The organism is Pseudooceanicola sp. DL12, from assembly GCF_056270665.1.
Genome location: NZ_CM149884.1, coordinates 2,843,564 through 3,070,377, shown reverse-complemented (window position 1 = coordinate 3,070,377; position 226,814 = coordinate 2,843,564). Strand labels below are relative to the sequence as shown.

199 protein-coding genes and 3 tRNA genes (1 of these 202 cut by a window edge) are annotated in these 226,814 nt (G+C 66.4%); 126 read left to right on the top strand and 76 right to left on the bottom strand.

The window, feature by feature from the left end; genetic code table 11:
- Nucleotides 1-987, top strand: the 3' portion of a protein-coding gene (locus tag AC0WR5_RS14310) for a TrkH family potassium uptake protein (protein WP_475864091.1). The gene continues 441 nt to the left of window position 1, outside the view; the window shows 987 of its 1,428 coding nt (coding positions 442-1,428); its start codon lies beyond the left edge, outside the window; it ends in the stop codon at nt 985-987.
- A gap of 88 nt (nt 988-1,075) precedes the next feature.
- Entirely contained in the window at nt 1,076-2,701 is a 1,626-nt protein-coding gene (locus tag AC0WR5_RS14305) for a thiamine pyrophosphate-dependent enzyme (RefSeq protein WP_475864090.1), read from the top strand.
- On the opposite strand, the gene fahA is transcribed toward AC0WR5_RS14305, so the two are convergent.
- The 4 genes from fahA to AC0WR5_RS14285 are packed head-to-tail and all read right to left on the bottom strand — an operon-like array spanning nt 2,698 to nt 6,253.
- The gene (fahA, locus tag AC0WR5_RS14300; protein WP_475864088.1) at nt 2,698-3,927 is read right to left on the bottom strand and encodes a fumarylacetoacetase; all 1,230 of its coding nucleotides are present in this window, start codon (nt 3,925-3,927) and stop codon (nt 2,698-2,700) included. The two genes, AC0WR5_RS14305 and fahA, sit on opposite strands and share 4 nt — an antisense overlap.
- Entirely contained in the window at nt 3,918-5,285 is a 1,368-nt protein-coding gene (gene hmgA / locus AC0WR5_RS14295; RefSeq protein WP_475864087.1) for a homogentisate 1,2-dioxygenase, read from the bottom strand. Before hmgA ends, fahA begins: the two co-directional genes overlap by 10 nt.
- Before the next feature lie 42 nt (nt 5,286-5,327).
- Complete coding sequence (locus AC0WR5_RS14290) at nt 5,328-5,774, bottom strand: MarR family winged helix-turn-helix transcriptional regulator (protein ID WP_475864086.1); 447 nt, start codon at nt 5,772-5,774, stop codon at nt 5,328-5,330.
- Entirely contained in the window at nt 5,771-6,253 is a 483-nt protein-coding gene (locus tag AC0WR5_RS14285) for an Lrp/AsnC family transcriptional regulator (RefSeq protein ID WP_475864085.1), read from the bottom strand. Before AC0WR5_RS14285 ends, AC0WR5_RS14290 begins: the two co-directional genes overlap by 4 nt.
- Before the next feature lie 119 nt (nt 6,254-6,372).
- On the opposite strand from AC0WR5_RS14285, the gene hppD reads away from it, so the two are divergent.
- Together hppD and AC0WR5_RS14275 are read left to right on the top strand one after the other, a co-directional pair.
- On the top strand, nt 6,373-7,485 hold the full coding sequence (gene hppD / locus AC0WR5_RS14280) for a 4-hydroxyphenylpyruvate dioxygenase (RefSeq protein ID WP_475864084.1): 1,113 nt from the start codon (nt 6,373-6,375) through the stop codon (nt 7,483-7,485).
- A 1-nt stretch (nt 7,486) separates the two neighbouring features.
- Complete coding sequence (locus AC0WR5_RS14275) at nt 7,487-7,843, top strand: Rieske (2Fe-2S) protein (protein ID WP_475864082.1); 357 nt, start codon at nt 7,487-7,489, stop codon at nt 7,841-7,843.
- Nucleotides 7,844-7,989: 146 nt separating this feature from the next.
- Here AC0WR5_RS14275 and AC0WR5_RS14270 read toward each other — a convergent pair.
- Nucleotides 7,990-8,064: transfer RNA gene (locus tag AC0WR5_RS14270), tRNA-Thr, on the bottom strand.
- Nucleotides 8,065-8,178: 114 nt separating this feature from the next.
- Here AC0WR5_RS14270 and AC0WR5_RS14265 point away from each other — a divergent pair.
- From AC0WR5_RS14265 to AC0WR5_RS14200, 14 genes are all read left to right on the top strand, one after another.
- Entirely contained in the window at nt 8,179-8,385 is a 207-nt protein-coding gene (locus AC0WR5_RS14265) for a hypothetical protein (RefSeq protein ID WP_475864081.1), read from the top strand.
- Nucleotides 8,386-8,391: 6 nt separating this feature from the next.
- The gene (gene murA, locus AC0WR5_RS14260; protein ID WP_475864079.1) at nt 8,392-9,660 is read left to right on the top strand and encodes a UDP-N-acetylglucosamine 1-carboxyvinyltransferase; all 1,269 of its coding nucleotides are present in this window, start codon (nt 8,392-8,394) and stop codon (nt 9,658-9,660) included.
- Entirely contained in the window at nt 9,657-10,127 is a 471-nt protein-coding gene (locus tag AC0WR5_RS14255) for a DUF2948 family protein (RefSeq protein ID WP_475864077.1), read from the top strand. Before murA ends, AC0WR5_RS14255 begins: the two co-directional genes overlap by 4 nt.
- Before the next feature lie 84 nt (nt 10,128-10,211).
- Nucleotides 10,212-11,516, top strand: coding sequence for a histidinol dehydrogenase (gene hisD, locus AC0WR5_RS14250; RefSeq protein ID WP_475864075.1), 1,305 nt, complete (start codon nt 10,212-10,214; stop codon nt 11,514-11,516).
- A gap of 124 nt (nt 11,517-11,640) precedes the next feature.
- Nucleotides 11,641-12,120 (top strand): UPF0262 family protein, encoded by a 480-nt coding sequence (locus AC0WR5_RS14245; RefSeq protein WP_475869026.1) that lies wholly within the window; start codon nt 11,641-11,643, stop codon nt 12,118-12,120.
- A gap of 7 nt (nt 12,121-12,127) precedes the next feature.
- Complete coding sequence (locus AC0WR5_RS14240) at nt 12,128-12,589, top strand: arsenate-mycothiol transferase ArsC (protein ID WP_475864073.1); 462 nt, start codon at nt 12,128-12,130, stop codon at nt 12,587-12,589.
- A gap of 43 nt (nt 12,590-12,632) precedes the next feature.
- Entirely contained in the window at nt 12,633-13,028 is a 396-nt protein-coding gene (locus tag AC0WR5_RS14235; protein ID WP_475864071.1) for a ketosteroid isomerase-related protein, read from the top strand.
- Complete coding sequence (locus AC0WR5_RS14230; RefSeq protein ID WP_475864070.1) at nt 13,025-13,606, top strand: GNAT family N-acetyltransferase; 582 nt, start codon at nt 13,025-13,027, stop codon at nt 13,604-13,606. The genes AC0WR5_RS14235 and AC0WR5_RS14230 overlap by 4 nt, the downstream gene beginning before the upstream one ends.
- Nucleotides 13,607-13,637: 31 nt before the next feature.
- The gene (locus tag AC0WR5_RS14225; protein ID WP_475864068.1) at nt 13,638-14,513 is read left to right on the top strand and encodes a carbon-nitrogen hydrolase family protein; all 876 of its coding nucleotides are present in this window, start codon (nt 13,638-13,640) and stop codon (nt 14,511-14,513) included.
- Between the two features lie 93 nt (nt 14,514-14,606).
- On the top strand, nt 14,607-14,825 hold the full coding sequence (infA, locus tag AC0WR5_RS14220) for a translation initiation factor IF-1 (RefSeq protein WP_007792573.1): 219 nt from the start codon (nt 14,607-14,609) through the stop codon (nt 14,823-14,825).
- Between the two features lie 43 nt (nt 14,826-14,868).
- Entirely contained in the window at nt 14,869-15,441 is a 573-nt protein-coding gene (locus tag AC0WR5_RS14215; protein WP_475864066.1) for a Maf family protein, read from the top strand.
- Nucleotides 15,442-15,452: 11 nt separating this feature from the next.
- Nucleotides 15,453-16,520, top strand: a complete 1,068-nt coding sequence (locus AC0WR5_RS14210) for a ribonuclease E/G (protein ID WP_475864065.1) — start codon at nt 15,453-15,455, stop codon at nt 16,518-16,520.
- Entirely contained in the window at nt 16,517-16,717 is a 201-nt protein-coding gene (locus AC0WR5_RS14205; protein ID WP_475864063.1) for a DNA gyrase inhibitor YacG, read from the top strand. Before AC0WR5_RS14210 ends, AC0WR5_RS14205 begins: the two co-directional genes overlap by 4 nt.
- 129 nt (nt 16,718-16,846) lie before the next feature.
- Nucleotides 16,847-16,921, top strand: a tRNA-Phe gene (locus AC0WR5_RS14200).
- Between the two features lie 276 nt (nt 16,922-17,197).
- On the opposite strand, the gene AC0WR5_RS14195 is transcribed toward AC0WR5_RS14200, so the two are convergent.
- Nucleotides 17,198-17,593 (bottom strand): (R)-mandelonitrile lyase, encoded by a 396-nt coding sequence (locus AC0WR5_RS14195; protein WP_475864062.1) that lies wholly within the window; start codon nt 17,591-17,593, stop codon nt 17,198-17,200.
- A 20-nt stretch (nt 17,594-17,613) separates the two neighbouring features.
- Nucleotides 17,614-18,114, bottom strand: coding sequence for an NADPH-dependent F420 reductase (locus tag AC0WR5_RS14190; protein ID WP_475864061.1), 501 nt, complete (start codon nt 18,112-18,114; stop codon nt 17,614-17,616).
- Between the two features lie 134 nt (nt 18,115-18,248).
- On the opposite strand from AC0WR5_RS14190, the gene AC0WR5_RS14185 reads away from it, so the two are divergent.
- From AC0WR5_RS14185 to AC0WR5_RS14165, 5 genes are all read left to right on the top strand, one after another.
- Nucleotides 18,249-18,575 (top strand): cyclophilin-like fold protein, encoded by a 327-nt coding sequence (locus AC0WR5_RS14185; protein WP_475864059.1) that lies wholly within the window; start codon nt 18,249-18,251, stop codon nt 18,573-18,575.
- Nucleotides 18,576-19,285: 710 nt separating this feature from the next.
- On the top strand, nt 19,286-20,881 hold the full coding sequence (locus tag AC0WR5_RS14180) for an ABC transporter substrate-binding protein (protein WP_475864058.1): 1,596 nt from the start codon (nt 19,286-19,288) through the stop codon (nt 20,879-20,881).
- 7 nt (nt 20,882-20,888) lie between these two features.
- The gene (locus tag AC0WR5_RS14175; protein ID WP_475864056.1) at nt 20,889-21,848 is read left to right on the top strand and encodes an ABC transporter permease; all 960 of its coding nucleotides are present in this window, start codon (nt 20,889-20,891) and stop codon (nt 21,846-21,848) included.
- Between the two features lie 10 nt (nt 21,849-21,858).
- The gene (locus AC0WR5_RS14170) at nt 21,859-22,671 is read left to right on the top strand and encodes an ABC transporter permease (protein ID WP_475862997.1); all 813 of its coding nucleotides are present in this window, start codon (nt 21,859-21,861) and stop codon (nt 22,669-22,671) included.
- The gene (locus AC0WR5_RS14165; protein ID WP_475864055.1) at nt 22,671-24,317 is read left to right on the top strand and encodes an ABC transporter ATP-binding protein; all 1,647 of its coding nucleotides are present in this window, start codon (nt 22,671-22,673) and stop codon (nt 24,315-24,317) included. The genes AC0WR5_RS14170 and AC0WR5_RS14165 overlap by 1 nt, the downstream gene beginning before the upstream one ends.
- Before the next feature lie 158 nt (nt 24,318-24,475).
- Here the strand turns inward: AC0WR5_RS14165 and AC0WR5_RS14160 are convergent, their stop codons facing one another.
- Nucleotides 24,476-24,895, bottom strand: coding sequence for an acyl-CoA thioesterase (locus AC0WR5_RS14160; RefSeq protein WP_475864053.1), 420 nt, complete (start codon nt 24,893-24,895; stop codon nt 24,476-24,478).
- Nucleotides 24,896-25,055: 160 nt separating this feature from the next.
- Here AC0WR5_RS14160 and AC0WR5_RS14155 point away from each other — a divergent pair, with 160 nt between their 5' ends.
- The 4 genes from AC0WR5_RS14155 (at nt 25,056) to AC0WR5_RS14140 (ending at nt 29,436) form a co-directional block, all read left to right on the top strand.
- Nucleotides 25,056-25,850 carry an SDR family NAD(P)-dependent oxidoreductase gene (locus tag AC0WR5_RS14155; protein ID WP_475864051.1) on the top strand — a complete coding sequence of 265 codons (795 nt, stop codon included), beginning with the start codon at nt 25,056-25,058 and terminating at the stop codon, nt 25,848-25,850.
- 11 nt (nt 25,851-25,861) lie between these two features.
- Nucleotides 25,862-26,848 carry an NADPH:quinone reductase gene (locus tag AC0WR5_RS14150; RefSeq protein ID WP_475864049.1) on the top strand — a complete coding sequence of 329 codons (987 nt, stop codon included), beginning with the start codon at nt 25,862-25,864 and terminating at the stop codon, nt 26,846-26,848.
- A gap of 254 nt (nt 26,849-27,102) precedes the next feature.
- Nucleotides 27,103-28,875 carry a serine hydrolase domain-containing protein gene (locus AC0WR5_RS14145; protein WP_475864048.1) on the top strand — a complete coding sequence of 591 codons (1,773 nt, stop codon included), beginning with the start codon at nt 27,103-27,105 and terminating at the stop codon, nt 28,873-28,875.
- 345 nt (nt 28,876-29,220) lie between these two features.
- Nucleotides 29,221-29,436, top strand: coding sequence for a DUF1127 domain-containing protein (locus AC0WR5_RS14140; RefSeq protein WP_475864046.1), 216 nt, complete (start codon nt 29,221-29,223; stop codon nt 29,434-29,436).
- Between the two features lie 100 nt (nt 29,437-29,536).
- Here the strand turns inward: AC0WR5_RS14140 and AC0WR5_RS14135 are convergent, their stop codons facing one another.
- From AC0WR5_RS14135 to AC0WR5_RS14120, 4 genes are all read right to left on the bottom strand, one after another.
- Nucleotides 29,537-30,196, bottom strand: a complete 660-nt coding sequence (locus tag AC0WR5_RS14135) for a dienelactone hydrolase family protein (protein WP_475864044.1) — start codon at nt 30,194-30,196, stop codon at nt 29,537-29,539.
- Between the two features lie 71 nt (nt 30,197-30,267).
- Complete coding sequence (locus AC0WR5_RS14130; protein ID WP_475864042.1) at nt 30,268-31,242, bottom strand: TAXI family TRAP transporter solute-binding subunit; 975 nt, start codon at nt 31,240-31,242, stop codon at nt 30,268-30,270.
- Complete coding sequence (locus AC0WR5_RS14125) at nt 31,239-33,206, bottom strand: TRAP transporter permease (protein ID WP_475864040.1); 1,968 nt, start codon at nt 33,204-33,206, stop codon at nt 31,239-31,241. Before AC0WR5_RS14125 ends, AC0WR5_RS14130 begins: the two co-directional genes overlap by 4 nt.
- Nucleotides 33,203-34,108, bottom strand: a complete 906-nt coding sequence (locus AC0WR5_RS14120; RefSeq protein WP_475864038.1) for an amidohydrolase family protein — start codon at nt 34,106-34,108, stop codon at nt 33,203-33,205. Before AC0WR5_RS14120 ends, AC0WR5_RS14125 begins: the two co-directional genes overlap by 4 nt.
- Nucleotides 34,109-34,296: 188 nt before the next feature.
- On the opposite strand from AC0WR5_RS14120, the gene AC0WR5_RS14115 reads away from it, so the two are divergent.
- The gene (locus AC0WR5_RS14115; RefSeq protein WP_475864037.1) at nt 34,297-35,220 is read left to right on the top strand and encodes a LysR family transcriptional regulator; all 924 of its coding nucleotides are present in this window, start codon (nt 34,297-34,299) and stop codon (nt 35,218-35,220) included.
- A gap of 51 nt (nt 35,221-35,271) precedes the next feature.
- On the opposite strand, the gene AC0WR5_RS14110 is transcribed toward AC0WR5_RS14115, so the two are convergent.
- On the bottom strand, nt 35,272-36,318 hold the full coding sequence (locus AC0WR5_RS14110) for a LacI family DNA-binding transcriptional regulator (RefSeq protein ID WP_475864035.1): 1,047 nt from the start codon (nt 36,316-36,318) through the stop codon (nt 35,272-35,274).
- A gap of 227 nt (nt 36,319-36,545) precedes the next feature.
- Between AC0WR5_RS14110 and AC0WR5_RS14105 the strand changes: the two genes are divergently transcribed.
- From AC0WR5_RS14105 to AC0WR5_RS14035, 15 genes are all read left to right on the top strand, one after another.
- Nucleotides 36,546-37,484: a sugar phosphate isomerase/epimerase family protein gene (locus AC0WR5_RS14105; RefSeq protein WP_475864033.1), complete on the top strand. Its 939-nt coding sequence runs from the start codon at nt 36,546-36,548 to the stop codon at nt 37,482-37,484.
- A gap of 51 nt (nt 37,485-37,535) precedes the next feature.
- Nucleotides 37,536-38,762 carry an ABC transporter substrate-binding protein gene (locus AC0WR5_RS14100; protein ID WP_475864032.1) on the top strand — a complete coding sequence of 409 codons (1,227 nt, stop codon included), beginning with the start codon at nt 37,536-37,538 and terminating at the stop codon, nt 38,760-38,762.
- Nucleotides 38,763-38,827: 65 nt separating this feature from the next.
- Nucleotides 38,828-39,718: a carbohydrate ABC transporter permease gene (locus tag AC0WR5_RS14095; protein ID WP_475864031.1), complete on the top strand. Its 891-nt coding sequence runs from the start codon at nt 38,828-38,830 to the stop codon at nt 39,716-39,718.
- Nucleotides 39,715-40,632 (top strand): carbohydrate ABC transporter permease, encoded by a 918-nt coding sequence (locus AC0WR5_RS14090; protein WP_475864029.1) that lies wholly within the window; start codon nt 39,715-39,717, stop codon nt 40,630-40,632. The genes AC0WR5_RS14095 and AC0WR5_RS14090 overlap by 4 nt, the downstream gene beginning before the upstream one ends.
- Before the next feature lie 18 nt (nt 40,633-40,650).
- The gene (locus tag AC0WR5_RS14085) at nt 40,651-41,754 is read left to right on the top strand and encodes an ABC transporter ATP-binding protein (RefSeq protein ID WP_475864027.1); all 1,104 of its coding nucleotides are present in this window, start codon (nt 40,651-40,653) and stop codon (nt 41,752-41,754) included.
- 117 nt (nt 41,755-41,871) lie between these two features.
- Nucleotides 41,872-43,542 carry a GMC oxidoreductase gene (locus AC0WR5_RS14080; RefSeq protein WP_475864025.1) on the top strand — a complete coding sequence of 557 codons (1,671 nt, stop codon included), beginning with the start codon at nt 41,872-41,874 and terminating at the stop codon, nt 43,540-43,542.
- Complete coding sequence (locus AC0WR5_RS14075; protein ID WP_475864023.1) at nt 43,539-44,597, top strand: sugar phosphate isomerase/epimerase family protein; 1,059 nt, start codon at nt 43,539-43,541, stop codon at nt 44,595-44,597. Before AC0WR5_RS14080 ends, AC0WR5_RS14075 begins: the two co-directional genes overlap by 4 nt.
- A gap of 11 nt (nt 44,598-44,608) precedes the next feature.
- Nucleotides 44,609-45,763 (top strand): Gfo/Idh/MocA family protein, encoded by a 1,155-nt coding sequence (locus AC0WR5_RS14070; protein WP_475864021.1) that lies wholly within the window; start codon nt 44,609-44,611, stop codon nt 45,761-45,763.
- 483 nt (nt 45,764-46,246) lie between these two features.
- Nucleotides 46,247-47,740 (top strand): ABC transporter substrate-binding protein, encoded by a 1,494-nt coding sequence (locus AC0WR5_RS14065; protein WP_475864019.1) that lies wholly within the window; start codon nt 46,247-46,249, stop codon nt 47,738-47,740.
- Between the two features lie 71 nt (nt 47,741-47,811).
- A complete protein-coding gene (locus AC0WR5_RS14060) occupies nt 47,812-48,759 on the top strand; it encodes an ABC transporter permease (RefSeq protein ID WP_475864017.1) in 948 nt (315 codons plus the stop codon).
- The gene (locus AC0WR5_RS14055; protein WP_475864016.1) at nt 48,756-49,625 is read left to right on the top strand and encodes an ABC transporter permease; all 870 of its coding nucleotides are present in this window, start codon (nt 48,756-48,758) and stop codon (nt 49,623-49,625) included. Before AC0WR5_RS14060 ends, AC0WR5_RS14055 begins: the two co-directional genes overlap by 4 nt.
- A gap of 1 nt (nt 49,626) precedes the next feature.
- Nucleotides 49,627-50,604 (top strand): ABC transporter ATP-binding protein, encoded by a 978-nt coding sequence (locus AC0WR5_RS14050; RefSeq protein ID WP_475864014.1) that lies wholly within the window; start codon nt 49,627-49,629, stop codon nt 50,602-50,604.
- On the top strand, nt 50,601-51,452 hold the full coding sequence (locus AC0WR5_RS14045) for an ATP-binding cassette domain-containing protein (RefSeq protein ID WP_475864013.1): 852 nt from the start codon (nt 50,601-50,603) through the stop codon (nt 51,450-51,452). The genes AC0WR5_RS14050 and AC0WR5_RS14045 overlap by 4 nt, the downstream gene beginning before the upstream one ends.
- Nucleotides 51,449-52,261, top strand: coding sequence for a metallophosphoesterase family protein (locus AC0WR5_RS14040; RefSeq protein ID WP_475864011.1), 813 nt, complete (start codon nt 51,449-51,451; stop codon nt 52,259-52,261). The genes AC0WR5_RS14045 and AC0WR5_RS14040 overlap by 4 nt, the downstream gene beginning before the upstream one ends.
- Nucleotides 52,261-53,031 carry a tyrosine-protein phosphatase gene (locus AC0WR5_RS14035; protein ID WP_475864010.1) on the top strand — a complete coding sequence of 257 codons (771 nt, stop codon included), beginning with the start codon at nt 52,261-52,263 and terminating at the stop codon, nt 53,029-53,031. The genes AC0WR5_RS14040 and AC0WR5_RS14035 overlap by 1 nt, the downstream gene beginning before the upstream one ends.
- A gap of 347 nt (nt 53,032-53,378) precedes the next feature.
- Here AC0WR5_RS14035 and AC0WR5_RS14030 read toward each other — a convergent pair whose 3' ends face one another.
- Together AC0WR5_RS14030 and AC0WR5_RS14025 are read right to left on the bottom strand one after the other, a co-directional pair.
- Nucleotides 53,379-55,046 (bottom strand): amidohydrolase, encoded by a 1,668-nt coding sequence (locus tag AC0WR5_RS14030; RefSeq protein WP_475864008.1) that lies wholly within the window; start codon nt 55,044-55,046, stop codon nt 53,379-53,381.
- An 89-nt stretch (nt 55,047-55,135) separates the two neighbouring features.
- Nucleotides 55,136-56,077 carry a LysR family transcriptional regulator gene (locus AC0WR5_RS14025; RefSeq protein ID WP_475864007.1) on the bottom strand — a complete coding sequence of 314 codons (942 nt, stop codon included), beginning with the start codon at nt 56,075-56,077 and terminating at the stop codon, nt 55,136-55,138.
- A gap of 331 nt (nt 56,078-56,408) precedes the next feature.
- Here AC0WR5_RS14025 and AC0WR5_RS14020 point away from each other — a divergent pair, with 331 nt between their 5' ends.
- From AC0WR5_RS14020 to AC0WR5_RS14000, 5 genes are read left to right on the top strand one after another with little or no spacing between them, the layout of a single operon-like run.
- Nucleotides 56,409-58,244, top strand: coding sequence for an adenine deaminase C-terminal domain-containing protein (locus tag AC0WR5_RS14020; protein ID WP_475864006.1), 1,836 nt, complete (start codon nt 56,409-56,411; stop codon nt 58,242-58,244).
- 1 nt (nt 58,245) lies between these two features.
- Nucleotides 58,246-59,037: an ABC transporter ATP-binding protein gene (locus tag AC0WR5_RS14015; RefSeq protein WP_475864004.1), complete on the top strand. Its 792-nt coding sequence runs from the start codon at nt 58,246-58,248 to the stop codon at nt 59,035-59,037.
- Nucleotides 59,034-59,795, top strand: coding sequence for an ABC transporter permease (locus tag AC0WR5_RS14010; protein WP_475864003.1), 762 nt, complete (start codon nt 59,034-59,036; stop codon nt 59,793-59,795). The genes AC0WR5_RS14015 and AC0WR5_RS14010 overlap by 4 nt, the downstream gene beginning before the upstream one ends.
- A gap of 7 nt (nt 59,796-59,802) precedes the next feature.
- The gene (locus AC0WR5_RS14005) at nt 59,803-60,612 is read left to right on the top strand and encodes an ABC transporter permease (RefSeq protein WP_475864002.1); all 810 of its coding nucleotides are present in this window, start codon (nt 59,803-59,805) and stop codon (nt 60,610-60,612) included.
- A gap of 55 nt (nt 60,613-60,667) precedes the next feature.
- Complete coding sequence (locus AC0WR5_RS14000) at nt 60,668-61,708, top strand: ABC transporter substrate-binding protein (protein ID WP_475864001.1); 1,041 nt, start codon at nt 60,668-60,670, stop codon at nt 61,706-61,708.
- A gap of 124 nt (nt 61,709-61,832) precedes the next feature.
- Here AC0WR5_RS14000 and AC0WR5_RS13995 read toward each other — a convergent pair whose 3' ends face one another.
- Complete coding sequence (locus tag AC0WR5_RS13995; protein ID WP_475863999.1) at nt 61,833-63,164, bottom strand: LLM class flavin-dependent oxidoreductase; 1,332 nt, start codon at nt 63,162-63,164, stop codon at nt 61,833-61,835.
- 268 nt (nt 63,165-63,432) lie between these two features.
- Between AC0WR5_RS13995 and AC0WR5_RS13990 the strand changes: the two genes are divergently transcribed.
- A complete protein-coding gene (locus AC0WR5_RS13990; protein WP_475863997.1) occupies nt 63,433-64,674 on the top strand; it encodes an aminopeptidase in 1,242 nt (413 codons plus the stop codon).
- Nucleotides 64,675-64,708: 34 nt separating this feature from the next.
- Here AC0WR5_RS13990 and AC0WR5_RS13985 read toward each other — a convergent pair whose 3' ends face one another.
- Nucleotides 64,709-65,479 carry a DeoR/GlpR family DNA-binding transcription regulator gene (locus AC0WR5_RS13985; RefSeq protein WP_475863995.1) on the bottom strand — a complete coding sequence of 257 codons (771 nt, stop codon included), beginning with the start codon at nt 65,477-65,479 and terminating at the stop codon, nt 64,709-64,711.
- Nucleotides 65,480-65,593: 114 nt separating this feature from the next.
- Nucleotides 65,594-66,355 (bottom strand): DeoR/GlpR family DNA-binding transcription regulator, encoded by a 762-nt coding sequence (locus AC0WR5_RS13980; RefSeq protein ID WP_475863993.1) that lies wholly within the window; start codon nt 66,353-66,355, stop codon nt 65,594-65,596.
- Between the two features lie 247 nt (nt 66,356-66,602).
- Here AC0WR5_RS13980 and glpD point away from each other — a divergent pair, with 247 nt between their 5' ends.
- The 3 genes from glpD (at nt 66,603) to AC0WR5_RS13965 (ending at nt 70,701) form a co-directional block, all read left to right on the top strand.
- Complete coding sequence (glpD, locus tag AC0WR5_RS13975) at nt 66,603-68,204, top strand: glycerol-3-phosphate dehydrogenase (RefSeq protein ID WP_475863992.1); 1,602 nt, start codon at nt 66,603-66,605, stop codon at nt 68,202-68,204.
- Nucleotides 68,205-68,285: 81 nt separating this feature from the next.
- Complete coding sequence (gene glpK, locus AC0WR5_RS13970; RefSeq protein ID WP_475863990.1) at nt 68,286-69,773, top strand: glycerol kinase GlpK; 1,488 nt, start codon at nt 68,286-68,288, stop codon at nt 69,771-69,773.
- A gap of 10 nt (nt 69,774-69,783) precedes the next feature.
- Nucleotides 69,784-70,701: a PfkB family carbohydrate kinase gene (locus AC0WR5_RS13965; RefSeq protein ID WP_475863988.1), complete on the top strand. Its 918-nt coding sequence runs from the start codon at nt 69,784-69,786 to the stop codon at nt 70,699-70,701.
- On the opposite strand, the gene AC0WR5_RS13960 is transcribed toward AC0WR5_RS13965, so the two are convergent.
- Entirely contained in the window at nt 70,702-71,388 is a 687-nt protein-coding gene (locus tag AC0WR5_RS13960) for an IclR family transcriptional regulator (RefSeq protein WP_475863986.1), read from the bottom strand.
- Between the two features lie 282 nt (nt 71,389-71,670).
- Here AC0WR5_RS13960 and AC0WR5_RS13955 point away from each other — a divergent pair, with 282 nt between their 5' ends.
- The 5 genes from AC0WR5_RS13955 to AC0WR5_RS13935 all read left to right on the top strand — a co-directional run bounded on the left by AC0WR5_RS13955 (nt 71,671) and on the right by AC0WR5_RS13935 (nt 76,830).
- A complete protein-coding gene (locus AC0WR5_RS13955) occupies nt 71,671-72,873 on the top strand; it encodes a CaiB/BaiF CoA transferase family protein (protein ID WP_475863985.1) in 1,203 nt (400 codons plus the stop codon).
- Nucleotides 72,873-73,688, top strand: a complete 816-nt coding sequence (locus AC0WR5_RS13950; RefSeq protein ID WP_475863983.1) for a citryl-CoA lyase — start codon at nt 72,873-72,875, stop codon at nt 73,686-73,688. The genes AC0WR5_RS13955 and AC0WR5_RS13950 overlap by 1 nt, the downstream gene beginning before the upstream one ends.
- A gap of 45 nt (nt 73,689-73,733) precedes the next feature.
- Nucleotides 73,734-74,717 (top strand): Bug family tripartite tricarboxylate transporter substrate binding protein, encoded by a 984-nt coding sequence (locus AC0WR5_RS13945; protein WP_475863982.1) that lies wholly within the window; start codon nt 73,734-73,736, stop codon nt 74,715-74,717.
- Between the two features lie 129 nt (nt 74,718-74,846).
- The gene (locus AC0WR5_RS13940; RefSeq protein ID WP_475863980.1) at nt 74,847-75,284 is read left to right on the top strand and encodes a tripartite tricarboxylate transporter TctB family protein; all 438 of its coding nucleotides are present in this window, start codon (nt 74,847-74,849) and stop codon (nt 75,282-75,284) included.
- Between the two features lie 10 nt (nt 75,285-75,294).
- Nucleotides 75,295-76,830, top strand: a complete 1,536-nt coding sequence (locus AC0WR5_RS13935; RefSeq protein WP_475863979.1) for a tripartite tricarboxylate transporter permease — start codon at nt 75,295-75,297, stop codon at nt 76,828-76,830.
- Between the two features lie 218 nt (nt 76,831-77,048).
- On the opposite strand, the gene AC0WR5_RS13930 is transcribed toward AC0WR5_RS13935, so the two are convergent.
- The 6 genes from AC0WR5_RS13930 to AC0WR5_RS13905 form a co-directional block, all read right to left on the bottom strand.
- Nucleotides 77,049-77,975: an ABC transporter permease gene (locus AC0WR5_RS13930; RefSeq protein WP_475863978.1), complete on the bottom strand. Its 927-nt coding sequence runs from the start codon at nt 77,973-77,975 to the stop codon at nt 77,049-77,051.
- The gene (locus AC0WR5_RS13925; protein ID WP_475863976.1) at nt 77,972-79,060 is read right to left on the bottom strand and encodes an ABC transporter permease; all 1,089 of its coding nucleotides are present in this window, start codon (nt 79,058-79,060) and stop codon (nt 77,972-77,974) included. The genes AC0WR5_RS13930 and AC0WR5_RS13925 overlap by 4 nt, the downstream gene beginning before the upstream one ends.
- Entirely contained in the window at nt 79,057-80,601 is a 1,545-nt protein-coding gene (locus tag AC0WR5_RS13920; RefSeq protein WP_475863974.1) for an ABC transporter ATP-binding protein, read from the bottom strand. Before AC0WR5_RS13920 ends, AC0WR5_RS13925 begins: the two co-directional genes overlap by 4 nt.
- Before the next feature lie 72 nt (nt 80,602-80,673).
- Nucleotides 80,674-81,723, bottom strand: coding sequence for a BMP family lipoprotein (locus AC0WR5_RS13915; RefSeq protein WP_475863972.1), 1,050 nt, complete (start codon nt 81,721-81,723; stop codon nt 80,674-80,676).
- A gap of 27 nt (nt 81,724-81,750) precedes the next feature.
- A complete protein-coding gene (locus AC0WR5_RS13910) occupies nt 81,751-82,710 on the bottom strand; it encodes a nucleoside hydrolase (protein WP_475863970.1) in 960 nt (319 codons plus the stop codon).
- Entirely contained in the window at nt 82,707-84,062 is a 1,356-nt protein-coding gene (locus AC0WR5_RS13905; RefSeq protein WP_475863968.1) for an amidohydrolase family protein, read from the bottom strand. The genes AC0WR5_RS13910 and AC0WR5_RS13905 overlap by 4 nt, the downstream gene beginning before the upstream one ends.
- Before the next feature lie 165 nt (nt 84,063-84,227).
- Between AC0WR5_RS13905 and AC0WR5_RS13900 the strand changes: the two genes are divergently transcribed.
- The 7 genes from AC0WR5_RS13900 (at nt 84,228) to modC (ending at nt 91,507) form a co-directional block, all read left to right on the top strand.
- A complete protein-coding gene (locus tag AC0WR5_RS13900; RefSeq protein ID WP_475863967.1) occupies nt 84,228-85,172 on the top strand; it encodes a cytidine deaminase in 945 nt (314 codons plus the stop codon).
- Between the two features lie 21 nt (nt 85,173-85,193).
- On the top strand, nt 85,194-86,198 hold the full coding sequence (locus AC0WR5_RS13895; protein ID WP_475863965.1) for a LacI family DNA-binding transcriptional regulator: 1,005 nt from the start codon (nt 85,194-85,196) through the stop codon (nt 86,196-86,198).
- Nucleotides 86,199-86,300: 102 nt separating this feature from the next.
- On the top strand, nt 86,301-88,151 hold the full coding sequence (locus AC0WR5_RS13890; protein ID WP_475863963.1) for an adenine deaminase: 1,851 nt from the start codon (nt 86,301-86,303) through the stop codon (nt 88,149-88,151).
- Between the two features lie 342 nt (nt 88,152-88,493).
- Nucleotides 88,494-88,865: a winged helix-turn-helix domain-containing protein gene (locus tag AC0WR5_RS13885; protein WP_475863962.1), complete on the top strand. Its 372-nt coding sequence runs from the start codon at nt 88,494-88,496 to the stop codon at nt 88,863-88,865.
- A 66-nt stretch (nt 88,866-88,931) separates the two neighbouring features.
- Complete coding sequence (modA, locus tag AC0WR5_RS13880; RefSeq protein WP_475863960.1) at nt 88,932-89,726, top strand: molybdate ABC transporter substrate-binding protein; 795 nt, start codon at nt 88,932-88,934, stop codon at nt 89,724-89,726.
- Nucleotides 89,727-89,732: 6 nt separating this feature from the next.
- Entirely contained in the window at nt 89,733-90,428 is a 696-nt protein-coding gene (gene modB, locus AC0WR5_RS13875) for a molybdate ABC transporter permease subunit (protein WP_475863959.1), read from the top strand.
- Nucleotides 90,425-91,507 carry a molybdenum ABC transporter ATP-binding protein gene (modC, locus tag AC0WR5_RS13870; RefSeq protein WP_475863957.1) on the top strand — a complete coding sequence of 361 codons (1,083 nt, stop codon included), beginning with the start codon at nt 90,425-90,427 and terminating at the stop codon, nt 91,505-91,507. Before modB ends, modC begins: the two co-directional genes overlap by 4 nt.
- A 48-nt stretch (nt 91,508-91,555) precedes the next feature.
- Here modC and AC0WR5_RS13865 read toward each other — a convergent pair whose 3' ends face one another.
- The 3 genes from AC0WR5_RS13865 to AC0WR5_RS13855 form a co-directional block, all read right to left on the bottom strand.
- Nucleotides 91,556-92,794 (bottom strand): saccharopine dehydrogenase family protein, encoded by a 1,239-nt coding sequence (locus AC0WR5_RS13865; protein ID WP_475863955.1) that lies wholly within the window; start codon nt 92,792-92,794, stop codon nt 91,556-91,558.
- 51 nt (nt 92,795-92,845) lie between these two features.
- Complete coding sequence (locus AC0WR5_RS13860; RefSeq protein WP_475869024.1) at nt 92,846-93,940, bottom strand: carboxynorspermidine decarboxylase; 1,095 nt, start codon at nt 93,938-93,940, stop codon at nt 92,846-92,848.
- 219 nt (nt 93,941-94,159) lie between these two features.
- A complete protein-coding gene (locus AC0WR5_RS13855; RefSeq protein ID WP_475863953.1) occupies nt 94,160-94,831 on the bottom strand; it encodes an AAA family ATPase in 672 nt (223 codons plus the stop codon).
- Between the two features lie 160 nt (nt 94,832-94,991).
- On the opposite strand from AC0WR5_RS13855, the gene ybaK reads away from it, so the two are divergent.
- The gene (ybaK, locus tag AC0WR5_RS13850) at nt 94,992-95,462 is read left to right on the top strand and encodes a Cys-tRNA(Pro) deacylase (RefSeq protein ID WP_475863951.1); all 471 of its coding nucleotides are present in this window, start codon (nt 94,992-94,994) and stop codon (nt 95,460-95,462) included.
- A 21-nt stretch (nt 95,463-95,483) separates the two neighbouring features.
- On the opposite strand, the gene AC0WR5_RS13845 is transcribed toward ybaK, so the two are convergent.
- From AC0WR5_RS13845 to AC0WR5_RS13835, 3 genes are read right to left on the bottom strand one after another with little or no spacing between them, the layout of a single operon-like run.
- Nucleotides 95,484-96,260: a maleate cis-trans isomerase family protein gene (locus AC0WR5_RS13845; protein ID WP_475863949.1), complete on the bottom strand. Its 777-nt coding sequence runs from the start codon at nt 96,258-96,260 to the stop codon at nt 95,484-95,486.
- Nucleotides 96,257-97,417 (bottom strand): M24 family metallopeptidase, encoded by a 1,161-nt coding sequence (locus AC0WR5_RS13840; RefSeq protein WP_475863947.1) that lies wholly within the window; start codon nt 97,415-97,417, stop codon nt 96,257-96,259. Before AC0WR5_RS13840 ends, AC0WR5_RS13845 begins: the two co-directional genes overlap by 4 nt.
- Nucleotides 97,414-98,493 (bottom strand): pyridoxal-phosphate dependent enzyme, encoded by a 1,080-nt coding sequence (locus AC0WR5_RS13835; RefSeq protein WP_475869022.1) that lies wholly within the window; start codon nt 98,491-98,493, stop codon nt 97,414-97,416. The genes AC0WR5_RS13840 and AC0WR5_RS13835 overlap by 4 nt, the downstream gene beginning before the upstream one ends.
- 572 nt (nt 98,494-99,065) lie before the next feature.
- On the opposite strand from AC0WR5_RS13835, the gene AC0WR5_RS13830 reads away from it, so the two are divergent.
- Entirely contained in the window at nt 99,066-99,314 is a 249-nt protein-coding gene (locus AC0WR5_RS13830; RefSeq protein ID WP_475863945.1) for a hypothetical protein, read from the top strand.
- 339 nt (nt 99,315-99,653) lie between these two features.
- On the top strand, nt 99,654-100,208 hold the full coding sequence (locus tag AC0WR5_RS13825) for a MarR family winged helix-turn-helix transcriptional regulator (RefSeq protein WP_475863943.1): 555 nt from the start codon (nt 99,654-99,656) through the stop codon (nt 100,206-100,208).
- Nucleotides 100,209-100,296: 88 nt separating this feature from the next.
- On the opposite strand, the gene AC0WR5_RS13820 is transcribed toward AC0WR5_RS13825, so the two are convergent.
- Both AC0WR5_RS13820 and AC0WR5_RS13815 read right to left on the bottom strand, forming a co-directional pair.
- Complete coding sequence (locus AC0WR5_RS13820) at nt 100,297-101,961, bottom strand: acyl-CoA dehydrogenase family protein (protein WP_475863942.1); 1,665 nt, start codon at nt 101,959-101,961, stop codon at nt 100,297-100,299.
- Between the two features lie 169 nt (nt 101,962-102,130).
- On the bottom strand, nt 102,131-103,066 hold the full coding sequence (locus AC0WR5_RS13815) for a PHP domain-containing protein (protein ID WP_475869020.1): 936 nt from the start codon (nt 103,064-103,066) through the stop codon (nt 102,131-102,133).
- A 576-nt stretch (nt 103,067-103,642) separates the two neighbouring features.
- Here AC0WR5_RS13815 and hemP point away from each other — a divergent pair.
- Complete coding sequence (gene hemP, locus AC0WR5_RS13810; protein WP_475863941.1) at nt 103,643-103,804, top strand: hemin uptake protein HemP; 162 nt, start codon at nt 103,643-103,645, stop codon at nt 103,802-103,804.
- A gap of 137 nt (nt 103,805-103,941) precedes the next feature.
- Here the strand turns inward: hemP and AC0WR5_RS13805 are convergent, their stop codons facing one another.
- Nucleotides 103,942-105,129, bottom strand: coding sequence for an acetate/propionate family kinase (locus tag AC0WR5_RS13805; protein ID WP_475863940.1), 1,188 nt, complete (start codon nt 105,127-105,129; stop codon nt 103,942-103,944).
- Nucleotides 105,126-106,517: a bifunctional enoyl-CoA hydratase/phosphate acetyltransferase gene (locus AC0WR5_RS13800; RefSeq protein ID WP_475863938.1), complete on the bottom strand. Its 1,392-nt coding sequence runs from the start codon at nt 106,515-106,517 to the stop codon at nt 105,126-105,128. The genes AC0WR5_RS13805 and AC0WR5_RS13800 overlap by 4 nt, the downstream gene beginning before the upstream one ends.
- A 323-nt stretch (nt 106,518-106,840) precedes the next feature.
- On the opposite strand from AC0WR5_RS13800, the gene AC0WR5_RS13795 reads away from it, so the two are divergent.
- The 7 genes from AC0WR5_RS13795 (at nt 106,841) to AC0WR5_RS13765 (ending at nt 115,027) form a co-directional block, all read left to right on the top strand.
- Nucleotides 106,841-107,722 carry a LysR family transcriptional regulator gene (locus tag AC0WR5_RS13795; protein WP_475863937.1) on the top strand — a complete coding sequence of 294 codons (882 nt, stop codon included), beginning with the start codon at nt 106,841-106,843 and terminating at the stop codon, nt 107,720-107,722.
- Between the two features lie 186 nt (nt 107,723-107,908).
- Nucleotides 107,909-108,403 (top strand): formate dehydrogenase subunit gamma, encoded by a 495-nt coding sequence (locus AC0WR5_RS13790; RefSeq protein WP_475863936.1) that lies wholly within the window; start codon nt 107,909-107,911, stop codon nt 108,401-108,403.
- Nucleotides 108,400-109,917: a formate dehydrogenase beta subunit gene (locus AC0WR5_RS13785; protein ID WP_475863935.1), complete on the top strand. Its 1,518-nt coding sequence runs from the start codon at nt 108,400-108,402 to the stop codon at nt 109,915-109,917. The genes AC0WR5_RS13790 and AC0WR5_RS13785 overlap by 4 nt, the downstream gene beginning before the upstream one ends.
- 100 nt (nt 109,918-110,017) lie before the next feature.
- Nucleotides 110,018-112,903: a formate dehydrogenase subunit alpha gene (fdhF, locus tag AC0WR5_RS13780; RefSeq protein ID WP_475863934.1), complete on the top strand. Its 2,886-nt coding sequence runs from the start codon at nt 110,018-110,020 to the stop codon at nt 112,901-112,903.
- Nucleotides 112,904-112,906: 3 nt separating this feature from the next.
- Complete coding sequence (gene fdhD, locus AC0WR5_RS13775) at nt 112,907-113,725, top strand: formate dehydrogenase accessory sulfurtransferase FdhD (protein WP_475863932.1); 819 nt, start codon at nt 112,907-112,909, stop codon at nt 113,723-113,725.
- Entirely contained in the window at nt 113,715-113,933 is a 219-nt protein-coding gene (locus tag AC0WR5_RS13770; protein ID WP_475863930.1) for a formate dehydrogenase subunit delta, read from the top strand. Before fdhD ends, AC0WR5_RS13770 begins: the two co-directional genes overlap by 11 nt.
- Before the next feature lie 170 nt (nt 113,934-114,103).
- Complete coding sequence (locus tag AC0WR5_RS13765) at nt 114,104-115,027, top strand: HNH endonuclease (protein ID WP_475863928.1); 924 nt, start codon at nt 114,104-114,106, stop codon at nt 115,025-115,027.
- Nucleotides 115,028-115,102: 75 nt separating this feature from the next.
- On the opposite strand, the gene AC0WR5_RS13760 is transcribed toward AC0WR5_RS13765, so the two are convergent.
- Nucleotides 115,103-117,142: an oxidoreductase gene (locus tag AC0WR5_RS13760; RefSeq protein WP_475863927.1), complete on the bottom strand. Its 2,040-nt coding sequence runs from the start codon at nt 117,140-117,142 to the stop codon at nt 115,103-115,105.
- Nucleotides 117,143-117,528: 386 nt separating this feature from the next.
- On the opposite strand from AC0WR5_RS13760, the gene AC0WR5_RS13755 reads away from it, so the two are divergent.
- The 7 genes from AC0WR5_RS13755 to AC0WR5_RS13725 all read left to right on the top strand — a co-directional run bounded on the left by AC0WR5_RS13755 (nt 117,529) and on the right by AC0WR5_RS13725 (nt 123,979).
- Entirely contained in the window at nt 117,529-117,981 is a 453-nt protein-coding gene (locus AC0WR5_RS13755; protein ID WP_475863926.1) for a hypothetical protein, read from the top strand.
- Between the two features lie 51 nt (nt 117,982-118,032).
- Nucleotides 118,033-119,295, top strand: a complete 1,263-nt coding sequence (locus AC0WR5_RS13750; RefSeq protein WP_475863924.1) for an imelysin family protein — start codon at nt 118,033-118,035, stop codon at nt 119,293-119,295.
- Nucleotides 119,296-119,392: 97 nt separating this feature from the next.
- Nucleotides 119,393-119,659, top strand: a complete 267-nt coding sequence (locus AC0WR5_RS13745; protein ID WP_475863922.1) for a (2Fe-2S)-binding protein — start codon at nt 119,393-119,395, stop codon at nt 119,657-119,659.
- Nucleotides 119,634-120,119 (top strand): bacterioferritin, encoded by a 486-nt coding sequence (bfr, locus tag AC0WR5_RS13740; RefSeq protein WP_475863920.1) that lies wholly within the window; start codon nt 119,634-119,636, stop codon nt 120,117-120,119. Before AC0WR5_RS13745 ends, bfr begins: the two co-directional genes overlap by 26 nt.
- Nucleotides 120,120-120,289: 170 nt before the next feature.
- Nucleotides 120,290-121,900, top strand: a complete 1,611-nt coding sequence (locus AC0WR5_RS13735) for a di-heme oxidoreductase family protein (protein WP_475863918.1) — start codon at nt 120,290-120,292, stop codon at nt 121,898-121,900.
- Nucleotides 121,900-122,904, top strand: a complete 1,005-nt coding sequence (locus AC0WR5_RS13730) for an imelysin family protein (RefSeq protein WP_475863917.1) — start codon at nt 121,900-121,902, stop codon at nt 122,902-122,904. Before AC0WR5_RS13735 ends, AC0WR5_RS13730 begins: the two co-directional genes overlap by 1 nt.
- A gap of 4 nt (nt 122,905-122,908) precedes the next feature.
- On the top strand, nt 122,909-123,979 hold the full coding sequence (locus tag AC0WR5_RS13725) for a DUF1513 domain-containing protein (RefSeq protein ID WP_475863915.1): 1,071 nt from the start codon (nt 122,909-122,911) through the stop codon (nt 123,977-123,979).
- Nucleotides 123,980-124,041: 62 nt separating this feature from the next.
- Here AC0WR5_RS13725 and AC0WR5_RS13720 read toward each other — a convergent pair whose 3' ends face one another.
- A complete protein-coding gene (locus AC0WR5_RS13720; protein ID WP_475863913.1) occupies nt 124,042-124,656 on the bottom strand; it encodes a TetR/AcrR family transcriptional regulator in 615 nt (204 codons plus the stop codon).
- A 337-nt stretch (nt 124,657-124,993) separates the two neighbouring features.
- Between AC0WR5_RS13720 and AC0WR5_RS13715 the strand changes: the two genes are divergently transcribed.
- Nucleotides 124,994-127,288 carry a xanthine dehydrogenase family protein molybdopterin-binding subunit gene (locus AC0WR5_RS13715; RefSeq protein WP_475863911.1) on the top strand — a complete coding sequence of 765 codons (2,295 nt, stop codon included), beginning with the start codon at nt 124,994-124,996 and terminating at the stop codon, nt 127,286-127,288.
- 425 nt (nt 127,289-127,713) lie between these two features.
- Here AC0WR5_RS13715 and AC0WR5_RS13710 read toward each other — a convergent pair whose 3' ends face one another.
- From AC0WR5_RS13710 to AC0WR5_RS13700, 3 genes are all read right to left on the bottom strand, one after another.
- On the bottom strand, nt 127,714-128,697 hold the full coding sequence (locus tag AC0WR5_RS13710) for an NAD(P)H-dependent flavin oxidoreductase (protein ID WP_475863909.1): 984 nt from the start codon (nt 128,695-128,697) through the stop codon (nt 127,714-127,716).
- Nucleotides 128,698-128,977: 280 nt separating this feature from the next.
- Nucleotides 128,978-130,717, bottom strand: a complete 1,740-nt coding sequence (locus AC0WR5_RS13705; protein WP_475863907.1) for a hydantoinase B/oxoprolinase family protein — start codon at nt 130,715-130,717, stop codon at nt 128,978-128,980.
- Between the two features lie 103 nt (nt 130,718-130,820).
- Nucleotides 130,821-132,884 carry a hydantoinase/oxoprolinase family protein gene (locus tag AC0WR5_RS13700; RefSeq protein WP_475863905.1) on the bottom strand — a complete coding sequence of 688 codons (2,064 nt, stop codon included), beginning with the start codon at nt 132,882-132,884 and terminating at the stop codon, nt 130,821-130,823.
- Nucleotides 132,885-133,069: 185 nt separating this feature from the next.
- Here AC0WR5_RS13700 and AC0WR5_RS13695 point away from each other — a divergent pair, with 185 nt between their 5' ends.
- From AC0WR5_RS13695 to AC0WR5_RS13665, 7 genes are all read left to right on the top strand, one after another.
- Complete coding sequence (locus tag AC0WR5_RS13695; protein ID WP_475863903.1) at nt 133,070-134,431, top strand: hypothetical protein; 1,362 nt, start codon at nt 133,070-133,072, stop codon at nt 134,429-134,431.
- Nucleotides 134,432-134,608: 177 nt separating this feature from the next.
- Nucleotides 134,609-135,928, top strand: coding sequence for an ABC transporter substrate-binding protein (locus tag AC0WR5_RS13690; protein ID WP_475863901.1), 1,320 nt, complete (start codon nt 134,609-134,611; stop codon nt 135,926-135,928).
- Between the two features lie 49 nt (nt 135,929-135,977).
- A complete protein-coding gene (locus tag AC0WR5_RS13685) occupies nt 135,978-136,367 on the top strand; it encodes a VOC family protein (protein ID WP_475863900.1) in 390 nt (129 codons plus the stop codon).
- Nucleotides 136,368-136,375: 8 nt separating this feature from the next.
- Nucleotides 136,376-137,302 carry a branched-chain amino acid ABC transporter permease gene (locus AC0WR5_RS13680; RefSeq protein WP_475863899.1) on the top strand — a complete coding sequence of 309 codons (927 nt, stop codon included), beginning with the start codon at nt 136,376-136,378 and terminating at the stop codon, nt 137,300-137,302.
- Complete coding sequence (locus tag AC0WR5_RS13675) at nt 137,299-138,237, top strand: branched-chain amino acid ABC transporter permease (protein ID WP_475863897.1); 939 nt, start codon at nt 137,299-137,301, stop codon at nt 138,235-138,237. The genes AC0WR5_RS13680 and AC0WR5_RS13675 overlap by 4 nt, the downstream gene beginning before the upstream one ends.
- A complete protein-coding gene (locus tag AC0WR5_RS13670) occupies nt 138,234-138,962 on the top strand; it encodes an ABC transporter ATP-binding protein (RefSeq protein ID WP_475863895.1) in 729 nt (242 codons plus the stop codon). The genes AC0WR5_RS13675 and AC0WR5_RS13670 overlap by 4 nt, the downstream gene beginning before the upstream one ends.
- Nucleotides 138,949-139,656, top strand: a complete 708-nt coding sequence (locus AC0WR5_RS13665; protein ID WP_475863894.1) for an ABC transporter ATP-binding protein — start codon at nt 138,949-138,951, stop codon at nt 139,654-139,656. The genes AC0WR5_RS13670 and AC0WR5_RS13665 overlap by 14 nt, the downstream gene beginning before the upstream one ends.
- Nucleotides 139,657-139,674: 18 nt before the next feature.
- Here the strand turns inward: AC0WR5_RS13665 and AC0WR5_RS13660 are convergent, their stop codons facing one another.
- Nucleotides 139,675-140,112, bottom strand: coding sequence for a MarR family winged helix-turn-helix transcriptional regulator (locus AC0WR5_RS13660; protein WP_475863893.1), 438 nt, complete (start codon nt 140,110-140,112; stop codon nt 139,675-139,677).
- Between the two features lie 154 nt (nt 140,113-140,266).
- On the opposite strand from AC0WR5_RS13660, the gene AC0WR5_RS13655 reads away from it, so the two are divergent.
- The 3 genes from AC0WR5_RS13655 to AC0WR5_RS13645 are packed head-to-tail and all read left to right on the top strand — an operon-like array spanning nt 140,267 to nt 143,101.
- Entirely contained in the window at nt 140,267-141,706 is a 1,440-nt protein-coding gene (locus AC0WR5_RS13655; protein ID WP_475863891.1) for a 6-hydroxynicotinate reductase, read from the top strand.
- On the top strand, nt 141,706-142,530 hold the full coding sequence (locus tag AC0WR5_RS13650) for a UPF0280 family protein (protein ID WP_475863890.1): 825 nt from the start codon (nt 141,706-141,708) through the stop codon (nt 142,528-142,530). Before AC0WR5_RS13655 ends, AC0WR5_RS13650 begins: the two co-directional genes overlap by 1 nt.
- On the top strand, nt 142,523-143,101 hold the full coding sequence (locus tag AC0WR5_RS13645; protein WP_475863888.1) for an amino acid synthesis family protein: 579 nt from the start codon (nt 142,523-142,525) through the stop codon (nt 143,099-143,101). Before AC0WR5_RS13650 ends, AC0WR5_RS13645 begins: the two co-directional genes overlap by 8 nt.
- Nucleotides 143,102-143,191: 90 nt before the next feature.
- Here AC0WR5_RS13645 and AC0WR5_RS13640 read toward each other — a convergent pair whose 3' ends face one another.
- Entirely contained in the window at nt 143,192-144,220 is a 1,029-nt protein-coding gene (locus tag AC0WR5_RS13640) for a ketopantoate reductase family protein (RefSeq protein ID WP_475863886.1), read from the bottom strand.
- A gap of 349 nt (nt 144,221-144,569) precedes the next feature.
- Here AC0WR5_RS13640 and AC0WR5_RS13635 point away from each other — a divergent pair, with 349 nt between their 5' ends.
- From AC0WR5_RS13635 to AC0WR5_RS13625, 3 genes are all read left to right on the top strand, one after another.
- A complete protein-coding gene (locus AC0WR5_RS13635) occupies nt 144,570-146,747 on the top strand; it encodes an anthranilate synthase (protein WP_475863884.1) in 2,178 nt (725 codons plus the stop codon).
- A 275-nt stretch (nt 146,748-147,022) separates the two neighbouring features.
- Complete coding sequence (locus AC0WR5_RS13630) at nt 147,023-147,343, top strand: H-NS histone family protein (RefSeq protein WP_475863883.1); 321 nt, start codon at nt 147,023-147,025, stop codon at nt 147,341-147,343.
- A 605-nt stretch (nt 147,344-147,948) separates the two neighbouring features.
- Complete coding sequence (locus AC0WR5_RS13625; protein WP_475869018.1) at nt 147,949-148,326, top strand: YigZ family protein; 378 nt, start codon at nt 147,949-147,951, stop codon at nt 148,324-148,326.
- Nucleotides 148,327-148,668: 342 nt separating this feature from the next.
- Here AC0WR5_RS13625 and AC0WR5_RS13620 read toward each other — a convergent pair whose 3' ends face one another.
- Nucleotides 148,669-149,298, bottom strand: a complete 630-nt coding sequence (locus tag AC0WR5_RS13620) for a TetR family transcriptional regulator C-terminal domain-containing protein (RefSeq protein ID WP_475863882.1) — start codon at nt 149,296-149,298, stop codon at nt 148,669-148,671.
- A gap of 274 nt (nt 149,299-149,572) precedes the next feature.
- Here AC0WR5_RS13620 and AC0WR5_RS13615 point away from each other — a divergent pair, with 274 nt between their 5' ends.
- The 7 genes from AC0WR5_RS13615 to AC0WR5_RS13585 all read left to right on the top strand — a co-directional run bounded on the left by AC0WR5_RS13615 (nt 149,573) and on the right by AC0WR5_RS13585 (nt 157,289).
- Nucleotides 149,573-150,823 (top strand): Zn-dependent hydrolase, encoded by a 1,251-nt coding sequence (locus AC0WR5_RS13615; protein ID WP_475863881.1) that lies wholly within the window; start codon nt 149,573-149,575, stop codon nt 150,821-150,823.
- Between the two features lie 133 nt (nt 150,824-150,956).
- Complete coding sequence (gene hydA / locus AC0WR5_RS13610) at nt 150,957-152,417, top strand: dihydropyrimidinase (RefSeq protein WP_475863880.1); 1,461 nt, start codon at nt 150,957-150,959, stop codon at nt 152,415-152,417.
- Nucleotides 152,418-152,427: 10 nt separating this feature from the next.
- On the top strand, nt 152,428-153,210 hold the full coding sequence (locus tag AC0WR5_RS13605) for an ABC transporter ATP-binding protein (RefSeq protein WP_475863878.1): 783 nt from the start codon (nt 152,428-152,430) through the stop codon (nt 153,208-153,210).
- Between the two features lie 270 nt (nt 153,211-153,480).
- The gene (locus tag AC0WR5_RS13600) at nt 153,481-154,401 is read left to right on the top strand and encodes an ABC transporter permease (protein ID WP_475863876.1); all 921 of its coding nucleotides are present in this window, start codon (nt 153,481-153,483) and stop codon (nt 154,399-154,401) included.
- A 55-nt stretch (nt 154,402-154,456) separates the two neighbouring features.
- Nucleotides 154,457-155,302, top strand: a complete 846-nt coding sequence (locus AC0WR5_RS13595; RefSeq protein ID WP_475863874.1) for an ABC transporter permease — start codon at nt 154,457-154,459, stop codon at nt 155,300-155,302.
- 53 nt (nt 155,303-155,355) lie between these two features.
- Complete coding sequence (locus AC0WR5_RS13590) at nt 155,356-156,366, top strand: ABC transporter substrate-binding protein (protein ID WP_475869016.1); 1,011 nt, start codon at nt 155,356-155,358, stop codon at nt 156,364-156,366.
- A 209-nt stretch (nt 156,367-156,575) separates the two neighbouring features.
- Complete coding sequence (locus tag AC0WR5_RS13585) at nt 156,576-157,289, top strand: FadR/GntR family transcriptional regulator (protein ID WP_475863872.1); 714 nt, start codon at nt 156,576-156,578, stop codon at nt 157,287-157,289.
- 122 nt (nt 157,290-157,411) lie between these two features.
- Here the strand turns inward: AC0WR5_RS13585 and AC0WR5_RS13580 are convergent, their stop codons facing one another.
- A complete protein-coding gene (locus AC0WR5_RS13580) occupies nt 157,412-158,104 on the bottom strand; it encodes a DUF1028 domain-containing protein (protein WP_475863870.1) in 693 nt (230 codons plus the stop codon).
- 125 nt (nt 158,105-158,229) lie between these two features.
- Between AC0WR5_RS13580 and AC0WR5_RS13575 the strand changes: the two genes are divergently transcribed.
- From AC0WR5_RS13575 to AC0WR5_RS13560, 4 genes are all read left to right on the top strand, one after another.
- Nucleotides 158,230-159,846, top strand: a complete 1,617-nt coding sequence (locus AC0WR5_RS13575) for an ABC transporter substrate-binding protein (protein WP_475863868.1) — start codon at nt 158,230-158,232, stop codon at nt 159,844-159,846.
- 248 nt (nt 159,847-160,094) lie between these two features.
- Nucleotides 160,095-161,042, top strand: a complete 948-nt coding sequence (locus AC0WR5_RS13570) for an ABC transporter permease (RefSeq protein ID WP_475863866.1) — start codon at nt 160,095-160,097, stop codon at nt 161,040-161,042.
- Nucleotides 161,039-162,934, top strand: coding sequence for a dipeptide/oligopeptide/nickel ABC transporter permease/ATP-binding protein (locus AC0WR5_RS13565; protein ID WP_475863864.1), 1,896 nt, complete (start codon nt 161,039-161,041; stop codon nt 162,932-162,934). Before AC0WR5_RS13570 ends, AC0WR5_RS13565 begins: the two co-directional genes overlap by 4 nt.
- Complete coding sequence (locus AC0WR5_RS13560; RefSeq protein WP_475863863.1) at nt 162,931-163,887, top strand: ABC transporter ATP-binding protein; 957 nt, start codon at nt 162,931-162,933, stop codon at nt 163,885-163,887. The genes AC0WR5_RS13565 and AC0WR5_RS13560 overlap by 4 nt, the downstream gene beginning before the upstream one ends.
- Here the strand turns inward: AC0WR5_RS13560 and AC0WR5_RS13555 are convergent.
- The 4 genes from AC0WR5_RS13555 to phaC all read right to left on the bottom strand — a co-directional run bounded on the left by AC0WR5_RS13555 (nt 163,884) and on the right by phaC (nt 168,155).
- Nucleotides 163,884-164,864, bottom strand: coding sequence for a LysR family transcriptional regulator (locus tag AC0WR5_RS13555; protein WP_475863862.1), 981 nt, complete (start codon nt 164,862-164,864; stop codon nt 163,884-163,886). The two genes, AC0WR5_RS13560 and AC0WR5_RS13555, sit on opposite strands and share 4 nt — an antisense overlap.
- A gap of 6 nt (nt 164,865-164,870) precedes the next feature.
- Nucleotides 164,871-165,440 (bottom strand): polyhydroxyalkanoate synthesis repressor PhaR, encoded by a 570-nt coding sequence (gene phaR, locus AC0WR5_RS13550; RefSeq protein WP_475863860.1) that lies wholly within the window; start codon nt 165,438-165,440, stop codon nt 164,871-164,873.
- 318 nt (nt 165,441-165,758) lie between these two features.
- Entirely contained in the window at nt 165,759-166,205 is a 447-nt protein-coding gene (locus AC0WR5_RS13545) for a phasin family protein (RefSeq protein WP_475863858.1), read from the bottom strand.
- Nucleotides 166,206-166,346: 141 nt separating this feature from the next.
- Nucleotides 166,347-168,155, bottom strand: coding sequence for a class I poly(R)-hydroxyalkanoic acid synthase (gene phaC, locus AC0WR5_RS13540; protein ID WP_475863856.1), 1,809 nt, complete (start codon nt 168,153-168,155; stop codon nt 166,347-166,349).
- 132 nt (nt 168,156-168,287) lie between these two features.
- On the opposite strand from phaC, the gene phaZ reads away from it, so the two are divergent.
- On the top strand, nt 168,288-169,556 hold the full coding sequence (gene phaZ / locus AC0WR5_RS13535) for a polyhydroxyalkanoate depolymerase (protein WP_475863855.1): 1,269 nt from the start codon (nt 168,288-168,290) through the stop codon (nt 169,554-169,556).
- A 66-nt stretch (nt 169,557-169,622) separates the two neighbouring features.
- On the opposite strand, the gene AC0WR5_RS13530 is transcribed toward phaZ, so the two are convergent.
- The gene (locus AC0WR5_RS13530; protein WP_475863853.1) at nt 169,623-170,084 is read right to left on the bottom strand and encodes a methylated-DNA--[protein]-cysteine S-methyltransferase; all 462 of its coding nucleotides are present in this window, start codon (nt 170,082-170,084) and stop codon (nt 169,623-169,625) included.
- Nucleotides 170,085-170,599: 515 nt separating this feature from the next.
- Between AC0WR5_RS13530 and AC0WR5_RS13525 the strand changes: the two genes are divergently transcribed.
- Complete coding sequence (locus AC0WR5_RS13525) at nt 170,600-171,034, top strand: hypothetical protein (protein WP_475863852.1); 435 nt, start codon at nt 170,600-170,602, stop codon at nt 171,032-171,034.
- Nucleotides 171,035-171,208: 174 nt separating this feature from the next.
- Nucleotides 171,209-171,865, top strand: coding sequence for an HD domain-containing protein (locus tag AC0WR5_RS13520; RefSeq protein WP_475863851.1), 657 nt, complete (start codon nt 171,209-171,211; stop codon nt 171,863-171,865).
- Nucleotides 171,866-171,935: 70 nt separating this feature from the next.
- On the opposite strand, the gene ileS is transcribed toward AC0WR5_RS13520, so the two are convergent.
- The 4 genes from ileS to AC0WR5_RS13500 form a co-directional block, all read right to left on the bottom strand.
- Complete coding sequence (ileS, locus tag AC0WR5_RS13515; protein ID WP_475863849.1) at nt 171,936-174,911, bottom strand: isoleucine--tRNA ligase; 2,976 nt, start codon at nt 174,909-174,911, stop codon at nt 171,936-171,938.
- Between the two features lie 338 nt (nt 174,912-175,249).
- A complete protein-coding gene (locus AC0WR5_RS13510; protein ID WP_475863848.1) occupies nt 175,250-176,284 on the bottom strand; it encodes a YcjF family protein in 1,035 nt (344 codons plus the stop codon).
- Complete coding sequence (locus AC0WR5_RS13505; protein WP_475863847.1) at nt 176,281-176,748, bottom strand: GNAT family N-acetyltransferase; 468 nt, start codon at nt 176,746-176,748, stop codon at nt 176,281-176,283. The genes AC0WR5_RS13510 and AC0WR5_RS13505 overlap by 4 nt, the downstream gene beginning before the upstream one ends.
- A complete protein-coding gene (locus AC0WR5_RS13500; RefSeq protein WP_475863845.1) occupies nt 176,745-178,187 on the bottom strand; it encodes a YcjX family GTP-binding protein in 1,443 nt (480 codons plus the stop codon). Before AC0WR5_RS13500 ends, AC0WR5_RS13505 begins: the two co-directional genes overlap by 4 nt.
- 147 nt (nt 178,188-178,334) lie before the next feature.
- Here AC0WR5_RS13500 and truA point away from each other — a divergent pair, with 147 nt between their 5' ends.
- The 3 genes from truA to AC0WR5_RS13485 all read left to right on the top strand — a co-directional run bounded on the left by truA (nt 178,335) and on the right by AC0WR5_RS13485 (nt 181,076).
- Nucleotides 178,335-179,102, top strand: a complete 768-nt coding sequence (truA, locus tag AC0WR5_RS13495) for a tRNA pseudouridine(38-40) synthase TruA (protein WP_475863843.1) — start codon at nt 178,335-178,337, stop codon at nt 179,100-179,102.
- A 206-nt stretch (nt 179,103-179,308) separates the two neighbouring features.
- Nucleotides 179,309-180,265 carry an isopenicillin N synthase family dioxygenase gene (locus tag AC0WR5_RS13490; protein ID WP_475863842.1) on the top strand — a complete coding sequence of 319 codons (957 nt, stop codon included), beginning with the start codon at nt 179,309-179,311 and terminating at the stop codon, nt 180,263-180,265.
- 157 nt (nt 180,266-180,422) lie between these two features.
- On the top strand, nt 180,423-181,076 hold the full coding sequence (locus tag AC0WR5_RS13485; protein ID WP_475863841.1) for a hypothetical protein: 654 nt from the start codon (nt 180,423-180,425) through the stop codon (nt 181,074-181,076).
- 21 nt (nt 181,077-181,097) lie between these two features.
- On the opposite strand, the gene AC0WR5_RS13480 is transcribed toward AC0WR5_RS13485, so the two are convergent.
- The gene (locus AC0WR5_RS13480) at nt 181,098-182,318 is read right to left on the bottom strand and encodes a DegT/DnrJ/EryC1/StrS family aminotransferase (RefSeq protein WP_475863839.1); all 1,221 of its coding nucleotides are present in this window, start codon (nt 182,316-182,318) and stop codon (nt 181,098-181,100) included.
- A 109-nt stretch (nt 182,319-182,427) separates the two neighbouring features.
- A complete protein-coding gene (locus tag AC0WR5_RS13475; RefSeq protein ID WP_475863838.1) occupies nt 182,428-182,874 on the bottom strand; it encodes a MarR family winged helix-turn-helix transcriptional regulator in 447 nt (148 codons plus the stop codon).
- Between the two features lie 111 nt (nt 182,875-182,985).
- Here AC0WR5_RS13475 and AC0WR5_RS13470 point away from each other — a divergent pair, with 111 nt between their 5' ends.
- Nucleotides 182,986-184,659 carry an MFS transporter gene (locus AC0WR5_RS13470; protein WP_475863837.1) on the top strand — a complete coding sequence of 558 codons (1,674 nt, stop codon included), beginning with the start codon at nt 182,986-182,988 and terminating at the stop codon, nt 184,657-184,659.
- 60 nt (nt 184,660-184,719) lie between these two features.
- On the opposite strand, the gene AC0WR5_RS13465 is transcribed toward AC0WR5_RS13470, so the two are convergent.
- The 11 genes from AC0WR5_RS13465 to ppk2 form a co-directional block, all read right to left on the bottom strand.
- Entirely contained in the window at nt 184,720-186,024 is a 1,305-nt protein-coding gene (locus tag AC0WR5_RS13465) for an NAD(P)/FAD-dependent oxidoreductase (RefSeq protein WP_475863836.1), read from the bottom strand.
- Nucleotides 186,025-186,113: 89 nt separating this feature from the next.
- Nucleotides 186,114-187,478, bottom strand: coding sequence for a glutamine synthetase family protein (locus AC0WR5_RS13460; protein WP_475863834.1), 1,365 nt, complete (start codon nt 187,476-187,478; stop codon nt 186,114-186,116).
- Nucleotides 187,475-188,155: a type 1 glutamine amidotransferase gene (locus AC0WR5_RS13455; protein WP_475863833.1), complete on the bottom strand. Its 681-nt coding sequence runs from the start codon at nt 188,153-188,155 to the stop codon at nt 187,475-187,477. The genes AC0WR5_RS13460 and AC0WR5_RS13455 overlap by 4 nt, the downstream gene beginning before the upstream one ends.
- 132 nt (nt 188,156-188,287) lie before the next feature.
- Nucleotides 188,288-189,604, bottom strand: a complete 1,317-nt coding sequence (locus AC0WR5_RS13450; protein WP_475863831.1) for a glutamine synthetase family protein — start codon at nt 189,602-189,604, stop codon at nt 188,288-188,290.
- 172 nt (nt 189,605-189,776) lie between these two features.
- Nucleotides 189,777-190,622, bottom strand: a complete 846-nt coding sequence (locus AC0WR5_RS13445) for an ABC transporter permease (RefSeq protein ID WP_475863830.1) — start codon at nt 190,620-190,622, stop codon at nt 189,777-189,779.
- Nucleotides 190,619-191,494, bottom strand: coding sequence for an ABC transporter permease (locus AC0WR5_RS13440; protein ID WP_475863829.1), 876 nt, complete (start codon nt 191,492-191,494; stop codon nt 190,619-190,621). The genes AC0WR5_RS13445 and AC0WR5_RS13440 overlap by 4 nt, the downstream gene beginning before the upstream one ends.
- Nucleotides 191,495-191,797: 303 nt before the next feature.
- Entirely contained in the window at nt 191,798-192,517 is a 720-nt protein-coding gene (locus AC0WR5_RS13435) for a transporter substrate-binding domain-containing protein (RefSeq protein ID WP_475863828.1), read from the bottom strand.
- Nucleotides 192,518-192,596: 79 nt separating this feature from the next.
- On the bottom strand, nt 192,597-193,388 hold the full coding sequence (locus AC0WR5_RS13430; RefSeq protein WP_475863826.1) for an ABC transporter ATP-binding protein: 792 nt from the start codon (nt 193,386-193,388) through the stop codon (nt 192,597-192,599).
- A gap of 74 nt (nt 193,389-193,462) precedes the next feature.
- On the bottom strand, nt 193,463-194,233 hold the full coding sequence (locus AC0WR5_RS13425; RefSeq protein ID WP_475863824.1) for a phosphate/phosphite/phosphonate ABC transporter substrate-binding protein: 771 nt from the start codon (nt 194,231-194,233) through the stop codon (nt 193,463-193,465).
- Between the two features lie 5 nt (nt 194,234-194,238).
- Nucleotides 194,239-194,682 (bottom strand): tellurite resistance TerB family protein, encoded by a 444-nt coding sequence (locus AC0WR5_RS13420; RefSeq protein WP_475863822.1) that lies wholly within the window; start codon nt 194,680-194,682, stop codon nt 194,239-194,241.
- A gap of 202 nt (nt 194,683-194,884) precedes the next feature.
- Entirely contained in the window at nt 194,885-195,802 is a 918-nt protein-coding gene (gene ppk2, locus AC0WR5_RS13415; RefSeq protein ID WP_475863820.1) for a polyphosphate kinase 2, read from the bottom strand.
- A gap of 404 nt (nt 195,803-196,206) precedes the next feature.
- Between ppk2 and AC0WR5_RS13410 the strand changes: the two genes are divergently transcribed.
- Nucleotides 196,207-197,511: an MFS transporter gene (locus tag AC0WR5_RS13410; RefSeq protein ID WP_475863819.1), complete on the top strand. Its 1,305-nt coding sequence runs from the start codon at nt 196,207-196,209 to the stop codon at nt 197,509-197,511.
- 795 nt (nt 197,512-198,306) lie between these two features.
- On the opposite strand, the gene AC0WR5_RS13405 is transcribed toward AC0WR5_RS13410, so the two are convergent.
- From AC0WR5_RS13405 to secG, 3 genes are all read right to left on the bottom strand, one after another.
- Entirely contained in the window at nt 198,307-199,017 is a 711-nt protein-coding gene (locus AC0WR5_RS13405; RefSeq protein WP_475863817.1) for a Crp/Fnr family transcriptional regulator, read from the bottom strand.
- 1,338 nt (nt 199,018-200,355) lie between these two features.
- A complete protein-coding gene (locus AC0WR5_RS13400) occupies nt 200,356-201,999 on the bottom strand; it encodes a CTP synthase (protein ID WP_475863816.1) in 1,644 nt (547 codons plus the stop codon).
- Nucleotides 202,000-202,288: 289 nt separating this feature from the next.
- A complete protein-coding gene (secG, locus tag AC0WR5_RS13395) occupies nt 202,289-202,678 on the bottom strand; it encodes a preprotein translocase subunit SecG (RefSeq protein WP_475863814.1) in 390 nt (129 codons plus the stop codon).
- 745 nt (nt 202,679-203,423) lie between these two features.
- Here secG and AC0WR5_RS13390 point away from each other — a divergent pair.
- The 4 genes from AC0WR5_RS13390 (at nt 203,424) to AC0WR5_RS13375 (ending at nt 207,965) form a co-directional block, all read left to right on the top strand.
- On the top strand, nt 203,424-204,728 hold the full coding sequence (locus AC0WR5_RS13390; protein ID WP_475863812.1) for a surface lipoprotein assembly modifier: 1,305 nt from the start codon (nt 203,424-203,426) through the stop codon (nt 204,726-204,728).
- Between the two features lie 267 nt (nt 204,729-204,995).
- Nucleotides 204,996-206,291 (top strand): adenylosuccinate synthase, encoded by a 1,296-nt coding sequence (locus tag AC0WR5_RS13385; protein WP_475863810.1) that lies wholly within the window; start codon nt 204,996-204,998, stop codon nt 206,289-206,291.
- Between the two features lie 143 nt (nt 206,292-206,434).
- The gene (locus AC0WR5_RS13380) at nt 206,435-206,686 is read left to right on the top strand and encodes a DUF2842 domain-containing protein (RefSeq protein ID WP_475863808.1); all 252 of its coding nucleotides are present in this window, start codon (nt 206,435-206,437) and stop codon (nt 206,684-206,686) included.
- Between the two features lie 73 nt (nt 206,687-206,759).
- A complete protein-coding gene (locus AC0WR5_RS13375; RefSeq protein WP_475863806.1) occupies nt 206,760-207,965 on the top strand; it encodes a multidrug effflux MFS transporter in 1,206 nt (401 codons plus the stop codon).
- Nucleotides 207,966-208,044: 79 nt separating this feature from the next.
- Here AC0WR5_RS13375 and AC0WR5_RS13370 read toward each other — a convergent pair whose 3' ends face one another.
- A complete protein-coding gene (locus AC0WR5_RS13370; RefSeq protein WP_475863805.1) occupies nt 208,045-211,182 on the bottom strand; it encodes a valine--tRNA ligase in 3,138 nt (1,045 codons plus the stop codon).
- 238 nt (nt 211,183-211,420) lie between these two features.
- On the opposite strand from AC0WR5_RS13370, the gene AC0WR5_RS13365 reads away from it, so the two are divergent.
- Both AC0WR5_RS13365 and AC0WR5_RS13360 read left to right on the top strand, forming a co-directional pair.
- On the top strand, nt 211,421-213,715 hold the full coding sequence (locus AC0WR5_RS13365; protein WP_475863804.1) for a xanthine dehydrogenase family protein molybdopterin-binding subunit: 2,295 nt from the start codon (nt 211,421-211,423) through the stop codon (nt 213,713-213,715).
- Nucleotides 213,696-214,757 carry a DUF2235 domain-containing protein gene (locus tag AC0WR5_RS13360; protein WP_475863803.1) on the top strand — a complete coding sequence of 354 codons (1,062 nt, stop codon included), beginning with the start codon at nt 213,696-213,698 and terminating at the stop codon, nt 214,755-214,757. The genes AC0WR5_RS13365 and AC0WR5_RS13360 overlap by 20 nt, the downstream gene beginning before the upstream one ends.
- Nucleotides 214,758-214,947: 190 nt before the next feature.
- Here the strand turns inward: AC0WR5_RS13360 and AC0WR5_RS13355 are convergent, their stop codons facing one another.
- Together AC0WR5_RS13355 and metF are read right to left on the bottom strand one after the other, a co-directional pair.
- Nucleotides 214,948-215,406 carry a PaaI family thioesterase gene (locus tag AC0WR5_RS13355; RefSeq protein ID WP_475863802.1) on the bottom strand — a complete coding sequence of 153 codons (459 nt, stop codon included), beginning with the start codon at nt 215,404-215,406 and terminating at the stop codon, nt 214,948-214,950.
- 73 nt (nt 215,407-215,479) lie between these two features.
- Nucleotides 215,480-216,346 (bottom strand): methylenetetrahydrofolate reductase [NAD(P)H], encoded by an 867-nt coding sequence (metF, locus tag AC0WR5_RS13350; protein WP_475863801.1) that lies wholly within the window; start codon nt 216,344-216,346, stop codon nt 215,480-215,482.
- Nucleotides 216,347-216,437: 91 nt separating this feature from the next.
- Between metF and AC0WR5_RS13345 the strand changes: the two genes are divergently transcribed.
- The 5 genes from AC0WR5_RS13345 to AC0WR5_RS13325 all read left to right on the top strand — a co-directional run bounded on the left by AC0WR5_RS13345 (nt 216,438) and on the right by AC0WR5_RS13325 (nt 221,847).
- Complete coding sequence (locus tag AC0WR5_RS13345) at nt 216,438-217,400, top strand: LysR family transcriptional regulator (protein WP_475863799.1); 963 nt, start codon at nt 216,438-216,440, stop codon at nt 217,398-217,400.
- A gap of 70 nt (nt 217,401-217,470) precedes the next feature.
- On the top strand, nt 217,471-218,259 hold the full coding sequence (locus tag AC0WR5_RS13340) for an inositol monophosphatase family protein (protein WP_475863798.1): 789 nt from the start codon (nt 217,471-217,473) through the stop codon (nt 218,257-218,259).
- 152 nt (nt 218,260-218,411) lie between these two features.
- Nucleotides 218,412-218,496: transfer RNA gene (locus AC0WR5_RS13335), tRNA-Leu, on the top strand.
- A 149-nt stretch (nt 218,497-218,645) separates the two neighbouring features.
- The gene (locus AC0WR5_RS13330; protein WP_475863796.1) at nt 218,646-219,218 is read left to right on the top strand and encodes a hypothetical protein; all 573 of its coding nucleotides are present in this window, start codon (nt 218,646-218,648) and stop codon (nt 219,216-219,218) included.
- A 70-nt stretch (nt 219,219-219,288) separates the two neighbouring features.
- Entirely contained in the window at nt 219,289-221,847 is a 2,559-nt protein-coding gene (locus AC0WR5_RS13325; protein WP_475863794.1) for a methyl-accepting chemotaxis protein, read from the top strand.
- 188 nt (nt 221,848-222,035) lie between these two features.
- Here the strand turns inward: AC0WR5_RS13325 and metG are convergent, their stop codons facing one another.
- The 4 genes from metG to AC0WR5_RS13305 form a co-directional block, all read right to left on the bottom strand.
- Nucleotides 222,036-223,835, bottom strand: a complete 1,800-nt coding sequence (metG, locus tag AC0WR5_RS13320) for a methionine--tRNA ligase (RefSeq protein WP_475869014.1) — start codon at nt 223,833-223,835, stop codon at nt 222,036-222,038.
- 39 nt (nt 223,836-223,874) lie between these two features.
- Nucleotides 223,875-224,630: an SDR family NAD(P)-dependent oxidoreductase gene (locus AC0WR5_RS13315; RefSeq protein WP_475863793.1), complete on the bottom strand. Its 756-nt coding sequence runs from the start codon at nt 224,628-224,630 to the stop codon at nt 223,875-223,877.
- A 125-nt stretch (nt 224,631-224,755) separates the two neighbouring features.
- Nucleotides 224,756-225,982 (bottom strand): MFS transporter, encoded by a 1,227-nt coding sequence (locus AC0WR5_RS13310; RefSeq protein ID WP_475863792.1) that lies wholly within the window; start codon nt 225,980-225,982, stop codon nt 224,756-224,758.
- A gap of 106 nt (nt 225,983-226,088) precedes the next feature.
- Entirely contained in the window at nt 226,089-226,787 is a 699-nt protein-coding gene (locus AC0WR5_RS13305) for an ImuA family protein (RefSeq protein WP_475863791.1), read from the bottom strand.
- Nucleotides 226,788-226,814 lie beyond the last annotated feature (27 nt).

The window sequence follows — 226,814 nt, the reverse complement described above, 5'->3', positions numbered from 1 at the left end:
GGCATGCAGCTGTTTCGCACCGAAAGCTCGGACCAGGGCGAAAAGGAGCTGAGCAACGCGGCGCGGTTCGCCTCGGCCACGCTGAAGGTCTATCTCGGGCTGATGGTGATCTGCGGCTTTGCCTACCTGGCCGGCGGCATGAGCGTCTTTGACGCGATCACCCATGCGATGACCACCCTCTCGACCGGGGGGTATTCCAACTACGATGCCTCCTTCGGCCATTTCCAGAGCAGCTACCTGCAATGGATGGGCACGCTCTTCATGCTGCTGGGCGGGCTGCCCTTTGCCTGGTACATCCGGGCGATAAACCGGGGTGTCTTCCAGAGCGAGCAGATCCGCTACATGCTGTTCAGCCTGACGGCGGTGATCACCGTGCTGACCCTCTGGCTGACCGCGACCGACGGCATGTCGCCTCTGGCGGCGCTGCGGCTGGTGTCCTTCAACGTGATCTCGGTGGTCACGACCACGGGCTATGCCACGACGGATTACCTGCAATGGGGTCTTTTCGCGGTGGTGGCCTTCTTCGTGCTGACGGCGGTGGGGGGCTGTACCGGTTCGACCTCCGGCGGGATCAAGGCAATGCGCTGGGTGCTGCTGTTCCGGGCGCTGAAGCTCGAGATCAAGCGCGTGCACGCGCCGCACAGCGTCAGCGTGCTGCGCTATGAGGGCCGCCGGGTGGAGCCGGACGTGCTGAGCGGGGTGGTGGCCTTCTTCGTCTTCTACGCTGCGACATTCTCGGTGTTGTCGATCATCCTCACCTTCCTCGGGCTTGACCTCGACACCGCGACCTCGGGCGCGCTGACCGCGCTGGCCAACGTCGGCCCGGGCGTGGGCAACGTCATCGGGCCGGCGGGGAACTTTGCCTCGCTGAGCGACCCGGTGAAGGTGGTGCTCTCGGCGGGCATGTACCTGGGCCGGCTGGAAATGCTGACGGTCTTCACCCTGCTGACCCCGATCTTCTGGCGCGACGTGAACCTGGCCCGCTGATTGGCAGTGGCTGACCGTCATTTCACCTGTTAATGATTGCGCGATGCGGCCGGGGGAGGCCGCGAAGGCAGACGACAGGGAGGATGGCATGCCCCGCATGACAACCGGCGAAGTGATGGCCGAGGCGCTGATTGCCAATGGAGTGGACACGCTCTTTGGCATCCCCGGCGCGCATATGTACGATTTCAACGATGCGGTGGCGCGGCAGGCCGGCAAGATCCGTTTCATCCACACGCGGCACGAGCAGGGCGCCGGCTACATGGCCTATGGCTATGCCCGTTCGACGGGGCGCGTTGGCGCCTACACGGTGGTGCCGGGGCCCGGGCTGTTGAACTCGGGCGCGGCGCTCTGCACGGCCTATGGCGCCAACGCGCCGGTGCTCTGCATCACCGGCAACATCATGTCGAACCTGATCGGTCAGGGGCGCGGGCAGCTGCACGAGCTGCCCGATCACCTCGGCACCCTGCGTGGATTGACCAAATGGGCCGAACGGGTCACCCATCCGACGGGGGCCGCTGCGGTGATGGACGAGGCATTTCGCAAGATGCTCTCGGGTCGGCCGGGGCCAGTGGGCGTGGAGGCGCCCTGGGATGTCTTTGGCATGGCGGCAGAGGTGACCGTGCCGGTGGCCAGCACGCCCGAGGCCGCACCGCTGCCCGACCCGGAGGCGGTCGAGGCCGCCGCCGCGCTGCTCCGGGCGGCGAAGACACCGCTGATCATGCTGGGCTCGGGCGCCATCGGCGCCGAGGCGGAGGTGGCCGAGCTGGCGCGCCTGCTGCAGGCGCCGGTGACGGCGCACCGACAGGGCAAGGGCGTGCTGCCGGAGGACGATCCGCTCGCGCTGCTGCCACCAGCCGCCTGGCAGTACTGGCAGGATTGCGACCTTCTGATCGGTGTCGGCTCGCGGCTGGAGCTGCAGCACTTCCGCTGGCGCTGGATGCCCGAGGGGCTGAAGACCCTGCGGATCGACATCGACCCGACCGAGATGGTGCGGCTGAAGCCGGACGTCGGCATGGTGACAGACAGCAAGGCGGGGCTGCGGGCGCTGATCGCGGCGCTTGAGGGACTGGAGCGGCCCTCTCGCGCCGAGGAATGCGCAGGCCTGCGGCAGGCTGCGGCCGAGGCGTTGAAGAGCGTGCAGCCGCAGGAGGGGTATCTGCGGGTGATCCGCGAGGTGCTGCCGCGCGGCGGCTTCTTCGTCGAGGAGGTGAGCCAGGTGGGGTTCACCGCGCGCATGTGCTTTCCGGTCTATGCGCCGCGCCACTACGTGACCTGCGGCTATCAGGACAATCTCGGCTTCGGCTTCAACACGGCGCTTGGGGTCAAGGTGGCGCATCCGGACAAGGCGGTGATTTCGGTCTCGGGTGACGGCGGGTTCATGTTCGGCGTGCAGGAGCTGGCCACGGCACGGCAGTTCGGCATCAACGTGGTGGCCGTGGTCTTCAACAACGGGGCCTATGGCAACGTGCGGCGGGACCAGCAGCAGAGCTATGGCAACCGGCTGATCGGTTCGGACCTGGAGAACCCGGATTTCGTGGCCCTGGCCGAGAGTTTCGGGGTGAAGGGCCTGCGGGCGGAGGACCCGGAGGCGCTGCGCGCGGCCCTGACGGAGGCGCTGGCCGCAGAGGCGCCGGTGGTGATCGAAGTGCCGGTGCCGAGGGGCGGCGACGCCTCGCCCTGGCCCTTCGTGCATCCCGCCCCGCTGAAGCCCTAAGGGGAGGGCAGCGCCGGCAGGATCCGCCCCGTGCAATCGCCGAAACCGATGCGATAGCCGTCTCCCACAGCATGCCCGGAGAGGGTGACGGTATCGCCATCCTCGAGAAAGCTGCGCTGTCCGAAGGGCAGATCCAGCGGGCGCTCGCCGCCCCAGGACAGTTCCAGCAGCGAGCCGAAACTGTCGGGCGCGGGCCCTGAGATCGTGCCGGAACCGAGCAGGTCGCCCGTACGCATGGCGCAGCCCGAGCTGCTGTGATGGGCAAGCTGCTGGGCCGCTGAATAGTACATTTCGCGGTAGTTCGTGCGGCTGACTTCGGCGGTTTCGCCGCGTGCCGAGAGGCTGACCGACAGGTCGATGTCGAAGAGCATCGGACCGGTGTCGGCGAGATGCGGCAGCAGCGGCACCTCTCGCGCCGGCGTGGCGCAGCGGAAGGGAGAGAGTGCCTCTGCCGTGACCACCCAGGGGCTGATCGTGGTGGCGAAGGCCTTGGCCTGGAACGGCCCGAGGGGCTGATATTCCCAGGCCTGGATATCGCGCGCGGACCAGTCGTTCAGTAGCACGTAGCCGAAGATCGCCTGATCCGCCTGATCGACAGAGAGCCGCTCGCCCATCACCGTGGGGGTGCCCACGACGGCCCCCAGCTCCAGTTCGAAATCAAGCCGCCGGCAGGGCCCGAAATCCGGAGCATCGGCCCCGGGCGGCTTGCGCTGGCCCAGTGGGCGGCGAATGTCGGTGCCCGAGACCACGACGGTGGAGGCGCGACCATTGTAGCCGATGGGCATGTGCAGCCAGTTCGGCGGCAGGGCATTCTCGGGGCCGCGGAACATGCAGCCGACGTTGTAGGCGTGCTGACGCCCGGCGTAGAAGTCGGTGTATTCGCTGACGCGAAAGGGCAGGTGCAGGGTGACGGAATCCATCGGATGGAGCGCCGCGCCGAGGTCGCTCTGCGCCCCTTCGGCCAGCAGGGCGGTGAGCGTGGCGCGTACCTCGGCCCAGCGGGCGGGACCCTGGGCCATGAAGGCGTTCAGCGCCGGCTCCTCGAACCCGCAGGGGGGCAACAGGCCCTGTGCCTGCAGCGCGGCCAGATCGAGCACCTGGTCGCCGATGGCGGCACCGCAGCGGGGCGCATCGCCCAGCGAGAAGACACCGAAGGGCAGGTTGTTCAGTGGAAAGGGGGAATCGGGCGCGTTGGCGGCGGCAATGCGGCTGCGGATCAGGGGCATTTCACCCCCGGCGTGCCGTCGAACTTCTTCTCCAGGTCGCGCCAGCAATCGATGTAATCGTCCTGCAGCGGCGCTTCCTGTGCGGCAAATCGGGTGAGGTGCTGGGGGAAGCGCGTCTCGAACATGAAGGACATGGTGTTGTCCTGGAAGGCCGGTTCCATCGGCTCACTCGAGCCATGCTCGAAGGCGTTGCGATCGGGGCCGTGGGGCAGCATGCAGTTGTGCAGGCTCATCCCGCCGGGGGCAAAGCCCTGCGGCTTGGCATCGTAGATGCCGTGGATATTGCCCATCAGCTCGGACATGACGTTCTTGTGGTACCAGGGCGGACGGAAGGAATGTTCGGCCACCATCCAGCGTTCGCGGAAGAGCACGAAATCGATGTTGGCGGTGCCCTCCAGCCCGGAGGGGGCGGTGAGCACGGTGAAGATCGAGGGATCGGGGTGATCGAACAGCACGGCGCCGACGGGGGAATAGGCGCGCAGGTCGTACTTGCAGGGGGCGTAATTGCCGTGCCAGGCGACGACATCCAGCGGTGAGTGGCCGATCTGGGTTTCGTGGAACTGCCCGCACCACTTTATCATCACACGGGAGGGGGCCTCTCGGTCCTCGAAGGCGGCGACGGGCGTCTTGAAATCGCGCGGGTTGGCCAGGCAGTTGGCCCCGATGGGGCCGCGGTTGGGCAGGTCGAACTTGGCGCCGTAGTTCTCGCAGACGAAACCGCGGGCAGGGCCCTCGGGCAGCTCGACCCGGTAAACGAGGCCGCGGGGGATCAGGGCGATCTCGCGCGGCTCCACCTCGATCACGCCCAGCTCGGTGACAAAGCGCAGCCGGCCCTCCTGCGGCACGACGAGCAACTCGCCATCGGCGGAATAGAAGTACTCGTCCTGCATCGGGCGGGTCACGAGGTAGACATGGCTGGCCATCCCGGTCTGGGTGTTCACGTCGCCCGCGGTGGTCATGGTGCGCATGCCGGTCAGCCAGGTCAGCGGCGCGTCACTCTGCGGCAGGGGATTCCAGCGGTATTGGCCCAGCGAGGCGAGATCATGCTGCACGTTGGGCGCGGTCTGCCAGTAGGGCAGGTCGATCCGGCTAAAACGGCCGGTGTGCTTTACCGAGGGACGGATGCGATAGCACCAGGTGCGCTCGTTCTGCCCGCGCGGCGCAGTGAAGGCGGTGCCTGAGAGCTGTTCGGCATAAAGGCCATAGGCGCATTTCTGCGGGCTGTTCTGTCCCTGGGGCAGGGCGCCGGGCAGGGCCTCGGTCTCGAAATCATTGCCGAAGCCGGGCATGTAGCCCGGCGTGGTGCCGCAGGGGCTCTCGGCGCGGATCAGGCCCTTGGGGGCGGTGTGGTGGTTCATCGGGGCTCCTCCTGCCCCGAATCGTATTGGTTGAAAATGTAACTAACAACCGCGCCGCGTGGAGAGCAGGTGCAGGATCTCGGTGAGGTCATCGAAGCGCTCGGTGCCGATCCGGGCCCGGATGCCGGCGTTGAACTCGGCTGCGATTGCCTGAAGGTCGTCGAAGGCCGCGCGACCCTGCGGCGTGAGGGCGAGGCGCTCGTTGCGGCGATCCTCGGGCAGGATATGGCGCGAGAGAAAACGGCGGGCTTCCAGCTTGGCCACGGCGCGCGATACCTTGGTCTTGTGCAGGCTGGCGCGGTCGCAGATCTGCCGCGCGGTCATGTCGCCGTAGTGGCCGAGATGAAAGAGCACCCGCCATTCGGTGCGCAACATGCCGTAGCGGTCGCGGTAGACCTTGCGGAAGCCCTCGCCGGTGGTTTCCGCGGCCTGGTTCAGCAGGTAGGGCAGGAAGGTGCCCGGATCGAAGCCGTCGTCATCCACGATCATGGCGCCAACGCCGAGAGGTCGACGCCCTTCTGGTCCTTCAGCGTCTTCAGCACGATCTCGGACCGCACCTGTGCGACCTGGGGATGGGGCAGCAGCTTGCGGTGGATGAAATCGGCAAAGGCCTCCAGGTCGCGCGTCTTGATGTCGAGCACGTAGTCGGCATCGCCCGAGACGGAAAAGGCAGAGCGGATCTCTGGCTGGTCCTCGACAAAGCGGGCAAAGCTGCCCTCGTTGCCCTGGCCGTGGTCGCGCAGGTTCACCCGGGTGACGGCGCGCAGCCCGAGCCCGAGCCGCGGCCCGTCGAGCCGCGCGGTATAGCCCAGGATCAGCCCCTCGGCCTCGAGCGCGGCGCGGCGGCGCGAACATTGCGAGGCCGAGAGGTTCACCACCTCGGCCAGGGCGGCATTGGTCATGGCGCCGTCGCGCTGCAATGCGTCGAGAATCGCCCGATCAAAGCTGTCGATGCGCATTTCGTGCATGTCCTCCCCGTTCATGCAGATGTGTGAGCATATTCACCCGGATGCACGCGTAGATTGCAAGGCTTTTGCAGGGTTTTCCTGTGATCATGTGCGCCAGACACATGTTTCAGGAGGTATTCATGGGCCCCTTTCCGCACGACGCCCCCAAGGCGGTGATCTCTGCCGCCAATCCGGCCGGCACCGACGGCTTCGAGTTTGTCGAGTTCGCGCACCCTCAACCAGAGGAACTTGACCGGATCTTCCGCCAGATGGGATTTGCGCCGGTGGCCAGGCACCGCAGCAAGGATATCACCCTCTACCGGCAGGGCGACGTGAACTATCTGCTGAATGCCGAACCGGCCAGCCACGCGGCGGATTTCGTGGGCGAACACGGGCCTTGCGCCCCGGCGATGGCCTGGCGCGTGGTGGACGCGCAGGTGGCCCTGAAACGCGCGCTCGATCTGGGCGCCACTGAATACACCGGCCCGGGCAAATCGCTGGACGTGCCGGCGGTGGTGGGGATCGGCGGCTCGCTGCTCTACTTCGTGGACACCTATGGCGAGGCGGGCAGCTGTTATGCGCAGGACTTCGAGTGGCTGGGCGAAGCGGATCCGCGGCCCGAGGGCTTTGGCTTCTATTACCTCGATCACCTGACCCACAACGTGATCCGCGGAAACATGGACACCTGGTATCGCTTCTATGCCGAGACGTTCAATTTCCGCGAAATCAAGTATTTCGACATCAAGGGCAAGCAGACCGGCCTGGTCAGCCGGGCGCTGACCTCGCCCGATGGCAAGATCCGCATTCCGATCAACGAGAGCACCGACGATCACAGCCAGATCGAGGAGTACCTGCGCGAATACAAGGGCGAGGGGATCCAGCATATCGCCGTGGCATCGGAAGATATCTACGGCTCGACCGACCGGATTGCCGAGGCCGGTATGGAATTTATGCCCGGGCCGCCGACCACTTACTACGAGATGAGCCACAAGCGGGTGAAAGGGCACGAGGAGCCCATCGACCGCATGCAGGCGCGCGGCATCCTGATCGATGGCGAGGGGGTCGTGGGCGGTGGCGAGACGCGGATCCTGCTGCAGATCTTCTCCAAGACGGTCATCGGGCCGATCTTTTTCGAGTTCATCCAGCGCAAGGGCGACGATGGATTCGGCGAGGGGAATTTCCGCGCGCTCTTCGAATCGATCGAGGAAGACCAGATTCGCCGCGGCGTGCTGAAATCCGAGCCCGCGGAATAGAATGGGCTGGCGCGATTACGGCTCGGCACCGGCCCCGGGCACGGCGATCTGCCGGGCGGATGCGGTGAAGGAGGTCCTTTCGGTCGAGGTGCCGGGCCCCGCGGGCGCCTTTCCGCTTCTGATCCTGCGGCGGGGCGGCGGATTTCGCGGATACGTGAATGCCTGTCCGCATCAGTACCTCCCGCTCGACTATCGTGGCCCGCAGATTCTCTCGGCCGACGGTGCGAAACTGATGTGCACGGCCCATGGCGCGCTGTTCGATGCGGAGGATGGTGCAGCGATTCAGGGCGCAGACTGTGCCCTAGATGCGGTGCCCCTTGAAGAGATCGCCGGACTGTTGCGAATCGCAAGCGTTTGAAGAGGCGCGCTTTTCGCCGATTCCCGTAAGTGTTTCCCTGTCCGAAACCGGTGCGGCCCTGCCATGCCGGTCTTTTCACGCGTGAAACGGCACATGTAACCACGGATCGTGGCGAATGATCGGGAAGTTTTCAGGGAGGAGAGATATGGTGCCGCAGGGGAGGATTGAACTCCCGACCTCACCCTTACCAAGGGTGCGCTCTACCACTGAGCTACTGCGGCGCCGTCTGGCGTTGGTCGCCGTCTCCGGTGACCGTGGGCGGCTGATTAGACGCAAATTTCGGGGGGCGCAAGCAGAAACTGGACCCTTTTTCGGTGGTGCTTTACAGAAGCCCCATGACACGCAAACCGAGTTCAGGAAATGGCGCGGCCACAACGCGCGAAGATCGGCTGAAAGCGGCGCTGAAAGCCAACATGGGTCGCCGCAAGGCGCAGGCCCGTGCACGCTCGGCGGCGAAAGACACGGAAACACAGGCAGGGACCACCGGCGAGAGCGACACGGAAGCAAATTCCGGCGCGGCCCTATCCCAGAGCGAGGACTGAGAGCAGATGGATTCGATACTTGTGACGGGGAATGGCCCGCTGAACGGGCAGATCCCGATCGCGGGCGCGAAGAATGCCTGCCTGGCGCTGATGCCGGCCACGCTTCTGTCGGAAGAGCCGCTGACGCTGACCAATGCGCCGCGGCTGTCGGACATCAAGACGATGACCTCGCTGCTGCAGTCGCTTGGTGCCGAGGTGTCGAGCCTGCAGGATGGCAAGGTGCAGGCGATGTCGAGCCATGACCTGAATTCCACCTGGGCCGATTACGATATCGTGCGCAAGATGCGGGCCTCGAACCTGGTACTGGGCCCGCTGCTGGCGCGGATGGGCCATGCCGAGGTCTCGCTGCCCGGCGGCTGTGCCATCGGTGCGCGGCCGATGGATCTGCACATTCACGGGCTGGAGGCGCTGGGCGCGGAAATCGACCTGCGCGAGGGCTATCTCTACGCCAAGGCGCCGGGCGGGCTTAAGGGGGCGGAAATCGCGCTCAGCTTTGCCTCGGTGGGCGCCACCGAGAACATCGTGATGGCTGCGACCCTGGCCAAGGGCACCACGGTGCTGACCAATGCCGCGCGCGAACCCGAGATCGTCGACCTAGTGAAATGCCTGCGGGCCATGGGCGCCCAGATCGAGGGCGAGGGCACCAGCCGCATCGAGATCCAGGGCGTGGATCGCCTGCACGGCGCGACTCACCCTGTCGTGGTCGACCGAATCGAGCTGGGCACCTACATGCTGGCCCCGGCGATTGCGGGCGGCGAGGTGGAATGCCTGGGCGGCCGGATCGAGCTGCTGGGCGCCTTTGTCGAGAAGCTGGACCAGGCGGGAATCGACGTCGAGGAAACCGAGGCGGGCCTGAAAGTGCGGCGTCGCAATGGCCGGGTGAATGCCGTCGACGTGGTGACCGAGGTCTTTCCCGGGTTCCCGACCGATCTGCAGGCCCAGATGATGGCGCTGCTCTGCACCGCCGAGGGGACCTCGGTTCTGGAAGAGAAGATCTTCGAGAACCGTTTCATGCACGCGCCGGAACTGATCCGGATGGGCGCCAACATCGAGGTGCACGGCGGCCATGCCAAGGTGACCGGCGTCGAAAAGATGAAAGGTGCGCCGGTCATGGCCACCGACCTGCGCGCTTCCGTCTCGCTGATCCTCGCAGGTCTTGCGGCCGAGGGTGAAACCGTGGTCAGCCGGGTGTACCATCTGGATCGCGGTTACGAGCGGGTCGAGGAAAAGCTCTCGGCCTGCGGCGCGAAAATTGAACGGATCAAGGCACAATGACCGAAGACGCACGTTTCGAAGACGGCCGCGAGGCCCCGCTGAACCTGGGTGCGCTTGAGGCGGAGGACCTGCAGGTCATCTCTGCCCTGGTGCAGGACGCGATCTTTCCCGCGTCGGAAATGCAGTTCCTGCGCAGCGAGCGCCGCTTTGCGCTGCTGCTGAACCGCTTCCGCTGGGAAGACAACGGCCGCGCCCGCCATGGGGCAGAGCGGGTTCAATCGATCCTGGTCTTCGAAAACGTGCTCTCCGTCGCCTCTCAGGGGGTGACTCGCGATGCCGACACGATCCTCTCGGTGCTGGCGGTGGATTTTCACCCCGACGACGAGCCGCCGGGCGGCTTCATCGAGGTCACGCTGGCCGGTGACGGCGCGCTGCGGCTGAAGGTAGAGGCCCTGGAGGTGCGCCTGCAGGACGTGACGCGACCCTATGTGGCGCCCTCTGGCCGGATTCCCGATCACGGGGCCTGACCGCCGCTCTTCGCTCGCAGGGGCAGGGTGCTTGAGGCGCCGCAACGTAAAGACTATGGAGAGCCGGATAACCCGGGGAAAACCATGCCGCAATTTCTGTCGACCGCCGATCAAGACTTCGAAACCCGTTTCACCGCGCTGCTGAGTGCAAAGCGCGAGGACAGCCCCGACGTGGACGACATCGTGGCGGGCATCATCGCCGACGTCCGCGCCCGCGGCGATGCGGCGGTGATCGAGCTGACGGCGAAATTCGACCGGCTTGACCTCACCCCCGAGACGCTGCGCTTCTCCGAAGCCGAGATTGAGGCCTATTGCGCGCAGGTGCCTGCGGAGGAGAAGCATGCGCTCGAGCTGGCGGCGCAACGCATCCGCGCCTACCACGTACGCCAGATGCCCGAGGATGCCTTCTGGACCGATCCCGATGGTGCCTCGCTTGGCTGGCGCTGGTCTGCCGTAACGGCCGCCGGGCTTTACGTGCCGGGCGGGCTGGCCTCCTATCCCTCGTCCGTCCTGATGAACGCGATTCCTGCCAAGGTGGCCGGTGTCGAGCGCCTGGCGATCTGCGTGCCGACGCCCGACGGCAAGGCGAATCCGCTGGTGCTGCTTGCGGCGCGGCTGGCCGGTGTCGACGAGGTCTATCGCATTGGTGGCGCCCAGGCGATCGCCGCGCTGGCTTATGGCACCGAGAGCATTCCCCCGGTCGACAAGATCACCGGCCCGGGCAATGCCTTTGTCGCCGCGGCCAAGCGGCGCGTCTTTGGCAAGGTGGGCATCGACATGATCGCGGGCCCCTCCGAGGTGCTGGTGATCGCAGATGCAGACAACGAGCCCGACTGGCTGGCCCTCGACCTGATGAGCCAGGCCGAACACGACGAGAGCGCCCAGGCCCTGCTGATCACTGATGACCCTGCCTTCGGCGCCGCCGTGGCCGAGGCCGTGGAGGCGCGCCTGGAAACACTCGAACGCCGCGCCATTGCGGGTGCGAGCTGGCGCGACTATGGCGCCGTGATCACCGTGCGCGACATGGAGGAGGCGGCGCAGCTGTCCAATCGCATCGCCCCCGAGCACCTCGAGCTTTGCGTGGCCGACCCTCAGCCGATGGTCGAGGCCTGCAAGCACGCCGGCGCGATCTTCCTCGGCGCCTGGACGCCCGAGGCCATCGGCGACTATGTCGGCGGGCCCAATCACGTGCTGCCCACGGCGCGTTCGGCGCGGTTCTCCTCCGGTCTCTCGGTGCTGGATTTCCTGAAGCGCACGACGTTGGCACAGATGACGCCCGGCGCGCTCAGGGCCATCGGCCCCTCGGCAGAGACGCTGGCGCAATCGGAAAGCCTTGAAGCGCATGGGCTTTCCGTGCGCGTCAGGCTGGACCGGCTGAACGAAAGCTGACTCCCTGATGTGCCTTCGCCACAAGTGTGACGTTTCGGTAAGAATTTGTGGCGTATTGCTGCGTTGCAGCATAAACTGATTGGCGAGGGGAGACTCGCCAATTGTCCGAGGGGATCACATGAACATGTCCCGCATCACGCATATCGAGCTGGACGACCGCAACCTGCCGCCGCCGACCCCGGAGATCGAGCAGGAACGCAAAGTCGCCATGTTCGACCTGATGGAAGAGAATTCCTTCACCCTGCCGAAGCGGGATGATCGCATCGTGCCCGACGGCCCCTACAGCGTCAGCCTGTCGATCCGTGACAAGCGCCTGGTCTTCGACGTGCGCACCGACACGGGCGAGCCCGCGGCACAGTTCCTGCTGTCGCTCGGGCCTTTTCGACAGGTGGTGAAGGATTACTTCGCAATCTGCAAAAGCTACTTCGATGCGGTGAAGAATCTGCCCCCCGCGCAGATCGAAACCATCGACATGGCCCGGCGCGGCATCCATGATGAGGGCGCGCGCGTCCTCGTCGAGCGACTCGAAGGCAAGGCCATCGTGGACCACGACACCGCGCGTCGTCTGTTCACGCTCGTCTGCGTGCTGCACTTCGGGGGGTAAGGCCGTCTTGTCAGCGGAACGTCCGCAATCGGTATTGTTCTGCTGCGACCACAACGCGGTGCGCTCTCCCATGGCCGAGGGCATCATGAAGAAGTTCTACGGCACCGAGACCTATGTCCAGTCAGTGGGCGTGCACAACGACCTCGAAATCGACGGTTTCGCGATCTCCGTCTGCAACGAGGTGGGGGTGGAACTGCACCGTCACCGCTCGCGCAGCTTCGAGGAGATGCAGCAATGGGGCGATGACCTCAGCTCCTTCGACCTGATCGTCGCACTCTCGCCGGCCAGTCAGCGCTCGGCGCTCGAACTTACACGCTTCTTTCACCTGACGGTCGAATACTGGCCGATCATGGACCCGACGGGCATCGGCGAAAGCCGCGACCAGAAGCTGAATGCCTATCGCCAGACCCGTGACCAGATCATCGCGCGCCTTGAGGACCGCTTTGGCCCGCGGCGCCTGGATCTGTAGTCGCATGGACCTGTAACAGCGCTTCTTCTAAGGAAATTTCCAGATGATCGACACGATCGAACGCTACTTTGCCGCCTTCAACGCCGGCGACACCGACGGCATGCTGACCTGCCTCTCCGAGGGCATCGCCCACCACGTGAACGAGGGCAACATCCGCACCGGCAAGGAGGCCTTTGCCGAGTTCTGTGCCCACATGTCGCGCTGTTACAAGGAAGAGCTGACCGACATGGTGATCTTCTCCGCCGAGGGCGGGCGTCGCGCGGCGGCGGAATACATCGTCAATGGCACCTACCTGGAGACCGACGAGGGGCTGCCAGAGGCGCGCGGCCAGGGCTATCGCCTGCCGGCGGGCTCCTTCTTTGATCTCGACGATGCCGGGCTGATCACCCGTGTCACCACCTATTACAACCTGTCCGACTGGCTCGGTCAGGTGGCATGATCCGGACCGAAGTGCTGACCGGCGCGGCCCTGGAGGCCGCGCTCGACGACGTGGCGCGCCTGCGGATCGAGGTCTTCCGCGACTGGCCCTATCTCTACGAGGGCGATCTCGATTACGAGCGGCGCTACCTCTCCGATTATCTCTCTCCCACGGCGATCGTCGTGGCGGCGCTGGATGGCGACCGGGTGGTGGGCGTTTCCACCGGCATGGGCATGGAGGCGCATTCCGACGATTTCGCGGCACCCTTCGCGGAACGGCCGGAACCTCTGGGGGAAATCTTCTATTGTGCCGAGTCGGTTCTGCTGCCGGCCTATCGGGGGCAGGGCATCGGTCACGCCTTCTTCGATGCGCGCGAGGCGCACGCCCGGCAGCTCGGCCGGCGCTATGCGGCCTTCTGCGGCGTGGTGCGCCCCGAGGAGCATCCCCTGCGGCCTGCCGCCTATCGCCCGCTCGATGCTTTCTGGACCGGGCGTGGATATGCCAAACTGCCGGGAATCGTGGCGCATTTCACCTGGCAGGACATCGACCGGGACAAAGCGACCCGCCATCCGCTTCAATTCTGGATGAAATCGCTCTAAGCCGCGAGCGACTCACACAAAAGAGGCCGACATGAAGATTGCTACCGCCGCCTATCCTCTCGACTGGTTTGCCAGCTGGGCCGACTACGAAACCAAGCTGCGCGGCTGGGTCTCCGAGGCGGCGGGGCAGGGGGCGAGCCTGCTGCTCTTCCCGGAATACGGCGCCATGGAGCTTGCCTCGATCGCCGGCGAGGAGGTCTGTCAGGACATAGCCCGGGCGAGCAGGGTGATTTCCGACATGATGGACGACGTGCACCGGCTGCACCTCGATCTGGCGGCGGAATTCGGTGTGCATATCGTCGGGGCCTCCGGGCCCGTCTACCTCGAGGATGGCCGCCTGGTGAACCGCGCCCATCTCTATGCGCCGTCCGGCAAGATGGGCTTCCAGGACAAGCAGATGATGACCCTCTGGGAGGTTGACCCCTGGGGCGTCGAGGGGGCAGGCCCGGTCAAGGTCTTCCACACGGCCATCGGTCGTCTTGCGATAAACATCTGTTACGACAGTCAGTTCCCCCTGATTGCACGGTCCCAGCGCGAGGTCGACCTGCTGCTGGTCCCCTCCTGCACCGAGGCGCTCGAGGGCTACTGGCGGGTGCGGATCGGCGCTATGGCCCGCGCTCTGGAAAACCAGTGTGTCAGTGTCATGGCCTCGACCGTGGGCGATTATCCCAGGCTCGATGCCGTCGCCACGAACTGGGGCATGGGTGGCATCTTCTGCCCGCCGGATGCCGGCTTTCCTTCCACCGGTGTCATCGCCGAGGGCACGCTGAACCAGCCCGGCTGGACCTATGGTGAGGTCGATCTGGGTGCCATCGAGCGCATCCGAACCGCCGGCAACGTGCGCAATCGCACCCACTGGGCCGATCAACCATCGGATGGTGTCATCGAACTTTGCGATTTGAATTAGAATTTCCTTGAATATTCCCGCTCGAAGGCTCATTTACCCCGCATCTGGCACGGGTCGCTTACCCGTGGCAGCTCACGAAACACAGGAGACCACATGGCCAAGGAAGACATTCTCGAATTCCCCGGCGTCGTGAAGGAACTCCTGCCGAATGCGACATTCCGGGTCGAGCTCGAGAACGGCCATGAAATCATCGCACATACGGCAGGCAAGATGCGCAAGAACCGCATCCGTGTTCTGGCAGGCGACCGGGTCCAGGTTGAAATGACCCCCTACGATCTGACCAAGGGTCGGATCAACTATCGCTTCAAGTGACATCGCGCCTTGCGCGGTGTCCGTTCTAAAATGAGGGCCTGACTTGAAACTCGTCCTCGGATCGGGAAGCCCCCGGCGGCTGGAATTGCTGGCCCAGCTGGGGGTTAAGCCCGACGATATTCGTCCCCCTGACATCGATGAAACCCCTATTGCCGGCGAGCTGCCGCGCCCCTATTGCGCCCGCATGGCGCGGGAGAAGGCGCAGGCGGTCGTGGCCGCCGAGGGCGAGATCGTGCTCTGTGCCGATACCACTGTCGCGCTTGGCCGCCGCATCTTGGGCAAGCCCGCCGATGCCGGCGAGGCGGCGGAGTTCCTCTGGGCATTGTCCGGGCGTCGCCACCGCGTGATCACGGCCGTGGCCGTCAAGGCCGGCGGCAGGGTCTGGGAGCGTGACGTCGTCACCGCGGTCAAGATGAAGCGCCTCTCGGATGACGAGGTGAATGGCTACCTTGCCAGCGGCGACTGGCAGGGCAAGGCCGGGGGCTATGGCATCCAGGGCCCTGCAGGGGCCTTCATCCCGTGGATTTCCGGCTCTTTCTCTGCTGTCATGGGGCTGCCCGTGGCGGAAACCGCCACTTTGCTGACGGCCGCCGGCTGGCCCGTCTGGACCGTCTGAAAGGACATCGCATGAAGGGTCTGCAGATCGTTCTGGATCACGTCACCGTCGATGGCGAGGCCGTCGAGGCCGCTGCCCTGCTGGAGGATGGCCGCCTGTCGGACCTGCTGATCGACGACAGCGATCAGCCGCGCCCCGGCACCATCTACCGGGCCATCGCCGACCGTCCCGTGAAGGGGCAGGGGGGGATCTTCGTGAAAACCCCCGAGGGCAACGGTTTCCTGCGTCAGATTAAGGGGATGCGTCCGGGCGAGAGCCTGCTGGTGCAGGTCTCCGGATATGCCGAGCCGGGAAAGGCCCTGCCGCTGACCAGCAAGGTGCTGTTCAAGAGCCGCTATGCCATCGTCACCCCCGGCGCCCCCGGCATCAACCTCTCGCGCAGCATCAAGGACGAGGATGTGCGTGATGCGATTCTCGAGGTCGCGCACGAGGTCTTTTCCGAACATCCTGTCTGCACCGGAGAGGATCCGGCCGGCTTGATTCTGCGCTCGGCCTGTGCCGGCGCGGAGCCCGAGGCCATTGCCGAGGATATCGCCGCCATGGCCGATCTGGCCGCACAGGTGTTGGCTGATACCGGCGATGCCGCCGAGAAGCTGATCGACGGCCCGGGCCCGCATGAGCTGGCCTGGCGCGACTGGCCCAAGGCTGAATGGATCGAGGGCGAGGGTTGCTTTGCGGACCTCGGCGTCGATGAGATGCTGGATCGACTGGCCCGGCCCGAGGCGCCCCTGGGGACCAGCGGCACGATGTTTGTCGAGGCTACGCGTGCCTGCGTGGCGGTCGACGTGAACACCGGTGGCGACAACAGCCCCGCCGCGGGCCTCAAGGCCAATATCGCCGCCGCCCGCGACCTGCCGCGACAGCTGCGTCTGCGCGGCCTCGGCGGGCAGATCTTCCTCGACCTTGCCCCCATGGGCAAGAAGGACCGCCGGCAGTTCGAGAGCGTCCTGCGCGCCGCCTTTCGCGCCGATCAGACCGAGACGGTATTGGCCGGATGGACCCCTCTCGGCAATTACGAGCTGCAGCGCAAACGCGCCCGTTTGCCTTTGGCGCCGATCCTTGGCAGGCTTGGGGCATGACCTGTCCCATCTGCAATTCCAAGACCGATCCAAAGTACCGTCCCTTTTGCAGTCGGCGCTGTGCCGACCGTGATCTTGGGCGCTGGATGAACGGTGCCTATGCGGTGCCTTCGAGTGACCCCGAGGATATCGAGGCGGCCATTGATGCAGCCGAAGAAGCCCTGACCAAGGCCATGGATAAGTCCCGTCTTTCCTAGATTTTACAATGGCTTGCGGGGTGGGGTGCATTTTCTCTGCGTGGCATGCGGATTTTTGGAAAAATCCTCTGGACACTCCCCGCGCCCTCGCCTAGAACGCCCCCACCCAACGGCAGATGCCGTTCCCGTGCCCGGGTAGCTCAGGGGTAGAGCAGTGGATTGAAAATCCTCGTGTCGGTGGTTCGATTCCGCCCCCGGGCACCACTCATTTCGGTGAACATGCTTATATGTGTCGGGTCCCACGATAGGGGCCGGCCACGCAGCATGGTGTCGGGCCGTAAAACTCTCCTTCCGCAATTTCTGGCTGCAACTATGCCTTCGGGGCAGGGGCAAGTCGCCCCTTCGCAGCTGTGCTGCCGGACCCTGACGGCACGGCTCGCGAAGGCAAAGGCCCCGGAGGGTCTCCACCCGAAGCCTTTCCCCGTGGCTGTCTCGCTGCCCCTTGCTGTGCTCACGTACCTGCGGCGCAAGCGGGCTGGTTCAGCCCGCGTAGTCTTCGTCAGAGACCTTTTCCATCCAGCTCACCGCAGAGCCGTCGATGGCTTCCTGGATGGCGTGGTGGCTCATGGCGCAGTCGGCACTGGCCCCATGCCAGTGCTTCTCGCCGGCGGGAAACCAGACGACGTCTCCGGCAGTCACCTCTTCGACTGGGCCGCCGTCCCGCCGCACGCGGCCGCGCCCGAAAGTGATGATGATGGTCTGACCAGCCGGATGGGTGTGCCAGGCGGTGCGGGCGCCCGGCTCGAAGGTGACATGCGAGCCGATGACGCGACCGGGCGCCTCGGCCTGGAAGATCGGCTCGACACGGACGGTGCCGGTGAACCAGTCTTCGGGACCTTTCATCGAGGGGGCGCTGCCCGAACGGATGATTTTCATTGGGTATCCTTTCCGCGCGATCAATCGCGCAATTTCCTGAAGTGATAGGTAAGGGCCGGGCCGCCGGGCTGGACATAGGCCAGTTCCACGGTGGCCATGGCAAAGGGTTCGACAAAGCGCGCATTGCGCAGCCCCCCGCAATCAAGCGGCTCGAAGCCGGCGTCCCGGATCAGCCAGCCGGCCTCTGCCTTTGCCCCGACGTCGTCGGCCCAGGTCAGCACCTGCGGCGCCTCGCCCCGCCCCTTGCGGGCAAAAACGGGCTCGAAGTCTTCCGAGGGCGTGGTGTTGAATGCGGAGACCCAGCGTGCCGCAGGGTGCCGGCGGGCCAGCTCCTCGGCGCCGGAGGTGGTCGTGCCCAGAATCATCTGGCTGTCACTCCCGTCGAGCGGCACACAGCAATTCAGCACCAGCATTCGCGTCAGGTCGCCTGCCTGAGACAGCACGTCGGGAACTCGCGGCCAGTGCACCGCTAGCAGAAGTGCTTCCGGGTGTGCCACGGCCTCTTCCACGCTGCAGGCCATGCCGTCGGTCGCCCAGGCCTCTCCCGCGGGCCAGGCTCTTGTCCTGGACCCGGCCTCGGCCCTCGGTCGGGGCGGGCCGTCGCCTTGGGCGCCGGTGTCCTGGCCGGAAAGGGATCGCAGGGGAGGGCAGGCAGATGATCCGGATCCGGATGGACTTCGATGGGCAGAGTCGCTTTGCCACGCTCGACGACACCGCGGTGGCACGCGACTTTGCCGCCCTTCTGCCGCTTACCCTCACGCTCTCCGATTGCCATGGAATAGAGAAGATCGCCGATCTGCCGCGGCGCCTCGATACATCTGCCGTCCCGGAAACCTATGCGCCCGGGGGCAACCTTGCCATTTTCCCTGCGCCCTGTTCCGCGTCGCGCAGGCTGGTGCGTGTCGGTGCTTTCGGCGGTCCTGTTGCGGCACTGGTCCGGGCCTTGTCGCCCCATGTGGTCATCGATCTCGTTGCCGAGTGACCTCGTCGCACCATGTCGCGACACGGCCTGCAGGCCGCACAGGCGGGAGAGATGTCGTTTTCGTGACAAGAATTTCATCCATTTGATGACCTTTGCTTAGATAAATTCAGCATTTCTCTTGCGGAGTGTTCCCGTGCAGGCGCTGCTGTGGTTCGCTGGCATGGAGAGAATCACCGGGGTTTCGGTTCGCACATCGCAGAGCGCGCGCATGAATTTGGGCGGATTCTGCGAGAATGCTTAAAAATGCGACTGTTTTCACAGCTTTGGGCTGTACTATATTTCCGCTGTAAACTTAGGCGGTAATTTGCTTGTGCTTTGTGTTGCTAAGCATTATCCCGTTGCAAATGATCAAATTGCGACCTCAGACGGCCACGCCCTTCAGGGTGCCAGGCTCTCCGGCGCTGACACTGGCCAGGCCCCGCCGTTCCGGCGAGGGCTGTCAGGATTTCCTTTCCCGAGCGCCCCGCATCACTGCCCGCATCTTCCCTCGCACGACCGGTTGCTTGGCCCCGCGCGCCGAGGCCGCGGTGGCTTGCAGTCCGGCCGGCAGTCTCGCGGCCGCGGGACCGCTCTGACGGAAGCAGACACCCCGCCGGGGCCTCGCCGAGGCTGCCGTCCGGGCGCGGTTGCCATGGCGCCCCGAGCGGAAACCTCGCCGTGCCCCGGACCCGAACTATTTGTGTAAGAACAACAGAAACGACAGGAACCAGATGACCGATACCAAGTACAAAGCGACCCCGACCCAAGCCATCATCCGTGCAGCCATGTCGCGCCGCCGCTTCCTCGGCGGGGCCAGCGCCATCGGCCTCGGCGCCGTTGCCGGCGGCACTCTGACGGCGGGGCAGGCGCTCGCCCAGGGCACCCCGAAACAGGGCGGCACGCTCAAGATGGGCCTTGGTGGCGGCAACAGCAGCGACTCGCTCGATCCGGCCCTGGGCCTCTCGCAGGTGCCGGCACAGGTCTCCTCGACCTTCGGTGAAACCCTCGTCGAGGTGAACGCCGACGGCACGCTCGGCATGCGCGTGGCCGAGGATGTCTCCTCCTCGCCCGACGCAAAGGTCTGGACCTTCAAGATCCGTGACGGCATCACCTTCCACGACGGCTCGTCGCTCACCGCTGATGACGTGCTGAAGACCATGCAGCGCCACTCGGACGAGAAATCGGAATCCGGTGCGCTCGGCATCATGAAGGGCATCGCCTCGATGGAGGTCGACGGCAGCAACTTCATCGTCGAGCTGACCGAGGCCAACGCCGACCTGCCGTACCTGATGTCGGACTTCCACCTGATCATCCAGCCTGGCGGTGGCGTCGACGATCCCGAGGCAGGCATCGGCTCGGGCGCCTACAAGGTGGTCTCGGCCGAGCCCGGCGTGCGCTATGTCTTCGAGAAGAACCCCGATTACTGGGATGACAGCCGCGGCCATTTCGACGGCGTCGAGATCATCGTCATCAACGACAGCACGGCGCGCAACTCGGCGCTGCAGTCGGGCCAGGTGCACATGATCAACTCCGTTGCGCCCAAGGTCGCGGCCCTTCTCGACCGCGCTCCCGGCGTCTCGGTCAAGAACGTGTCGGGACGTGGCCATTATGCCTTCGTCATGCAGACGGACGAGCCGCCCTTCGACAACAACGACCTGCGCACGGCGATGAAATACGCCATCAACCGCGAGGAAATGGTCGACAAGATCCTGCGCGGCTACGGTTCGGTGGGCAACGACATTCCGATCAATAGCGCCTATCCCTTCTTCGACGACACGATGGAGCAGATCTCCTACGATCCCGAGAAGGCGGCCGAGTTCTACAAGAAGTCCGGCCACGACGGTTCGCCGATCTATCTGCATGTCGCCGAAACCGCCTTCCCGGGCGCGATCGACGCGGCCCAGCTCTACCAGCAGAGCGCCAAGGCCGCGGGCATTCCGCTCGAGATCAAGCGCGAACCCGATGACGGCTACTGGGCCGACGTCTGGCGCAACGTGCCGCTCTGCGCGACCTACTGGAGCGGCCGCCCGGTGCAGGACCAGATGTATTCCACTGCCTATATCTCCACCGCAGACTGGAACGAGACCGACTTCCACAACGAGGAATTCGACACCCTCCTGGTCGAGGCCCGTGGCGAGCTCGACCCCGAGGTGCGGACCGAGCTCTACGGCAAGATCGCCCGGATTCTGAAGAACGAGGGCGGGCTCATCCTGCCGATGTTCAACGACTGGGTCGAAGGCGTCAGCGACGACGTCCAGGGCTGGGAAGCCGACGGCGTCTCCGAGATGATGAACCGCCTGGCCCCGGTGAAGTGCTGGTTTAACTGAGACAGCCATGACCGGAACTGTCTTTAAACTGGTAGCCCAGCGTATCTTGCTGGGCTTCCTTCTGCTGTTTTTGGTGTCTGTGCTGATTTTCGTTGGGACGCAGCTGCTTCCCGGGGATGTTGCGCAGGCGATCCTGGGTCAGCAGGCGACGCCGCAGGCGCTGGAGAATCTGCGGGCCTCTCTGGGGCTCGATCAGCCTGCGCATGTGCGGTATTTCCAATGGCTGTCGGGGTTGCTGCATGGCGATCTGGGCACCTCTCTGGCGAATGGCCAGGACATCGGGGCGGCGATCAGCGTGCGCCTCGGCAACTCGCTCTTCCTGGCCTTCTGGGCGGCGATCATCTCGGTGCCGCTGGCGATCATCCTGGGCCTGGTCTCGGTGCTCTACCGCAACCGCTGGCCGGACAAGGTGATCTCGGCGGTGACGCTGGCGTCGATTTCGGTGCCGGAGTTCATGCTCAGCTACATCCTGATGTTCTACTTCGCGGTGCAGCTTGGCTGGGCGCCGGCGGTGTCGATGATCAATCCGGGCATGAGCCTGGGCGAGAAGCTGCATGCGATCACGCTGCCGGTGGCGGTGCTGGTGATGGTGGTGCTGGCGCACATGATGCGGATGACGCGGGCGGCGCTGCTGAACGTGATGCAGAGCGCCTATATCGAGACGGCGGAGCTGAAGGGGCTGGGCCGGGCCAAGGTGATCTGGCGCCATGCCTTCCCGAACGCGATCGCGCCGATCGTGAACGTGGTGATGCTGAACATGGCCTACCTGGTGGTGGGTGTCGTGGTGGTGGAGGTTGTCTTCGTCTACCCGGGCATGGGGCAGTACCTGGTGGATCACGTGGCCAAGCGCGACGTGCCGGTGGTGCAGGCCTGCGGGCTGATCTTTGCGGCGATCTACATCGCGCTGAACATCGTGGCCGACATCGTGGCGATCCTTGCGAACCCGCGCCTGCGGCACCCGAAATGAGGCACCCGACATGAGAAAGATACCTCTTCCGGCCCTCCTCGGGCTGATCATCACGGCCGCCTTCTTCCTGATGGCGATCTTTGCCGCGCAGCTGGCGCCCTATGGCTTCAGCGAGGTCGTGGGCGACGTCTGGGAGCCGCCCTCGGCGCAGTTCTGGTTCGGCACCGACAACATCGGCCGCGACCTGCTGAGCCGGCTGATCTACGGCGGGCGCACGACGATCTTCATCGCCACGGCGGCCACCATCCTGAGCTTTGTCACCGGCTCGGTGCTGGGGCTCTTCGCGGCCGTCACCGGCGGCTGGGTGGACCAGCTGCTGTCGCGCTTCGTCGACCTGCTGATGTCGATCCCGACGCTGATCTTCGCGCTTGTGGTGCTCTCGGTGGTGCCGGTGACGGTGCCTGTGCTGATCCTGGTCATGGGGCTTCTGGACAGCACGCGGGTCTACCGTCTGAGCCGGGCCGTTGCGGTGGACATCGAGGTGATGGACTACGTCGAGGCGGCAACGCTGCGGGGCGAGGGGACGGCCTGGATCATCTTCCGGGAAATCCTGCCCAATGCGCTGTCGCCGCTGGTGGCGGAGATGGGCATGCGCTTCATCTTCATGGTGCTCTTCATCTCGACGCTGTCGTTCCTGGGCCTCGGCGTGCAACCGCCGCAGGCGGACTGGGGCGGTATCGTCAAGGAGAACAAGGACGGCATCGTCTACGGCATCCCGGCGGCGCTGCTGCCGGCGGCCTTCACCGCGGCGCTGGCGATCTCGGTCAACCTCGTGGCGGACTGGGTGCTGGACCGCACGTCCTCGCTGAAAGGAGGCCGCTGATGGCTGAACCGCTTCTGAAGATCGAGAACCTGAAGATCGAGGCGACGAGCTATCCGCCGGGCGAGAAGCCGCGCCGGATCACCATCGTTGACGGTGTTTCGCTGAACCTGGACAAGGGTAAGGTGCTTGGCCTGATCGGGGAATCCGGGGCCGGCAAGTCGACCATCGGCCTGTCGTCGATGGGCTATGGCCGCGGCGGCGTCGAGCTGACGGGCGGGCATGTCCTGCTGAACGGGCAGGAGATGCGCGGCGCCTCGGTGAAGCGGTTGCGGCAGCTGCGCGGCGCCGATGTGACCTATGTGGCGCAATCGGCGGCGGCGGCCTTCAACCCGGCGAAGAAGCTGATGGAGCAGGTGATCGAATCCACCCTGCGGCACGGCCGGGCGAGCAAGGCCGAGGCCGAGGCGCGGGCGGTGGATCTGTTCCGCGCGCTCGGCCTGCCCAACCCCGAGAGCTTCGGCAACCGCTATCCGCACCAGGTCTCGGGCGGGCAGCTGCAGCGGGCGATGACCGCCATGGCGCTCTGCCCCAAGCCCGACCTGGTGGTCTTCGACGAGCCCACCACGGCGCTCGACGTGACCACGCAGCTGGGGGTTCTGGCGGCGATCAAGCATGCCATCCGCGAGTTCGGTGTGGCGGCGCTCTACATCACCCACGACCTTGCGGTGGTGGCGCAGATCGCCGACGAGATCATGGTGCTGCGCCACGGGAGGGAGGTGGAGACCGGCCCGACCGACCAGGTGATCAACGCCCCGCGCGAGGACTACACCCGGGCGCTGGTCTCGGTGACCTCGAAGAGCCACGCCGACCGCAATCCCGAGGTGGAGCCGGTGCTGAAGATCGAGGGCATCGCGGCGCGCTATCGCGGCATGAGCCGCGACCTGCTGAAGAACATCGACCTGGCGCTGAAGCCCGGCACGACGCTGGCCATCGTGGGCGAGAGCGGCTCTGGCAAGTCGACGCTGGCGCGGGTGATGACGGGGCTGCTGCCGCCGAGCGAGGGGCAGATCAGCTTTGCCGGCCGGGTGCTCTCTCCGGCGCTGAAGGGGCGCAGCCGCGAGGATCTGCAGGAGCTGCAGATGATCTACCAGATGGCGGATGTGGCGATGAACCCGCGGCAGACGGTGGGCACGATCATCGGGCGTCCGCTGCAGTTCTACTTTGGCCTGAAGGGCAAGGCGCAGAAGCAGAAGGTGCTGGAGCTGCTCGAGGACATCGAGCTCGATCCGGGCTTCTACGACCGCTATCCCTCCGAGCTCTCGGGCGGGCAGAAGCAGCGGGTCTGCATCGCGCGGGCCCTGGCGGCAAAGCCGAAGCTGATCATCTGCGACGAGGTGACCTCGGCGCTGGACCCGCTGGTGGCCGAGGGGATCCTGGAGCTGCTGGCGCGGATCCAGGCGAAGGAGGACGTGGCCTATGTCTTCATCACCCACGACATCGCGACGGTGCGCGCGATCGCCGACCAGGTGGCGGTGATGCACAAGGGCAAGGTGGTGCGCTATGGCCCCAAGGCCGAGGCCCTGGCGCCGCCCTTCGACGATTACACCGAGCTGCTGCTGAAGTCGGTGCCGGAGATGCGCATCGGCTGGATGGAAGAGGCCCTCGCCGAAGCCGCCGCCGCCGCCCAGGCCGCCGACGGCGACTGAAGGGGCCGGGCGCCCCTGACGAGACCGGGCGCCCCTTGCCGGCGCAGCGCCATCCGTATTTGGAGAAAGATGAAAAGGGCCGCCAGGGAAACCGGGCGGCCCTTTGCCATGGGGGGGGAGTATTTGCGGAAAGATGAAAGTGGGGGGACTGCCCTCCGTCAGTCTTCCGCAGGCGGCGCCAGGTGGGCCTCGGCGCGGGTGCGCATCTCCTCGGTCAGGGGGATCGCCTTGCGCGCCTCCATGTCGAAGAGCACGGCGGTGCTCTCCAGCGTGGCCGCCACGCCGCCCTTGGTGATGTTGCGCATCTCGTAGCGCACGGTCATCGACTTGCCGCCGATCCGGGTGATCTCTCCGAAGATTTCCAGCAGGTGCCCGGCGGGTACCTCGTCGGCATAGTCGATCACGTGTTTCACATCGGCCCATCCGGGGTGGCCGGCGGCGCCGGGCGCCCAGCCGAAGACCTCGTTGAGGAAGTGATAGGAGGCATCGTCGAACATGGCCATGTAGTGGCGCGTGGTCATGTGCCCCATCACGTCGCTGAGCCACGGGTGGGCGACGCCCTTGTAAACGCTGATCATTTCTTACCTCCTTGTGCTCTCCCCGGTGATATCGGCCGGGGCGCGGGATTGCAAAGCGCCTGTCCCGGGCCTTCCGCCGCCTCGCCTGGCGGGCGATCGTTTTGCATTCCGGGGGTGCAGGGTGCTACCTCCTTGGGCAAGTGACAGGAGAGGAGCCGTCTTGGCAGAGAGAAAGACAGAGAGCGGGCCGCGTGTGGCCCTGGTCACCGGTGCGGCCTCGGGCATCGGGCGCGCCATCGCGGAACGGCTTTCGGGGCAGGGCTGGCGGGTGCATATCTGCGACGTGAACCCGGACGCCGTGGCGGGCTTTGCGGCCGAACATCCGGCGATCCGCGCCGTCACCTGCGACGTGGGCAATGCCGCCGAGGTGCAGGCCTGCGTGGCCGGTGTGATGGCGGCCGATGGGCGCATCGACCTGCTGGTCAACAACGCCGGCATCTCGGGGCTGAATGCGCCGGTCGAGGAGATCCCCGACGAGGATTTCCGCCGCACCATGGACATCAACGTCAACGGCAGCTTCTATTTCGGCAAGGCGGTGGTGCCGGCGATGAAGGCCGCGGGGCAGGGGGTGATCGTCAACATCGCCTCCACCGCCGCGCTCTTCGGCTATCCCAACCGCACGCCCTATGCGGCCTCGAAATGGGCCATCGTCGGGCTGACCAAGACCCTGGCGATGGAGCTCGGCCCCCACAATATCCGCGTCAACGCGATCTGCCCCGGCTCGGTCGAGGGGCCGCGCATCGACGGCGTGATCGAACGCGACGCCGACACCCGCGGCATGGAGGCCGCCGAGGTGCGCCGCATCTACGAATCCCAGGTCTCGATGCGCCGCTTCGTCAGCGCCGATGACATCGCCCGCACCTGCGCCTTTCTGGCCGGGGATGATGCCGGCCTCGTCTCGGGGCAGATCATCGCCGTCGACGGCCATACCGAATCCCTTTCCGTGCCCTTCTGAGGAGCCTGACCATGAAAGCCATTACCTTCGACCGTTTCGGCGCCGCCGCCGACGTGCTGGAGACCCGCGAGGTCGAAACACCCACCGCCGGCCCCGGCGAGGTGCTCGTGCGCCTGCGCACAAGCAGCCCCAACCCCTCCGACGTGAAGAAGCGCGCCGCCTCCTTCCCGGACCTGCTCGATGGCGGCTATGTCATCCCCCACAGCGACGGCGCCGGGGTGATCGAGGCCGTGGGCGAGGGCGTCGACCCGGCCCGTGTGGGCGAGCGCGTCTGGGTCTACAATGCCCAGTTCGGCCGCCGTTTCGGTACCGCCGCGGAATATGTCGCCATCGACAGCTTCTGCGCCCCCGTTCTGCCCGAGGAGGCGAGCTTTGCCATCGGCGCCTGCATGGGCATCCCGGCGATGACCGCGCACCGCTGCGTCTTTGCCGATGGCGATGTGGCCGGGCAGCTGGTGCTGATCACCGGCGGCGCGGGCCGCGTGGGCTATTACGCCGTGCAATGGGCGGCCCAGGCCGGTGCCCGCGTCATCACCACCGCGTCGAACCCCGAGGACGAGGCCACCTGTCGCGAGGCGGGCGCCGAGATCGTGATCAACCACCGCGAGGCGGACTGGCCCGCGAAACTCCTCGAGGCCACCGGCGGGCAGAAGGTCGACCGTGTCGTCGAGGTCGAATTTGCCGGCAACCTCGAGCAGGTGCTCGACGTGCTGCGCGTCAACGGCGTCATCGCCACCTATGCCTCGGGCAGCAATGCCGCGCCGCAGATCCCCTTCTACCGCATGATGTACATGGGGCTGACCCTGCACATGGTCATCGTCTACGCCATGCCGGAGGAGGCCAAGGCCGCCGCCATCGCCGATATCGAGACCGCCCTGCGCGAAAACCGCCTGAGCCACCGCGTGGCCGAGGTTCTGCCGCTGGAGCAATGCGTCAAGGCACATGAGCTGATCGAGAGCGGCACGATCCGCGGCTGTGTCGTGCTCGAGATCGACTGAGCGCAGGCCGGAACACTGACGGCTGGAGAGGCAGTCTGCGCTGCCTCTCCGCATGGGCCCCTACGTCAGCCGCCCATCCGGTTGCGGTGACTGCGCCCGGCGCCTAGACAGGGGCGCTTCGAGAGGAAAAGGCGCCATCCGGCCTCTCTCTGCCGCCCTTCGTGCGGCCCCTCCCGCATTGCGGGCGATGGCGCAAAAGGCCCGGATCGCGCGCCCTCGGCGGCTGCGGTCACGGGCAAAGACCGGAGATCCACATGACCATCCGATTGCTTGTTCCCGCCCTGATGCTGTCCGGGATAATGGCCCTGCCTGCCGCGGCGCAGCAGCAGGACCAGGCCGGCGCGCGCCTTGCGCTGTCCGATTTTACCACACCCGTCCGCTCGGCGGCGCTCGTCGACAACGCGCTTTTCACGCCGCCCGCCGACGCCGCTCCTGCGCAGGCGCCCTTCACCGGTACGCTCACCCTTGCCGAAACCCCGATGCTGACGACGCCCGAGAGCTTTTCCAGCCACGACGTGCTGGGCAAGGATCCGCAGCTCTTTCCCGGCGTCTCGCTCACCTTCCTGACCGTCGGCGATGATCTCGTGCCCGCCACGCAGGAGGTCATCCGCAACGGCACCACCGATCAGGGCAACAGCTTCTGGGACGTGATCGTGCAGCCCGGCAAGGTCTGGTCGATGCCCGGCGACGACGGCTGGTCGCGCGCCTCCTTTCCCTTCTCGCTGGTCAACATGATCGAGGGCGAGACGCATAACGGCGTCGCCATGTTCTTCTACAAGGACGGCGAGGTCAGCCCGCTGCGCTACCAGATCCTGACCGAGACGGCGCCCTTCTACGTCGAGGATTACTTCACCGCCGCCGGCACCGTGCCGGCGATCCACACCTTCACCGATGTCGAGGGCGGTGATGCCGTGGCCACGAAATGGCTGGCCTCCCGCGATGACGTCGAGGTGATGCACCCCTGGTCCGAGCTCGAGGAGAAGGTCGGCGCCGAGACCCTCGCGGGCTTCGACAGCGCCATCCGCCCCGAGGAGCTCCTGCTCGACGGTCTCGTGGTCGACGAGGCCTTCTACCTGCGCGGCTGCCCCACGCCCGCCGGCCCGCTGCCCTATTGCGACCGTCAGCGCTTCGGGGTCTGGTCGGTGACGAAATCCGCCGGCGCCGCGGCGGCCATGCTCTCGGTCGCGCAGAAATACGGCGACGGCATCTTCGACGAGAAGATCTCCGATTACCTCCCCCAGGCCGAGGGCATGGCCGGCTGGGATCAGGTCACCTTCGGCGACATGCTCAACATGGCCTCCGGCATGGGCTACGGCCAGCGCGAGGTCGAGCCGCTCGAGGTCTATTCGCCCTACAGCGACGCCTATTATGCCTTCTACGAGGCGCGCTCGATGGCGGACAAGGTGCAGATCGCGCTGGAGTCCGCCAAACCCTATGACTGGGGCCCGGGCAAGATGGTGCGCTACCGCGACGAGGACATGTTCCTGCTGGGCGCAGCCCTCACCGGCTATCTGACGGCGCAGGGCGACGAAAATCCCAACGTCTGGGATTTCCTTCAGGCCAATGTCTACACGCCCCTCGGCATCCACTACGCGCCCACCAACCGCACCATCGAGGACGACGGCGCAGAGGGGCAGCCGATCATGGCCTGGGGCCTCTATGCCACCGCCAGCGACCTGGTGAAGATCGCGCGGCTGTTTCAGAACGGCGGCTCGCAGGACGGCGTGCAGATCTTCAGCCCCACCGCCATGGCCGATATCCGGGTCACCGATCACCCCGTCGGCCTGCCCACCGGCCTTGCCGACAAGCCCTATTATTCCAAGGCCTTCTGGCGCCACGAGGTAAAGCAGGACGATTGCACGATCTACTTCCCCTCGATGGACGGCTGGGGCGAGAACCACGTGATGCTCATGCCGCATGGCCTCACCGCGATTCGGATCGCCGGCAACTGGGATGGCGACGAAAGCGCAAAGGATCTCTCCTCCATCGTCACCGTCGCCAATCGCATCTCGCCCTTCTGCGAGTGATCCCGCGCGCTCTCATGGGGCGCATCATGGTGACTGAAATCCTGCCAAGGGGGCCGGTTCTGCCGGCTCCCTTGCGCGTTCAATGGCCATTTCGCCAATGCAGCAAGGGCTTTGCTGCATTGCGGCAAGTCACGGTTCCCTGAGCAGTCAGAGAGTACCCCCTTGGCCGCTGCATGGCTCGTATCCCCTTGCTGCATGGCTTCTGCAATAGATGCATGGCTCTCGTATGCTTTCGCTGCATAGCGGCATTACCGTAACGGCGTTAGCGCAAACACACGCTCAGCGTTATAACCGCCTCAACACCGAAATGCTTCACCGCAACGCCAGACAAAACGGATCGCTGACATGACCACCCAAGCCACCAACATTCCCGCCTACGCCGCCGCCGCCGACCGCTTCTCCGTCCGTGGCCTCTTCGACCGGATCGCCCGCCGCATGACGGCCAGCCGCGCCATCAACGAGCTGAACCGCCTGTCCGACCGCGAGCTGGCCGACCTGGGCCTTTGCCGCGCCGACATTCCGAACCGCGTCGCCGAAGTGCTGGGCATGAACCGCGCCTGAGCGGCGCAATCCTTCCCTCGGGGCTCAGGCCCCACGTGAAAAAAGGCGGGCAGAATGCCCGCCTTTTTCTGTATCCGGTTTCCTTGGCAGGCCCCCGGTTTCAGAGGTGCGCCGCAAAGAAGGCCGCCGTGCGCTCATGGGCCAGCTCGGCCGCCGCTGGGATATGCGCGGGGCGGGCATCATTGGCAAAGGCATGGCCCGCGCCCTCGTAGGTAAAGACCTCCATCTCGGGCAGGGCGGCCTGCGCCTCGGCCAGCATTTCCGCCGGCACGTGATCGTCCGCCGTGCCCCAGTGGCCCTGCATCGCGGCCTTCAGCGGCGGCCCCAGGTACTTCGGCAGGCTCGTGCCGTAAAAGGCCACGGCCGCGCTCACGTCGTCAACCGCCTGCGCCGCGCGGATGGCCAGCCCGCCGCCCCAGCAAAAGCCGATCACGCCCACGTTGCCGCCATGCGCCTTCAGCATCGCTGCCGTCGCCGCCACGTCGGCCATGGTCTCGTCCAGGTCCGCGGTCAGCATCAGCGCCCGGCCCTTCGGCCCCTCGTCGAAGGGCACCACCGTGCCCGGCGCCTGACGGTCGAAGAGGGCCGGGATCGCCACCTCATAGCCCTGCGCCGCATAGCGCCGCGCCACGCCCTTCAGCTGCTCGGTCACGCCGAAGATCTCCTGCAGGATCACGATCCCGCCCCGGCGCGCGCCCTCCGGCACCTCGACCCAGCAGTCGAATTCATGGCCGTCCGCGGCCGTCACTCTCGTCATCATTCTCTCTGGTCCCCCAATCAAGGCCCCGCCCCGGATCATCGGGGCGGGGCGACAGCTCCGGTCGGGCGGTCTTACTGACCGACCTCGATGCCGGCTTCCTCGTAGTATTTCAGCGCACCGGGATGGTAGGGCACGCTCGACGCCGGCGCCATGGTCGCCGGATCAAAGGCCGCAAAGGCGCCAAAGGAGGCCTTCAGGTCGTCCTTGTGCTCGGCCACGGCCTTGGTCAGGTCATAGACCAGATCCTCGCTGACATCGCCGTTGGTCATCAGCACCCAGGGGATGCTCATGATGTTCACGTCGTAATCCTGCGCGCCGTTGATGTTCTCGTTCTGCGGGATCGTTGTGATGGCGCCTGCCGGCAGGAAGTCCTTGAAGGCCTTCTCGCCTGCCTCCGAGGTATCCAGCGAGACATAGCAGAGCCCGCCGCGGTCCTTCAGCTTCACCGCAGCCTGCTGCCCCGCGCCCGAGTTCAGCGAGACCAGCGCCACGTCGACCAGCCCGTCGCCCAGCGCATCCATCCCCGCAACAAGGCTCGCCACCGGCACCTGCCTGAAATCGTCATAGCTCATGCCGCCATTGGCCAGGCCGCCCATGATGTAATAGGGGATGATGGTCGAGGAGGTGTACTCCGAGGCAAGCTTCAGATCGCCGGCCTGCGCCTTCAGGTCCGCCACCGTCTTCAGGCCCAGGTCACAGGGGGCCATCAGCCCGGTGCGCAGGTTGAACATCGTGCCCACCAGCTCGATGTTCGGATTGGCGCGGGTGTAGTTGCCGGTGCCCTCCACTGCATAGCCGACCTCCACCAGGTTCGAGAAGCCGAAGTCGACCTCGCCCGCGTTGATCAGCGGCAGGTATCCCACCAGCGGCTGGGTCCGGGCGGTGATGCCGGCGTCATTGCCCACCTTGGCCACGGCCTGGCCGGTGTTGTAGGCCAGCGAGCCCTGCGCGCCGCTGGCGATGGTCACCACCTGCGCACTGGCGGCCCCCGCCGTCAGGCCCAGCGCAACGGCCCCTGCGGCCAGTCCGGTCTTGAAAATGGTCATGAGTGGTATCCTCCCTTGGTATACTCATGTCGGGATCTGCCCGTGACGGACAGCACGACGGCCAGCGCGATGGTCAGCGCGGCCGCAATTGCATGGATCAGCTGGCCCTCGGGCAGGAACCCGAGCGGCAGCGTCAGCGCCCCCAGCACCACCACCAGGCCCCGGAGCGGCGGCGACAGGCGCCGCGCCCAGTGGCCCACGATGCCGGCGGTGACGGCCAGGATGCCCACCGTGGCCAGCGCCAGCGCCCAGAGGATCTGGACCCAGCTGCCCTCCATCAGCAGGCCCGGCGTGGCGACGAACAGGAACGGCAGGATGAAGGCCGCCCAGCCCACCCGCATCGAGGCCACGCCGGTGGCCAGCGGATCGTCCTGGGTGATCGTCGCTGCGGCAAAGGAGGCCAGCGCCACCGGCGGCGTGATCATCGACATCATGCCGAAGTAGAGGATGAAGAGATGCGCCGCGATCGGCGTGATCCCGGCCTCCACCAGGCTCGGCGCCACCAGCGCCGCCAGCAGGACATAGACGCCCGAGGTCGGCATCCCCATGCCCAGCACGATGCAGATCACCGCCGAGATCACCAGCAGCAGCACCAGGTTGCTGCCCACCGAATCCACCAGCACCAGCGTCAGGGCAAAGCCGAGGCCGGTGATGTTCAGGATGCCGATCACGAAACCGGCCGCCGCCACCACCAGGATCAGGCTGATCATGGCATTGCCGGTGTCCACGAAAACCTGCAGCAGGCCGCGCGGGGTCAGCCGCTCGCCGCGATAGGGGCGCAGCATGCCCACCACCACGATGGCGACAGAGGCCAGCAGCGCCGCGCCCTCCGGATCCATCCGCCAGACAAAGAGCCCGGCCAGCAGCAGCCCGAAGGGGATGATGAAATGCCAGCCCTCGCGCAGCACCTCGCCGGCGCGCAGCCGGTCGTCCTCGACGGGCGCGATGCGGTCGCGGGCGGCGATCAGGTCGACCTGCGCGAAAACGGCAATGTAATAGAGCAGGGCAGGGAGCAGCGCCGCCCCGGCCACCGCCATGTAGGGCACCTCGAGGAACTCGGCCATCAGGAAGGCCGCGGCCCCCATGATCGGCGGTGTCAGCTGGCCGCCGGTCGATGCCACCGCCTCGATGGCGCCGGCGTCGCGCTTGCTGTACCCGCCGCGCTGCATCAGCGGGATGGTCACCACGCCCGTGGTCACCACGTTCGAGACCGCCGAGCCCGAGATCGAGCCGAAGAGCGCCGAGCCGATGACCGAGATCTTGGCGCTGCCCCCGCGCGAGCGGCCCGCCGCCGCCATGGCAAGGTCGGTAAAGAAGCTGCCGCCGCCCGCGGCGAACAGCAGCTGGCCGAAGAAGACGAAGAGCATCACGATGATCGTGCCCACCGCCAGCGGCGAGGCATAGACGGCATTGGGATCAAATCCCACGTATTGCACCAGCCGCTCCAGGCTCAGCGCCTTGCCGATCAGCCGCCCCGGCACCTGGTCCGCGAACAGCGCATAGACAAGGAAGACCGCGACGATGGAAAACAGCATCCAGCCGGCCTTGCGGCGCACGCCTTCCATCACCGCCAGTGTCACCACCGCGCCCGAGAGGGTGATCTGCCAGGGGCGATAGAACTGCTCCTGCAACAGCCAGACGAAATCCCAGGCCGTGTACATCAGCGTGCCGAAACAGATGGCCGCGACGATGCAGTTGATCCAGCCGAGGGGCTTCAGCGCGCCCTCCGGCGTCACCGCAAAGCCCAGCCAGGCCACCGTCAGCGTCAGGCCAAGCTGGAAGGCCATGTACTGCTGCGGCAGCAGGGCGATGCCCATGCGCGTCGGCAGGTCCAGGTTCCACAGGATGCAGGCCACAACCATGGTGCCGGCCAGCACGGCCGCCACCCATTCCACCGGGTGCAGCCTGCGTTTCGCCACGGGCGCCTCGGCGCCGGTCTCCTCGATGATCTCCGCCGCGCTCATGACGTTACCTCCTCGGGCCAGTAAAGCCGCATCGGGTTGTCGACCAGCAGCGCCTGTCGCTCTGCCTCGGTCACCGCGATCTTCGGGATCATGTCGGTCAGCACCCCGTCATCGGGCATGTGGCTGACCATGTTGGGATGCGGCCAGTCGGTGCCCCAGAGCACCCGGTCGGGAAACCGCTCCACCAGCGCCCGGGCAAAGGGCACCACGTCGGCATAGGGCGGGCCGGTCACGCTCAGCCGCTCCGGGCAGGAGACCTTGACCCAGATATCGGGATTGTCGGCCATCAGCGCGATGAAGGCGCGAAAGCCCTCGCTCTCCACGCCTGCGCCCACGTCGGGCCGGCCCATGTGATCCACCACGATCCGGCAGCCCAGCCGCCCGATCAGCGGCGCCACGCGGCTCAGGTCGCGGGCCTCGAAGTACACCACGACATGCCAGCCCAGCGGCCGGATCCGCGCCGCGATCCGCTCGAAGACCGCGTCGGGCGTCGCCTCGACCAGCCGCGGGACAAAGTTGAACCGCACCCCGCGCACGCCGGCGGCATGCAGCGCCTGCAGTTCGGCGTCGGTCACGTCCTCCTTCACCACCGCCACGCCGCGCGCCAGCCCCTCCGAGGCTTCCAGCGCATCCACCAGCGCCGCGTTGTCGGCGCCGTGGCAGGTGGCCTGCACGATCACGTTGCGCGAGAACCCCAGGAAATCGCGCAGCGAAAACAGCCGCTCCTTGGGCGCATCCACCGGCGTGTACTTGCGCTCGGGCGCAAAGGGGAACTGCGCGGCGGGGCCGAAGACGTGGCAATGGGCATCCACCGCGCCCTCGGGCGGCTGGTAGGCCGGTTTCACCGGCGCCTCGCAGAATGGCATGTAGGGGGCAGCCTCGTGCTGCCGGCGCGCGGTCATGCCCGCGCTCCCGATGTCTCGGATCGCATGTTTCTCCTCCCGGGCGCCGGCCGTTGTCCTCCCCGCGCCCCTCTCGTTTGCCCTGCGACCCTACCCGGGGCGAATCTCATTTGGCAAATTATTGGTCTTTCTATAGGTTATCACTCACAGTGATAATGCTCGCCAGGACCGGGAGGAGGGGCGCCATCATGCTGCAAAACTTCGACATGAACCTGCTGGTGGTCTTCAACACGCTGATGGAGGAACGTTCCGTCACCCGCACCGGCGAGCGGCTGGGCCGCACGCAGTCGGCGATCTCCAACTCGCTGCGCCGCCTGCGCGAGGCGCTCGACGATCCGCTCTTCCTGCGCGAGGCCGCCGGCCTCGTGCCCACCGCCCGCGCCATGGCGCTCGCCCCCGAGGTTGAGCAGATCATCCGCCGGACCGAGCGCTGCCTGCGCTCCGACGAGGCGCTCGACCTCTCCACCAATGCTTCGCATTTCGTGATCGGCGCGCCGGACCGGCTGTCGCTGCCGGTCTTCCTTCCGGTGATGAAACAGGTGCACCGCGCCGCGCCGCGGATGAAGCTCGACCTGCGCACCGCCGACCGCGACATCTCCATCCGCCTGCTCATGGGCGGCGAGATCGACCTGGCCATCGGCTGGTTCGACGATCCGCCGCCGCGGCTGATCCGCTCCGTCGCCTTTGCCGAGGACTGGGTCTGCCTGTGCCGCGCCGGCCACCCGATCGCCCGCGCCGCCCCCGAGGCCGCCGATATCGACATGCTGCTGCAATACCCGCATATCGTCGTGCGCTCGGGCGGCGGGCGCGATGCCGCCTTCGATGCCATCCTGGCCCGCCATGGCCGGACGCGGCAGGTGCAGACGGCGCTAACCAATTTCACCCTGGTGCCGCACCTGCTGCGCGACAGCGACCAGGTGGGGATCTTCACCAAGCGCACGGCGGAGTACTTTCAGGCCAACTACGACATGGCCGCGGTGCCGATCACGCTCGAGATCGCGCCGATCCGGCACGAGATGCTCTGGCATCCCCGCCACACCGGCGACCCGGCGCACCGCTGGCTTCGCAACACCGTGCTCCGCGCCTGCTCGGCAGAGGAGGTCGTGACCTGAAGGCCGGAAAACAGGGTAGATCAGAAAACGGGCAACAGGGCAGGGGCGCGCTCAGGCGCTGCCCCGCATCTCCACTTCACTGTCCATCACCGTGACCATGGGCACCGGGTCTGTCCCGAGCAGCGAGGTCAGCAGCACCTCGGCCGCCCTGGCGCCCAGCTCGCGCGCCGGCTGCCGGATGGTCGAGAGCGGCGGGTCCAGCATCTGGCCCACCTCGCCGCCGTCAAAGCCCACCACCGCCACGTCCTCCGGCACCTTCAGCCCGGCGCGCCGCATCTCGGCGATAAAGGCAAAGGCCGCATCGTCGGAACAGCACAGCACCGCGTCCGGGCGCGGCTCCATGGCGAGGAACTCCTTCGCCGCTTCCGAACCGATCCTGAAACCGTACTCGTAATCGATCACGCCCTCGGTCCGGGCCAGGTTCTCGGGCGGCAGTCCGTGGACGGCCATGGCATCGGCGATGCCACCGTGGCGCAGCGGCTCGTGATAGCTGTCGCTCGGCCCCGAGACATAGAGGAACCGCTGCCGCCCCTGGGCGATCAGCCTCTCCGTCACCTCGGCCATCACCGCGCGGTCATTGGTCACCACGCTGGGCACGCCCAGCGGCGACAGGTCGTGCAACAGCCCCACCACGGGGATGCCGGCATCGGTCAGGCTGCGGTTGCCGCTGACGGGCGGCTGCGACGACAGCACGATCGCGCCGGCCACCGTGCCGCCAAAGGCCAGCTCGAGGATATGCTGTTCGGCCGGTTCCTCGCGCTCGATATTGGCGATCAGCAGGTTATAGCCCTTCTTCACCAGCTCGGCGTCGATCCCAGCCAGCACCAGCGGAATCACCTGGCTCAGGCCATAGTGCAGCGGCCCCGGCAGCACGATCATCACCACGCGCGACTTGCCCACGCGCAGGTTCCGCGCGGCGGCATTCGGCGTATAGCCCAGCTTTTCCGCCGCTTCGGCGATTTTCTTGCGGGTCTTTTCGTTCACCCGCCCGGGGTTCGCCAGGGCACGACTCACCGTCGAGGTCGCCACCCCGGCGAGTTCTGCCACGTCGCGCATCAGGGCGCCGGAGGTCTCACCGGTGGTCGGTTTTCGTGCCATGAACTCTCTGTCCGAAGGTGTGGGGCAGGGTTAATGCCTGCTATTTCGCCATACTGTCCGGTCTTCGGCAGATAATGACAAGGGGATGACAGAATCCCGTTGCGACAAAGATGATTGCTGCTTACAAAAAACGCATGGCAAACGATTGCCAAATCTAAATCACTGAAAATGTTGGTGAAATCCGGCTTTTCAGGCCTATTTTTGTGCACCCTGGCAAAGGATTTCCAATGCAGGATCAGCCCAGCCTGCGCTTCGGCGTGGATCTCGTGACCTTCTTCCATCCCGGTTTCTGGGGCGTCGATGATGCCGATGGCATCACCGCCCGCGCCGAAAGTGATCCCACCGGCTTCTGGCTGCAGATTCTCGATGCCGTGGCCGAGAGCGGCGTCAGGGGCATCGAGCTGACCTTCCCGCCGATGGACTGGAAGGGCGCCATTGCCGCCTTCGGCTCTGCCGAGGCCTTCGCAGCCGAGCTCGAGGCGCGCGACTTGGTGATCTGCTCCGGCTTCTTCGGCGATCCTGCGCATCTCGACTGGACCGATTCCGCCGTGGTCGATCAGATGGTCGCCAGCGTCGAGGACTACGCGCGCTTTCTCGCCTCCTGCGGCGCCGATGTCATCGTGGCCGGCCTGCCGATGATGCAGACCCCGGCCGTGCTCTATGATTTCGACACCGCCCGCGCCCTTGCCCTGGTGATGAACCGCCTCGGGCAGGCCACTGCCGCCTGCGGCGTGAAATTCGCCATGCACACCGAGGGGCACTCGATCTTCTCGCGGGCCCGCGACATCGACCTGATGCTGCTGCTCACCGATCCCACCTTCGTGCATTTCTGCCCCGACACCGCCCATATCACCCTGATGGGCGGCGACCCGCTGCAGATCTGCGACCGCCATCACGAGCGTATCGTGATCGCGCACTGGAAAGACGCCAAGGGCCAGATGCCGGCCGATACCCCCGTGGACGAAACCATCCACGACCGGCACCGCCCCTGGTTCTGCGGCTTTGGCACCGGCCGCGTGGACTGGCCCGGCTGGATGCGCCTGATGCGCGACCGCAAGATCACCGGCTGGGCGATCCTCGAACTCGATGCCGCCCCCGATCCGGTGGCCGACCTGAAGGGCGGGCTGACCCTCGTCAATCAGGCCCTGCTGCCGATCTATCGCTGATATCCTTTCCCCCGAATGCCACATGAAGAAGGCACCAACAGGAGATTTCCAATGAAACTAGCTACCATTCTCATGGCCGGCTCGGCGCTCGTCGCCTCCGCCGGTCTCGCCTCCGCGCAGGACATGAAGGCCGAGGTCTTCACCTCCTGGACCTCCGGCGGCGAACAGCGCGCTGTCGACGCAATCAAGAAGGCCTTCGAGGCCAAGGGCGGCGAGTGGGAAGTCTCCTCCATCGCCGGTTTCGAGAGCGCCAAGGCCGCTCTGATGAACCGCATGATGGCCGGCGATGCGCCGACGATCTACCAGTCGGTCGTCGGGCTCGATCAGGCCGAGATGGTCGAATCGGGCATGCTGACCCCGATCACCTCGGTCGCCGAGGCCAACAACTGGGCCGATGTCATCCCCCAGTCGATCCTCGACAACATCACCTATGACGGCCAGATCTACCTCTCGCCCACCGGCATCCAGGGCGAAAGCTGGATGTTCTACTCCCAGGCCGCCTTCGACAAGGCCGGCATCGAGAAGGCCCCCGAGAGCTGGGACGAGTTCTTTGCCGACATGGACAAGCTCAAGGCCGCCGGCCTGACCCCGATCGCCTGGGGCGGTCAGTCCTGGCAGGAGACCAAGGTCTTCAACATGATCCTGCTCAGCGAGGTCGGCCTCGACGGCTTCATGAAGATCTACGTCGACCACGACCCCGAGGTCATCTCTGGTGAAGGCGTGCGCAACACGCTGGAAATCATGGCGAAAATGCGCGACTACGTCGACGAGGGCGCCCCGGGCCGTAACTGGAACGATGCCACCTCCATGCTGATCAACGGCACCGCCGGCGTTCAGTTCATGGGCGACTGGGCCAAGGGCGAATTCACCGCTGCCGGTCAGACCGCGGGCGATCAGTACGGCTGTGTCCTCGCACCGGAATCCCCGGGCATGGTCTACATCGCCGACGCCTTCTCCTATCCCAAGATCGGCGACAATGGCCCGACGCCGGCCCAGGCCGCGATGGCCGAGGTCGTGCTCGATCCCGAGGTCCAGGTCGAATTCTCGATCAACAAGGGCTCGATCCCCGTGCGCACCGATGTCGATACCTCCAAGTTCGACATCTGCACCAAGCTCGGCCTGCAGCTGATGGCAGAGGACAAGATCGTCCCCGAGCACGCCATCACCATCACGCCCGATCAGGCCGGCATGCTGACCGATTTCGTGGGTGAATTCTTCAACACCCCCGATGCCGACATCGACGACTCGATGGAATACTTCGCCGAAGTCTTCCAGTAATCGCACCACCCGGCGCCGCCTTTCCCGCAGGGGAGGGGCGGCGCCATCCTGTTCCGGAGTAGCTCATGAAACCCAGGCGCAAGCGTTCCCTCGTGGCCTTTGCCGCCCTCGTGCCAACCTGGCTCGCGGTGGTGGTCATCTATATCGGCACGATGGTCTGGTCCGTCCGGCTGTCCTTCACCAACTCGAAACTCTTCCCCTCGTCCGAGTTCGTGGGCCTGGCGCAATACGAGCGCCTCTGGAATACCTCCAAGTGGATCACGGCCTATTCCAACCTGATCATCTTCGGCGTGCTCTTCGTGGCCGGCTGCCTGGTGATCGGTTTCCTGCTGGCCGCGGCCCTCGACCGCCAGGTGCGGTTCGAGAGCGCTTTCCGCACCTTCTTCCTCTATCCCTACGCGATGTCCTTCGTGGTGACCGGCCTGATCTGGCAATGGCTGATGAACCCCACGCTCGGCATCCAGCAGACCATGCGCAGCCTCGGCTTCGAGAATTTCACCTTCGACCTGCTCACCAGCCGTGAATACGCCATCTACGGTGTCGTCATCGCTGGCGTCTGGCAGATGTCGGGCCTCGTGATGGTGATGATGCTTGCCGGGATGCGCGGCATCGACGGCGAACAATGGAAGGCCGCCCGGGTCGATGGCATCCCCGTCTGGCGCACCTATCTCTCGATCATCCTGCCACAGCTCGGCCCGGCCATCGCCGCCGTCACCACGCTTTTGGCCATGGGCGTGATCCGCACCTACGACCTCGTCGTGGCCCTCACCAACGGCGGCCCCGGCTCGGCCACCGAGGTGCCCGCCAAGTTCATCATGGACAACCTCTTCCAGCGTCAGAACCTCGGCCTCGCCGCCGCGGCGGCCACAACGCTGCTGATCACCGTCGTGATCGTCGTCGTCCCCTTCCGCTATGCCAGCTCGATCCGGGCCAAACGCAAGGCAGGCACGCTATGAGCACCGCAACGAAAAATCCCCGCGGCCGGACGGCCGCAAAAAATCCCCGCGGGCCGAAACCCGGCTCTGTCACCGCCGGCCGCATCGGCCTCTATGTCTTCCTCGTCGTCACCGTGCTCTTCTTCGCGCTGCCGCTCTACGTGATGATCGTCACCTCGCTTAAGTCGATGGACGAGATCCGCGCGGCGCAGATCTTCGCCCTGCCGCAGCACTTCGACCTCTCCGCCTGGAAGACCGCCTGGTCCGGCGCCTGTGCCGGCCTCGAATGCGGCGGGCTGAAGGTGGGCTTCGTGAACTCGATCAAGATCACGGTGCCCGCCGTGATAATCTCGGTGATTTTCGGGGCCGTCAACGGCTACGCCCTGTCGTTCTGGAAACCGCGTGGCGGCAACCTGATGTTCGGCCTGCTGATGGCCGGCGCCCTGGTGCCCTATCAGGTCTTCCTCTACCCCTTGGTGCGCGGCATGGCAGGGTTCAATCTCTACAACACGCTGCCCGGCATCATCTTTGTGCACGTGCTCTTCGGCCTGCCGCTCGTCACGCTGCTCTTCCGCAACTACTTCGTCACGATCCCCGAGGAGCTCTTCAAGGCCTCCCGCCTCGACGGCGCCGGCTTCTGGCGCATCTTCTGGGAAATCATGCTGCCCATGTCGCTGCCGATGCTCGTCGTCGCCGCCATGATGCAGTTCACCGGCATCTGGAACGACTTCCTCCTCGGCCTCGTCTTTGCCGGTCGTGACAACCTGCCGATGACGGTTCAGCTGAACAACATCGTCAACACAACCACCGGCGAACGGCTCTACAACGTCAACATGGCTGCCACCATCCTGACGGCGCTCGTTCCCCTCGCCATCTATTTCCTCTCCGGACGCTGGTTCGTGCGCGGCATCGCCGCCGGCGCCGTCAAGGGCTGATCCCAAGGGTTCCTGAACATGACAACTTCCGACACCGCCACCACCGCCGCCTCCACGGCTGTCGACATCAAGGACCTCAAGATCACCTACGGCAACACCGTGGTGATGGAGAACATGAACATCGACATCGCGCCGCGTGAGTTCCTCGTGCTGCTCGGGCCCTCGGGCTGCGGCAAGTCCACGCTGCTCAACGCCATTGCCGGCCTCACCGATGTCGCCGACGGCGAGATCTGGATCGAGGGCAAGAACGTCACCTGGGCCGAGCCCAAGGACCGCGGCATCGGCATGGTGTTCCAGTCCTATGCCCTCTATCCGCGCATGTCCGTGCGCAAGAACCTCTCCTTCGGCCTGCGGGTTTCCGGCATGGCCAAGGACGAGATCGCCCGACGGGTCGACCGTGCGGCCGAGATGTTGCATCTCTCCCCGCTCCTCGACCGCAAGCCGGCAGAACTGTCGGGCGGGCAGCGCCAGCGCGTGGCCATCGGCCGCGCGCTGGTGCGCCAGGTTGATGTCTTCCTCTTCGACGAGCCGCTCTCGAACCTCGATGCCAAGCTCCGCAACGAGCTGCGCGTCGAGATCAAGAAGCTGCACCAGGATCTCGGCAACACGATGATCTACGTCACCCACGACCAGGTCGAGGCGATGACGCTGGCCGACCGGATCGCCATCATGAACGGCGGCAAGATCCAGCAACTGGGCACCCCGGCCGAGATCTACCACCGCCCGGTCAACCTCTTTGTGGCGGGCTTCATCGGCGCGCCGGCGATGAACTTCCTCAAGGGCGAGGTCGCTATTGACGGGGCAGGGGGCGCACGCTTCCGCTCCGGCCCGCTCGATCTCGACCTCTCGGGCTATGACGGCACGCCGGTGGCGGGCCCCGCCACGCTCGGCCTGCGCCCCGAGGACCTTCTCGTCGACGGCACCGAGGGCCCCGCGCTCGAGGGAACCGTTACCGTGGTCGAGCCGATGGGCGCCGATGCGGTCACCTGGTTCGACTGGCAGGGCCAGCGCCTCTCGCTGCGCGTGATGGGCGATGCGCCCCATGTGCCGGGCGCCCCGCTGCGCGCCGGTATCGACATCTCGCGGGCCTCGCTCTTCGGCGCCGACGGCACCCGTCTCTGATCCGGCGTCCCTGACACCCTTCGGCGGCTGCCCCGCCATCTGAAATCAAGACCGCAGAGACCAAGGGCCGGCAAGGTCCGCTCCGCCTGCGGGCCCGAACGAACTGGAGAAACGAACATGTCGCAGCCCCGCTACGATGCCATGGTGATCGGGTCCGGCCCCGCCGGATCCTTCGCCGCCAAGGAACTGACCGAACAGGGCCTCAAGGTCCTGCTGCTCGAGGCCGGCCGCGATGTCGGCCCCGCCGATTTCGACCCGAACCGGAAAAAGCCGCCGCAGTCCGACATCAACATCTGGGAACGCGCCCGCGCCACCGCCCGCGGCAAGCCGGTTCAGGCCCGCTCTGCCTTCTTCTCGGAAAAGCTCGAGCACCTGCACGTCTCCGACCGCAAGAACCCCTATACCACCGACCCCGACGCGCCCTTCCTGTGGATCCGCGGCAAGCAGTCGGGCGGCCGGATGCACCTCTTCGGGCGCTGCCTGATGCGCTGGTCCGACGATGACTTCCGCATGAAGTCCCGCACCGGCCACGGCGCCGACTGGCCCATCGAATACTCCGATGTCGCGCCCTATTACGACGAGGTCGAGACCTTCCTCGGTCTCTACGGCCTCAAGGAAGGCGTGCCCACCCAGCCCGATCCCACCCCGGTGCACGCGGCACAGCTCACCTCGCAGGAACAGCAGTTCAAGGCCGAGTACGAGGCCCGCTGGCCCGACCGCAACGCCATCTCCTGGCGCTACATCGCCCCCGAGATCGAGCGCGTGCCCTCGCCGCTGCGGGCCGCCCTCGCCACCGGCAACCTGACGGTGCGCTACAATTCCATCGTCACCCGCATCACCACCGACCCCGCCACCGGCCGCGCCACCGGCGCCGAGGTGCTCGATGCCAAGACCAAGGAAAAGCACAGCTTCGAGGCCGCCTCCGTCGTGCTCTGCGCCTCCACCGTCGAGAGCGTCCGCCTGCTGCTGATGTCCGCCAACGAGAAGCACCCCGAGGGCCTCGCCAACTCCTCCGGCACGCTGGGGCGCTACTTCATGGATCAGCTGCCCTGCCTGGCCATGGGCAATTACACCCGTGCCACGGGCTGGGAGACCGACACCGCCGCGCCGGCCGATCCCTTCTACCCGCCCTCTGGCGGCATCTTCCTCACCCGCTTCGTCGGCAAGGACGGCACCTCCGCCTCGCAATTCGACTACCAGGGCTCCATCGGCCGCGGCCCGGTGCCCGAGGGCGCCCCGGCCCGCGCCTCCTTCTTCGGCTTCGGCGAGATGATGCCCGACGCGAACAACCGCATCACCCTCGACCCGCGCAAGAAGGACGCCTGGGGCCTGCCGGTGCCGCATCTGCGCTGCGTCATGGGCCCCGAGGACGAGAAGAACCTCACGAAACAAGAGGAAACCCTGATCGAGATCGCCGAGGAAATGGGCGTCGATTTCGAGTTCATCGGCTCGCCCCGCGGCCTGCGCGAACTGGGCCGTGGCGCCTATCCCGACGCCGATCCCTTCTCGCGCTTCATCTTCCGCAAGTGGTTCAGCAAGACCATGCTGATGGGCGCCGCGATCCACGAAACCGGCGGGGCCCGCATGGGCGACGATCCCGCCACCTCCGTGGTCAATGGCATGAACCAGAGCTGGGACATCCCCAACCTCTACATCACCGACGGCTCCACCATGGCGGGCTCGGGCGTCACCGGCGCCACGCTCACCATCATGGCGCTGACCGTGCGCGCCTGCCGCCATCTTGCGGCAGAGCTGAAGGGTGAAAAGGGCACGACGGAGGCCGCATGAAGACGATCAAGGGGCCGGGCATCTTCCTGGCGCAATTCGCGGGCGATACCGCGCCCTTCGACACCTGGGACGGCATCACCAAATGGGCCTCGGACACCGGCTATGCCGGGGTCCAGGTACCCGTGGATGCCGGCTTCTTCGATCTCGCCCGCGCGGCGGACTCGCGCGATTACTGCGACGAGATCGCCGGTGTGGCGCGCGAGAACGGCGTCGAGATCACCGAGCTCTCGGCGCATCTCTACGGCCAGCTCGTGGCGGTGCACCCGGCCTATGACATCGCCTTCGACGGCTTTGCCCCCGCCGCGCTCCACGGCCGGCCCGCCGCGCGCCAGGACTGGGCCATGGAACAGGTGCGCCTGGCGCTCAGCGCCTCGCGCAACTTCGGTCTGACCGAAATGGCCGCCTTCTCCGGCGCGCTCGCCTGGCCCTATCTCTACCCCTGGCCGCAGCGCCCCGCGGGCCTCGTCGAAACCGCCTTCGACGAACTGGCCGCGCGCTGGCGTCCGCTCCTCGATCACGCCGAGGACATGGGTGTCGACATCTGCTACGAGATCCACCCCGGCGAAGACCTGCACGACGGCATCAGCTTCGAGATGTTCCTCGACCGGGTCGATCAGCACCCGCGCGCCAACATGCTCTACGATCCCTCGCATTACGTCCTGCAATGCCTTGATTACCTTGACAATATCGACATCTACCGCGACCGGATCAAGATGTTCCACGTCAAGGATGCCGAGTTCAACCCGACGGGCCGTCAGGGCGTCTACGGCGGCTTCCAGCCCTGGGTCGACCGGGCAGGGCGCTTCCGCTCGCCGGGCGACGGTCAGGTCGATTTCGGCGCCGTCTTCGCGAAAATGGCTGCCAATGATTTCGCCGGCTGGGCCGTGGTGGAATGGGAATGCGCGCTCAAGCACCCCGAGGATGGCGCCCGCGAGGGGGCAGCCTTCGTGCGCGATCACATCATCCGCGTGACCGACCGCGCCTTCGACGATTTCGCCGACAGCGGGGCGGACGACGACGCCAATCGCACTATGCTTGGCCTGAACCGCAGCTGAAGGAGACCCCCATGAGCAGACCCATTCGCCTCGGCATGGTCGGCGGCGGCATCGGCGGCAATATCGGCCCCGTGCACCGCATCGCGGCCCGCCTCGACGGTCGTTACACCCTGACCGCTGGCGCGCTCTCCTCCCGGCCCGAGGTGGCCGGGGAAAGCGCCGCCGCCCTCGGCCTCGACCCCGCGCGCAGCTATACCGACTACCGGCAGATGGCGATCCGCGAGGCCCGCCTGAAGGACGGCATCGAGGCCGTGGCCATCGTCACGCCCAACCACCTGCATTACCCCGTCGCCCGCGAGTTCCTGAAACGCGGCATCCACGTCATCTGCGACAAGCCCCTCACGGCGACGCTCGCCGAGGCCCGCAAGATGCAGCAGGCGGTGGAGAAGAGCGACGCGCTCTTCATGCTCACCCATACCTATTCCGGCTATCCGATGATGCGCCAGGCCCGCGAGATGGTGGCCAATGGCGATCTCGGCGCGATCCGCCTGGTCAACATGGAATACGTGCAGGACTGGATGGCCGAGGATCTGCCCGGCAACAAGCAGGCCGAATGGCGCACCGACCCCGCGCAATCGGGTGCCGGCGGCTCCATTGGCGATATCGGCACCCATGCGCTGCAGATGGGCCTCTTCGTCTCGGGCCTCACCCCCGACAGCCTCTCCGCCGATCTGCACAGCTTCGTGCCCGGCCGGGTGCTCGACGACAACGCCCACGTGATGTTCCGCTTTGCCGAGCAGGGCGGCGTCGCCGCCCGGGGCACCCTCTGGTGCTCTCAGGTCGCCGCAGGCGAAATCAACGGGCTGCGCCTGCGCATCTACGGCACCAAGGGCGGCCTCGAATGGTCTCAGGAGGATCCCGAGCGTCTGTGGTTCATGCCGCTGCACGGTGAAAAGCGCCTGGTCACCCGCGGCTCTGCCGGCACCGGCCCCGCTGCCGCGCGCCTCGGCCGGGTGCCCGGCGGCCACCCCGAGGGTTACCTCGAGGCCTTCGCCAACCTCTATTCCGAGACCGCCGATGCCATCGAGGCCCATCGCGAGGGCCGCGCGCCCGCCGATGACGTGCTCTTCCCGGGCATCGAGGACGGCATTACCGGCATGCGCTTTGTCGACGCCTGCGTGCGCTCCTCGAAACGCGACGGCGCCTGGATCACCCTCCGGGACTAGGGCGCCGGCATCAGAATCGGCCGAAAGGGGCAAGCCGGCCCATCCCGGTGCGCCCTCCCTGTCTATTGCAAGCAGACGGCGGCTGACGGGCAGGGGAGCGAGCAATCGCTCCCCTGTCTTTTTTTAGGGGCCCCGGTGCCCCCCTCTCCGGTCGCACTTCCCGGCACGGCCCCGGCCAAATCCGCACCGCGCGCGGCCACCGATACAAGACCGAAAGGGCCGGAGCCGACGCTCCGACTCCTGGTCGCATTCTGCCACGCGAAACTCGCGCCAGGCAAAAGGCGCTTCGCTTTCAAGGCGATGCGCCTCTTTTGCGTGCACGTACAGTCACTCATTCGAATGAATCCGGGGCTGCGAAATCAGCGCTATGTGCCACTGTCCCAAAAATGCCATCCTATTGTCACACAGGTGTAGCGAACCGGGTCCATGGCTGCCGCCAGCCCCCCGGGCGTTCCCCCCGACCGGTCAGTAAAGGATTTCTCCATGCGCCATCCCCTGCTCTCCACGCTCGCGGGCCTCGCCCTGGGCCTCGGTCTCACGCACCCCGTGCTCGCCGCAGATGCGCTTATGCGTATCGGCCTGCAGCAAGAGCCGACCTCCCTCGATCCCACCTCCGATGCCACGGCTTCGATCGCCGGCATGCTCAGCCACAATGTCTACGAGAGCCTGACGACCGTGGACGAGAGCGGCGCCGTCCATCCCGATCTCGCCACCAGCTGGGAGATCTCCGACGACGGCCTCACCTATACCTTCCACCTGGCCGAGGGCGTAAACTTCCACGACGGCACCACCTTCGATGCCGAGGACGTCAAGTTCACCCTCGACCGCGCCATGGCCGAAGACAGCGTGAACCCCGCGAAACGCTACTTTGCCGCCATCGACACCGTCACCGTCGTCGATCCGCTCACCCTCACGGTCACCCTGACGCAGCCCGACGCCTTCTTCCTCTTCAACCTCGCCCAGGGCACCGCCTCCATCGTCGCCCCCGAGAGCATCGAGGGGGACAAGACCACCCCCATCGGCACCGGCCCCTTCAAGTTCGACGGCTGGACCCGCGGCGACAGCCTGACCCTGGTCAAGAACCCCGAGTATCGCGCCGCCGACGGCGTGACCCTCGACAAGGTGCAGTTCCGCTTCATCTCCGATCCGGCCTCGGCCTCCGCCGCCCTCATGGCCGGCGAGATCGACGCCTATCCCGCCTTCAGCGCCCCCGAGATGCTGCCGCAGTTCGAACATGACCCGCGTTTCAACGTCACCGTCGGTTCGACCGAGGGCGAGGTCATCCTGGCGATGAACAACTCCCGTGCCCCCTTCACCGATCCCCGCGTGCGCGAGGCGGTGAACCACGCCATCGACCGCAGCGAGATCATCGACGGCGCCATGTACGGCCGCGCCGTGCCCATCGGAAGCTTCTATCCGCCCCATGGCCCGGCCTATGTCGACCTCACCGAACGCTGGCCCCATGACACCGGGAAGGCCAAGGAGCTCTTCTCCGAGGCGGGCGTCGAGGGCAGCACCATGACACTGCGCGTGCCGCCCTTCCCCTATGCCACCCGCTCGGCCGAGATCATCCAGGCAGAGCTGGCCCAGGCCGGCATCGACGCCAAGGTCGAGACCGTGGAATGGGGCTTCTGGCTCGACGAGGTCTACAAGAAGAAAAACTACGACATGACCATCATCGCCCATACCTCGCCCAACGACCTGGGCAATTTCGCCAAGGGCCCGGACTACTTCTACGGCTACCAGAGCGACGAATTCGATGGTCTCTGGAACAAGATCCAGACCGAGAGCGACCCGGCGGTGCGCAACGATCTCGAGCGCGAGGCCCAGAATTACCTGGCCGACAACGCGGTGATGGGCTTCCTGTTCCAGATGCCCAAGCTCTCGATCATCAATGCCCGTGTCGATGGCTTCTGGGAGAATTCCCCGGTCACCTTCCAGCCGCTCGCCGACGTGCACTGGGGTGATCCCTCCTGATCCCGTCCGACCTCTATGAAGACCCGCGCAGGACGGCGGCCCCCGCCGTCCTGTCGCGTTGAAAGTTCTCAATGGCCCTGTTCCTCCTTCGCCGTCTCATCGGCCTCCTGCTGACCCTTTTCGCCATTTCGGTCATCGTCTTCGCGGTGATGAACGTGCTGCCCGGCGATCCGGCGCTCACCATTCTCGGCATCGATTCCACGCCAGAGGCCCAGGCCGCCCTGCGGGCCGAGCTGGGCCTCGATCAGCCCGTTCTCGCCCGCTATGCCTCCTGGATCACCGGGGTGGTGCAGGGCGATTTCGGCATCTCCTATTCCTTCGACGTGCCGGTTTCGGGGCTGATCGCCGAACGTCTGCCGCTCACCCTCACGCTGGCGGCGCTCGGCACCGCGCTCACTCTGCTGCTGGCGCTGGTGGCGGGCACCTTCGCCGCTTCGCGCCATGGCCGGGCAGGGGACTGGGCGGTGATGATCCTGTCGCAGCTGGGCATCGCCATCCCGGCCTTCTGGCTGGCCATCCTGCTGGTGCTGCTCTTCGCCGTGAAACTGCACTGGCTGCCGCCCGGCGGCTTCCCGGGCTGGTCCGATCCCATGGCCGCCATCCGCGCGCTGATCCTGCCCACCGTGGCGCTGGCCCTGGTACAGGGGGCCGTGCTGGCGCGCGTCACCCGCTCTTCGGCGCTCGAGGTCATGCGCCTCGATTTCACCCGCACGGCCCGGGCCACCGGCCTCTCGCCGCGCCGGGTGCTCTGGCGTCACGTGCTGCCCAATGCGCTGGTGCCCATCATCACCATCGTCGGCATGCAGTTCGCCTCCGTCGTCACCGGCACCATCGTGATCGAGAACGTCTTCTTCCTGCCCGGCCTCGGGCGGCTGATCTTCCAGTCGATCTCAAACCGTGACCTGATCACCGTGCAGGCGCTGGTGCTGCTGGTGGCGGCGGTGGTGGTCATCGCCAACTTCCTCGTCGACGTGGCCTATGCCCTGATCGACCCCCGGCTGAAGGCGCGCCTGACATGAGCTCCACCTCCGTGACCCCCGAGGGCAAGCCGGCGCGCAAATCCGGGCACCGCCGCTGGCCCGTGAACCTCGTCATCGGCGCCGTCCTGGTGGGCTTCGTCACCTTCATCGCCGCGCTCTCGCTGATCTGGACGCCGTACCCCTATGCCGAGATCGACGTGATCAACAAATTCGCGCCGCCCTCGGCCGATCACTGGCTGGGCACCGATCAGCTCGGCCGCGACGTGCTCTCGCAGCTCATGGTGGCGGCGCGCAATTCCATGGCGGTGGCACTCATCGCCGTGGGGATCGGCGGCTCCATCGGCGTGGTGCTCGGCGTGCTGGCCAGCGCCCGCGGCGGCTGGGTCGAGGATCTCGTCATGCGCCTCGCCGATCTCTCCCTGGCCTTCCCGGCGCTGCTCTTCGCCATCATGATGGCCGCGGCCTTCGGCCCCTCGCTGCAAAACACCGTGCTGGCCATCGCCTTCATCAACGTGCCCATCTTCGCCCGGGTCTCGCGTGGCGCCGCGAACCAGGTCTGGACCCGCGAGTTCGTGCTGGCGGGCGAGGCCTCCGGCGCCACCCGCACCCGTCTCACCCTCGATCACATCCTGCCCAACATCGCCGCGCCGATCATCGTGCAGGCCACCATCGAGTTCTCCGTGGCGCTGCTGGCCGAGGCCGCGCTCTCCTATCTCGGGCTCGGCGCCCAGCCGCCCGCGCCCTCCTGGGGCCGCATGCTCGCCGATGCCCAGACGCTCCTCTACCTCGCGCCACAGCTCGCGATCTACCCCGGCATCTGCATCGTGCTCGCCGTCCTCGGCTTCGGCCTGCTGGGCGACGGCATCCGCGACGTCACCGACCCCCGCCTCAGAAGGCAGCGCTGACATGCTCACCGCCACATCCCTCTCCGTCCGTTTCGGCGATGCCTACGCGCTCCGCGACGCCTCGCTCTCCCTCCGCCCCGGCGACCGCATCGGCGTGGTGGGAGAGAGCGGCTCGGGCAAGTCCATGCTCGCCTCCGCCCTCATGGGCATGGTGCCCGAGGCCGCCACCCTCACCGGCACCCTCGACATCGACGGCACCGACATGTCCGCCGCGCCGGAGGCCGCCTGGCGGGCCCTGCGCTCCCGCCGCATCGCGATGATCTTCCAGGAGCCCATGGCCGCCCTCAACCCGCTCCGCCGGGTGGGCACCACGGTGATGGAGCCGCTCCGCGTGCACATGGGCCTGTCGAAGGATCAGGCCCGTGCCCGCGCCATCGCGCTCTTCGAGGAGGTCGGCCTGCCCGATCCCGCCACCCGGTTGCGCCTTTACCCGCACGAGCTCTCCGGCGGTCAGCGCCAGCGGGTGCTGATCGCCCTGGCGCTCGCCTGCGACCCGGCGCTGCTGATCGCGGACGAACCCACCACGGCGCTCGATGCCGAGGTGGCGCTGCGGATCACCGACCTGCTGGTCAGCCTCTCGCGCTCGCGCAACATGGCGCTGATGATCATCAGCCACGACCTCTCGATCGTCGCCCGCGCCACCCGTCAGACCCTGGTGATGTACGGCGGCGACATCGTCGAGCGGGGCGACACCGCGCGCCTGCTGGCGGCGCCCGCCCATCCCTATACCCGCGGCCTGCTCGCCGCGCGGCCGCGTCCGGCCCGCACACCCCGCGCCCCCGGCAGCCGTCGCCCGCGGCTGCCCACGATCCCGGGCACCATCCCGGCGCTCGCCGACCTGCCCGCGGGCTGCCGCTTCTCGGGCCGCTGTGCCGAGGAGCTGCCGCGCTGCGCCGGCACCCGCGCGCCCGCCTGCGCGACAGAGACCGGCGCAGCCGCCTGCCACCTGCTGAGCCCGGCGGAAAGGAGCCACCCGTGACCCTGCTTCAGGCCGAGAACCTCCGCCGCCTCTACCGCCAGCCCCGCACCTCGCTCTTCGGCGCGCACCCGGAGCTGGTGGCCGTCGCCGATGCCTCCTTCACGCTGGAGCCGGGCGAGACCCTCGGCATCGTGGGCGAGAGCGGCTCGGGCAAGTCCACGCTCGCCCGCATGGTCATGGGCTTCGAGACGCCCGACGCCGGCCGCGTCCTCTTCCAGGGGCAGGACCTGCACGCCATGACCGGTCCCCATCTGCGGGCCGCCCGCACCCGCTTCCAGATGATCTTCCAGGATCCCTACGGCTCGCTCGATCCGCGCCGCAACGTCGGCTGGTCCATCGCCGAGCCGCTGCGCGCCGCAGGCCAGGCCGAGGGGCAGGCGGCCGGGAAGGGCGCAGAGAGCCACCGCGTGGCCGAGGCGCTGGAGCAGGTGGGCCTTGCCCCCGCCGACGCCGCGAAATACCCGCACGAGTTCTCCGGCGGCCAGCGCCAGCGCATCGCCATCGCCCGCGCCATCGTGCTGCGTCCCGCGCTCATCGTGGCGGACGAGGCCGTCTCGGCCCTCGATGTCTCGGTCCAGGCCCAGATCCTCAACCTGCTTATGGACCTTCAGGAGGATCTCGGCCTGTCGATGCTCTTCATCAGCCATGACCTCGCCGTGGTCGGCGCGCTCTGCGACCGGCTGCTGGTGATGCAACGCGGCGAGGTGGTGGAGCAGGGCGAGACCACGGCCCTCTTCGCCAACCCGTCGCATGATTACACCCGCCGGCTGCTCGCGGCCTCGCACGTCAGCGAATCCGCCGCCACGCAAGTCCCCGATAACCTCCCGCATGAAAGGATCGACGCATGACCACGCGTTTCCTGCACCTGACCGACATCCATGTGTCGCACCCCGACGTGGGCGATACCACGCTCGACACCGATACCGTCGCCACCCTCGACCGGGTGATCGCGCTCATCGGTCAGATCCAGCCCGCGCCCGCCTTCATCGTGGCCTCCGGCGACCTGACCAACCGCGGCCATGTCGAGAGCTACGAACTCCTGGCAGAGCGCATGTCCCAGTTGGACATCCCGATCTTCTACGCGCTCGGCAACCACGACCGCCGCGAGGGCTTCCGTGCCGTCTTCACCGGGTTCCCCGGGGGGCCCTCCGACCCGCTCGATCACGACACGGTGCTTTCGGGCATCCACCTGATCACCCTGGACACCGCCGAGCCGGGCCGGGTGGGGGGCCGTATCCAGGACGCGCAGTTCGAGTTCCTCGGTGCCGCCCTGCAGCGTCACCCCGAGCTGCCAAAGCTGCTGGTGCTGCACCACATGCCGCGTCTTGCGCCCGAGGCGGTGGAATGGACCTCGCTGCCCCAGGCCGATACCGACCGCCTCGCCGCCATGCTGCAGGGCGTCAACGTCATGGGCATCCTCTCGGGCCATGTGCACTACAACCGCGTGGCGCTCTGGAACGGCATCCCGGTGGTCATCACCAACGGACAGCACGCCACCGTCGACCTGCTCGCCCGCGGCGAGATCCGCATCGTCGAGGGCACCGGCATCGCCATGTGCGAGGTGCTGCCGGGCGGTCTCTCCGCAACCTTCATGCCGATCGACACGGGCGAGGTCCTGCGGACGGTCTCGCTGGAACGGCTGAAGGAGCTGGCCTGATGGACATGATCCACGACCCGCGCCGGATCATCCCGCTCTCCGGGGCGCACAACGTGCGCGACATCGGCGGCTATGTCGCCGACGGCGGTGCCGGCGCGGGGGGCAAGACGCAATGGCGCCGCTTCCTGCGGGCCGACGGGCTGCACAACCTCTCTGCCGGAGACATCGACCACCTGCAGGAGGAGGGGCTGCGCACGGTGATCGACCTGCGCTCCACCGCCGAACGCGCAGCCGAGCCGAACCCCTTCGAGGGCATCGAGGAGATCGGCTATCACCCTCTCGCGCTCTTCGATGCGCTGGCGCCCGCGGGCGAGCGCCCCGCCGATGCGCCGAAACCCGCGGATCCGCTGCTCGAGTTCTACCTGACGGCCCTGCACCGGCGCGGCGCGGCCATCGCCGCCGTCATGGCGCAGATGGCCGTGGCGCCCGAGGGCGCGGTGCTCTTCCACTGCACGGCAGGCAAGGACCGCACCGGCATCATCGCCGCGCTGCTGCTGTCGCTGGCCGGCACGCCCGAGGATCAGATCCTTGCCGATTACGCGATGACGAAACATCGCATCGCCACCCTGGTGGCGCATTTCCTGCAGGTGGCCGAGGCCCAGGGCAACGATGTCGCGGCCTATCGCCCGATGCTGGAGTGCCGCCCCGAGACGATGCAGGCGATGCTCGCCGACCTGCGCAGCCGCCACGGCGACGTGGCGGGCTATCTCGACAGCATCGGCGTCACCGGCGGCACGGTACGGACCCTGCGCGACCGGCTCCTGCTCTGAGCCCCCGTCGCCGGAGGGCGACATGGAAAACAACGTCACAGGGGGCTCTGCCCCCGTCGCCGGAGGGCGACATGGGAAACGTCACAGGGGGCTCTGCCCCCGTCTCCCTCGCGGGAGACGCCCCCGGGATATCCATGGCCAGATGACGGGGAGCCCCAGCGCTCTTTCATCTGGCCGGAAAAATCCCCGCCGGAGGCTTCGCGGCGCGCCTGCGCGGCCCGAAACGGCACCGTCGCAATACCGACGCGATACCGACGTAATACCGACGTTGGAATCCGGCCTTTTCAGGGGCTTGAGACGAATATTGATTCTGGAATGCGAGGGGCTTTCGCGCCTGTCCTCAGGCCTCATTCTTCCCAGGTCACGGCCCCGTCGCAGAGGGTCATCACGGCCCGGGCCTGCCGGATGCTGTCGGGGGCCAGGCTCTCCAGGTCGTGGGAAAACACCGCCACGTCGGCCAGCATGCCAGGCTTCAGCATCCCCTTGATATCCTCGGCAAATTCCGCCCAGGCGCCATCCGCGGTGCAGGAGCGCAGGGTGTCCTCCAGGCTCTGGGCGTGGTTGCGCCAGGGGGCGGGCATCGGCATCGGGTTGATCGCGGCGTTGATGTTGCGCATCAGGTCCACGGGGATCACCGGCCAGTCGCTGGAAAAGATCGTTCTGGCCGCGCTCGCACGGATGTCAGACCAGGCATAGGCCATGGAAATCTGCTTTTCGTGCAACAGGTTGCCGATCCCATGCGCCGGAAAGAATCCGCCGCAGGGCGCATGCCCCGGCTGCAGCGAGGCCACCACGTCCAGCTCCCCAAGGCGCGGCAGATCCTGTGGATGGATGGTCTCGATATGCTCGATCCGGTGCCGGGCATCCCGCGCGCCGTTGGCCGCCCGCGCGGCCTCGTAGGCATCCAGCGTCCAGCGCACCGCGAGGTCGCCGATGGCATGAATCGAGATCTGGAACCCCAGCCGGTCCGCCGTCACGCAGATCTCCCTCAGCACCTCCTTGTCGAAGATCGCGTCGCCGTTTGCATCGGTGCCGGGATAGGTCTCGATCATCAGCGCCGTGCGGCTCTCGATCACCCCGTCGACAAAGAGCTTGACCCGGTCGCAGTGCAGCTTGTCTCCGCGGTAGCGCGCGCGCATCGCCTCGGCCTCGGAAAACCGATCCAGTCTGTCGAAGTTCTTGTAATGGAAGGGGATTTCGACGCGGCATTTCAGGCGGCCCTCGGCTTCCATTTCTGCCAGAAGCTCCAGCGTGTAGAGGTTTCCATCCATGTTGTGCAGGCTTGTGATGCCCTGGCTGGCGCAATGGCTCAGGCCACGTTCCAGCGCGTCCTTGTCACGGGTGCGCTCTTCGGCGGTTGCAGGGATCTCGGGGTCGGCGCCTGTCACCATGCCCAGCAGTTCCCGTCCGCCGTATCGCGCCAGGGCGAGCACCGGCCCATAGGCGCCCGGCTCCTTCAGCGTGCCCTGTGCGAGGCCGTCTTGTGCCATGACGATCTCGGAGCCCTGGCCTGCATCGCCACCGTGCAGCACCCCCCCCATGTCCAGCGCGGCGGTGTTGGCCCAGAGCGTGTGATGGTCGGCTGCAAAGATCGCGAAGGGACGGTCCGGCAGGATCCGGTCGAGGTCCTGACGGGAAATCTCGCCATCGCCGCCCAGGATCTCGTAGGTGGCTCCCACGGCCAGGATCATCCGGTCGTCTCGGTTTTGCCGGGCATAGGCGCGCACCATCTGCGTTACCTCGTCCGCGCCCTCGATGCCGAACATGTCGACGTAGTCGAGTTCGGCGCTCCCCGCAAAGAGATGCACGTGGCTCTCGACGATACCGGGCAGGACGGTGCAGCCTGCGGCATCGACAACCCGGGTATCCGGCCCCGCAAGGGCTGCGATTTCCGCCGAACCTCCGACCGCCGTGATCCGGTTGCCCCGGATGGCGAGGGCCTCGGCGCGGGGCTGGTCGGGGTTCATCGTCATCAGCTTGCCGTTCAGGACGACAAGATCGGGAGGGGTGCTCATGAAAGGGGTCCTGCTGTCATTCCGGGCCTCGATACCGGTCTAGCCGGCCCAGGCCCCGCCGGTCCAGCCTGCCGCGGCGGCCGGCACCGTCAATCCGCCGCATCCAGCTCGCGTACATGGCAGGCGCATTCGTCGAAATGCGCCAGGACACCGCGGAAGGTGTCGATAAGCTGCAACCGCGCCGGGGTCGGGAAGTGATGCGCCTGCACGGCAAGGGACAGGTCGGAGCTGTGGATTTTCTCGTGTCCGAAGGGGATGAAGCGGAGCTTGCCGGTCTCGATCTCGCGCGTCGCCGCGAGGCAGCCGATGATGGCCACGTGTTCACCGTGCGCCAGCATCGCCTTCATCACCGCGGTCGAATTGCTCGTGACGATCGCCTTCGGTGGAAACGGCAGCTTTTCAAAGGCTTCGTCCAGCTGCGTGCGCAGGATGAAGGAAGAGGCGGGCAGGACAAGTTCGAATTCCACCAGGTCGGCCAGCCGCACCGCACTCTGCCGCGCCAGCGGGTGATCGGGCCGCACCAGGACGCCGGCATGCGACCTGGTGGTCTGCACGATCTCGATGTTGCGCCGGGCCTGCAGGTTGAAGCAGACGGCAAGGTCCAGGTTGCCGTCGGCCAGCTCGCGCGAGAGCATTTCGGTATTGCCCACGGTCACGTCCATGGTGGTGTCCCGGTTCACCGCATAGAGCCTGTCGAAGACGCGGGGCATCAGGTCGTCGGCCACGGTGTCGATCACGCCGACGCGGGCATGGGTACGCCGCAGGCCCTGCAGCTCCTCGATCTGCATGTCTCCCTGGTCCTGCTCGCGTCGCCAGCGCCGGATGTTGGCCACGAGGATCTCTCCGGCCGAGGTCAGGCGCATGCCGCGGGGCAGGCGCTCGAACAGGGGCAGCCCGTATTGTGCCTCCAGCCCCAGGATGTGCCGGTTCACGGCCGAGGGAGAGGTGTTCAGGCGCTCGGCGGCGCCCCGTATCGACCCGGTGCGGGCCACTTCGTCCAGCAGGACGGCGGCGCGGGAAATCAGATGCATAGAAGGCTCCTCGATCTGGCCCGATTGTGACGGGGCGGTGACAACTGTCCAGCCAAATGAAGGCTCCGGTGGTGTGCCGGCCGCGGACGTTCATGCAGGGCGGGAAAAGCGCCGCAAAAACCGGGGCTGCCATCGAAATTGCAGAAAAACCGTGCACTTCCGCGAGGGGCGGTTGAAAGCGTTTCGGCCCATGCATGGGCGTGGCGCCTTCAAAAGCAGGGCTGTTGCCATCTGGTCAACGGGCTGTGCAGCTTTCTTGTCTTGTGATGCGGGGGGCGGCGTCGCTGTCTGGCTCCAACTGAAAAGGTGACAGAGGGACCTGCGTTTACCGATGGCCAGCAAGACGACAAGACAAGCCCTTTCCGACGTGGCACTGGGCAAGACGGCTCCGGACCTGGTCCTGGCCAACGCGCAGATCGTCAACACGATCACGCGCGAGATCATGGCGGCGGACATTGCGCTGAAAGGCGGCCGAATTGCCGCGATCGCGGCACCCGGGCAGGGCGGCTGGGCCGATGGGCCTGTCGAGGACCTGGCGGGGAAGTTCGTCTCTCCCGGTTTCATCGACCCGCATGTGCATGTCGAGGCCTCGATGATCACAGTCCGCGAATATTCCCGCGCCGCGATTTCCTGCGGCGTCACCATGATTGCCGCCGACCCGCACGAGATCGGTAATGTGCTGGGCATTCCCGGCATGAAGCTGATGTTCGAAGAGGCAAAGCACGTGCCGATGAAGATGCGCCTGCGGGTGCCGGCGCGCATCCCGGCCATGCCCGACTGGCTCGAGACATCGGGCGCGCGCATCACCATCGAGGAGACGGGCGAGTTGCTCGACTGGCCCGAGGCGGTCTGCCTGGCCGGTGATATCAACCCGAACCTGATCATCCGTCAGGACGAGGAACAGTTCGACAAGATCGACATGACGATCGATCGCGGAATGACCGTCTCCGGCCAGTCGCCGGGCCTGCGCGGCGCGAAACTCAACGCCTTTCTCGCTGGCGGGCCGGAGGACAACCACGTCGCCGGCACCATCGAGGAGGTGATGGAGAACACCCGCACCGGCATGCGCACGATCCTCGCCTGGCGGGAGAAGCACCGTCTCGACCGCGAGGAGTTCCGCGAGCTGGCGCGGATCGTCAACGACGGGCGGCTCGATACCCGCTACTTCCAGTTCTGCACCGACGATGTCTATCCGCACGAGCTGGTCGATGTGGGTCATATCGACTCCCGCCTGCGGATGATGATCGAAGAGGGGATGGATCCGGTCACCGCCTACCAGATCTGCACCCTGAATGTGGCAGAGGGGCTGCGGATCGATCGCGACTATGGCTCCGTCACGCCGGGCAAATGCGCCGATCTGGTGATCCTCTCCGATCTCGAGGCGGTCCGGATCGACGCGGTGATGGTCGATGGCGAATACCACTTCCAGAGTGGCACCTATACCGCGCCCGACGCGGGCTTCCGCTATCCCGACTGGGCGCGCAGCACCATGCGCACCGGCGGCGAGGTGAGCGCAGAGGAGCTGAAGCTCCGTGTGCCGCACAACGCCGACAAGACCCGCGTCTGGGCAATCATGACCACCAGCCCGAAATCGGCCGAGCAGTTCGATCTGACCACCCGGGACGGCTTCGTGCTGCCCGATCCAGAACAGGGTGTCTCTGCCGTGGCCGTGATCGACCGGCACCGCGAAACCCGGCACATCGGTCGCGGCTTCATGGGCGGGGTGCACGTCAAGCGCGGCGCCATTGCCTGCACCGTCAGCCACGACGCCCACAACCTGATGACCATGGGGGCCGATCACGACGACATGGCCATGGCTGCCAACGAGGTGATTCGCGCCGGCGGCGGCTATGCCATGGTGGTGGACGGCAAGGTGATCTACAGCCTGCCGCTTCCGGTGGGCGGGCTGATGTCCGAAGAGCCCCTGGAAGAGGTCGCGGCGAAGACGCGCATCCTCGAGAAGACCCTGATCGAGGAACTGGGCTGCCCGCCGATCCCGCGCGTTCTGCTCAAGCTCAATGGCTTCTCTCTGGCCAATATCCCCAACTTCGGCTTCACCGATTTCGGGCTGATCGATGCACAGGAGATGTCGGTGCGCGAAACCGTGGTGGAGCCGGTGGGCCGGTTCGAGCTCGATGCGGACGACGAGAGCGGGTGCGTCCACTGACATGAGCAGCACCGCATCTCCCGGGGCCGTTTCCCTTGAAAATGTCACCAAGCGTTTCGCGCTTGGCGGCAAGGAAGAGGTCGTGGCGGTCGCCGATGTTTCGCTTCGCGTGGCCAAGGGCGAATTCGTGGCCATCCTCGGCCCGTCTGGCTGCGGCAAGTCCACCGTGCTGCGGCTGATCGGCGACCTGGAGCAGCCCTCCGAGGGCAGCGTCCGCGTGCTCGGCACCACGCCGGAGGATTGCACCCGCAATCACCGTCTCGGAGTGGCCTTCCAGGATCACGCGCTGCTGCCCTGGCTCTCGATCACCGAGAATGTCGCGCTGCCCTATCGCATGGCCCGCCAGCCCCGCGACCCGAAGAGGGTGCAGCGGCTGATCGATCTCGTCGGCCTGACCGGTTTTGAAAAGGCGCGGCCCAGGCAGCTCTCCGGGGGCATGCGCCAGCGCGCGGCCATCGCCCGTTCCCTGCTGCTGAACCCCGAGATCCTGCTTCTCGACGAACCCTTCGGCGCGCTTGATGCCGTCACGCGCCGGCAGATGAACGTCGAGCTTCAGCGTATCTGGTCGGAAACCCAGACAACGACGATCCTCGTGACCCACTCCGTCGACGAGGCGGTCTTTCTCGCCGATCGCGTGGTGGTGATGACGGGCCGTCCCGGGCACGTTCTGATGGAGCGTCAGATCCCCTTCGCCCGGCCCCGCGATCCGGAGGTCATGCGCACGCCCGAATTCCACGCGCTGGTCGATGACCTTACGCAGGCCCTGTTGCCGGCCGCTGCGGGTGCGGCATGATCCCCGCACGCCGTCAGAGGCTCCGCGACATGGGGGCAGGCGCCCTGGGCATCGCGCTCTTCCTGCTGCTCTGGCAGGTGGTGGGCTATTATCAGCTCGCGGGCATGGGCTGGCCCTCGCTGACCTCCGTGCTCGATGTGCTGCTGAACCCGCACCGATTTGGCACCTTCGAGCGCGCCGTGACCTCCACCGTCCGGTCCATGCTGATGGGCTACGGGATCGGCTTTGCCATCGGCTTCGGGTTCGCCCTGCTGGGGCACCTCGTGCCGCGTCTCAAGGTCGGCACGGATCAGACCACCGCCGTGATCCATGCCATCCCGGCCATCGCCGTCGCACCGCTGCTGATCGTCTTCTTCGGCCTCAAGGTCACGCCAATCGCCGTCTGTGCGCTCAACGTCTTTTTCCTGATCTACAATGCCACGGCCTCCGGCATGCTGGTCGCCAAGCAGAGCCACCGCGATCTCTTCCGCACCTTCGGGGCCCGGCCTGATGACACGTTCCGCCTGCTGGAACTGCCCGCGGCGCTGCCCTCCATCGCGGCCGGCATGAAGCTCGCCGTGCCGGCGGCCCTGATCGGTACGATCCTCGGAGAATGGTTCGGCGCGCCGCAGGGGCTCGGGCTGATGATGGTCGCCGCCATGCAGAACTTCCAGATCGCCCTGCTCTGGAGCGCCGTGCTCCTCTGCATCGCCATCTCCCTCGTCATGCTGGGCATCACCAGCATCATCCAGTCCCTGGTCAATGCCCGTTATGCCTGATCCCTCGATGACCATGGACAACCGCAAAACCCGGCCGGATGGCGCCCGTGGTGGCCTGTTCTCGCGGCTCCGGCGTGGCTGCTTGCGCTTCATCGCGCGCTTCTGGGGCGTCCTCCTTATCCTGCTCGCCTGGCAGGTCTGGGTCACCGTCAACGATTACAACTCCATCGTCATGCCACAACCTGCCAGCGTGCTCGGCGCCGTCTTCCTGCACTGGAAGGCCTATGCGGCCGCGGGCGCGCAGACACTGATCGTGGCCCTCGTGGGGACGGCGCTCGGCATGGGCTGCGGTGCTGCCTCTGCGGTGCTGTCGTGGTGGTCGCGGGTGATCGGCGGGCTGATCACGCCACTGGCGCTGATCTTCTCGGCGGTGCCGGCGGTGGCGCTGGTTCCGGTGATCGCACGGCTTCTGGGCTACGACATCCGCACCGTGATCGTCATCGTCGTGGTGATCAGCTTCTTCCCGGCCTACGTCTTCACCGCGCAGGGGCTGCGCAGCCTGCCGCCGGGCAGCGCCGATCTCTTCCGCGTCTACGGTGCCCGGCGCAGCACGCTGCTCTTCCGCCTCGCTCTGCCCGCGGCCGTGCCCTCCTTCATGACGGCCTTCCGCCTCGGCGCGGCCAGCAGCGTGCTCTCGGCCATCGTGGCGGAATTTGCCATGGGCTCGAACGGGCTCGGAGAGGTCTTCCGCTCCGCCCGGGTGGAATTCGACATGGCCCAGGCCCTCGGTGCCAGCCTCGTCGCCATGGTGATCTCGGTCATCTTCTTCATGATCGCGATCCAGCTTGAACGCATTGTCCGGGCCCGTTGGGAATGACCCGGACAGCTGACTTCCCTTCCGCACTGCAACCCCTGATCAGGAGCTTCCCAAGATGCTGAAAAGACGTACCTTCCTGGCCGGCCTGACCGCCGCTGCCACTGCCTCCGGCCTGCCGCTCGCCCCGGCCATGGCTGACGACCTGACGCCGCTCAAGCTGCAGATGGCCTGGATCCCCAACGTGGAATACGCCGGGATCTGGAACGCGCTCGAGCGTGGCTACATGGAGGAAGAAGGCGTTGACTTCTCCTACCTCCCCGGCGGCCCGAACTCGCTGCAGGGCCCGGTTGCCGTCGCCTCCGGCGCGGCGGATTTCGGCATCACCGGCTGGCTGCCGTTCCTCGATGCGGTGGAAAAGGGCAATGACTTCGTCGTCGTCGCCGTGCCGTTTCAGCGCTCGCCCCTCGGTATCCTGTCGCTGGCCAAGAAACCGATCCTGAAGCCCGCGGACATGGCCGGCGCCACCTTCCTCGGATCGGGCGCCACGGTTAAGGCCACGCTCGAGGCGACGCTCGCGCTCAACGACATGCCGAACGACATCAAGATCGTCGAGGTGGGCTATTCCCCCGAGCCGCTGGTTGCCGGGCAGGGCGACGGCCAGGTGGGCTATGCCACCGACCAGCCGCTGCAGCTCAAGCACATGGGCATGACCCCGGACGAGGACTACTACTTCACCCTCTTCGATGATCTGGGCTTCAAGTCCTACTCCGGCCTGCTCTTCACCACCCGCGACTACCTCGACAACAACCGCGACGCGGTCGTCGGCTTCGTCAAGGCGATGATCAAGGGCTGGGAGGCAAACGAGGCCGATCCGACCGAGGCCGCAAAATACGCCACCGAGAAATACGGCATCGACTACTCGCTCGACTACGATCACCAGGTCGAGGAGAACGAGGTGCAGATCACCCTGATGCGGCCCACCGATGATCCCGACTATCCGCTGCTGGTGCTCGACCGTGACCTGGTCTCGGGCCCGATGGTGGAAACCGCCCATGTGTCGGGCCGCGACAGCATCCCGGACCTGGACAGCATCATCGACTTCTCGATTGCCGAAGAGGCCCACGCCCAGATCGACGCCGAGGCCGGCGGCAACTGACCGAGCGCCCCGGAAGCAAATAAAAGAAACCGCCGGAGAGACCCTCCGGCGGTTTTTCAGTTCCACGAACGATGACATCCGCGGGGAAGAGTACCTGCACCGGGGCGCCCGCGCGCCCGGCGGCTTATTTCACGAAACGGTTGGCGGGTTTCTTCAGTCCGAGGTGATCGCGCAGCGTCGTGCCCTCGTAGGCCTCGCGGAAGAGGCCGCGGCGCACCAGTTCGGGCACCACTCCTTGGGTAAAGCGCAGCAGGTCGGCGGGGAAGACGCTCGACATCACGTTGAACCCGTCGGTGCCGTAGGCCTCGAAGCGCTCCTGCATCGCATCCGCCACCTGCTCGACCGAGCCCACCACCTGGAAATGCCCGACCGAGGCCGAGATCCGCTCGTAGAGCTGGCGGATCGTCAGGTTGTCGCGCTTGGCCATCTCGATCAGCAGTTCCTGCCGGCTCTTCTCGCGGTTGGTCTCGGGCAGATCGGGCAGGGGGCCGTCCACGTCGCAGCCCGACAGATCCGCACCGCCCAGCCAGTGGCTCAGCCGGTCGATGCCCACCTGCGGCGGGATCAGCTCCTGCAGCTTGGCAAAGCGGTCCTCGGCCTCGCTCTGGGTCTCGCCGACGATGGGCAGGAAGCCGGTCATCACCTTCAGCTCGTCGGGGTGGCGGCCAAAGGCGGGCATCCGGTCCTTCAGGTCCTTGTAGAAGGCAATCGCCCCCTCGTTCGTATCATGGGCAGAAAAGACCGCCTCGGCCGTGCGCGCGGCAAGCTGCTTGCCGGGCTCCGAGGCGCCGGCCTGCACCACCACCGGGTGGCCCTGCGGCGAGCGCGGCAGGTTCAGCGGGCCGCGCACGCTGAAATGCTTGCCCTTGTGGTTCAGCATGTGAACCTTGTCCATATCCATGTAGAGCCCGCTTTCGCGGTCCCGCGGGAAGGTGTCGTCCTCGAAACTGTCCCACAGGCCCAGTACCACGTCGGCGAATTCCTCGGCGCGCTCATAGCGGTCGGCGTGCTGGCTCTGGGTGTCCAGGCCGAAGTTCAGCGCCGCAAAGGGATCGGAAGAGGTCACCAGGTTCCAACCCGCGCGCCCATTGCTGATGTTGTCGAGCGAATTGAACAGTCGCGCCACGTTGTAGGGCTCGTAAAAGCTGGTCGAGGCGGTCGAGATCAGGCCGATGTGGCTGGTGACCGAGGCGATGGCCGAAAGCAGCGTGATCGGTTCGAAGGGGCGCACGCCGTTATGTGCCAGGTGGGCCGAGGCTTCGGGGTTTTCCAGCGGCACCGAGACACCGTCCGCCAGGAAGATGGCGTCGAGATGTGCGGCCTCGGCGGCCTTTGCAAGCTCCAGGTAATCCGCGAAATCCACGCCCGAGGAGGCGCCCGGATCCCGCCAGGCCGCCCAATGCAGCCCGGTAAAGGTCACGAAGGCATTCAGCCTCATCTTGTCCTGGCGGCTCATGCCTGCCTCCGATCTTGTGTAAACATATGTTTTTCAATCACTACGTCCGCGGTGCCCCGGGCTACAAGAGCAATTCCCGGGACTGGCTGTTGCCGGTTTGGCAACGGTCGCCACATCTCCCCGCCGCCAAGGCGAAATTTTCCCGTGGCCCCCTCGCTGTCGCGGCAGGGGGCCTATATGGTCATCAGCGAAACGAAATGGATCGCCCCGGGATCGGGCACCGGCCGTCAGTCGGCCCGCCCGCGGCGATGACCCGAAGGAGGCACACATGGCCACAGATCCCATCGATTCCGCAGCACTCGACCGCCTGGCAGAGGTTGCCGTGCAGGTCGGTCTGAACCTCCAGCCGGGGCAGGACCTGGTGCTGACGGCACCGGTCTCTGCCCTGCCGCTGGTGCGCCGCGTGACCGCCGCCGCCTATCGCGCGGGTGCCGGCGTTGTTACCCCGATCCTCTCCGATCCCGAGGTGGCGCTGGCCCGCTACCGCAACGCCACCGACGAGAGCTTCGACAAGGCGCCCGACTGGCTCTACAAGGGCATGGCCGAGGCCTTTGCCGGCAATGCCGCCCGCATGGCGATCGTCGGTGACGACCCGATGATGATGTCCGAGGAGGACCCGGCCAAGGTCTCCCGCGCCGGCAAGGCCAATTCCATCGCCTACAGGCCCGCGCTGTCGAAGATCGCGAATTTCGACATCAACTGGTCGATCGCCAGCTATCCCGGCACCGAATGGGCCATGCGCGTCTTCCCCGATCTCTCGCCGGAGGAGGCCACCGCGAAACTCGCCGATGCGATCTTCTCGGCCAGCCGCGTGATGGGCGATAACCCCGTCGCCGCCTGGGAGGCCCATAACGCCGAGCTGCGCCGGCGCAGCGCATGGCTCAACGATCAGCGCTTCTCGGCACTGCATTTCACCAGCCCGGGCACCGATCTGACCGTGGGCCTCGCCGATGATCACGAATGGCACGGTGGTGCTTCGGTGGCCAAGAACGGCATCGTCTGCAATCCGAACATCCCCACCGAAGAGGTCTTTACCACGCCCCATGCCGAACGTGTCGACGGCACCGTCCGCGCGACCAAGCCGCTCTCGCACCAGGGCAGCCTGATCGAGAACATCGAGATGCGCTTCGAGGCCGGCCGCGTGGTCGAGGCCCGCGCCACCCGCGGCGAGGAAGTTCTGCTGAAGATGATCGACAGCGACGAGGGCGCCCGTCGTCTGGGCGAGGTGGCCCTTGTGCCGCATTCCTCGCCGATCTCGCAATCGGGTCTGCTCTTCTACAACACCCTCTACGACGAGAATGCCGCCTGCCACATCGCGCTGGGCCAGTGCTATTCCAAGTGCTTCCTCGATGGCGCGACCCTCTCCGAGGAAGAGATCGCGGCAAAGGGCGGCAACAGCTCTATGATCCACGTCGACTGGATGATCGGTGGTGCCGATACCGACATCGACGGGATCAAGCCCGACGGCACCCGCGTGCCCGTTTTCCGCAAGGGCGAATGGGCGAACTGAGCGCCGGGCAACCGCCCCGGCTTAGACCTTTTGATCAGGCCTTGTGAAAGGCCACGCCGCCCCGCGACAGCTGGGCGGCGATGCTCTCCGGCGGGGTGATGTCCGACACCAGCATGTCGACGTCGCTCAGCCGGCCCAGCCGCACCAGCCCGCGATGGCCGAACTTGCTGCCATCGACGGCAAGCAGAACCCTCTGCGATTGCTGCATGGCCGAGCGCACGATCTGCACCTCTGCCTGGTCGTCGTCGCTCATGTCGCCGTCCTCGTCCAGGCCCGAGACTGACAGCACCGCGATGTCGAACTTGAAGCCGGCAATGAAGCTGTCGGTCTGCTCCTGGAAGACGCCTCCGTCCACCTGCCGCACGAAACCGCCGGGCACCGCGATGGTGAAATCCGTGACCTCGCTCAGGTAGGCCGCGATGCGCAGGCTGTAGCTGACAATACGCAGGTTGCGGCGCGCCACCAGTGCCCGGGCCACGGCTTCGCCCGTGGTGCCGGTGTCCAGAAAGAGCGAGGCGCCATCCTCCACCAGTTCTGCCACCCTGGCACCTATCCGGTCCTTGGCCTGGGCGTTGCGGATCCGCCGGCTGCGCAGCTCGTTCGGCTCTATCGAGCTGGCAATCATCGCCCCGCCGTGCAGCCGTCGCAGCTTGCCCTGCTTCTCCAGCTCCATGATGTCGCGGCGGGCGGTCTGGGTGGTCACGGAAAAGCGGCGGGCAATCTCCTCGAGAGAGATGTAGCGCTGGGCGCCCAGCTGCTCCATCAGCAGGGCCTGCCGTATGCTCTTCTTGTCTCCACCATCCATCGCAGCGTCACCATTCATGTTCCGGTTGAAGGCCTTATGGCCCGGCCGGTTGTCACAATTCAACAAAAGCCCCGATGCACCCGGCATTTGGCGTCTTTTCGCGGGGCAGGGCCCTCAGGCGGGCAGTGTGATCCGCGTGCCCCATTCAGCGCATTTCGCGGCAAGATAAGACGGCAGGGGCCTGTCGGTGAACCAGCGGTCCATCTGGTCCAGAGCGGCGATCCGCACCGGCGCCGAGCGCGTCAGCTTCGAATGGTCGCTGACCAGCACGCTCTGCCGCGACTGGCTCAGGATCGTCTGGTTCACCCCCACCTCCTGGATGTCGAAATCCAGCATGTCGCCGTCGCGGTCCAGCGCCGAACAGCCCATCACCGCCATGTCGAACTTGAACTGCCGGATCGAGGCCGCGGCCAGTGTGCCGATCAGCCCGCCGTCCGCGCGGCGCAGGGTGCCGCCGGTCACCACCACCTCGCAGCCCTGGTTGGCGCTCAGGATCTGCGCCACGTTCATGTTGTTCGTCACCACCATCAGGTTGCGGTGGTGCAACAGCTCGCGGGCCACCGCCTCGGTCGTCGTACCGATACTCAGGAACAGGGAAATGTTTTCCGGGATCTCGGCGGCGCAGGCGCGGGCGATCGCGGTCTTGGCCGCGGCGTTCAGCGATCGGCGTTCCTCGTAACCGATATTCGTGGTGCCAGAGGGCAGGATCGCCCCGCCGTGCACCCGTTCCAGCCGTCCGGCCTCGGCCAGCTCGCTCAGGTCGCGGCGGATCGTCTGCAGGGTCACGCCGAAATGCGCCGCCAGACCCTCCACGGTGACCTTGCCGTCTCGGCGCGCCATTTCCAGGATTTCGGGGTAACGGATCGTCTGCGACATGGGCTTTCCTTTTGCCGCAAACTCGCACGCGGTGCGCCTTCGTTCAAGTTCGCCTGTGTTCCCTTGTGCGCGAGTTGGGCGCGATTCTCCGGCTGGAATTCGCCCGTTGGCGGCGGTTTCGACAAGAACCGTCATGCAAGTATCAGATTCAAAAGATTAAATTAAAGCGAAAATAAACGAAAGTCGCCCTCTTTCATTTTAGGTCTATCTATGGCTTACCTACGGGCGACAAACGCGGAGATTTGCCTTGGCAGAGAGTGCAGCAGAAACGCCGGTCGACCTCTTCATCATCGGCGGCGGGATCAACGGATGCGGGATCGCCCGCGATGCGGCGGGGCGCGGCCTGTCGGTGACCCTGGCCGAGATGAACGACCTGGCCTCGGCAACCTCCTCGGCCTCCACCAAGCTCTTTCACGGCGGGCTGCGCTATCTCGAGTACTTCGAGGTCCGCCTCGTGCGCGAGGCGCTGATCGAGCGCGAGACCCTGCTCAGGGCGATGCCGCACATCAGCTGGCCGATGCGCTTCGTGCTGCCCTATCACAAGGACATGCGCTTCGAGAGTTCCACGCCGACCTCGCGCATCCTCTCCCGCGTCATGCCCTGGATGAAGGGCCGGCGCCCGGCCTGGCTGATCCGCTTCGGCCTGTTTCTCTACGACAATCTCGGCGGGCGAGAGATCCTGCCCGGCACCCGGACCCTGTCGCTGAAGGGCACGCCCGAGGGCGCGCCGCTCCAGGAACGCTTCGAGCACGCCTATGAATATTCCGACGCCTGGATCGAGGATTCCCGCCTTGTCGTGCTGAATGCCCGCGATGCCGAGGCGCGCGGGGCCACCATCGCCACCCGCACCAAGGTGCTCTCGGCCCGGCGCGAGGGCGATCTCTGGCAGATCCTCACCCAGGACACCGTGACCGGCGCGCAGGCGCGTCACAGCGCCCGCATGCTGGTCAACGCCGCGGGGCCCTGGGTGGGCAACATCATCCATGACCGCATCCATATCGACAGCACCGACGGCGTGCGCCTCGTCCGCGGCAGCCACATCGTGACGAAACGCCTCTATGATCACGACAAGTGCTACTTCTTCCAGGGCGAGGACGGGCGGATCATCTTCTCGATCCCATACGAGACCGATTTCACCCTGATCGGCACCACTGACGCCGACCACCCGGACCCCGATCAGAAACCCGTCTGCACCCCGGAAGAGCGCGATTACCTGCTTGCCTTCGCCAACCGCTACTTCCGGCAGGAGCTGACCGCCGAGGACGTGGTCTGGACCTACTCCGGGGTCCGTCCGCTCCATGACGACGGGGCCAGCAGCGCCTCTGCCGCCACGCGGGATTACACCCTCAAGGTCGATGCCGCCGGTGGCGCCCCGGTTCTGAACATCTTCGGGGGCAAGATCACCACCTATCGCCGCCTTGCCGAGAGTGCGCTGGAGAAGATCGCACCCTATTTCCCGGGGCTTTCGGGCGACTGGACCGCCGGCGTTGCGCTGCCGGGCGGCGACTTCAAGGTCGCAGAGGTCGAGAGCCTCATCGCCGGCCTGCAGACCGATTTTCCCTTCCTCACGCCGTTCTGGGCGCGGCGCCTCATTCGCGCCTATGGCACCGAGGCACGCGTGATGCTGGGCGATGCCGGGGCCGAGGGCGACCTTGGCCGCAGCTTCGGCGCCACGCTGACCGAGCGCGAGATCCGCTGGCTGATGACGCGCGAATATGCCCGCACCGCCGAAGACGTCGTCTGGCGCCGCAACAAGCTCGGCCTGCGCCTGAGCGCAGAGGAGATCGCCGCGCTCGATGCCTGGATGGGCGAACAGCTGCGCGCCGGGCTGCCCGCCGCGGCAGAATAGACCGGGCCCAACGGCGCGGCTTCCATCTTCGTCGCGCTGCTCTTAAGACCATTTCATGCAGCGACCGGAGGGGGGAGAGACATGACCTATATTCTCGCGATCGACCAGGGGACGACCTCCAGCCGGGCGATCCTCTTCGACAAGGACATGCACATCGTCGCCACGGCGCATGAGGAATTCGAACAGCATTTCCCCGCCAGCGGCTGGGTCGAGCATGACCCCTCCGATCTCTGGTCCACCACCGCCGCCACCTGCCGCGGCGTGATCGAAAAGGCCCAGACCACCGCCGAGAGCATCGCGGCCATCGGCATCACCAACCAGCGTGAAACGACGCTGCTCTGGGATCGCCGGACCGGCCAGCCGGTGCACAACGCCATTGTCTGGCAGGACCGTCGCACCTCCGCCTTTTGTCAGCAGCTGCGCGACCAGGGCCACGAGGCACAGGTGACCGAGACCACGGGCCTTCTGCTCGATCCCTATTTCAGCGGCACCAAGCTGCGCTGGCTTCTCGACAACGTCGAGGGCGCGCGGGCGCGGGCCGAGGCGGGTGAACTGGCCTTCGGCACCGTGGATACCTGGCTGGTCTGGAAGCTGACCGGCGGCCGTGCACATGTGACAGATGCCACCAACGCGGCCCGTACGATGATGTACGACATCCGTTCCGGCGAATGGAGCCCGGAGATGTGCGAGATGCTCGACATCCCCATGTCGGTGCTGCCCGAGGTGCGCGATTGCGCGGCGGATTTCGGCATGACCCGGCCCGACCTCTTCGGCAAGTCTCTCCCGATCCTCGGTATCGCCGGGGATCAGCAATCGGCCACCATTGGCCAGGCCTGCTTTGCGCCCGGCATGATGAAATCGACATACGGCACCGGATGTTTCGCGCTGCTGAACACCGGCACGGTCCCGGTCGTCTCTCAGAACCGCCTGCTGACCACCGTTGCCTATCAACTCGACGGCAAGCGCTCCTACGCGCTCGAGGGCTCGATCTTCATTGCCGGCGCCGTGGTGCAATGGCTGCGCGACGGCCTCAGGATCATCCGTGACGCGGGCGAGACCCAGCCGCTCGCCGAGCGCGCCGATCCCGGTCAGCGCCTTGTGCTGGTGCCGGCCTTCACCGGCCTCGGGGCGCCCTACTGGAACGCCGAGTGCCGGGGCGCCGTCTTTGGCCTCACGCGCAATTCCGGCCCTGCCGAATTTGCGCGCGCGGCCCTCGAATCCGTGGGGTTCCAGACCCGTGACCTGCTCGAGGCGATGGCGGCGGACTGGGCAGGCAAGGGCGCCGGAAGCGTGCTCCGCGTCGATGGCGGAATGTCGGCGTCGAACTGGGCGATGCAGTTTCTCAGCGATATCCTCGGCGCCGATGTCGACCGTCCCAGGGTGCTCGAGACGACGGCCATGGGCGCCGCCTGGCTGGCGGGGCAGCGCGCCGGGATCTACCCCGGCATGGAGGAATTCGCCGCCACCTGGAAACTCGACCGCAAGTTCACCCCCGCCATGGACGAGGCCACCCGCGCCGAGCGCTACGGCGCCTGGAAACGCGCCGTGACCGCGGCCCAGGCCTTCTGAGGCGCCGGGGATGAGCCGCCTGGTTCAGCTGACAGGCCCGGTGGTCGACCTGCTCTACCAGGTGCGCGAGATCCCCGCTTCCGGCGAAGAGGCAGTGGTCACCGGTTTCGCCAGCGAGATCGGCGGCGGCTTCAACGCCATGGTTGCGGCGCGCCGCGCAGGCATCGCGGCGGCCTTCGGCGGGCGGCTGGGCACCGGCCCCTTCGCCGCGATGATCTGCGCGGCCATGGAGGCGCAGGGCATGCAGCTTCTGGCCGACCCCTTGCCCGATCACGATCAGGGCAGCTGCGTGGTGTTGATCGAGCCCTCCGGCGAGCGCAGCTTTGTTGCCTGGCCAGCCGCCGAGGGCATCATGGCCCCCGGTCAGCTCGATGCCCTGCACCTGGCCCCCGATGACCACGTGATGTTCTCCGGCTATACGCTTCTCTATCCCGAGAGCGGCGGAGAGCTTGCCCGCTGGATGGGCGCGGCGCGGACCCTGCCACAGGTTGTCTTCGACCCCACGCCACTGGTGGCCGAGATCCCGCCGGAACGTCTTGCGCCGGTCCTGAAGCGTGCTGCCTGGATCAGCGCCAATGCACGCGAGGCCGCTGTCCTGACCGGGCTCGGCGATCCGCAACAGGCTGCGCTTGCGCTGGCCGAGCCGCGGGACGGTGCGCTGGTGCGCCTGGGGGCAGGGGGGTGCCTTCTGGCGGTCGACGGCCTCTGTCGCCGCGTGCCCGCCCCGCAGGTAACGCCCGTAGACACCAATGGCGCCGGCGATACCCACATCGGCAGTTTCATCGCCGAACTGGCGCTTACCGGTGATCCGCTGCGCGCTGCGCGCTATGCCAGCGTTGCCGCGGCGCTATCGATCACCCGCGCAGGGCCGGCCACGGCCCCTGACCGCAAAACTGTAGAGGCGGCGCTGGATCACCTGCCGGGCTGATCAATCGTCCGGCGTGGCGTCCTTCAGCCGCGCGGCACTCTCCATCAGGGCCTTGCGGAAACTGTCGATCTGGCTGTCGGTAAAACGCGTGATCAGTCCCGAGACCGCCAGCGCGCCGCGAAAACGGTTGTTCTTGCCCATCAGTGGCACGGAAACGGCTGCAACCTCGGGCTCACGGGCGCCGCGGCTGACGGCAAAGCCGCGCGCGCGGATCGCGGCGAACTCGGCATTGTCGGGTTCCGTCCAGGCCTGCAGCACCTCGCCGCTCGCCCCGCCCTTCAGCGGGATCGAACTGCCCTCCGACAGGATGTGCCGGATCGCGCGCTCGGGCTCGCGACGATAGAGACAGATCCGCCGGTCGCCGTCGCGCACGTAGAAAGAGGCCGATTCCCGCGTGGCGTCCGACAGCAGCCGCAGTTCGGGCCGGATCAGCTCTCCCATGTCGAAATTGCCGCGATACCGCGTGCCCAGCCGCCAGAGCGTCGGGCCCAGGCGGTAGCGTCCGGAACTCTCGCGCACCATGTAGCCCGCCTTGTCGAGCGAAACCGCCAGCCGCAGGATCGTGCTCTTGTAGAGTCCGGTCTGCCGCGCAAGATCCGCCAGGGCCAGCGTGTCATCCGCACCGTCAAAGCATTCCAGGATCTGGAATGCACGGTCGACCGCGTCGACTCCCTTTGCCTCTGCCAAAAGCTATTCCTCCCCACTGGACTCGTCTTCGTTTCCCTGCTATCCGTTCTATTAGATAGATTTGCGTTCTGTCAAGCAGAACGTTGAGGGGAGGTCCTCACGCACCGCCGACAGCCGCGCGCAATCCGTTCCAAACGGGGCGCGGCCCGTACACGTACAGCCTTTCGGTTGTGCGCAAGACGGGCTTCACGCTAGCTGTTAGCGGAAACGGGCCGACCTCTCATCCGAGACATTCGTGTCGCCGACCCACGGCGCCGCGGCAAAGACACAGGAAGAAGCCCCATGACGCCCTCACCGACGCCGCTCAACGGCATCCGCGTTCTCGATCTCACGAATGTCCTCGCCGGGCCGTTCTGCTGCCATCAGCTGGTGCATTTCGGTGCCGAGGTCATCAAGGTCGAGACGGTCGGGCGCGGGGATCTGGCCCGCAACCTCGGCTCCGATCCCGAGTTGAACAAGAAGGGCATGGGCGTCTCCTTCCTGGCGCAGAACGCGGGCAAGAAATCGGTGACCGTCAACCTCAAGCACGAGGCCGGCAAGGAACTCCTGAAACAGCTCGTGCGCACCGCCGACGTGCTGGTGGAGAATTTTCGCCCCGGGGTCATGGATCGCCTGGGCGTCGGCTACGAGGTGCTGAAGGCCGAGAACCCGACGCTGATCTACTGCGCCATTTCGGGCTTCGGCCAGGAGGGGCCCTGGATGAAGCGTCCAGCCTACGACCAGATCATCCAGGGCGCCTCGGGCGTCATGTCGATCACCGGCGATGCCGAGAGCGCACCGCTCCGCGTCGGCTATCCTCTTGCCGATACGGTGGGCGGGCTGACCGCCGCCATGGCGATCACGGCCGCGCTGAACGCCCCCGCGCGCGGCACCTTCATCGACGTCTCGATGCTGGAATCGGTCATCGCCACCATGGGCTGGGTGGTCTCCAACTATCTGATCGCGGGCGTCACGCCCTCGGCCAACGGCAACGAGAACATGACCTCCGCGCCCTCTGGGGCCTTCCAGACGGCAGACGGGCTGATCAACATCGCCGCCAACAAGGACGAGCAATGGCAGATCCTGGCGAAACACATCGGTCGCGAAGAGCTCCTCGCGCGGCCGGAATTCGCCACCCGCGAGCTGCGCAAGGCCAACCGCCTGACCCTCAAGGCCGAGATCGAGACGGTGCTCACCACCCGCTCCGCCAAGGAGTGGGAGGGCGAGCTGAACGCCCTGGGCGTGCCCGCCGGCGCCGTGCTGACGGTGCCCGAGGTGCTGGCCGCCCCGCAGATCGCCGAGCGCGGCATGATGGCCACCTTCAGCGGCACCCCCGGCGTCGGCCGCGACATCACCGTGGTCCGCACCGGGGTCAAGATGGATGGCGCCGCACCATCGGTGGCAACCCCGCCGCCGGCACTCGGAGCAGATAACGCAGAGGTTTACGGATCGTTAGGGCTTTCTCCCGCAGACCTGAACCGTCTGAAGGAAGAAGGCACGATTTGATGACCGACAAGACAGACGCACAGGAAGTCGCCGACTGGTGGACCACCTCCATCATCGACATGAAGCCGGGGCAGATCGCCTTTCGCGGCCATCCGATCCAGGACCTGATCGGCAACGTTTCCTTCCCGGCGATGATCTGGCTGATGGTTGCCGGCCGCATGCCTTCCGAAGGGGAGGCCGCCCTGCTCGAGGCGGCGCTGGTTGCTGCCGTCGACCACGGGCCCCAGGCCCCCTCCATCGCCGCCTCCCGCATGGCCGTCACCTGCGGCCTGCCGCTGAACAATGCCATGGGCAGCGCGGTCAACATGCTGGGTGACGTGCACGGCGGCGCCGGGCAGCAGACGCTCGAGCTTTACTACGACATCGCCGCCCGCGTGGATGCCGGTGCCACGGTCGACGCCGCGACCGCCGCCGCCATCGCCGACTGGCAGGCGACGCGGGGCAAGTTCATTCCCGGTTTCGGGCATCGCTTCCACAAGGATGGCGATCCCCGCGCGCCGCGCCTCCTGGCGCTGGTGCGGGCTGCTGCGGAGGCGGGCACGGTCACCGGCCGCTTCGCCGGGATCGGCGAATGCGTCGAGGCCACGCTGGGGCAGGGGCGCAGCCGCCCCGTGCCGATGAACATCGACGGCGCCACTGCCGTCATCTTTGCCGAACTGGGCTGCGAGCCGCCGCTGGCGCGTGGTATATTCTGCCTGTCCCGGTCGGTCGGAATCCTCGCCCATGCCTGGGAACAAACCCAGCAGGGCGGGCGCAACAAGGGGCCGGTGCCCCCTCGCTTCCTCTATACCTACAAGGCGCAGGAAGAAGCGTAAGACACCGGAAACCGACACTATCGTCATGCTCAAGGGAGGAACCTCATGACCCTGAAACTGAAACTGGCCGCTGCCTTCACCGCCGCCGCGCTCGCGGTGCCCGGGGCTGCCATGGCCTTCGAGCCCAGCAACACGGAATGCATCGCGCCGGCAAATCCGGGCGGTGGCTGGGATTTCACCTGCCGCCAGGTGGGCAAGACCCTGCAGGATCTCGACCTGATCCCCGGGACCATGAAGGTGACCAACCTCACCGGCGGGTCCGGTGGCGTGGCCTATGCCGAAGTGACCGGCAAGCGCAGCACCGATGACGACCTGATCGTCGCGGCCTCCTCGGCCACCGCCACCCGTCTGGCCCAGGGCGCCTTCCCCGGCGCGTCGATGGACCAGGTGCGCTGGGTTGCGGCCGTCGGCGCCGATTACGGCATCATCGCCGTGCCTGCCGACAGCGAGATCAACACCCTGCCCGAACTGCTCAACAAGGTGAAGGAAGACCCGCGTTCGATCGCCTTCGCCGGCGGTTCCTCGGTGGGGGGCTGGGATCACCTCAAGGTGCTGATGGCGGCCCAGAAGGCCGGCATCGAGGACGTCCGCAAGGTGAAATACGTGGCCTTCGAGGGCGGCGGCGAGGCCATCACCCAGCTGCTGGCCGGCTCCGTTCAGGCCTTCACCGGCGATGCCTCCGAGGCCAAGGGCTTCGTCGACAGCGGCGACATCAAGGTGCTGGCCGTTCTCGCCCCCGAGCGCATGCCCGGTGACTTCGGTGCCTACCCGACCGCCAAGGAACAGGGGATCGACGTTGTCGGTGCCAACTGGCGCGGCTTCTATGCCCCCGGCGACATGGACCCCGAGGCCTATGACTACTGGGTCAACTCCATCGGTACGCTCTACGCCTCCGACGAGTGGAAGCAGGTCATGGAAACCAACGGCCTGGCGCCGCTCGATCTGCAGGGCGAAGCCTTCGAGAGCTTCGTGGCCGACTCCGTGTCCCAGATCCAGGACCTGTCCCGCCAGATCGGCCTGATCAAGTAAGCTGATCCGGGCCGTTCCGCGCGCTGCGCGGGGCGGCCCTTTCCGTCCGCGCCCCTGCCGCTCCGCAGGCAGGGCCGCGACCGGCTCCGCACCCCGATAACAATGAACTCAGTCCAGGGGGGACTCCTCATGCAAAGGACAGACACGATCGTCGGCATTGTCGGCGTCGCGCTCTCCGGCTTCTTCATCTGGCGCACGACGCTGATCGAAGAGCCGTTCATTTCCGATCCGGTTGGGCCAAAGGTCTTCCCCATCATCATCTGCGTGGTGCTCGGGCTGGCCTCGCTGGCCATGATCCTGCGCCCCGATCCCGAACCCGAATGGCCCGGTTTGCCGGGCCTGCTCGAGATCGCCGCCGGCACCGTGGTCTTCATCGCCTATGCCGAGCTCCTGCCGGTGCTGGGCTTCGTCATCGCCACCTTCTTTGCCGCGGCCTATCTCTCCTGGCGCCTCGGGGCCACGCCGGTGGCCTCCGCGATCGCGGGGGTATCGATATCGGTCGGCATCTACGTCGTCTTCCACCTGATCCTCGGCCTGTCGCTGGCCGAAGGTCCCTTCGGTTTCTGAGGAGGCGCTGATGGAACTCCTGTCTTCTCTCGGTGACGGCTTCGCCGTTGCCATGACCATGCAGAACCTCATGCTGGCGGTCATCGGATGTCTGCTGGGCACGATCATCGGCGCGCTGCCGGGCCTCGGGCCGTCGAACGGCGTCGCCATCCTGATCCCGCTGGCCTTCTCGCTGGGCCTGCCCGCGACCCCGGCGATGATCCTGCTGACCTCGGTGTACTACGGCGCCATGTACGGCGGGCGGATCTCCTCGATCCTGCTCAACATCCCCGGCGACGAACCCGCGATGATGACCTGTCTCGACGGTCACCCGATGGCCAAGAAGGGCCGCGCGGGCGAGGCACTGGCGATCTCGGGCCTCGCGTCCTTCGTCGGCGCCTTCTTTGCCACCTGGGGCCTCGTGCTGCTCACCCCGCAGCTGGTCAAGGTCGCGCTGCTCTTCGGCCCGGCGGAATACTTTGCGCTCTTCGCGCTGGCCTTTGCGACCATCGGCGGCATCTCGGCCCGCAATCAGGCGAAATCGGCCGTGGCCATGGGCCTCGGCCTGCTCATCGCCATGATCGGCGTCGATCAGCAGACCGGCGTTACCCGGCTCGCCTTCGGCAATATCCACCTCTACGACGGCATCGACTTCCTGATCGTCATCGTGGGTCTCTTTGCCCTGTCCGAAGTCTTCATCTTCCTCGAGCACCGCGCCGGCGGGGGGCAGGACGTGGGCTCCCAGGAAGTCGGCAGGACCGTGCCGTCCTGGGGGCTGATCCGCCATGTCATGCCGGCCACGCTGCGCTCCACCGTCATCGGTTTCATCGCGGGTGTGCTGCCCGGGGCAGGGGCCTCGCTCGGCTCCTTCCTGGCCTACACCGTCGAGAAGAAGGTCTCCGACAAGGACAGCACCTTCGGCACCGGTGATCCGCGCGGTGTCGCGGCTCCCGAGGCCGGCAACAACGCCGCCGCCGGCGGCGCCCTGGTGCCGATGCTGGCGCTCGGCGTGCCAGGCTCCGGCACCACCGCCGTTCTGCTCTCGCTCCTGCTGGCGCTGAACATCACCCCCGGCCCGCTGCTGTTTCAGAACAACCCCGATGTGGTCTGGGGCCTGATCGCGGCGCTCTTCATCGCCAACTTCGTGCTGCTGGCGCTGAACCTGCCGATGGTGAAGGTCTTCGTTAAGGTGCTGCAGGTGCCGACGCGCTACCTGATGCCGGCCGTGGCGATGATCTCCTTCGTGGGCATCTACGGCATCTCCGGCTCCACCTTCGACCTGATGGTGATGGTGGGCTTCGGCGTGCTGGGCTGGTTCCTGCGCAAGATCGACGTGCCGCTGGTACCGATCATCCTCGGTACCCTGCTGGGCAAGCTGATGGAGACCAACATGCGCCGCGAGCTGACGATCTCGGACGGCAACTACGGGGCGCTCTTCGACAGCTGGCTGTCGATCGCACTCTGGGCCTGCGCCATCATCGGCTTTGTCGCCCCGATCATCGTCGGTCGCTACTTCAGCCCGCAGCGCCTCGCTGCGGAACGCGACGAGACCCTCGACGCGGACTGATCGCTCACGACAGGCTTCCCCCGGCGCGGCCGACCTCTGCGCCGGGGGACAGGAGGGCCCGCCCGGCAGTGCCGCGGCGGGCCTTTTCATGCCTGCTTGCTGCCGTCCGCCAACCGCCCCCCCGCGATCTGTCCCTGACGTGCCCTGCGCCCATGAAAAAGGCCGCCCCGGTTTCCCGAGGGCGGCCTGTCTCGTATTCGCGGTCGCTGTGCCGGGGCTCAGCCGGCCCGGGCCTCCATCGCGCGCTTGGCACGATAGGAGAAGAGCACCAGCGCCAGGATCGTCACCACGTATGGCACCGTCTGGATCAGCTCTGCCGGGATCCAGCTGTAGAGGTTCGGCATCAGGATCGAGAGCGCGTCGAAGACCCCGAAGAGCAGGGCAGCCAGGGCCGCACCCACCGGGTGCCTTGCCCCCAGCAGCACCGCACCCAGGGCGATGAAGCCCCGGCCCGCAGTCATGTCGCGGGTAAAGCCGATGTAGTTGTACATCGCCAGCTGCACGCCGCCGAGGCCCGCCAGCGCGCCGGAGGCGATCAGCGCCCAGGCCCGCACCTTCTGCACCGCGATGCCCGCGGCCTCAGGTGCGGTGGGGTATTCGCCCACGGCCCTCAGCCACATGCCGCGCGGCGTCCGGTAGAGGAAGTACCAGATCGCGAAGACGGTAAAGACCGCCAGCCAGCTCAGGATCGAGTTGCCGGTCAGCAGCTCGAGCACCGGAACGTTCTCGAAGGCGGGGATGGTGATCGTCGGTACCGGTTTCGAGGGCAGGTTGATCGAGGTGCCCTTGTCGCCGCCCGTGGCCAGCGACAGCGCGAAAACGGTGCCGCCGGTGGCCATGATGTTGACGGCAAAGCCCACCAGGATCACGTCCGCCTTCATGCGCAGGTGGAAGAAGGCCATCAGCCCGCCCAGCACGGCGCCGGCGCCGGCCCCGGCCAGAACGCCGATGTACCAGGGCGCATAGGCCGAGACGACCACCGCCGTCAGCGCGGCGATCAGCATCATGCCTTCCAGCGCCACGTTCAGCGCCCCCGAGAGGTCGGAAATCAGCCCGCCCATGGTGGCAAAGAGCAGCGGCGTGGTGGCCCGGATGACGGTGATGAAGAAGGTCGCGGTCAGGACCGCGTGCAACAGGTCCATCATGCGCTGGCCTCCTCTTTATCCTGCTTGCGGGCCAGGAACCGCGCCAGCGCCTTCTGCCCGGGAATGGAGAACTGGCTGGCGACCAGCAGGATGATCAGGGCCTGCACCACGGCGATCATCTCGCTCGGCACGTCGGTGCGCAGCCCCATCAGAACGGCGCCCTGCCGCAGGTAGCCATAGGCCAGCGCCACGAAGGGCACCGCCAGCGGCTTGTTGCGCGCCACGATGGCGATCAGGATGCCCTCGAAGGCCAGGTTGCCGTCAAAGCCCACGGTGATGCGGCGAAACGCCTGGCCCTGCACGAAGACGCTGCCCAGCAGGCCGCCGATGGCGCCCGAGAGGGTCATGGCCGAGATCATGATGAAATTGGCCTTGATGCCGGCGTATTCGGCGAACCGCGCGTTGTCGCCCACCAGGCGCAGCTTCAGCCCCCAGGTGGTGCGATAGAGCAGGAACCACACGATGGCCACGCAGGCCAGCGCGATCACGATCCCCAGGTCGAAGCGCGTGCCCGGGATCAGGGTCGGAAAGGTCGCCGGTTTCGGGAACTTCGGGCTCATCAGCTGGCCGGAGCCGGGCGGGGCGAGGAAGGCCCGCACGATCCAGTTCACCACCAGGATGGCGATATAGGTCAGCATCAGCGACGACACGATCTCGGAGGCGCCGAAGCGCGCCTTGAGGAAGCCCGGCAGAAAGCCGTAGGCGCCGCCGCCGATCATCCCGGCCAGCATCCCGAGCGGGATCGCCACCCAGGCCTCGCCCAGCGGCGAGAGCGCCACCAGCGCGGCACAGAGGCCGCCGACATAGACCTGCCCCTGCAGCCCGATGGAGAACTGCCTGGCCTGGAAGACCAGGCTGAAGGCCAGGCCCGCCAGTGTCAGCTTGGCCACGTCGTCGATCCAGACGCCGCGCGTCCGGGCCGAGCCGAGCGGGCCGGTGAGGAAGGTTTCAAAGGCCTTGCCCGGTTCGTCCGAGGTGGCCCAGACGATCAGGAAGCCCACGAAGAGCGCGATCAGCACCGCGATCAGGGTGCGGCCGATGTCGCGGAACAGCGTCATGGCGCGGGAAGGGGGGACAGCACTCATCGCATTGCCGCTTTCATGGTTGCCTCGTCCTGTGTCTCGATGCCCAGCATGTAGGCCCCCAGCGTCTCGGCGGTCAGTTCCTCGCTGTTGCGGAAGGCCGCAACGAGGCGCCCCCGGTAGAAGACGACCAGCCGGTCCGAGAGCGCCAGCAGCTCCGACAGGTCCGCCGAAGACAGCAGGACCGCGGCGCCGGCGTCACGGGCATCGGTGATGGATTTCCAGATGAATTGCGTGGCGCCCAGGTCGACGCCGCGGGTGGGCTGGTTCACCAGCAGCAGCTCGGGCTGTTCCGACAGCTCGCGTGCCACGACCACCTTCTGCATGTTGCCGCCCGACAGCGTGCCGACGTTGAATTCCGGCCCGCCGACGCGGATCGAGAAACGCTCGATCAGGTCGAGGGCATTCTGCCGGATCGCCTTCAGGTTCAGCACCCCGCGCCTGGCAAAGCGCTCGTCCTGCAGCCGTGTCGCCACCAGGTTCTCGGCGGTGCTGGTGCCGATGGCCAGGCCTTCGGCGATGCGGTCCTCGGGGATCGAGCTCACGCCCATCTGCCGCCGCTCCAGCACCGGCATGTCGGTGATGTTGGTGCCCTTAAGCGTGATCGTGCCGCCGCGCGCCTTGCGCAGGCCCGCCACCGCTTCCAGCAGTTCCGCCTGGCCGTTGCCCTCGACACCGACGAGGCCGAGGATCTCGCCCTCGTGCACGTTCAGGCTCAGGTCGTCGGCCAGCGTCACGCCGGTCCCGCTCTTCAGGGTCAGCCCCTCGACGGCCAGCGTGCGCGGCCCGTCATGGGTGGAGCGGTCGACGCGCAGAACGACCTCGCGGCCCACCATCAGGCTCGCCAGCTCGCTCTCGTTGACCTCGCTCGATGTCACCTGGCCCACGGTCTTGCCCGCGCGCATCACGGTGATGCTGTCCGAGATTTCAAGCACTTCCGGCAGCTTGTGCGCGATGAAGATCACCGTGCGGCCCTCGGCCACAAGCGCGCGGATCGCGGTGAAGAGCTCCTCCACCTCCTGCGGCGCCAGCACGGCGGTAGGCTCGTCCAGGATCAGGATCCTGGCGTCGCGATAGAGTGCCTTGAGGATCTCAACCCGCTGCTGCTGGCCCACGGGCAGCTGCCCGGTCACGGCCTCGGGGTCCACCTTCAGGCGGAAGCGCTCCGACAGCTCGCGCACCTTGGCGATGGCCTCGGCGCGGTTGTACTTGATGCCTTTCGCGGGCTCGCTGCCCAGCACCACGTTCTCGTATACGGTGAAGGAGGGCACCAGCGAGAAATGCTGGAACACCATGCCGACACCGGCGGCAATGGCGTCCTTCGGCCCTTCGAATTCTGCGGCGCGGCCATGCACCAGGAGCTGGCCGGCATCGGGTATCTCCAACCCGAAAAGGATCTTCATCAGGGTGGACTTGCCGGCGCCGTTCTCGCCCACGACCGCATGAACCTCGCCCTCGCGGACGGTCAGGTTCACCCCGTCGTTGGCCACGGTCCCGCCCGGATAGATCCGGGTGATGTCCACCGCCTCGATTGCTCTCTGCATCTGCCCTCGTTCCTCTAGCAAAACGCCCGCCCCGGCGCGAACCGGGGCGGGCCATGTGTCGGCAGACACGGGTTACTCCATGGTGGTGTCGACGGTGATGTCGCCGTTGGCGATCTCTTCCTGCACCTTGTCCACTTCCGCCTGCAGCTCGGGGCTGACCACGGCGTCGTAGTATTCGTTCTTGGCGATGCCCACGGCGCCGTCCGACAGGCCGAGCAGCATGGTCTCGCCATAGGGCGCGGTGCCGTCGATGGTTTCCGACAGCGCGGTCACCAGGCTCTCGCCCACTTCCTTCAGCACCGAGGTAAAGATCACCTTGGCCTGTTCCGGATCGGTCTCGGCAAAGATGGTCGCCTGGTCGCTGTCGACGCCCACGGCCAGCTTGCCCTGGTCACGGGCGGCCTGGAGCGAACCCACGCCGGTGCCGCCGGCGATCGGGAAGATGATGTCGGCGCCCTGGTCGAACTGTGCCAGCGCCAGTTCCTTGCCCTTGGCCGGGTCGGTGAAGGAGCCCGCGACGGCGCGCATGAAGGTCACGTCGGGGTTGGCGGCCTTGGCCCCCTGCTCGAAGCCGACGGCGAATTCCAGCACGGTGCTGCCCTCGACGCCCAGGATCTCGCCAATCTTGTTGGTCTCGGTCAGCTTGCCGGCGGCATAGCCCGCCAGGTAGGCCGCGGTCGAGGTCTGGTACATGATCGACAGCACGTTGGAGTAATCGCCGGCGCTGTAGTCGGGGGCGTCGTCGAAGATGATGAACTTGGTATCGGGGAATTCCTCGGCCAAGTCGGTGATGAAGCCGGTCATCTCCCAGGTGCCGCCGATGACGACGTCATAGCCCTGGTCGGCCGCGTCGGCCAGCGCCGGTTCCCAGCGCGAGCGGTCGATGCCGGCCTCGATGACCGTCGCCTCGACGGGCAGCTCGTCCTCGGCCTTGGCCAGGCCGGCCGCGGCGGAATCGAGGAAGCTCTTGTCGCCCAGCGTGCCGTGCACGACGAAGGCCACCTTCAGAGGGTTGTCCTCGGTGTAATCCGCGGCAAAGGCCGGCACGCTCAGGCTGCCCAGGGCCACGGTGGCCGAGAGCATCAGTTTGGTCGCGGCGCGACGGGTAAGTTTCAGGGACATGGTACTCTCCTGTTGGGATGGGGTCTGTCAGGCAGGTTCGGTCACCGGCCGCCAGTGCAGCGACGCGGTATAGAGCTCTTTCAGCCGGTCGAGCCGGCCTTTTTCGATCATCGTGACCGGCGGGGTGCCCAGCCGCTGCATCGGATCGACCAGCGTCATGCCGCGGGTCAGCCCGGGGGCGAGGGAGACCGCCACGCTGGCCTCCTCCGCCTGTTCCACCAGCGACGGATCGATCACGACCGCCGCGGCAAAGGGATCGACGAAACGAAAGACATCTCCGCCGCCGTATTCTTCGGTCACCTCGCGGGTGCGCTTGCTGATCCGGGCGTTGAACCGGCCCAGCGGATCGTCGGGCAGCGTCGCAAAGATCGCATCCAGTTCCGCGCCGGTCATCGCGTGGTTCACGCAGGGTTCCCAGGGTACGACCCGGGTGGGGATATCGGCCCGAAAGACCACGTCGGCGGCCTCCGGGTCGGCATAGATGTTGAACTCGGCCGCCGGGGTGCTGTTGCCGCGGCCCCAGAGCGTGGCGCCCATGATCGTCAGCTGGCCGATGCCGGCCTCGATGCCCGGGGCCTGCAGGATCGCCATGGCCAGGTTGGTCAGCGGGCCGATCATCAGCATGTCGATCTTCTCGCCGGTCTCCGACGCACGGCCCAGCACCTCGATCAGGTAGGGCACGGCGTGGCGCGGATCATGGGCCGGCAGATCGGCGGGCAGCTCGGCGCCGCCCAGCCCGTCCTCGCCGTGCACATCCGTCGCATTCACCATCGGCTGCGCCATCGGGCGGTCCATGCCGCGGATCACCGGCACGTCGCCTGCGCCGCAATAGGCCAGGGTGGCCGCCATGTTGCGGCTCGCCAGGTCGAGCGCCACGTTGCCGAAGACGGTGGTCACCGCAATCGGCCGGATATCGTGCGCCAGCAGCATGATCAGCGCCTGGGCGTCGTCGATGCCGCCGTCGGTATCCAGAATGAGAGGGGTCACGCGCTGGCCTCCTGTGTCGTCTTCGCCGCCGCGACCCGGGCCCAGAATGCGGCATAGGCAGCGGAATAGTCTTCCCGGATCTCCCGATAGGACCGGCGCGTCAAGAAGCGATCCCGGACAAGTGTCTCCCCATCGACAAACAGGTACCGCAAATCCCGCCCGGACCCTGAATATACAAGGGCCGTTGCCGCATCCGGCGTCTCGGACCAGCCCGGTTTGCGCATGTCGAAAACGGCGATGTCGGCGGTCTTGCCCACTTCCAGGCTGCCGGTGCGGTCATCGATTCCCAGCGCCTTTGCCCCCTCGATCGTCGCCATCCGCAGCAGCTCCCGCGAGGAGAGCGGCTGGGCGCGGCCCTCGCGATGGCTGGCGATCAGCCCGGCCACCCGCATTTCCGCGACCATGTCATAGGAATTGTTCGCGGCCACGTTGTCGGTGCCGAGCGCAACAGTCACGCCCGCGGCCCGCAGGTCGACCACCGGGCAGATCCCGTCGCGCCCCGAGCGCAGGCCGGCGCTGGCGCAATGGGCGACAGAGGCCGCCCCGGCCCGGGCAAAGACGGCAATGTCCTCTTCGCTCAGGTCAAGGCAATGCGCCGCATGCACCCGCCCCTCGAAGAATCCGTCCTTTTCCAGCTGCTGCGCGGCGGTGGTGCCGTAACGCTCCAGCGTGATCTCGTTGTCCTCGGGGCCTGCCGCCATGTGCAGGTGCATGCCACAGCCAAGCTCTCCGGCCAGGGCCACCTCGGCCTTCAGCGTCTGCTCGGAATTGTCGACATAGGGCGCATGGGGGCCGAACCAGGGGATGATGCGGCCGTCGGGGCTGCGCTGGCGCTGCACGAAATCGCCAGCCTTCTTCAGCTCCTCGGCACCATGTTCAAGGTCGCCCAGCTCCACGATGCCATAGGCGATCACCGCCTTGATCCCGGCCTCGGCCACGGCGCCGGCGATCTCGTCGGCAAAGAAGTACTGCTCGCAGAAGGTCGTGGTGCCCGACAGCGCCATTTCCGCGCAGGAGAGCGCCACCGCGGGGGCGATGTCACCGGCCTCCAGCGACAGTTCCGGCTCCCGGATCGCGTTGTACCAGCCATCCATCGTCAGCAGGGATTGCCCCTCGGCGCGGCCGCGGAACAGGATCATCGGGGCGTGGGTATGGGCGTTGATCAGTCCGGGGGTGATCAGGTGGCCCTCCAGGTTGATGGCCTCGTCAAAGGCACCCGGAGCCGGACAGGTATGGGCCTCGCCAAGGCCCATGATGATGCCTTCGCTGACGGCGATCCAGGCGTCGTTCAGCTGGCGATCCTCGGCGTCGGCGGTCAGAATTGTGGCATTGTAGAGGAGGAAAGAAGACATTTGACCCCGGACTGGTAAAGCGATTTACTAAATACCTAAGGCGATTCCTCGGATCAGAGTCAATTGGATTTCCGGGGCAGTTCGGGGCACCGTTTGTCCCTCCGGGTGTTGCCCAAAAAATAGTCGGAGCCCTGAGCGCCGGCCAGAAAAATGGGGATAAAACCAATGGCTTCCACCCAACCTCAAGAGGCCGTCGCCTCCGGGCCCTTTGCCGCAGATTTGACCATTCCTGCCCGGCTTGCCGCGGCGGACGGCGGTGCCATCCGGGCCGCGGCCCAGGCCGCGATGAAGCCGGGCTTTGTCCTTCCGGCCCAGGCGGTTGCCGATCTGGTCGCATTGCACGGGCTTTCCGGCGCCGAGGAACTCTGCCTGCATCTGCTGCCCCTGGCCGAGGGGATCGCCCGCCCGCCGATCTCCGATTTTCACGTCGGTGCCGTGGCCCTCACCACCGATGGCCAGGTGCTGCTCGGCGGCAATCTCGAATGGCCGGGCAGCCATCTCGGCCTGACGCTCCACGGCGAGGGCTTCGTCTCCATCCGGGCCTTCCAGCTGGGGCTCACCCTCGCCGCCGTCGCGATCAACCAGGCGCGGCCCTGCGCCCATTGCCGGCAATGCCTCTCGGAATATGCCGCGGCGCCCGACATGCTGGTGATCGACCCCGAAGGGCACCGCCTGCGCCTCGACGATCTCTATCCCTGGCCCTTCACCCCGCGCGACCTCGGGCGCTCCGGGGCAGGGGCCGAGGCCCCCTGGCCGCTGGGCCTGCCCGCCGGGGCCCAGGTGCCGGAGGAGGTCGCGGGCCCGCTCGCCGCAGCCCTGCAGCACGCCCATGCGCCCTATTCGCAATGCCCCGCCGCGGTGGCGCTGATGACCGCGCAGGGCGTCGTGGCCGGGAGCGTGATCGAGAGCGTGGCCTTCAATCCTACGATCCAGCCGGTGATGTCCGCCCTCGTCCAGATGGTGGCGGCCGGCGCCGCGGGCGATCAGATCACCGGCGCCTGGCTGCTGCAGACCGGCGGCGCGGTGGATTACGCCGCCTCCACCCGCGCGCTGCTCGCGGTGCTGGCGCCGGAGGCCCCGCTCACCGTGCTTGCCGCCGCGCCGCTCTAGGCCGGCAGAGAGGGGCGGGGCATGGCGACGATCAAGGACGTGGCCCGCCTGGCGGGCGTTTCCCCGGCGGCGGTCTCGCGCCACCTGAACGGGCGCATTTCGCTGCCCGAGGGCACGCGCACCCGCATCGACAGCGCCATCGCCGAGCTCGACTATCGCCCGAACCTGCTGGCCAAGCGCCTCTCCACCGGCCGGACAGAGGCGATCAGCCTGGTCACCCCCGAGATCGACAACCCCTTCTTTGCCGAGCTCGCCGCCAATTGCGAGGATGCCGCCGCCCGCGCCGGCTATTCCGTCTACATCACCTCCACCCGCGGCGATCCCGAGCGCGAGATTGCCGCCATCGCCCGGCTGCGCGACCAGCATGTCGACGGCATGATCTTCATGACCAACCACGCCGACGATGGCCGCCTGCTGCGCGCGCTCTCGGGGCTGCGCAACGTGGTGCTGGTCGACGAGGACGTGCCCGGCGCCTGCCAGCCCCGCATCTTCGTCGAGAACGAGAGCGGCGCCCGGGCCGCCGTCGATCACCTGATCGCGCTCGGGCACCGCGACATCTGGCTGATCGGCGGCTCCATCGGCACCCACAGCTCGGGCGAGCGCGAGGCCGGCTGGCGCCATGCCCTGCGCGAGGCCGGCCTCTCCCCGGGCCGCGCCATCAGCGGCAGCTATCACCGCGACCACGGCCGCGCCGCCGCCCGGCAGCTGCTGTCGCTGCCGGCGGGCGACAGGCCCACGGCGCTGCTCGCCGGCTCGGACGAGATCGCCCTCGGCCTGATCGAGGTCTTCCGCGATGCCGGCCTGCGCGTGCCGCAGGACATCTCCATCGTGGGCTATGACGAAACGCCCTTCTCCGGCCTCATCGCCCCGGCGCTCACCACCGTGCGCCAGCCCGTGGCCGAGATCGGCCAGCAGGCCTTCGAGACCCTCCATGCCCTGATCGAAGGGCAGGAGGTCGCCGCCGAAACGCGCTTTCCGGTGTCGCTGATCGTGCGCGGGTCTACCGCGCCGCCGCCTCAGGGTTGAACCGGGCCCGCCCGCACTGGACATGCCCGGCGCGACAGGGCAGAGCCGTCACCATTGATGCGTCCGGCATTTTCCGGCCGCACCGAACAGGAGTTTAACTCAATGCAGGATCTGTTTCTTGATCCCAAGGAAGAGGTGGCAATCCGCCAGAACCTGACCCTCGTGGCGCTCGGCAAGCGCCCGGCCGACCGGATTCTCCGGGTGGGTCGCCTGCTCGAGGTCTGGGGTCGCGAATGGCTCGAGGACCAGGAGATCGTCATCTCCGGCAACCGCATTGCCTGGGTCGGCCCGGCCGGGCAATGGCCCGGCGAGGCCGCCGAGCGGATCGAGCGCCCCGGCCTCTCCGCCGTGCCCGGCTTCGGCGAGGTGCACAAGCACATCGAGTCCTCGCACCTGACACCCGAACGCGAGGGCCAGCTGACGCTGCCCTACGGCTGCACCTGGACCTGCGAGGCCAGCCACGAGTTTTCCAACGTCAACGGGCCCAAGACGCTCGAATTCTGGCTGGCGGCCCGCAAGGCCGGCATGCCGAACAAGATCTTCCCGCAGCCCGGTTCCGCCGTGCCGCCCACCGGCTACGAGCACGGCGGCGGCTATTTCGGCGCCGCCGAGATGACCGAGTTCATGGCCAGCCCCATGGTGCCCTCGCTGGACGAGGTGATGGACTGGCCCGCCGTCTGGAACCCGGAAAACCCCAGCTATGACCGCCTCTGGGGCATGATCGGCGCCACCTTCGCCGGCCGCGGCGTGGTCGAGGGCCATGCCGCCGGCATGCGCGACATCACCGACATCAGCGCCTTTGCCGCCGCCGGTCTTTCCTCCGATCACGAAGGCTGGACCCCGCAGGAGGTGCGCGACAAGCTGCGCCGCGGCCTCTTCATCGAGATCCGCCCGCATTCGCTCGACGACATCATCAAGGGGCTGCTGGCCGAGGGCCAGACCGACTGGTCGAACTTCGCGCTCTGCACCGATGACCGCTCGGCCTCCGACACGATGAAGCTGGGCGCCACCGACCACAACGTGCGCCTCGCGATGGCCGCGGGCCTCTCGCCCGAGATCGCCATCCAGATGGTCACCCTGAACCCGGCCCGCCACATGCGGCTCGAGGCCTGGGTGGGCTCCATCGCGCCGGGCCGGTTCGCCGACATGGTGCTGCTCTCGGATGTCGATGCCCTCGCCATCGACCAGGTCTGGGCCGACGGCAAGCAGGTCTCCGAGGGCACGCGCTATACCGGCCCCGATGTGCGCATCGACTGGCCCGACTGGGCGAAGAACTCGGTGAACCTGCCGCGTGACCTGACGGGCGAGGATTTCGCGATCCATGCCCCCGAGGGCCGCGACACGGTCAAGGCCGCGGTGCTGCGGCCCTTCTACTGGGAAAAGGACTTCCTCACCGAGGAGCTGCCCGTGGTGGACGGCAAGGTGCAGCGCAACGCCGAGGAATGCATCACCAAGTTCGCCATCGTCGACCGCTTCTCCGGCAACGGCGAAGTGTCGAAGATGTTCTGGCGCGGCACCGGTCCCAAGACGCCGGGCACGGCGCTGGCCTGCTCCATGGCTCATGACAAGCACAACATCTGGGCCTGCGGCTCCTGCGACGATGCCATGGCCAAGGCCGTCAACGCCATCCGTGCCATGCAGGGCGGCTGGGCGCTGGTGGTCGAGGGCGAGCTTGTCGCGACGGTGCGCTACGAGGTGGCCGGCCTGATGACGGCCCGCACGGCCGAAGAGCTCGATGCCGAGATGCAGGCGCTCTATGCCGCCGCCGAACCGGTGGAATGGATGTGGGAACCCACCTCCTCGCCGCGCTGGTGGGCGGGCTTCCCCGAGCGGCTGGCCTTTGCCACGCTGACCTGCGCGCCCTGGAAATGGGTGCTGGTGGCGCCCGGGCCGCGCGCGCCCGAGGGCTTTGTCAATGTCGAGACCGGCGAGATCCATCCCATCGTCTGGTAAGACCTGCAACCGGGGGCGCCGGCCTATGGCCGGCGCCCCCGGGATATTTTTGCCAAGATAAAGGGGTGTAGGGCGGTGCCGGCAGGGCTTCGGGACCGAACTCGGCCTTTTCGGGCCCGATGGCCACCGCACGCTCCGTTAACGGGGGTGTTTTCGCGCCTCCGCACCGACGCGATACCGACGTAATACCGACGTGATACCGACGTTGCGATTTCAGCCAAATCGCCTTGTTAACCTGGGGTTCCGGCATGAGTCGCTGCAGCGCAGTACCGACGTGGCGTGCGCAGCCCATCATGTCCGGTTAACCTTGCCCGCCCCGTGGCGGCGGTGCATCATCCTGCCATGACAGACAGATTTACAGAGCCGAAGTTCCGCCTGCGCGTGGTGTTCGGCCCCGGCGAGATGCTGGGGCCGGGCAAGGCGGAATTGCTTGAACGCATTGAGGAAACCGGCTCCATCGCGGCGGCGGGCCGGGGCATGGGCATGAGCTACAAGCGTGCCTGGCAACTGGTCGAGACGATGAACGCGATGTTTGCCGAGCCGCTGGTGCTCTCCAGCCGCGGTGGCGCCCATGGCGGCGGGGCGGAGGTGACGGGGATCGGTAAGATCGTTCTGGCAGAGTATCGCGCCATGGAGGCTGAGGCCCTTTCCGCAAGCGCCCCGCATATTGCCCGGCTGAGCGAATTGCTGAGCGATATGTCCGAAGGAAAATAACGCTTGCAGCGCTGCGCGGCGGAGGCGATATTCCCGAGCGGGAATATCGCATTTAAGGAGGCATCCATGTCGTTCGACCTGATCCGGGGCGGCCGCTCCACATTGAGCGGGGTCGCTCTTGCCCTGCTTGCGCTTGCGACCAGCGCCGCGCCGGCCCTCGCCGGCACGGTCACTGTCTTTGCTGCCGCCAGCACGAAGAACGCGATGGACGAGATTGCGAATAAATATCAAGAGGATACTGGAAACACCTTGCAGGTGTCCCTTGCAGGCTCCTCTGCGCTCGCGCGGCAGATCCAGCAGGGCGCGCCGGCGGATCTGTTCCTCTCGGCGAATGTCGGCTGGATGGATACGCTGGAAGAAGAAGGGTTGATAGATCCGGCCAGCCGCAGCGACCTTCTGACCAATTCGATCGTTCTGGTCAGTGCGGAGGCCGGCGATCCTGTCGCGATCACGCCCGAGCTCGACCTCTCCGGCATGCTGGGCGACGGTCACCTGGCCATGGCGCTCGTCGATGCAGTGCCGGCCGGGATCTATGGCAAGGCCTCTCTCGAAGCCCTTGGAATGTGGGAAGAAATCTCGCCCAAGGTGGCCCAGGCCGACAATGTGCGCGCGGCTCTTGCGCTCGTCTCCTCGGGCGAGGCACCGCTCGGGATCGTCTATTCCACCGATGCCGCCGCCGATGACAATGTCACCGTCCTGGGCACCTTCCCGGCCGACAGCCACCCGCCGATCATCTATCCCGTGGCCATCCTGAGCGGCAGCGACAATCCGTTGAACACGGAGTTCCTTGACTATCTCAAGGGGCCGGTCGGCATGGAAGCCTTTGAAAGGCAGGGGTTCGGCATTGCAGGGGCGGAGTAGGCACAGGTGACGGACTGGCTGGGCCCACAGGAATGGCAGGCGGTTCGGCTGTCGCTGCGCGTCGCTTTCTGGGCAACACTGGCCAGCCTGCCGCTCGGCATCCTGACGGCCCATGCCCTCGCGCGCTGGAGCTTTCCGGGCAAGCAGCTCCTGAACGGCATCGTCCATTTGCCGCTTGTCCTGCCGCCCGTGGTCACCGGCTACCTGCTGCTGCTCACCATGGGCACCAAGGGCTGGATCGGCGGGCCGCTCTCGGAGCTCGGGATCGTGTTTGCCTTTCGCTGGCAGGGGGCCGCCCTGGCCTCGGCGGTCATGGCCTTTCCGTTGATGGTGAGGGCGATACGACTGTCGATTGATGCGGTAGATCAAGGGCTTGAGCAGGCAAGCGCCACTCTCGGCGCCTCGCGCGCATGGTCCTTTGCGACCATCACGTTGCCCCTGATCCTGCCCGGGATCATCGCCGGCGCGGTGCTTGCTTTTGCCAAGGCGATGGGGGAATTCGGCGCCACGATCACCTTCGTCTCCAACATTCCCGGCCAGACCCAGACGCTGCCCTCGGCGATCTATGCCCTGCTTCAGGTGCCGGGCAGCGAGGGGCAGGCGATGCGGCTGGTCATTGTCTCGGTCGTCGTCTCCATGGGCGCGCTGATGATCTCGGAATGGATGGCCCGGCGCGTTGCCCGGCGGGTGGCCGGACGATGACGCTTTCGGTGCGGTTGCGGCAGGCCTACGAGGGTTTTGATCTGAACGTCACCTTCGATGCGCCCGCAGGCGTGACGGCGCTCTTTGGCCGGTCCGGGTCTGGAAAAACGACGATTATCAATGCACTGGCGGGGCTGATGACCCCGGCCGAGGGGCATATCTCGCTCGATGACAGGGTGCTGCTGGATACGGCGCGGCGCGTAAACCTGGCGCCGCACAGGCGGCGACTGGGCTATATCTTCCAGGAGGGGCGCCTTTTTCCGCATATGTCGGTGCGTCAGAACCTGCTCTATGGCCGGTGGTTTGCCCGGCGCCACGGGCAGGGCGCAGAGATGGGCCGCGTGGTCGAGATGCTTGGCATCGGCGACCTGCTGGACCGGCGGCCCGGTGCCTTGTCCGGAGGAGAAAAACAGCGCGTTGCCATAGGTCGCGCCCTGCTGGCCAATCCCAGGCTGATCCTCGCGGACGAGCCGCTTTCGGCCCTGGATGCACAGCGCAAGGCGGATATCCTGCCCTATTTCGAGCGGCTTAGAGACGAAACCGATGTGCCGATCCTCTACGTCAGCCATTCCGCCGCCGAGGTGGCACGTCTGGCGACCACGGTGATCGTCCTGGAAAAGGGCCGGGTGACGCGTCAGGGGCCGGCGGTAGAGGTCTTCTCCGATCCGGCCCTCGCTCCGACGGGTGTGCGCAGCGTGGGCGCGCTGCTGGAAACCCATGTGAAACGGCATCACGACGACGGTTTGACCGAGCTGGAAGCGGGGGGCGTTTCGCTGTTCCTGCCGCGTCTGACCCAGCCGCCGGGCCGTGCCGTACGGGTGCGGATCGCGGCGCAGGAGGTCACGCTCTCGCTGCAGAGGCCGGAGGGCATATCCGCCCTGAACGTGATGCCGGGAGTGGTCGAAACGGTGCGAAAAGGCGAGGGGCCGGGCGCGATCGTCTCGCTCAGAACGCCTGCGGGACTGGTGCTTGCACGGGTCACGCAGCGCTCCGTGCAGGCCATGGGTCTCGCGCGGGGCGTGACCTGTCACGCTATCGTCAAGACGGTGTCGATCGCGCCGGAAGACATCGGGGGATGACCATGCCCCGCCAAGTGGCGGGGAATGTATCTCATTGATAAGAAACGTTTATTCGTTCCAGGCCTTGTCCGTGCCGTTGAATTCGACACGGGTGGGAAGGCCGATGCGGTCGAGAATGGTGAAGAAGGGCTTGGGATCCATTTCCTCGACGTTCTTCATCGTCTTGGCGTCCCATTCGCCGGTGGCGACCAGCATCGCGGCGGCCACGGGCGGCACACCGGCGGTATATGAAATGCCCTGAGAGCCGACCTCTTCATAGGCTTCCTTGTGATCGGCGACGTTGTAGACGAAGACTTCCACGTCCTTGCCGTCCTTGATACCCTTTACCAGGTCACCGATGCAGGTCTTGCCGGTGTAGTTCGGTGCCAGGGAGGAGGGATCGGGCAGCACGGCCTTGACCACTTTCAACGGCACGACCTCGAGGCCCTCGGCCGTCTTAACGGGCTGCTCGGAGAGCAGGCCCAGCGACTGCAACACTGTGAAAACGTTGATGTAGTGATCGCCGAAGCCCATCCAGAAACGCACGTCGGCCTGTGGGTAATTGGCCGAGAGGGAATGCACCTCGTCATGGCCGGACTGATAGGCGCGCTGGGTGCCGACGACGGGCAGCTCCCAGTCGCGACCGCTCTCGAACATCTTCTTTTCCTTCCACTGCTGGTCTTCCCAGTAGTAGACGGTGCCGGTGAACTCGCGGAAGTTGATTTCCGGGTCGAAATTCGTGGCGAAATACTTGCCGTGGCTGCCGGCGTTGATGTCGACGATGTCGATGGACTTCACTTCGTCCATGAATTCGTCGATGGCGAACCGGGCAAAAGCGTTAACGACGCCCGGGTCGAAGCCGGCGCCGAGGATGGCGGTCACGCCCTTCTCGGTGCAGAGCTCGCGTTTCTTCCACTCGTAGTTGGCATACCAGGGCGGGGTTTCGCAGATCTTGTCGGGTTCTTCGTGAATCGCGGTGTCGATATAGGCGGCGCCGGTCTCGATGCAGGCGTCCAGCACCGTCATGTTAACGAAGGCAGAGCCGACGTTGATCACGATCTCGGCGCCGGTCTTGCGGATCAGCTCGGCCACGGCCGCGCTGTCCATCGCGTCGACGGCATGGGTCTCGAAGACGCCATCCTGTTTCATCGCGCCCTTTTCGTGGACAGAGGCCACGATGGCATCGCATTTCGATTTCGTCCGGCTGGCGATATGAAGATCGCCGAGAATATCGTTATTCTGGGCGCATTTATGCGCCACAACCTGGGCGACGCCGCCAGCGCCGATGATCAGGACATTACGTTTCATTCTTCCCGTGTACCCCCTTTGGTTCGGTCGGGTTGCACTGCTACGACGTGATTACGACAGGGCCGCAACAAAATCGTCGTAGTCGAAATCGCGCACAAGGCGCGTCGATCCATCCTCTTCGCGGATGGCGATGGCCGGCATTTTCACGCCGTTGAACCAGTTTTTCTTTACCATGGTATAGCCCGCTGCATCCTGAATGGACAGGCGGTCGCCAGGCTTCAGGGCCTCGGGAAAGCGGAACTCTCCGAAAATATCCCCGGCCAGGCAGGACTTGCCGCAGACCATCCATTCCTCGGGGCCCTCGTTGGGGGCCACCTTGGCGCTCTCGCGATAGATCAGCAGGTCGAGCATGTGGGCCTCGATCGAACTGTCGACGATGGCGAGGTTCTTGCCGTTGAAAAGCGTATCCAGAACAGTGACTTCCAGCGTCGTCGTCTTGGTGATCGAGGCTTCGCCCGGCTCGAGATAGACCTGCACGCCATTGTTGTCGGCAAAGCGTTTCAGACGGTCGGCAAGACGGTCGAGGGGATAGCCCTCGCCGGTGAAATGGATGCCGCCGCCAAGGCTGATCCAGTCCATCTGCCGGATCTGGTGACCGAAACGCTGTTCGATACTGCCGAGCATGTTGGAAAAGCGTTCGAAATCAGCGTTTTCGCAGTTGTTGTGGAACATGAAGCCCGAGATCTTGTCGAGCACCGGCTCGATATCCTCGGGGGTATGTTCGCCCAGGCGGGAGAAGGGACGGGCCGGATCGGCGAGGTCGAATTCCGAGGTGGAGACGCCGGGATTGACGCGCAGGCCGCGGGTGTGATTGCGGCTAACCTCTTCGAAACGCTGCAATTGTCCGGCGGTGTTGAAGATCACCTTGTCAGAGTTCGCCAGAACCTCGTCGATCTCGTGATCAGCCCAGGCCACGGAATAGGCATGGGTCTCGCCGGGGAATTTCTCGCGGCCGAGCTTGACCTCGTAGAGCGAGGAGGAGGTGGTGCCGTCCATGTACTCGCTCATCAGGTCGAAAACCGACCATGTGGCAAAGCATTTCAACGCCAAAAGTGCTTTGGCGTCAGAGTGTTGCCGCAACCAGGCGACCTTCTCCATGTTGCGGCGAAGCGCAGATTTGTCGATCAGGTAGTAGGGCGTCTGCAGCATGTCCGGACCTCTGAAACCGTAAACGCGGAAGGCGGCCCGTATAGGACCAACCCCCCCGCCATACAAGACTTGGGGCACGTCGGTAAACGCTCAAGGGGCGATTCGCCAAACTATTGATATGCCACGATTCCAACGTCGGTATTACGTCGGTATCGCGTCGGTATCGCGACGGTGCGAAATCGACACCCGTCGGGAAGGGCGCAAAAATCGGGCGGGTTAATGCTCCGAGCGGAAGACAACATCCGGCGAGGCGAGGGTCTCGGCCACGAATCGGGCGTTGACCATGTCGTTGCCCTCGGCGCGGGCGGTGGCCTGATCCTCTGGCAGCCCGTGCTTGAGCCAGCGCCGGATCAGCCGCTGGCGCAGCACCTCCTCCTCGACGTTGACGGCGATGCAGAGATCCCAGCCGTCGCGCAGCGCATCCCAGGGCGCTGCGGTGGAGCAGAGGTAATTGCCCTCGACGAGCACGAGGCGGTGACGGGCGGTGACCTCGATCCGGCCGGCAATGGCGCGGTCGGAGGCGCGATCGAAATCCGGGAGCACGACGTGATCCTCGTGCCGCAGGCGGCGCATGGCGTTGAGGAAGCCATCGGCATCGAAGGTTTCCGGCGCGCCCTTGCGCGGCAGCAGGTTGCGCCGCGACAGCAGCGCATTGTCGAGGTGAAAGCCGTCCATCGGCACCACGACCATCTCTCGCCCCGGTTCGGCGAAGCGGGCGGCGAGCAGGCGCGAGAGCGTGGACTTGCCGCAGGCGGGCGGACCGGCCAGGGCGATCATCTGCCGGGCACCGGTGTCGGGCAGGGCCCAGATACGTTCGGCCAGGGCCTCGACCGAGGTGACGACGGGCGCGGTGGTGGTCATGCGGGTGGGCGCGGATGTATCAGGCATTGGCGGCCCCTGTTCTGTGCGGGATCCCCTGATCCTACTCCGAATGCGGGCCCTGGGAAGGGGCGAATGCGGGACGTGGTGGAAGAGCGGTTAAGCGCCAGGTTAGAAAGCCGGGAGAATTTGAACGGACCGCGAAATGCCGCGGCCGGGGAGACAGAGGATGAGCCAGGCAACACAGGCCACGCGGGCCCTGGACAAGGGCGGGGTGGAATACACCCTGCATGCCTATGAATATGCCGCCGGGCATCACATCGGCGAACATGCGGCGGAAGCCATCGGCGCGGACCCCGCGCGGGTGTTCAAGACGCTGATGGTGGAGGTGGACGGCCGGCCCGCCTGCGCGGTGATCCCGGTGGCGCAGACGCTGAAGCTGAAGCGGGCGGCGGCGGCACTGGGCGGCAAGGGTGCGCAGATGATGGAGCCCGCCAAGGCGGAGCGGCAGACGGGATTCCACGTGGGCGGCATCAGCCCCTTTGGCCAGAAGAAGCGGGTGAAGGTGGTGTTCGATGCCAGCATCCGCGACCACGCGACGGTGATCCTGAACGGCGGTCAGCGGGGCCTGATGGTGGAAGTGGCGCCGGAGGCGGCGATTGCCCTGCTGGGCGCCGGGGTGGCGGAAATCACCGGCTGAGGCTGGAGTTCTCCGGGCGGATTATTGCGGGGAGAAGGCCGCAAGGCGGCCGGGGACGGCGCGCCAGGGCGCGGCATGGGCCGTGGCGACATGACCCAGCATGTGCCAGGCGAGCACCTGATTGGACGAGAGCACCGGCAGGCTGGTCTCGGCCTCGAGCTGTGGGATCACCGTGAGGGTGCGCAGGTTTGTGCAGGAGAGAAAGAGTGCATCGACGGTTGCCTGTTGCGCAACATGCCGGCCGGCCTCGATCAGCGAGGCGGCGGAGATGCGGGCAACATGGGCCTCGTATTGTTCATTGAAGCTGGCCGCGGCCGGGGTGGCGATGCCGGCCTCGGACAGCACCTGAATCAGGCGCGCGCCCACCTGCGGGACATAGGGCGAGAGCACGCCGAGCCGGGCAATGCCCATGGCGCGGCAGGCGGCGATCAGCGCGGTGACCGGATCGGTGGCGGCCTGTGTCAGCGTGCCCCGGCCGATCAGCGCATGGACGCGGGGCGCGCCGATCTGGGCCGTGGCGGAGGTGCAGGCATAGGCGGTGCAGGCATAGCCAAGGTGCACGCCCGGCACCTCGCTGTGGCTGGGCAGGCGGGCGGCGGCCTCTGTCAGTCGGGCCTCCATCGCGCCGATGGTCTCGGGGGTGAGGGCCTGGCCGGAGGGCACGCGGGCGGTTTGCAGCGGCAGGTCGGCGGGCAGCAGGGCGCGGAACTCCGTCTCGATCGTCTCGTCGGCCTGCAGCACGATCATGGCAAGGCGCGCGGGCGGCGCGGGATCGAGGGTATAGGGCAGGGCGCTCATGCGATGTCCAGTTCGATATCCAGTTCCGGCAGGTCATACCCCGCGGGCGGGGTCAGCCATTCGGCGCCGGTCTCGCGGATGACGATGTTTTCCTCGTGCACCATCATGCGGCCGGCGGCGAGATCGAAGGAGGGTTCGAGCGTGAGGACCATGCCGGGTTCGAGGGGCGTGTCGTCCCAGGGCAGGAGCGAGGGGCCTTCGGTGAGCTGCATGCCGAGGCCATGGCCGAGGCGGCCGGGGGCGAGGGGAGCGAGGTAGGGCTGCATCGCGCGGTAGAGATCGCCGTGGGTCACGCCGGGGCGGGCCAGCTCGAAGGCGGCGCGGGTGGCGTCGATCAGCCGCGCCTGGGCCTCTCGCACGTCATCGGGGGCGGGGCCGAGGGTGAAGTTGCGGTCGAAGTCGCAGAAGTAGCCGTCGTGCACCAGGCCGGTATCGAGCATGAGCACGTCGCCGGGGGCGAGGGGGGCCTCTGTGGCCGGAGAGATGACATCGCCGTAGCCGCCCGGCCCGGCTGCGCCGGCGAGATAGGGCACCCAGTCGGCCCCCTCGTCGAGGCAGAGCATCTGGAAGCGGCGGAAGACCTGATCGAGGGGCACGCCGGCGGCGGCAATCTCGGGCACGCGGGCGAAGGCGGCGGCGGCGATGGTGCAGGCGGTGCGGATCTTGTCGATCTCGGCCTCGGATTTCACCCGGCGGAGGCGGGCGAGGATATCGGCATCATCGGTGAGGCGGCCGGGCAGAAGGGCCTTGAGCGCGGTATAATCGGCCAGCGGCAGGCGCAGGTGGCTCTCGTGCCCGGAGGGCAGGCCCACGGGGCCGGAGGGGGCGATCTCGGATATCGTGTCGGCGAGAAGGGCGAGGCCCTCGTCGCCCGGCGCGGGGGCGGGCCAGGTGCGGATGTCGTCGATCCAGCTCTGGCCCATGAGATGGGCGCCGATGGCGGGGATGACGGCGGCGGGGTCGCCGGCCAGCGGGATGACCAGGAACCAGGGGCGCGAGGGGCTCTCCCAGAAGCGGGTGAGATAGCCGGTGAAATAGCGGATCTCGGGCTCGGTGGTGAGCAGAAGGGCCGAGAGGTCGTGCCGGGCCATGAGGGTCTGGGCGCGGGCGAGCCGGGCGCGGTATTCCGCGACGGGAAAGCCGCGCCCGCCGGTCATGCGCCGGGTCCCGCGGCGGTGTCCTCGGGGCCCTCGGTGAGCAAGGCCAGCACGGTGGAGGCCGCGGTGAGGCCGAGCGTCTTGCGGTGCGGCGCGGAGGCGAGCAGCGCGGCGACGCCGGCCGCCCCGGAGGGCGTGGTGGGCAGGGCGAGCCCGGCACAGGCGCCGACGGCCTCCTCGGCTTCCTCCTCGGTGACCAGGAGGAAGGCGTTGGCGTCACGGGCGAGGCCGCGCAGCGCGATGAGCGAGGGTTCCTTGCAGTCGAGCCGGCCCATGACCGAGACCGGCCCCGTGGCGATGACCGGCGCACCGGCGGCGATCGAGGCCTGCAGGGCGGGGGCGTGTTCGGGCTCGACCACGCAGATCACCGGCGCCTTGCCCCAGATGCGGCGCACATAGGCGGCGACGGCGCCGGCCAGGCCGCCGACACCGGCCTGAAGGAAGATGTGGCTGGGGGGATCGGGCTGATGCGCGGCGAGCTGGCCCGCGGCCTCGTCGATCAGGGCGAGGTAGCCCTCCATCAGCCTATGCGGACGGGTGGTATAGCCGGGCCAGGAGCTGTCGGAGAGCAGGATCCAGCCGTTTTGATCGGCGGCATCGGCGGCGGCGGCCATGCTCTCCTCGTAGGTGGCGCCGGAGCGGATCACCTCGGCCCCCTCGGCGCGCAGCCGGGCGGCGAACCCCTCGGGCACGGTCTCGGCGATATGGACGCGGGCATGGGCGCCGAAAGCCGCGGCCCCGGCGGCGACGGAGAGCCCGTGGTTGCCGGCGCTGGCGGTCACATAGGTGCGGCCGCGGGCCCGGCCCTGTTCGGCGTCGCGGGCGATGACATAGGCGGCGCCGAGGGCCTTGAAGCTGCCGAGGCCCATGCGGTCGCGCTCGTCCTTGAGAAGGACGCGGGCCACCCGTGCGGCGGAGGCGAGCCCGGGCACGTCCAGCAGGGGCGTTTGCGCGGCACGCGGGCAGCGCGACAGCAGCGCCTGCACGCGCGCGGCATCGGTGGAGGGCGCGGGGATCCCGTCGAGGGCGGGAGAGGCGAGGCCGGAGCCGAAGAAGGGGTTCTGCATGGTCTTCATGCAGGCAGCGTGCATCACGGGGCACCTGGGTCAAGCCGGGATCGCGCCGTCCCCCCGGGAAAGGCGCGCGGCGGTGACATATTTGACGGCCGCGGTGCCGGAACGGCACGGGATGGGGCGAGGCCGGGTGCGGATGGCCCCAAGGGCGCGAGGCACTGCGCGCAAATGCGGCATTAACCGGGCAAGCCGGGACGGGCACCCGGGAGGTGGCTCCGGGCCCCGCCGGCCGGGCGCCGGGCCGGGATCGGGTCGGGATCGGGGCCGGGATCGGGGCCGAAGGGCCCGCGAGACAGGCGCCGGCCATGGCGCGTTGCAGCATGAGGCGCGGCGGCTGGCGCGCGCCAGTGCGCTGAGATCACGAAGAAAATCAGCGCGCCCGGGGCGCGGGGACAGGCCGGAAAGGTGCCGTGACAGCCCCTGTCGGGACAGGCTGTGCCGCCACCGACCCCGCCGGAAGATCCGGTCAAAATTGGTTATTTACCAGTTAATCATGGCCTCCCTTTCCGGTGGAGAGGCCGGGATGCCCCAAATAGTTGCCAATTTGTTAAAGCGACAATCTAAAGGAAATTCCGATGCAGTTTCTCGTGCTCGCCCTCGGGCTTCTGAGCTTTCCCCAGGACGACAAGACGAGCCATTTCATCGCCGGCGCCACACTGGCGCGGGCGGGCGAGGCGGCCGACATGTCGCTGCTGCAACGCTGTGCGGTGTCGATGGGCGCGGGCCTGGCCAAGGAGGCCTGGGATTCCACCGGCCACGGCCACGTCGAGTTCATGGATTTCGCCGCCACGACGGTGGGCTGCGGGCTGACGATCCGCTTCTGATCGCGGGCTCGACGGGGGCTCGACGGGGGCACGACGGGGGCTCGGCGGGGGCACGGCGGGGGCTGATCGGGGGCGCCATGCGGAGGGGATCCTGCCGCCCGGAAGGGCCCGCGCCGCTACCGCCCGGCGGGCCGCAGACCACCCGCGATGGCTGTCGTTCGCCATCGTGAGGACCGTGTTGCGGAAAGCGGGTTGCCGTTCTGGCGGGAAAACGGCAGATTGCCGCGTAAATCTTTGGCGGCGATCCGCTAAATGCCAGAGATAAGCCGGAAAATTATTTGACGCCACAAATATTTAAGTCTAGGTTTTCCGCGATCCGTAACAGGAAAGCACGAAGATATGCCCAAGAGCCAACCGTACTGGCAGATGCCTGCCTTTCTCGACGACAAGTCCGCCTTCAGCGGCTACCAGGACATGGAGCACGAGGACTACCTGACCTACCGGATCGGCATGCTGTCGGGTGAGTTCAATCGTAACATTTCCAAGTACTTCGCGCGTCATTTCGGGCTGACCCTGGCCGAGGGCCGGGTGCTGGCGCGGCTGGTGAACTCCGGCCCGCTGTCCTATGGCGAGATCTGCGAGAAACTGCTGCTGGACGGGGCGCAGATCAGCCGCGCGGCGGCGGCGCTGGCCGAACGCGGCTATATTCACAAGGACAATGACCCGAAGGACGCCCGCCGGGCGATCTTTGAACTGACCGAGGAAGGCCAGAAGGTGGGCGCCGAGGTGATCCGCGTCGGCATCGCCCGTCAGCGCTTTCTGCTGGAAAAGCTGACCGCGGCCGAACGTCGCACGCTGTACCGGACGCTGTCGAAGCTGATGGGCGTGATGAATGACCTGAACGTCGAGGGCCGGCTGCTGGGCGAGGCGGCACTGGAGGAAGGCGGCGCCTGAGCGGACGCGCGGGCGATCGGGACGAAAGGGCGGCGCGCCGGAGAGATCCGGGGCGCCTTTTTCATGGGGCCTGCGGCCCGGGGCGGGATCAGTCTGCGCAGATCCGCTCGAGGATGGCGGAAACATCCATGCCCTGCATGGCGCCGGTGGTGCGCCCGGCCTGACCATCGAGCCGGGTGGCGACGAAGGCATCGGCCACGGCCCCCGGCGCATGGCGGATCAGCAGTGCCCCCTGAAGCAGCAGCGCCAGGCGTTCGGCGAACCAGCGGGCCTCTTCCTCCGGCGGCAGGGCGGGCCAGCGGGCCAGGTGATCGGCGAGCGCGGCATCGAAGCGGCGGTCGATGCCGCCGGCGAGGCGCAGCTCGCGCTTGAGCGTCTCGGCGGCCAGCGGTTCGCGCGCGAGGGTGCGCAGGATGTCGAGGCAGATGACGTTGCCGGACCCCTCCCAGATGCCGTTCAGCGGCGCCTCGCGGTAGAGCAGCGGCATCGGCGTGTCCTCGACATAGCCCATGCCGCCCAGCACCTCCATCGCCTCGTAGGTGACCACGGGGGCGCGTTTGTTCGAGATGTACTTCGCCAGCGCCACGCCGATGCGGGCAAAGGCGCGGTCGTCCTCGCTCTGGCCGTCGAAGCTCTGGGCGACGCGCAGGCCGAGGGCGAGCGAGCCCTCCCAGTCGAGGGCGAGATCGGCGAGGACGGCGCGCATCAGCGGCTGATCGAGGAGGCGGCGCTGGAAGGCGGTGCGCCGGGAGGCCCAGTGATGCGCCTCGCCCAGGGCGGCACGCATCAGCCCGGCGGGGGCCATGGCGGTATCGAGGCGGGTATGATGGACCATCTCGATGATCGTGTGCACGCCGCGCCCCTCCTCGCCGAGGCGCCAGGCGAGGGCGCCGGCATATTCGATCTCGGAGGAGGCATTGGAGCGGTTGCCGAGCTTGTCCTTGAGGCGCTGGATGCGGATGGCGTTGCGCTCGCCCTCGAGCCAGCGGGGGACCAGGAAGCAGGTCAGCCCGCCGGGGGCCTGGGCCAGGGTCAGGAAGCCGTCGGACATGGGGGCGGAGCAGAACCACTTGTGCCCGGTCAGCCGGTACATGCCGCCGTCGGGCACGGCGCGGGTGGTATTGGCGCGGACGTCGGAGCCGCCCTGCTTCTCGGTCATGGCCATGCCGAGGGTGGCGCCGTCCTTCTGCGCGACGGGCCGTATCGAGGGATCGTAGCGGCGCGAGGTGAGCTTGGGCTGCCAGATCGCGGCGATCTCGGGGGTGGCGGCGAGGGCCGGTGTGGCGGCATAGGTCATGGTGAGCGGACAGCAGTGGCCCGGCTCGACCTGGGAGGCGAGATAGACCATGGCGGCATGGGTGACATGGCCGCCAGAGGGCGCGCCGGTGGCGCCTTCGGGGGCCTTCTCCCAGGCCACGGCGGAATAGCCGGCGGCGAGGCTCTCGGCCATCAGCCCGTGGTAGGCGGGGTGGAAGCGCACCTCGTCGAGGCGGCGCCCGCCGGCATCGAAGAGCTTGAGCTCGGGGGAATGGCGGTTGGCCTCGATGCCGGCCTCTCGCATGGCCTCGCTGCCCATGCGGGCGCCGTAGAGCGCGAGCGGATCGGGCATGCCCTCGTGGCGCGAGATCGCCTCCTGCAGGGGGATGTCGCTGGTCCAGAGGTCGATGTCGCCGCGGGGGCCGGGCTGATTGGTGACCTCGTGGGTGCCAAGGGCGCTGATCGCGGCGCTCGCGGGGGCGGTATGTTCGGTCATGGTCTCTCCTCCTGCGCGAAGCCTACGCGCGGAGGGCCGCCCATTGAAAGGGTTTCCCTGCGTTGCAGGCGGCGGCTGGCCGAGACGGGGCCCGCAGCGGGCACGTGGCAGACCGGACGGGCGCTGTCGCGGTGGTGCTGCCCGCGCGGGCGGCGCGGGCAGTGCGGGATCAGCCGGCGAAGCCGGGATTGCGGATCGGGTTCGACCAGGCGCGCTTGCCGCCGCGGTCGACGACTGTGAAGCGCAGCCAGGGCGAGGATTTGAACCGCTCCAGCGGCATGGAGGTGCGGGTCATCGACTCGCCGTGTCTGGCGGTGGCAAAGATGCCGTGGCCCTGCACCAGGACGGAGGAGACGGCGGTGCTCTCGACCGTGACTTCGTCCTCGGTCACCCGGATGTCGCGCAGCTCGGGGCCCTGCGAGGCGTAGAAGGCGCCGTCCTTGAGGGCCTGCAGCAGGGCCTCGGGGGTGTTTGCCTCGGCCTTGACCATGACCCAGCCGCCGAAATGGTCGGGCTCATAGAAATGCGCGTCGTCGGTGGCGATGACCGTGAGCTCGCGGCCCTCGGAGAGCAGCAGGTCGGCGATGGCGAACCCGTCGGGGCGGTCGCACCCCACCGCGCAGCCGTGGTTGTAGATCTCGACCGCATGGGCGGCAGTGACGCCGCGGGCTTCCTCGAGCGTGAGGCCGGACCATTGCGGGTGGGCGATGGCCACGAAGGCGCCGGCATCGCGGGCGCGCTGGGCGATCTCGGCGGCGCTCTCCTGATCTGGGACCGGCACGAAGCTGGGGGTGTTGGTGGGCGCGAAATCCGTGGGCAGGCCGACGGCGAGGATATGCCAGAGCTGGCCGTTCTTCATCGAGCCGGAATGCAGCTCGGCGCCGAGGATGGTGGTGAAGCTGTCGTCGCGGAAGGGGGTGGTATCGGCGATGGGATAGCCGAACTGACCCACGAAATGGTCGGTGAGGGCAATGAAATCATAGCCTTCGGCCTTGTAGCGGCGGCAGACCTCTGCCGGCTCGAGAATGCCGTCGGAGAGGGTGGAATGGGTATGCAGATTGCCCCGGTAGAAATGTCCGGGACGGGAGAAAGCGGTGAGCTGCATCATGGGCCTTTCGTCGTGGGATGCCGCGTGTCTAGGCGGATCCTGCGATGGTTTCATGACAGGCCGCCGCGCCGCAAGAGCCCGGATGCGAAAGGCTCTTTGCAAAACGAGCACAGGTCGTTTGCAAATTGCATGATGCGGTGGCGGGCCCGGGGGCCACGCCCCCACCGCCCGCACCGGGCGATTCCCCCGACCTGCCAGGGGAAAGACGAAAGCGGCAGGCGTATTGCGCCGGGCGGAGCAGGATGCACAGTGAGACGGCAGCAGGCGGATTTTGCCGCCGAGAACAGGGGTTGCAGAGTAATTGACTATTTTAGTCGGATTGACATTCCTGATCAGATAAGTCAGCTTTTAGGCAATCAAGCCACTTCGCCATACGCGTGAAGAAGCCCGATTCTGAGTGCAACGGGGAATGACCTTATGGAACGCGCGGTTGGCGGGATGACGGGTGACGGGCAGGCGGATGACGCCGGCCGGAGCACGGCCCGGGACGAAACCGCGGGACACGGCGAGGACAGGGCCGGGTCCGTTTCCGCAAGGGGGGCCTCCAGGGCTGGCATGGAAGGAAAAACCGCGATGATGCCTGAAAAAATCGACCGCAACACCGCCACTTCGGCAATTCCGCAACATTACGCGCTGGAGCTGACCGAGGGCGGATCGCTGGCACAGATCGTTCTGAACGATCAGATCTATACCCTGCGGATCACCCGCGCGGGCAAGCTGATCCTGACGAAGTGAGCTGATCCTGACGAAGTGACGGGGCCTGCCCGGTGGGCGGGATCAGCGTGCAAGAGACAGAGAAAGGGTCGCCCGGGGCGGCCCTTTTCGCATTTTCGGCCGGCGCGGGCATCGACGGCGGGCCCGGGCGGTTTCAGCTAGGCCAGCCCGAGCCTGGCAGCGGCGCGGGCGATGACCAGCTCCTCGTTGGTGGGGATGACCATGACGCGCACGCGGCTGAGAGGGGCGGAGATCACCGTCTCGTTGGCGGCATTTCGCGCGGCGTCGAGCTCGATCCCGATCCATTCCATGCCCTGGCAGACCCGCTCGCGGATCTCGCGGGCATTCTCGCCGATGCCGCCGGTGAAGACCACCGCATCGAGCCCGTGCAGAGCAGCGGCGATCCCGCCCAGCTCTCGCCGGATGCGGTAGGTGAAATAGGCGATGGCCTCGGCCGCGGCGGGGGCGTCGGAGGCAAGAAGGGTGCGCATGTCGTGGCTGACCCCGGACATGCCCTTCAGCCCCGACTGGGTATAGAGCAGCTCGGAGATCTGCGCGGGGTTCATGCCCTCCTGGTCCATCAGGTAGAGCAGCACGCCCGGGTCGATCTGACCGGAGCGGGTGCCCATGGGCAGGCCGTCGAGCGCCGAGAAGCCCATGGAAGAGGCGATGGAGCGCCCGCCCAGCATGCCGCACATCGAGGCGCCATTGCCCAGGTGCGCCACGATCACGCGGCCATCGTGCAGCGAGGGCGCCATCTGTTTCAGCGCGCCGGAGATGTAATCGTAGCTGAGCCCGTGGAAGCCGTACCGGCGCACGCCCTTTTCGTAATAGCTGCGGGGCAGGGCGAAGGTGTCGTTGACGAAGGGGTGGTTGCGGTGGAAGGCCGTATCGAAACAGGCCACCTGCAGGGCATCGGGAAAGCTGTCGAGCGCGGCGCGGACGCCGGCCAGGTTGTGCGGCTGGTGCAGGGGGGCATAGGGCACGAGGCGGTCGAGATAGGCGAGGGTATCCTCGTCCAGGCGGATCGGATCGGCAAAGCGCGGCCCGCCGTGCACGACGCGGTGGCCGACGGCACCGATATCGGTGCCGGGAAAGTCGCGCCGCAGCACGGCCAGGGCCGCGGCGAGGGCGCCGGCGTGGTTCTTGCCACGGTCGACGGTGAGGTCGATGTCCTCCAGCACCTCGCCCTCGGGACGCTTCAGGCGCAGGTGCGCGCGCGAGCCGATCTTCTCCACCAGGCCGGTGGCGAGCGGCAGGGTTTCCGAGGTGAAGAGGCCGAATTTCAGCGACGACGAACCGGCGTTGAGCGTGAGGATGTGGCGGGCGCGGGGCGGCAGGCTCATTTGCCGCCTCCGGTGATGCGGCGATGGTGCAGGGCGGCGACGGCGCAGGAGGCGAGGCGCGCCATGTCGTCATCGGCGCGGGAATTGAGGATGATCGGCACCCGGGCGCCCAGGACCAGGCCCGCGCCCTCGGCATGCGAGATATAGGCGAGCTGTTTCGCGAGCATGTTGCCGGCGTCGAGATTGGGCACCACGAGCACCTCGGCGCGGCCGGCGACGGGCGAGGTGATGCCCTTGGTACGTGCGGCGCCGAGATCGACGGCATTGTCCATGGCGAGCGGCCCGTCGACGAGGCCGCCGCGGATCTGGCCGCGGTCGGCCATCTTCGACAGCAGCGCCGCGTCGATCGAGGAGGGGATGTCGGGGTTCACGGTTTCCACCGCCGAGAGCACGCCCACCTTGGGCTCCTCTATGCCGAGCGAAAGCGCCAGGTCGATGCCGTTTTGCACGATGTCCATCTTGGTCTTCAGGTCGGGCTGGATGTTGATCGCGGCATCGGTGACCAGCAGCGGATGCGACAGGCCCGGCACGTCCATCACGAAGATATGGGTGAAGCGACGCCCGGCACGCAGGCCGGTGGCCTTGTCGAGGCAGGGTTTCATCAGCAGGTCGGTGTGCAGGTGCCCCTTCATCAGGGCATGGGCGCGCCCCTCGTTGACCAGCGCGACAGAGCGGATGGCGGCGGCGGCATCGCTCTCTGTCCCGATGATCTCGACGCCCTCCAGGCTCTCGCCGATCTCCTCCGCGGTGGCACGTATGGCCGCGGGGTTGCCCACCAGGATCGGCTCGATCAGCGTGTGCCTGCGCGCGAGCAGCGCCCCGCCGAGGGATTTCGGCTCTTCCGGGCAGACCACGGCGGTGACGATGGGATCGAGGGGTTCGGCCTCGCGCAGCAGGCGCTCGAAATGGCGGTGACGCTGGACGATCAGGCCGGGCAGGTCGCGGCTGTCCAGGTGGACCTTCACGCGGGGCGCCTCGACCTCGGCCACGCCGGTGACGATCAGGGCGCCGTCGCCCTCGCGCCGCACCTCGGTGGCCAGCGTCACGGTGCGCTTCTGCTCGTGCTTGGCGGTGACGGTGACGCGGCTGATCAGCTCGTCCCCGGCATGGGCCCGGGCGTGGAACTCGAAGCTCTGGGCCCGGTAGAGCGTGCCGGCCCCGGGCAGGATGTTGCCCAGCACGGCCGAGATCAGCGAGCCGATGAAGAGGCCGGGGGCGATGGCCTCCCGCACGCCGTCGCCATCGCCGTCCTGGGAATAGATGTGCATCGGGTTGTGGTTGCCCGAGACATTGGCAAAGACCAGCATGTCGTCCTGGGTGCAGAGCCGCTTCAGCTCGGCGGTGTCGCCGGGCTGCAATTCGTCGAAGGTCCGGTTCTCGAGCATCATCTGGCGGTCTCCTCGCGTCGGGCGCCGGCGTTTGGCAGCTGTTTCTGCGTCTGCAGCATAAAGAGAGCCTGCTTCGGATCCGTGACATGGATCAAGGCTCTTGCCGCTTTCCCCGGTGTCATTCCGGGGCCTTGCCCGGCGGGATGCTGCCGCAACGTCCGACAGCCGTATTTCGGGAAAGATGAAACGGGCGTGGGGCCTCCCCGTCATCTGGCCGGAAATATCCCGGGGGAGACGGCCGCAGGCCGGCGGGGGCAGAGCCCCCCCTCCGGCGTTCCACCCGGCGCTGGACCCGCCCCCCCGAGCCATGGCACATCTGGACGATGATATCGAAACTGGAAATGTTCATCGCGCTTGCCCGTGAGCAGCACTTCGGCCGGGCGGCCGAGAGCCTGGGCGTGACCCAGCCGACGCTCTCTGCGGGCATCCGGCAGCTCGAGGACCAGCTGGGCGTCAAGCTGGTGCTGCGCGGCTCGCGCTATGGCGGGCTGACGCCCGAGGGGCAGCTTGCGCTGACCCGGGCGCGGCAGATCGTGGGCGACGTCAAGCGGCTGCGCGAGGAAATGCGGTTTTCCCGTGACGGGCTGGCCGGGCACCTGCGGCTGGCGGTGATCCCCACCTCGCTCACCTGGGCCTCGAAGCTGGTGGCGCGGTTTCGCGATACCCATCCGGGCGTCGATTTCACCGTGCATAGCCGGAATTCCTCCGATGTGCTGCAGATGCTTGAAAATTTCGACGTGGATGCGGGGCTGTCCTATCTCGACAACGAGCCGCTGGGCCATGTCTCCACCGTGCCGCTCTATAGGGAGAGCTATGCGGTCATCTGCCGGCAGGACCATCCGCTGGCAAAGCGCGAGGTGCTGGACTGGGCCGACCTGGAGGGGGCGGACCTCTGCCTGCTGACGCCGGACATGCAGAATCGCCGTATCATCAACCGTGCCTTTGCCGGGGCGGGGATGGCCCCGCATGCGGGGGTAGAGAGCAATTCGACCGTCGTCCTGGCAAGTCACGTGGAAATGGCGGGCATGGTTTCGGTGCTGCCGGACACTCTTGCGAACTTCCTGGTGGCGGGGCGGGACCTGCGTGTGGTGCCGCTGCGGATGGAGGGCGGTGGGCCCTCGGTGGGGCTGGTTGCGCCCTATCGTGCACCGCATACTCCGGTTTTGCAGGCCCTTCTGGATGTTGCCGCGCGCATGACGGCGTGAGCGCTCGATCTTTCGTTGCGGGAGCATGATGCGGGGCGTGCCACCCTGAGGGCCACCGCGCAGAACGGAGATCGCGAGTTCGTGCGGGGGATTGATAGAAAACGCCTATCGAATGACGATATAACGATATTGATTTTCATATCGTGACGCTGCAACAGGCAAGTCCAGCCAGCAGAAAGGTTCGTCATGGATCCCACGCCACGCGATGCAAGTGCCACGCCCGAGGAGTTGGGCGAGATCGTTGCCGCCCACGCCGGGCGCGAGGGGCCACTGCTGCCGATCCTGCATGACATCCAGCACCGCTTTGGCCATGTGCCGCAGGCCGCCGTGCCGGTGATCGCGGGGGCACTGAACCTGTCGGGCGCCGAGGTGACGGGCGTCATTTCCTTTTACCACGATTTCCGCAAGGCGCCGGCCGGGCGCCACGTGCTGAAGCTCTGCCGGGCCGAGGCCTGCCAGTCGATGGGATCGGAGGCCGTTGCGGCGCGGGTGCTGTCGCTGCTGGGCCTCGATGCCCATGGCACCACGGCGGATGGTAGGGTGACGGTGGAGCCGGTCTATTGCCTGGGCCTGTGCGCCTGTGCGCCGGCGGCGATGCTGGACGGCCGGGTGATCGGCCGGGTGGATGCGGCCAAGGCCGAGGGCCTCGTGGCCAAGCTGAAGGCGGGGGTTCCGGCATGAAGATCTATGTCTCGATGGACAGCGCCGGCAAGGCGCTGGGCGCGGACGAGGTGGCCGGGGCCATTGCGGCAGAGGTCGCCGCGCGTGGTCTGCAGGCCGAGGTGATCCGCGTGGGCAGCCGCGGCATGGTCTGGCTGGAGCCGCTGGTGGAGATCGACGCGGGACGGGGCCGGATGGCCTATGGCCCGGTGGCGCCCGGGGACGTGGGTGCGCTGCTGGATGGCACGCTGGAGAGCCAGGGGCCGACAGAGGAAATCCCGTTCCTTGCCCGCCAGACGCGGCTGACCTTTGCGCGCTGCGGCGTGATCGATCCGCTGAGCCTGAGCGATTACGAGGCCCATGGCGGGCTGACGGGGCTGCGCCGGGCGCTGGGAATGACCGCGCTGGAGATCGTGGAAGAGGTGAAGATGTCGGGCCTGCGCGGTCGCGGCGGCGCCGGATTTCCGACCGGGGTGAAATGGGACACGGTGCGCATGGCCCATGCGGACCGCAAGTACATCGTCTGCAACGCCGACGAGGGCGACAGCGGCACATTCGCCGACCGCATGATCATGGAGGGCGACCCCTATACGCTGATCGAGGGCATGGCGATTGCCGGCCTCGGGACCGGCGCGACGATGGGCTACGTCTATACCCGGTCGGAATATCCCGACGCGGTGGCGGTGATGGAAGAGGCGGTGCGCCGGGCGCGCGCCGCGGGCGTGCTGGGGCAGGACGTGCTGGGCTCCGGGCGGGCCTTCGACATGGAGATCCGGGTGGGCGCGGGCGCCTATGTCTGTGGCGAGGAAACCAGCCTGCTGAACAGCCTGGAAGGCAAGCGCGGCGTGGTGCGGGCCAAGCCGCCGCTGCCGGCGCTGGAGGGGTTCCTGGGCCGGCCGACGGTGGTGAACAACGTGATCAGCCTGGCCACGGTGCCGGTGATCTTCGAGCGCGGCGCGCAGTTCTATGCCGATTTCGGGCTGGGCCACAGCAAGGGGACGATCCCGGTGCAGATCGCGGGCAACGTGAAATACGGCGGGTTGTTCGAGACGGCCTTCGGCATGCACCTGGGCGAGCTGGTCGAGGGTGTCGCGGGCGGCACCGCCAGCGGGCGCCCGGTGAAGGCGGTGCAGATCGGCGGGCCGCTGGGGGCCTATTTCGGGCGCGAGAAATTCGACACGCCCTTTGGCTACGAGGAGTTCGACGGCAAGGGCGGGCTGATCGGCCATGCCGGCATCGTGGTCTTCGACGAGACGGCGGACATGTTGAAGATGGCGCGGTTTGCAATGGAATTCTGCGCGGTGGAGAGCTGTGGCAAGTGCACGCCCTGCCGCATCGGCGCGGTGCGGGGCGTGGAGACGCTGGACCGGATCGCGGCAGGCGACGGGGCGGCGGTGGAGCTGCTGACCGACCTCTGCCAGACAATGAAGGTGGGATCGCTCTGCGCACTGGGAGGGTTCACGCCCTATCCGGTGATGTCGGCGCTGGAGACCTTTCCCGAGGAATTCGCGGGCGTGAAGGAGGCGGCGGAATGATCGCATCCTGTGCAGGCGGATGGCCGGGGAGCGAGGGGGCTGACCCCCGCGCATCCCGGAGTGTTTCGGGAAAGACGCAAGAGTTTCGGAGGGCACGGTGATGAGGGATTTCGTTATTCCCTGGGATGAAGACGACATGGGCACCCCCGCCAAGAGGGGAAAGCCCGTGCACCTGTCGATTGATGGGGTAGACATCACCGTGCCCGCCGGAACCAGCGTGATGCGGGCCGCGGCGGAAGCGGGCATCAAGGTGCCCAAGCTCTGCGCGACCGACAGCCTGGAGGCCTTCGGCTCCTGCCGGCTCTGCGCGGTGGAGATCGAGGGGCGGCGCGGCATGCCGGCGAGCTGTACCACGCCGGTGGCCGAGGGGATGGTGGTGCATACCCAGACGCCGGCGGTGCAGAAGCTGCGGCGCGGGGTGATGGAGCTCTATATCTCCGATCACCCGCTGGACTGCCTGACCTGCGCGGCCAATGGCGACTGCGAGCTGCAGGACATGGCGGGCATGGTGGGGCTGCGCGAGGTGCGCTATTCCAAGGCCGAGGGGCTGGCCAATCATTTCGAGGCGCGCAACACCAGCGGCGAGGCCAATCCCGAATGGCTGCCCAAGGACGACAGCAACCCCTATTTCACCTATGATCCGAGCAAATGCATCGTCTGCAACCGTTGTGTGCGGGCCTGCGAGGAGGTGCAGGGCACCTTTGCGCTGACCATCGAGGGGCGCGGCTTCGACAGCCGTGTGTCGGTGGCGGCAGAGAATTTCCTCGAGAGCGACTGCGTGAGCTGCGGCGCCTGCGTGCAGGCCTGCCCGACGGCAACGCTGCAGGAAAAGAGCGTGATCGAGCTGGGCACGCCGGAGCGTTCGGTGATCACCACCTGCGCCTATTGCGGTGTCGGCTGCAGCTTCAAGGCCGAGATGAACGGCGACCAGGTGGTGCGCATGGTGCCCTGGAAGCACGGCAAGGCGAACCGGGGCCATTCCTGCGTGAAGGGGCGGTTTGCCTATGGCTATGCCACCCATCGCGACAGGATCCTGAACCCGATGATCCGTGACAGCATCGACGAGCCCTGGCGCGAAGTGAGCTTGGACGAGGCGCTGCGCTTTGCCGCCGGGCGGATGAAGGGCATCCAGGCGCAATACGGCAAGAATTCGGTGGGGGTGATCACCTCGAGCCGCTGCACCAACGAAGAGACATTCCTCGTGCAGAAGCTGACGCGGGCGGTGTTCGGCAACAATAACACCGACACCTGCGCACGGGTCTGCCATTCGCCCACGGGCTATGGCCTGGGCCAGACATTCGGCACCAGCGCGGGCACGCAGGATTTCGACAGCGTCGAGCATTCCGACGTGGTGATGGTGATCGGAGCCAACCCGACGGACGGGCACCCGGTGTTCGGCTCGCGGCTGAAGAAGCGGCTGCGGCAGGGCGCCAAGCTGATCGTGGTGGACCCGCGGCGCATCGACCTGGTGAAATCGCCCCATGTGGCGGCGGCCCATCACCTGGCGCTGCGGCCCGGCACCAACGTGGCCGTGGTGACCGCCATGGCCCATGTGATCGTCACCGAAGGGCTGATGAACGAGACCTATATCCGCGAGCGCTGCGACTGGGACGAGTTCCAGGAGTATGCGGCATTTGTGGCCGATCCGAAACATGCGCCCGAGGCGGTGGAGATGCTGACCGGGGTGCCTGCGGAAGAGCTGCGCGCGGCGGCGCGGCTGTTCGCGACGGGTGGCAACGGTGCGATCTACTATGGCCTCGGCGTGACGGAACACAGCCAGGGCTCGACCACGGTGATGGGTATCGCGAACCTTGCCATGCTGACGGGCAACGTCGGTCGCGAGGGTGTGGGGGTGAACCCGCTGCGGGGCCAGAACAACGTTCAGGGCAGCTGCGACATGGGCAGTTTCCCGCACGAGTTGCCGGGCTATCGCCACGTTAAAAACCCCGAGGTGCGCGCGATCTTCGAAGATGCCTGGGGCGTGGCGATCGACCCGGAGCCGGGGCTGCGCATCAACAACATGCTGGATGCGGCGGTGGATGGCACCTTCAGGGGCCTCTATTGCCAGGGTGAGGATATCCTGCAGTCGGATCCCGACACGAAACACGTGGCGGCGGGCCTTGCGGCGATGGACTGTGTCATCGTGCATGACCTCTTCCTCAACGAGACGGCGAATTACGCCCATGTCTTCCTGCCCGGGTCGAGCTTCCTCGAGAAGAACGGCACCTTTACCAATGCCGAGCGGCGCATCAACCGCGTGCGCAAGGTGATGAAGCCCCTGAACGGCTACGAGGACTGGGAAGTGACCCAGATGCTGGCCAATGCGATGGGGGCGGGCTGGACCTATACCCATCCGGCGCAGATCATGGAGGAGATCGCGCTGACGACGCCGGCCTTTGCCAATGTCACCTACGAGCTGCTGGAGGAAAAGGGCAGCGTGCAATGGCCCTGCAATGATGAGCATCCGGAGGGCACGCCGCTGATGCACGTGGACGGGTTCGTGCGCGGCAAGGGGCGGTTCATCGTGACCGAATACGTGGCCACGGACGAGAAGACCGGACCGCGTTTCCCGCTGCTGCTGACCACCGGGCGGATCCTGAGCCAGTACAACGTGGGGGCCCAGACGCGGCGGACCGAAAACGTGGCCTGGCACGGCGAGGACCTGCTGGAGATCCACCCGCATGACGCCGAGAACCGCGGGCTTCGCGATGGCGACTGGGTGCGGTTGGCCTCGCGCTCGGGCGAGACGAGCCTGCGCGCCAAGGTGACCGACCGGGTGAGCCCGGGCGTGGTCTATACCACCTTCCACCACCCGGACACGCAGGCCAACGTGATCACCACCGATTTCAGCGACTGGGCGACCAACTGCCCGGAATACAAGGTGACCGCGGTACAGGTGAGCCCGTCGAACGGGCCGTCGGACTGGCAGGAGGATTACGCCGCACAGGCGCTTCGGTCGCGGCGGATCCTGCCGGCGGCGGAGTGAGGGATGGCCCGGCCGGTTCAGAGCGTCGCGGGGCTGTCCCTCGGGCCCGAGGGTACACGGGTGATCGCCCGTGCGCTGCCCGAGGAATGGCCCGTGGCGCTGACCTATGACGGGTCGACGCGCGCGGTGATGATGGCCAGCCCACAGGACATGGAAGATTTCGCGCTGGGGTTTTCCCTGACCGAGGGGATCATCGAGAGCGCGGAAGATGTGACCGAGTTCGAGCTGGTCGAGCATGAGGCAGGCACGGAGGCGCGCTTCTGGCTGGTGCCGGAACGGGCCGGGGCGGTGGCGCGACGCCAACGGCAGATGGCGGGGCCGGTGGGCTGTGGCCTCTGCGGGATCGACTCGCTGGAAGAGGCGGCGCGGGCGGTGCCCGCGGTGGCGCCCGGCGGGCCGCTCTTTTCGCGTGGCGACCTGCTCTCGGCCGCGGCGGCGCTGCGGGATCATCAGCCGCTGCACGACCAGACCCACGCGGTGCATGCGGCGGGCTTCCTGCGGCCGGGTGAGGGCCTGGTGATGGCGCGCGAGGACGTGGGCCGGCACAATGCGCTCGACAAGCTGATCGGGGCGCTGGCGCGGGCGGGGATCGATCCGGCCACGGGCGGTTTCGTGATGACGAGCCGGGTGTCGGTGGAGCTGATCCAGAAGGCCGCCATGGTGGGCTGTCCGCTGGTGGCGGGCGTTTCGGCGCCGACGGCCCATGCGGTGCGCCTGGCCACGGGGGCCGGGATCACGGTGGCAGGATTTGTGCGCGGGCAGGGGTTCGACCTCTTTGCCCATTCGGAACGTCTGACAACGGGAGCGAGCGATGTCGCCTGAGAAGATGGTCACCATGGCGAACCAGATCGCCACGTTCTTTCGCAGCCAGCCGGGCGAGGACCAGGCCGCGCGGATCGCGGACCACCTGAACGACTTCTGGGATCCGCGGATGAGGGCGCAATTCCTTGCCCATGTCGAGGCAGGGGGCGAGGGCCTTGATCCGATGGTCGTCGAGGCGGCGCGTTCGGTGCGGGTGCCAGCCGTCTGAGCGGCGGACAGGGCGGGACCGGGGGCCAGCCCCCGGACCCCCGGACGTATTTGTGGAAAGATGAAGGATGGGCAGCGCCTTGTGACAGGAGGGTCACAAGGGTGAATTCATGTTCAGATGTTCCGCTGGCGGAGCTTGCGCAATGGGCCTTCGCCAGGCGTCCTGGGCGGATGGTGAAACTGGTCCTGCTGCATCGCGCCGACTCGATCTATGAAGACGAGCCCGACGCGCGCTATGATTTTCCGAAGAGCTATCTGAAGGCCGTCGAGGCGGCCGTGGGCGACTGGGTTGTCTACTATGAACCGGTCAAAGCCGGGCCGCGGGGATATTTCGCCGTGGCGAAGATAGCCGCGGTGATCCCGAACGCGGGTGCCGAGGGGCGGTATCTGGCACTGATGGAGCCGGGAAGCTTCCTGCCCTTTGACTGGGAGGTGCCACGGCTCATGGCGGGGCGCCCGCTGGAGGCCGCGCTGACCGAGCCGGATGGTTCGCCGAAGAGGGGCGGGGCGCAGCAGCTGGCGGTGCGCCGTCTGCCGGATGCGGATTTTGCCCGGATCGTGAACCTTGGCCTGCCGCAGGAACTGGAACGAATGGAGGCCGAACGCTATCTGACCGCTGCAACGCATCAGATGGACGAGAGCGCGCTACCCTTCGAGCGCCCGGTGCTGGAACGGCTGACGCGGCGGCCCTACCGCGATGTCGCGTTCCGCCGGAAGGTGCGCGAGGCCTACGACTACAGATGTGCCTTTTCCGGGTTGGGCCTGCGCAATGGCGGTGGCCGGCCAGAAGTGCAGGCGGCCCATATCCGTCCGGTGGAGAGGCAGGGCAGCGACGCGGTGCGCAACGGGCTGGCGCTCTCCGGAACGCTGCACTGGATGTTCGACCGCGGGCTGCTGTCGGTGGCCGAGGATCTGACGATCCTGATCTCCAGCAACAAGGTGCCGGGCGAGGTCGTGAACCGATTGATCGTGCCGGACCGCAAGCTGCAATTGCCTGCCGACCGGCGCAACTGGCCGCATCCGGAGAACCTGCGCTGGCATCGCGAGAACATCTTCGGCCAGGTCCTGGACGATGGCCCCACCCCCTGGGGCTAGGGCGTGACGTGCCCGCTCTGTCTTTTTCATCTGGCCGGAAATATCCCCGCCGGAGGCATGGCCCGCAGGGTCATCCTACCAGAGACGCCCGATCCGCAGCGCGTCGTAGATCGCGGCGTGGATGTTGCGGGTGCTGACGGCATCGCCGATGCGGTAGAGGGCAAACCGCCCCTCGGGATTCCTCACCGGGAAGGGGTTTCCGGCAGCTTCCACGAGGGTCTTCTGTGCGATCTCGCCCAGGTTCGAAGAGAGCGCCTTCATTTCGAGATAGAGATCGTCGAGCGGGGTCAGACCATCGTTGACGATGACATGGTCGTAGGTGGCCGTGGTTTCCCATCCGGAATAATCCGTGCCGATGCGGGCCTGCAGCGCATTGCCCGCGCGGGTAAGGGCGCGCAGGCGGCGGGCGATGGTGAAAGTCGTGCCCTTCTCCTGCAGGCTGCGCATGTAGGGGGTGAGGTTCATCCCCATGATCTCGGGAACGACGGTGCGGTCGCGGGTCATCAGCTCGACCTCGGCGCCTGCCGACGCGAGGGCCTCGGCCGCCATGATGGCATTGTGATCGCCGGCTTCGTCGTAGATCAGGATGCGGCCCTGGGGCTTTGCCTCGCCGGAGAGAACTTCCCAGGGTGTCAGGGCAAGGTCATTGCCGGCCTCGAGCAGCGACACCTCTGGCAGGCCGCCGGTGGCGATGACCACGACATCGGGCGCCAGCGTGGTGATGTCCCCGGCCTCGGCGAAGGTGTTGAAGCGGAACTCGACGTCGCGGACGGCGCATTGCGCCATGCGCCAGTCGGTGATGCCGATCATTTCGGAGCGCCGACGGTTCTGCGCGGCGAGCCGGACCTGGCCGCCGGGCTGATCCTGGGCCTCGAAGACGGTCACCGCATGGCCGCGCAGGGCGGCGACGCGGGCGGCCTCGAGCCCGGCGGGGCCGGCGCCCACCACGACGGTGCGTTTCGGCGCCTTTGCCGGGGCGATCAGGTGGGGCTGCGAGAGCTCGCGCCCGGTGGAGGGATTGTGGATGCAGAGCGCCTCGCCGCCGGCATAGATCCGGTCGAGGCAATAGGTGGCGCCGACGCAGGGGCGGATGTCGTCCTCCTGACCGGCGATGATCTTCTGCACGATATGCGGATCGGCCATGTGGGCGCGGGTCATGCCGACCATGTCGAGCTTGCCCGCGGCCACGGCGTGGCGCGCGGTGGCGACATCGGGGATGCGCGCGGCATGGAAGGTGGGCAGGCCGATTTGGGCCCGGACGCGACCGGCGAAATCGAGGTGCGGTGCCGAGGGCATGCCCTGCAGGGGAATGACGTCGACCACGGCGGCGTCGGTCTCGATATGGCCGCGGATCACGTTGAGAAAGTCGACGGTGCCGCTGTCCTTGAGCCTTTGCGCGATGGCAAGGCCCTCCTCGGCGGAGATCGAGCCGGGGATCATGTCGTCGGCGGTGAAGCGGACGCCGACGATGAAGTCGGGGCCGGTACGCTCGCGTATGGCTTGCAGCACTTCGAGCGAGAAGCGCATGCGAGCTTCGAGATCGCCGTTGTAGGGGCCGTCGAGGCGGTTGAGGCTCTGTGACCAGAAGGCATCCATCAGGTGCCCGTAGGCTTCCAGCTCTATCCCGTCGAGACCGGCGGCCTGCATGCGCTCGGCGGCATCGGCGTAATCGCTGATGATGCGGGTGATGTCCCAGTCCTCGATCACCTTGGGATAGGCGCGGTGCGCCGGTTCGCGGGCGGGGCCGGGCGCCACGGTGGGCAGCCAGTCGCCGCCGTCCCAGCGGGTACGCCAACCGAGGTGGGTGAGCTGGATCATCACCGCGCAGCCGTGCGAATGGCAGGCATCGGCAAGCTCGGCCAGCCAGGGCACGACCTCGTCCTTGTAGGCGGCAACGTTGTTGAAGGCGGCCGGGCTGTCGCGCGAGACGATGGCCGACCCGGCGGTCATCGTCAGGGCCACGCCGCCCTTTGCCCGCTCCTCGTGGTAGGCGCGGTAGCGCGCCTTTGGCATGCCGTCCTCGGGATAGGCGGGTTCGTGGCTGGTGGTCATGATCCGGTTCTTCAGCGTCAGGTGCTTGAGCTGATAGGGCTGCAGGAGGGGATCGTTCGACATGGTCTTCTCCGTCTTGGTCCTGCCCGGAGCCGCGCCGGGGCGGGCGGATGGAAGCACGCGGCCGCTGACCTGCCAAGAGACTCGCAGAGCGACATGTCGCGCCTCGGTTGCGAGATGTCGGAAACCGCAGGCCTGCGGAGCAGATCGGCCCGGCCCCCGGCCGCAATTGCCCGCCGAACAGGCAGGCGCCCGGGGCGGACCCTGCGTCAATTGGCTACTAAAACACTCGGGATTGACTTAGCCGACTTTTTTGGTCAGAAATGACCTCAATCAGGAATGAGGTCCCCAATGGGCTGGATCGCCGTCACCGCATTGATGTTCTCGCTGGCTGCCCTTTACCGGGCCGGGGCCGTTAAGCCCTGCCGGGAGGCCGCGAAGTGAAGCCGATGCGCGGAGCCGAGGCCGTGGCCACGATCGCGGCGCTGCCCTTTCACGAGGCGCTGATCATCGGGTCGCTTCGGGCACGCTGCGACGGACCGGATGCAATGGCGTCCTTTGCCTCGGAACTGTCCGGGCTGCAGGGCGCGTCGCGTGCCGCGATGATCCTGGACCGGCTGGACGATTTCTTTGACCTGACGCTGCGCCATGTGCGCCGCCCGGTGATGCGCCACGGCGCCACCTGTTCCTGTGTCGGTGCCGATGAGGCGGTGCTGGCCCATCTCGTGACGATTTCCGCCAGCGGAGACAGGGAGGACGCCATGCTGATGGCCTGTCTGCTGGTGCGTTCGGATGTCGCACCGCTCGTGGTGTCGCTGGCCCAGGCCCTTGGCCTGGAGCTGATGCGCAGCCTGCCGGCCGCGCGCGGCCATTCGGCGATGCCCTCTGAAACCTTACACTGAAGACAATTTGCTGACTGACAGTCACCAGACAGAGACCACAAGGGACCTTTTATGAAACGTATCATGACCGCCGCAGCGACAGCGACAGCCATTGCAGCGACCCCGGCATTTGCCCAGGAAAAGGCGGATGTTCTGACGAACTACGCCGATATCGCCGAGGCTGCCTATGGCGACAGCCTGAGCACCGCGCAGGTTCTGCAGGACGCGATCGATACGCTGATCACCAACCCTTCGGCGGAAACGCTTCAGGCGGCCAAGGCGGCCTGGCTCTCGGCACGGGTGCCCTATCAGCAGACCGAGGTCTTCCGTTTCGGCAACCCGATCGTCGACGACTGGGAAGGCAAGGTGAACGCCTGGCCGCTGGACGAGGGCCTGATCGACTATGTCGACCCCTCCTATGGCGGGGCCACGGACGAGAACGAATACGCGGTGCTGAACGTCATCGCCAACCCGCATTTCACCCTGTCGGGCGAAGAGGTTGATGCCACCGAGATCACGCCCGAGCTGCTGGAAGGCACGCTGCACGAGGCCGACGCGGTGGAGGCCAACGTGGCCACCGGCTATCACGCCATCGAATTCCTGCTCTGGGGGCAGGACCTGCACGGCACCGAGCATGGCGCCGGCGAGCGTCCCTGGACCGATTACGCCGAGGGCGATGCCTGCACCAACGACAATTGCGACCGGCGCGCGGAATACCTGAAGGCAGCCACAGACCTGCTGGTCGACGACCTGACCTGGATGGTGGATCAGTGGGATGCCGACGGCGCCGCCCGGGCCAACCTGATGGCCGACGAGAACGCCGGCATCGTGGCGATCCTGACCGGGATGGGCAGCCTCTCCTATGGTGAGCAGGCCGGCGAGCGCATGAAGCTGGGCGTGCTGCTGAACGATCCCGAGGAAGAGCACGACTGCTTCTCCGACAACACCTACAACAGCCACTACTATGACGGGCTGGGCATCCATAACGTCTACAACGGCACCTACATCGGCGTTGATGGCACCGTGACCAGCGGCCCGTCGATCTCTGACCTGGTGGCGGCGGCCGATCCGGAGGTGGACACGGCCCTGAAGGCGGCGCTGGACCAGACCATGTTCAAGCTGGCGGCCATCAAGACCGCGGGCGAGGCCGGTTTCAGCTATGACATGATGCTCGAGCGCGGCAACGAGAAGGGCGAGGCGCTGATCATGGGCGCGGTGGATGCGCTTGTGAACCAGACCCGCGACATCGAACGGGCCGTGGGTGCGCTGCAGCTGGACGAGATCGGTTTCGAGGGCTCCGACAGCCTCGATAACCCCGACTCCGTGTTCCAGTAATCACGATCTGCCGGTGGCGGCGCGGAAGGCGCGTCGCCACCGGCCTGCGTAACGATGATCCGGGCGGTGCCCGGGGGCAAGTGGAAGGACTGATGAAATGATGGTTTGTCACTGCATGTCGATCCGGGACAGCGACATCCGTGCCGCGGTGGACTGGATGCGCGCCTCCGACCCCGAGACCATCATCACCCCCGGCAAGATCTACCGCGCTTTGGGCAAGAAAGCCGATTGCGGGGGCTGCCTGCCGCTTTTCATGGACACCATGCGTCAATGCGATAGTTTCGAAGTACCGGAAATTCTGCGTGGCCTCCGCCGCGCAACGGGAAAGGAGACATCGGATGAAAGGCGACGTAAAGGTCATTGAATACCTTAACGCAGCGCTGCGCAGTGAGTTGACCGCGGTCAACCAGTACTGGCTGCATTACCGCCTCCAGGAAGACTGGGGCTACGGAAAGATCGCCAAGAAGTCGCGTGAGGAAAGCATCGAGGAGATGCATCACGCCGACAAACTGATCCAGCGAATCATCTTCCTTGAAGGTCACCCGAATCTGCAGAAGCTGGACAGCCTGCGTATCGGCGAAACCCTGAAGGAGACGCTGGAAGCGGACCTGGCAGCGGAACACGAGGCGCGCGACCTGTACAAGGAAGCCCGCGAATACTGCGAGAAGGTCGGTGACTATGTTACCAAGAACCTGTTCGAGGAGCTGATGGCCGACGAGGAGGGTCACATCGACTTCCTCGAAACCCAGCTCGACCTGCACAAGAACCTGGGCGCCGAGAAATACGGCCTGCTCAACGCGAGCTCTGCCGACGAGGCAGAGTGATCGCCCGCGCGGACTGCGCGTGGTTTCGGGGCTGTCGGCGCGTCGCATGGGCGTGCCGGCAGCCCTTTTTGCAGGCGGGGTGCGGAAGGACAGAGGTAAGCTGAAAATACATGTTTATTTCTGATTGAATTACTCGGGTACTCGTGGCACTCCCGAGCCGGGAGATAGCCATGACAGTACAAGCAGCCAGCCCTCTGACGCGCCTGACCCTTGCCACCGCGCTTGCCACGATCGCAGGCCTTGGCATGGCCGCCGGGCCCGCCCGGGCCGAGCACCCCCTGACCGACGACCAGATCGACGCGCTGAGCCAGCCGTTCCTGCCAGTGGTGCCGCGCACCGCCGACGAGCAGGCGCGGATTGCCGGGGTGATCGCGCCGACCGAGGATTTCACCGCGCCGGAACAATTCGAGCAGAACCCTGCCGGGAGTGCCACGACGCGGGCGCGCACTGACGCGAATGCCTTCTCGCAGAGCTCTGCCAACATGAGTTTCGAGAACGAACTCGACTTCAAGGTGGGCAACGGTCTGTTCAAGAAGCTCTGGGTCACGGCGCCGTCCTCGACCCAGGCCTCTGATGGCCTGGGGCCGCTCTACAACGCGCGGGCCTGCCAGCGCTGTCACCTGAAGGATGGCCGCGGTCATACGCCCGAGGGGCCGGAGGATGACGCGGTGTCGATGTTCCTGCGCATCTCGGTGCCGGCGCGCGAGACCGAGGAGATGAGCGACATCGAGGCCTTCCTGCTGTCGATCGGCGACAGCGATCAGCAGCGGACCCGGCCCGATCCGGTCTATGGCGGGCAGCTGCAGGATTTCGCCGTGGCGGGGATGCCGGCCGAGTACCGGCTGGGCATCACCTATGAGGAGGTGCCGGTGGAGTTGGCGGGCGGCGAGACCGCGAGCCTGCGCAAGCCGACCTACACTGCCGAAGACCTGGGCTATGGTCCGCTGGCCGAGGGAGCCATGCTGAGCCCGCGGGTGGCGCCGCCGATGATCGGCCTTGGCCTGCTGGAAGCCATTCCGGCGGCGGATATCCTGGCCCATGCAGACCCCGACGATGCGGATGGCGACGGTATTTCCGGCCGGCCGCAGGTGGTCTGGTCCTTCGAGTACGATCGCCCGATGCTGGGTCGGTTCGGCTGGAAGGCGGGGGCGCCGACGGTGCGGGAGCAATCCGCGGCAGCCTTTTCCGGCGACATCGGCATCTCGAACCCGATCTTCCATGCGCCCTCGGGCGATTGCACCGAGGGGCAGCCCGAGTGCCTGAACGCGCCCAACGGCGACGACCCTGTCAGGGGCACCGAGATCGATCAGGAGGGGCTGGACCTGGTGACCTTCTACAGCCGCAACCTGGCGGTGCCGGCGAGGCGCAACCTCGACGATCCAGAGGTGCTGCGCGGCAAGGAGATCTTCTATCAGGCGCAATGCACCAGCTGCCACGTGCCGAAATACGTCACCGACCGGCTGGACGGGCAGGACGAGCAGAGCTTCCAGCTGATCTGGCCCTATACCGACCTGCTGCTGCACGACATGGGGCCGGGGCTGGCCGACAACCGGCCCGAGGGGCGTGCCAACGGACAGGAATGGAAGACGCCGCCGCTTTGGGGTATCGGTATGACACCACAGGTAAATGGTCACAGCGAGTACCTGCATGATGGCCGTGCCCGCTCGCTTCTCGAGGCCGTGCTCTGGCATGGCGGAGAGGCGCAGGCCGCCCGCGACATGGTGGTGAACCTCGACCCTGCGGATCGCGCCGCCCTGATCAGCTACCTGGAGAGCCTCTGATGCGTCTGCCCGACATTGCCCTTGCCGCCACGCTGGCGCTGCCCCTTGCCACGGCACCGGCCCTTGCAGGCACGAAGACGGTGATCGAGCAGCACATCCTGCCCGGCACCGCGGCCTTTGCGACCTCGACCGGGGCGCTCGCGGCCGCGGCACAGGAGGATTGCACGGCAGAGGCCATGAAGAGCCCCTACAACGATGCCTTCGACAGCTGGCTGGGCATCTCGCATCTGCGCTTCGGGCCGCTGGAGGAAAATGGCCGCGTCAACGCCATCGCCTTCTGGCCGGACCCCAAGGGCTTTGTGGCGCGCAGCCTGGGCGGGCTGATAGCCGACGAGGATCCCATCGTCGATCATCCGGAGAATTTCGACACCGTCTCCGTGGCGGCGCGCGGCTTCTTTGCGCTCGAGGAACTGTTCTATGACGATCAGTTCGATGGCTACGGGGCCGAAAGCTATACCTGCAAGCTGGTGCAGGCGATCACCGCCAGCATGGCCAGCATGGCGCAGGATATCGATACCAAGTGGCGCGAAGTGCAGGCGCCGCTGATGCTGGGCGCGGGCGAGGCGGGCAACACGGCTTACCTGAGCAAGGACGAGGCGACGCAGGCGCTCTATACGTCGCTGCTCGCGGGGCTGGAGTTTACCGCGGATCAGCGTCTGGGCCGGCCGCTGGGCACCTTTGACAAGCCGCGTCCGCGCCGGGCCGAGGCACGCCGCAGCGAGCGCTCGCTGCGCAATGTTCAGCTGTCGCTGGCCGCGCTGCGCGATTTCGCCGAGACGCTGAGCGACGTGAACCTGGACGTGACCGAGGCGGCCTTTGACGAGGCGCAGGAAGAGGCGGCGATGCTGGCCGACCCGACATTTGCCGGGGTCGATGACCCGACCGGCCGTCTGAAGGTCGAGATCGTGCAGCAGCGGGTGCAGGCGGTGCGACGCGCCGTCGAAGGCGAGATCGGTGCCTCTCTTGGTGTGACCGCGGGCTTCAACTCGGCCGACGGGGACTGATCCCATGACCACCCGCCGTGCCTTTCTTGCCGCCATGATCGCCAGCGTCGCCGCGCCGCGGCTGAGCTGGGCTGATGCCGGCAGCCCAAGTTTCCTGGCTGCCGCGCGGGAACCTGACCAGAGCTATTCGCTCTATGGCCTGGACGTGACGGGAAACGACATCTTCCGCGTCCCGCTGCCCGACAGGGGCCATGCCGGGGCGGCCCATCCGACGGCGCCGGAAGTGGTGGGCTTTGCCCGCAGGCCCGGGACCTTTGCGCTTGTGATCGACTGTGTGGCCGGCAGGGGCATGCAGGAACTGCACACGCCGCCGGACCGGGTGTTTTGCGGCCATGGCATGTTCATCGGTGACGGCGACATCCTGTGCACCAGCGAGATCGACGTGCCGGGCGTGCGCGGGGTTCTGGGCCTGTGGTCGCGGCGCGAGGGCTATCGTCGCATCGGCGAGATCGCGACCCACGGGGTGGGGCCGCACGAGGCGATCGAGCTGGCCGATGGCACGCTGCTGGTGGCCAACGGTGGCTATCACAGCGATCCGGCGCGCCTTGGCGAGAAGCTCTTTGTCGAGCAGATGCATCCGAACCTGGTCTATCTCTCGCCGGAGGGCGAGCTGCTGGAGAAGGTGGAGCTTGATCCTGCGTTGCGCATGAACTCGATCCGCCACGTGGCGACGCGGCCCGACGGGCTGGTGGCCTTTGCCATGCAATGGCAGCTCGAGCCGAATGCCGCGGCCCCCCTGATGGGCCTGCACCGACGGGGGCAGAAGCCGGTCCTGGCCCATGCGGACCTTGGCGAGCAGGTCAGCATGAAGGCCTATGTGGGCAGTATCGCCTTCGACGAGACGCAGACCCTGATCGGCATCACTTCACCACGGGGCGGTCGGCTGCACATCTTCGACGATACAGGCGCCTTTCGCGCGACGCACCTGCGCGCCGACATCTGCGGCCTGACGGCGGGGCCGGGCGGGTTCATCGCGACGGACGGGCAGGGCGGCGTCTGGCAGGCAAGCCCGGAACGCTTCGTGCCCCGGCACCGGTCGGCCCGGAACTGGGATCACCACGTCGTCACGCTGTAATACACCGCAAAAGGTGACGCCCGGTGCAGGACATGCGGGATGCCGGGGGGCGACCGTCAGGTTCAGTTGACCGGTGCGGCCAGCCCGTGCAGGATCTGATCGAGGAAGTGCGCGGAGGTTTCCTCGGGGGAGCGATCGGTGCCATCCATGTGCCGGGCGACGAGCCAGTTGATCATGCCCATGAAGAAGTCCGCCGCGCTCTCGGTATCGAAGGAGCGCAGGCGACCCTCTGCGATGGCGGCCTCGAGCAGGCTGCGGGTATAGGCGTCGAGCGCGTTGCTGCGGGCGGTCAGGCTTTCCTGCATGGCGAGGGGCAGGGCGCGGATGTTTGCCGTCGTGGTGTAGGTGCCCGATTGTGTCACCACGTATTCCATGTAGAGGCGGTAGTAATGGCAGAACTTGTCAAATGCCGTGCCGTCCAGCGCCTCGGCCTCGCGGCGGGCGTCCTCTCCGCAGGCAAAAGTGACCTGCAGGCAATCGTAGAGCAGCTCTTCCTTGTTGCGGAAATAGTAATAGAGCGCGGTCTTGGTTACGCCGATCTGTTCGGCGATCTCGTCCAGAGAGGTTGCGTGGTATCCTTTTTCGTTGAACAGGCGCGAGGCAACACGCAGCGCTGCCCGCCGCTTCTGTTCACGGATTTCCTCACGCGAGGCGACTTCGCCATTCCAATTCGCCATGTGTTCCTCAGTACCTTGTGCTAATTGCATGCAGACTTTTACAGCCTGTTTCGAAGCCTAAGAATAGAACTCAGGTAGACAGCTTAACATTGTCTCAAGGGCCTTCTTTCGTACCCGGTAGTAAGTTTTGAATGGTTAATTTTCGGCAAACAAACGGAATTCATTCAGAAAAATTCCAGTCCGAATGACGAATCCGGGCCCGAGAAAAATGTCGGTTTGGTTTAAATGTGGCGGAAGTTTGCCGTTGCCGTGTAAAAAACAAGATTTTCACAGAACGTGCTATACGCGCGCTGAGCGAGATGCCTGAGGCCTTCCCATCCAGAGGTGGAGAGACGCGATGAAACGCAGAGGAAGAATCGAGGATCGGCGCCTGCTTTCAGGGCAGGGGCGCTATACCGATGACGTCGCCTGCGCAGAGGCAAGCTGGGCCATTTTCGTCCGCTCGCCCTTCGCCTCGGCGGTGCTGAACGGGATCGATCTCGAAGAGGCGCGGCAGATGCCCGGGGTGCTGGCGATCCATACGGCCGCCGACCTGCGGGCAGATGGTGTCGGGCCGGTCCAGGCCCCCTTGCGCGTCGCGGGGCCCGATGGCCGACTCTGGAGCGAGACCGACAGGGGCCTGCTGGCCGAGGGGCGGGTGCGCTTTGTTGGCGAGCCCATTGCCATGGTGATCGCGCAGACCCGGATGCAGGCGATGGATGCCGCCGAGGCCGTGGTGCTTGACTTGGAGGAACGGCCAGTGGTCACCACCATCGCCGCGGCGCGGGCGAAGGGGGCGCCGCTGGTGCACGCGGCGCGGCCGGGCAACCTTGCGTTCCAGTGGTCACGGGGGGACCACGCGGCGACCGAGGCGGCATTGGCGGCCTCGGCCCACCGGGTGCGTACGGAACTGCCGGTGACGCGGGTGACGACGGTCGCGATGGAGCCCCGTTCGGCCCTGGCCCGACAGGGCGCGGACGGTCGGTTGATCCTGCATGTCGGTCACCAGCAACCTGCGGGGCTGAGGGATGCGCTTGCGCAGGCGCTGTCGATGGAGCCGGGCGAGATCCGCGTGGTGGCCGGCGATGTTGGCGGGTCCTTCGGGATGAAGGCGGGACCCCTTCGGGAGGAAATGCTTGTGGCCTGGGCGGCGCGCCAACTGCAGCGGCCGGTGCGCTGGCGCGCGGACAGGAGCGAGGATTTCCTGTCCGATGAAGGGGGGCGCGACATGCGCGCGGTGGTCGAGCTGGGCTTGACCCCCGCAGGCAGCTTTACCGCGCTCAAGGTGCACCTGGACGTCAACATCGGCGCCTACGCCTCTGGCCGGTCAAATTCGGCGATCCTGAATATCGGGGGCATTGCCGGGGTTTACCGGACGCCGCTGATCGCGGGCCATATCGACGCCTACCTGACCAACATCGTGCCGGTGGCGGCCTATCGCGGCGCCGGCCGCCCCGAGGCGACCTATTTCATCGAGAGCACGATCGACATTGCCGCGCGCGAGTTGGGGATGGATCCCGTGGCGCTGCGGCGGCGCAACCTGATTGCGCCCGAGGAGATGCCCTGGAGCTCGCCCTTCCTGTTCAATTACGACAGCGGCGATTTTTCCGCCGTTCTGGATGCGGCTCTGGCGCAGGCCGATGCGGCGGGTTTCGAGGGGCGGCGCAGGGCCTCGGAAGCGGCGGGGCGGCTGCGGGGATTCGGGCTGACCATGTGCATCGAGACGGCAGGAGGCACCATCAGCGGACCGGGGCGCGACTGGACCGACGTGGAAATCCTGCCAGACGGAAGCGTACGTTTGGCGGCGGGGGCCTTCTCGGCGGGGCAGGGACTCGAGACCAGCTTTGCCGATCTCGCGGCAGAGGAGCTGGGCCTTCCGGTCGAGCGCGTGGTCTACGTGCAGGGCGATACCGACCTGGTGGAGCGCGGCGCGGGAATGGGAGGCAGCGGCGCCATGGTCAAGGGCGCCTCGGCCATGATGGACGGGATCAAGAGGGTGATCGCGCTGGCCTGCGAGGTTGCCGGCGAGGAGCTGGAAGCGGCGGCGGCCGACGTGGAATACGAGGCGGGCCGCTTCCGTATCGCGGGAACCGATCGTTCCTTGACCCTCGAGGTGGTTGCCCGGGCCGCGGAAAGACGCGGTATCCAGCTGATCGGAAAGGGAGAATTTGTCACCCAGGCACCAACCTTCCCGAACGGCTGTCATATCTGCGAGGTCGAGCTGGATCCGGAGACCGGCAAGGTGGTGCCGGTTTGCTACTCTGCGGTGGAAGACATCGGCCGGGTCGTCAACCTGCAGCTGGCGGAGGGGCAGATCCATGGCGGTGTCGGCCAGGCCCTGGCCCAGGTCCTGGCCGAGGAGATGCGGTACGATCCCGGCGAGGGGCAACTGCTGACGGGATCCCTGATGGACTACGCCCTGCCGCGGGCGGCGGATTTGCCGAATTGCACCACGGGGTTCCGGGCGGAGCCCACCGGGCTGAACCCGCTGACGGTCAAGGGCGTGGGCGAGGCGGGCAGCGTGGGGGCGCTGGCGGCCGGCATGTCGGCGGTGCGCGATGCGCTGGCGCGCGCCGGGGTGGAAAGCTTTGACATGCCGGCCTCGCCGGGGCGGGTCTGGGCGGCGCTGAATGCCGCGCGATCACCGGAGTGAGGCGGCGGAGCAATGCCCCGCGAGGGGGATTCCAGGGTTCTGAAATCACGAAAGTTGAATATTTTTAAGTGTCTGAAAAGGCCGGATTCCAACGTCGGTATTACGTCGGTATCGCGTCGGTATTGCGACGGTGCGAAAATGGCGTTTCCGGGGGGGCGAGGAGCCCGCCGGGCAGGTGCATTTGCAAGGCCAGAGGGCGGGGGCGACCGTGCCGCGACGCGCCTGCCCCGGACGTTTTGGGGGACAGAACAAGGGACGGGACCACAGCCCGTGGGCGAAGTGGCCCGGCTCTTTCATCTGGCCATAAATATCCCCGCCGGAGGCATCCGACGGCGCAGCCGGTGATGGGGTTCGGCACGGGAAGCCGCGCGGGGCGCAGCCCCGCGCCCCGCCCGCCGCAGGCGAACCGGCGCGCCGGTGTCAGGTCAGGCCCTGGTCCAGCCGAGCTGGGCCGCCAGCCGGGCCTGGGCCGCGATGAACTCGGCCTCGAGACGGTCGACGAGAGCGGCCGCGGGGAGCACCTCCTTCACCGCGCCGATGCCCTGGCCGGAGCCCCAGATCTCCTTCCAGCTCTTCGGCTTGGCGCCGCCGAAGTCCATCTTCGACGGGTCGGAGATTTCCAGCTGGTCCGGATCGAGGCCGGCGGCCGCGACGGAGGGTTTCAGGTAATTGCCCCAGACCCCGGTGAAGAGGTTCGAATAGACGATGTCGGAGGCGCCGCAATCCGCGATCATCTGCTTGTAGCCCTCGACGGCATTGGCCTCCTCGGTGGCGATGAAGGCCGAGCCGGCATAGCCGCCGTCGGCGCCCATGGCGAGAGCGGCCAGCAGCGAGTCGCCCCTTGCGATGGCGCCGGAGAGAAAGAGCGGCCCGTCGAACCAGGTGCGGATCTCCTGCACCAGGGCGAAGGGCGAGAGCGCCCCGGCGTGGCCGCCGGCGCCGGCGGCCACGGCGATGAGACCGTCGGCGCCCTTTTCGATCGCCTTGTGGGCGAACTTGTCGTTGATCACGTCGTGCAGCACGATGCCGCCGCCGGCATGGGCGGCCTGGTTCACCTCTGGCCGGGCGCCCAGCGAGGTGATCCAGACCGGCACCTCGTGCTTCATGCAGATCTCGACGTCGCGCTCGAGGCGGGCGTTGGAGCGGTGGACGATCTGGTTGACCGCATAGGGCGCGGCGGGGTGGTCGGGATTGGCCTGGTTATGGCGGTCGAGCTCTTCCTTGATCCGGGTCAGCCAGCGTTCGAGCTCGATCGGCTCTCCCTCCTTTTCCCGGGCGTTCAGCGCCGGGAAGGAGCCGACGATGCCGGCCTTGCACTGGGCGATCACCAGGTCGGGGTTGGAGATGATGAAGAGCGGGCTGCCGATGAGGGGCAGGCGCAGGTTGGCGAGCTGATGCGGCAGAGCCATGTGGATCCTCCCAAATCCGGCCGCGGGACGCGGCTGTTTCCTTGGGGAATGTCTGGCACGTGCACGGGGGGGTGTCATCCGTGTCGCTGCGTCAGAAATTCTGCCGGGCCGGGGAGGCAGGGCCCGGGAAAGGTGGGGCCCCGGAAAGGTGGGGCAAGGAAGGGGGCGGGTCAAGGTGGGCGGAGCCGGGAGGGGGCTGTCTGCCCCCTCTGGCGCCCTGTCCCGTAACCGGGACCGGGCGCCATTCACCCCCGAGGATATTTCCGACAGGGAAACGGAATCAGGAGGCGCTGCGGAGCCGGGCGGTCTCGGCCCCGTCCGGGGTGCCATCCGGGGCGAGGGCCACGGCGAAGAGGGCGCGGGCCTGATCCGCCGTGTAGCGGCCGAGGCGGACGTCCTCTGCGACCAGGTCGGGGGCGCGTTTCAGCGGATCGCCGAACCCGCCGCCGCCAGGGGTTTTCACGTGCACCACGTCGCCCGGGGCAAGGGGGATGTCCTGTTCCTTTGACAGGTGCGCGGGTACGTGGCTCTCTCCGCCGCGCAGGACGCGGACCTGGTTGACCGCGCCGTCGCGGCCGCCGAGCGCGCCGAGCGGCCCGGAGCGGCCATGGTCCATCACGAAGCTGGCGGTAGCGGAGCCGCGGCGCAGTTCCAGCGCGTAGTCGAGGCCGAAGCCGCCGCGGTGCAGCCCGGCACCGCCCGAGCCCTCGTGCAGCGCGTAATGGTGGTAGAGCACCGGGAACTGGCTCTCCATGATCTCGACGGGGGGCGCCTTGGAGATGCCGATGGTGGAGCAGCCGTTCGACAGGCCGTCGTGATCGGCATTGCCGCCGTAGCCGCCGCCCGAGAGCTGGTACATGACGAAATCGCGGCCCTTCTCCGGGTCGTGGCCGCCGAGGGCGAAATTGCCCGAGGTGCCGGCGGGGGCGGCGGTGACGCGATCCGGGAGCGCGGGGGCGAGGGCGGCGAAGACCGCCTCGGCGATGCGCTGCGACACTTCGGCCGCGCAACCCGAAACGGGGCGGGGGTATCGCGCATCGAGGAAGGTGCCTTCGGTGCCGGTGATGGCGAGGGGCGCGAAGGCGCCGGCGGAGATCGGCACTTCGGGGAAGATGTGCCGCATGGCCAGGTAGACCGAGGAAAGCGTGGTGGCCATGACCGAGTTCATCGGCCCGGCGCAGGGCGCGGAGGAGCCGGTGAAATCGAAGGTGAGCCCGTCGCCCGTCCGGGTGACGGCGAGGCGGATCTCGAGCGGTTCATCGACGACGCCGTCGCTGTCGATCCAGGCGGAGGCGGCATGGGTGCCCTCGGGGATGGCTGCGATGAAGCTGCGCATCTGCTCGGCGGCGCGGGTGCGCAGCTCGGTGATGGCCTGGGCCACGATGGCGTCGCCGTAGCGGTCGAGCAGCTGGTTCAGGCGGTCCTCGCCGACCTTGAGCGCGGCGGCCTGGGCCTGGACATCGCCGATGCGCTGATCGGCGACGCGGATGTTGGAGCAGATGATCTGGTAGATCTCCATGTCGAGCTGGCCCTGCTTGAAGAGGCGCACGGGGGGCAGGCGCAGGCCTTCCTGTTCGACCGAGGTGGCGGAGGCGGAGAAGCCGCCCGGAACCGTGCCGCCGGTGTCGGGCCAGTGGCCGGTGTTCGACAGCCAGCAGAAGATCTCTCCGTTGCGGTAGAAGGGCCGGGCAAAGCGGACATCCATCAGGTGGGTGCCGCCGAGATAGGGATCGTTGACGATGTAGATGTCGTCGGGCTGCGGCGCGGGGGTGAGGCCGGCGGCGATGCGTTCGATCAGCACGCGGGTGGAATACTGCATGGTGCCGACGAAGACCGGCAGGCCCTGCGACCCCTGGGCGATCAGGGCGCCGTCACTGGCGGCATAGATGCCGTCGGAGCGGTCGTTGGCCTCGGCGATCACCGGGGAGAATGCGGCGCGGGAGAAGGAGAGGTCCATCTCGTCGCAGACCTGCTGCAGCCCGGCCTGGATGACGGAGAGGGTGATGGGATCGAGGCTCATTGGGCGTGCTCCCGGCTGGTCTGCTCTGGGTGGGAAGGGAAATCGCCTGTGCAGGCGATGCCTCCGGCGGGGATATTGGGGACAAGAAAATGAAGCGGCCGGGTCACGCGGCACCGCCGATCTCGATCAGGATGTTGCCGATGGCATCCTGGGTGACGCGGTCGCCGGGGGGCACGAGGGTGGTGGTGTCCATCTGCTCGAGGATCACGGGGCCGTCGAAGGCCGCATCGGGGGGGAGGCGGTCGCGCTGGTAGAGGGGCGTGTCGTGGAGCGCGCCGTCGAAGCGGACGGGGCGGGTGCCGCGGCAGGCCTCCTGCAGCGTGGCGGCACGGCCCGCGGCGGGAATGAGCGCGGTGGGGTCGAGCGTGGCGCGGGTGCCGATGACGGAGGTATTGGCGACGACCACGGCGGCGCGGATGGTGTCTAGGCGGACGCGGAAGCGGGCCCAGTAGACCTGTTCGAATTTCGCCTGAAGGGCCTCGCGGGTGATCTCGGGGCCCTCGAGCTCGACCCGGAGGAGGTGGGTCTGGCCGATGAACTGCATGTCGAGGGAATGCAGGACGCGGGTTTCCGTGATCTCGACATTCTCGCGTGCGATGAGGGCGCGGCCCTCCTCGGCCTGGGCGGTGAGGGTGGCGGCGAGGCTGTCCATGTCGAGCGCATCGAGGGGCTGGCCGACGGTGCGGGTGAAATCATGGCGCAGGTCGGCGACCAGGCAGCCGAGCGCATTGGTGATGCCGGGGCGGGCGGGGACGAGGACGCGGGGCACGCCCAGCTCGCGCGCAAGGGCCGCGGCATGGAGGGGACCTGCGCCGCCGAAGGCGAAGAGGGCGAAATCGCGCGGGTCGGCGCCGAGCGAGACCGAGACCATGCGGATGGCGCCGGCCATCTTGACGTTGGCCAGGGTGATGACCGCCTCGGCGGCCTCCTCGGGGGTGAGGCCCAGCGGGTCGCCGAGCCTTTCGGCGAAGATGGCGCGGACCTCTTCGAGGGTGACGCCGCCCTCGACCGATTTCAGCCGTGCGGGGTCCAGCCGGCCGAGCAGCAGGTTGGCATCGGAGATCGTGGGCTCGGTGCCGCCACGCCCGTAGCAGATGGGGCCGGGTGTGGCGCCGGCGCTCTCGGGGCCGACCTCGAGCAGGCCGGCGGCATTGACGCGGGCGATGGAGCCGCCACCGGCGCCGACGGTGCGCACGTCGACCATGGGCACGTGGATCGGCATGGCATATTCCACCTCGATCTCGTTCGAGACCGCGGGCTGGGCGCCACGGATCAGCGCCACGTCGGTGGAGGTGCCGCCCATGTCGTAGGTCAGCAGGTCGGGCATGCCGGCGGCGCGGCCTGTATAGGCGGCGGCCATGACCCCCGAAGCGGGACCGGACATGACGGTGCGGGCGGCCTCCTCGGCGACGCGGCGGGCCGAGACCATGCCGCCGTTGCCGTTCATCACCAGGAGCTCTCCGGTGTAGCCGCCCTGTTCGAGCGAGCCCGCGAGGTTCTGCACGTAGAGATCGAGGATCGGCTGGACCGAGGCGTTGACGGCGGCGGTGACGCCGCGCTCGTACTCGCGGCTTTCCGACAGCAGCGCATGGCCGAGGGTGATGTATTCGTTGGGCCAGACGTCGCTCAGCACTTGAAGCGCGCGCAGCTCGTGCGCGGGGTTGGCATAGGCGTGCAGGAAGTGGATCACCAGCGCCTCGCAGCCCTTGTCGAGCAGCGCGGCGGCGGCGGCGGTGAGGGCGGCCTCGTCGAGGGGGGTGATCACCCGGCCCTCGGCGTCCATGCGCTCGGGCACCTCGAGGCGCAGGTCGCGCGGGATCAGCGGGCGGAAGTCGCCCTTCATCCCGTAGGCCTGCGGACGGGTGCGGCGGCCGAGCTCCAGCACGTCGCGGAAGCCCTGCGTGGTGATGATGCCGGTGCGGGCGAGCTTGCGCTCGAGCACCGCGTTGGTTGTGGTGGTCGTGCCATGGACGATGAGCGCGGTCTCGGGCAGGGCGGCGCCGGCCTCGGCGACGGCGTTCATCACGCCGCGCGACTGGTCGTCGAGGGTGGAGGGCACCTTGGCCAGGCGCACCGCGCCCGTCGCCGGATCCATCAGCACCAGGTCGGTGAAGGTGCCGCCCACGTCGACGCCGATCACCTGTCCATTCTCCTGCTCGGTTGCCATGGCTGCTTTCCTGTCCCGTCAGAATTACGTTTGTGCACAAATGATTTTCGATTGTGCAGAGCCAAGTCAATCCCTCCCGTCCTGCAGCCTGCATTCGGGGCGGGGGGCAGATTGCGCTTTGCATCCTAATCAGGCCCCGGGCAGTCTGTGGGGCAATGGAATGCCGGGCAGGGGGCGGGGAAGTCATGAAAAGGATCGCGGGGGCGCTGGCCCTGATGCTCTGGCCCGGGGCGGCGCTGGCCCATGCGGGCGAGGGGGGATTCGTGCTGCTGCTGCCGACGCACATCTACATATGGGGCGGGGCGGCGAGCGTGCTGGCGACGGTGCTGCTGATCGCGGCGATGCCGGAGCGGGCGGCGCGGGCGATGTTCGCCACGGCGCGCCTGTTCCCGATGGGCAGCGGCGGGCGGGCGAGCCTTGTCACCTCGTGCCTCTCGACGCTGGTGATGCTCTGGGCCGTCTGGCGCGGGATCGCGGGTGACCAGGACCCCAAGCACAATATCCTGCCGCTTCTGGTCTGGACGGCGATGTGGGTGGTTGCAGTGGGTGCGCAGGGCCTGGTGGGTGACCTCTGGCGCTGGATCGGCCCGTTTCGCGGGCCTTATGCGCTGATCCGGGCGGCTGGGATACGGCCGATGCTGCGCTATCCGCGCTGGCTGGGGGCCTGGCCGGCGGTGGTGACCTACATGGGGTTCTCGGCCTTCCTGCTGATCGATATCGCGCCGGCGGATCCGGACCGGCTGGCCCAGGCCGTGCTGGGATACTGGCTGATCACGATGCTGGCGATGGTGGTCTATGGCCCGGCGTGGCTGCTGCGGGGCGAGGGCCTGAGCGTGCTGATGCGGGCCTATGCGGGGCTGGCGCCGGTGCGACGGGCGGGCGGCATCCTGCGGGCGGGGCTGCCGGGATGGCACCTGGGCCGGGGGCCGGTGCCGCCGGTGGCGCTCGCGGTGCTGATGCTGGCAGCGCTGGGCGTGGGCAGCTTTGACGGGCTGAACGAGACCTTCCGCTGGCTGGCCTGGATCGGGGTGAACCCGCTGGAATTCACCGGGCGCTCCTCTGTCATGCGGGAGAACGGCATCGGGCTGGCGCTGGCGATCGCGGCACTGATCACGGTCTATGGGCTGTCGGTCAAGGCGGGGCTGATCCTGATCGAGGAAACCGCGGGCTGGGCCCTGGCGTTCCGGGCGATGGCGCCGGCGATCCTGCCGATCGCGCTGGGCTATCACATCGCGCATTACCTGCCGACGGCGATGGTCGACCTGCAGTACCTTGCCCATCTGCTGAGCGAATACGCTGGCGGGCCGGAGATCACGGTGACGACCGGTTTCTTCAACACCCGGGCGACGGTTCAGGCGATCTGGCTGACGCAGGCGGCCTTTGTGGTGGGCGGTCACATCCTCGCGATCCTGATGAGTCATTTCGCGGCGCTGCGCCTGTACGGCAGCCACAGGCGCGCCGCATTGAGCCAGACGCCGCTGGCGCTCTTCATGGTGTTCTACACGCTCTTCGGCCTTTGGTTGCTGGCTTCGCCGCGCGGCGCATGAGCGCGGAAGCGGCGGCAGGGCCGCGCCCGATCCTTGGGCAGGCGGCAAGAAAGAATGTACACAAACGACCTGCGGGACGGACAAAATGTGGACAGGTTATTTGCGCGCCTACAGACTGATTTGCAGGGCCAGCCTAATAAGGCCCGGCAAATCATGCTAAACAGGGATGCTGCGACGATGACCGATAAAGTCGAGAAGACCAGCAAGGCCGCCGGTTCGGCGGTGAAACAGCCCACCCGGCGGCAGGCGCTGAAGACGCTTGGCCTGGGGGCGGGGGCTGCGGCGGCATTGCCGCTCTGGGCGCGTTGCGCCCAGGCCCAGACCTCGGAGCCGATCCGCATCGGTTTCGGCAAGCACGCAACCGGGATCGGCGCGGCCTATGGCCGGTGGTACGATCGCACCAGCCAGGCCGCCATCGCCAAGATCAACGCCGAGGGCGGGATGAACGGCCGGATGCTGGAACTGGTGACCGAGGATGACGGCACCGATCCGCGCCGCGCGGCAGAGGTGCTCGAGAAATTCGCCAGCCAGTCGAACTGTGACGTGGCCTTTGGCACGCTGTTCAGCCACGTGGTGATGGGCGCCGCGCCCCGCGCAGCCGAGCTGAAACTGCCCTATTTCGTGGTGTCCGAAGGCCATCACGTGGCCGGTGGCAAGCTGAATCGCTGGACGCTGCAGCCGGGCATTTCCGACGTGAAGAGCCAGATCAGCGCCATGGCGCCGTTCATCGCGAACACGCTGGGCAAGAAGGTCACGATGATCTACCCGGACTATGCCTTTGGCTATGATCACCGCGACAACCTGCCGCCCGCCATCCAGGCCGCCGGCGGCGAAGTGGTGGCACAGATCGCCATCCCGCCGACCGAGACCTCCTTTACCAAGTACTTCCCCAAGATCCCGCGGGACACCGAGGTGATCTATCACGTGATGATCGGCCCCGCCGTTCTGACCTTCGTCAAGGAAATGGGCGAGTTCTTCGGCCCCTCCAGCCCGGAGATCTTCGGCTTCGTCGACTCGATCGAGGCGGTGGACCTGAATTCGCCGGGCCTCGAGTTCCTCGATGGCAGCTATTTCTGGGAGGGCATGCCGCGCTACCTTCAGGAGGGGGCACCCGATTACGTGACCGCCTATCGCGACGCCGTGGGCCTCGATGCCAACGGCGCCAGCGTGAGCGATCCAACGGATGTCTCGACGGGCGCGCACATGTTCGGCTGCTGGGAAACCCTGCACATCATCAAGGATGGCATGGAGGCCTGCAATTACAGCGGGCCGGCGGACCGGCAGGCGCTGATCGAGGCCGTCGAGGCGATGACCGACATGCCCGCGGGCCCGGCACATCCGCAGGGTGCCAAGATCTTCAACGGCAAGACGCACCAGGTCTTTGCGCCGCAGTACATCTCGAAGGTCACGGACGGCAAGCTGGACGTGGTCGAGGTGATCGAGGCGAAGGATACGCTCTATCCGGACGAGGTCGACTATACGCAGATGGACTTCTGATCGGTCGGGCCCGCAGGATCGCGCGCCCTTTGAAAAGGAGAGTGAGAGAATGCGGGTCCAGCCCTTTCTGATGTTTCACGGAGCGGCCGCCGAGGCGGCCGAAACCTATGCCGGGCTCTTTCCGGACGGCAGCTTTCGCGTGGCCCAGGACGGGCCGGACGGGGCGCCGATGCTGCTGACCGTCACGATCGGTGGCCAGCAGCTGAGCTTTCTCGAAAGCCCGGTGGAGCACGGCTTTTCCTTTACGCCAATGATGTCCCTGAAGGTGGACTGCGACACGGCGGAGGAAGTGGACCGGCTCTGGGAGGCGCTGATCGTCGGGGGATCGGTGCTGATGGAGCTGGGAGAATATCCGTTCAGCCCGCGCTACGGCTGGCTGAACGACCGGTTCGGCCTGTCGTGGCAGATTGGGCAGATCGGGATCACACCCACAGAGTAAGACGTTTCATGGATATCGGACCCTACCTACTACTCGCCTCGATCGAGGGCGCGGTGCTGGCGGCTGTGCTGGCGCTGATGGCCAGCGGGCTGAGCCTCGTTTTCGGGGTCATGCGCGTGGTGAACGTGGCGCATGGCGAATTCTACATGCTGGGCGCGGTGCTGGCCTGGGTGGTGACGGCCTTTCTCGGCGCCAGCGCGCCGGTCAGCTTCATCGCCGCGTTGATCTTTGCGCCGCTGGCGGTGGGGATGCTGGCAGCCGCGGCCGACGTGACCATCCTGAAGCGGCTGAAATACGACCCCGAGCGGACCATCGTGGCCACCATCGGGCTGCTCTACATCATCCAGCAGGCGACGCTGATGGGATACGGCCCCGAGGCGCGGCCCGTGGTGCCGCCCTTCAACAGCCGCATTGCGCTGCCCTTTGTCCAGTGGGGCGAGAACGGGATCGAGCTCTATTATCCCTGGGGGCTGTCGACGACCTCCTACAAGCTCTTCGTGATCGTGGCCGCCGTGGTGCTGATCACCGGGCTGCGGCTGTTCATGAAATACTCGCGCGCCGGTCTGGTGATGCGGGCCACCCAGCTCGACAGCGAGATGGCGACGGCCTTCGGCATCCCGGTCGAGCGCGTCTATGCCATCGTCTTCGGCGCCGGGGCGGCGCTGGCCGCGCTGGCCGGCGTGCTGATCGTGCCGATCCAGCAGGCGCATTACCTGATGGGGGGCGACGCGCTGCTGCTGAGCTTCATCGTGGTGATCATCGGCGGCCTGGGCAGCCTGACGGGCACCATTGTGGCGGCGATCCTGATCGGCATGAGCGACGGCATCATCTCGGTCTTCTTCTCGCCGACGCTGGCCAAGATCCTGGCGACGCTGCTGGTGGCGCTGGTTCTCGTCTTCCGCCCGCAGGGGCTGTTCGGGGTGAAAGACCGATGAGCAAGAAGGACTGGGGCCTGCATCTCGGGCTCGTGGCGCTGCTTTTCGCGCTGAACTTCATCCTGCCGGTCTATCACCAGGGCATCTTTGCCCGGGTCATGGTGCTGGCGATCTTTGCCATCGGGTACAACATCGCCTTCGGCTATACCGGGCTGCTGAGCCTGGGCCATGCGATGTTCTTTGCCGCCGGCATGTATGCGACGGGGCTGTCGAGCTACTACTTCGAGATTCCGGCGCTTCCGGCCTGGATCCTCGGGGTGGGGGCCGGGGCGCTGTTTTCGCTGATCGTGGGGGCGCTTGCGCTGCGCACGAAGGACGTGGCCTTCATGATCGTCACGCTGATGTTCAGCCAGGCGGCCTATCTGACGATCCTCTATTTCAGCACGGTCACCCATGGCGACGACGGGATCGTGATCCCGCAGGAGCTGCGCCGGATCGGCGGGCTGGACCTGACCGGGGCGCATGCGCGCTATCTGACGGCCTGGGTGCTGTTCTCGGTGGCGATGCTGGGCAGCCTCTGGCTTGTCCGGGCGCCCTTTGGCCGGGTGCTCGTGGCGATCCGCGAGAACGAGGAACGCGCGCGGCTGCTGGGCTATGACACCAGGCGGCGCAAACTCGGCGCACTGGTGATCTCGGGCACGATCTCGGCGGCGGCGGGCAGCGCCTATGCGGTGCTCTTCGGCTACGTGGGCGCGTCCTTTGCCGGGGTGCAATATTCGATCTTCGCCCTGCTCTGGGTGCTGCTCGGCGGCGCGGGCACGGTGCTCGGGCCCTTCATCGGCACGCTCTTTATGTTCTACCTGATCGACCTGACCTCGGAGGTCACCAATGCCTACATGCTGCTGGCGGGCGTGGTCCTAGTGGCGCTGACGCTCTTCATGCCGCAGGGCCTTGTGGGCGAGCTGCGCAAGCGCGTCTGGAGGGACCTGCCATGACCGCGATCCTTTCGACCCGCGGTCTGGGCAAGAGCTTTGACGGGCTGCGGGCCAACAACAACATCGACTTCGAGCTGGAACCGAACCAGGTGCGCGCCCTGATCGGACCGAATGGCGCCGGCAAGACGACCTTCGTCTCGATGCTGATCGGGCGGCTGAAGCCCACCGACGGGGCGATCTGGTTCGACGGGCAGAACGTGACCCAGTTCGATGCCCACCGCCGGGTGTCCCTGGGCATGGCCTATACCTTCCAGATCACCAGCGTCTTCGCCAAGTTGACCTGCCACGAGAACGTGGCGCTTGCCGCGCGGCGGCGGCTGAAGGGCGCGGCGGTGGAGGCGCAGGTGCGCGAGGCCCTGGACCGCGTGGGCCTGGGGGACCGGGCGCAGGACGTGGCGGGGGACCTCTCCTATGGTCACCAGCGGCTGCTGGAGATCGCCATGGGCCTGGCGCAGAAGCCGCGGCTGCTGATCCTGGACGAGCCGACGCAGGGGCTGGCCGAGAGCGAGGTGGAGGCCTTCAAGGCGCTGATCCGCGCGCTCGCCTCCGAGACGACGATCCTGCTGATCGAGCACAACATGAGCGTGGTCATGGAGTTGGCCGACCGGATCACGGTGCTGAACTTCGGCGAGATCCTGGCCGAGGGCACGCCGCAGGACATTCACGACAACCCGGCCGTGCAGGCGGCCTATCTGGGAACCGGAGGCGAAGATGCTGCGGATTGAGGGGCTGACGGCGGGCTATGGCGCGGCGACGGTCCTGCGCGACGTGGCGCTGAGCGCCGAGGCCGGCGAGATTACCGTGCTGATGGGGCGCAACGGCGCGGGCAAGACCACGCTGATGAAGGCGATCATGGGGCTGGTGCCGGCCGAAGCCGGGCGCATCACGCTCGACGGTACCGAGCTGAGCGCGCTGCCGCCGCACCGGGTGCCGCGCGAGGGCGTGGGGTACGTGCCGCAGGGCCGGCGGCTGTTTTCCGAGCTGACGGTGGCGCAGAACATCGAGATCGGCCTTGGGGCGGGGCCCTCGGATACGGCGGGGCGCGCGGCGCTGCGGGCCGAGATGCTGGAACTGTTCCCGCGGCTGGAGGAGCGCATGGGCCAGCGGGCCGGCACGCTCTCGGGCGGCGAACAGCAGATGCTGGCCACGGCGCGGGCGCTCTGCGTCAAGCCGAAGCTGCTGCTGCTGGACGAGCCGACGGAAGGGCTGCAGCCCTCGATGATCGAGGCGATCCGCCAGGTGATGGTGAAGATGCGCGACAGGGGCCTTGCGGTGCTGTTGGTGGAACAGCGCATCGAGGCGGTCCTGGAGATCGCGGACCGGGTGACGGTGATCGAGAATGGCCGCAACGCCGAGGACTTCGCGCGCGACGACCTTGCCGCGGGCGAGGGGCGCCTGCGGGCGCACCTGGGGGTGTGAGGGCCGTCGCGGCGCCTCTCAGCAGAGTTTGCGCAGCAGGGTCAGGAATTGTTCCTGCTCGGCCGGATCGAGGGGCGCGAGGGTCTCGGAGGTGATGGCCAGCGCGGCGCCGGCCATGCGTTCGTAGAGCGCCTGGCCGGTCTCGGTGGCATAGAGGTAATGGCGCCGGCGATCCTCCGGGTCGGGGCGCGCATCGACAAGGCCGCGGGCGCGCAGGCGGTCGGCCACTCCCTTGACGGTCGCCGCATCCATGGCGACGGCCCGCCCGAGGGCGTTCTGCGAGGTGGGGCCCATCTCGCAGAGCTTGGCCAGCGCGGCGAACTGGGTCGAGGTCACATCCGGCAGAATCTGCGCGAAGATCGACAGATGCCGCTGCGATGCCCGGCGGAGCAGGAAACCGACCTGCTCCTCGAGCTTGTAGGCATTCGCTGCCTTATCCTTGAACTCATAATGCATGAGAAAGGTATCTCCGGCCCCGCAGTCTTTGGCAAGGCGGAAAGCGATTGACACGGGGGCAGGGGCTTCTGCAAAATCCGTTGGTGTACGAACGAATTTGAGCGATGGGGCCGGTGAGCCGATCACCGCCCCGAGCCAGCGCGGGAGAATGCCCATGGCGGCGGTGGAAAAGATCAGATGCGATGCCTGCCCGGTCATGTGTTACGTGGCCGAGGGCCGCACGGGCGCCTGCGACCGCTATGCCAACGAGGGCGGCCGGATCGTGCGCTGTGACCCGGTCACGGTGCTGGACCGGCGAGTGGCCGCGGGCGGCGAGATCCGGCCCTTCCTGAAGGCCGACTGGGACGGCGAGACCGTCAGCGGCAACGACATCTTCGTCTCCGGCGTCGGCGCCGGCACCACCTATCCCGACTTCAAGCCGGCGCCCTTCATCGTGAGCCGCGACGTCGAGGGCGTGGATACGGTGACCGTGGTGACAGAGGCGATCTATTCCTATTGCGGGGCCAAGGTGAAGATCGACACCGACCGCCACATCGGCGACGAGCGCGCCGTGGTGCGCGCGAAGGGCGAACCCATCGGCATGGTCATGACGGCCGAATACGGCAGCCAGATGCTCTCTCTAGGCGGTGTCGATCACCTGACGGGCGGGTCCAAGCCCGAGGGGCGCGCCACCTGCGACAGCCTGATGGCTCTGTGCAACGGCGAGGCGGTGGAACTGGAGATCGACGGCGGGTCGACGGTGATCGTGCAGGCCGGCCGGGCGCCCATCGTGGACGGCCAGCAGGAGACGCGGATGCGCGTGGGCTGTGGCAGCGCGACCATCGGCATGTTTGCGAGCCAGTGGCAGGGCCTTGTGGACGAGGTGGTGGTGGTCGATGACCACATCACCGGCGTGGTCAGCGAGCACCAGGCCGGCAAGGTGATCGGCTGGCCCGACACCGGCATCCGCATCAAGGGCCGGCGTTCGACGCCGGGGCGGTATTTCCAGGTGGCCGAGCCGGGCCTCGGCTGGGGCGGCACGGATATCAGCGATCCGCTGACGATCCTGGGTGACTGGCAGGAGAAGAAGGGCGCGAAGCCGGGCCTGACCCTGCTGATGGTCTCGACCACGGGCGAACACGCGGCCTATTTCGAGCTGGATGACGATCTGAAGCCGGTGCAGATGGAAATGCCCGAGAGGCTGAAGCCTTCTGTGGCGCTGATCGAGGAAAACTGCGAGCCCGCGCTCTGCACGGTGATGTTCTGTGCCGGGGCGGGAGGGTCGCTGCGGTCCGGTGTGACGCGCAACCCGGTGCGGCTGACGCGGGCGGTGCAGGGCGGCCAGACGCGGGTGACGCTCGGCGGGGCCGAGGCCTTTCTCTGGCCCGGCGGCGGCATCACGGTGATGGTCAACGTGCTCGACATGCCGCGTGGCAGCTTCGGCTATGTGCCCACGCCGGCGCTGGTCGCGCCGCTGGAATTCACCATGCCGCGCGAGGTCTACGTGGCTCTTGGCGGCTACGAGGGGGCGATCCGTCCCGTCGACAAGGTACTGGAAGAAGGCGGCGAATATGGCAGCGATTTCAGGGCGCTGCACTGGACCGTGGAAGATTGATGCAGGTTGCGCTGCTGCCCGACGGCCGGCGGCTGCACCTGCAGGCGGGGCCCATCGACCTGATCCTGATGGCCGACGAGCCGGTGCGGGAGGTGGCCTACGGTGCCGCCTGCGCGCGGTTTGACGGGCTGCTGGAGGAGCTGGTGGCGGAACTGCCGGAGCTGCGCCGCGAGGGCGGCAGGGGGCATGGCCCTGTGGCCGCCCGGATGAGCGCCGCCGTGGCCCCATACGCCCCGGAATTCATCACGCCCATGGCCGCCGTGGCCGGGGCCGTGGCCGAGGAGATCCTGCAGGCCATGGTCGCCGTGGCGCCGCAGGCGAAGCTCTGGGTGAACAACGGCGGCGACGTGGCCTGGCATCTGGGCGCGGGCGAGATGCGCCTGGCCATGGCAGGCGGAGCGGTGACGGTGCCGGCCAGTGCCCCCTGGCGCGGCTGTGCCACCTCGGGGCGCGACGGGCGGAGCCATTCGCTTGGCATTGCCGATGCGGTGACCGTGCTGGCCGAGAGCGCCGCCATGGCCGATGCCGCCGCCACGATGATCGCCAACCGGGTGGACCTGCCCGGACATCCCGCCGTCACCCGCGTGCCGGCCGAGGCGTTGTCGCCTGACAGCGACCTTGGCGCGCGGCTGGTGACAACCGGCCTCGGCGCGCTGACCGCTGACGAGATCGACGCGGCGCTGGCGCGCGGCCTGGGCTATGCCGAGGGGCTGATCGCCCGGGGCCTGATCGGTGCGGCGCATCTGGCGCTGGCCGGACAGATCCGGCAGACAGGCGACAAGAGACTGACACCAAAGACACCAGAGGAGCTGCCGGATGGCTGAGTTTACCCTGCGCAAGACGATGATTTTCCTTGAGGAAATCCACCATGACGGCGGCCCGGAGAGCGGCCCGCGGCACCGCGGCGCGGTGGTCGCGCTGGTGAAGAACCCCTTTGCCGGCAGCTATACCGCCGACATCACCGGCGCCATGGACGACCTGAAGCCTCTGGGCCTTGAGATGACCGACAAGCTGATCGCGGCCATGGGCGGGATCGAGGGCATCGATGGCTATGGCAAGGCGGCAATGTGCGGCGAGGCTGGCGAGCTGGAACATACCGCGCTCTGGCATGTGCCGGGCGGCTATTCGATGCGCGAACGCCTTGGCGAGGCGCTGGCCATCGTGCCTAGTTCGATGAAACAGGGCGGCCCGGGCACGCGGATCGACATTCCGCTGGGCCATATCAACGCGGCCTACGTGCGCAGCCATTTCGATGCCATGGAGGTGGGCCTGCCTGACGGGCCGCGTGCCGACGAGCTGATGTTCGCGCTGGCCATGTCGAAGGGGCCGCGCATCCACGCCCGGGTGGGCGGCCTTGCCGTCGAGGATATTGCAAAGCACGACGGTTTGCGCTGATCCGCCCAGGAACCAACCTGTGAAAACGGGCCGGAGCAGGGATGCTCCGGCCCGTTTTTGCAATCTTGAAGCCTCACCCCGGTGGCGGCCTCAGTGCCCTGCGGCCTTGTCGATATTGCGCAGCAGGGTCGTGGCCAGTTCCAGGTTCGGGCAGGGGATGCCATGTGATTTCGCCACCGTGATCGTGGCGCCGAAGATCGGTTCGATCTCCATCGGGCGGCCGGCATCGAGATCCTGCAGGGTGGAGGGCACCACGGCGAGCGTCTCGCGGGCATCGGCGGCGCGTTCCTCGGCGGTATAGGGAAACTCGGCATGTTCTGCGGTGCCGGTGGCATGGACCTCGGCCATGATGTCGATGGCAAAGCGCGAGAGAACCGGATCATTCAGCATCACGTCGGTCGGCACCCGTGCCAGGGCGCAGACTGAGTTCATGGCGCAATTGCTCATGATCTTGGTCCAGAGCGCGTTGTAGAAGGGCTGGGTCTCGTGGATGTCGAGGCCGGCGGCGCGGAAGATTTCGGCCACGCGCACCACGTCGGCGCGGTCCTCGCCGGGCATCCGGCCGAGGTCGATGAAACCGGGGCGGTTGACGTTGACGAGGCCCGGTTCCGGCACGAAGGCCGAGAAGAAGGCGATGGCACCAATGGCGCGCTCCGGGCCGATGGCCTTCCACAGGACACCGCCCGGATCGACCTCCTCGGCGCCCTTCGTGCCGCCCTGGCCGTCGCTGATCGGGTACCACCAGGGCACGCCGTTCACCACGCTGACGATCCGGCCATGCGGCGCCATCAGCCGGGCCAGCGCATCGGCCATGGGCGGGATCTGATGGCCCTTCAGCGCGGTCACCACGATGTCCTGCGGCGGCAGGCTGTCGGGATCATCGGTGGCCTGCACCTCGATCACGCGTTCCCCGGGGTGATCGGCGGTGATGACCCTCAGGCCCTTCTGCTGCATCGCCTTGAGGTGGGGGCCGCGGGCAATGACCGATATCTGACCGATTCCCGCCTCTGCACCGGCCAGTGCCAGCTGCGCGGCCATGCCCCCGCCGATGGCGCCGGCACCGACGATGCAGATGGAGAGGGGGCGATCGGGAAGCGGGGGCAGGGGGGGGCGTGTCATGCCGTGCGGTCCTTGTTGTCTGATATATCAGTTGCTTGGCATGGAGTGGGCGCCTCGGCAAGGGAAAGACTTGACAGGCGGGCCGCATCGGCGGATTTACATAGCGCCTGTTGATTGCTACAGCAGGCTGCCCGACAAGTTCCGGGCGACCCTGCTCTGATCGGCGCGGCCCCCGCGGGGGAAAAGCCGGCGAAAGGTACGGAATGAACGTGAAACGATGGCAAGGCTGGTCCCTGACCTGGCGATGGTGAACCCACCGCCCCGTTTCCACATTTCCTGATCAATCGGCGGCCAGAGCAGCGCGTTAGCAGACCCTCTGTGCGCCGCCCCACCAGACAGAGACATCCAGATGACCGACCTCACTTTCCAGACCAAGGGGGGTGTATCCGTCACCCGCCGCGAATTCGCCGCGACCTACATGACCGACACCGATGCGCTGGCCGCACGGCTGGACAGTCACCGGGGGGCGCTGTTCTCGTCGAACTACGAGTACCCGGGCCGCTATACCCGCTGGGATTTCGGTTTTGCCGAACCGCCGGTGATGGTGGAGGCGCGGGGCCGCGCCATGAAGATCCGCGCACTGAACGCGCGTGGCGAGGTGCTGCTCAAGATCATCGCGCCGGAGGTGATGACGCTGGACGCGGTGGCCGATGCCAGCCAGAGCGACACCGCGCTGGAACTGAAGATCAAGGCCCCCGAACGGGTCTACAATGAGGAGGAGCGTTCGCGCGCGCCTTCGGTCTTCTCGGTGCTGCGGGCGATGGTGTCGCTGTTTTTCACCGACGAGGACGGGCACCTGGGCCTCTATGGTGCCTTCGGCTATGACCTGGCCTTCCAGTTCGAGCCCATCGAATATTCCCTGCCGCGGGGCGAGGACCAGCGCGATCTGGTGCTCTTCCTGGCCGACGATATCCTGGTCGGCGACCATTATTCCACATCGGCCATGCGATATCGCTACGAGTTCAGCCGTGGCGAACTGAGCACCGAGGGCCTTGCGGGCGGCGGCGAGGCGGAGCCCTTCGTGAAGGGCCCCGAGGACCTGCCGCGCGGTGATCACCACCCGGGCGAATACGCCAAGCTGGTGGTCAAGGCCAAGGAGAGCTTTCGGCGGGGAGACCTCTTCGAGGTGGTGCCGGGGCAGGTCTTCTACGAGGCCTGCAAGGACAGCCCCTCGGCGATCTACGAGCGCCTGAAGAAGATCAACCCGGCGCCCTTCGGCTTCATCATGAACCTGGGCGAGCAGGAGTACCTTGTGGGCGCCAGCCCGGAGATGTTCGTGCGGGTGACCGGCCGCCGGGTGGAGACCTGCCCGATTTCCGGCACCATCAAGCGCGGCCGCGACGCCATCGAGGACAGCGAGCAGATCCTGAAGCTGCTGCAGTCGAAGAAGGACGAGAGCGAGCTGACCATGTGTTCCGACGTCGACCGCAACGACAAGAGCCGGGTCTGCGAACCGGGCAGCGTGCGGGTGATCGGGCGGCGGCAGATCGAGATGTATTCGCGCCTGATACACACGGTCGACCATATCGAGGGACGGCTACGCGAGGGCATGGATGCGATGGATGCCTTCCTGAGCCACACCTGGGCGGTGACCGTGACCGGTGCACCCAAGCTCTGGGCCATGCGGTTCATCGAGAAACACGAGAAGAGCACCCGCAAATGGTACGGCGGTGCCGTTGGGGCGGTGCAGTTCGATGGCGGAATGAATACCGGCCTGACCCTGCGCACGATCCGGATCAAGGACGGTATCGCAGAGGTCCGGGCAGGGGCGACCCTGCTGAACGACAGCGATCCGGATGCGGAAGAGGCCGAAACCGAATTGAAGGCCAGTGCAATGCGGGCCGCAATACGCGGTGATGTGCGCCTGAATTCGGATGCGGACAATGCAACTCGACTGCCGGTGGGCAAGGGGCGCAGACTGCTGCTGGTCGATCACGAAGACAGTTTCGTTCATACGCTGGCAAACTACTTCCGGCAGACCGGCGCAGAGGTAATGACCACGAGAAGCCCCGTGGCCGAATCGGTTCTTGAAGAATACAAACCCGACCTGGTTGTATTGTCGCCAGGTCCCGGCAACCCACGCGATTTCGATTGTGCCGGAACAATCGGAAAAACACTGAAGCGTAACATTCCGATATTCGGAGTGTGCCTGGGTCTTCAGGCCATTGCAGAATATTTTGACGCTGATTTGCGTCAGCTCGAGCTGCCGATGCACGGGAAACCCTCACGTGTCTCCATTTCCGAACCCGGCACGGTCTTTGCCGGTTTGGAGAGTTCGGTAACGGTGGGGCGCTATCATTCCCTGCACGTTCTGCCGGAAAGCCTGAGTGACGATTTCGTTGTAACTGCGGTGACTTCGGATGGTGTGATCATGGGGATCGAGCATCGCGACCTGCCTATTGCAGCCGTACAGTTCCATCCGGAGTCGATCATGTCGCTGGGGCAGAACGCCGGCATGAAGATGATCGAGAACGTGGTGGAGCGCCTTGGCGTCAGTCGCAGCCTTCCCCTGCGTGAAACGGCCTGAGAGATAGACCTCCATTAGCAAGCCATTGCCCCTCGGGCCCACCTGAAGCCGGTCGCAATGCGGCCGGCTTTCTCTTTTGGTGTTTCACGGTTGAAGAATTGTACTCGCCGTTGAAAACACTTTTCACGTGTTGGGTAGTGAGCGCTTTCTTGCGCATTAATGCTACGCGTATCAATTTAATGGCTGTTGCGGAAAGTAATGCAAATATAGTAACGATCGCTTAGGGAAATGCCCCCAACATTCTCCCAATTATAAAAAGAAAGAAGGAGCACGATATGCTGGATCTTGATGTGAATAGCATGCAGCTCGGCGAGCTGAAGAAGCTGCAGACGAAAGTCAATACGGCGATCAAGACCTATGAGGATCGTCAACGCAAAGCTGCGCTTGCCGAACTCGAGGCCAAGGCCGCGGAAATGGGCTTTTCGCTGTCGGAACTGACCGGCCAGAGCAGCCGCAAGGCAAAGGTCAATCCGCCGAAATACCGCAATCCCGAGGATCCGACCCAGACGTGGAGTGGCCGTGGTCGTCAGCCGGGCTGGATCAAGGATGCCGTTGCACGGGGCGAGTCTCTCGATCAGTTCCTGATCGTGAAGTGAGTGACAGGTCTTGCCTGGTTGGACATTGGAGCCAACCCGGGTGAGATCATGGCTCGGCGGGCAGGCCGGGCAAGACATGCGGGCCGGCAATGCCGGTCCGGCACATGTGTCGCCCGAATGGGCGGCCCGGCCCTTCGGGGCCTTTCTTGTTTTTTGGTGGATAAACGCTGTCCGTTCCCATGACCTGTGGTCATGGCGCAAAGGGGCCGAAGAATATTGCCGTCGGGGTGTGCCGGGCGATTTTTGCGCGTTCGGAGAGAATGGCCGGCGACATTGCCGGGTGGCGGCGCTGCAATCTTACCGAATGACAATTTGAGCATTCGAACGGCAGGGCCCGCCCGGACACTCCGACATGGAGAGGACGGCAGGAGCCGTCGGTGCTTGCGGTCGGCGGTTCGGAGCGGGCGGTGGCGGGCAAGGCTTTCGCGACGGGACGTCCGGATATTGGCGGCATTGCACGGGGCGGCCGGCCATTCCTGACAGGCGTTGGAGATTTACCTGCGGTGACGGTGCTTGGGCAATTTCAGCTCCCGGGCATTGAAAATGGCGGGCTTGGCCCGCTTGCCTTTCCCGGCGGGACGGGGGAGAGAGGGAGCATGGCTGAGCTGAAGATACTGGACGGGGTGCTGAGCGACCGCGGGTCGAAATACGCGGTGGCCGGCGGCCTTGCGGCGAGCCGGGCCGAGGCGGAGGCGCTGATCAAGCAGCTGAAGCGGAAAAAGAAGTTCGCCAAGGCAACCCATAACAGTTGGGCCCTGCTGCTGCCGGGAGAGCCGGTAAAGGCCGACGACGGCGAGGCAGGTGCCGGCATGGTGATCCTGCGGATGCTGGAGCGCGCGGGGCTCGAGAACCACCTTGTTGTGGTAACGCGCTGGTTCGGCGGCACGCACCTGGGCGGGGACCGGTTTCGCCACGTGCAGAGCTGCGTGCGCACGTACATGGAAGAGATCGGCGTTGATCCCCGCGGTGAGGACTTCAGCTGAGGCCGCTCAGGCCGCGTCCTGCTCCGTCACTGGAAGGAAGGGCGGCTGCGCGGCGCGCACAGCCCCTGCCAGACGTGCGCGGCACCCTGTGGCCCGTGGCAGGTATTGAGGGGCGGCGGCGCTCTCTCCTGCGGCGGGATAGGGCAGCAGGTGGGCCCGAAAGAAAATTCGATGCGGCGACCGGTGCCCATATGGGGCGCGCTGAGGGTGGCGCGGCCGTTGGCATCGTCGGTGCGCGCCGCGAAGCGACGCCCACAGGGAGGCTCTGTCCGGGAGGGGCCGGCGGGTGCGGACCGGAAGAGGCGGCTGCCCGAAAAAGCGGCTGCACCCGGGAGGCTGCGCCTATTTGGGCGTCAGCATCCGGGTGAAGAGGGTGTCGAGATAGGCCTCGGCCGCAGGGAAGGGATCGACCTCGTCGCCCTTGCCGGGGCCGCCGAGGATGGCGCGCACCTGGACATCGAAATCGGCGTAATGCTGGGTAAGCGACCAGATCGAGAAGATCAGGTGATGCGGATCCGAGGGGGCGAGACGGCCCTCGTCCATCCAGCCCTGGATCACCACGGCCTTCTGATCGACGAGGCTCTTCAGCTCGGTTTCCAGCAGGTTGAGGATATTGGGCGCGCCCTGCACGATCTCGTTGGCGAAGAGGCGGCTCTCTCGGGGGTGATGCTTGGACATTTCCAGCTTGCGCCGGACATAGGTGCGCATCTCCTCCAGAGGCTCGCCGTCATCGCGGAGCTCTTTCAGAGGGTCGAGCCAGGTGTCCATCAGCGAGGAGAGGACATGGGTGAAGATCGCCTCTTTCGAGGGGAAGTAATAGAGCAGGTTCGGCTTCGAAAGGTTGGCCTCTTTCGCGATCTGGTCGACGGTGGCACCGCGAAAGCCGTAGGCGGAGAAGACGGAGAGGGCCGCTTCCGATATCAGGGCGATGTTCTTGCGCTGGATTCGGGTGCGGGCTTCGGGTTTGTTCATGCGTCTGTCCTGGTCCTCTCTGGGCTACGGGCGGGCGGCATGAGGAGAGTCGCGCAGCGCCGGCAGGCGGGATCTTGATGTCTGGTATTCTTGCCGCATGGGCGACAATGTCCAGAGGTGAGCGAATTTTCATCACCCGGTGGCTGCAAAGGCGGCAAACCCCGTAGCGGCCGGTAGGAAGGCGGGGCGAATTTCTTGACGTACCCCTTTCCTTTGATAGCGTGGCTTTGACCAAGTGGTCAAAATGATTATGAGCCAGTAGTGGAGAAGAGCCATGCCCGCACCCGGGGAGAATTTCAGGATCAACGGCGACAGGCTGTGGGACAGCCTGATGGAGATGGCCAAGATCGGACCGGGCGTTGCGGGCGGCAACAACCGTCAGACGCTGACCGACGAGGACGCGGAAGGGCGCAAGCTTTTCCAGCAATGGTGCGAGGCCGCCGGCTGTACCATGGGCGTCGACAAGATGGGCACGATGTTCATGACGCGCCCCGGCACCGATCCCGATGCGCTGCCGGTCTACGTGGGCAGCCACCTCGACACCCAGCCCACGGGCGGCAAATATGACGGCGTGCTGGGTGTCCTGGCGGCGCTCGAGGTGGTGCGCTCGCTGAACGATCTGGAAGTGAAGACCAAGCACCCGATCGTGGTGACCAACTGGGCCAACGAGGAGGGCGCACGTTTCGCCCCCGCGATGCTGGCCTCGGGCGTCTTCGCAGGTGTGCATTCGCTCGATTATGCCTATGGCCGAACCGATCTCGAGGGCGCGAGCTATGGCGCCGAGCTGGAGCGGATCGGCTGGAAGGGCGAGGAAGAAGTGGGCGATCGAAAGATGCATGCCTACTTCGAGTACCACATCGAACAGGGGCCGATCCTGGAAGCCGAGAAGAAGAGCATCGGCGTCGTCACCCATTGCCAGGGCCTCTGGTGGCTGGAATTCACCCTGACCGGGAAAGAGGCGCATACCGGCTCGACCCCAATGGAGATGCGGGTGAACGCGGGCCTGGCCATGGCGCGGATCCTGGAAATGGTGCAGGAGGTCACGATGGACGCGCTGCCCAACGCCGTGGGCGGCGTCGGGCAGATGAAATTCACCCCCAACTCGCGCAACGTGCTGCCGGGCAAGGTGGTCTTCACCGTCGATATCCGGACCCCGGATCAGGAGAAGCTGGACCGGATGCGGGCAGAGATCGAGAAGCGCGGTGCCGAGATCTGCGAGGAGCTGGGCGTGGGTTGTTCCATCGAGCCGGTGGGCCACTTCGACCCGGTAACCTTTACCCCCGAGCTGGTGAGCCGCGTGCGCGACGCCGCCGAGGCGCTGGGATACAGCCACATGGATATCGTCTCGGGGGCAGGTCACGACGCCTGCTGGGCCGCCAAGGTGGCGCCGACGACGATGATCATGTGCCCCTGCGTGGACGGGTTGAGCCACAACGAGGCCGAAGAGATCAGCAAGGAGTGGGCTGCGGCGGGCGCGGATGTGCTCTTGCGTGCGGTCGTGGAAACGGCTGAGATCGTGGAATAAGGGCGGCCGGCCCGCGGGCCGGCCGAACCCGCAACAAGGGGGCTCTGCCCCCGACGCGCCGAAGGCGCGCCTCCCTCGGGATATTTCTGCCAAGAAAATGACCGGGGGGAGGAAAGCATTAGGGAGCAAGACAATGACCAAGGTGATCAAGGGCGGTACGGTTGTAACCGCGGACCGGCAGTGGAAGGCCGACATCCTGATCGATGGCGAGACCATCAAGGAGATCGGTGAGGACCTGAAGGGCGACGAGTACATCGACGCCGAGGGCGCCTATGTGATCCCGGGTGGCATCGACCCGCATACCCATCTGGAAATGCCCTTCATGGGGACCACCGCCGCCGAGACCTTCGAGAGCGGCACCTGGGCCGCGGCCGTGGGCGGGACCACGATGCTGATCGATTTCTGTCTGCCGGGGGCCGATGGCAGCATCAAGAACGCGATCAACGAATGGCACCGCAAGTCGGCACCGCAGATCTGCTCCGACATCGGCTATCACATGGCGATCACCGGGTGGAACGAGCTGATCTTTGAAGAGATGAAATATGCCGTGGACAGTGGCGTGAACTCCTTCAAGCACTTCATGGCCTACAAGGGCGCGCTGATGGTGGAGGACGACGAGATGTACGCCTCCTTCGCGCGCTGCCGCGAGCTGGGCGCGCTGCCGATGGTCCACGCCGAGAACGGCGACCTGGTGGACCTGATGCAGAAGAAGTTCATCGCCGAGGGCAAGACGGGCCCGGAATGGCACGCGCGGTCGCGTCCGCCGGAGTTCGAGGGCGAGGCCACCAACCGCGCCATCACCGTGGCCGATGCCGCCGGCACGCCGCTCTACGTGGTGCACGTGAGTTGCGAACAGGCGCACGAGGCCATTCGCCGCGCCCGCCAGAAGGGCATGCGCGTCTACGGCGAGCCGCTGGCACAATTCCTGACGCTGGATGACGACGAGTATCTCTCGACCGACTGGATGCATTCGGCCCGCCGGGTGATGTCGCCGCCCTTCCGTGGGAAAGAGTTCCACGACAGCCTCTGGGCCGGCCTGCAGTCAGGCTCGCTGCAGGTTGTCGCCACCGACCACTGCGCCTTCTCCTCCGAGCAGAAGCTGATGGGCAAGGACGATTTCACCAAGATCCCCAATGGCACCAACGGCGTGGAAGAGCGTCTGGCCGTGCTCTGGACCCATGGCGTGGAAACTGGCCGCCTGACGCCGGAGGAATTCGTCGCGGTGACCTCTTCCAACATCGCCAAGATCTTGAACATTTACCCCAAAAAGGGCGCGCTGGTGCCGGGAGCGGATGCGGATATCGTGGTCTGGGATCCGAAGATCTCGAAGACGATCAGCGCCACCACCCACAAATCCATCATTGATTACAACGTCTTCGAGGGCATGGAGGTGACCGCCCAGGCGCGCTATACCCTGAGCCGTGGCGAGGTGATCTGGGCCTGGGGGCAGAACTCTCAGCCGCAGCCGGGCCGCGGCCGTTTCGTGCCGCGTCCGGCCTTCAGCTCGGCCGCGAAGGCGCTGTCGAAGTGGAAGGAGCTGAACAGCCCGCGCTCCGTGCAGCGTGATCCGCTGAACATTCCGGCCGGGATCTGAGGGGATCTGCGTGACACAAGTACCCGTGATCGAGGCCCGTGGCCTCGATCTTACCTTCCAGACCAACGACGGCCCCGTGCAGGCGCTGAAGGACGTGAACCTTGAGATCAACAAGGGCGACTTCGTCAGCTTCATCGGGCCGTCGGGCTGTGGCAAGACAACCTTCCTGCGCTGCATTGCGGCGCTGGAGGAACCGACGGGCGGCACGCTGACCGTCAACGGCATGACACCCGACAATGCCCGCCAGGCGCGGGCCTATGGCTATGTCTTCCAGGCGGCAGGGCTCTATCCGTGGCGCACGATTGCCGGCAACATCAAGCTGCCGCTGGAGATCATGGGCTTTTCCAAGTCCGAGCAGGACAAGCGGGTGGAAAAGGTGCTCGAGCTGGTCGACCTGGCGGGTTTCGGCAAGAAATATCCCTGGCAGCTTTCGGGCGGCATGCAGCAGCGCGCGTCCATCGCGCGCGCGCTGGCATTCGATGCGCAGATCCTGCTGATGGACGAACCCTTCGGGGCGCTGGACGAGATCGTGCGCGACCACCTGAACGAGGAGCTTCTGAAGCTCTGGGCGCGGACGGAGAAGACCATAGGATTCGTCACCCACTCGATCCCCGAGGCGGTCTACCTCTCGACGAAGATCGTGGTGATGTCGCCCCGTCCGGGCCGGATCACCGACGTGATCGAAAGTACCCTGCCGAAGGAACGCCCGCTGGAAATCCGCGACACGCCGGAATTCCTCGAGATCGCGCACCGTGTGCGAGAGGGGCTGCGTGCGGGGCATGCATATGACTGATCCTGTGACGGACGTACCAGGGCCGAAGGGCGCGCCGCGCACTGCGGCCCGGGCCGCGGTACTTGCCCGCCGCGCCCCGGAGCCGCCCCGCGGTTTGGGTAGGGACGCGAGCTCCCTTTTCACCTTTCGCGGTCATCGGCTCGGCAGCCTGTACCGCATGGGCATTGAAGCTGATATTGGTTTCATCTTTCCTAAAATACGGATGTCGCCACAGCGGCAGGCAGTTCGACATCCGTATTTGAAGAAAGATGAATGGGGGAGGGCGGCACCATGAAGCGATGGTTGCTGCCGGTCCTGACCGTCGTGGCGATGATCGTCGCCTTCTGGTACGTCGCCGCCATTCCGATGAACGTGAAATTTGCCCTGACCACGGCCGAACGTCAGGGCGCGGTGATCAGCCCCGAGGGCACCGCCGCACGGCGCGACATGTCCTCGATCCAGCTGGCGCTGCAGAACCCCGGTGTCTGGGTGGATACCTGGGACCAGGCCAAGCCGCGCCTGCCCGCGCCGCACCAGGTGGTGCAGGAGCTGTGGAAAAGCACCATGCAGGTGAAGCCCACCAGCAAGCGCAGTCTGGTCTTCCATGGCTGGGTGACGCTGAGCGCCACGCTGCTGGGCTTTGTCATCGGGGCCGCGGCGGGCGTGCTGCTGGCCGTGGGGATCGTGCATTCGCGGGCCATGGATATGTCGGTAATGCCCTGGGCGATTGCCAGCCAGACCATTCCGATCCTGGCCATCGCGCCGATGATCATCGTCGTGCTGAATTCCATCGGCATCCAGGGGTTGATCCCCAAGGCTATCATCTCGGCCTACCTGAGCTTCTTTCCCGTCGTCGTGGGCATGGTGAAGGGGCTGCGTGCCCCGTCGCCGATGGAGCTTGACCAGATGCGGACCTGGAGCGCGACCCGCAACCAGACCTTCTGGAAACTGCGGATGCCGGCCTCGGCGCCCTATCTCTTCGCCTCGCTGAAGATCGGCGTCGCGTCCTCGCTGGTCGGCACGATCGTCGCCGAACTGCCGGCAGGTGGCGGGCAGGGGCTTGGCGCGCGGCTGCTCGCCGGGAGCTATTATGGCCAGACCACTCAGATCTGGTCGGCGCTCTTTGCCACGGCGATCCTGGCGGCCGTGCTGGTGGCCATCATCGGTGCCGTGGAGAAGGTGACCCTGAAACGCATGGGGCTGGCGCAATGAGCATCGTGACACACATAGCCCCGCAACAGGCAACCGAGAAGAAGGAGGGCACCCCATGGCACTTGTTGCAGGCGCGCTGATCCTCTGGGCCGTGGCCTGGTGGGTGAATGCCCGCCTGGCCAACGGCCCGGCCAGGGACTTCAACGCCGTCAAGCTGATCGTACCGATCATCTTCGGCCTCACCCTCGTTGCCATGTGGGAGATGATCGTGCGGGGCCTGGCCCTTCCGATGGTCATCCTGCCGGCGCCGAGCCAGATTGCCGTCAAGGTTGGCGACAGCGCCCCGCTGCTCTGGGGCGATTTCATCCAGACCTTCCTGAAGGGGGCGCTCTCGGGCTATCTCATCGGCTGTTGCGCGGCCTTCGTCGTGGCGATCATCGTCGACATGAGCGATTTCCTGCGCCGGGGCATCCTGCCCGTGGGCAGTTTCGTCGCGGCCCTGCCGGTGGTCGGCATCGCGCCGATCCTGGTGATGTGGTATGGTTATGACTGGCAGTCGAAGGCCGCCGTTGTCGCGGTGATGGTGTTCTTTCCGATGCTGGTGAACATCACCGCCGGCCTGCAGGAGACCACCGCCATGCAGCGCGACCAAATGAAGACCTGGGCCGCAAGCTATTGGCAGGGATTGTGGAAACTGCGCATGCCGGCAGCCATGCCCTTCATCTTCAACGGGCTGAAGATTTCATCGACGCTCGCGCTGATCGGTGCGATTGTCGCCGAGTTCTTCGGGTCGCCGATTGCGGGCATGGGCTTTCGTATCTCAACATCGGTGGGGCAGCTGGCGCTGGACATGGTCTGGGCCGAGATCTTTGTCGCCGCCGTGGCCGGATCGCTCTTTTACGGGCTCATTGCCCTGATCGAGCACTGGGTGACCTTCTGGCACCCGTCACAGCGCAAGTGACAATTGCGCAAAAACAAAACCAACTGAAGAAGACCAACATGGGAGCAAATATCATGAAATACCGGATCGCAGGGGCCGCGGCCCTGAGCGCCATGGGCCTTAGTGCCGTTGCCACCGGCGCCTCGGCCAACGACGCGCTGACTCTGCAGCTGAAGTGGGTGCCGCAGGCACAGTTCGCCGGCTACTACGTGGCCGACAGCAAGGGCTTCTACGACGAAGCCGGCCTGGACGTCGACATCAAGGCCGGTGGCCCCGACATCGCGCCCGAGCAGGTGATCGCCGGCGGTGGCGCCGATGTCATCACCACCTGGATGGCCGCGGCGCTCGCCGCCCGCGAACGCGGCGTGCCGCTGGTCAATATCGCCCAGCCCTTCAAGACCGGCGGCCTGCAACTGACCTGCCTGAAATCGAGCGGCATCGAGACCCCCGAGGATTTCCCGGGCCACACCCTGGGCGTCTGGTTCTATGGCAATGAATATCCGTTCTATGCCTGGATGGCGAACCTGGGCATTCCGACCGACGGCTCCGAAGGCGGCGTGACCGTGATCAAGCAGGCCTTCTCGGCCGATCCGCTGATCCAGGGCCAGGCCGACTGCATCTCGACCATGACCTATAACGAGTACGGTCAGGTTCTCGATGCCGGCATCACCGAAGACGAGCTGGTGAACTTCAACTATCTCGACATGGGCTTCGGCATGCTCGAAGACGGGCTCTATGTCATGGAAGACAAGCTGGAAGACCCGGCTTTCGTCGACCAGATGGAGCGTTTCGTGGCTGCCAGCATGAAGGGCTGGAAATACGCCGAGGAACATCCCGACGAGGCGGCCGAGATCGTGCTTGAATACGATGAAACCGGCGCCCAGACGCTGGAGCACCAGGAATACATGATGGGCGAAGTGGCCAAGCTGACCGCGGGCAGCAACGGGGCACTGGATCCGGCCGATTACGAGCAGACCGTCAAGACGCTGCTCTCCTCGGTCTCCTCCGAGAACCCTGCAATCACCAAGGAGCCCGAAGGCGCCTATACCCTGGAGATCACCGACGCGGCCCTGGCCGGCAACTGATCCGAACGACGATCACGACACTCTGGAAAGGCCGGGCATTGCGTCCCGGCCTTTTTCCTGACAGGTTCCGCATTCATCATGATCAATTGAACGAACCCGGGGACGCCAGGCGGCAGATCCCGCCGGGTAGGAGTGGGACCATAGCGGACGCAAGCGGGAAATCCGGCAACGGTACGGCGGCGGGAACGGGCGCGCGCCGGTCGCGCCCGGTGATCGTGGCCGACCAGATCAAGGATTGGGTCGTCGAGCAGCGTTTGCGCATGGGCGACAGGTTGCCGGGCGAAGCCGAGATGATCGAGCGCTTCGGCATGTCCAAGGGGACCATCCGCGAGGCCATGCGCATCCTCGAGGCGCAGGGCCTGGTCAAGACGCGCACAGGCCCGGGCGGCGGCAGTTTCGTGCACGAGGTCTCTCAGGAGCGGGCACGGGCGCTGCTGGGCAATTACTTTTATTTCCGTGACCTGACCATGAAGGACATCTACCAGATGCGCCGCTGGCTGGAGCCGGAGCTGGCCGCCTCGCTGGCGGGCAAGCTTTCGCCTGTCCAGGTCGAGTCGCTGGAGGCGGTGACCGCGCATTACGACCACCCGGCCGCCGACTTGGAAGAGGAGCGCGAACAGCACGTGCAGTCGCTGCGCTTCCACCAGCTGCTGGCGGAATATGCCGAGAACGAGTTGCTGGGCTTCGTCATCGGGTTCATGGCGCAGATCCTGGGTGACCTGACGGTCTATCGCCGGCTCTACGAACCGCCGAACAGCGAGTTGCGCGAACGTGGCGTGGCCTATCAGCGCGAGCTGATCGATGCCCTGCGGCGCGGCGATCCGGATCGCGCGCGCCTGGTGATGGCCGATCACATGGCGACGGCCGAGGCGCTCATGGAGGGCCAGGAGGCCCTGATGCTGAAGCGCTTCCTGCCGGCCTGACATGGCGGGGCAAAGCTGCCCCTGGTTTCATCTTTCCCCAAAATACCTCCCGCCGGAGGCACCGCGCGCGAGCGCGGTTTCCGGCGCTGCAGCGTGAGTATTTCAGGAAAGGTGAAGGCGCGTCACTCGCCTTCCAGGCGGACGAAATCCTCCGGGGTCGGGGCGCTGAAAGGGGCGTCGTGGGTGGGCACCAGCTGACCCCATTCGGCGTAGCGACCGGTCGTGGCTCGTTGGTGCAGGGCGTGGAGATCGTCGAGGGGAGTCTCGGACCAGTCGATCCGCAGGGTGAGGGGGGCCATGTCGCGGCCGAGGCAGAGCAGGGCGGCGGACAGGAGCCCCCGGCTGTCGCTGCCTGCTTTTTCACCAGCCTGGAGGGCATCGAGCAGGCGCCGATCCATGGACCCGGTGCTTGAAAGAAAGGTTTCAAGCACGGCGTCGAGCACCGATTCGGACGTGAGCATGTTGCCGGCCACCACCACGCCCGGTGCCGAACGGTGTCCGCAGGCCGGCACGGAAGATGTGCCGGTAAAGGCGCCGGTCCCCCCGGTGAGATCGAGGGCGGTCAGTTGGCGATGGGCCTTGCCGGCGTCTGGCGCGGCGAGATGTTCGACCGCACGAGCTGCGCTCGAGCCCCCCTTCATTTCGTGCAGAACCCCTTCTCCCCAAAGGGTCGAGGGCGATGTGCCCTGGCTGGCGGAGAGTCCCGAGAGCACACATCCGCGCAGAACCCAGCCCCCCACGCAGAGGGAGCCGGTCGCGGCGGCACCTCCGAGTCTGCCTGTTTCCGCGTCACGGGCGAGGATGGAAAAGGTCATGCAGGGGCTCCGTTTGTCGTTCCGGGGGAGTTCGGCGGGAATGCCTCTTGAATTTATCATGAAAATTTGGATGACTTCAATTTATCATGATTAATAAGTGAAGCCCCGCGAGAGAGGAGAGGCTCATGTCACAGGGAAAATATTCGGGAAACATCTCGGGCGTTCTGAACTGGAGCCGGCGCGGCGTGCTGGGAGCGGGTGTCGCGATGACCCTGGCCCTGGGTGCGCTGACCGGTGCCGCGCCGGCCATGGCGAAGACTCCTCCCGGGGTACTGATCATCGGCCAGATTGCCGAGCCGAAGGCGCTGGACCCGGCTGCTGTCACGGCCGTGAACGACTTCCGCATCCTGATGAACGTCTATGACGGGCTGGTGCGCTACAAGGACGGCACGCTTGAGGTCGAGCCGGCGCTGGCCGAGAGCTGGGACATCAGCGAGGACGGAACGGAGTACACCTTCCACCTGCGCGAAGGGGTAGAGTTCCACGATGGCACGCCCTTCAATGCCGAGGCGGTGAAGTTCAATTTCGACCGGATGCTGGACGAGGGCCACCCCTATCACGACACGGGCCCCTTCCCGCTGGCCTTCTTCTTCTCGTCAATCGACACGGTCGAGGCCGTGGACGACCTGACGGTGAAGTTCACCCTGAGCGCGCCCTTTGCGCCCTTCCTGTCGAACCTTGCCTATCCGACGGGGCTGCTGGTGTCGCCCACGGCCGTGGAAAAGGACGGCAGTGATTTTGGCCGCAACCCGGTGGGGACCGGTCCCTTCAAGTTCGAGGAATGGGCCTCGAACGAGCATGTGATCCTGACCGCGAACGAGGACTACTGGGACGGTGCGCCGGAGCTCGAGACCGTTGTCTTCCGCCCGATCAGCGATGCCAACACCCGCACCGCCGAGATGCTGGCAGGCGGTATCGACCTGATGGTCGAGGTGCCTCCGGTGGCGCTGTCGGAATTTCAGAACGACGATTACAAGATCTACGAACAGGCCGGGCCGCACGTCTGGTTCCTGATCCTGAACGCTAAGGAAGGCCCCTTTGCCGACAAGCTGGTGCGTCAGGCGGCGAACTATGCCGTCAACAAGGAAGCCCTCGTGAACGACGTGCTGGAAGGCACGGCGGAAGTGGCGGCGGGCCCGGTGGCCCCGGCTTTTGCCTGGGCCTATGACCCGGACATGGAGCCCTATCCCTATGACCCCGAGAAGGCCAGGGAGCTGCTGGCGGAGGCCGGTGTCGATGCGCCCCACGTCACCTTCTATGTCACTGAGGGCGGCTCGGGCATGCTGGACCCGATCGCCATGGGCACCGCGATCCAGGCGGATCTGGAGGCCGTGGGCTTCGACGTGGATATCGAGACCTACGAGTGGAACACCTTCCTCGGCAATGTGAACCCCGGTCTGGAGGGCAAGGCGGACATGGCCGAGATGGCCTGGATGACCAACGACCCCGACACGCTGCCCTTCCTGACCCTGCGCAGCGCGGCATGGCCGGACCAAGGTGGCTTCAACTCGGGCTACTACTCCAATCCGAAGGTCGACGAATTGCTCGAGAGGGCGCGGGTTGCTACCAGCCAGGACGAACGCGCCGCGCTCTACAAGGAGATGTCGGCCATCGTGAAGGACGATGCGCCCTGGGTCTTCGTGGCAAACTGGAAGCAGAACGCCGTCAGCAATACGCAGGTCGAGAATTTCGAGCTGCAGCCCTCGTTCTTCCTGCTGTTGAAGGACGTGGTCAAGAACTGACCCCACCTTGACCACGCGGGTCCGAAGCCGTTGGCCGGACCCACCCCTGCCAGCCCCGCGGCCTGTTGCGCGGGGAGGGCGGACCCTGCCGGCCCCGGCGCACATCCACGCGGCTGCCTGCTGTCCCTTCGGCGGGTGTGTCGCGGCACCGGGGCCGGAAATGTTTCCAGGGCCCATGACCTGCGCAATGATGCGCGAGCCAGAGGGCGGTGCCGCGCGGCGGTGCGGCCCCAGCAAGGGAGACACCCATGACAGGCTACATCCTGAAACGGCTGCTGTCGGCCATCCCGGTTCTGCTGGGCATCACCGTGATCGTGTTTCTGATCATGGCGATGATCCCGGGCGATCCGGCGACCGCCATCCTGGGCAGCTATGCCACCCCCGAGAACGTTGCCAAGCTGAACGCGGACCTGGGTCTCGATGCGCCGCTGGTGCAGCGTTACTTCATCTGGCTTGGCAACATGCTGCGGGGCGATTTCGGAACCTCATTCGCGCTCAACCGCCCGGTTCTGGACGAGATCCTGGACCGGTTCAGCGCCACGCTGCTGCTGGCGGGCACGGCCTTCGTGCTCTGCGCCCTCTTCGGGATCGCGGCCGGGGTGATCAGCGCGGCGAACCAATACGGCTGGGCCGACAAGTCGATCACCTTCGTGGTTCTCCTGGGGATCTCGATCCCCAGCTTCTTTCTCGGGATGATGATGATCCTGATCTTTGCCGTCGACCTGAAATGGTTCCCGGTCTCGGGGATGAAGATGCCGTACGGGGGCGGAGGGTTCTGGGACGTGGTGCATCACCTCTTCATGCCCTCGGTCGCCCTGGCGGCGGTCGCCACCGGCGTGGTGGCGCGGCTGTCGCGGGGCGCGATGCTGGAAGTGCTGCGACAGGACTATATCCGCACCGCGCGTGCCAAGGGCGTGAACGAGCGCCGGGTGATCTGGAGCCACGCACTGCGCTCGGCCATGGTCAGCATCATTCCGGTGCTGGGCATCCAGGCGGGGTTCGTCCTGTCGGGCGCTGTCTATATCGAGATGGTCTTTCAGTGGCCGGGCGTGGGGCGGATGCTGGTCGATGCCATCCTGAAACGTGACATCCTGCTGGTGCAGGGCGGCGTGGTCTTCGTGGCAGCCTGCTATGTTCTGTTCAACATTGCGGTGGATGTCGCCCAGAGCATGCTGGACCCGAGGATCAAGACATGAGGCAATTCGCGACCCTTCTGTTCCGCAATCGACTGGCCGCCGTGGGGGCAGTTCTGATCATCGCCGTGGTGGTCCTGGCCCTGATCACCCCGTTGCTGCCGCTGCAGGCCCCCAACGTCACCAATACCGCCGACCGTTTCCTGCCTGTCCTGAGCGAAGGGCACCTGCTGGGCACCGACCACCTGGGCCGCGACCAGCTCAGCCGTCTGCTCTGGGGCACGCGCCTGAGCCTTGCGGTGGGCTTTGCCGCCGCGATCTTTGCGGCGCTGGTGGGGGCGGCCTTCGGCATCATCTCCGGCTATTTCGGCGGCACCACCGACAACCTGATGATGCGGGCCATCGACATGCTGATGGCCTTTCCCTACATCCTTCTGGCCCTGGCCATCGTCGCCGCGCTCGGGCCCGGGCTGATCAATGCGCTGATCGCCGTCGCGGTGGTGAACATCCCATTCTTTGCCCGCAACATCCGCGGGGTGACCGTCGGCCTGGCCAATCGCGAGTTCGTCGATGCGGCGCGGCTGGCAGGGATGGGGCACACGCGGATCATCCTGGGAGAGATCCTGCCCAACGTCATCCCGGTGATCGTGATCGCCATGTCCACGACCATTGGCTGGATGATCCTGGAGACGGCGGGGCTGTCCTTTCTAGGGCTTGGTAGCCAGCCGCCGCAGGCTGACCTGGGCAGCATGCTTGGCGAGGCGCGCTCGGCCCTGATCACCAATCCGCATACCTCGATCGTGCCGGGGGCGATGATCCTGATCATCGTCATGGGCATCAACCTGCTGGGCGACGGGGTGCGCGACGCGCTCGACCCGCGCCTGCGCTCGGGCGCATTGAGCCGGCCGATGGCCGCCACGCGAGTGGCCAAGGATCGCGCGGTGCCCCTTGCCACGCCCGAAGCCCAGGGCGCGGTGCTGAGCCTCGAGGATCTACAGACGCAATTCCATGTGAAGGACCGCATCTACAAGGCTGTGGGTGGCGTGAGCCTGCAGGTGAAGCCGGGCGAATGCCTGGGTGTGATCGGCGAGAGCGGCAGCGGCAAGTCCGTGACCGCCCTGTCGGTCATGGGGCTTGTCGCCTCGCCGCCGGGCGTGATCACCGGCGGGGCCGCGCGCTACAATGGCGAAGACCTGATCGGGGCGGATTACGAGACGCTGCGACGTCTGCGCGGCGATCGGATCGCCTATATCTTCCAGGATCCGCTGGCGACGCTGCACCCGCTCTACAAGGTCGGCGACCAGATCGTCGAGGCGATCCGGAGCCACCATTCGGTGGGCAAGAAGGAGGCCTGGGGCCGGGCGGTGGACCTGCTGAAGCAGGTGCGCATACCGAATGCCGAGAGCCGCGCGAACAGCTTTCCGCACGAGATGTCGGGCGGCATGCGCCAACGCGTTGGTATCGCCATGGCGCTGGCAAACGATCCCGACGTGATCATCGCGGACGAGCCGACCACGGCGTTGGACGTGACAGTGCAGGCGCAGATCCTTTCGCTGCTGGATGACCTGCGGCGCGAGCGGGGGCTGGCCATCGTCTTCATCACCCATGATTTCGGCGTGGTGGCACAGCTCTGTGACCGGGTGTCGGTGATGTATGCCGGCCGGATCGTGGAGCAGGGTCCGACCGGGGCGGTGCTGGCCGCGCCGGCGCATCCCTATACCAAGCGGCTGATCGCCTGCGTGCCTGAACTCGGCGAGGGGCGGCGCAAGCTGGAGGCCATTCCCGGCCTGCCGCCCGCTGTGGACAAGCTGGATCCCGGCTGTGCCTTTGCGCCGCGCTGCCTGAAGGCGCGCGACGAATGCAGGCAGGGCGATGTGGCACTTGAAGGGCAGGGCGCCCGCGCGGTGCGCTGCCTCTACCCGGAAGCGGACGTGAAGCGGGAGGCCGTGGCATGAGTGAAGTTCTGAAACTCGACGGTCTGTCCAAGAGCTTTCGGGTGGGCAAGCGGCTGTTCGGCAAGCCCAAGGGCGTGGTGCATGCGGTGCAGCCCGTCGACCTGGTGGTGCAGCAGGGCGAGACACTCGGCATCGTGGGCGAGAGCGGCTGTGGCAAGTCGACACTGGCGCGGATGCTGGTGGGGTTGCTGCCCCCGAGCGAGGGCACGATAGAGATCAACGGCACGCCGCTCGACAATGCCGATCCGGCGGAGTTCGGCAAGAAGATCCAATACGTCTTCCAGGATCCGATCAGCAGCCTGAACCCGCGCAAGACCATCCGGCAGGTCATGGAAGCGCCGCTGAAACGGTTGCACGGCATGGAAAAGGCAGCGCGCGAGAAGCGGATCGGTGAGATATTTGCAGCGGTGAACCTGCGAGAGGAATTCCTCGATCGTTACCCGCACGAGTTCTCGGGCGGGCAGGCACAGCGGATCGGCATCGCGCGGGCGCTGGCAGCAGAGGCCAAGATCCTGATCCTCGATGAGCCGGTCAGCGCGCTCGACGTCTCGGTGCAGGCGCAGGTCCTGAACCTGCTGGCGGACCTGAAGGCGGAACTGGGCCTGACCTACCTGTTCATCAGCCACGACCTGGCGGTGGTGGAGGCAGTGAGCGACCGGGTGGCGGTGCTGTACTTCGGGGCGGTAGTAGAGGTCGGTCCGGCGGAGGAGATTTTTCGTGCACCGAAGCATCCCTATACCCAGCTGCTGGCCAATTCTGCCCCGGTAGTAGGGCGCCCCCTGACTGCGCCCGAGGGGCGCGAGACCGAGCTGCCCGATCCGCTGAACCCGCCCGTGGGCTGTGCCTTCAAGGCGCGCTGCCCGCATGCGACGGAAGAGTGCGGGGTTGCGCCGCCGGTGCTGTTGCCCGAGGTCGGGCACCGGGTGGCCTGCTATCACCCGCTGGAAGGCTAGGCGCATTCGTCACTGATAGTGACGGAGCGGGTGAGCCCAGGAACGTCTTCTGGCGACATGTCGTCCGAGATTCTGTGCAGCAGACCACGCAGCTCGGAGGCAATCCGGCCGGGCAAATCGCCCAGCACACCTTGTCGTGCCGTCAGCACGATGTTGCGGGAGAGGGGCGCAAAGGGCAGCTCGTGAATGGCGAGATCACCGAGGAAACGGCGCGCGCGGAGCAGTGCCAGCGGCGGCAGGATCGTCCAGCCGGTACCGGCGCCGACCATGGCCAGAATGGCGTGATAGCTGTCGAGCTCGAACCGGTGATCAAGGCGCAGGTTCTGTTGTGCCAGGTGGGTGGCAATCAGCCGGCCCATGTAGTGCCGCGTGGTATAGAGGATCATCGGCTGGGTCTTGAGCTGGCGCAGCAGCGGGCGGGCGGGATCTACGGTGCCGCGTCGCGTGGCCACCACGAAGCCTTCTGTCAGGATCGGATGTACTTCGGCCCAACCGGCGGGGCTGCCTGTTTCGGCGGCGACGATCACGTCGAGGGCACGGGCCTCGAGCTGATCATAGAGCACGTGGCTGGCCCCGGTTTCCAGCAGGAAGCGGCAGCCGGTCAGGTCCTCGGCCATACGGGTGAGTAGGTCGGGCGTGATGTCGCCCTCGAAGTCCTCGATCATACCCAGGCGCAGCCGGGTGAGCGTGGGGCCGGCGCCTGCCACGGCAAGCTCGGCGCGGGCCTGGGCGGCCTCGTTCAGGATCAGTTGAGCGCGTCGCCGAAAGGCCTCGCCGGCCGGGGTCAGTTCAACCGGACGTGTCGAGCGGACAAGCAAAGTGACCTCGAGGGCGGCCTCGAGATTGGTGAGCTGCTGGGAGACGGCAGAGGGGCTGGCGCCTAGGCGCTGAGCGGCGGCCGAGATCGAGCGCTCCTCGGCGGTGGCCACGAAGACCTCGATCCCCCAGAGGGTGATCCGCCCGGGGCTGCCGGTCATCGCGCCTCAGCTCAGCTTGGAGAGTTTCTGCTGCAGGTCGGCGAGCTGCTTCTTGATCTGGTCGAGATCCTGGCCGGCGGCGCTGGCCTCTCCGGTGGCTTCCTCGCCTTCGCGGGCAGGGGCGCTCCAGTTGCCGGCAAAGCCGCCGGTCATCGCCTTGATGAAGGCTTCCTGTTGCGCCTGCATGGCCTCGAACCCGGGCATGTTGGCCATCATCGGGTTCATCTTTTCCATGTTCTCCATCATTTTCGACTGCCCGTCACGCAGCATCTCGAAGGAGGCGGCAAGGAACTGCGGCACCACGGATCCGGCACTGTTGGTATAGCTGCGGACGAGGTCGGTCAGCACGTTGAGCGGCAGGACGTTCTCACCCCGGCTCTCGTGTTCTGCAATGATCTGCAGAAGGTACTGGCGCGTCAGGTCATCGCCGGATTTCAGATCAACGATCTGCACCTCTCGGCCATCGCGGATGAAGCCGGAGATATCCTCAAGCGTCACGTAATCGCTTGTTTCGGTATTGTAGAGCCGGCGCGACGCGTAGCGTTTGATCAGAAGCGGGGACTCGGTTTCTGCCACTGGTTTCCCTCCCGAAGATGCAGCGCTGCAGAAAAGCGTAGAGCACTGTCTGGCAAAAGGAAAGCGTTGTGATTGCTGCCCCGGCGACAGGCACGCCGCACGGTGTGCTGCAGATGCAGAAACCATACGCGGCGGTATGTGCCGCGGGCCGGACAGCGCGCCTGTGCAAGGCCGCGCGCACATGGCACGCAAGCCCATGCGTGATCGGCCCCAGACAAATAATCCCGGACAAAAACAAGGGCGGGTCCGAAGACCCGCCCTCTCAAATCGCGCCCCGGAAAAGGGGAGGAGCACTAGGGCGCGGGAGTTCCTGGCGCCTTACTTCGCAGCGGTTGCCTTCTTGGCGGCCGCGGTGGCGTCCTTGGTGGCCTTCTGAACAGCGGCCGAAGCTTCTTCGGTCATGTCCTTCCCGGCTGCCATCATCAGTTCGACGGTGTCGGTCTGAACTTTCTTGGCGACTTCGGCGAAGGCAGCCATGTGCTCTGCCGACATCTCCGCGAAGGAAGACGCGAAATCGGTCATTGCCTTGGCGTAATCGGCCGGTTCGGTCTTGGCCTTGGCCAGCTCGCTCACCTTGGTCAGGGTGTCCTTGGTCCACTTGGTGGACAGGTCGGTCGATTTCTCTGCGGCGTCGATTGCGACGGCCGAGAGTTTCTCGCCCAGGGAAGCCTGCGTCTTGAACGCGTCTTCCATGGCGGAAGTGTCGACAGGGAATGCGCCCATGAAGTCTTTCATGATCGCGGAGAAGTCTTGGGTCTTTGCCATTAGTCCATCCTCTTCTGGCAGTGGGCCCGAGAGCCCGGGGTCTTTTGAAGTCCCTTACAGTATGGATGCTGCACTGCAGCAAATCAAGACTTTTTTCTGCGCCGCAGAAAAAACCGCATTTGCAGATACATAGGTGTCTGGTCAGACAGGGAGTGCGGCCTTGACGTAAGTACCCGGCGCAGGACAGAGGCTCGGGTGAGTCGCATCGCCCGGTTCGCGCGCCGCGATCATGGGACCGGAGCGGGGTGCGAGCCAGCTCTCCCAGCGCGGCCACCAGGAGCCTGGCGTGAAGCTGGCGCCGGCCATCCATTCCTCTGCCGAGGGGGGCAGATCCGGGTTCACGTAATGGCCGTACTTCTTCTTTGACGGCGGGTTCACGATGCCGGCGATATGGCCCGATTGGGACACGATGAACGTGCGGTCGGTCGCGCCGGTCTGCATGAAGCCGCGATAGGCGCTGCGCCAGGCCGCGATATGGTCGGTCTCGCAGGTGATAGAACAGATCGGCAAGGTCACGTCGCTGACGTGCAGCCGTTCGCCGAGCAGTTCGATACCCTCGGTCACGAAGGCGTTTTGCTGGCAGAGCTTGCGCAGGTATTGCATCGCCATCTTTGCCGGCAGATTGGTGCCATCGCCGTTCCAGAACAGCAGGTCGAAGGCCGGAGGCGTCTCACCCATCATGTAGGAGCGGATCGCCGGGCGATACACGAGGTCGTTTGCGCGCAGGAAGGAGAAGGTGCGCGCCATGATATGGCTGCGCATCATGCCGGCGGCGGCGACCTCTGCCTCGATACCGTCGACGAAATCGTTCTGCAGGAAGGGGGTGAAATCGCCCTGGTCGGAAAAGTCGGTGAGGGTGGTAAAGAAGGTGGCGGATTTAACCGATGCATCGCCGCGATGCTTGAGCAGGGAGAGCACCAGGTTGAGCGTCGTGCCCCCGATGCAGTAGCCGACGGCATTGACCTGGTCCTGTTCGGTGATCTGCTTCACCTGGTCGATGGCGGCGAGGTAGCCGTCTTCGATGTAGTCCTCGAGGCCCACGTCGCGATAGCTGGCATCAGGGTTCACCCAGGAGACGACAAAGAGCGTGTAGCCCTGATCGACGATCCAGCGGATCAGCGAGTTCTTCTCCTTGAGATCAAGGATGTAGAACTTGTTGATCCAGGGCGGGAAGAGGATGAGCGGCGTGGCGTGCACCTGCTCGGTGCTGGGTGCATACTGGATCAGTTCCAGCATGCGGTTGCGATAGACAACCTCTCCGGGGGCGGTGGCAACATTGCCGCCGATGTCGAATTCGCTGTCGTCGGCCAGGCGCACCAGCATCTCGCCGTTGTTGCGCTCGAGGTCGGCCACGAGGTTTTCCAGCCCCTTGACGAGGCTTTCGCCCTCGGTCTCGATCGCGCGCTCAAGCGCATCCGGGTTGGTGGCGAGAAAGTTCGTGGGCGCCATCATGTCTATGATCTGGCTGGCGAAATATTTCAGCCGGGTCTTCTCGACGCTGTCCATGTCCTCAGCATCGTCTACCGCGCGGGTGATGGCCTCGGCATTCAGCTGGTACTGCTGCTTGATGTAGTTGAAGTAGGGATGCGTCTTCCACAGCGGATTGTTGAAGCGCGGGTCTGCCGGGCCGTTGTCCAGGGGCGCCTGGAGCTTGCCTGTGGCGAGCGCCTGCTGCGCTTCTAGGAAATGCTTAACTGATTTGCCCCAATATTCGAGCTGATGCTCGAAGATTCGCGCGGGATTTTGCATCATCTCGGCCCAGTAGGCGCCGGCGGCCTTGCTGAAAAGCGCGGGATCGGGGCCATTAAGTGCCGGATTGCTACTGCCTTTTTGCTGTATTGCAGCGAGAAGTCGCTGCGTGAGCTCCTCAACCCTGGCGAGATTTTCGCTAAGTTTATCCAGATGTTCGCCGGAAGTCGTAAGCTCCTCAGAGGTCTCTTGTGTTGTCATGTAAACGATTCCCCCCTATTTTCTGCTTTGCAGCATTTTGCGATGCTGGGCCGCGGAAACTTCATCCGGCCCGCGCCCGCAGAGCAGATTGCACCCTAACCGCCGGGTTTGCCCCGCAAAAAGGAGACACCTATGCGCTTTCTGGCAAGCTACGATCTTATGGAGACGATACGCAATACCCAGCAATGGATGGGATCGTCCGCGCTGAGCTTTGCGTCCTACCCTGCCTTCGCCCTGACGCCCAACCCGATGCTGACCATGATGGCGGCCTGGGGCGAGGTGACCGAGCGTGCCTACAAGAGAATGGTCGCCAAGCCTGACTGGGGCATTCATTCCGTGGCCTGCGAAGATGGCCGGGATCACCTGGTTTCCGTCGAGAAAGTCATCGAACGCCCCTTCGGTGACCTGATCCACTTTAACGTGCAGGATCGGGAAGAGCGCAAGCGCAAGATTCTCCTCGTGGCGCCCATGTCAGGCCATTACGCGACCCTCCTGCGGTCGACCGTGGTTTCACTTCTGCCCGACGCCGAGGTTTATATCACCGACTGGCACAATGCCCGCGACATTCCGGTGAGCGAGGGCAAGTTCGATATCGAGGACTACACGCTCTACTGCGTCGATTTCATGAAGGAGCTCGGCCCCGACACGAACGTGATCGCGGTTTGCCAGCCGGCGCCCCTGGTGCTGGTGGCCACGGCCTACCTGGCCGAGATCTTCCCGGAGAGCCAGCCGCGGACCATGACGCTGATCGGCGGCCCGATCGACCCCGACGCAACCCCGACCGAAGTGACCGATTTCGGCAACCGCGTGTCGATGGGGCAGCTGGAAGAGATGATGATCCAGCGCGTTGGCACCAAGTACAAGGGCATCGGCCGCCGGGTCTATCCCGGCCTGTTGCAGCTCAGCTCCTTCATTTCGATGAACATGGATCGGCACGCAAAGGCCTTCTCCGACCAGATCCTGCGGGTGTCGCGCGGCGAGGCCTCGGATCACGATCCGCACAACCGCTTCTATGATGAATATCTGGCAGTCATGGACATGACGGCCGAATTCTACCTGTCGACGGTGGAGCGGATCTTCAAGGACTCCGAGGTGGCCAAGAACTGCTTCACCATCAACGGACACCAGGTGGATATCGGCAAGATCACCACCGTGGCCGTCAAGACGGTGGAAGGCGAGAAGGACGACATCTCGGCCCCCGGCCAGTGCATCGCGGCCCTGGACCTCTGTACCGGCCTGCCGGACAGCAAGAAGGCCAGCCACGTGGAGCCGGGCGCGGGCCATTACGGCATCTTCGCCGGCTCGTCCTGGCGCAACAACATCCGGCCGCTGGTTCTGGAGTTCATCGACCAGAACGCCGGCGACGCGGCGAAGCCCTCGCTTTCGGCGGTGAATTCCTGAGCCGCATCAGGCCTTTGAAGTGATGAAAGCGCCCGCCTGACCGGCGGGCGTTTTGCTGTCGGGCCCTCAGATCAGCAGCGAGGCGGCGCCTTCGTGCCGCAGCAGGGCAACCTTGGTCTCGATCCCGCCCTCGCCGGAAAAACCACCCAGCCCATTGGCCGCAAGCACCCGGTGACAGGGGATGATCACCGGCAGGGGATTGCCGCCGCAAGCCTGCCCGATGGCCTGCGCGGGCTGCGAAAGCTCACGGGCGATGTCGCCATAAGTCACTGTTTCACCGAAGGGAATGCGCTGCATCCGGGCACAGACCGCCTGTTGCAGCGTCGAGCCGTCGACCTGCAGCGGCAGGTCGAAGCGCGTCAGGTCGCCGGCGAAATAGGCCCGGAGCTGGCGCGCGGCCTCCTGCAGCAGGGGCGTGGCCTCGCCATCGGCAGGCAAGTCGGTGCGCCAGCTGAGACGGCTGAGCGCCCCCGCGGTTTCGACGAGCAGCAGAGGACCGGTGAAACTGTCGATGCGAATAGAGGGCATGTTAACCTTTCGATGGCACGAAATGGGCCTCTGAGGGGCGCGTCGGTATCACGTCGGTATTACGTCGGTATCGCGTCGGTGTCAGGACTTAGCTGACCCGGAAACCCGCGGATTAACGATGCGTGCGCTCTGCAGTGCAGCATGAGGGTGAATCTTAACAGCTGGGCCATTCCAGGTGCCGGCGGAGCCGGGCGACATGCCCGGACAGGGCACGAGGCGAAAGACACGGCAAGAAACGCGCCGGCGCAGGCCGGCGAAAAGGTGGCATGGAACTTCTGAAGCTGGGCGGTGCGGGCTGCGCCGTCGGCTCCATCCTGAAATGATCGGGCGACGGGCCGGGGGAGAAACTCTCCGGGCCCCCTGCGGCGATTGACCTGTGGGGGGCGTTCGAATGGCCCCGCACGGGCCCCGGCCCCATGGCCCGGGATGGAAACCTGCATGGTATTAAAGACGGCGTTAAGATTTCCGGGCAAAGCTGGAACATAACGTCAACATACCGGGTAGGAGCAAGCGAGATGATGGAGATCCACCCCTCCGGACGTGCCCTGTTCCCGACTGATGTCCGGAACGTTCCGGCGAGCGGCGACCAGGACACGCGACCAACACAGACCGTCAGCGCGGAGATGCCTCCGGTGCTGGCCCCCGAGCAGAGCGAAAAGGTGGACATGCAGCCCCTGCCTCTGCCGGAACGCCAGGTGACCTCGGCGGTGGCCGATGGTGCGGACGATGTATCGGAGGCCGTCGTGGCCGGCGAAGCCGCAGTGATCGCATTGCCGAACGACGGCAAGCGTGCGCCTGCGGGTCTGGATCCCCGAACCCTGTTTCAGGGGCTGGTGGCGGAAGCCGCGCGCACGGGCGGGGCCGCCCCCTCGGGCAAGGATCTTCAGATCTACATGCTGGTGCAGCAGCTCTCGACGCTGCTTGCAAGCGTCGACCTGGAACCGGCCTGACCCCGGTCTGCCGCTCCTGAGACCAGGCAGCACAGGATACGCCCCGCACCTGACGGTGACGGGGCGGTTTTGCGTGGGCCGGGAGAGCCGGAGAGGGGGGGCCATGCGGGAGCCCAGTGCGGGGGGCAATGTGATGGGGCTGTGCAGCGCAGGTGAAATTGCCTAGCAGGGGGTATGACAGAGAGATATCCCGACCGCCCCGATCCAGAGCTGGAAGCGCTTCTGATGCGCGCCTGGAAGGACGCTGCCGACCCTGCCCATGACATTGCCCACATTCGCCGGGTCTGGGCCAATGCGGTGCAGATCGCGCGCGGCGAGGGGGGGCGGGCCGACAGCGCGGTGCTGATGGCGGCGGTGGTGTTCCATGACCTTGTGAACCTGCCCAAGGACGCGCCCGACCGGGCCGGGGCCTCGCGGCAGTCGGCCGCGGCGGCGGCTGGGATCCTGCGCGCAGGCGGCATGGCAGAGGCGCCGATCCGCGCGGTCTGCCATGCGATCGAGGCGCATTCCTTTTCCGCGGGCATCGCGCCCGAGACCGAAGAAGCGAGAATCCTGCAGGACGCAGACCGGCTCGATGCCCTGGGGGCCATCGGCCTGGCGCGCACGATGATGGTGGCGGGGCAGCTGGGCCGCCCGCTCTATGATCCCGAAGATCCGGGCGCGGCGCAACGCCCGGTGGACGACAGGCAATGGGCGCTGGACCATTTCCCGGCCAAGCTGCTGACCCTGGGCGAAGGCATGCAGACGGCAACGGGCCGTGCAATGGCGGAGGTGCGCACGGCCTACCTTGCGGCGTTTCGCGACCGGCTTCTGATGGAAATCGGCGCCTGAGCAGCGCCCGGACCGGGAAAAGGAAAAGGCCCCGCCGAAGCGGGGCCCTTGTTCGTTTGCGGAGACGCCCTCAGTGCCGGTGGAAGGGATCCTGCTTCTCGGCATGGCTGAGGGCGGTGTTGCAGCGCTCGCAGACGTGGGGGAAGCTGTGGGTGCCCACGTCGGGCAGGATCTTCCAGCAGCGTTCGCATTTCTCGCCCTCGGCCGGGGCAAAGACCGCGCCCACGTTCGGCATCTCGGGGATGGTGAAGGCCCCCTCGGGCGGCGGCGCCACGCGCACCTCGATATGCGAGGTGATGCAGAGGTCGGCAAACCGCTGGCTGGTGACCGATTCCGCGTATTGGGCGTATTCCTCGGGCACGTAGACGATCGGCGCGGCCTCGAGGGAGGAGCCGATGGTCTTGTTGCGGCGCTCGATCTCCAGGCAGCCGGTGACGACGCGGCGCAGGCGCAGGGTGAGCTGGAACCGCTCGCGCAGTTCCGGGCGCAGCCATTTGGCGTGGAACGGCGGGAAATCCTGCAGGTGCACCGAGCTTTCCTCGCCGGGGAAGCGGTGCTGCCAGACGTCTTCCATTGTGAAGGGCAGGATCGGCGCCAGCCAGGTGACCAGCCGGTGGAACAGGATGTCGAGCACCGTGCGCGTGGAACGGCGGCGCGCGCCGTCGATCGGATCGCAGTAGAGCACGTCCTTGCGGGCGTCGAAATACTGTGCCGAGAGGGCGACGGTGGCGAAGTTGAACACCTTGGTGAAGACGCCCTGGAAGTCGAAGGCGGCATAGCCGGCGCGGACCTCCTGGTCGAGCTGGGCGACCATGTCGAGCATCATCTGCTCGATCTCGGTCATGTCCTCGTACTCGATCCGCTCTTCGTCGGTGAACCCGGCGAGGTTGCCGAGGATGAAGCGCAGGGTGTTGCGCAGGCGGCGATAGCTGTCGGCGGTACCCTTCAGGATCTCCGGGCCGATCCGCTGGTCGGCGGTGTAATCGGCCTGGGCCACCCAGAGGCGCAGGATATCGGCGCCATACTGCTTGATCACCTCTTCCGGCACGATGGTATTGCCGAGCGACTTGGACATCTTGTTGCCCTTCTCGTCCAGCGTGAAGCCATGGGTGACCACGTTGCGATAGGGCGCGCGGCCGAGCGTGCCGCAGGCCTGCAGGAGGGAGGAGTGGAACCAGCCGCGGTGCTGGTCGGTGCCCTCCATGTAGACATCGGCGATGCCGTCCTCGGTGCCGTCCTCGCGGTCGCGCAGCACGAAGGCATGGGTCGAGCCGGAGTCGAACCAGACGTCGAGCACGTCGAAGACCTGATCATACTCCTCCGGGTTCACGGAGCCCGCCAGGAAGCGTTCCTTGGCGCCCTCGGCGTACCAGCAATCGGCGCCCTCGGTCTCGAAGGCCGCGGCGATGCGGGCGTTGACCTCTGGATCACGCAGCAGGAAGTCGGCGTCCGTCGGCAGGGCGCCCTTGCGGGTGAAGCAGGTGAGCGGCACGCCCCAGGCACGCTGACGCGAGAGCACCCAGTCGGGGCGGGTCTCGATCATCGAGTAGAGACGGTTGCGGCCCGATTGCGGGGTGAACTTGACCAGCTCGTTGATCGAGTTGAGCGCACGGGCGCGGATCGTCTTGCCGTAGGTGTTGTTGCCGCCCACCTCGCGGTCGATCGCGGCGAACCACTGCGGCGTGTTGCGGAAGATCACCGGCGCCTTGGAACGCCAGGAGTGCGGGTAGGAGTGCTTGACCCGGCCGCGGGCGATGATCGAGCCGGTCTCGACCAGCTTGGCGATGACCTCCTTGTTGGCCTTGCCGGGCTTGCCCTTGTGATCGAAGACGCGGAGGCCGGCGAAGAAGGGGACATGGGGCAGGAACTCGGAGTCCTCGCCGACGTTATGGGTCATCCGGTCGAGCCAGTTGCGCTTGACGAAGACCTCGTAGTCGTCGGCGCCGTGGCTGGGCGCGGTATGCACGAAGCCGGTGCCGGCATCATCGGTGACGTGATCGCCATCGACCATCGGCACCTCGTAGTCCCAGTAGCCCTCGGCCCAGTCGGCGCCGTTGAACGGGTGCTTGAGGATCGCGCCCTCGAACTCGGCGGTGGCCACGTCGCGGACGCGGGTCCACTGGCCGGCCTCGAGGCGCGCCTTGGCAAAGGTGTCCTCGGCCAGGGTATCGGCCAGCACGTAGGTATCGCCCACCGACATCCAGCATTCCGCGGGCGTGCCCGTCACCTCGTAGAGGCCGTAGGAAATGCCCGGGTTGTAGGCCACGGCCTTGTTCGAGGGGATGGTCCAGGGGGTGGTGGTCCAGATGACGACGCGGGCGGCGGTCAGATCCTCGGCTCCGGCGGCGGCGCTGGCGAAGGAGAAGGGCACCCAGATCGTGTCGGACTGGTGCTCGTGGTACTCGATCTCGGCCTCGGCGAGGGCGGTCTTTTCCACCGGGCTCCACATCACGGGCTTGGAGCCCTGGTAGAGTGCGCCGTTCATGAGGAACTTCATGAATTCCTCGGCGATCACGCGTTCTGCGTGGAAATCCATCGTCAGGTAGGGATCGTCCCAGTTGCCGGTGATGCCAAGGCGCTTGAATTCCTCGCGCTGGATGTCGACCCAGCCCTCGGCAAAGCGGCGGCATTCCTGGCGGAAGTCGACGACCGGCACGTCATCCTTGTTCAGGCCCTTGGCGCGGTACTGTTCCTCGATCTTCCACTCGATCGGCAGGCCGTGACAGTCCCAGCCGGGCACGTAGCGGGCATCGAAGCCCATCATCTGGTGCGAGCGCACGATCATGTCCTTGATCGTCTTGTTCAGCGCGTGCCCGATGTGCAGGTGACCGTTGGCATAGGGAGGGCCGTCATGCAGGGTGAAGGGCTTGCGTTCCGCATCGGTGCCCTTCACCGCCGTGGCCTTGTCGCGCAGGCGGTCGTAGACGCCGATCTTGGCCCAGTGCTCCAGCCAGCCGGGTTCGCGTTTCGGCAGGCCCGCGCGCATGGGGAAATCGGTTTCGGGCAGTTGCAGGGTATCTTTGTAGTCAGGCGTGTCGGCGCACATCTTTCGTGGTCCGTTCTCTGGTCGTGATGTCAGGAAAAGGAAGGGCGGCGCGGAGGTTCATACGCCTTGTCCCGGCGGCTCGTGCTCAGAGCGCCGGGCAAATAATTCGAATGATGATTGCGTAGGCCCGTGTCATCATGGGCGCGCTTATACGCCGGAGGTCGCGCATCGTCCAGTGGGTCGAACCGGTGCCTTGCACCGGTGCCTCCGGCGGGGATATTTCCGGCCAGATGAAAGAGCCGGCGGGGCCTGAGGGGCGGGCGACGGCTCCCTGTCATCTGGCGAGAAATATCCCCGCCGGAGGCGTTGGGCCGGAGACGTCCATGCCAGCTTCGGGCCTATGTCTCCTTGCCGTCATCCTTGCCGAAGAGGCCCGTGAGCGAGGTCTGGATGATCGAGGTGACCCGGGGGCGCTTGCCTTTCGAGAAGGGCATCGGGCGGCAAACCTCCATGGCGGCGACGCCGACGCGGGCGGTCAGCGCCCCGTTGACCACCCCTTCGCCGAAGCGACGGGAGAGGCGGGCGAGGAGCGTGCCACCCAGCACCGAGCCCACGAGGTCGTCGCCCACGGCCACGGCACCGGTGGCGACAAGATGGGTCATCACAGCCCGCAGCAGCCGCCAGGAGCCGAGGGTGCCGGAGCGGCCACCGTAGACCTCGGCGATGCGGCGGATCATGCGGACGTTGGAGGAGAGCGCGGCGGCGACATCGGCAAAGGCCAGCGGCACCAGCGCGGTGACGGTGGCGACCTGCCGCGAGGCGGCCTCGACCTCACGCCGGGCGGCGGCATCGAGGGGCGTCAGCAGCTCCTGTTCCGTAAGGGCGAGCAGGGAGGTGGCATCGAGCTGTTCGTCGCGGCGCTCGGCAAAGCGGTCGAGGTTCCATTTCAGGTCATGGCGGTGTGCGTAGAGCGTGGTCAGGCTCTTCGAGAAGTCGCGTGCCTTTGCCAGATCGTCGAGCGCGATGGCTTCCTCGGCCTTTGCATGGAGCTTGTCCATGCGGGCGAGGCGGGCAAAGGCCGTGGCCTCTCGGATGACGATGGCGAGGACCACCAGCAGGAAGGCGACGATGAGCAGGGCCACCGTGTAGCCGAGCCAGGGGGTGGAGAGTACCAGGGCGGTGACGTAGTTCCAGGCGGCGGTGGAGATCACTACGCCCAGCAGGAGTACGAGCAGCGACCAGAACCAGCGTCCGAGGCGGGAGCCGCGCCGCGCCGCCAGCGTCGCCGCAGTCTGCATCGCGCTGCCCTGCGGGCCGCCGGGGATGCCGGGTTCGGGCACCGGGGGGGCGCTGTCGGGGCCGGGGGCGCCAGCGTCGTCTGCATATTCGATGATCACCGGGCGCGGGGGCCGGGGGGGCTGTTCGTCGCTCATGCGGCGCTCTCCTCTTTCCGGGAGGTCTGCCAGACCATCAGCACCTCTGGCAGGGATTCGTCGTTGCCGGAGCCGTCACCGTACCCCGCGGTGACGAAACCGCAGGCGGCGTAGAAGCGGCGCGCGGTGTTGCTCTCGACCGGGGTCCAGAGGGCGAGGAAGGGCGAGGCGGCCTTCGCCTCTGCGATCAGGGCCTGGCCGAAGCCGAGGCGGCGGGCACGGGGATGGACGTAGAGGGCATGCACCAGGCCACCCTCGCGGGCGATGAAGGCCACGGGGCCCTCGGCGTCGCGGATCAGGCGGACGGAGCGGCGCAGGATGAGGCGCGCGAGAAGGGCGAGATCCTGCCCTCGGCCACGTTTCTGCGGCATCCATTCGGTGGCGCGGGTGAAGCTCCAGAGCACGGCGGCGACGCCGAAGATATCGGCGAGGCGGGCCTGTTCGATCAGGGGCGTGCCGGTCAAAGCTTGTCTCCGATCAGGAATTGCGCGGCCTTGTCGAGGCGGATGTGGGGCGGGCCCTCGCCGGGTTTCAGCGAGATATGGGCGGGGGCGAAGGTCATCACCGAGTAGTCGCCGTCGAGCCAGCTGTCGCCGGCGAGATGGCCGCGGGTGATGCGCGAGGGATCCTCGGGAAGTTCGCCGGGATACATGGCGGCCTGGCGTCCGCTGTCGAGCAACGTGCCGCGCACCGCGTCGAGCATCACGCCGTCGTGGCGGACCTGGGCCTCGACCGTGGTACGCAGCGAGGCGATGGACATGGCGGCGGTCTTGGCGCCGGCGAAATCGGCGCGGGAGGCGGCCCCCTCGACCAGCGCCTGCATGATGGCGGTCAGGCGGGCGTGCTGGGAATGGTGCAGGTGGTCGGCCTTGGTGGCGGCGAAGAGGATGCGCTCGACCCGGCGGCCGAGAAGCAGCCGCGAGAGCCAGGCGTTGCGGCCCGGGCGGAAGGCCTGGAGGATCCCGTCGAGGCCGCGGTTCAGGTCATTGACAGCGGCGGGGCCGGAGTGGATGGCGGTGAGCGCGTCGACCAGCACCACCTGCCGGTCGATCCGGGAAAAATGGTTCTGGAAGAAGGGTTTGACCACGCGCGCCTTGTAGGCCTCAAAGCGGCGTTCCATCTCGCGCCAGAGGCCGCGACGGGGCGCGCGCTCCTCGGGTGGCAGCGGGGCGAAGGTGAGCACCGGCGAGCCCTCGAGATCCCCCGGCAGAAGGAAGCGGCCGGGGGTGACATCGGACATTCCGTGCAGGCGCGCCTGCGAGAGATAGGCGGTATAGGCGCGGGCGAGGGCCTGCGCCTCGGGCTCCTGCCAGCTGTCCTTGCCACCTGCGGCGCGGGCGGACTCGAGGAAGGACTGCGCATAGTCGCGGCGCTCCATCCGGGCGAGCACGTCGGCGGACCACTGGGCATAGGATTTCTCCATCAGACCGAGGTCCATCAGCCATTCGCCGGGGTAATCGACGATGTCGAGGTGCACGGTGCGGGGGCCGGACACGCCGCCGAGCAGCCCGGCCGGGCGGACCCGGAACGACAGCCGCAGTTCGGAGATCGAGCGGGTGCTCTCGGGCCAATGGGGCATCGGGCCGGTGAGGGCGGCAAGGTGGCTCTCGTAGTCGAAGCGCGGCAGGGTGTCGTCGGGCTGTGGCTGCAGGTAGGCGGCGAGGATCCGGCCATCGGCATTGGCGACGAGCTGGGGCATGCGCGCGCGGTTCAGCAGGTTCGCGACGAGCGAGGTGATGAACACGGTCTTGCCGGCACGGGCCATCCCGGTGACACCCAGCCGCACGACCGGTTCGAAGAAGGTTTCGGAGACGCTGTCGCCGAGGCTTTCGATCTGTCGGGTCACGCCATCGGCAAGCGATGTGATGCCCGAGGATATCCCCGAAGTGATCCGTGGTGCCAAACTGCTGTCCTGCCTCCTTGGTGCTTGCCTTCCTAGATAGATGGCGGGCGGCGTTTTTCCAAGGTGCGGCGGGATTTGCCGCTGCGCCTTGGCGCGGGGGCGGGGCAGGGTATTGCCGCGCGCGGGCCTTTTGCGTAAGGGCAGGACATGCCCAGATATGCCCTGAAAGTCGAATACCACGGTGCCCCCTTTGCCGGCTGGCAGAGGCAGGCCGACCAGCCCTCTGTGCAGGGGGCGATCGAGGCCGCGCTGGCGCGGCTGGAAAAGCGCGAGCATACGATTGCCGCGGCGGGGCGAACGGATGCGGGGGTGCATGCCCTTGGCCAGGTGGCCCATTGCGACATGGAGAAGGACTGGGATCCGTTCCGCCTGAGCGAGGCGCTGAACTTTCATCTGAAACCGCAGCCGGTGGCCATCGTGGCGGCGGCCGAGGTGGCCGGTGACTGGCACGCGCGGTTCTCGGCGCTGGAGCGGCGGTATTTCTTTCGTCTGCTGGTCCGACGGGCGCCTGCGACCCATGCGGCAGGGCTGGTCTGGCAGGTGAAGAACCCGCTCGAGATTGACGCCATGCGTGAAGGCGCGGCGCATCTGATCGGCAAGCATGATTTCACCACCTTCCGCAGCTCGATCTGCCAGGCGGCGAGCCCGGTGAAGACGCTGGACGAGATCACCATCGAGGAGGTGGAGACGCCGGGCGGCACCGAGTTCCACTTCCGCCTGCGGGCGCGCAGCTTTCTGCACAATCAGGTGCGCTCCATCGTCGGCACGCTGGAACGGGTGGGGGCGGGCGCCTGGGCGCCGGAGAAGGTGCGAGAGGCGCTGGAGGCCGCCGACCGTGCGGCCTGCGGGCCTGTCTGCCCGCCGGAGGGGCTCTACCTTGCCGGGGTGCAATATCCCGAAGAGGTCTTTGCCTGAAGGCGGCGCCTGACGGAGCCCCCGGGCCGTGATTTCATGCGGCGCCATATGGGCGGCGCTCATGGTGGGGCGGGACCGGTCGCGGCGACGGTGAGCGGAAAATGGGCGTGGCCGAGAGGATTGGGCGCCTGCCCGGCGGGTGGAATTGACACTCGGGCCACCATGCCGAAACTGGGCCCGTGACCAGCGCAGCGGAGGGACAGAGCATGTCCGACATCACCGATTTCCCGATCCTCGACCTGGGGGCCTTTGCTTCGGCCGACGAGGAGGGCCGCAAGCGGATCGGTGCGCAGGTGGACCGTACCTGCCGCGAGACCGGGTTCCTGGCCGTGGGCAACCACGGGGTGCCCGAGGCGGTGATCGAGGAGGTCTGGGGAAAGTTACGTAGCTTTTTCGATCTGCCGCTTGAGGAGAAGAAGAAGCTGACGCCGCCGCCGGGTGGACCCTATGGCTACCTTGCCAGCGGCACCGAGGCGCTGGCGAAATCGCGCGGTGAAGAGACGCCGCCCGATCTGAAGGAGAGTTTCAACGGCGGGCCGGGCAGCATTCCCGCCGGAGAGACCGATCCCGATGCACTGGCCTTTTGTTTCGCGCCCACCCCCTGGCCCGAGGCGCCGGAGGGCTTCAAGGAGGCCTGGCAGGCCTACTACCGCGAGATGGAGCATCTTGCCGGGCGGATCATGGAGGTATTCGCGGTGGCGCTGGGCCTGCCGCAGGACCATTTCGCGCCCTATATCGATCAGCCGATTTCCGGCCTTCGGGCCCTGAACTATCCGGCGCAGGAGGCAGCACCGGAAGAGGGGCAGCTGCGGGCCGGGGCGCATACCGATTACGGTTCGCTGACGATCCTGCTGCCGGAGCCGGGCTCCCGCGGGCTAGAGATCCTGACGCCGGAGGAAGAATGGCGGGGCGTGCCGCCGGTGGAGGGTGCCTTTGTCATCAACATCGGCGACCTGATGACGCTCTGGACGGGTGGGCGCTGGGTCTCGACCCTGCACCGGGTGGTGACACCGCCCGACTGGGCCACGAAGCGGCGCATGTCGATGGCCTATTTTCACCAGCCCAACTGGCATGCGGAAGTGAAGCCGGTGGCCGGTGATGGAGACGAGGCCACGATTTCAGGGCCTTACCTGATGGGCAAGTTCGCCGCGGCGAATTCGTAGAGGGAGACATGCGGGGCGTCCCTCCGGTTGGAGAGGCCCCCCGCATGACGTGCCTTCGTGTATTGTACGATTTGAGATGGGTTCGAGAGCGGCGCCGGCGTGTTCGGCGCAGGACAAGAAATTTGTGAAAATCGAATTGGAACCTTGGGGGTTTTTCATGTCGGAGACGGCTGACTGGACGGCTACGCTTGCCGAAGTGCGCCGCGCCTATCGCAGTGTCGCATATTACCAGGATCGCGTGCTGGAGATGATGCGATGCGCGGGCGGGGCCTTTGACGGGCTGAGCTTTGCGAACTGGTGCGCCACGAACCACGACATGCCGCCGACGCGTTCGGTCGATCCGTGTGATCGCTGGACCTGGGATTTCATTCCGCTCTACGCCACAACCGTCGTCTACAATCGGGCCGGTCAGCGGCGCTGGACCATCACGCCGGGGGAGTGGTTCGTCATGGCCATCTGGCGCGCCGACAGCCAGTTCACCCGGGGGGCGGCGCCGCGCGGGGACGGTGGGCCGGATCCGCAGGCCCTGGGCGATGTTGCCGAGGCCGAGAGCCGGTTCGAGCTGATCGCCTATCAATGGCAGGCGGATGGCGAGAAGACCGTCGACTACTGGGATGATTTCTATGGGCCGGAGCCCATGGAAGGCGCCGAACCGGGGCGGCCGATCCAGCGCGAGGATCGCGGCTTTCGCGCGATGACGCAGCGCTGGGCGCTGGACCAGATCGACAGCGAGCAGGCGCTGCAGGACGCGATTTCCGCCTTCAAGGGGCAGATGGCCGAGGCGCTGGGCCTCGACCGGGAGCGCCTGTGAAGGGCGTGCCCGAGGCCGTGCTCAGGTGCCGTAGGCGGGCTCTGCGGCGTCCTGCATGACATCCTCGGCCGCGGCCACCAGCGCATCGGCGATCAGGTCGCATTCGGCCAGGGTCAGCCGTGCGGGCAGGCGACAGTCGCAGGCGCGCATCAGCATGGCGCGGGTGCGGGGCAGCTCCGGCAGGTCCTCGATGAACTGCCAGTTCCAGAAGGCCCGGGCATTGTCGGTTGACATGCCGAAGACCTGCACCTTGATCCCTCGGCGAGCCGCGGCTGCCTGAAACGCCTGGGTTTCCGCGTCGGACAGGCCGGTCAGGTTGAACTGAAGGCTGTCGGGCGCGCGTTCCTCGGGGGGGAGTTTCGCGGGCACGTCGATCCAGGGACTTTGGGCGATCCGGGCTGCGGTGTGATCGTGATTGCGGCGGCCATCGGCGACGCGGCGGGGCACCTCCGGCAGCTGGGCGCGCACGATCGTGGCGGAAAGATTTGAGAGGCGGAGGTTGTAGAGCGGCAGCTGGTTTTGCCAGCGGGCAAGGGCCTGCATCAGGTCGTCGGAATTCTCTCCGATGCGGGCCTTGTGCTTTTTCCACATGTGCTCGTAGGCGCCGGACATGATGATGGCGCGGGCCACCAGCTCGGCGTCGTCGGTGACCAGGATGCCGCCCTCGCCGGAGTTCACCAGCTTGTAGCTCTGGAAGGAGAAACAGCCGATGCGGCCGATGGTGCCGATGTTGCGGCCGCCCCAGGTGGTGCCGAGGGAATGCGCGGCATCCTCGATCACGGGAATGCCGCGGGCGTCGCAGAGCGCCATGATCGCGTCCATGTCGGAAGTATGACCGCGCATATGGCTGATGATCACGGCCTGCACGCCGCGCAGCCGGGCCTCGAAATCGGTCAGGTCGATGCGGTAGTTCTCGCCCACCTCGCAGAGCACGGGGGTGCAATCGGCATGGACCACCGCAGAGGGCACGGCGGCAAAGGTGAACCCGGGTATCAGAACCCGGGCGCCGCGGGGCAGGTCGAGCGCCTTGAGCGAAAGGAAGAGCGCGGCGGAGCAGGAGGAGACGGCGAGGGCATAGCGGCTGCCCATCATCGCCGCGAACTCGGTTTCGAGCAGCGTGACGGGGGCATTCTCGGGAGCGGTGTAGCGGAAGAGGTCGCCCGAGGTCAGGAGGCGTTCGATCTCGGCGCGGGCGGCTTCGGGGATCGGCTCGGCATCATAGACATTGGGGGGAAGGGTCATATGGTCTTCGGCTTTCCTGAAACTTTCTTTCGGGAAAGCTAAACCAAAACCACCCGGTGGCAAAATGAATAGTATGTAACGCGCGCGGATGATCGCCGGGCGGGGGGGCTCAGCCGGTGGTGGCGCGGCGGCGCAGGGCGCCGTTCAGGCGATGCAGGTCGTCGGCGAAACGGGCGCGCTCGCCGGTGTCCCAGCCCTCGAGCAGGGCATCGAGCCGTTCGAGGCGCACCGCCTGCATCTCGGAACAGATGCGCCGGCCCTCCTCGGTGGCCTCGATCAGGGTCGAGCGGCCATCGTCTGGATTGGGCAGGCTGCGGACATAGCCGAGCCTGCGGATGGCGGTGATCTGGCGGGTGACGGTGGAATGATCGAGGCCCAGCCGCTGGGCCAGGTCACCGCTGGCGCGCGGGCCATCCAGCAGTTCCAGCAGCAGCAGGTAATGCGCCCGTTCCATCGGGTGTCCGCGCCGGCGGTAGGTGGAGTCCAGCGTGCGGACAAGCTGTGCGAGCTCGCTCTCGAGGTCCCTGAGGGCAGCAGATGATGCGGAATTGGACATCTGTAATTCCTTGTGAATTTACTTGTACTATACAACTTGATTTCGGAACGGCAAGAGAGTAGGGCCGCAATTGTCCTTGAGAACGCAAGAGATTTCCGAAAGTGAAAGACGATGCCAGAGAATGCTTCTGTGCCGGACGCGGGCGGCGATAATCCCCGTGACCCCAACACGGCCGATAGCGGGGCCGGTGGCGGGATACTCGACCAGCCAACGGCGGTCTGGGCGACGGTCTTTGCCTGTATCGTGGGCTTCATGTCGATCGGTCTCGTCGACCCGATCCTGACCTCGATCGCGGCGGCGCTGGACGCCAGCCCGGCGGATGTGTCGCTGCTCTTTACCTCCTATTTCTTCGTCACCTCGGTGATGATGCTGATCACCGGTTATGTCAGCAGCCGCATGGGGGCCCGCTTCACGCTTTTGCTCGGCGCGGCGTTGATCGTGGTCTTCGCGGCGCTGGCGGGCACGTCCAATTCGGTCGCGGCGCTGGTGGGATTCCGCGCGGGGTGGGGCCTGGGCAATGCCTTCTTCGTGGTGACGGCGCTGTCGGTGCTGGTGGCGGTGGCCCGCGGCGGAACAGGCAAGGCGGTGCTGCTGTACGAGGCGGCGATCGGCCTGGGGCTCTCTTGCGGGCCGCTGATCGGCGCCGCGCTCGGCGCGATGAGCTGGCGCTATCCCTTCTACGGCACGGCAACGCTGATGGGCATCGGCTTTGTCTCGATCGCGATCTTCCTGCCAAAACTGCCGAAGCCGGCACAGAAGGTCTCGCTCAGCGCTCCGATCCGGGCGCTGGGCCATGGCGGATTGTTCACCGTGTCGCTCGCCGGCTTCTTCTACTACTTCGCCTTTTTCACCGTGCTGGCCTTCGCGCCCTTCGTGCTGGGCATGTCGGCCCATGCCGTCGGGCTGATCTTCTTCGGCTGGGGCCTCTGCCTGGCGATTACCTCGGTCTTCGTGGCGCCGCGGGTCGAGGCGCGGTTCGGCCTGCTGCCGGTGATCACGGTTTGCCTCGTCGGCCTGGCGGTTCTGCTGATCGTCATGGGAGTGGCACCGAAGATGGTGCTGGCGCTCTGCGTCGTGCTGAGCGGCGCGGTGATGGGGGTCTGCAACACGCTCTTCACCGAGCTGGCGCTCGAGGTGTCGGATGCGCCGCGGGGCGTTGCTTCGGCCGGATACAACTTTCTGCGCTGGTTTGCGGGCGTCGTGGCGCCCTTTGCCGTGCCGCGCATCGCCGAGAGCTTTGGCGTGATGCCGGCCTTTGCCGTGGCGGCCGTGGCGGCGGTTCTGGCGCCGGTGATCATGTACGCGCGGCGCAGCCACCTGTCGCATGAGGCGCCGGTGGCGGTGCCGGCAGGCCCGGCACCCGTCTGTGCGGCAGTCGACGGGAGCGACAGCGATGCGGTGGTGCTCGACCGGGCCATCGCGCTGGCACGCGGGGCCGGGGCGGCGCCGGTGCTGGCCCTGCACGTGCGGATGCGCGAGGTGTTCGACGACGGCGGGCAACCGCTGGAAAGCCGAGACGAGGCCGAGGCGATCATCGCCAATGCCCGGGCGCGAATCGAGGCGGCGGGCCTGACGGCGCGCGAAGCCGTGATCGAGGCCGGCAGCGGGCTTGCGGCACGTGCTGCAGCGGCGCGGGCCGCCCAGGCCGGGGCCACGCACCTGGTGCTGGGCGGGCGCCACGCGGCGGATGCGGGCGATCGGCTGCACGGCAGCTTTGCCGAGGCCATGGCCGAAGCAGGGGCCGCGATGGAACTGGTCGTGGTGCCGGAAGTTCGGGCTGCCTGAGACCCGAGCCGAAAAAAGAAGAAAGCCCCGTCCTTGCGGCGGGGCCTATTCATTTCGGGGTCAGACGCCGAGCCGGTCGCGCAGGGCGAACCAGGTCATGGCGAGGACCAGCAACGGCGAGCGCAGGGCGCCGCCACCGGGGAACGCCGGGGTGGGCATGCGCGACATCGTGTCGAAACCGGCGGCCTGGCCGGTGATCGCCAGGGCCATGAGCTGACCGGCATGGGTGGCCGTGCCGACGCCGTGGCCGGAATAGCCCGATGCGGACAGTACCGTGGGGCTGAGCCGGGCCAGCAGGGGCGCGCGTTTCATGGTGATGCCGAGCGTGCCTCCCCAGGCGTAGTCGATCTTCACGTCCTTCAGGTGCGGGAAGATCTCGACCATGGGCCTGCGCACCTTGGTGGCGATATCGGCCGGGAAGCGATAGCCATAACTCTCGCCGCCGCCGAAGAGCAGGCGCTTGTCAGGCGAGAGGCGGAAGTAGTTCACCACGAACTTGCTGTCCGCCACGGCAATGTCGCGGGTGAGCACCTTTGACACCTCCTCGCCCAGCGGCTCGGTGGCAGCGACGAAATTGTTGATCGGCATGACCCGGCGGGCGGGCTCGCGGTGCAGCGGCGTGAGATAGCCGTTGCCGGCGAGCAGCACATGCCCGGCCTCGACACTGCCGTTGGCGGTAGTCAGGCGGTTGGGGTTGCCGGGAGTGAGCGAGAGCACCTCGGAATTCTCGTGGATCGTGGCGCCGGCCGCCAGCGCCGCGCGGGCGAGGCCGAGGGCCAGTTTCAGCGGGTGCAGATGCGCCGCGCCATGATCGAGGATGCCGCCGTGGTAGGCGGGCGAGGGGCAGATTGCACGCGAGGCCTCGGCGTCGAGCACCTCGATCCGGTCATAGCCGTAACGGGAGGAGAGCAGCTCTGCATAATCGTGCAGGTGGCTGGCCTCTGCGGGCGAGCAGCCGGTCCAGGCAACGCCGGGCTTCAGCTCGCAGTCGATGTCGTGGGTGGCGGCGAGGGATTTGACGAGATCCTTGGCCTCTTCTCCGAGCTGCCAGAGCTTGCCGGCATCCTCCGGCCCCACCCATTTCTCCAGATCGTCCTGGTAGGGGCGCTGGCCCGAGCCCAACTGACCGCCGTTGCGGCCCGAGGCGCCGAAGCCCACCCGCTGGGCCTCGAGGACCACCACCGACAGCCCCGCCTGCGCGCAATGGAGCGCGGCGGACAGGCCGGTGTAGCCGGCGCCCACGATGGCCACGTCGGCCCGGATTGCGCCCTGCAGCTCAGGCAGCGGATCCATCAGGGGCGCCGTGGCGGCGTACCAGCTCCGGGGATATTCGCCGGGGCGGTCGTTGGAATAGAGCAGCTTCATCGGGGTCCTTTCGGGAACCGCCGCAAGAGCGGCGGTGCCTCCGGCGGCCGTATTTCGGGAAAGATGAAGGGGGCGGCGGCTTCCCTTCGTCAGACGTTGAGCAGCAGGTGCTCGCGCTCCCAGGGGGAGATCACGTTGAGGAATTCCTCGTATTCGGTGCGTTTCACGATGGAATAGACGCGCAGGAATTCCGGGCCGAGCACCTCGGCCAGGGCATTGGCCTCGTCCATGGCGTTGAGCGCCTCGCCCAGGGTGCGGGGAAAGTCGCCCTCACCCTCGTAGGCATCGCCGCGGAACTGCTTGCTGGGCCGGATCTCGTTCATCATGCCGAGGTAGCCGGCCGCGAGCGAGGCGGCGATGCCCAGGTAGGGGTTGCAGTCCATGCCGGCGACGCGGTTCTCGATCCGGCGCGCGCCGGGATCGGCGATCGGGATCCGGATGCCGGTGGTGCGGTTGTCGCGGCTCCATTCGAGGTTGATGGGCGCGGCGTGATCCTTGACGTAGCGGCGATAGGAATTGACGTAGGGCGCCAGCAGCGGGATCGCGTCGGGCAGGTGCTTCTGCATGCCGCCGATGAAGCAGAAGAAGGCATCCGTCTCGCCACCCTGGGGGCCGGTGAAGATGTTCTGGCCGGTCTCGCTGTCGAGCACCGAGTGGTGGATGTGCATGGCCGAGCCGGGCTCGTCGGGGATGGGCTTGGCCATGAAGGTGGCGAAGCAGTCGTGCCGCAGGGCGGCCTCGCGGATCAGCCGCTTGAAGTAGAAGACCTCGTCGGCGAGTTTCACCGGGTCGCCGTGACGCAGGTTGATCTCGAGCTGGCCGGCGCCGCCTTCCTGGGTGATGCCGTCGATCTCGAAGCCCTGGGCCTCGGCGAAATCGTAGATGTCGTCGATGACGGGGCCGAATTCATCAACCGCGGTCATGGAATAGGCCTGGCGTGCGGCGGCGGGGCGGCCGGAGCGGCCCATCATCGGCTGGATCGGCTTGGCCGGGTCGGTATTGCGGGCGACGAGGAAGAATTCCATCTCGGGCGCCACCACCGGTTTCCAACCCTGGTCGGCATAGAGCTTGCAGACCCGCTTCAGCACGTTGCGGGGGCTGTAGGGGATCATGTTGCCCTTGCGGTCGAAGGCGTCGTGGATCACCTGCAGCGTCCAGTCGCCGGTCCAGGGCGCGGCGGTGGCGGTGGAGAAATCGGGCCGCAGGATCATGTCGGGCTCGGTGAAGCCCTCCTCTCCGGCGGCATCGGACCAGTCACCGGTGATGGTCTGGAAGAAGATCGAGTTGGGCAGGTGGAAGTGTTTCTGCTTGGCGAATTTCGAGGCTGGCACGGCCTTGCCGCGGGCCACGCCGGGCAGGTCGGAGATGATGCATTCCACCTCGTCAAGGCGGCGCCCTTCGAGGAATTCCTTTGCGCTTTCGGGGAGCTGGTCTGTCCAGTCTTCGGTGCTCATTTGAGGGTGCCTTTGAAAAGGGCGGCCATGCGATCTGCTTCGGCCTGAGAGGTGGTGGGGGTGGCGAGCGCACTGTCGGCGGCGGCGATCAGGTCGTCGGGGACGACACCGGGCGCGCGGGTGGCCAAGAGCGAGGCGATGGCGGCCGACGTGAACTCGGGGTGGGCCTGCACGGTGTAGATCTGATCGTCGTACATCAGTGCGGCATTGGCGCAGAAGGGCGAGGAGGAGACGACGCGGGCGCCCTCGGGCACCTCTGTCACCTGATCCTGATGCCAGGCATTGAGCGTGGCGTCGCCGGTCTCGCCGGAATAGCGGTTGGAGCCGATGGACCAGCCACCGGGGTATTTCTCGACCTTGCCGCCGAGGGCCTGGGCGATGATCTGGTGCCCGAAGCAGACGCCGACGAGGGGGCGGCCGCTGTCGCGGATGGCGCGGATCAGATCCTCGAGCGGGGGAATCCAGGGGTGATCCTCGTAGGCGCCGAACTTGGATCCGGTGATCAGCCAGCCGTCGCAGGCCTCGGGACCGGGGGGAAAGTCGCCCTCGCAGACAACCCAGGTCTGGAAGGTGAAACCGTTACCGTCCAGGAGCTGGGAGAAAAGGGCGGGGTAGTCGCCAAGCGCGTCGCGCATGTCGTCGGGCGCGTGGCCGGTCTGCAGGATGCCGATTTTCATGAAACACCAGTTGATTGTGTTTTCGAAGGTAGAGATGAGGCCACCGGGGAGCAAGTGGGCGCGCGCCCGGAATCGCCCTCATTTGAACGGATCCGCCGCCGGGCGGATCCGAGGCGCGCGGCATGACGCGCCTCAGACCGTCTCGAGGTAGACCAGCCAGTGTTCCTCGGGCGGAAGCTCGGCAATGCGCCGGATCTCCTGCCGCTTGGTCATGGTCAGGTTCTGGATCAGCTCGGGGGTGAAGATGCGGGCCATCATCGGATCGGTCTCGAAACGGTCGACCGCGCTCGTCCAGTCGGGCATCAGGCCGGGCAGGTCGAGATCGTAGGCATTGCCGGTGATCGGGGCGGGGGGCTCCATCCCGTCCTCGATGCCGACCAGGGCCGAACCGAGGATGGCGGTCAGCGCCAGGTAGGGGTTGATGTCGCCGCAGGCCACGCGGTGCTCGATCCGGCGCGCACGCGACGGGCCGGAGGGGATGCGGATGGCGGCGGTGCGGTTCTCGTAGGCCCAGCAGGCGCCGGTGGGCGCATGGGCACCGGGCTGGAACCGGGCATAGGAATTCGAGTGCGGCGCCCAGATCAGCGTTCCGCCGGCGAGGCCGTTCAGGCAGCCGGCGACGGCATGGCGCAGCAGCGGCGTGCCTTCGGGGCCGCGGTTGTCGAAGATGTTGTTGCCGTCCTCGTCGAGCACCGAGAAATGCACGTGCATGCCGTTGCCGGCGTCGTTGGCGAAGGGTTTCGCCATGAAGGTGGCGGCCATGTCGTGCCGGCGGGCCATGCCGCGCACCAGGCTCTTGAAGAGCCAGGCGTCATCGGCGGCGGACATGGCATCGCGGTGGGCGAGGTTGATCTCGAACTGGCCGAGGCCTGCCTCGGAGGATGCGCTGTCGGCGGGGATGTCCATGGCATCGCAGGCGTCGTAGAGATCGGTCAGGAAGTTGTCGAAGGCATCGAGCTGACGGATCGAGAGGATCGCGTTGCCGAAGACCGGGCGCCCGGAGATCGGGTTCTGCGGCGCGGCAAGCTGATGGCCGGTGTCGTCGACCAGGTAGAATTCCATCTCGACGGCGGCCTGCACCGTCCAGCCGCGTTCCTGGTAGCGTTCCAGCACCCGGCGCAGGGCATGGCGGGGATCGCCGGCAAAGGGGCGGCCGTCGTCGTGGAACATCCACATCGGCACCAGGGCCGAGGGGCTGTCGAGCCAGGGCATGGGCACCGGGCCGTGGTCGGTGGGTTTGAGCACGCCATCCTCGTCACCGGTCTCGAAGACGAGGGGGCTGTCCTCGATGTCCGCGCCCCAGATGTCGACGTTGAGCACCGAGAAGGGCATGCGCGATCCCTCGGTGTCGAGCTTGTCGAAGGCGGCATGGGGCACGCGCTTGCCCCGCATCTGGCCGTTCAGATCGGCGGCGGCCACCCGGAAAGTACGGAAATGATCAAAATTCATATTTCACCCTGCGACGCCGGGCGAATCTGGAAAACCGCCCTGCTTTTGTCTCGTATACACTGCCATGATCATATCTCAAATGGCAGCGCGGCAAGGTTAACGCAACGCGGAACCTGCCGGCAGGGGCAGAACTGCCCAGCCGGAGAGGCCGGCTGTGCAGAATTTGATCATATTACGTTTTCGGGACCGCGGCGCGGGGGCGCAGCCTTGAACGCGTCTCCGGGGCGACGTGGCGCGTCAGCCTGCGGTAGACCAGCCCGTAGATTGCCACCACCGTGAGGGTGAGCAGGATGAAATACATCGCCAGGATCGGGTAGGGCACGAAGGGGTTGAAGGTCTTGTCGGCGAAATAGTTGGCGTAATAGAGCGCGTCGCCGTTCTGCTGCCGCGCCGGGAAGGAGCTGAAATAGACCAGCGTGGTGGCGTGGAAGAGGAAGATCGCCTCGTTCGTGTAGGCCGGCCAGCCCAGCCGCAGCATGGTGGGATAGGTGATGCGCCGGAATTTCTGCCAGGGCGAGAAGCCATAGGCATCTGCGGCCTCGAGATCGCCACGCGGGACCGAGCGGTAGGCACCGTAGAAGATCTCTCCGGCATAGGCGGTGGTGTTGAGGAACAGGACGATCAGCGCGCCCGCCCAGGCCCGCGTCAGCCAGCCGGTGTCGGCGGTCAGCGTGACGATGCCGAGATGGATCGCGAGCCCCTCGCGCGGGAGCATGGTGAAGAGCTCGTAGAAGATGAAGAACTGGATGAAGAGCGGCGAGCCGCGGAAGACGAAGACGTACCATTCGGCCGGCTTGCGGATGATCCGGCGCGACGAGCTTCGTGCCAGGGCGATGGCGATGGAGGCGAAGAAGCCGAAGAAGAGCGCGCCGATGCCGAAGTAGAGGTTCTGCAGCATGCCCGAGCCGATCAGCACGAACTGATCGCAGAGGGTGAAATCGGTGCGGGGCAGCAGGCGTTCGCCCATGCCGAGCGAGCGCAGGCCATAGGCCTGGATGACCTCGATGCAGGAATTCATGAGCGCGCCTCCTGCATGCCGGCCATGGTGGCCTGACCGCGCGACATGCGCCGTGTCAGCCGGGCAAAGCCGATCTCGGAGAGTTTCGTCATGCAGAGGTAGAAGACCAGCAGACCGAGGAAGTAGTAGAGGCGCCAGTCGCCGTGCGGATAGGCATAGGCGCTGGTCTTGGTGCCGCCGAGCTCTCTCGCCCAGTAGACGATGTCCTCGACCCCGAGAAGAAAGAGCAGCGGCGTGGCCTTGATGAGGATCATCCAGAGGTTCGACAGACCGGGCAGGGCATAGACCCACATCTGTGGCACGAGGATGCGGCGGGTGACCTGGCGGCGCGACATGCCATAGGCCTCTGCGGTCTCGAGCTGGGCCTTGGGCACGGCGTTCATGGCGCCGGAGAGCACGAAGGAAGCGAAGGCGCCGAAGACGAAGACATAGGCGATGATCGCCAGGATGATGCCGTAGATCTCGTGCACGCTCTGCGGGGCGCTGGACAGCGGCAGCTTGGCCGCGGGGCAGACGACGAAGTCGTTGCCCTGCCGGATCGGCTGATCCCAGTCGGGGCAGAGCGCCTTTTGCCGGAGGTATTCCATGCCCTGGTCGAGGGCGAGGGGCACGAACATGAAGAGCGCGATGTCGGGCACCCCGCGCACGATCGAGGAATAGGCCCAGCCGAGCCAGCGAAGCGGCGCGTGGCGCGAGCGGATGGCGAGGGCGCCGAGAAAGCCCGCGCCGAGCGCGATGGGGGCGGTGACCAGAAGCAGGGCGATGATCACCAGGAAGCTCTGGTAGAACATCATGTGCTTGGGTGTCGTGAGATAGCACGACATCCACTGGACGGATTCGAGGCTGGAAGGATCGGTGCAGAAGGCGAACATCAGCGGGTGCTTTTCGATCGGAGACGCGGGGCAGCTGCGCGTGCATCTGCCCGGCGAGAATGGATGAGCCGCGCCCAAGACGCGGTAAAGGCGGCGTTCGCGCCACAGGCATGGCGGAGCAGGCGGGTACGGGCAAGGCGGGAAGATCGGGCAGACCGGACCGCGAGCCGTCGCAGGTGCGGCGCCGCGGCAGGATGCGACAAGGCGGGCCGGGGCGCGGAGCCTGGCAGGGAAAGGGCTGCTGTGCGGATCATGCGGAAGGGGCGGGGGCCGGGCGCCATGGCACGGCCCCCGCCGAAGGGCTTATTCGTAGGTCTGGGTTTCTTCGCCGAAGTACTTGACCAGCAGCGCGTTCAGCGAGCCGTCTTCCTTCATCGAGGTGATGGCGGCGTTGAACTGGTCCTTCAGCTCGGGGTTGCTCTCGCGCAGGCCCATGCCGATGCCGCCGCCGAGGGGCACGCCCTCGCCCACGGTGACGAGCGAGCCGTCCTCGGTGTAGGGCAGCAGGAAGTCCATGTCGGCAAAGACCGCGTCGGCCTCGCCGTTCTTGACGGCGGCGATGGTTTCCTCGCCGGTGGCGAACTCGAGCAGGGTGGCACCGGTTTCGGCGACGTGGGCGGCCTGGATGGTGCCGGTCTGCGCCGCGATCACGCCGTTCTCGACGTCGACGTCAGCATCGGGGGCGATGTAGATCGACTCGGTCGGGGGATAGTAGTCCTGGGTGAAGTCAATGACCTCGTCGCGCTCGTCGGTGATCGACATGCCGGCCATGATGGTGTCGTAGTTGCCGGACACCAGGTTCGGGATGATGGAATCCCAGTCGTTGGTGACCCATTCGCAGGTCAGTTCGGCGCGGGCGCAGAGCTCGTCGCCCAGTTCGCGCTCAAAGCCGGCGACCTCGCCGTTGTCGTCGATGAAGTTGTACGGAGGGTAAGCACCTTCGGTGCCCATGCGGATGGTATCCGCCATGGCGCCGGAGGCGGTCAGGCCGATCACGGCGGCGCTGAGGAACAGTTTTTTCATTGGTTACTCCCGGTGAGTTGCGGGGATATGACCCCGTCAGGATTGGCCCCCGGCCGGTGGGCGACGCGGGGGCTGAGCCTCAGGCGCTCTGGGTGGCGCTGAGGAATTGGCGGAGGCGCTCGGTCTTGGGAGCGCCGAAAAGGTCGGAGGGCGGGCCCTGTTCGATCAGGTTGCCCTGATGCAGGAAGACGACCTGGTCCGAGACATCGGCCGCAAGGCGCATGTCGTGGGTGACCAGCAGCATGGTGCGGTTCTCGGCCGCGAGATCCTTGATCACCTTGACGACTTCCTGCTGCAGCTCGGGATCGAGCGCCGAGGTCGGCTCGTCGAAGAGCAGGGCCTCGGGCTCCATGCAGAGGGCGCGGGCGATGGCGGCGCGCTGTTGCTGGCCGCCGGAGAGCTGGGAGGGCCAGGCATCGGCCTTGTCGGCGATGCCGACCTTGGCGAGGTATTCGCGGGCCCTGGGCTCCACTTCGGAACGGGCGCGGCCCATGACGGTCATCGGGGCCTCCATGACGTTCTGCAGGATCGTCATGTGGGACCAGAGGTTGAACTGCTGGAAGACCATCGAGAGATTGGTGCGGATGCGCAGCACCTGCTTGGCATCGGCGGGCCGCCGCGCCATGCCCTCGCCCTTCCAGCGCACGGCCTCGCCCTTGAAGAGGATCTCGCCCTTCTGGCTGTCCTCCAGCAGGTTGGCGCAGCGCAGCAGGGTGGACTTGCCGGAGCCGGAGGAGCCGATGAGGGAGATCACGTCGCCGCGCCGGGCCGTCAGCGAGACGCCCTTGAGCACCTCCAGCGGGCCGTAGGCCTTGTGGAGGTCGCGGATTTCAAGAACGTTCGGTGCGGAGGTTGTCACGTCTGGTTGCATGTCTTGCTGTACATTCCCTCGGAGTAGGGCGCAATTCACACGTTAAAGCAACGATCGTAAACCGTGACATCACGTTACGGAATGGGTTGCGGGACAGGCGGCAGCGGAATGGCGAAATATTGGGCCTCGGGCAGCCGCAGCAGGCGGGTGAAACCGATGCGCTGTCGTTCCGCCGCGGAAAGTGCCGAGAGACCGGCATCGAGAGCCGCCGCCAGCGGGGCGGGATCCCGACCGGGGGCGGTGATGATCGGATGCGCGGGCGTGGGGCGGGTGATGTCGATCACCCGCAGGGCGCGGGCCGCTGCATCGTCCTCGGCCAGCAGCAGGTTCCAGGTGATCAGGTCGATGGCGGCGAAATCCGCCGCGCCCGCCGCAATGCGCTGAACGGCAAGGGCATGGGCCCCGGTGAAGGTGACGGAGGCGGGCGTGATCCCGGCCCCTGCGGCATGCTCACAGAGCGCGCCATAGCCCGACTGGCTGACCGGCTCGTTGGCCACGGCAGGGCGCCCGTCGAGATCGGCCATGGTGGTGGCGGGATCGTCGGCACGCACCACGATGACCGAGCGGTAATGGCCGGCAGGGGTATCGGGCAGGGCGGGATCGGTGGTGCCCACCAGCGTGACCTGCCCCCTGAGCCCGTCGCGGAAGGGCAGGCCGCAGGTCTGGGCCATGAGCAGATCGGGGCTGCGCCAGATGTCGAAGAGATCGGCGGCGTCGCGGGTGAGGCCCTCGGGGCCATGGCCCAGGGCCGCGCGGGTGGCGGCCCAGAGGCGGTCATAGATCGCGGCCGTGGCCGGCCGGTCGTACATGGGAAAGGCGGCGATGCCGGGGGGCTGCGCTGCCATCCCGGTCAGCCCAGGTGCTTTTGCGCGTTGTGGCGGGCGCGGGCGTTGTCGGGATCGGAGATGCCCAGCAGGTTGGTGATCATCCGCATCATCGAATCTTCGATCGCGTCGCGGGTGCCATCGGCCAGGGCCACGCGCCAGAGGGCCTCGAGCACCGAGAGGCGCTCCTCGTAGGGCACGGCATCCTTGATGGCGCGGGTGAAGCGCACGGTATCGGGCGCCTGCTTCTCCAGCGTCTCGGCGTTCTGCATCAGAACTTCGGTGTCCTGCTCGGAGAGCTGGTAGCGCGTGGAGAGGATGTCGGTGATCGTGCCGCGCTCGGTCTTGTCGTAGACCCCATCGGAGACGGCCACGCGAACCAGCAGCGCGGCCATGGCCAGGCGGGCATCGTGATCGGCAAGCTGATCGGGCTGCGGAGCGGTGAGGCGGCTGAGGAATTCTGCGAACATGGCACCCTGTTTTGCTGTCTGCGCCGTGGATGGCGCCAATGCGTAAGATTGCAACCGATATACATGTGGCAGGGGCCGGCGCCAATGCGCAAGGCCCTAACGGGAGAACAAGATCGCGCCGGTTGTGCGTGAACGCCGCCGCCGTGGGCAGGGCGACGTTCGAGCGGTGCATGAGGTGCGCGCTGCAAGGAGTTGTCGTACCTCAGTATTTCGACGGAACGTAGAGCTCTGGCGGCAGCACGGCGCGTTCGTAGCTGCTGTTGTAGACCCGGCTCGGGAGGTTGACCTCCTCGTGGGGAACCTCGCCGTAGGGGAAGAGCGAGAGCAGGTGGTCCATGCAGTTCAGCCGGGCGCGCTTCTTGTCGTTGCCGGGCACGATGTACCAGGGCGCCTCCGGGATGTTGGTGCGCGCGAACATCTCCTCCTTGGCCTTGGTGTACTGCTCCCAGCGGACGCGGCTCTGCAGGTCCATTGGCGAGAGCTTCCATTGCTTGAGCGGGTCATGGATGCGCATCAGGAAGCGCATCTGCTGTTCCTCGTCGGTGATCGAGAACCAGTATTTCACCACCTTGATGCCCGAGCGGGCCAGCATGCGTTCGAATTCGGGAACGTCCTGGAAGAACTGCTCGACCTGGTCGTCATCGGCAAAGCCCATGACGCGCTCGACCCCGGCGCGGTTGTACCAGGAACGGTCGAAGAGCACGATCTCGCCGCCGGCGGGCAGGTGCGGCACGTAGCGCTGGAAGTACCATTGCGTCTTCTCGCGGTCCGAGGGCGCGGGCAGGGCCACGGTGCGGACCACCCGCGGGTTCAGGCGCTGGGTGATCCGCTTGATCACGCCGCCCTTGCCGGCGCTGTCGCGGCCCTCGAAGAGCACGACGACCTTCTGCCGGGTGTGGATCACCCAGTCCTGCAGCTTGATCAGCTCGGCCTGAAGATGCAGCAGGTCGCGGAAGTATTCCGGCCGCGGGATCGAGGGGCCGTGGACGTCGCGGTAGATCTCGCGGATCTTCATCGACAGGACGGCATCCTCGAGCTCGATCTCGTAATCCTCGTCGAGCGTGTCGCGGAGCTCGGCTTCGAGCCAGTCTTCGGCGGCGGAGAGATCATCATCGGGCATGGCGGTTCCTTGGACATGGGTAGGGACCCGGCACCGGGACGGCGCAGGGCAGCATTCCGCTTATGACAAGGGATTGTGACAGTTTTGCGGTGAGTCGCGGCGCCAACCGGCCACATGGGGGGCGGGGCAAGGGGGTGAGACAGTCATTCTGACCCAATCCGGACAGCATTTCTGACCCATCTAATAAGGGAAAAGGCGGCTTTTTCGCCTATTTGTGCACAATTCGAATGGCTGCCATGCGCGTAGTGCATTTCATACGTACAAAAGTGAAAAAGTTACGTGCTTGGGGTTTTTAACGCAGCTTTGTTGCGCTAACCCCCGCGAACCCGGCGATTTGGAACCCTGAAAGCTCCCCGCGTGCAGTGTCCGGATCGCAGCCGACATTATTCCGGACGACTTAAAAAATGACTGACACAACGACCTCCTCGCCGGCCGCGGCGGGGGCGGGGGCGGCCCCCGCAGTGAACAAGCCGAGCCGCGTCCTCCTGGCGAGCCTGATCGGCACGACCATCGAGTTCTTCGATTTCTACGTCTATGCCACCGCCGCCGTGCTGGTGTTCCCGGCGCTGTTCTTCCCCGGTGAAGACGCCACCACCGCCCTGCTGGCCAGCTTTGCGACCTTCTCGATCGCCTTCTTTGCCCGCCCGCTGGGCGCCGTGGTCTTTGGCCACTTCGGCGACAAGGTCGGCCGCAAGGTGACCCTGGTGGCAGCGCTGCTGACCATGGGGATCTCGACCGTCGTCATCGGTATCCTGCCGACCTATGCCTCGATCGGCGTGGCCGCGCCCGCGCTGCTGGCGCTCTGCCGCTTCGGCCAGGGTTTCGGCCTGGGCGGTGAATGGGGCGGCGCCGTGCTGATCGCCACGGAAAACGCCCCCGAAGGCAAGAAGAGCTGGTACGGCATGTTCCCGCAGCTGGGCGCCCCGGTGGGCCTCTTCCTGTCCTCGGGCATGTTCGCCGTGCTGCTGCACTTCATGAGCCGTGAAGACCTGCTGGCCTGGGGCTGGCGGATCCCGTTCCTCTTCTCCATCGCCCTGATCGCCATCGGCCTCTGGGTGCGCCTGTCGCTGGCCGAAACGCCCGCGTTCCAGAAGGCAATCGACAAGGAAGAGCGTGTAAAGGTCCCGTTCGTCGAGGTTTTCGCCAAGCACAAGATGAGCCTGTTCCTGGGCACCTTCGTGGCGCTGGCGACCTTCGTGCTGTTCTACATCGGCACCGCCTACCTGCTGAGCTACAACGTCAAGGTGCTGCAGCTGACCCTGCCGCAGGCCCTGCACATCCAGCTCTGGGGCGCCGTCGTCTTCGGCCTGTTCATCCCGATCGCGGGCAAGCTGGCCGACCGGATCACCCGCTTCAAGCTGCTGGCGGCCGTGACCGTGCTGATCGGTGTCTTCTCCTTCTTCCTCGATCCGCTGCTCTCCGGCAGCCTCTCGGGCGTCTACATCTTCGTGACGATCGGCATGATGCTGATGGGGATCACCTACGGGATCATCGGGGCCGCCCTGGCCGCGCCCTTCCCGACCTCGGTGCGCTACACCGGTTCGTCGCTGGCGTTCAACTTTGCAGGCATCGTGGGCGCCTCGCTGGCCCCCTATATCGCGACCTACCTGCAGGCGAGCTATGGCATGGCCTACGTGGGCTACTACCTGCTGGTCGCCGCGGTGATCACGCTGCTCTGCATCATCGCCATGGGCCGCGACAAGATCTGATCCGCGCGGGATCATTCGAAAAACACCGAAAGGGCCGTCCGCTGGGGCGGCCCTTTTCGCATTCCTGAAGGAAAGATGAAGCGCGGAAAGCCACGTCGGTACTGCACTGCGGCGAATCGCGGCGGAATGCCAGGTTAACAAGGCGATTTGGCCGAAATCGCAACGTCGGTATCACGTCGGTATTACGTCGGTATCGCGTCGGTGCGAAACGGCGAAAGGGCGCGGTTAACGCAGCGAACGCGCAACGGCTGTCGCGCGGTGCCGGAGAACCCGGCGGCGTGGCAGCTGCCGGTGTTCCGCAACCCGAAATTTTTGGAAAGATGGAGGGGAGAGATCGCGCCTGATGTCGTCTCGTGCCCCGGACCCCTCGCTGCGCGGGGGCAGCGGTGCTGCCGGAGGAAGGGGCGGCGGCGGGCGAGGACCGCCCGGCCGCAGGTCTCGTATCGCCAGGGGGCCGGTGGCCCCCCGCGGCGATCAGAAGACGAAGCCGACGATGGCGAGCACGATGACGACGAGGCCGACGAGGTAAATGATCTGGTTCATGGTTCTGTCCTGTTCTGCAAGGGGCCGCCTCGGGGTGCTGCCGGGGGAGCGGCAGCGGCGGCCGGTTCAGCACATCAACGGCTGAGCCCCACATTGGGTTCCACGCGGGGTTTCCCGGCAGGTTTCGGGAACAGGCAGGAAGAGCGGCCGGTTGGGCGCCCGGGGGCGGGCCGGCAGGCGGGGTGCAGGGGCGCCTCAGGCGGCGCTCTGCTGGAAGACAGGGGGGCGATGTGGTGCCGGCCTGGTGGTGAGCTAATCCTCGATCGGCACGGTGCCGGGCGCGGGCGCCGTGGTGGGCCAGGGATGGCAGCGTTTCTCCAGCGCCTCGCGATCCAGGATGCGGACCTCACCCTTGCGGATGTCGATCAGCCCCTCGTTGCGCAACTTGCCCAGCAGCTTGTTCACCGTCTGCCGGGAACAGCCCGTCAACTCGGCCAGGTAGCTCTGCCCGGCCTCGACCCGGTCGCTGCCGTTCTCTGAAAGCAGGAAGAGATAGGAGCTGAGCTTCTGCTCGACGGGAAGGTGCAGGTCGACGGTCTTCTGCAGGTTGGAATTGTCGAGCCGGTTCCGGATGACGCGGGCGATGTTGCGCAGGAAGACCGGCTTGCGCAGGTATTCGTTGAGCAGCGGCGTGGGGCAGAAGAGCAGCACCGAGCGCCGCCGGGCCGTGCAGGTGGCGATGCACTCGGCATCGGCCATGGCCTCGATCTCTCCGAGCTGTTCGCCCGGCTTGACGTGCACCAGGACCGTGGGCTTGGCCAGGCCGCTGTCGCAGGTCACCTCGATCAGGCCATGGGCCAGGATGAACATGCCCGGCGGGCGCTCGCCCTGGGTCAGGATCTTCTGGCGGGCCTCGTAGACACGTGTAACGCACTGGTTCAGGAAGGCTGCTTTTTGCTCTCCGGAGAAATCCGCCAGCACGGCGGATTTGAATAAGTGCGGATAGCGAATGGCATTGTCCATTTGTTGGAATGGCCCCGTTCCAGTGTTTCCGCCGAGCAGATTCCCTGCTCTGAGGCACATGGGCAAGAGCAAAACGCCAAAAACATTGCGAAACGGGCCGCAATCGGGCCAAAACCGGCCCGTTTACGGCATTTCGGAGCGACCGGGCATGCGATGTGGCCCGGCCCGGGCTGTCCGGGCGGAGCCAGAGGCGGCCCGGAGCCGCAGGTTGGGTGCGCCGTTCGGCGCCCCGTGGGGGCCAGGGTCCGGCCATTCTTGCAATGGCCGAACCCTGATCGGTCCGGTTGCCCTCTGTCGGCCCAAGGTGGAGACCCCGTCTTCTCCATGCTCGTTCCCTGCTGCCTGCCTGCCATGTATCCGCCCCTTGCGGGCGGGGGCCCTGCGGGCGCGCACAGCCCGGAAGATGTCAACGGCGCCGCCAGTCCCCTTAACGCGGCGCCTCGTCTGTCCGGTCCGGCGCAGGCCCGGGGCCAGCGACACGGCGAGGCGGTGGCAGCCCGGTCTGGGCTCTGATGCAACCGCTCCGTCCCGGCGCCTGGCTTGGAACGGTCCCTTCCGTTCCTGGCGTGGCGCCTTCTTTCAGTTCAGGCGAGGAAACCCTGTTGGAGCTTGCGTTCCAATGGGCCGGAACCTGTGCCGTGCCTGTCACCATGCACCCCGGCAATCCCCCGGGAACGGTCCGATTTTGGCAGACAGTAAGAGCGGGATCGGCAGTGTCACAAGAGTGTTTGAAAGGCCTATATCGCCGATACGACATATGTCGCCGCCTGGCAGGAGGCGCCCCCGTTGCAGTGGGTTGACACGCCTGCGCATCACCCTGGGGAAGGCGATGGGAAAGCTGCATTTTTTCAATTACTTGAGCCTGTCGCCAAAGGGCGTCTCACGTAGACGTAAGGCTGTGGTATACAGGTGAACAAGGCCCAGGATGATTTTTTGACCCTCCCGTCAAAAACTGTCGATTTGGCGACATTGGCACGGTCTCGGAATGGTCTCGGAATGGTCTCGGCATGGCCCGGCTCTGCGGCGGGTGGCAGGTTTCCGCCGTCGCGAGTCGTCCCGTGCCGGTGCCTGCGAGGGGGGGGCGGGCCGGGAAAAGCGTGCGTCATCATCGACTTGGCGGATCGGACCGGGAGCGGAGGGGCAGGCCGGCACGCCGGTCGGAGGCCGATGCGCAGGGTCGGGACAGCAAAGAGCCGCCGGGCCGGGGGGGCCTGGCGGCTCTGTATCAAGGGGCATCGGTGCGCGCCCTCTGTCTCCTTTGGAGGGCGCCTTTCGACGGCGCCTTTGGACGGCGCTTTTGGATGGCGCCTTTGGACGGGGGCCGCCCGGCGCGCGCCTTCAGACGAGGCGGCTGACGTCCTTGGCGGCGCGCACGAAATCCTTGAACAGCGGATGCGGCGCGAAGGGCTTGGACTTCAGCTCGGGGTGGAACTGAACGCCGATGAACCAGGGGTGATCCTTGACCTCGACGATCTCGGGGAGCTTGCCGTCGGGCGACATGCCGGAGAAGCTCAGGCCGCATTCCTCGAGCTTGTCGCGATACTTGATGTCGACCTCGTAGCGGTGACGGTGGCGTTCCTCGATGGTGGTGGCGCCGTAGACCTGCGCCACGTGCGAGCCCTCGGCCAGGGCGGCGGTATAGGCGCCCAGGCGCATGGTGCCGCCCTTGTCGTCGCCGACCTTGCGCTTGACGGCGTGGTTGCCCTGTACCCATTCCTTGAGGTGGTAGACGACCGGCTCGAACCGCTTCTGGCCGGCCTCGTGGTCGAATTCCTCGGAGCCCGCCGTTTCGATATGGGCCAGGTTCCGGGCGGCTTCGATCACCGCCATCTGCATGCCCAGGCAGATGCCCAGGTAGGGGATGTCGTGTTCGCGGGCATATTGCGCCGCCTTGATCTTGCCCTCGGTGCCGCGCTCGCCGAAGCCGCCGGGCACCAGGATGGCATGATAGCCCTCGAGATGGGGGGCGGCGTCCTCGTGATCGAAGACCTCGGCATCGACCCATTCGACATTGACCTTGATCCGGTTGGCCATGCCGCCGTGGACGAGGGCCTCCTTGATCGACTTGTAGGCGTCTTCGAGCTGGGTGTACTTGCCGACGATGGCGATGTTGACCTCGCCGTCGGTGTTGTGGATCCGGTCCTGCACGTCCTGCCAGATGGTCAGGTCGGGCTTGGGCGCGGGCGAGATGTTGAAGGCATCCAGCACCGCCTGGTCGAGACCCTCGCGGTGATAGGCCAGCGGCGCCTCGTAGATCGACTTGAGATCGTAGGCGGCAACGACGGCTTCCTTGCGGACGTTGCAGAAGAGGGCGATCTTCTCGCGCTCCTTCTCTGGGATCGGCTGTTCCGAGCGGCAGACGAGGATGTCGGGCGCGATGCCGATCGACTGCAGCTCCTTGACGGAGTGCTGGGTCGGCTTGGTCTTGAGCTCGCCGGAGGCGGCGAGGTAGGGCAGCAGCGTCAGGTGCATGAAGATGCATTCGCCGCGCGGCTTGTCGTGGCTGAACTGGCGGATCGCCTCGAAGAAGGGCAGGCCCTCGATGTCGCCGACGGTGCCGCCGATCTCGCAGAGCATGAAATCGACCTCGTCATCGCCAACGGCGAGGAAGTCCTTGATCTCGTTGGTGACGTGGGGAACCACCTGGATGGTCTTGCCGAGGTAGTCGCCGCGGCGTTCCTTCTCCAGTACGTTGGAATAGATCCGGCCGGAGGAGACGCTGTCTGTCATGCGGGCCGCGACGCCGGTGAAACGTTCGTAGTGCCCGAGGTCGAGGTCGGTCTCGGCGCCGTCGTCGGTGACGAAGACCTCGCCGTGTTCGAAGGGCGACATCGTGCCCGGGTCGACGTTGAGATAGGGGTCGAGCTTGCGCAGGCGGACGGAGAACCCGCGCGCCTGAAGCAGTGCGCCTAGGGCTGCAGATGCCAAACCTTTACCCAGGGACGACACGACGCCGCCCGTGATGAAGATATACCGTGCCATGGATCGAGGCTCCCGTGAGTGTCGGCGCGAAAGCGCAATTCTGTACCCTGAACAGCCTGAAAGGCCGCAGCATCACGGGATTTAACCGATAACAGATTCGGAGCCGTTGGGCAACAGCTCCGCAAGATGCTGACCCTGGGGGAGGGGGACCCCGCAAGGTATTGTGTGTTGATATGGGTGAGGGCGAACCCCCATGTGAAACCGCGGCCCGAGGCCGCGGTGAAAGAGCCGGGATGTCCCGGAGCGGCCCGCCTTGCGTGAAGCGCGGGCCATGACCTGCCTCGGCCGATCAGTCGGCGGAGGGCGTCAGGTCTGAGCCGCTGGAGCTGCCTGCGGGCGGCGGCAGAAGCGAACCGCCATCGGGGGCGGTGGCCGGTGCCGTGTCGGTGCCTGCATCGGTGCTGCTGTCCTGGCTGCTCGAGCTGGAGATGCCGACGCGGTCGAGGACCGAGGTGTCGGCGGAATTCTTGGCCGCGATGATCGTCAGCGACAGCGAGGTGACGATGAAACCCGCCGCCAGAATCCAGGTGATCTTGGACATTGCCGTGGCCGCGGCGCGGCCCGTCATGGCACCGCCGCCACCCATGCCGAGGCCGCCCCCTTCGGAGCGTTGCAGCAGGACCACCGCGATCAGCGAGAGCGCGAGGATCAGGTGGATGATGAGGACGACGTTTTCCATCTTGGACCTATGCGTAAGCGGCAGCGTTCAGCAGATTGCGCGGGTTCTAGGACAGACGGGCCTGTGCCGCAAGCCGAAAGGCGCAGAGCGGCACATTGGTGCACCCGGGACAGGGCAATTGCATGCAGCCGGGACGGGCCCGCGGCGCCCTCGCCGGCTCAGGCCGGGGGCGCGGTGGGCTAAGGTGCCGAAAAGGCAGGTAAAACCAGGTGAAACGAGACTGTCCGGGTAACGTGCACGTCATAGGTGTGATTGCCTACGGGCAGCCAAAACAGTTGTCTTTGAAATTCATCGTGAAAAGATTTCGGCACCGGGAATCAACCACAGGATGCATTCACCTTTGGTCCCCGGTGAAAAGTGGCCAATTTATCCGCAAGGAAACAGGCCTTTTCAGACCGACCGGGGCCATTCTGCCCCTCTGGTGCCAGAGTGAGCCCGGCCGTTTCGGCCGGTGGTGCCGGGTGCGACGCGGTGGGCGTCATTTCGCGCCAGGCCGGGAGTTTCCGGCAGACCGCAACCGTATGGCCAGGCAGCCGGGCGGCCGTGGGAGTGGCGTCGCCTGTCCGGCTGCCTGCGCTGCCTCACGCGATGGCCCGCAGGCGGGGCAAGCTATGAGTCCTTGTATGATGACAGCCCGGGGGGCGGCTCTCTAGGGTCGGTTGCGGAGACGGCGCCGGAACGGGGGCCATTCGCAGGACGGGACCGGCAGGGCCAGAAGGACCGCCGGGGGTAGACAGGACAGGTCATGATTTCTGCAGGAGACGCGACGCCAGCCGGCCCGACCGGCGCAGGCGGCAGGGGCATTCGCGCGGGGCTGTGGCGGCTGCTGTGCTGCGGCGCGCTGATGCTGGGCGCGGCCGGAGCGGCCGGGGCGCAGGAGGCGCCGCCGCAGGTGGGGCTGACCATTGCCGGCGGCGCGGCGCCGGCACCGTCGGAGGCGCCGCGCAGCGGGCCGCTGGCCCGGGTCGGCACCGAAGCGATGATCCTGGCGGTGCTGCGCGATCCGGAAAACGCGCAGCTGCGCTTCGTCCTTGCCGCACGCCTGGCGCAGGAGGGCAACTACGAGGGGGCGGGCGTGCAGCTGCGGCGGCTGCTGTCGGAAACGCCGCATGGGTCGCCGGCGGAACCGGTGCTGCAGAAGGCGCTGGCCAATGTCACCCGCAAGGCGCCCTGGAGCATTTCGGTCTTTGGGGCCTTCCTGCCGTCTACCAACATCAACAGGGCCGCCTCGAACGAGTATTTCGTGACCGGCAGCGGCGTGACCGTGCCGGTGACAGACGGCGGCGACGAACAGGCGGGCGTGGGCATGCGCGCGGGTCTGACGGGACGCTATACCCATGCCTGGGAGAACGGCCGCAGCCTGACCGGATCGGCGCGGATCCAGCGCGACTGGTTCCCGGTGCCGCGGCTGTCGAACTGGAGCGGCGAGGCGCGGCTGACCTTTGGCCAGATCAGCGGCAGCCGCAATTTCAGCCTCTCGGCCTATGCCAGCCGTACGGTCTATGATGCCGAGGATGGCGCCACCAAGGCGGATCTGAACCGCTATGGCGTGACGATGGGACAGACCTTTCACCTGGGCGACAACCGCAGCATCACCGCGACATTGACCGGCGAGAAGCGGGTCTATGACGAGAAGACCGGGCTGAACGGGCCCTATGGGGCGCTCTCGGTGACCTACAGCCAGCTGCTGAACCCGAAGACGCGCTTTGGCGTGACCTACGGGCTGAGCGGCTACTGGCCGGAGACCGAAAGCTCTGGCTATGTCGGCAACCGGGTGAACGGCCGGATCTTTTACCGCGCCACGCCGAAGCTGACGGTGGGCGGCGAGCTGGGCCTGGGCATCCGCAATTACAACAGCGACTTTCCGACGATGGATCATGCCCGGCGCGATACCTTCTGGTCGGTCGGGATGAACCTGTCGCATCGCGACATCCGCATCATGGGCACGATCCCGCGGCTGAGCTGTGCCTATCAGAAGACCCGCTCGAACATCGCGCTCTACGAGTTCGACAGCATCAACTGCTCGGTCAGCGTGGTGACGGATTTCTGATCGGGGGCGGCCCGGATGGAGGGGGCATTGAGAGGAGGTTCGGGGTGCGATCTCCCCGGCGGGGTGACGGGGGGTGATCCTTCGCCCAGAAGGCGCGCCCGATGGGCGGGGGAAAGAGGCCGGAGGGCCGCAGACCGTGGGCGGCGGGCGCGAAAACCGCCCCCGCGGGCAAACTTACCTGCTGCGGTCCTCAGATTCCGGTTTCGCCTGCCTGTCCGCTTCGCTATACCGGCGCGGGTTTTACCGCCAAGTTTGAAAGGACCGGACATGGCAAACGTGGTCGTTGTCGGCGCCCAATGGGGCGACGAAGGCAAAGGCAAGATCGTCGACTGGCTCAGCGAGCGTGCGGACGTGATCGCCCGCTTCCAGGGTGGCCATAACGCCGGCCACACGCTGGTCATCGATGGCGAGGTCTTCAAGCTGAACGCGCTGCCCTCGGGCGTGGTGCGGGGCGGGAAGCTCTCGGTCATCGGCAACGGGGTGGTCCTGGATCCCTGGCACCTGGTGAACGAGATCGCCAAGATCCGCGAGCAGGGCGTGGAGATCTCGCCCGAGACGCTGATGATCGCCGAGAACACGCCGCTGATCCTGCCGCTGCACGGCGAGCTGGACCGGGCGCGCGAAGAGGCGGCCTCCAAGGGCACCAAGATCGGCACCACCGGTCGCGGCATCGGCCCGTGCTATGAGGACAAGGTGGGCCGTCGCGCGATCCGCGTGGCCGATCTGGCGGATGCAAAGACGCTGGAAGCCCGTGTCGACCGCGCCCTGACGCACCACAACGCGCTGCGTTCGGGCCTGGGCATGGAACCGGTGGACCGCGATGCGCTGATCGCCAAGCTGAACGACATCGCCCCCGAGATCCTGCAGTACGCCGCCCCGGTGTGGAAGGTGCTGACCGAGAAGCGCAAGGCCGGCAAGCGGATCCTCTTCGAGGGCGCGCAGGGCTCGCTGCTCGACATCGACTTCGGCACCTATCCCTTTGTCACCTCGTCGAACGTGATCGCGGGCCAGGCGGCCACCGGCGTGGGCATCGGCCCGGGGAGCATCGATTTCGTCCTGGGCATCGTGAAGGCCTATACCACCCGCGTGGGCGAGGGCCCGTTCCCGACCGAGCTGCTCGATGATGACGGCGAGCGCCTGGGCTCGCGCGGCCGCGAGTTCGGCGTGGTCACCGGGCGCAAGCGCCGCTGCGGCTGGTTCGACGCCGCGCTGGTCAAGCAGACCTGCGCCGTCTCGGGCGTCAACGGCATCGCGCTGACCAAGCTCGACGTGCTCGACGGTTTCGAGACGCTGAAGATCTGCGTCGGCTACGAGCTCGACGGCAAGGTCATGGACTACCTGCCCATCGCCTCGGAAGAACAGGCGCGCTGCACGCCCGTCTACGAGGAGATGCCCGGCTGGAATGAAAGCACCGAGGGTGCGCGGAGCTGGGCCGACCTGCCGGCGAACGCCATCAAGTACGTGCGCCGCGTGGAAGAGCTGATCGACTGCCCGGTCGCGCTGCTCTCGACCAGCCCGGAACGGGAAGACACGATCCTGGTGACCGATCCCTTCGCCGACTGACGGCTGCGAGGGGGAGCCGGAGCGGGGAGGGCGCTGCCCTCTTGCGCCTGCGGCACAATTCGCCCGGGATATTTGATACAAGAAAATGAATGCGGGGCGGCGAGAGCGGCCCCGTTTCCGCAGGGAGCGAGGGAGGGGACCTCATGGCACTGAGTTACAAGGCGCGGCGGCGCTGGTCGCTGGTGATCCTGGTGGTGGGGCTGCCGATCTACATCGTGCTGGCCATGAACATCATGGTCTGGCTGGGCCGGCCGCCCTTCGTGGTGGAGCTGCTTGTCTATGTGGGCCTGGGCGTGCTCTGGGCGCTGCCCTTCAAGTTCGTCTTCAAGGGGGTGGGCAAGGCCGATCCCGATGCGTCTCTGGAAGAGGCGGAGGAGACGCGGACGCGCGGTTAACCCGGGCGGCCCTTAACATGGCAATGGAATCGGACTAGACCGTTCAGGTTTTGACCGAAGCGAAAGATCTGCCGTGACTGCCACCCGCACCCCGCCGATGCTGACGACGCTGATCGTCCTGACCGGCGCCTCCATCCTGACAATGAACATGTTCGTGCCCTCGCTGGATCACATGGCGGCGGAGTTCGGCGTGACCTACGGGATGATGAACCTGGCGGTGGGGGCCTATCTGTTCACCACCGCGATCATGCAGCTGATCTTCGGCCCGCTGTCGGACCGCTATGGCCGGCGGCCGCTGATCCTGATCGGGACGGGCGTGTTCATCGTGGCATCGCTGGTCTGTACGATCACGTCGGATTTCACCGTTTTCATGGTGGCGCGGCTGCTGCAGGCCTCCTCGGCCGCCGGCCTGGCGCTGAGCCGGGCGATCGTGCGCGACCAGTACGAGGGCAGCGAGGTGGCGCAGAAGATGGCGACCATCGCGCTTGTCATGGCGCTGGCGCCGATGCTGGGGCCGATGGTGGGCGGCGTGATCGACGAATGGGTGGGCTGGCGCGGCACCTTTGGCTTTTACACGCTGATGGGCGTGGCGCTGCTGGTGCTGTCCTGGGTGGACCTGGGCGAGACCAACCAAGCGCTGCAGCCGAGCTTCAAGGCGCAGTTCGCCACCTATCCCGAGCTTTTCACCTCGCGCCGCTTCTGGGGCTATTCCGTCTGCTGGGCCTTTACCACGGCGAGCTTCCACATCTTCATCTCGGGCGCGCCGATCTCGCTCGCCGGGGCCTTTGGCATGTCGCCGGCGACGCTGGGCACCTGGATGGGGATGATGACGCTGGGCTTCATGATCGGCACCTGGGTGGCCGGGCAGGAGGCGAAGCGCAGCGGCTGGCAGCTGACCAGCATGATGATCATCGGCCGTGCGGTGGGCGTGGGGACGCTGGCCATCTCGCTGGTGCTGATGCTGGCGGGAATGGTGACGGTGCCGGTGTTCTTCTTCGGCGTGCTTGGGGCGGGGATCAGCATCGGGCTGACCTCTCCCAATGCCGCGACGGGGGTGATGTCGGTGCGCCCGCACCTCGCGGGCAGCGCCTCGGGGCTGTCCTCGGCGATGATCACCGCGGCGGGCGGCATGTGCGCCACGATCACCGGGGCGGTTGTCTCGCCCGAGCACGGGGTATTCTGGATCATCGGGCTGCTGTTGCTGGCCACGGCGATCGGGCTCTGGTCGGCGCTCTGGGTGCGCCGGCTGGAGGCGCGGCAGGTGGCAGAGGCCGCCTGAGCCCCTTGCCGGAGGTTGAAACGAAGACGGGCGCGCCATGGTAGCGCGCCCGTTTCTGTTCATAACCCTGCGGGGCGGATCAGCCCAGTTCGGCCATCCGCTCCAGGGCGGCCTTCAGCTTGGCTTCCTCGTCCTGGCGGGCGGCGAGGTTGGCGCGGGCCTCCTCGACCACTTCCTCGGGGGCGGAGGCCACGAAGTTGGGGTTCTTGAGGCGTCCGTTCAGGCCGCCGATCTCCTTGGCGAGCTTTTGCAGCGATTTCTCCAGCCGCGCCTTTTCCTCCTCGACATCGATGATGTCGGCCAGCGGCAGGCCGAAGGTGGCGCCGTCGGCAGGGATGGTGATCGTGCCCTTGGGGAAGCTCTCGACCTCAGTCAGGCTGTCGATGCGCGCCAGCTTCATGATCAGGGTCTGGTTGTTTTCCCAGGCCGTCTGGGCCGAGGCGGAGAGGCCGGTGACCACCAGCGGCACCTTGAGGCCGGCGGGCACATGCATCTGGGCGCGGGCCGAGCGGATGCTCTCGATCAGGGAAATGACCCAGTTCATCTCGGTATCCGCGACCGGGTCGATCAGCGAGGCGCCGTAGGTGGGCCAGTCCTGATGCACGAGCATGTTGGGCCGGGTGGCGGTGGTGCCCCAGAGCTCTTCGGTGATGAAGGGCATGATCGGGTGCAGCATGATCAGGCACTGGTCGATGACCCAGCCCATGACCGCCTGGGTCTCGGCGCGCTCGGGGGCGTCCTCGGCCAGAAGCGGCTTGGCAAATTCCACGTACCAGTCGCAGACCTTGCCCCAGACGAAGGCATAGAGCCCGAGCGCCGCCTCGTTGAAGCGGAAATCGGTGAGGGCCTGATCGGTCGCCTCGCGGATGCGGGCGGTCTCGCCAATGATCCACTTGTTCACCGTGGCACTGGCCGCGGGCACCTCCTGCGAGGGCGCGCCGTTCTCGTAGACGCCGTTCATCTCGGCGAAGCGGGTGGCGTTCCAGATCTTGGTGCCGAAGTTGCGGTAGCCCTTGATCCGCTCTTCCGAGAGCTTGAGCACGCCGCCGATGGCCGCCATCGAGGCATTGGTCATGCGCAGCGCGTCGGCGCCGTATTCATCCACGATTTCAAGCGGGTCGATGACGTTGCCGGTGGTCTTGGACATCTTCTTGCCCTTCTCGTCGCGGACGAGCTGGTGCAGGTAGACGGTGTGAAAGGGCTCCTGGCCGACGACGGCGAGCTGCATCATCATCATCCGGGCAACCCAGAAGAAGAGGATGTCCTCGCCGGTGATCAGCACGTCGGTGGGGAAGTATTTCGCCAGCTCCGGCGTCTGCTGCGGCCAGCCCAGGGTGCCGATCGGCCAGAGGCCGGAGGAGAACCAGGTGTCGAGCACGTCGGGGTCGCGCCAGACCGGGTAGACCAGCTTTGTCGGGTCCTCGGTGGCGGTGAACTCGGCCAGGGACTGTGCCAGCATGTGCTGTGCCGCCTTCTTGTCGGCCACTTCGACGATGCGGGAATGGCTGATGGGCGAGGGGGTATCGGCGATCTCGTCGCGGAAGGCCTCGATCACGCCGTCGAAGTTCGGACCGCAGGCCTGGACATCGCCCATGTGCACGAGGTGCTCATCCATGAAGAGCTTGAGCATGTCGACGAGATCCATGTCACCGTCGCCGCCGGATTTCAGCGTGCCGAGGTCGAGCCCGTACCAGACGGGGATCTGGTGGCCCCACCAGAGCTGACGCGAGATGCACCAGGGCTCGATGTTCTCGAGCCAGTGGTAATAAGTCTTCTCGCCGCTCTCGGGCATGATCTTGGTGCGGCCTTCGCGGACGGCGTCGAGCGCGGGCTTCACGATCTTGTCGGTGTCGACGAACCACTGGTCGGTCAGCATCGGCTCGATCACCACCTTGGAGCGGTCGCCGAAGGGCTGCATGATCGGCTTGGCCTCGACCAGCGGCACGATCTCCTCGCCTTCCTCGCCCTCGGGGCGCTTGCCGCCGAGGCGGGGATCGGAGGCCTTGGTCATCACGGCAAGACCCTCGGCGGTGATGGACGCCACGATCTTTTCGCGGGCCTCCAGCCGGTCGAGGCCGCGATAGGCATCGGGCACCAGGTTGATGGTGTCGATCTTCATCTCGCTCATCTCGACGCCGTCGAGGATACGCTCTGCCAGCACGGCGGATTCCTCGTAGGAGAGACCGTCGGAGCGCATGTGCGCCGTCTCGTTCATCAGGCGGTAGAGCGGGATGTTGTTGCGGTTGGCGACCATGTAGTCGTTGAAGTCATGCGCGCCGGTGATCTTGACCGCGCCCGAGCCGAAGGTGGGATCGGGATATTCATCGGTGATGATCGGGATCAGGCGGCGGAACTCTTCCGGCCCGACGGGGATTTCGCAGAGTTTTCCGACGATTGCGGCGTAACGTTCATCATCGGGATGAACCGCCACGGCGCCGTCGCCCAGCATGGTTTCCGGCCGCGTCGTGGCGATCGAGATGTAGTCGCGCTCCTCCTCGAGGATGACGTTTCCGTCCTCGTCCTTCTCGACGTAGGTATAGGTCTCGCCGCCGGCGAGCGGGTACTTGAAGTGCCACATGTGGCCCGGGGTCTCGATGTTCTCGACCTCGAGATCGGAGATCGCGGTCTCGAAGTGCGGGTCCCAGTTCACCAGGCGCTTGCCGCGATAGATCATGCCCTTGTCGTACATGTCGACGAAGACCTTGATCACCGCATCGTGGAAATCGGGGCTGTTCTCGTGGCCGGTGCGCGGGTCACCCGGGGCGCCGGCCATGGTGAAGGCGTTGCGCTCCCAGTCGCAGGAGGAGCCGAGGCGCTTGAGCTGCTGGACGATGGTGCCGCCGTACTTGCCCTTCCATTCCCAGACCTTCTCCAGGAACTTCTCGCGGCCGAGATCGCGACGGCCCTCGTTGCCCTGGGCGGCCAGCATCTTCTCGACCTGGAGCTGGGTGGCGATGCCGGCGTGGTCCTGTCCGGGTTGCCAGAGCGTGTCATGGCCCTGCATGCGGTGCCAGCGGACGAGGATGTCCTGCAGGGTGTTGTTGAAGGCATGGCCCACGTGGAGCGCGCCGGTGACGTTCGGCGGCGGGATCATCACGCAGAAGGTTTCGGCCCCCGGCTTTGCATTGGCACCGGCCCTGAAGGCCCCGGATTTCTCCCAGGCCTCGTAGAGGCGGCTTTCGGCCTCGGCCGCGTTGAATGTCTTTTCCATGGCCATCGTCGGACTTCCCGTATCTGAACCGTTTCTGCACCCGCTGCGCGCGTTCCCCGTGGGGATACCCAATTGCCGGGGGAAGGGAAAGAGGCGCTGCGTCCGGCCGGAAGGCAGCCGGGTTTCCGGCCGGCGCATCTGTGGGCAGAGGGGCGGGCCCCGCGCAAATTCCGGCACCTCCCTATGGACTATGAGCAGCCAGGAGATACTCTTCATGGTGGCAAGCATAAGGGGGAGCAGCGCCATGGAAAAGTTCGGCAGAAGCCAGCCCGTAACCCGCGTGGAGGACGTGCGGTTCGTCTCGGGCAGGGGCGGATACGTGGACGACGTGGCGCCGGAGGGGGCGCTGAGGGCCTATTTTCTGCGCTCGCCCGTGGCCCATGGCACGATCACGGCGCTAGACATGGACGCCGCGCGCGAGGTCGAGGGCGTGGCGATGGTAATCGGCATCGAGGAGCTGACGGCGGCGGGCGTGACGCTCGGGCTGTCGTCCTCGCTGGCGCCCAACCGCGACGGCAGCAAGGGCGCCAACCCGCGCTATCCGCTGCTGGCCGAGGGCAAGCTGCGGTTTGTCGGTGAACCGGTGGCGCTGATCGTGGCGGAGAGCCTGAATGCGGCAAAGGATGCGGCCGAGCTGATCGAGCTTGATTACGACGACCTGCCGGCGCAGGTCACCCTGGGCGATCCGGTGGCGGATGTGCACGACGACGTGCCGGGCAACCGGGGCGTGGACTACGCGCTGGGCGATGGCGATGCCGTGGCGGCCGCGCTGGAAGGATCGGCGCACGTCGTGCGCGCCTCGGTGGCCGACAACCGGGTGATGGTGGTCTCGATGGAGCCGCGCGGCTGTTTCGCGGAATGGGACGGGGCGCGGATGCACCTGTCCTTTGGCGGGCAGGGCGTCTGGGCACCGCGCGACGAGCTGGCGCGGATCCTGGGCCTCGAGACGGAAGACGTGCGGGTGACGCATCCGGACGTGGGCGGCGGCTTCGGCATGAAGGCCAAGCTCTATCCCGAATATGTGCTCTGCGCCTTCGCCGCGCGGGCCCTGGGCCGGCCGGTGCGCTGGGCCGCGGACCGGACCGAGTCGATGCTGAGCGACAACGGCGCCCGCGACCTGACCCACGAGGTGACCATGGGGTTCGACGCCGAGCACCGGATCACCGCCTATCACGTCAGGACACGCTTCAACCTGGGGGCCTACAATTCGAATTTCGGCCAGATGATCCAGAGCCACCTGTTTGCGCGGGTGCTGACCGGGGTCTACGACATCAAGGCGGCGCTGCTGGAGGCCGAGGGCTGGTACACCAACACGACGCCCACCGATGCCTATCGCGGGGCGGGGCGGCCCGAGGCGATCTATCTGCTTGAACGCACGATGGATTATGCCGCGCGCCAGATGGAGGTGGACCCCTGGGAACTGCGCCGCAAGAACTTCATCGCGCCCGATGCCTTTCCCTACAGGACAGTGTCGGGAGAGCTCTATGACGTGGGCGATTTCACCCGGCTGCTCGATGCGGTGAGCCTTGCGGCCGACCGCGAAGGCTTTGACCAGCGCCGCGCCGCCTCGGCCTCGGACGGAAAATTGCGCGGAATGGGGCTCTGTTACTATATCGAAAGCATCCTAGGCGATCCTTCGGAGACGGCGAAGGTGGAATTCAACGCGGATGGTACCGTGAACATATATGTGGGCACGCAGTCGAACGGCCAGGGGCACGAGACGGTCTTTGCCCGCTTCCTGTCGGATCAGACGGGCATTCCGATGGACAGGATCACCGTGGTGCAGGGCGACAGTGACCGGATCGCCAAGGGCGGCGGCACCGGGGGCTCGCGTTCCGTCACCACCCAGAACAACGCCACGCTAGCGGTGGTAGGCCGCATCGTCGAGAGTTTTGGTGCCTTCCTGGCCGAGCGGATGGAGGTTGCGCCCGAGGACGTGAGCTTTGACGACGAGAGCTTCCGCATCAAGGGGTCGAACGCGGCGCCCGACATGCTCGACGTGGCCGAGATGGCGCGTGCCGCCGGGCGCGACGATCTGCTGGTGCAGCAGGAAAGCGCGAAGCTGCCGGGCCGTTCCTATCCCAACGGTGCCCATGTCGCCGAGGTGGAAGTGGATCCGGATACCGGTGCGGTGACCTTGCTCAAGTACACGGTCATTGATGATTTCGGGAACATGATCAATCCCTTGCTGGCCGAGGGGCAGGTGCATGGCGGGGTGGTGCAGGGCGTGGGGCAGGCCCTGATGGAGAACGTCGGCTATGACGCCGACGGCCAGCTGCTGACGGCAAGCTTCATGGATTACGCCATGCCGCGTGCCGTCGACGTGCCGATGATCGGCTTCGGCACCGAGCCGGTGCCCTCCACCGCCAATCCCATGGGGATGAAGGGCTGTGGCGAGGCCGGCACGGTAGGCTCTATGGCGGCCGCGGCCAACGCGGTGATGGATGCGCTCTGCGTGCGTGGGGTGACGGCGGCCGACATGCCGTTCACCCCGGTGCGGGTCTGGACTATGCTCAAAGATGCGGAACAGGCAGCTTAAACGACTTCTCGTCCGGATCCGTCCGGGCTGGCTGCGGCGGCAACGCCGCGCGCCCCTGTCGAAACGGCGGGGGCAGGTCACCCATGTGATCATGCTCGACGGCACCATGTCCTCGCTCGAGCCCGGGCAGGAGACCAACATCGGTCAGATCTACCGGCTGCTGAACGAGGAACGCGGCGCCAACCTGTCGCTCTACTACGAAGCCGGGATCCAGTGGACGAGCTGGCGCAACTCGATGGACGTCATCATGGGCCGGGGCATCAACCGGCAGATCCGCCGGGCCTACGGCTATCTCTGTGCCCGTTACCGCCCCGGCGACCGGATCTTCCTGCTGGGTTATTCCCGGGGCGCCTATGCGGTGCGCTCGCTGGCCGGCGTGATCGACCGGGTCGGCCTGCTGACCACTCACGAGGCGACCGAGCGCAACATCACTCAGGCCTACCGCCTCTACCAGGAATGCTATGATCAGCAGGTGATCGACGATTTCCATCGGCTCTACTGCTATGAGCGGACCGAGATCGAGATGATCGGCGCCTTCGACACGGTGAAATCCCTGGGGCTGCGCCTGCCGCTGATCTGGCGCCTGGCCGAGCGCAAGCACGGGTTCCACAACCATGCGCTCTCGCATTGCGTGAAATCGGGCTTCCATGCCCTTGCCTTGCAGGAAACCCGGCAGGTCTATGCCCCGGTGATGTGGGAGAGCGATCCCGACTGGTCCGGCCGTCTGGAACAAGTGTGGTTCGCGGGCACCCACGGCGACGTGGGCGGGCAGCTGGGCGGCGATCTCTCGGCGCGGCCGCTGGCGAATATCCCGCTGGTCTGGATGCTGGGCCAGGCCGAGCTGCGCGGCCTGGCGCTGCCCCAGGGCTGGCGCGGGCTCTATCCCACCGACAGCGAGGCCCCCTCGATCGGGCAGTGGCGCGGCATCAGCAAGTTCTTCCTGCTGCGCAAACCGCGGCACGTGGGCGCCGATCCCTCGGAACGGCTACATGAGAGCGCCATCGCCCGCGGCACCTATCCCACCCAGGGACAGCTCGCCTGAGGAGGGCGCAGCCGGGCTTCATCTTTCTCCAAATACTCATGGTGTCTGCCGCTGGCAGGGAGGCGGTCGCCGTTTCATCTGTCCACAAATATGCAGCGTGCCCCGGTAGCCTACGGCGCCACGAGAGGAACCCGAGAGCTCTCGCTTCATCTTTCTCCAAATACGGATGGCGCTTCGGCGGCCGGCACGCTCAGCGGATCGGCATTACGATGCAGGTGGTCGAGCCCGTGGCATAGAGCCGGTCGTCCTCGGTGCCGCGGATCTCTCCCACGCCGACGCCGGTGGAACGGCCCACGTGCTGGGCCGTGCCCACGGCGCGTACCTTCATCCCGAGCGGGATCGGCCGCACGATGTTCACCTTGTATTCAAGAGTGGTGTAGGCATTGCCGGCAGGCAGGCGGCTCTGAACCGCGCAGGCCATGCAGCTGTCGAGCACCGCGCCGTACCAGCCACCATGCACGGTGCCGAGCGGATTGCAGTGATCTCCGGTCGGGGTGCCGACAAAGACCGCGCGGCCCTCCTCGATGGTCTCGAGTGTAAAGTTGAGGGTGCCGGAAATGCTGGGGGCCGGGCCCTTGCCGGCGAGCATCGCCTGCAAGAGTTCCAGCCCGCTCATCTGCGCGAGACGCGCCAGTGTGGTTTCGGTCATGAAAGATCCTCCCTGCGGGAAGGCTATTCCCGCAGGGTGAAATCATCAACCGCGATGCGGATGTCGCGGCCTGTTACGCCACGTTCTCCAACTTGGCCTGCGGGGTCACGCCCAGGGCGTGACAGACATCGCGGGTCAGCTCGGGCTTGTTCAGCGTGTAGAAGTGCAGGTCGTTGACGCCCTCGGCCATCAGCTTCTCGCACATCTCGGTGCAGAGCGCGGTGGCAAAGAGATCGACGCGGTCGTCACGCTCGGCCTTCTCGAAGGCCTCGTCCATCCAGGCCAGTACCGAGGTGCCGCAGGCCAGGGCGAAGCGGCGCATGCCCTTCCAGTTCTCGATCGGCATGATGCCGGGCACGATGGGCTTGTCGATGCCGGCGGCCACGCATTGGTCGCGGAACCGCAGGAAGGTCTCGGCCTCGAAGAAGAACTGGGTCACGGCCTCGTCGGCACCGGCCTCGAACTTGCGCTTCAGCCAGGCGACATCGGCGGCGGTGTCCGGGCTTTCGGGGTGCGGCTCGGGATAGGCGCCGACGCGCAGGGTGAACTTGCCGGTGGCGGCGAGCGCCTCGACCAGCTCGACCGAATTGGCAAACCCGCCGGGGGTGGGGGTGAACTTGCCTTCGCCCTTGGGCGGGTCACCGCGGAGGGCCACGATCTCGCGCACCCCGGCCTCGGCAAAGCTGTCGGCGATGGCCAGGGTCTCTTCCTTCGTCGCGTTGACGCAGGTGAGGTGGGCGGCGGTGTTCAGGCCCATGTGCTTGTGCAGGGTGGCCACGGCATCGCGGGTCAGGTCACGGGTGGTACCGCCCGCCCCGTAGGTGACGGAGACGAAGCGCGGCGCCAGCGGCGCCAGAACATTCACGGTGTCCCAGAGGCGGAACGAGGCTTCGAGGTTTTTCGGCGGGAAGAACTCGAAGGATACGGCGGGAATGGTCATTGGAAACCTCTTGTCATTTCGGCTCTTGTCGCAAAAGCCCTCACATGAGACAACTTCATAATATTCACGATGATCATGAGCCGGACACAGGATGCACATCGAGCTTCGCCATCTGCGGACCATCCGCGCCATCCATGAAGCGGGCGGGCTGGCGCGTGCCGCGGACCTGCTGCACATCACCCAGAGCGCCCTGAGCCACCAGATCAAGGGCCTTGAGGAACAGGCCGGCATGGAGCTGTTCGCACGGCGGACCAAGCCGATGCGCCTGTCGTCGGCGGGGCTGCGCATGCTGCGCGCGGCAGAACGAATCCTGCCCGAGATAGAGGCCCTGGAGGCCGATTTCGAAGGGCTGCGCGACGGCAGCGCCGGCCGGCTGCACATCGCGATCGAATGCCACGCCTGTTTCGAATGGCTGATCCCGGTGCTCGAGCTGTTCCGCCATTCCTGGAGCGAGGTTGACGTGGATATCCGCCCGGGCCTGGCCTTTACCGCCATCGACGCGCTGGAACGCGAGCAGGTGGACGTGGTGATCACCTCGGACCCGGAGGATATTCCCGGCATCACCTTTGCCCCGCTCTTCGACTATTCTCCGGTGTTCGTTGCCGCGGCCAGCCACCCGCTGGCCGAGAAAGCCTTCATCGAGCCGGAGGATCTGCGCGACCAGACCCTGCTGACCTACCCGGTCGACCGCACGCGGCTTGATGTCTTTACCATGCTTCTGGAGCCTGCGGGGGTCGAGCCCGCGGGCATTCGCCGGGTCGAGCTGACCGAGGTGATCCTTATGCTGGTGGCCTCGGGGCGCGGGGTGGCTGTGCTGCCCGACTGGGTGCTGCGCGAGGTGAAATATCATTCCGACTACATCACCAAGCCGATCACCGAGAAGGGGCTGACGCGCCGCATGTTCGCCGCCTGCCGCAGCGAGGATGCCGCGAAACCCTTCATGGCGCATTTCACCCGGCTGGCCCGGACGGAGGCGGTGAAACTGCAGCGCGGGCGCCTGCCACAGGGGCCGGTTGCGGCGCCCGTGGCCCCGCCGGGAACCGCCGCGCGCTAAAGCGCCCGCAGGCCCTTGGCAAGAAGGCATTCGGGGGCTATACGCCCATCTCGGATCCAAGGAGCCCCCCATGCCGTTCAGCGCCAATCTCAACATCATGCTCAAGGCAGCCCGCAAGGCGGGTCGCAGCCTGGTCAAGGATTTCCGCGAGGTCGAGAACCTTCAGGTGTCGATGAAGGGCGCGGGCGACTTTGTCAGCCGGGCCGACCTGATGGCGGAAAAGATCCTCAAGGAAGAGCTGCTGGGCGCCCGCCCGACCTATGGCTGGCTGGCCGAAGAGGGCGGTGCCGAGGCCGGAGAGGACCCGACGCGTCGCTGGATCGTCGATCCGCTCGACGGCACCACGAACTTCCTGCACGGTCTGCCGCACTGGGCGGTGTCCATCGCGCTGGAACACAAGGGCCAGATTGTCGCCGGTGTCATCTATGACGCCGCCAAGGACGAGATGTTCCTTGCCGAGAAGGGCGAAGGCGCCTGGATGAACGAGACCCGTATCCGCGCCTCTGGCCGGATCCGCATGATCGAGTCGATCTATGCCACGGGCCTGCCGTTCGCCGGCTCGACCGACCTGCCGCAGACCCTGAAGGACCTGGCGCAGATCCTGCCCGCCTGTGCCGGCGTGCGCCGCTGGGGCGCCGCGTCGCTCGACATGGCCTATGTGGCCGCGGGCCGCTACGACGGGTTCTGGGAACGCAGGCTCAAGCCCTGGGACATGGCTGCGGGCATCGTCATCGTGCGTGAGGCCGGTGGCCTGATCGAGCCGATGAACCCCGAGGGCGACATCCTGGGCGACGGCGAGGTCATCTGCGCGAACGAACCGCTTTTCGAGAAATTCTCCAAGATCATCCGCAACGCCTGACAGCGAACTGTCCTGCAGGTGCGGGTGTGTCTTTACACGGTCTATCAGGCGGTTATGGTCATCTGACCGGGTGAGGCCCCGGTCGGGGACAGGCAACAGCAGGCAGAAGTGCATTGCCTTTCGGGCATGCGCCTGAAACGCCCCGGCGCCTTGCGGGCGTGGTGGAACGGTAGACACAAGCGACTTAAAATCGCTAGGGCTTGGCCCGTGCGGGTTCGATTCCCGCCGCCCGCACCAGGCCCCGGGAAACCGGGGGAGCGAGAGCGCTGCGGATGCCTCCTTCATTTTACGGAAATTGCCGGGGACGCGCTCGCGGACATTAAGCCCGGCGCAATCTCTTTGCGGCAGGGTCGCCCTGAAATTGCCATTTCAGGAAGGACTGCCACATGAAATCGAAGCTTCTCGGGGTCATTCTGGCCTGCGGGCTGGTCACCCCGGCATTCGCCAATCAATACGAACCCTCGATGCGCGACTATCTGGAGAGCGAGATCCTGATGTGGGCCTTCGATCCGGTACTGATCGATGCCATCCGCGCGCAGAACAAGGCTCACGAGGGTCTCGACCAGGCCCAGATCGATGCCCTCGATCAGAAATGGCGGGGCGAGGTCGGCGCCGACAGTCATCCCACGATCGATTCCGTTCTGAAGACGCCGGCATCGGATTTCCTGCGCGAGCGCGCCTCCGAGGCCGGTGGCATCATCTCCGAAGCCTTCGTGATGGATTCGCATGGTCTGAACGTCGCCGCGAGCGATGTCACCTCGGATTACTGGCAGGGCGACGAAGCCAAGTTCCAGCAGACCTACGATGTCGGTCCGGGGGCCGTGCATGTGGGAGAGGTGGAATTCGACGAATCCGCAAACAGCTATCTTGGCCAGGTCTCTATCGCGGTCACGGATCCGGACAGCAACGAGGTGATCGGCGCGATCACCGTCGGGCTGAACGCCGAAATGCTTTACTGACAGCCTTGCCCTGCGTGTGCCTGCCCCGGCCGCGGGGCGGGCCGTGCCGCCGTCCAGCCAGGAAATTGCCATGACAACTGATGCCCCGGGTCGCCGGACCATTCCCTTCTTCAAGAGCACCTTCTTCCGGGCCACCTTCATCGTCGCGATCTGCATCCTGGCCGTGGTCGCGACCACGGAACTGATGGCCTTCAATCGCGCGCGCACGACGATCCGGGACTGGGTCTCGCTGCGCGGGCTCGAGGCGACGACCGGCCTGTCGCAGCAGATGAGCGGCGCGATCAAATTCGAGCGGCCCGGTGACGTTGCGCTGGCCCTGACCGAATTCACCAGCAATATCGGCGAGGACATTGTCGGGGCGCTGGCCCTGAGCGGCAGCGGCGAGGTCCTGAGCGAAAGCGGCAGCGACGCCTTTGCGGCCGCCCGGGCCGCGGAAATTGGCCGCGAAGCCATGGCCGCCGGAGAGCCGGTGCGGGATGCGGAACTGTTCATCCAGGCGGTGCCGGCCCGTTTCGGCCAGAAGAACGAGGTCGTCGGCGCCTTCGTCTCGCAATGGACTGTGCAGCCGCGCTACGAGCGCGCCACCAGGGGCCTCTGGCTGTCCATCTTTCTGGCCGGCACGATGTTCGTCATCGCGTTGCTGGGTGCGGCAGGGCTCTTCTATCACTATATTTCACGACCTTTGCGCCGGGTGGCCGAACAGGTGGGCGTGGTTGCTGCGGGCGACCTCGAGGGCGAGATCACCGAGACCGCCCGTTCCGACGAGATCGGCGGCATTGCGATCAACCTGGCAGAGCTGCGCGACGGGCTGGTTGCCGCGCGGGACACGGAGCGCGAGAATGCCTTCAAGAGTGCCGCGATCGCCGGCACCGCGGCGGCACTGATCCTGCTCGACGGCGAGCGGCGTATCGTCTTTGCCAATGCCGCGGCGCGATCGCTGCTCGGGCAGCATGGCGATCACATCCGTACCCATTGGCGGGGCTTCGAGCCGGCGGCGCTGGACGGTACGTCATGCGAGCGTCTGCCGGGCGTCGAAGATCTCTGCTCTACGGTGTCGCGTGGCGGGCAGGGCGCTCCGGAGATGCGCGAACTGAAGTGGGCCGGGGCAATACTGCGCGCGACGATGGACAGGGTGACGGACGACGACGGTCAGCTGATCGGCTTTGTCCTCGAGATGCAGGATATCTCGATGGAGCGCCTGAATGCCGCCGTGTTACAGGCGATCGATACGCACCAGGTCCGGGTCGATTTCAGTGCTGATCGCAAGGTCCTGAGCTGCAATGCGGCCTTTGCCAACATGATCGGAAGTGCGCCGGAGACGCTCTTCGGGCGTGACGGCCCGTCGATGCTGGTCCCGCTGGGCATGTCCGAGGCCGAACGTGGGGACCAGGTGCAGCGGGTGGTGGCCGGGCAGGCGACCACGGGCAAGTTCTCGGTGACGCGGGCCGATGGCACAGATGTCTTCATCGAGGGCAGCATCAATCCCATCCTGGGGCTGGGGGGCAAGGTCGAGCGTATTGTCTTCATCGGCAATGATATCACCAGGGATCACGGTGCGATGCTTCAGAGCATCGAGGAACAGCGCAGGACGGCCGAACAGCAGGACATGGTCGTGGAAGGCCTGAAGGTGGCCCTGCGCCGTCTTGCAGATGGCGATCTGACGAGCACGATCGGACAGGCCTTTCCTGCGCAATACGAACAGCTGCGGTCGAACTTCAACATGGCGGTCACGGCGCTGCACGATGCCATCACGGCTGTCGTCCAGAACGCGGATTCGATCCGGCTCGAGACCAACGAGATAAGCAATGCGGCAGACGACCTTGCGAGCCGGACGGAAAAGCAGGCCTCGACGCTGGAGGAAACCGCAGCGGCGCTAGACCAGCTGACCGCCTCGGTGAAATCGGCCGCATCGGGCGCGGACGAGGCCAGCAAGATTGCCGCCTCGGCACAGGCCAAGGCCGAGACCGGCGGCAGTGTCGCACGACAGGCGGTCACCGCCATGGATGCGATCAAGGAAAGCTCGCGCGAGATCTCGAAGATCACGACCGTGATCGACGACATCGCCTTTCAGACCAATCTGCTGGCCCTCAATGCCGGTGTCGAGGCCGCGAGGGCGGGGGATGCAGGGCGCGGGTTTGCGGTGGTGGCCACGGAGGTGCGTGCCCTGGCGCAGCGCAGCTCGGAGGCCGCGCGCGAGATCAATCAGCTGATTACGGCCAGCGGCACGCAGGTCAGCTCGGGCGTCGAGCTTGTCGATCGCACTGGCGCGGCGCTCGACGAGATCGTCACGGCAGTGGTTGATATTTCGACGCGCGTCAGCACGATTGCCTCTTCGGCGAGAGAGCAGTCGGCCGGGTTGAACGAGATCAATTCCGCGATGAACGAGCTTGACCAGGTGACCCAGCAGAATGCCGCGATGTTCGAGGAAACCACCGCCGCGAGCCATGCTCTGACGAGCGAAGCCAATGCGCTGGTAAATGCGGCGGGCCGTTTCAAGGTGACCCGTGGAACCTCGGCGCGTGCCACGCGCGGCCCGGCCGGCGAGCGGCGGCGAGAGGTGCGCACCGCAAATGTCCCATCGGCCCGGCCGGGCGGCGGTGACCGCCCGCCGAATTGGGAAGACTTCTGAACCGGCGTCGGGCAGCTCCAAGGGGCCGTTGATCGGGCCGGAAAAGAGCGACGGCACAAAAGCTTAAGAGGCCCGGACCCCGACGAGGCGTACGCCTCTCTGGACGCTGCCCCGGACCCTGCAAATTCACGACGGACGCTAAGCAGGAAGGCCAGACAACGCCTGGCCTTCCTCACTGTTTCGGCGGTTCAGGTGCGGATTCCGCTGAACCGGCCTTGCCAGTCTTCCCGCTCCTCGTCCGAGATCTTGCGGAAGAGGTTGTCGGGGACGGTAAAGCTGGTTCCCGGGACCAGGGCCTGAAGGGCCAGTGGCAATTCAGCGGGCCAGTCCGCGGCCTCGATCTTCATCGCGTCTTTCAGCGCATCGGCGGCATCGGGAATGAAGGGCGCCGAGAGGATCGCGTAGAGGCGGATCAGGTTGAGCGACAGACGCACGATGGCGGCGGCCCGCTCGGGATCTTCCTTGAAGGCGGCCCAGGGCGCGGCACTTTGCAGGTACTCGTTGCCGGCGGCCCAGATCGCGCGCAATTCCTGCGCCGCCTTGCGGACCTCCATGGCGTCCATCTGCTCTTCGTAGCGCTTAAGCCGCGCGGTGAGATCCGCGATCAGCGCCTCTTCCTCGGGGCCATAGCTGCCGCCGGCGGGGACTTCTTCGCCGAACTTCGAGCGGCAGAACTTGGTCACCCGGCTGACGAAGTTGCCCAGCACGTCGGCGAGGTCCTTGTTGACCGAGGCCTGGAAGTTCTCCCAGGTGAATTCCGCATCCGAGCTCTCGGGCGCATGGGACAGCAGCCACCAGCGCCAGTAATCTGCCGGAAGCACCTCTAGCGCCTGGTCCATGAAGACGCCGCGCCCGCGCGAGGTCGAGAACTGTCCGCCTTCGTAATTCAGGTAGTTGAACGACTTGATGTAGTCGACCAGCTTCCAGGGCTCGCCGGAGCCCAGGATGGTGGCGGGGAAGGACAGGGTGTGGAAGGGGACGTTGTCCTTGCCCATGAACTGGGTATAGCGCACGTCCTCGGCGCCCTTGTCGGTGCGCCACCAGCGGGCCCAGTCGGTGCCCTTGCCGGCGTCGACCCATTCCTGCGAACAGGCGATGTACTCGATGGGCGCATCGAACCACACGTAGAAGACCTTGCCCTCCATGCCGGGCCAGTCGGCGTCGCCCTTTCTGACGGGGATGCCCCAGTCGAGGTCACGGGTGATGCCGCGGTCCTGCAGGCCGTCACCGTCGTTCAGCCATTTCTTGGCGATCGAGGTGGTCAGCACCGGCCAGTCGGTCTTGCTGTCGATCCAGGCCTCCAGCTCGTCCTTCATGGTCGACTGGCGCAGGTAGAGGTGCTTGGTCTCGCGCATCTCCAGGTCGGTGGCGCCGGAGATCGTGGAATGCGGGTTGATCAGGTCGACCGGATCGAGCTGCTTGGTGCAATTGTCGCACTGGTCGCCGCGGGCGCTCTCGAAACCGCAGTTGGGGCAGGTGCCCTCGATGTAGCGGTCGGGCAGGTAACGCCCGTCGGTGGGCGAGTACATCTGTGTTTCCGAGACTTCGCGGATCAGGCCACGATCGGCCAGGACACCGGCGAAATGCTGGGTCAGCTTGTGGTTCTGCGGCGAGGAGGAGCGGCCGAAGTGGTCGAAGGAGAGGCGGAACCCCTCGGCGATCCTGGCCTGGACCTCGTGCATCTCGGCGCAGTACTCGGCCACCGGCTTGCCGGCCTTGGCGGCGGCCAGCTCGGCCGGGGTGCCGTGCTCGTCGGTGGCGCAGAGGAACAGCACCTCGTTGCCGCGACCGCGCTGGTAGCGGGCATAGAGGTCGGCGGGCAGCTGGCTGCCGACGAGGTTCCCGAGGTGCTTGATCCCGTTGATATAGGGAATGGCCGAGGTGATCAGGTGCCGTGCCATGAGATGCCCTTCCATATGCGTTTCGGCCTCCAATAACGCCCCCTGCGCCCAAGCGCCAGAGGCGGAAAGGGCCCGGCTGCTTGGCAGCCGGGCCCTTTCGGATGTGTCCTGCCGCGTGGCGGAGGGTTATTGCGCGGTATAGCCGCCGTCGACCACGTGGTAGGAGCCGGTCACGAAGCTGGCCTTGTCGGAGAGCAGGAAGACCACCATGCCGGCGATCTCGTCGGGCGTGGCCATGCGGTTGAAGGCGTGTTTCGAGGCCAGGAAATCCTGTGCATCCTTGTCGAGGGTCTTGTCGACCAGCGGCGTATGGACAAAGCCCGGGCCCACGGAGTTGACGCGGACGTTGTCGGCAGCATGTTCCAGCGCGGCGGATTTCGTCAGGCCGACGACGCCGTGCTTGGCGGCGACATAGGCGCCCGACATGGCGATGCCGACCGAGCCGAGGATCGAGGCAACGTTCACGATCGAACCGCCGCCTGCTTCCTTGATGGCGGGGATGCCATAGCGGAGCCCATAGAAGACACCGAGCAGGTTGATGTCGATTACCTGTTTCCAGCTGTCGATCGGGTACTCGCCGGTGGGGGCGGCGACACCGCCGATGCCGGCGTTGTTGACCAGCATGTGCAGTCCGCCGGTTTCGGACCTGGCAAAATCGACCATGGCCTTCACGGCTTCGGGGTCGCCGACGTTTGCGGCGAAGGGCAGGGCCTTGCCGCCCGCGGCGGTGATCTTGTCAACCTCGGCCTGGGCCGCGTCGAGCTTCAGGTCCGCGATGATGACCGTGGCGTAGGAGGCGGCCAGCTCTTCGGCGATTGCCGCACCGATGCCAGAGGCCGCGCCGGTCACGATTGCGGTTTTTCCGTTGAAACTCAGTTCCATGGAAGGCTCCTTTCGTCTTTTCTGGTGCCCGTACGCCTAAGATAATCGCCTGTGGATGTAATTTCATGGCGGTCTGGGTGCGCAGGTTCAGAACCTCGCGGGCGGATTTGCACAATTCCGCAGCGTCAATCCCTTTCCCGCATGCCGCGCAACAGGCGCCCGAGCACGAAGGAGGTGCGCGGGGCATAGACGTAGTTCGTGCGGTCCTCGCTGGGCGGGATCGGACGCACGCGCATGCGGCGCAGGCCGAAGATGATCAGCACAAGGTGCCCGAGGCCGATCATGGCAAAGATCGAGCCCGAGCCGAAATGTGTCAGCAGCTGAGAGGCCATGTAGGGCGCCGCGATGGCGCCGGCGGCATAGAAGAAGAGCAGGGCGGCAGAGAGCTCGGCGCGCTGGTGGCTCTCGGCGAAGTCATGGGCATGGGCGAGGGCCACGGAATAGACCGGAAATGTGGCCGCCCCGAAAATGAAGGCGTTGACCAGGATGGCGGTGGGGCTCGTCGAGGTGAGAGCCGAGGCCATGCAGCTGAGGATCGAGGCCAGCGAGATCCAGATCAGCACCCAGCGGCGGTCAAACTTGTCGGCGAGCCAGCCGGTGGGGATCTGGGTGAGTGCGCCGCCAAGGATGTAGAGCGCCAGGAACCAGCCGAGTTGATGCGGATCGAGGCCCACCTTCTGACCGTAGACCGGGCCGATCATCCGGAAGGTCGCGCCGGAGAGGGCCGAGACGATCACGGCCACTACCGCAAGGGGCGACAACTCCAGCGCCAGGCGGGGCTTCAGGCGCGGGGCCTCGGGCATGGCGGGGGCCTGGGCCTTGGACAGGGCCAGCGGCAGTAGTGCCGCACAGCAGAGGATGGCGAGCAGGTTGTAGGAGAAGTAGGCACCGGGTGTAAGCACGCCGATCAGCAGCTGGGCGGTCAGCGCGGCGCCCATGTCCGCGATGCGATAGAGGCTGGTGAAGCGCCCGCGGTTGGTGTTTTCCAGGCTGGCCATCAGCCAGCCTTCGATCACGGTGTAGCAACCGGCGACACAGAGGCCGGTGGCCACCCGCATCAACGCCCAGGCATAGGGGCTGACCGCCATCATGTGGGCCAGCAGGGCGATGGCGCCGAGCGCGGTGAAGACGGCAAAGGCGCGGGCATGCCCCACCCGGCCCATGACCCGCGGGGCGCCCCAGCAGCCGACGAAGAAACCGACGAAATGCGCCGAGCCGAGCAGGCCGATCTGGCTGGTGGTAAAGCCGAGCTGCATGCCCGAGAGCGCATCGAGCGGACCGACCGCGCCAGAGGAAAGTTGCAGCAGGATGACGGAGAGGAGAAGGGCAGACAGGCCGATGGGGAATCGCATGCCATGTCTTCCCGCCGGCAGGATCGTCTGGCCTGTCCGCAGGCGACATCCGATGACGTTTATGGGCCGCGGAGGGATTTTTCGGTCGAAAGCGGCCGGGGTGGCGTCAGGGCTTCTGCAGGGCCGGGGCAGGCGGTGCGGTAGGTGCCCCGGCCAGGGGGATGAGCCGTCCGCCCCCCGGGGCGGGCTGCACGCACCAGCTGCGCGGAGGCTCGCTGCGGTCCCGCCGCCGTTCCAGCAGCCAGCTGCGGGCGCTGTCTGCGTCGGCGTGCGCCTGGGTCATGTGCCAGCGGCTCTCGACTCCCGGTGCGCCGCCGTCGCCGGGTGTCAGGATCAGGCCGAGCGGGGCGCCATGGCCGCGCCCGGCACCGGTTTCGGCGGCCAGGTGCAGGCGGCGGACCTGCACGAGGTCCGGCACCCGCGTCAGCTCGGCCACGGCCATGGGCACGGCCCCCGCCCGCAGGATCTCCTCCAGCACCCAGAGGGCCTCGCTGTCCTTGTCGGGCGTGACGAAGATCACTCGGCCGGGATTGACCAGCTCGGCCATGCCATGGGGGTTCAGCCGTTCGGGCAGGGGATGTGGCGAGACCCAGTAGAGCGGGGCGGAGGTATCGGCACGGGCATCGGCGCCGGCCAGCGCCCGAGAGGCGACCATCAGGGCAAAGCTCTGCCGGGCATTGCCGCAGACCTCGTGCAGCCGTGCCAGGCGCAGCCCGGCGCCGTCGCCCAGCGAGAGGGCCGGGGCCCCGTGCCAGGGGCGCCGGGTCAACAGGGGATGATCGAAACGCATGGCGACAGCGTACATGATGCCACAAATGTTCGTCAAATGTTC

Excerpts from the sequence above, each read along its gene's own strand:
- AC0WR5_RS13305 (WP_475863791.1), bottom strand. The coding sequence starts at position 226,787 with ATGTACGCTGTCGCCATGCGTTTCGATCATCCCCTGTTGACCCGGCGC.
- AC0WR5_RS14030 (WP_475864008.1), bottom strand. The coding sequence starts at position 55,046 with ATGAGCACCCCTCCCGATCTTGTCGTCCTGAACGGCAAGCTGATGACG.
- AC0WR5_RS14120 (WP_475864038.1), bottom strand. The coding sequence starts at position 34,108 with ATGACCGCGCGCCGGCAGCACGAGGCTGCCCCCTACATGCCATTCTGC.
- AC0WR5_RS13640 (WP_475863886.1), bottom strand. The coding sequence starts at position 144,220 with ATGACACGCCCCCCCCTGCCCCCGCTTCCCGATCGCCCCCTCTCCATC.
- AC0WR5_RS13720 (WP_475863913.1), bottom strand. The coding sequence starts at position 124,656 with ATGGCGAATTGGAATGGCGAAGTCGCCTCGCGTGAGGAAATCCGTGAA.
- AC0WR5_RS14005 (WP_475864002.1), top strand. The coding sequence starts at position 59,803 with ATGACCATGGACAACCGCAAAACCCGGCCGGATGGCGCCCGTGGTGGC.
- AC0WR5_RS13450 (WP_475863831.1), bottom strand. The coding sequence starts at position 189,604 with ATGAATTTTGATCATTTCCGTACTTTCCGGGTGGCCGCCGCCGATCTG.
- AC0WR5_RS13365 (WP_475863804.1), top strand. The coding sequence starts at position 211,421 with ATGGAAAAGTTCGGCAGAAGCCAGCCCGTAACCCGCGTGGAGGACGTG.
- AC0WR5_RS13680 (WP_475863899.1), top strand. The coding sequence starts at position 136,376 with ATGGATATCGGACCCTACCTACTACTCGCCTCGATCGAGGGCGCGGTG.
- AC0WR5_RS14020 (WP_475864006.1), top strand. The coding sequence starts at position 56,409 with ATGGCCAGCAAGACGACAAGACAAGCCCTTTCCGACGTGGCACTGGGC.
- AC0WR5_RS13675 (WP_475863897.1), top strand. The coding sequence starts at position 137,299 with ATGAGCAAGAAGGACTGGGGCCTGCATCTCGGGCTCGTGGCGCTGCTT.
- AC0WR5_RS13990 (WP_475863997.1), top strand. The coding sequence starts at position 63,433 with ATGGCCACAGATCCCATCGATTCCGCAGCACTCGACCGCCTGGCAGAG.
- AC0WR5_RS13845 (WP_475863949.1), bottom strand. The coding sequence starts at position 96,260 with ATGAGCGCCCTGCCCTATACCCTCGATCCCGCGCCGCCCGCGCGCCTT.
- AC0WR5_RS13390 (WP_475863812.1), top strand. The coding sequence starts at position 203,424 with ATGATTTCTGCAGGAGACGCGACGCCAGCCGGCCCGACCGGCGCAGGC.
- AC0WR5_RS14100 (WP_475864032.1), top strand. The coding sequence starts at position 37,536 with ATGAAACTAGCTACCATTCTCATGGCCGGCTCGGCGCTCGTCGCCTCC.
- AC0WR5_RS13800 (WP_475863938.1), bottom strand. The coding sequence starts at position 106,517 with ATGATGCTCGAGAACCGGACCTTCGACGAATTGCAGCCCGGCGACACC.
- AC0WR5_RS13405 (WP_475863817.1), bottom strand. The coding sequence starts at position 199,017 with ATGGACAATGCCATTCGCTATCCGCACTTATTCAAATCCGCCGTGCTG.
- AC0WR5_RS14075 (WP_475864023.1), top strand. The coding sequence starts at position 43,539 with ATGAAGACGATCAAGGGGCCGGGCATCTTCCTGGCGCAATTCGCGGGC.
- hydA (WP_475863880.1), top strand. The coding sequence starts at position 150,957 with ATGACCAAGGTGATCAAGGGCGGTACGGTTGTAACCGCGGACCGGCAG.
- AC0WR5_RS14115 (WP_475864037.1), top strand. The coding sequence starts at position 34,297 with ATGCTGCAAAACTTCGACATGAACCTGCTGGTGGTCTTCAACACGCTG.
- AC0WR5_RS14305 (WP_475864090.1), top strand. The coding sequence starts at position 1,076 with ATGCCCCGCATGACAACCGGCGAAGTGATGGCCGAGGCGCTGATTGCC.
- AC0WR5_RS13980 (WP_475863993.1), bottom strand. The coding sequence starts at position 66,355 with ATGTCGCAGACGATCCGTTACCCCGAAATCCTGGAAATGGCGCGCCGA.
- AC0WR5_RS14055 (WP_475864016.1), top strand. The coding sequence starts at position 48,756 with ATGAGCTCCACCTCCGTGACCCCCGAGGGCAAGCCGGCGCGCAAATCC.
- AC0WR5_RS13685 (WP_475863900.1), top strand. The coding sequence starts at position 135,978 with ATGCGGGTCCAGCCCTTTCTGATGTTTCACGGAGCGGCCGCCGAGGCG.
- AC0WR5_RS13600 (WP_475863876.1), top strand. The coding sequence starts at position 153,481 with ATGAAGCGATGGTTGCTGCCGGTCCTGACCGTCGTGGCGATGATCGTC.
- AC0WR5_RS13795 (WP_475863937.1), top strand. The coding sequence starts at position 106,841 with ATGATATCGAAACTGGAAATGTTCATCGCGCTTGCCCGTGAGCAGCAC.
- AC0WR5_RS14070 (WP_475864021.1), top strand. The coding sequence starts at position 44,609 with ATGAGCAGACCCATTCGCCTCGGCATGGTCGGCGGCGGCATCGGCGGC.
- AC0WR5_RS14025 (WP_475864007.1), bottom strand. The coding sequence starts at position 56,077 with ATGCATCTGATTTCCCGCGCCGCCGTCCTGCTGGACGAAGTGGCCCGC.
- AC0WR5_RS13930 (WP_475863978.1), bottom strand. The coding sequence starts at position 77,975 with ATGATGGACCTGTTGCACGCGGTCCTGACCGCGACCTTCTTCATCACC.
- AC0WR5_RS14090 (WP_475864029.1), top strand. The coding sequence starts at position 39,715 with ATGAGCACCGCAACGAAAAATCCCCGCGGCCGGACGGCCGCAAAAAAT.
- AC0WR5_RS14050 (WP_475864014.1), top strand. The coding sequence starts at position 49,627 with ATGCTCACCGCCACATCCCTCTCCGTCCGTTTCGGCGATGCCTACGCG.
- AC0WR5_RS13835 (WP_475869022.1), bottom strand. The coding sequence starts at position 98,493 with ATGAAGACCATGCAGAACCCCTTCTTCGGCTCCGGCCTCGCCTCTCCC.
- AC0WR5_RS14065 (WP_475864019.1), top strand. The coding sequence starts at position 46,247 with ATGCGCCATCCCCTGCTCTCCACGCTCGCGGGCCTCGCCCTGGGCCTC.
- AC0WR5_RS13940 (WP_475863980.1), top strand. The coding sequence starts at position 74,847 with ATGCAAAGGACAGACACGATCGTCGGCATTGTCGGCGTCGCGCTCTCC.
- AC0WR5_RS14060 (WP_475864017.1), top strand. The coding sequence starts at position 47,812 with ATGGCCCTGTTCCTCCTTCGCCGTCTCATCGGCCTCCTGCTGACCCTT.
- AC0WR5_RS14265 (WP_475864081.1), top strand. The coding sequence starts at position 8,179 with ATGACACGCAAACCGAGTTCAGGAAATGGCGCGGCCACAACGCGCGAA.
- fahA (WP_475864088.1), bottom strand. The coding sequence starts at position 3,927 with ATGCCCCTGATCCGCAGCCGCATTGCCGCCGCCAACGCGCCCGATTCC.
- AC0WR5_RS14110 (WP_475864035.1), bottom strand. The coding sequence starts at position 36,318 with ATGGCACGAAAACCGACCACCGGTGAGACCTCCGGCGCCCTGATGCGC.
- AC0WR5_RS14255 (WP_475864077.1), top strand. The coding sequence starts at position 9,657 with ATGACCGAAGACGCACGTTTCGAAGACGGCCGCGAGGCCCCGCTGAAC.
- AC0WR5_RS13715 (WP_475863911.1), top strand. The coding sequence starts at position 124,994 with ATGAAACGCAGAGGAAGAATCGAGGATCGGCGCCTGCTTTCAGGGCAG.
- AC0WR5_RS14165 (WP_475864055.1), top strand. The coding sequence starts at position 22,671 with ATGGCTGAACCGCTTCTGAAGATCGAGAACCTGAAGATCGAGGCGACG.
- AC0WR5_RS13575 (WP_475863868.1), top strand. The coding sequence starts at position 158,230 with ATGTCACAGGGAAAATATTCGGGAAACATCTCGGGCGTTCTGAACTGG.
- AC0WR5_RS13425 (WP_475863824.1), bottom strand. The coding sequence starts at position 194,233 with ATGGCAGCGCAGCCCCCCGGCATCGCCGCCTTTCCCATGTACGACCGG.
- AC0WR5_RS13895 (WP_475863965.1), top strand. The coding sequence starts at position 85,194 with ATGGCGACGATCAAGGACGTGGCCCGCCTGGCGGGCGTTTCCCCGGCG.
- AC0WR5_RS14160 (WP_475864053.1), bottom strand. The coding sequence starts at position 24,895 with ATGATCAGCGTTTACAAGGGCGTCGCCCACCCGTGGCTCAGCGACGTG.
- AC0WR5_RS14210 (WP_475864065.1), top strand. The coding sequence starts at position 15,453 with ATGAAGGGTCTGCAGATCGTTCTGGATCACGTCACCGTCGATGGCGAG.
- bfr (WP_475863920.1), top strand. The coding sequence starts at position 119,634 with ATGAAAGGCGACGTAAAGGTCATTGAATACCTTAACGCAGCGCTGCGC.
- AC0WR5_RS13695 (WP_475863903.1), top strand. The coding sequence starts at position 133,070 with ATGAAAAGGATCGCGGGGGCGCTGGCCCTGATGCTCTGGCCCGGGGCG.
- AC0WR5_RS14195 (WP_475864062.1), bottom strand. The coding sequence starts at position 17,593 with ATGAAAATCATCCGTTCGGGCAGCGCCCCCTCGATGAAAGGTCCCGAA.
- AC0WR5_RS13905 (WP_475863968.1), bottom strand. The coding sequence starts at position 84,062 with ATGTCTTCTTTCCTCCTCTACAATGCCACAATTCTGACCGCCGACGCC.
- AC0WR5_RS13660 (WP_475863893.1), bottom strand. The coding sequence starts at position 140,112 with ATGCATTATGAGTTCAAGGATAAGGCAGCGAATGCCTACAAGCTCGAG.
- AC0WR5_RS13570 (WP_475863866.1), top strand. The coding sequence starts at position 160,095 with ATGACAGGCTACATCCTGAAACGGCTGCTGTCGGCCATCCCGGTTCTG.
- phaZ (WP_475863855.1), top strand. The coding sequence starts at position 168,288 with ATGCGCTTTCTGGCAAGCTACGATCTTATGGAGACGATACGCAATACC.
- AC0WR5_RS13725 (WP_475863915.1), top strand. The coding sequence starts at position 122,909 with ATGACCACCCGCCGTGCCTTTCTTGCCGCCATGATCGCCAGCGTCGCC.
- AC0WR5_RS14285 (WP_475864085.1), bottom strand. The coding sequence starts at position 6,253 with ATGCACGAAATGCGCATCGACAGCTTTGATCGGGCGATTCTCGACGCA.
- AC0WR5_RS14125 (WP_475864040.1), bottom strand. The coding sequence starts at position 33,206 with ATGAGCGCGGCGGAGATCATCGAGGAGACCGGCGCCGAGGCGCCCGTG.
- modC (WP_475863957.1), top strand. The coding sequence starts at position 90,425 with ATGACGCTTTCGGTGCGGTTGCGGCAGGCCTACGAGGGTTTTGATCTG.
- AC0WR5_RS13460 (WP_475863834.1), bottom strand. The coding sequence starts at position 187,478 with ATGAGCACCGAAGACTGGACAGACCAGCTCCCCGAAAGCGCAAAGGAA.
- ybaK (WP_475863951.1), top strand. The coding sequence starts at position 94,992 with ATGAGCCAGGCAACACAGGCCACGCGGGCCCTGGACAAGGGCGGGGTG.
- AC0WR5_RS13490 (WP_475863842.1), top strand. The coding sequence starts at position 179,309 with ATGTCCGACATCACCGATTTCCCGATCCTCGACCTGGGGGCCTTTGCT.
- murA (WP_475864079.1), top strand. The coding sequence starts at position 8,392 with ATGGATTCGATACTTGTGACGGGGAATGGCCCGCTGAACGGGCAGATC.
- AC0WR5_RS13595 (WP_475863874.1), top strand. The coding sequence starts at position 154,457 with ATGGCACTTGTTGCAGGCGCGCTGATCCTCTGGGCCGTGGCCTGGTGG.
- AC0WR5_RS13430 (WP_475863826.1), bottom strand. The coding sequence starts at position 193,388 with ATGCAACCAGACGTGACAACCTCCGCACCGAACGTTCTTGAAATCCGC.
- AC0WR5_RS13815 (WP_475869020.1), bottom strand. The coding sequence starts at position 103,066 with ATGCAGCTCACCGCTTTCTCCCGTCCCGGACATTTCTACCGGGGCAAT.
- AC0WR5_RS13650 (WP_475863890.1), top strand. The coding sequence starts at position 141,706 with ATGCAGGTTGCGCTGCTGCCCGACGGCCGGCGGCTGCACCTGCAGGCG.
- AC0WR5_RS14010 (WP_475864003.1), top strand. The coding sequence starts at position 59,034 with ATGATCCCCGCACGCCGTCAGAGGCTCCGCGACATGGGGGCAGGCGCC.
- AC0WR5_RS14175 (WP_475864056.1), top strand. The coding sequence starts at position 20,889 with ATGACCGGAACTGTCTTTAAACTGGTAGCCCAGCGTATCTTGCTGGGC.
- AC0WR5_RS14180 (WP_475864058.1), top strand. The coding sequence starts at position 19,286 with ATGACCGATACCAAGTACAAAGCGACCCCGACCCAAGCCATCATCCGT.
- AC0WR5_RS13545 (WP_475863858.1), bottom strand. The coding sequence starts at position 166,205 with ATGGCAAAGACCCAAGACTTCTCCGCGATCATGAAAGACTTCATGGGC.
- fdhF (WP_475863934.1), top strand. The coding sequence starts at position 110,018 with ATGAGGGATTTCGTTATTCCCTGGGATGAAGACGACATGGGCACCCCC.
- ppk2 (WP_475863820.1), bottom strand. The coding sequence starts at position 195,802 with ATGCCCGATGATGATCTCTCCGCCGCCGAAGACTGGCTCGAAGCCGAG.
- hppD (WP_475864084.1), top strand. The coding sequence starts at position 6,373 with ATGGGCCCCTTTCCGCACGACGCCCCCAAGGCGGTGATCTCTGCCGCC.
- AC0WR5_RS13525 (WP_475863852.1), top strand. The coding sequence starts at position 170,600 with ATGATGGAGATCCACCCCTCCGGACGTGCCCTGTTCCCGACTGATGTC.
- AC0WR5_RS14095 (WP_475864031.1), top strand. The coding sequence starts at position 38,828 with ATGAAACCCAGGCGCAAGCGTTCCCTCGTGGCCTTTGCCGCCCTCGTG.
- AC0WR5_RS13360 (WP_475863803.1), top strand. The coding sequence starts at position 213,696 with ATGCGGAACAGGCAGCTTAAACGACTTCTCGTCCGGATCCGTCCGGGC.
- AC0WR5_RS13760 (WP_475863927.1), bottom strand. The coding sequence starts at position 117,142 with ATGTCGAACGATCCCCTCCTGCAGCCCTATCAGCTCAAGCACCTGACG.
- AC0WR5_RS13705 (WP_475863907.1), bottom strand. The coding sequence starts at position 130,717 with ATGAGCCTCGATCCCATCACCCTCTCCGTCATCCAGGCCGGGCTGCAG.
- AC0WR5_RS13690 (WP_475863901.1), top strand. The coding sequence starts at position 134,609 with ATGACCGATAAAGTCGAGAAGACCAGCAAGGCCGCCGGTTCGGCGGTG.
- AC0WR5_RS13410 (WP_475863819.1), top strand. The coding sequence starts at position 196,207 with ATGACTGACACAACGACCTCCTCGCCGGCCGCGGCGGGGGCGGGGGCG.
- AC0WR5_RS14275 (WP_475864082.1), top strand. The coding sequence starts at position 7,487 with ATGGGCTGGCGCGATTACGGCTCGGCACCGGCCCCGGGCACGGCGATC.
- AC0WR5_RS13985 (WP_475863995.1), bottom strand. The coding sequence starts at position 65,479 with ATGGATGGTGGAGACAAGAAGAGCATACGGCAGGCCCTGCTGATGGAG.
- AC0WR5_RS13665 (WP_475863894.1), top strand. The coding sequence starts at position 138,949 with ATGCTGCGGATTGAGGGGCTGACGGCGGGCTATGGCGCGGCGACGGTC.
- AC0WR5_RS13435 (WP_475863828.1), bottom strand. The coding sequence starts at position 192,517 with ATGAAAAAACTGTTCCTCAGCGCCGCCGTGATCGGCCTGACCGCCTCC.
- AC0WR5_RS13530 (WP_475863853.1), bottom strand. The coding sequence starts at position 170,084 with ATGCCCTCTATTCGCATCGACAGTTTCACCGGTCCTCTGCTGCTCGTC.
- AC0WR5_RS14140 (WP_475864046.1), top strand. The coding sequence starts at position 29,221 with ATGACCACCCAAGCCACCAACATTCCCGCCTACGCCGCCGCCGCCGAC.
- AC0WR5_RS13855 (WP_475863953.1), bottom strand. The coding sequence starts at position 94,831 with ATGCCTGATACATCCGCGCCCACCCGCATGACCACCACCGCGCCCGTC.
- AC0WR5_RS13790 (WP_475863936.1), top strand. The coding sequence starts at position 107,909 with ATGGATCCCACGCCACGCGATGCAAGTGCCACGCCCGAGGAGTTGGGC.
- AC0WR5_RS13480 (WP_475863839.1), bottom strand. The coding sequence starts at position 182,318 with ATGACCCTTCCCCCCAATGTCTATGATGCCGAGCCGATCCCCGAAGCC.
- AC0WR5_RS13345 (WP_475863799.1), top strand. The coding sequence starts at position 216,438 with ATGCACATCGAGCTTCGCCATCTGCGGACCATCCGCGCCATCCATGAA.
- AC0WR5_RS13590 (WP_475869016.1), top strand. The coding sequence starts at position 155,356 with ATGAAATACCGGATCGCAGGGGCCGCGGCCCTGAGCGCCATGGGCCTT.
- AC0WR5_RS13730 (WP_475863917.1), top strand. The coding sequence starts at position 121,900 with ATGCGTCTGCCCGACATTGCCCTTGCCGCCACGCTGGCGCTGCCCCTT.
- AC0WR5_RS14235 (WP_475864071.1), top strand. The coding sequence starts at position 12,633 with ATGATCGACACGATCGAACGCTACTTTGCCGCCTTCAACGCCGGCGAC.
- AC0WR5_RS14130 (WP_475864042.1), bottom strand. The coding sequence starts at position 31,242 with ATGACCATTTTCAAGACCGGACTGGCCGCAGGGGCCGTTGCGCTGGGC.
- AC0WR5_RS14135 (WP_475864044.1), bottom strand. The coding sequence starts at position 30,196 with ATGATGACGAGAGTGACGGCCGCGGACGGCCATGAATTCGACTGCTGG.
- AC0WR5_RS14170 (WP_475862997.1), top strand. The coding sequence starts at position 21,859 with ATGAGAAAGATACCTCTTCCGGCCCTCCTCGGGCTGATCATCACGGCC.
- metF (WP_475863801.1), bottom strand. The coding sequence starts at position 216,346 with ATGACCATTCCCGCCGTATCCTTCGAGTTCTTCCCGCCGAAAAACCTC.
- AC0WR5_RS14290 (WP_475864086.1), bottom strand. The coding sequence starts at position 5,774 with ATGATCGTGGATGACGACGGCTTCGATCCGGGCACCTTCCTGCCCTAC.
- AC0WR5_RS13465 (WP_475863836.1), bottom strand. The coding sequence starts at position 186,024 with ATGAAGCTGCTCTATTCCAACGACCGCCCCGGCGAATATCCCCGGAGC.
- AC0WR5_RS13385 (WP_475863810.1), top strand. The coding sequence starts at position 204,996 with ATGGCAAACGTGGTCGTTGTCGGCGCCCAATGGGGCGACGAAGGCAAA.
- AC0WR5_RS13340 (WP_475863798.1), top strand. The coding sequence starts at position 217,471 with ATGCCGTTCAGCGCCAATCTCAACATCATGCTCAAGGCAGCCCGCAAG.
- AC0WR5_RS14245 (WP_475869026.1), top strand. The coding sequence starts at position 11,641 with ATGTCCCGCATCACGCATATCGAGCTGGACGACCGCAACCTGCCGCCG.
- AC0WR5_RS13455 (WP_475863833.1), bottom strand. The coding sequence starts at position 188,155 with ATGAAAATCGGCATCCTGCAGACCGGCCACGCGCCCGACGACATGCGC.
- hisD (WP_475864075.1), top strand. The coding sequence starts at position 10,212 with ATGCCGCAATTTCTGTCGACCGCCGATCAAGACTTCGAAACCCGTTTC.
- AC0WR5_RS13380 (WP_475863808.1), top strand. The coding sequence starts at position 206,435 with ATGGCACTGAGTTACAAGGCGCGGCGGCGCTGGTCGCTGGTGATCCTG.
- hmgA (WP_475864087.1), bottom strand. The coding sequence starts at position 5,285 with ATGAACCACCACACCGCCCCCAAGGGCCTGATCCGCGCCGAGAGCCCC.
- AC0WR5_RS13820 (WP_475863942.1), bottom strand. The coding sequence starts at position 101,961 with ATGACCGAACATACCGCCCCCGCGAGCGCCGCGATCAGCGCCCTTGGC.
- phaC (WP_475863856.1), bottom strand. The coding sequence starts at position 168,155 with ATGACAACACAAGAGACCTCTGAGGAGCTTACGACTTCCGGCGAACAT.
- AC0WR5_RS13745 (WP_475863922.1), top strand. The coding sequence starts at position 119,393 with ATGATGGTTTGTCACTGCATGTCGATCCGGGACAGCGACATCCGTGCC.
- AC0WR5_RS13565 (WP_475863864.1), top strand. The coding sequence starts at position 161,039 with ATGAGGCAATTCGCGACCCTTCTGTTCCGCAATCGACTGGCCGCCGTG.
- AC0WR5_RS13645 (WP_475863888.1), top strand. The coding sequence starts at position 142,523 with ATGGCTGAGTTTACCCTGCGCAAGACGATGATTTTCCTTGAGGAAATC.
- secG (WP_475863814.1), bottom strand. The coding sequence starts at position 202,678 with ATGGAAAACGTCGTCCTCATCATCCACCTGATCCTCGCGCTCTCGCTG.
- AC0WR5_RS13325 (WP_475863794.1), top strand. The coding sequence starts at position 219,289 with ATGACAACTGATGCCCCGGGTCGCCGGACCATTCCCTTCTTCAAGAGC.
- AC0WR5_RS13840 (WP_475863947.1), bottom strand. The coding sequence starts at position 97,417 with ATGACCGGCGGGCGCGGCTTTCCCGTCGCGGAATACCGCGCCCGGCTC.
- AC0WR5_RS13475 (WP_475863838.1), bottom strand. The coding sequence starts at position 182,874 with ATGTCCAATTCCGCATCATCTGCTGCCCTCAGGGACCTCGAGAGCGAG.
- AC0WR5_RS14145 (WP_475864048.1), top strand. The coding sequence starts at position 27,103 with ATGACCATCCGATTGCTTGTTCCCGCCCTGATGCTGTCCGGGATAATG.
- AC0WR5_RS13580 (WP_475863870.1), bottom strand. The coding sequence starts at position 158,104 with ATGACCTTTTCCATCCTCGCCCGTGACGCGGAAACAGGCAGACTCGGA.
- AC0WR5_RS13885 (WP_475863962.1), top strand. The coding sequence starts at position 88,494 with ATGACAGACAGATTTACAGAGCCGAAGTTCCGCCTGCGCGTGGTGTTC.
- AC0WR5_RS14205 (WP_475864063.1), top strand. The coding sequence starts at position 16,517 with ATGACCTGTCCCATCTGCAATTCCAAGACCGATCCAAAGTACCGTCCC.
- AC0WR5_RS14015 (WP_475864004.1), top strand. The coding sequence starts at position 58,246 with ATGAGCAGCACCGCATCTCCCGGGGCCGTTTCCCTTGAAAATGTCACC.
- AC0WR5_RS13785 (WP_475863935.1), top strand. The coding sequence starts at position 108,400 with ATGAAGATCTATGTCTCGATGGACAGCGCCGGCAAGGCGCTGGGCGCG.
- AC0WR5_RS13825 (WP_475863943.1), top strand. The coding sequence starts at position 99,654 with ATGCCCAAGAGCCAACCGTACTGGCAGATGCCTGCCTTTCTCGACGAC.
- AC0WR5_RS13510 (WP_475863848.1), bottom strand. The coding sequence starts at position 176,284 with ATGAGCGACGAACAGCCCCCCCGGCCCCCGCGCCCGGTGATCATCGAA.
- AC0WR5_RS13445 (WP_475863830.1), bottom strand. The coding sequence starts at position 190,622 with ATGAATTCCTGCATCGAGGTCATCCAGGCCTATGGCCTGCGCTCGCTC.
- AC0WR5_RS14085 (WP_475864027.1), top strand. The coding sequence starts at position 40,651 with ATGACAACTTCCGACACCGCCACCACCGCCGCCTCCACGGCTGTCGAC.
- AC0WR5_RS13630 (WP_475863883.1), top strand. The coding sequence starts at position 147,023 with ATGCTGGATCTTGATGTGAATAGCATGCAGCTCGGCGAGCTGAAGAAG.
- AC0WR5_RS13770 (WP_475863930.1), top strand. The coding sequence starts at position 113,715 with ATGTCGCCTGAGAAGATGGTCACCATGGCGAACCAGATCGCCACGTTC.
- AC0WR5_RS13865 (WP_475863955.1), bottom strand. The coding sequence starts at position 92,794 with ATGAAACGTAATGTCCTGATCATCGGCGCTGGCGGCGTCGCCCAGGTT.
- AC0WR5_RS14190 (WP_475864061.1), bottom strand. The coding sequence starts at position 18,114 with ATGGCCTGCAGCGTGGAAGAGGCCGTGGCACACCCGGAAGCACTTCTG.
- AC0WR5_RS14225 (WP_475864068.1), top strand. The coding sequence starts at position 13,638 with ATGAAGATTGCTACCGCCGCCTATCCTCTCGACTGGTTTGCCAGCTGG.
- AC0WR5_RS13995 (WP_475863999.1), bottom strand. The coding sequence starts at position 63,164 with ATGAGCCGCCAGGACAAGATGAGGCTGAATGCCTTCGTGACCTTTACC.
- AC0WR5_RS13620 (WP_475863882.1), bottom strand. The coding sequence starts at position 149,298 with ATGAACAAACCCGAAGCCCGCACCCGAATCCAGCGCAAGAACATCGCC.
- ileS (WP_475863849.1), bottom strand. The coding sequence starts at position 174,911 with ATGTGCGCCGACACGCCTGACTACAAAGATACCCTGCAACTGCCCGAA.
- AC0WR5_RS13655 (WP_475863891.1), top strand. The coding sequence starts at position 140,267 with ATGGCGGCGGTGGAAAAGATCAGATGCGATGCCTGCCCGGTCATGTGT.
- modA (WP_475863960.1), top strand. The coding sequence starts at position 88,932 with ATGTCGTTCGACCTGATCCGGGGCGGCCGCTCCACATTGAGCGGGGTC.
- AC0WR5_RS14105 (WP_475864033.1), top strand. The coding sequence starts at position 36,546 with ATGCAGGATCAGCCCAGCCTGCGCTTCGGCGTGGATCTCGTGACCTTC.
- AC0WR5_RS14150 (WP_475864049.1), top strand. The coding sequence starts at position 25,862 with ATGAAAGCCATTACCTTCGACCGTTTCGGCGCCGCCGCCGACGTGCTG.
- AC0WR5_RS13520 (WP_475863851.1), top strand. The coding sequence starts at position 171,209 with ATGACAGAGAGATATCCCGACCGCCCCGATCCAGAGCTGGAAGCGCTT.
- AC0WR5_RS13560 (WP_475863863.1), top strand. The coding sequence starts at position 162,931 with ATGAGTGAAGTTCTGAAACTCGACGGTCTGTCCAAGAGCTTTCGGGTG.
- AC0WR5_RS13920 (WP_475863974.1), bottom strand. The coding sequence starts at position 80,601 with ATGCAGAGAGCAATCGAGGCGGTGGACATCACCCGGATCTATCCGGGC.
- AC0WR5_RS14080 (WP_475864025.1), top strand. The coding sequence starts at position 41,872 with ATGTCGCAGCCCCGCTACGATGCCATGGTGATCGGGTCCGGCCCCGCC.
- truA (WP_475863843.1), top strand. The coding sequence starts at position 178,335 with ATGCCCAGATATGCCCTGAAAGTCGAATACCACGGTGCCCCCTTTGCC.
- AC0WR5_RS13950 (WP_475863983.1), top strand. The coding sequence starts at position 72,873 with ATGACCGACAAGACAGACGCACAGGAAGTCGCCGACTGGTGGACCACC.
- AC0WR5_RS14035 (WP_475864010.1), top strand. The coding sequence starts at position 52,261 with ATGGACATGATCCACGACCCGCGCCGGATCATCCCGCTCTCCGGGGCG.
- AC0WR5_RS14230 (WP_475864070.1), top strand. The coding sequence starts at position 13,025 with ATGATCCGGACCGAAGTGCTGACCGGCGCGGCCCTGGAGGCCGCGCTC.
- AC0WR5_RS13750 (WP_475863924.1), top strand. The coding sequence starts at position 118,033 with ATGAAACGTATCATGACCGCCGCAGCGACAGCGACAGCCATTGCAGCG.
- hemP (WP_475863941.1), top strand. The coding sequence starts at position 103,643 with ATGATGCCTGAAAAAATCGACCGCAACACCGCCACTTCGGCAATTCCG.
- AC0WR5_RS13635 (WP_475863884.1), top strand. The coding sequence starts at position 144,570 with ATGACCGACCTCACTTTCCAGACCAAGGGGGGTGTATCCGTCACCCGC.
- AC0WR5_RS13890 (WP_475863963.1), top strand. The coding sequence starts at position 86,301 with ATGCAGGATCTGTTTCTTGATCCCAAGGAAGAGGTGGCAATCCGCCAG.
- AC0WR5_RS13440 (WP_475863829.1), bottom strand. The coding sequence starts at position 191,494 with ATGTTCGCCTTCTGCACCGATCCTTCCAGCCTCGAATCCGTCCAGTGG.
- AC0WR5_RS13315 (WP_475863793.1), bottom strand. The coding sequence starts at position 224,630 with ATGGAACTGAGTTTCAACGGAAAAACCGCAATCGTGACCGGCGCGGCC.
- AC0WR5_RS13330 (WP_475863796.1), top strand. The coding sequence starts at position 218,646 with ATGAAATCGAAGCTTCTCGGGGTCATTCTGGCCTGCGGGCTGGTCACC.
- AC0WR5_RS14185 (WP_475864059.1), top strand. The coding sequence starts at position 18,249 with ATGATCCGGATCCGGATGGACTTCGATGGGCAGAGTCGCTTTGCCACG.
- AC0WR5_RS13965 (WP_475863988.1), top strand. The coding sequence starts at position 69,784 with ATGAGCCGCCTGGTTCAGCTGACAGGCCCGGTGGTCGACCTGCTCTAC.
- AC0WR5_RS13925 (WP_475863976.1), bottom strand. The coding sequence starts at position 79,060 with ATGAGTGCTGTCCCCCCTTCCCGCGCCATGACGCTGTTCCGCGACATC.
- fdhD (WP_475863932.1), top strand. The coding sequence starts at position 112,907 with ATGGCCCGGCCGGTTCAGAGCGTCGCGGGGCTGTCCCTCGGGCCCGAG.
- AC0WR5_RS13400 (WP_475863816.1), bottom strand. The coding sequence starts at position 201,999 with ATGGCACGGTATATCTTCATCACGGGCGGCGTCGTGTCGTCCCTGGGT.
- AC0WR5_RS13945 (WP_475863982.1), top strand. The coding sequence starts at position 73,734 with ATGACCCTGAAACTGAAACTGGCCGCTGCCTTCACCGCCGCCGCGCTC.
- AC0WR5_RS13555 (WP_475863862.1), bottom strand. The coding sequence starts at position 164,864 with ATGACCGGCAGCCCCGGGCGGATCACCCTCTGGGGGATCGAGGTCTTC.
- AC0WR5_RS13470 (WP_475863837.1), top strand. The coding sequence starts at position 182,986 with ATGCCAGAGAATGCTTCTGTGCCGGACGCGGGCGGCGATAATCCCCGT.
- AC0WR5_RS13420 (WP_475863822.1), bottom strand. The coding sequence starts at position 194,682 with ATGTTCGCAGAATTCCTCAGCCGCCTCACCGCTCCGCAGCCCGATCAG.
- AC0WR5_RS13485 (WP_475863841.1), top strand. The coding sequence starts at position 180,423 with ATGTCGGAGACGGCTGACTGGACGGCTACGCTTGCCGAAGTGCGCCGC.
- AC0WR5_RS14040 (WP_475864011.1), top strand. The coding sequence starts at position 51,449 with ATGACCACGCGTTTCCTGCACCTGACCGACATCCATGTGTCGCACCCC.
- glpK (WP_475863990.1), top strand. The coding sequence starts at position 68,286 with ATGACCTATATTCTCGCGATCGACCAGGGGACGACCTCCAGCCGGGCG.
- AC0WR5_RS14000 (WP_475864001.1), top strand. The coding sequence starts at position 60,668 with ATGCTGAAAAGACGTACCTTCCTGGCCGGCCTGACCGCCGCTGCCACT.
- AC0WR5_RS13915 (WP_475863972.1), bottom strand. The coding sequence starts at position 81,723 with ATGTCCCTGAAACTTACCCGTCGCGCCGCGACCAAACTGATGCTCTCG.
- AC0WR5_RS13735 (WP_475863918.1), top strand. The coding sequence starts at position 120,290 with ATGACAGTACAAGCAGCCAGCCCTCTGACGCGCCTGACCCTTGCCACC.
- AC0WR5_RS13355 (WP_475863802.1), bottom strand. The coding sequence starts at position 215,406 with ATGACCGAAACCACACTGGCGCGTCTCGCGCAGATGAGCGGGCTGGAA.
- infA (WP_007792573.1), top strand. The coding sequence starts at position 14,607 with ATGGCCAAGGAAGACATTCTCGAATTCCCCGGCGTCGTGAAGGAACTC.
- AC0WR5_RS13615 (WP_475863881.1), top strand. The coding sequence starts at position 149,573 with ATGCCCGCACCCGGGGAGAATTTCAGGATCAACGGCGACAGGCTGTGG.
- AC0WR5_RS13755 (WP_475863926.1), top strand. The coding sequence starts at position 117,529 with ATGCGCGGAGCCGAGGCCGTGGCCACGATCGCGGCGCTGCCCTTTCAC.
- AC0WR5_RS13955 (WP_475863985.1), top strand. The coding sequence starts at position 71,671 with ATGACGCCCTCACCGACGCCGCTCAACGGCATCCGCGTTCTCGATCTC.
- AC0WR5_RS13310 (WP_475863792.1), bottom strand. The coding sequence starts at position 225,982 with ATGCGATTCCCCATCGGCCTGTCTGCCCTTCTCCTCTCCGTCATCCTG.
- AC0WR5_RS13765 (WP_475863928.1), top strand. The coding sequence starts at position 114,104 with ATGGTGAAACTGGTCCTGCTGCATCGCGCCGACTCGATCTATGAAGAC.
- AC0WR5_RS13700 (WP_475863905.1), bottom strand. The coding sequence starts at position 132,884 with ATGGCAACCGAGCAGGAGAATGGACAGGTGATCGGCGTCGACGTGGGC.
- AC0WR5_RS13935 (WP_475863979.1), top strand. The coding sequence starts at position 75,295 with ATGGAACTCCTGTCTTCTCTCGGTGACGGCTTCGCCGTTGCCATGACC.
- AC0WR5_RS13670 (WP_475863895.1), top strand. The coding sequence starts at position 138,234 with ATGACCGCGATCCTTTCGACCCGCGGTCTGGGCAAGAGCTTTGACGGG.
- AC0WR5_RS13830 (WP_475863945.1), top strand. The coding sequence starts at position 99,066 with ATGCAGTTTCTCGTGCTCGCCCTCGGGCTTCTGAGCTTTCCCCAGGAC.
- AC0WR5_RS13900 (WP_475863967.1), top strand. The coding sequence starts at position 84,228 with ATGGCTTCCACCCAACCTCAAGAGGCCGTCGCCTCCGGGCCCTTTGCC.
- AC0WR5_RS13370 (WP_475863805.1), bottom strand. The coding sequence starts at position 211,182 with ATGGCCATGGAAAAGACATTCAACGCGGCCGAGGCCGAAAGCCGCCTC.
- AC0WR5_RS13805 (WP_475863940.1), bottom strand. The coding sequence starts at position 105,129 with ATGAGCCTGCCGCCCCGCGCCCGCCACATCCTCACGCTCAACGCCGGT.
- AC0WR5_RS13710 (WP_475863909.1), bottom strand. The coding sequence starts at position 128,697 with ATGGCTCTGCCGCATCAGCTCGCCAACCTGCGCCTGCCCCTCATCGGC.